166 protein-coding genes, 1 tRNA gene and 2 pseudogenes (1 of these 169 cut by a window edge) are annotated in these 230,686 nt (G+C 69.7%); 81 read left to right on the top strand and 88 right to left on the bottom strand.

The genetic code is table 11. The features are described 5' to 3' along the window. From ACIQWX_RS14995 to ACIQWX_RS14935, 13 genes are all read right to left on the bottom strand, one after another. On the bottom strand, positions 1–9,355 hold the 5' portion of the coding sequence (locus tag ACIQWX_RS14995) for an amino acid adenylation domain-containing protein (RefSeq protein WP_400870093.1). 335 nt of this gene lie to the left of the window's left edge; the window shows 9,355 of its 9,690 coding nt (coding positions 1–9,355); its start codon is at positions 9,353–9,355; its stop codon lies beyond the left edge, outside the window. Further along, on the bottom strand, positions 9,352–10,146 hold the full coding sequence (locus ACIQWX_RS14990; RefSeq protein WP_400870090.1) for an ABC transporter ATP-binding protein: 795 nt from the start codon (positions 10,144–10,146) through the stop codon (positions 9,352–9,354). The genes ACIQWX_RS14995 and ACIQWX_RS14990 overlap by 4 nt, the downstream gene beginning before the upstream one ends. Next, on the bottom strand, positions 10,143–11,165 hold the full coding sequence (locus ACIQWX_RS14985; RefSeq protein WP_400870088.1) for a FecCD family ABC transporter permease: 1,023 nt from the start codon (positions 11,163–11,165) through the stop codon (positions 10,143–10,145). The genes ACIQWX_RS14990 and ACIQWX_RS14985 overlap by 4 nt, the downstream gene beginning before the upstream one ends. Beyond that, positions 11,162–12,145 carry a FecCD family ABC transporter permease gene (locus ACIQWX_RS14980; protein ID WP_400870085.1) on the bottom strand — a complete coding sequence of 328 codons (984 nt, stop codon included), beginning with the start codon at positions 12,143–12,145 and terminating at the stop codon, positions 11,162–11,164. The genes ACIQWX_RS14985 and ACIQWX_RS14980 overlap by 4 nt, the downstream gene beginning before the upstream one ends. Beyond that, positions 12,142–13,131 carry an ABC transporter substrate-binding protein gene (locus tag ACIQWX_RS14975; RefSeq protein WP_400870082.1) on the bottom strand — a complete coding sequence of 330 codons (990 nt, stop codon included), beginning with the start codon at positions 13,129–13,131 and terminating at the stop codon, positions 12,142–12,144. Before ACIQWX_RS14975 ends, ACIQWX_RS14980 begins: the two co-directional genes overlap by 4 nt. A gap of 14 nt (positions 13,132–13,145) precedes the next feature. Beyond that, a complete protein-coding gene (locus ACIQWX_RS14970; protein ID WP_400870079.1) occupies positions 13,146–13,994 on the bottom strand; it encodes a siderophore-interacting protein in 849 nt (282 codons plus the stop codon). Continuing rightward, a complete protein-coding gene (locus ACIQWX_RS14965; RefSeq protein WP_400870076.1) occupies positions 13,991–14,224 on the bottom strand; it encodes a phosphopantetheine-binding protein in 234 nt (77 codons plus the stop codon). Before ACIQWX_RS14965 ends, ACIQWX_RS14970 begins: the two co-directional genes overlap by 4 nt. After that, positions 14,221–14,886: an isochorismatase family protein gene (locus ACIQWX_RS14960; RefSeq protein ID WP_400875764.1), complete on the bottom strand. Its 666-nt coding sequence runs from the start codon at positions 14,884–14,886 to the stop codon at positions 14,221–14,223. The genes ACIQWX_RS14965 and ACIQWX_RS14960 overlap by 4 nt, the downstream gene beginning before the upstream one ends. Before the next feature lie 5 nt (positions 14,887–14,891). Then, a complete protein-coding gene (locus ACIQWX_RS14955) occupies positions 14,892–16,472 on the bottom strand; it encodes a (2,3-dihydroxybenzoyl)adenylate synthase (RefSeq protein WP_400870073.1) in 1,581 nt (526 codons plus the stop codon). Further along, the gene (locus tag ACIQWX_RS14950) at positions 16,469–17,653 is read right to left on the bottom strand and encodes an isochorismate synthase (protein ID WP_400870070.1); all 1,185 of its coding nucleotides are present in this window, start codon (positions 17,651–17,653) and stop codon (positions 16,469–16,471) included. The genes ACIQWX_RS14955 and ACIQWX_RS14950 overlap by 4 nt, the downstream gene beginning before the upstream one ends. Positions 17,654–17,799: 146 nt before the next feature. Further along, positions 17,800–18,531 (bottom strand): 2,3-dihydro-2,3-dihydroxybenzoate dehydrogenase, encoded by a 732-nt coding sequence (gene dhbA / locus ACIQWX_RS14945; RefSeq protein WP_400870067.1) that lies wholly within the window; start codon positions 18,529–18,531, stop codon positions 17,800–17,802. A 176-nt stretch (positions 18,532–18,707) separates the two neighbouring features. Beyond that, on the bottom strand, positions 18,708–20,375 hold the full coding sequence (locus tag ACIQWX_RS14940; protein WP_400870064.1) for a methyltransferase: 1,668 nt from the start codon (positions 20,373–20,375) through the stop codon (positions 18,708–18,710). 15 nt (positions 20,376–20,390) lie between these two features. Beyond that, positions 20,391–21,551 (bottom strand): 4-hydroxybenzoate 3-monooxygenase, encoded by a 1,161-nt coding sequence (locus ACIQWX_RS14935; protein WP_400870062.1) that lies wholly within the window; start codon positions 21,549–21,551, stop codon positions 20,391–20,393. A 721-nt stretch (positions 21,552–22,272) separates the two neighbouring features. Here ACIQWX_RS14935 and ACIQWX_RS14930 point away from each other — a divergent pair. Together ACIQWX_RS14930 and ACIQWX_RS14925 are read left to right on the top strand one after the other, a co-directional pair. Next, positions 22,273–23,625 carry a hypothetical protein gene (locus tag ACIQWX_RS14930; RefSeq protein WP_400870059.1) on the top strand — a complete coding sequence of 451 codons (1,353 nt, stop codon included), beginning with the start codon at positions 22,273–22,275 and terminating at the stop codon, positions 23,623–23,625. Positions 23,626–23,652: 27 nt separating this feature from the next. After that, positions 23,653–24,120 (top strand): hypothetical protein, encoded by a 468-nt coding sequence (locus tag ACIQWX_RS14925; protein WP_400870056.1) that lies wholly within the window; start codon positions 23,653–23,655, stop codon positions 24,118–24,120. Here the strand turns inward: ACIQWX_RS14925 and ACIQWX_RS14920 are convergent. Next, complete coding sequence (locus ACIQWX_RS14920; RefSeq protein WP_400870054.1) at positions 24,101–25,168, bottom strand: alpha/beta fold hydrolase; 1,068 nt, start codon at positions 25,166–25,168, stop codon at positions 24,101–24,103. The genes ACIQWX_RS14925 and ACIQWX_RS14920 overlap by 20 nt on opposite strands. A 60-nt stretch (positions 25,169–25,228) precedes the next feature. Between ACIQWX_RS14920 and msrB the strand changes: the two genes are divergently transcribed. The 4 genes from msrB to ACIQWX_RS14900 all read left to right on the top strand — a co-directional run bounded on the left by msrB (position 25,229) and on the right by ACIQWX_RS14900 (position 28,046). After that, entirely contained in the window at positions 25,229–25,696 is a 468-nt protein-coding gene (msrB, locus tag ACIQWX_RS14915; RefSeq protein WP_400870051.1) for a peptide-methionine (R)-S-oxide reductase MsrB, read from the top strand. Positions 25,697–25,749: 53 nt separating this feature from the next. Next, positions 25,750–26,310 carry an MOSC domain-containing protein gene (locus ACIQWX_RS14910; RefSeq protein WP_400870048.1) on the top strand — a complete coding sequence of 187 codons (561 nt, stop codon included), beginning with the start codon at positions 25,750–25,752 and terminating at the stop codon, positions 26,308–26,310. A gap of 117 nt (positions 26,311–26,427) precedes the next feature. Beyond that, positions 26,428–26,736, top strand: coding sequence for a hypothetical protein (locus ACIQWX_RS14905; RefSeq protein WP_400870045.1), 309 nt, complete (start codon positions 26,428–26,430; stop codon positions 26,734–26,736). Continuing rightward, entirely contained in the window at positions 26,733–28,046 is a 1,314-nt protein-coding gene (locus tag ACIQWX_RS14900) for a DUF4474 domain-containing protein (RefSeq protein ID WP_400870042.1), read from the top strand. Before ACIQWX_RS14905 ends, ACIQWX_RS14900 begins: the two co-directional genes overlap by 4 nt. A gap of 3 nt (positions 28,047–28,049) precedes the next feature. Here ACIQWX_RS14900 and ACIQWX_RS14895 read toward each other — a convergent pair whose 3' ends face one another. After that, positions 28,050–28,322 carry a hypothetical protein gene (locus ACIQWX_RS14895; protein ID WP_400870039.1) on the bottom strand — a complete coding sequence of 91 codons (273 nt, stop codon included), beginning with the start codon at positions 28,320–28,322 and terminating at the stop codon, positions 28,050–28,052. A gap of 392 nt (positions 28,323–28,714) precedes the next feature. Further along, positions 28,715–29,050 (bottom strand): hypothetical protein, encoded by a 336-nt coding sequence (locus tag ACIQWX_RS14890; RefSeq protein WP_400870036.1) that lies wholly within the window; start codon positions 29,048–29,050, stop codon positions 28,715–28,717. Here ACIQWX_RS14890 and ACIQWX_RS14885 point away from each other — a divergent pair. Both ACIQWX_RS14885 and ACIQWX_RS14880 read left to right on the top strand, forming a co-directional pair. Continuing rightward, positions 29,018–29,242: pseudogene (locus tag ACIQWX_RS14885) on the top strand (NAD-binding protein); the annotation flags it as partial. The gene ACIQWX_RS14890 and the pseudogene ACIQWX_RS14885 sit on opposite strands and share 33 nt — an antisense overlap. A 52-nt stretch (positions 29,243–29,294) precedes the next feature. Then, positions 29,295–29,420 (top strand): hypothetical protein, encoded by a 126-nt coding sequence (locus ACIQWX_RS14880; protein WP_400870034.1) that lies wholly within the window; start codon positions 29,295–29,297, stop codon positions 29,418–29,420. Positions 29,421–29,679: 259 nt separating this feature from the next. Here the strand turns inward: ACIQWX_RS14880 and ACIQWX_RS14875 are convergent, their stop codons facing one another. Then, positions 29,680–32,649 carry an ATP-binding protein gene (locus tag ACIQWX_RS14875; protein WP_400870031.1) on the bottom strand — a complete coding sequence of 990 codons (2,970 nt, stop codon included), beginning with the start codon at positions 32,647–32,649 and terminating at the stop codon, positions 29,680–29,682. A 326-nt stretch (positions 32,650–32,975) separates the two neighbouring features. Here ACIQWX_RS14875 and ACIQWX_RS14870 point away from each other — a divergent pair, with 326 nt between their 5' ends. The 6 genes from ACIQWX_RS14870 to ACIQWX_RS14845 all read left to right on the top strand — a co-directional run bounded on the left by ACIQWX_RS14870 (position 32,976) and on the right by ACIQWX_RS14845 (position 49,977). After that, positions 32,976–33,587: a response regulator transcription factor gene (locus ACIQWX_RS14870; protein ID WP_400870028.1), complete on the top strand. Its 612-nt coding sequence runs from the start codon at positions 32,976–32,978 to the stop codon at positions 33,585–33,587. After that, positions 33,584–34,168, top strand: a complete 585-nt coding sequence (locus ACIQWX_RS14865) for a LuxR C-terminal-related transcriptional regulator (protein ID WP_400870025.1) — start codon at positions 33,584–33,586, stop codon at positions 34,166–34,168. The genes ACIQWX_RS14870 and ACIQWX_RS14865 overlap by 4 nt, the downstream gene beginning before the upstream one ends. A gap of 122 nt (positions 34,169–34,290) precedes the next feature. Next, positions 34,291–40,335, top strand: coding sequence for an amino acid adenylation domain-containing protein (locus ACIQWX_RS14860; protein WP_400870023.1), 6,045 nt, complete (start codon positions 34,291–34,293; stop codon positions 40,333–40,335). A 21-nt stretch (positions 40,336–40,356) separates the two neighbouring features. After that, positions 40,357–47,505 carry an amino acid adenylation domain-containing protein gene (locus ACIQWX_RS14855; RefSeq protein WP_400870020.1) on the top strand — a complete coding sequence of 2,383 codons (7,149 nt, stop codon included), beginning with the start codon at positions 40,357–40,359 and terminating at the stop codon, positions 47,503–47,505. Continuing rightward, a complete protein-coding gene (locus tag ACIQWX_RS14850) occupies positions 47,502–48,725 on the top strand; it encodes a cytochrome P450 (RefSeq protein WP_400870017.1) in 1,224 nt (407 codons plus the stop codon). The genes ACIQWX_RS14855 and ACIQWX_RS14850 overlap by 4 nt, the downstream gene beginning before the upstream one ends. A gap of 13 nt (positions 48,726–48,738) precedes the next feature. Continuing rightward, positions 48,739–49,977 (top strand): MFS transporter, encoded by a 1,239-nt coding sequence (locus ACIQWX_RS14845; protein WP_400870015.1) that lies wholly within the window; start codon positions 48,739–48,741, stop codon positions 49,975–49,977. Positions 49,978–50,018: 41 nt separating this feature from the next. Here ACIQWX_RS14845 and ACIQWX_RS14840 read toward each other — a convergent pair whose 3' ends face one another. Next, on the bottom strand, positions 50,019–51,128 hold the full coding sequence (locus ACIQWX_RS14840) for a methyltransferase domain-containing protein (protein ID WP_400870012.1): 1,110 nt from the start codon (positions 51,126–51,128) through the stop codon (positions 50,019–50,021). A 4-nt stretch (positions 51,129–51,132) separates the two neighbouring features. Beyond that, a complete protein-coding gene (locus tag ACIQWX_RS14835) occupies positions 51,133–51,336 on the bottom strand; it encodes an MbtH family protein (protein ID WP_400870009.1) in 204 nt (67 codons plus the stop codon). Positions 51,337–51,502: 166 nt separating this feature from the next. On the opposite strand from ACIQWX_RS14835, the gene ACIQWX_RS14830 reads away from it, so the two are divergent. From ACIQWX_RS14830 to ACIQWX_RS14805, 6 genes are all read left to right on the top strand, one after another. After that, the gene (locus tag ACIQWX_RS14830; protein WP_400870006.1) at positions 51,503–53,797 is read left to right on the top strand and encodes a lantibiotic dehydratase; all 2,295 of its coding nucleotides are present in this window, start codon (positions 51,503–51,505) and stop codon (positions 53,795–53,797) included. Then, positions 53,794–55,251, top strand: a complete 1,458-nt coding sequence (locus ACIQWX_RS14825; protein ID WP_400870004.1) for an amino acid adenylation domain-containing protein — start codon at positions 53,794–53,796, stop codon at positions 55,249–55,251. Before ACIQWX_RS14830 ends, ACIQWX_RS14825 begins: the two co-directional genes overlap by 4 nt. After that, positions 55,248–56,156, top strand: coding sequence for a threonine/serine dehydratase (locus tag ACIQWX_RS14820; RefSeq protein WP_400870001.1), 909 nt, complete (start codon positions 55,248–55,250; stop codon positions 56,154–56,156). The genes ACIQWX_RS14825 and ACIQWX_RS14820 overlap by 4 nt, the downstream gene beginning before the upstream one ends. After that, entirely contained in the window at positions 56,153–56,389 is a 237-nt protein-coding gene (locus ACIQWX_RS14815; protein WP_285479381.1) for an acyl carrier protein, read from the top strand. The genes ACIQWX_RS14820 and ACIQWX_RS14815 overlap by 4 nt, the downstream gene beginning before the upstream one ends. Further along, positions 56,386–58,668 (top strand): lantibiotic dehydratase, encoded by a 2,283-nt coding sequence (locus tag ACIQWX_RS14810; protein ID WP_400869999.1) that lies wholly within the window; start codon positions 56,386–56,388, stop codon positions 58,666–58,668. The genes ACIQWX_RS14815 and ACIQWX_RS14810 overlap by 4 nt, the downstream gene beginning before the upstream one ends. Positions 58,669–59,177: 509 nt before the next feature. After that, the gene (locus tag ACIQWX_RS14805) at positions 59,178–60,053 is read left to right on the top strand and encodes a TIR domain-containing protein (RefSeq protein ID WP_400869996.1); all 876 of its coding nucleotides are present in this window, start codon (positions 59,178–59,180) and stop codon (positions 60,051–60,053) included. A gap of 32 nt (positions 60,054–60,085) precedes the next feature. On the opposite strand, the gene ACIQWX_RS14800 is transcribed toward ACIQWX_RS14805, so the two are convergent. Beyond that, entirely contained in the window at positions 60,086–63,154 is a 3,069-nt protein-coding gene (locus ACIQWX_RS14800) for a DEAD/DEAH box helicase (RefSeq protein ID WP_400869994.1), read from the bottom strand. Positions 63,155–63,420: 266 nt separating this feature from the next. On the opposite strand from ACIQWX_RS14800, the gene ACIQWX_RS14795 reads away from it, so the two are divergent. The 5 genes from ACIQWX_RS14795 to ACIQWX_RS14775 all read left to right on the top strand — a co-directional run bounded on the left by ACIQWX_RS14795 (position 63,421) and on the right by ACIQWX_RS14775 (position 72,855). Continuing rightward, on the top strand, positions 63,421–64,851 hold the full coding sequence (locus ACIQWX_RS14795) for a PD-(D/E)XK nuclease family protein (protein ID WP_400869991.1): 1,431 nt from the start codon (positions 63,421–63,423) through the stop codon (positions 64,849–64,851). Beyond that, positions 64,848–65,999, top strand: coding sequence for a hypothetical protein (locus ACIQWX_RS14790; protein ID WP_400869988.1), 1,152 nt, complete (start codon positions 64,848–64,850; stop codon positions 65,997–65,999). The genes ACIQWX_RS14795 and ACIQWX_RS14790 overlap by 4 nt, the downstream gene beginning before the upstream one ends. Continuing rightward, a complete protein-coding gene (locus tag ACIQWX_RS14785; protein WP_400869986.1) occupies positions 65,996–69,277 on the top strand; it encodes a hypothetical protein in 3,282 nt (1,093 codons plus the stop codon). The genes ACIQWX_RS14790 and ACIQWX_RS14785 overlap by 4 nt, the downstream gene beginning before the upstream one ends. Continuing rightward, on the top strand, positions 69,271–71,763 hold the full coding sequence (locus ACIQWX_RS14780) for an RNaseH domain-containing protein (protein ID WP_400869983.1): 2,493 nt from the start codon (positions 69,271–69,273) through the stop codon (positions 71,761–71,763). Before ACIQWX_RS14785 ends, ACIQWX_RS14780 begins: the two co-directional genes overlap by 7 nt. A 429-nt stretch (positions 71,764–72,192) precedes the next feature. Further along, entirely contained in the window at positions 72,193–72,855 is a 663-nt protein-coding gene (locus tag ACIQWX_RS14775) for a hypothetical protein (protein ID WP_400869980.1), read from the top strand. 197 nt (positions 72,856–73,052) lie between these two features. On the opposite strand, the gene ACIQWX_RS14770 is transcribed toward ACIQWX_RS14775, so the two are convergent. The 3 genes from ACIQWX_RS14770 to ACIQWX_RS14760 all read right to left on the bottom strand — a co-directional run bounded on the left by ACIQWX_RS14770 (position 73,053) and on the right by ACIQWX_RS14760 (position 87,188). Next, positions 73,053–78,968: a hypothetical protein gene (locus ACIQWX_RS14770; RefSeq protein ID WP_400869977.1), complete on the bottom strand. Its 5,916-nt coding sequence runs from the start codon at positions 78,966–78,968 to the stop codon at positions 73,053–73,055. Between the two features lie 76 nt (positions 78,969–79,044). Then, positions 79,045–81,474, bottom strand: coding sequence for a hypothetical protein (locus ACIQWX_RS14765; protein ID WP_400869975.1), 2,430 nt, complete (start codon positions 81,472–81,474; stop codon positions 79,045–79,047). Continuing rightward, on the bottom strand, positions 81,471–87,188 hold the full coding sequence (locus ACIQWX_RS14760; protein WP_400869972.1) for a DEAD/DEAH box helicase: 5,718 nt from the start codon (positions 87,186–87,188) through the stop codon (positions 81,471–81,473). Before ACIQWX_RS14760 ends, ACIQWX_RS14765 begins: the two co-directional genes overlap by 4 nt. 81 nt (positions 87,189–87,269) lie before the next feature. Here ACIQWX_RS14760 and ACIQWX_RS14755 point away from each other — a divergent pair, with 81 nt between their 5' ends. The 8 genes from ACIQWX_RS14755 (at position 87,270) to ACIQWX_RS14720 (ending at position 99,964) form a co-directional block, all read left to right on the top strand. Beyond that, a complete protein-coding gene (locus ACIQWX_RS14755) occupies positions 87,270–87,521 on the top strand; it encodes a hypothetical protein (protein WP_400869969.1) in 252 nt (83 codons plus the stop codon). Positions 87,522–88,094: 573 nt separating this feature from the next. Next, on the top strand, positions 88,095–89,678 hold the full coding sequence (locus tag ACIQWX_RS14750) for a DUF2397 family protein (RefSeq protein ID WP_400869966.1): 1,584 nt from the start codon (positions 88,095–88,097) through the stop codon (positions 89,676–89,678). Then, positions 89,675–91,021, top strand: a complete 1,347-nt coding sequence (locus ACIQWX_RS14745; RefSeq protein ID WP_400869963.1) for a DUF2398 family protein — start codon at positions 89,675–89,677, stop codon at positions 91,019–91,021. Before ACIQWX_RS14750 ends, ACIQWX_RS14745 begins: the two co-directional genes overlap by 4 nt. After that, positions 91,021–96,057 carry an SbcC/MukB-like Walker B domain-containing protein gene (locus ACIQWX_RS14740; protein WP_400869961.1) on the top strand — a complete coding sequence of 1,679 codons (5,037 nt, stop codon included), beginning with the start codon at positions 91,021–91,023 and terminating at the stop codon, positions 96,055–96,057. The genes ACIQWX_RS14745 and ACIQWX_RS14740 overlap by 1 nt, the downstream gene beginning before the upstream one ends. Further along, complete coding sequence (locus tag ACIQWX_RS14735) at positions 96,054–97,388, top strand: DUF2399 domain-containing protein (protein ID WP_400869958.1); 1,335 nt, start codon at positions 96,054–96,056, stop codon at positions 97,386–97,388. Before ACIQWX_RS14740 ends, ACIQWX_RS14735 begins: the two co-directional genes overlap by 4 nt. 429 nt (positions 97,389–97,817) lie before the next feature. Then, positions 97,818–97,982, top strand: coding sequence for a hypothetical protein (locus tag ACIQWX_RS14730; RefSeq protein ID WP_400869956.1), 165 nt, complete (start codon positions 97,818–97,820; stop codon positions 97,980–97,982). A 234-nt stretch (positions 97,983–98,216) separates the two neighbouring features. Beyond that, positions 98,217–98,855 carry an ATP-binding cassette domain-containing protein gene (locus ACIQWX_RS14725; protein ID WP_400869954.1) on the top strand — a complete coding sequence of 213 codons (639 nt, stop codon included), beginning with the start codon at positions 98,217–98,219 and terminating at the stop codon, positions 98,853–98,855. 95 nt (positions 98,856–98,950) lie between these two features. Beyond that, positions 98,951–99,964 (top strand): hypothetical protein, encoded by a 1,014-nt coding sequence (locus ACIQWX_RS14720; protein ID WP_400869951.1) that lies wholly within the window; start codon positions 98,951–98,953, stop codon positions 99,962–99,964. 42 nt (positions 99,965–100,006) lie between these two features. Here ACIQWX_RS14720 and ACIQWX_RS14715 read toward each other — a convergent pair. Both ACIQWX_RS14715 and ACIQWX_RS14710 read right to left on the bottom strand, forming a co-directional pair. Next, positions 100,007–100,262 (bottom strand): annotated as a pseudogene (locus ACIQWX_RS14715) (phosphoketolase); the annotation flags it as partial. 243 nt (positions 100,263–100,505) lie between these two features. Continuing rightward, a complete protein-coding gene (locus ACIQWX_RS14710) occupies positions 100,506–100,832 on the bottom strand; it encodes a hypothetical protein (protein WP_400869948.1) in 327 nt (108 codons plus the stop codon). 254 nt (positions 100,833–101,086) lie between these two features. On the opposite strand from ACIQWX_RS14710, the gene ACIQWX_RS14705 reads away from it, so the two are divergent. Both ACIQWX_RS14705 and ACIQWX_RS14700 read left to right on the top strand, forming a co-directional pair. Further along, positions 101,087–101,332 (top strand): hypothetical protein, encoded by a 246-nt coding sequence (locus ACIQWX_RS14705; protein ID WP_400869946.1) that lies wholly within the window; start codon positions 101,087–101,089, stop codon positions 101,330–101,332. Positions 101,333–101,359: 27 nt separating this feature from the next. Then, entirely contained in the window at positions 101,360–102,583 is a 1,224-nt protein-coding gene (locus tag ACIQWX_RS14700; protein WP_400869944.1) for a hypothetical protein, read from the top strand. 15 nt (positions 102,584–102,598) lie between these two features. On the opposite strand, the gene ACIQWX_RS14695 is transcribed toward ACIQWX_RS14700, so the two are convergent. The 9 genes from ACIQWX_RS14695 to ACIQWX_RS14655 form a co-directional block, all read right to left on the bottom strand. Beyond that, positions 102,599–102,748 (bottom strand): hypothetical protein, encoded by a 150-nt coding sequence (locus ACIQWX_RS14695; protein WP_400869940.1) that lies wholly within the window; start codon positions 102,746–102,748, stop codon positions 102,599–102,601. Next, a complete protein-coding gene (locus ACIQWX_RS14690; protein WP_400869937.1) occupies positions 102,738–103,193 on the bottom strand; it encodes a hypothetical protein in 456 nt (151 codons plus the stop codon). The genes ACIQWX_RS14695 and ACIQWX_RS14690 overlap by 11 nt, the downstream gene beginning before the upstream one ends. Before the next feature lie 406 nt (positions 103,194–103,599). Further along, on the bottom strand, positions 103,600–104,268 hold the full coding sequence (locus ACIQWX_RS14685; RefSeq protein ID WP_400869935.1) for a barstar family protein: 669 nt from the start codon (positions 104,266–104,268) through the stop codon (positions 103,600–103,602). Positions 104,269–104,318: 50 nt separating this feature from the next. Beyond that, on the bottom strand, positions 104,319–104,672 hold the full coding sequence (locus tag ACIQWX_RS14680) for a hypothetical protein (RefSeq protein ID WP_400869932.1): 354 nt from the start codon (positions 104,670–104,672) through the stop codon (positions 104,319–104,321). Next, positions 104,653–104,916 (bottom strand): hypothetical protein, encoded by a 264-nt coding sequence (locus tag ACIQWX_RS14675; protein ID WP_400869929.1) that lies wholly within the window; start codon positions 104,914–104,916, stop codon positions 104,653–104,655. Before ACIQWX_RS14675 ends, ACIQWX_RS14680 begins: the two co-directional genes overlap by 20 nt. Next, complete coding sequence (locus ACIQWX_RS14670; RefSeq protein WP_400875761.1) at positions 104,913–105,128, bottom strand: colicin E3/pyocin S6 family cytotoxin; 216 nt, start codon at positions 105,126–105,128, stop codon at positions 104,913–104,915. The genes ACIQWX_RS14675 and ACIQWX_RS14670 overlap by 4 nt, the downstream gene beginning before the upstream one ends. Positions 105,129–105,375: 247 nt before the next feature. Beyond that, positions 105,376–105,753, bottom strand: coding sequence for a hypothetical protein (locus ACIQWX_RS14665; protein WP_400869927.1), 378 nt, complete (start codon positions 105,751–105,753; stop codon positions 105,376–105,378). A 5-nt stretch (positions 105,754–105,758) separates the two neighbouring features. Further along, positions 105,759–112,484, bottom strand: coding sequence for a polymorphic toxin-type HINT domain-containing protein (locus ACIQWX_RS14660; RefSeq protein ID WP_400869924.1), 6,726 nt, complete (start codon positions 112,482–112,484; stop codon positions 105,759–105,761). A 37-nt stretch (positions 112,485–112,521) separates the two neighbouring features. Beyond that, complete coding sequence (locus tag ACIQWX_RS14655) at positions 112,522–115,812, bottom strand: LamG-like jellyroll fold domain-containing protein (protein WP_400869921.1); 3,291 nt, start codon at positions 115,810–115,812, stop codon at positions 112,522–112,524. A 605-nt stretch (positions 115,813–116,417) separates the two neighbouring features. Here ACIQWX_RS14655 and ACIQWX_RS14650 point away from each other — a divergent pair. From ACIQWX_RS14650 to ACIQWX_RS14630, 5 genes are all read left to right on the top strand, one after another. Continuing rightward, a complete protein-coding gene (locus ACIQWX_RS14650; RefSeq protein ID WP_400869918.1) occupies positions 116,418–116,684 on the top strand; it encodes a hypothetical protein in 267 nt (88 codons plus the stop codon). 347 nt (positions 116,685–117,031) lie between these two features. Further along, a complete protein-coding gene (locus tag ACIQWX_RS14645; RefSeq protein WP_400869915.1) occupies positions 117,032–118,291 on the top strand; it encodes an esterase/lipase family protein in 1,260 nt (419 codons plus the stop codon). Between the two features lie 11 nt (positions 118,292–118,302). Continuing rightward, positions 118,303–119,358 carry an alpha/beta fold hydrolase gene (locus tag ACIQWX_RS14640; RefSeq protein WP_400869912.1) on the top strand — a complete coding sequence of 352 codons (1,056 nt, stop codon included), beginning with the start codon at positions 118,303–118,305 and terminating at the stop codon, positions 119,356–119,358. A 1,037-nt stretch (positions 119,359–120,395) separates the two neighbouring features. Then, positions 120,396–120,818: a hypothetical protein gene (locus ACIQWX_RS14635; RefSeq protein ID WP_400869909.1), complete on the top strand. Its 423-nt coding sequence runs from the start codon at positions 120,396–120,398 to the stop codon at positions 120,816–120,818. Beyond that, a complete protein-coding gene (locus ACIQWX_RS14630) occupies positions 120,815–123,880 on the top strand; it encodes a CHAT domain-containing protein (protein ID WP_400869906.1) in 3,066 nt (1,021 codons plus the stop codon). The genes ACIQWX_RS14635 and ACIQWX_RS14630 overlap by 4 nt, the downstream gene beginning before the upstream one ends. Before the next feature lie 29 nt (positions 123,881–123,909). Here ACIQWX_RS14630 and ACIQWX_RS14625 read toward each other — a convergent pair whose 3' ends face one another. From ACIQWX_RS14625 to ACIQWX_RS14590, 8 genes are all read right to left on the bottom strand, one after another. Then, positions 123,910–124,404: a hypothetical protein gene (locus ACIQWX_RS14625; protein ID WP_400869903.1), complete on the bottom strand. Its 495-nt coding sequence runs from the start codon at positions 124,402–124,404 to the stop codon at positions 123,910–123,912. Between the two features lie 704 nt (positions 124,405–125,108). Continuing rightward, a complete protein-coding gene (locus ACIQWX_RS14620) occupies positions 125,109–127,352 on the bottom strand; it encodes a tetratricopeptide repeat protein (RefSeq protein ID WP_400869900.1) in 2,244 nt (747 codons plus the stop codon). Further along, positions 127,349–127,735 (bottom strand): hypothetical protein, encoded by a 387-nt coding sequence (locus ACIQWX_RS14615; protein ID WP_400869897.1) that lies wholly within the window; start codon positions 127,733–127,735, stop codon positions 127,349–127,351. The genes ACIQWX_RS14620 and ACIQWX_RS14615 overlap by 4 nt, the downstream gene beginning before the upstream one ends. A 572-nt stretch (positions 127,736–128,307) precedes the next feature. After that, positions 128,308–129,123, bottom strand: coding sequence for a hypothetical protein (locus ACIQWX_RS14610; protein WP_400869895.1), 816 nt, complete (start codon positions 129,121–129,123; stop codon positions 128,308–128,310). Beyond that, positions 129,120–129,671, bottom strand: coding sequence for a hypothetical protein (locus tag ACIQWX_RS14605; RefSeq protein WP_400869893.1), 552 nt, complete (start codon positions 129,669–129,671; stop codon positions 129,120–129,122). Before ACIQWX_RS14605 ends, ACIQWX_RS14610 begins: the two co-directional genes overlap by 4 nt. Beyond that, entirely contained in the window at positions 129,656–130,984 is a 1,329-nt protein-coding gene (locus ACIQWX_RS14600; protein ID WP_400869890.1) for a hypothetical protein, read from the bottom strand. The genes ACIQWX_RS14605 and ACIQWX_RS14600 overlap by 16 nt, the downstream gene beginning before the upstream one ends. Then, positions 130,981–131,748 carry a hypothetical protein gene (locus tag ACIQWX_RS14595; protein ID WP_400869887.1) on the bottom strand — a complete coding sequence of 256 codons (768 nt, stop codon included), beginning with the start codon at positions 131,746–131,748 and terminating at the stop codon, positions 130,981–130,983. The genes ACIQWX_RS14600 and ACIQWX_RS14595 overlap by 4 nt, the downstream gene beginning before the upstream one ends. After that, on the bottom strand, positions 131,745–133,274 hold the full coding sequence (locus ACIQWX_RS14590) for a hypothetical protein (protein WP_400869884.1): 1,530 nt from the start codon (positions 133,272–133,274) through the stop codon (positions 131,745–131,747). Before ACIQWX_RS14590 ends, ACIQWX_RS14595 begins: the two co-directional genes overlap by 4 nt. Before the next feature lie 1,278 nt (positions 133,275–134,552). Here ACIQWX_RS14590 and ACIQWX_RS14585 point away from each other — a divergent pair. Further along, positions 134,553–135,740, top strand: a complete 1,188-nt coding sequence (locus ACIQWX_RS14585; RefSeq protein ID WP_400869881.1) for a recombinase family protein — start codon at positions 134,553–134,555, stop codon at positions 135,738–135,740. Positions 135,741–136,161: 421 nt separating this feature from the next. Here the strand turns inward: ACIQWX_RS14585 and ACIQWX_RS14580 are convergent, their stop codons facing one another. Genes ACIQWX_RS14580 through ACIQWX_RS14565 form a run of 4 tightly spaced genes read right to left on the bottom strand, consistent with a single transcriptional unit; the run spans position 136,162 to position 145,272 of the window. Further along, entirely contained in the window at positions 136,162–137,181 is a 1,020-nt protein-coding gene (locus tag ACIQWX_RS14580; RefSeq protein ID WP_400869878.1) for a hypothetical protein, read from the bottom strand. Next, complete coding sequence (locus ACIQWX_RS14575; RefSeq protein WP_400869876.1) at positions 137,181–141,788, bottom strand: AAA family ATPase; 4,608 nt, start codon at positions 141,786–141,788, stop codon at positions 137,181–137,183. Before ACIQWX_RS14575 ends, ACIQWX_RS14580 begins: the two co-directional genes overlap by 1 nt. Continuing rightward, positions 141,785–143,902 (bottom strand): CHAT domain-containing protein, encoded by a 2,118-nt coding sequence (locus ACIQWX_RS14570; RefSeq protein WP_400869873.1) that lies wholly within the window; start codon positions 143,900–143,902, stop codon positions 141,785–141,787. Before ACIQWX_RS14570 ends, ACIQWX_RS14575 begins: the two co-directional genes overlap by 4 nt. Beyond that, entirely contained in the window at positions 143,899–145,272 is a 1,374-nt protein-coding gene (locus tag ACIQWX_RS14565; protein WP_400869869.1) for a hypothetical protein, read from the bottom strand. Before ACIQWX_RS14565 ends, ACIQWX_RS14570 begins: the two co-directional genes overlap by 4 nt. A gap of 173 nt (positions 145,273–145,445) precedes the next feature. On the opposite strand from ACIQWX_RS14565, the gene ACIQWX_RS14560 reads away from it, so the two are divergent. The 4 genes from ACIQWX_RS14560 (at position 145,446) to ACIQWX_RS14545 (ending at position 155,237) form a co-directional block, all read left to right on the top strand. Beyond that, positions 145,446–147,707: an AAA family ATPase gene (locus tag ACIQWX_RS14560; protein WP_400869866.1), complete on the top strand. Its 2,262-nt coding sequence runs from the start codon at positions 145,446–145,448 to the stop codon at positions 147,705–147,707. Positions 147,708–147,842: 135 nt separating this feature from the next. After that, positions 147,843–150,545 carry a hypothetical protein gene (locus ACIQWX_RS14555; protein ID WP_400869863.1) on the top strand — a complete coding sequence of 901 codons (2,703 nt, stop codon included), beginning with the start codon at positions 147,843–147,845 and terminating at the stop codon, positions 150,543–150,545. Further along, positions 150,542–153,109 carry a hypothetical protein gene (locus tag ACIQWX_RS14550; protein WP_400869861.1) on the top strand — a complete coding sequence of 856 codons (2,568 nt, stop codon included), beginning with the start codon at positions 150,542–150,544 and terminating at the stop codon, positions 153,107–153,109. The genes ACIQWX_RS14555 and ACIQWX_RS14550 overlap by 4 nt, the downstream gene beginning before the upstream one ends. A gap of 106 nt (positions 153,110–153,215) precedes the next feature. Continuing rightward, positions 153,216–155,237 carry a hypothetical protein gene (locus tag ACIQWX_RS14545; protein WP_400869858.1) on the top strand — a complete coding sequence of 674 codons (2,022 nt, stop codon included), beginning with the start codon at positions 153,216–153,218 and terminating at the stop codon, positions 155,235–155,237. 6 nt (positions 155,238–155,243) lie between these two features. Here the strand turns inward: ACIQWX_RS14545 and ACIQWX_RS14540 are convergent, their stop codons facing one another. The 4 genes from ACIQWX_RS14540 to ACIQWX_RS14525 are packed head-to-tail and all read right to left on the bottom strand — an operon-like array spanning position 155,244 to position 161,890. Beyond that, positions 155,244–156,401: an esterase/lipase family protein gene (locus ACIQWX_RS14540; RefSeq protein ID WP_400869855.1), complete on the bottom strand. Its 1,158-nt coding sequence runs from the start codon at positions 156,399–156,401 to the stop codon at positions 155,244–155,246. A 6-nt stretch (positions 156,402–156,407) separates the two neighbouring features. Continuing rightward, positions 156,408–158,048 (bottom strand): CHAT domain-containing protein, encoded by a 1,641-nt coding sequence (locus ACIQWX_RS14535; protein WP_400869852.1) that lies wholly within the window; start codon positions 158,046–158,048, stop codon positions 156,408–156,410. A gap of 13 nt (positions 158,049–158,061) precedes the next feature. Then, positions 158,062–159,342, bottom strand: coding sequence for a CHAT domain-containing protein (locus ACIQWX_RS14530; RefSeq protein WP_400869849.1), 1,281 nt, complete (start codon positions 159,340–159,342; stop codon positions 158,062–158,064). Then, the gene (locus tag ACIQWX_RS14525; protein ID WP_400869846.1) at positions 159,278–161,890 is read right to left on the bottom strand and encodes an SEFIR domain-containing protein; all 2,613 of its coding nucleotides are present in this window, start codon (positions 161,888–161,890) and stop codon (positions 159,278–159,280) included. Before ACIQWX_RS14525 ends, ACIQWX_RS14530 begins: the two co-directional genes overlap by 65 nt. Before the next feature lie 278 nt (positions 161,891–162,168). Between ACIQWX_RS14525 and ACIQWX_RS14520 the strand changes: the two genes are divergently transcribed. From ACIQWX_RS14520 to ACIQWX_RS14475, 10 genes are all read left to right on the top strand, one after another. Continuing rightward, positions 162,169–162,465, top strand: a complete 297-nt coding sequence (locus ACIQWX_RS14520) for a very short patch repair endonuclease (RefSeq protein WP_400869843.1) — start codon at positions 162,169–162,171, stop codon at positions 162,463–162,465. 583 nt (positions 162,466–163,048) lie between these two features. Then, entirely contained in the window at positions 163,049–163,561 is a 513-nt protein-coding gene (locus tag ACIQWX_RS14515) for an NUDIX domain-containing protein (protein WP_400869840.1), read from the top strand. Positions 163,562–164,012: 451 nt separating this feature from the next. Next, entirely contained in the window at positions 164,013–164,984 is a 972-nt protein-coding gene (locus tag ACIQWX_RS14510) for a hypothetical protein (protein WP_400869837.1), read from the top strand. 28 nt (positions 164,985–165,012) lie between these two features. Continuing rightward, on the top strand, positions 165,013–165,534 hold the full coding sequence (locus ACIQWX_RS14505; RefSeq protein WP_400869834.1) for a hypothetical protein: 522 nt from the start codon (positions 165,013–165,015) through the stop codon (positions 165,532–165,534). Further along, the gene (locus ACIQWX_RS14500) at positions 165,531–166,814 is read left to right on the top strand and encodes a ThiF family adenylyltransferase (protein WP_400869831.1); all 1,284 of its coding nucleotides are present in this window, start codon (positions 165,531–165,533) and stop codon (positions 166,812–166,814) included. The genes ACIQWX_RS14505 and ACIQWX_RS14500 overlap by 4 nt, the downstream gene beginning before the upstream one ends. Beyond that, positions 166,811–167,332, top strand: coding sequence for a Mov34/MPN/PAD-1 family protein (locus tag ACIQWX_RS14495; protein WP_400869829.1), 522 nt, complete (start codon positions 166,811–166,813; stop codon positions 167,330–167,332). The genes ACIQWX_RS14500 and ACIQWX_RS14495 overlap by 4 nt, the downstream gene beginning before the upstream one ends. Next, positions 167,329–167,823 carry a Mov34/MPN/PAD-1 family protein gene (locus tag ACIQWX_RS14490; protein ID WP_400869827.1) on the top strand — a complete coding sequence of 165 codons (495 nt, stop codon included), beginning with the start codon at positions 167,329–167,331 and terminating at the stop codon, positions 167,821–167,823. Before ACIQWX_RS14495 ends, ACIQWX_RS14490 begins: the two co-directional genes overlap by 4 nt. After that, positions 167,820–169,298 (top strand): SAVED domain-containing protein, encoded by a 1,479-nt coding sequence (locus tag ACIQWX_RS14485; protein WP_400869824.1) that lies wholly within the window; start codon positions 167,820–167,822, stop codon positions 169,296–169,298. Before ACIQWX_RS14490 ends, ACIQWX_RS14485 begins: the two co-directional genes overlap by 4 nt. A gap of 260 nt (positions 169,299–169,558) precedes the next feature. Continuing rightward, on the top strand, positions 169,559–170,770 hold the full coding sequence (locus tag ACIQWX_RS14480; RefSeq protein WP_400869821.1) for an SAVED domain-containing protein: 1,212 nt from the start codon (positions 169,559–169,561) through the stop codon (positions 170,768–170,770). Between the two features lie 320 nt (positions 170,771–171,090). After that, complete coding sequence (locus ACIQWX_RS14475; RefSeq protein ID WP_400875758.1) at positions 171,091–172,404, top strand: recombinase family protein; 1,314 nt, start codon at positions 171,091–171,093, stop codon at positions 172,402–172,404. Between the two features lie 303 nt (positions 172,405–172,707). Here ACIQWX_RS14475 and ACIQWX_RS14470 read toward each other — a convergent pair whose 3' ends face one another. Continuing rightward, positions 172,708–173,706: a DUF6602 domain-containing protein gene (locus tag ACIQWX_RS14470; RefSeq protein WP_400875755.1), complete on the bottom strand. Its 999-nt coding sequence runs from the start codon at positions 173,704–173,706 to the stop codon at positions 172,708–172,710. Between the two features lie 268 nt (positions 173,707–173,974). On the opposite strand from ACIQWX_RS14470, the gene ACIQWX_RS14465 reads away from it, so the two are divergent. Further along, the gene (locus tag ACIQWX_RS14465) at positions 173,975–176,899 is read left to right on the top strand and encodes a hypothetical protein (protein WP_400869819.1); all 2,925 of its coding nucleotides are present in this window, start codon (positions 173,975–173,977) and stop codon (positions 176,897–176,899) included. A gap of 186 nt (positions 176,900–177,085) precedes the next feature. Here ACIQWX_RS14465 and ACIQWX_RS14460 read toward each other — a convergent pair whose 3' ends face one another. The 3 genes from ACIQWX_RS14460 to ACIQWX_RS14450 all read right to left on the bottom strand — a co-directional run bounded on the left by ACIQWX_RS14460 (position 177,086) and on the right by ACIQWX_RS14450 (position 178,412). Then, positions 177,086–177,454: a signal peptidase I gene (locus tag ACIQWX_RS14460; protein WP_400869816.1), complete on the bottom strand. Its 369-nt coding sequence runs from the start codon at positions 177,452–177,454 to the stop codon at positions 177,086–177,088. A 362-nt stretch (positions 177,455–177,816) separates the two neighbouring features. Beyond that, the gene (locus ACIQWX_RS14455; RefSeq protein WP_400869813.1) at positions 177,817–178,173 is read right to left on the bottom strand and encodes a transcriptional regulator; all 357 of its coding nucleotides are present in this window, start codon (positions 178,171–178,173) and stop codon (positions 177,817–177,819) included. Further along, entirely contained in the window at positions 178,170–178,412 is a 243-nt protein-coding gene (locus ACIQWX_RS14450) for a hypothetical protein (protein WP_400869810.1), read from the bottom strand. Before ACIQWX_RS14450 ends, ACIQWX_RS14455 begins: the two co-directional genes overlap by 4 nt. 597 nt (positions 178,413–179,009) lie before the next feature. On the opposite strand from ACIQWX_RS14450, the gene ACIQWX_RS14445 reads away from it, so the two are divergent. Further along, positions 179,010–180,179, top strand: coding sequence for a hypothetical protein (locus ACIQWX_RS14445; RefSeq protein ID WP_400869807.1), 1,170 nt, complete (start codon positions 179,010–179,012; stop codon positions 180,177–180,179). A 42-nt stretch (positions 180,180–180,221) separates the two neighbouring features. After that, positions 180,222–180,770, top strand: coding sequence for an NUDIX hydrolase (locus ACIQWX_RS14440; protein WP_400869804.1), 549 nt, complete (start codon positions 180,222–180,224; stop codon positions 180,768–180,770). On the opposite strand, the gene ACIQWX_RS14435 is transcribed toward ACIQWX_RS14440, so the two are convergent. Further along, the gene (locus ACIQWX_RS14435) at positions 180,756–181,871 is read right to left on the bottom strand and encodes a tetratricopeptide repeat protein (protein WP_400869802.1); all 1,116 of its coding nucleotides are present in this window, start codon (positions 181,869–181,871) and stop codon (positions 180,756–180,758) included. The genes ACIQWX_RS14440 and ACIQWX_RS14435 overlap by 15 nt on opposite strands. Positions 181,872–182,063: 192 nt before the next feature. Continuing rightward, complete coding sequence (locus tag ACIQWX_RS14430) at positions 182,064–182,438, bottom strand: helix-turn-helix transcriptional regulator (RefSeq protein WP_354838478.1); 375 nt, start codon at positions 182,436–182,438, stop codon at positions 182,064–182,066. Positions 182,439–182,603: 165 nt separating this feature from the next. On the opposite strand from ACIQWX_RS14430, the gene ACIQWX_RS14425 reads away from it, so the two are divergent. The 7 genes from ACIQWX_RS14425 to ACIQWX_RS14395 are packed head-to-tail and all read left to right on the top strand — an operon-like array spanning position 182,604 to position 188,232. Then, positions 182,604–182,798 carry a helix-turn-helix domain-containing protein gene (locus ACIQWX_RS14425; RefSeq protein WP_400869799.1) on the top strand — a complete coding sequence of 65 codons (195 nt, stop codon included), beginning with the start codon at positions 182,604–182,606 and terminating at the stop codon, positions 182,796–182,798. Then, positions 182,795–183,127 (top strand): WhiB family transcriptional regulator, encoded by a 333-nt coding sequence (locus ACIQWX_RS14420; protein WP_400869796.1) that lies wholly within the window; start codon positions 182,795–182,797, stop codon positions 183,125–183,127. Before ACIQWX_RS14425 ends, ACIQWX_RS14420 begins: the two co-directional genes overlap by 4 nt. Further along, complete coding sequence (locus tag ACIQWX_RS14415) at positions 183,124–183,453, top strand: hypothetical protein (RefSeq protein ID WP_400869794.1); 330 nt, start codon at positions 183,124–183,126, stop codon at positions 183,451–183,453. Before ACIQWX_RS14420 ends, ACIQWX_RS14415 begins: the two co-directional genes overlap by 4 nt. Then, positions 183,450–184,175 (top strand): hypothetical protein, encoded by a 726-nt coding sequence (locus tag ACIQWX_RS14410; RefSeq protein WP_400869792.1) that lies wholly within the window; start codon positions 183,450–183,452, stop codon positions 184,173–184,175. The genes ACIQWX_RS14415 and ACIQWX_RS14410 overlap by 4 nt, the downstream gene beginning before the upstream one ends. Beyond that, positions 184,165–186,336: a cell division protein FtsK gene (locus ACIQWX_RS14405; protein ID WP_400869789.1), complete on the top strand. Its 2,172-nt coding sequence runs from the start codon at positions 184,165–184,167 to the stop codon at positions 186,334–186,336. The genes ACIQWX_RS14410 and ACIQWX_RS14405 overlap by 11 nt, the downstream gene beginning before the upstream one ends. Then, positions 186,333–186,494, top strand: a complete 162-nt coding sequence (locus ACIQWX_RS14400) for a hypothetical protein (protein ID WP_400869786.1) — start codon at positions 186,333–186,335, stop codon at positions 186,492–186,494. The genes ACIQWX_RS14405 and ACIQWX_RS14400 overlap by 4 nt, the downstream gene beginning before the upstream one ends. Further along, the gene (locus ACIQWX_RS14395; protein ID WP_400869783.1) at positions 186,484–188,232 is read left to right on the top strand and encodes a recombinase family protein; all 1,749 of its coding nucleotides are present in this window, start codon (positions 186,484–186,486) and stop codon (positions 188,230–188,232) included. The genes ACIQWX_RS14400 and ACIQWX_RS14395 overlap by 11 nt, the downstream gene beginning before the upstream one ends. Here the strand turns inward: ACIQWX_RS14395 and ACIQWX_RS14390 are convergent. The 3 genes from ACIQWX_RS14390 to ACIQWX_RS14380 form a co-directional block, all read right to left on the bottom strand. Continuing rightward, positions 188,214–188,297, bottom strand: a tRNA-Leu gene (locus tag ACIQWX_RS14390). The two genes, ACIQWX_RS14395 and ACIQWX_RS14390, sit on opposite strands and share 19 nt — an antisense overlap. Next, a complete protein-coding gene (locus ACIQWX_RS14385) occupies positions 188,263–190,005 on the bottom strand; it encodes a BTAD domain-containing putative transcriptional regulator (RefSeq protein ID WP_400869780.1) in 1,743 nt (580 codons plus the stop codon). The genes ACIQWX_RS14390 and ACIQWX_RS14385 overlap by 35 nt, the downstream gene beginning before the upstream one ends. A 36-nt stretch (positions 190,006–190,041) precedes the next feature. Then, on the bottom strand, positions 190,042–190,983 hold the full coding sequence (locus tag ACIQWX_RS14380; protein ID WP_400869777.1) for an NmrA/HSCARG family protein: 942 nt from the start codon (positions 190,981–190,983) through the stop codon (positions 190,042–190,044). A 157-nt stretch (positions 190,984–191,140) separates the two neighbouring features. Here ACIQWX_RS14380 and ACIQWX_RS14375 point away from each other — a divergent pair, with 157 nt between their 5' ends. Then, positions 191,141–191,896, top strand: coding sequence for a cellulose-binding domain-containing protein (locus ACIQWX_RS14375; protein ID WP_400869773.1), 756 nt, complete (start codon positions 191,141–191,143; stop codon positions 191,894–191,896). On the opposite strand, the gene ACIQWX_RS14370 is transcribed toward ACIQWX_RS14375, so the two are convergent. The 3 genes from ACIQWX_RS14370 to ACIQWX_RS14360 all read right to left on the bottom strand — a co-directional run bounded on the left by ACIQWX_RS14370 (position 191,868) and on the right by ACIQWX_RS14360 (position 194,086). Continuing rightward, the gene (locus ACIQWX_RS14370; protein WP_400869770.1) at positions 191,868–192,920 is read right to left on the bottom strand and encodes a cytochrome P450; all 1,053 of its coding nucleotides are present in this window, start codon (positions 192,918–192,920) and stop codon (positions 191,868–191,870) included. The genes ACIQWX_RS14375 and ACIQWX_RS14370 overlap by 29 nt on opposite strands. A 59-nt stretch (positions 192,921–192,979) precedes the next feature. Continuing rightward, entirely contained in the window at positions 192,980–193,057 is a 78-nt protein-coding gene (locus ACIQWX_RS14365; protein ID WP_225440239.1) for a tryptorubin family RiPP precursor, read from the bottom strand. Positions 193,058–193,192: 135 nt separating this feature from the next. Next, on the bottom strand, positions 193,193–194,086 hold the full coding sequence (locus ACIQWX_RS14360) for a LysR family transcriptional regulator (protein ID WP_400869767.1): 894 nt from the start codon (positions 194,084–194,086) through the stop codon (positions 193,193–193,195). A gap of 93 nt (positions 194,087–194,179) precedes the next feature. Between ACIQWX_RS14360 and mdlC the strand changes: the two genes are divergently transcribed. The 4 genes from mdlC to ACIQWX_RS14340 are packed head-to-tail and all read left to right on the top strand — an operon-like array spanning position 194,180 to position 198,591. Continuing rightward, entirely contained in the window at positions 194,180–195,754 is a 1,575-nt protein-coding gene (gene mdlC, locus ACIQWX_RS14355; protein ID WP_400869765.1) for a benzoylformate decarboxylase, read from the top strand. Between the two features lie 2 nt (positions 195,755–195,756). Beyond that, positions 195,757–197,184, top strand: a complete 1,428-nt coding sequence (locus ACIQWX_RS14350) for a benzaldehyde dehydrogenase (protein WP_400869762.1) — start codon at positions 195,757–195,759, stop codon at positions 197,182–197,184. Positions 197,185–197,206: 22 nt separating this feature from the next. Then, a complete protein-coding gene (locus tag ACIQWX_RS14345) occupies positions 197,207–198,424 on the top strand; it encodes an MFS transporter (RefSeq protein WP_400869760.1) in 1,218 nt (405 codons plus the stop codon). 8 nt (positions 198,425–198,432) lie between these two features. Beyond that, complete coding sequence (locus ACIQWX_RS14340) at positions 198,433–198,591, top strand: hypothetical protein (RefSeq protein WP_400869757.1); 159 nt, start codon at positions 198,433–198,435, stop codon at positions 198,589–198,591. Here the strand turns inward: ACIQWX_RS14340 and ACIQWX_RS14335 are convergent. From ACIQWX_RS14335 to ACIQWX_RS14325, 3 genes are all read right to left on the bottom strand, one after another. Then, on the bottom strand, positions 198,588–198,761 hold the full coding sequence (locus tag ACIQWX_RS14335) for a hypothetical protein (protein ID WP_400869754.1): 174 nt from the start codon (positions 198,759–198,761) through the stop codon (positions 198,588–198,590). The genes ACIQWX_RS14340 and ACIQWX_RS14335 overlap by 4 nt on opposite strands. A gap of 29 nt (positions 198,762–198,790) precedes the next feature. Further along, complete coding sequence (locus ACIQWX_RS14330) at positions 198,791–199,024, bottom strand: DUF6480 family protein (RefSeq protein ID WP_400869752.1); 234 nt, start codon at positions 199,022–199,024, stop codon at positions 198,791–198,793. Between the two features lie 153 nt (positions 199,025–199,177). Then, entirely contained in the window at positions 199,178–199,786 is a 609-nt protein-coding gene (locus ACIQWX_RS14325; RefSeq protein WP_400869749.1) for an HSP18 transcriptional regulator, read from the bottom strand. A gap of 130 nt (positions 199,787–199,916) precedes the next feature. Here ACIQWX_RS14325 and ACIQWX_RS14320 point away from each other — a divergent pair, with 130 nt between their 5' ends. Then, positions 199,917–200,687 carry an ANTAR domain-containing protein gene (locus tag ACIQWX_RS14320; RefSeq protein ID WP_400869747.1) on the top strand — a complete coding sequence of 257 codons (771 nt, stop codon included), beginning with the start codon at positions 199,917–199,919 and terminating at the stop codon, positions 200,685–200,687. Position 200,688: 1 nt separating this feature from the next. Here the strand turns inward: ACIQWX_RS14320 and ACIQWX_RS14315 are convergent, their stop codons facing one another. Both ACIQWX_RS14315 and ACIQWX_RS14310 read right to left on the bottom strand, forming a co-directional pair. After that, positions 200,689–201,135 carry a nitroreductase/quinone reductase family protein gene (locus ACIQWX_RS14315; protein WP_400869744.1) on the bottom strand — a complete coding sequence of 149 codons (447 nt, stop codon included), beginning with the start codon at positions 201,133–201,135 and terminating at the stop codon, positions 200,689–200,691. 51 nt (positions 201,136–201,186) lie between these two features. Continuing rightward, on the bottom strand, positions 201,187–201,360 hold the full coding sequence (locus ACIQWX_RS14310; RefSeq protein ID WP_400869741.1) for a hypothetical protein: 174 nt from the start codon (positions 201,358–201,360) through the stop codon (positions 201,187–201,189). Positions 201,361–201,487: 127 nt separating this feature from the next. Between ACIQWX_RS14310 and ACIQWX_RS14305 the strand changes: the two genes are divergently transcribed. Both ACIQWX_RS14305 and ACIQWX_RS14300 read left to right on the top strand, forming a co-directional pair. Beyond that, positions 201,488–202,747 (top strand): amidase family protein, encoded by a 1,260-nt coding sequence (locus tag ACIQWX_RS14305; RefSeq protein WP_400869738.1) that lies wholly within the window; start codon positions 201,488–201,490, stop codon positions 202,745–202,747. A 7-nt stretch (positions 202,748–202,754) separates the two neighbouring features. Next, on the top strand, positions 202,755–203,558 hold the full coding sequence (locus tag ACIQWX_RS14300) for a MerR family transcriptional regulator (RefSeq protein WP_400869735.1): 804 nt from the start codon (positions 202,755–202,757) through the stop codon (positions 203,556–203,558). A gap of 88 nt (positions 203,559–203,646) precedes the next feature. Here the strand turns inward: ACIQWX_RS14300 and ACIQWX_RS14295 are convergent, their stop codons facing one another. Both ACIQWX_RS14295 and ACIQWX_RS14290 read right to left on the bottom strand, forming a co-directional pair. After that, positions 203,647–204,153 (bottom strand): hypothetical protein, encoded by a 507-nt coding sequence (locus ACIQWX_RS14295; protein ID WP_400869733.1) that lies wholly within the window; start codon positions 204,151–204,153, stop codon positions 203,647–203,649. Between the two features lie 25 nt (positions 204,154–204,178). Then, complete coding sequence (locus ACIQWX_RS14290) at positions 204,179–204,400, bottom strand: hypothetical protein (RefSeq protein WP_400869730.1); 222 nt, start codon at positions 204,398–204,400, stop codon at positions 204,179–204,181. 101 nt (positions 204,401–204,501) lie between these two features. Here ACIQWX_RS14290 and ACIQWX_RS14285 point away from each other — a divergent pair, with 101 nt between their 5' ends. Continuing rightward, positions 204,502–204,900, top strand: coding sequence for a hypothetical protein (locus ACIQWX_RS14285; RefSeq protein ID WP_400869727.1), 399 nt, complete (start codon positions 204,502–204,504; stop codon positions 204,898–204,900). 1 nt (position 204,901) lies between these two features. On the opposite strand, the gene ACIQWX_RS14280 is transcribed toward ACIQWX_RS14285, so the two are convergent. Further along, complete coding sequence (locus ACIQWX_RS14280; RefSeq protein WP_400869724.1) at positions 204,902–205,261, bottom strand: ArsR/SmtB family transcription factor; 360 nt, start codon at positions 205,259–205,261, stop codon at positions 204,902–204,904. Positions 205,262–205,315: 54 nt separating this feature from the next. Between ACIQWX_RS14280 and ACIQWX_RS14275 the strand changes: the two genes are divergently transcribed. After that, positions 205,316–206,281, top strand: a complete 966-nt coding sequence (locus tag ACIQWX_RS14275) for a cation diffusion facilitator family transporter (RefSeq protein ID WP_400869722.1) — start codon at positions 205,316–205,318, stop codon at positions 206,279–206,281. Here ACIQWX_RS14275 and ACIQWX_RS14270 read toward each other — a convergent pair. The 7 genes from ACIQWX_RS14270 to ACIQWX_RS14240 are packed head-to-tail and all read right to left on the bottom strand — an operon-like array spanning position 206,250 to position 213,630. Further along, the gene (locus ACIQWX_RS14270; RefSeq protein WP_400869719.1) at positions 206,250–207,587 is read right to left on the bottom strand and encodes a uracil-xanthine permease family protein; all 1,338 of its coding nucleotides are present in this window, start codon (positions 207,585–207,587) and stop codon (positions 206,250–206,252) included. The two genes, ACIQWX_RS14275 and ACIQWX_RS14270, sit on opposite strands and share 32 nt — an antisense overlap. Then, positions 207,584–208,198 (bottom strand): SRPBCC family protein, encoded by a 615-nt coding sequence (locus ACIQWX_RS14265; RefSeq protein WP_400869717.1) that lies wholly within the window; start codon positions 208,196–208,198, stop codon positions 207,584–207,586. Before ACIQWX_RS14265 ends, ACIQWX_RS14270 begins: the two co-directional genes overlap by 4 nt. Continuing rightward, positions 208,198–210,525, bottom strand: coding sequence for a xanthine dehydrogenase family protein molybdopterin-binding subunit (locus ACIQWX_RS14260; RefSeq protein WP_400869714.1), 2,328 nt, complete (start codon positions 210,523–210,525; stop codon positions 208,198–208,200). Before ACIQWX_RS14260 ends, ACIQWX_RS14265 begins: the two co-directional genes overlap by 1 nt. Next, on the bottom strand, positions 210,518–211,000 hold the full coding sequence (locus ACIQWX_RS14255) for a (2Fe-2S)-binding protein (protein ID WP_400869711.1): 483 nt from the start codon (positions 210,998–211,000) through the stop codon (positions 210,518–210,520). Before ACIQWX_RS14255 ends, ACIQWX_RS14260 begins: the two co-directional genes overlap by 8 nt. After that, entirely contained in the window at positions 210,993–211,862 is an 870-nt protein-coding gene (locus tag ACIQWX_RS14250; RefSeq protein ID WP_400869708.1) for an FAD binding domain-containing protein, read from the bottom strand. Before ACIQWX_RS14250 ends, ACIQWX_RS14255 begins: the two co-directional genes overlap by 8 nt. After that, the gene (locus ACIQWX_RS14245; RefSeq protein WP_400869706.1) at positions 211,859–212,635 is read right to left on the bottom strand and encodes an alpha/beta fold hydrolase; all 777 of its coding nucleotides are present in this window, start codon (positions 212,633–212,635) and stop codon (positions 211,859–211,861) included. Before ACIQWX_RS14245 ends, ACIQWX_RS14250 begins: the two co-directional genes overlap by 4 nt. Next, positions 212,632–213,630 (bottom strand): amidohydrolase family protein, encoded by a 999-nt coding sequence (locus ACIQWX_RS14240; protein WP_400869703.1) that lies wholly within the window; start codon positions 213,628–213,630, stop codon positions 212,632–212,634. Before ACIQWX_RS14240 ends, ACIQWX_RS14245 begins: the two co-directional genes overlap by 4 nt. Before the next feature lie 159 nt (positions 213,631–213,789). Here ACIQWX_RS14240 and ACIQWX_RS14235 point away from each other — a divergent pair, with 159 nt between their 5' ends. Genes ACIQWX_RS14235 through ACIQWX_RS14225 form a run of 3 tightly spaced genes read left to right on the top strand, consistent with a single transcriptional unit; the run spans position 213,790 to position 216,022 of the window. Next, positions 213,790–214,398, top strand: coding sequence for a UbiX family flavin prenyltransferase (locus ACIQWX_RS14235; RefSeq protein WP_400869700.1), 609 nt, complete (start codon positions 213,790–213,792; stop codon positions 214,396–214,398). Next, positions 214,395–215,327 carry a LysR family transcriptional regulator gene (locus ACIQWX_RS14230; RefSeq protein ID WP_400869697.1) on the top strand — a complete coding sequence of 311 codons (933 nt, stop codon included), beginning with the start codon at positions 214,395–214,397 and terminating at the stop codon, positions 215,325–215,327. The genes ACIQWX_RS14235 and ACIQWX_RS14230 overlap by 4 nt, the downstream gene beginning before the upstream one ends. Further along, a complete protein-coding gene (locus tag ACIQWX_RS14225; protein WP_400869695.1) occupies positions 215,324–216,022 on the top strand; it encodes a GntR family transcriptional regulator in 699 nt (232 codons plus the stop codon). Before ACIQWX_RS14230 ends, ACIQWX_RS14225 begins: the two co-directional genes overlap by 4 nt. A 1-nt stretch (position 216,023) precedes the next feature. Here ACIQWX_RS14225 and ACIQWX_RS14220 read toward each other — a convergent pair whose 3' ends face one another. From ACIQWX_RS14220 to ACIQWX_RS14185, 8 genes are all read right to left on the bottom strand, one after another. Next, positions 216,024–216,728, bottom strand: a complete 705-nt coding sequence (locus tag ACIQWX_RS14220; RefSeq protein ID WP_400869692.1) for a GntR family transcriptional regulator — start codon at positions 216,726–216,728, stop codon at positions 216,024–216,026. Continuing rightward, complete coding sequence (locus ACIQWX_RS14215) at positions 216,728–218,152, bottom strand: UbiD family decarboxylase (protein ID WP_400869689.1); 1,425 nt, start codon at positions 218,150–218,152, stop codon at positions 216,728–216,730. The genes ACIQWX_RS14220 and ACIQWX_RS14215 overlap by 1 nt, the downstream gene beginning before the upstream one ends. After that, entirely contained in the window at positions 218,149–218,853 is a 705-nt protein-coding gene (locus ACIQWX_RS14210; protein WP_400869686.1) for an isochorismatase family protein, read from the bottom strand. The genes ACIQWX_RS14215 and ACIQWX_RS14210 overlap by 4 nt, the downstream gene beginning before the upstream one ends. Further along, a complete protein-coding gene (locus tag ACIQWX_RS14205; protein ID WP_400869683.1) occupies positions 218,850–219,815 on the bottom strand; it encodes an ABC transporter substrate-binding protein in 966 nt (321 codons plus the stop codon). The genes ACIQWX_RS14210 and ACIQWX_RS14205 overlap by 4 nt, the downstream gene beginning before the upstream one ends. Continuing rightward, complete coding sequence (locus ACIQWX_RS14200) at positions 219,812–220,531, bottom strand: ABC transporter permease (RefSeq protein WP_400869680.1); 720 nt, start codon at positions 220,529–220,531, stop codon at positions 219,812–219,814. The genes ACIQWX_RS14205 and ACIQWX_RS14200 overlap by 4 nt, the downstream gene beginning before the upstream one ends. A gap of 22 nt (positions 220,532–220,553) precedes the next feature. Next, positions 220,554–221,441 (bottom strand): ABC transporter ATP-binding protein, encoded by an 888-nt coding sequence (locus tag ACIQWX_RS14195; protein WP_400869677.1) that lies wholly within the window; start codon positions 221,439–221,441, stop codon positions 220,554–220,556. Positions 221,442–221,795: 354 nt separating this feature from the next. Beyond that, a complete protein-coding gene (locus ACIQWX_RS14190) occupies positions 221,796–222,989 on the bottom strand; it encodes an MFS transporter (protein ID WP_400869674.1) in 1,194 nt (397 codons plus the stop codon). Further along, a complete protein-coding gene (locus ACIQWX_RS14185) occupies positions 222,986–223,762 on the bottom strand; it encodes a DeoR/GlpR family DNA-binding transcription regulator (protein WP_400869671.1) in 777 nt (258 codons plus the stop codon). The genes ACIQWX_RS14190 and ACIQWX_RS14185 overlap by 4 nt, the downstream gene beginning before the upstream one ends. Before the next feature lie 123 nt (positions 223,763–223,885). Between ACIQWX_RS14185 and ACIQWX_RS14180 the strand changes: the two genes are divergently transcribed. Then, positions 223,886–224,473: a TetR/AcrR family transcriptional regulator gene (locus ACIQWX_RS14180; protein WP_400869668.1), complete on the top strand. Its 588-nt coding sequence runs from the start codon at positions 223,886–223,888 to the stop codon at positions 224,471–224,473. Here the strand turns inward: ACIQWX_RS14180 and ACIQWX_RS14175 are convergent. Both ACIQWX_RS14175 and ACIQWX_RS14170 read right to left on the bottom strand, forming a co-directional pair. Next, positions 224,470–225,570, bottom strand: coding sequence for a Gfo/Idh/MocA family protein (locus ACIQWX_RS14175; protein WP_400869666.1), 1,101 nt, complete (start codon positions 225,568–225,570; stop codon positions 224,470–224,472). The genes ACIQWX_RS14180 and ACIQWX_RS14175 overlap by 4 nt on opposite strands. Then, a complete protein-coding gene (locus tag ACIQWX_RS14170; RefSeq protein ID WP_400869664.1) occupies positions 225,567–226,301 on the bottom strand; it encodes a sugar phosphate isomerase/epimerase family protein in 735 nt (244 codons plus the stop codon). The genes ACIQWX_RS14175 and ACIQWX_RS14170 overlap by 4 nt, the downstream gene beginning before the upstream one ends. Positions 226,302–226,499: 198 nt before the next feature. Between ACIQWX_RS14170 and ACIQWX_RS14165 the strand changes: the two genes are divergently transcribed. Together ACIQWX_RS14165 and ACIQWX_RS14160 are read left to right on the top strand one after the other, a co-directional pair. Beyond that, the gene (locus tag ACIQWX_RS14165; protein ID WP_400869661.1) at positions 226,500–226,694 is read left to right on the top strand and encodes a hypothetical protein; all 195 of its coding nucleotides are present in this window, start codon (positions 226,500–226,502) and stop codon (positions 226,692–226,694) included. A gap of 77 nt (positions 226,695–226,771) precedes the next feature. Further along, on the top strand, positions 226,772–227,617 hold the full coding sequence (locus ACIQWX_RS14160; protein WP_400869658.1) for an SAM-dependent methyltransferase: 846 nt from the start codon (positions 226,772–226,774) through the stop codon (positions 227,615–227,617). Here the strand turns inward: ACIQWX_RS14160 and ACIQWX_RS14155 are convergent. Beyond that, entirely contained in the window at positions 227,614–230,457 is a 2,844-nt protein-coding gene (locus ACIQWX_RS14155; RefSeq protein ID WP_400869655.1) for an RICIN domain-containing protein, read from the bottom strand. The genes ACIQWX_RS14160 and ACIQWX_RS14155 overlap by 4 nt on opposite strands. Between the last annotated feature and the right edge of the window lie 229 nt (positions 230,458–230,686).

The raw sequence follows: 230,686 nt of genomic DNA, 5'->3' as shown, positions 1-230,686 counted from the left end.
CGACGTGGCCGGGCAGAGTCTGCTGCTCGGCCTGCAGGCGGGCCAGCGACGCGGCGACCGTGCCCTCGAACCGCGCGCGAACCGGGATGGAGTTGGCCAGCAGGCCGATGATCTCCTCGACGCCGTCGACCTCGGCCGTCCGGCCCGAGACCATCACCCCGAACGTCACGTCCGGACGCCCGGCGCGTCGGGCCAGCACCGCCGCCCACGCCCCCTGCAGCAGCGTCCCCGCGGTGAGCCCGGCGGAAACGCCCGCGCGGGTCAGCGCGGCGACCACCGCACTGTCCACAGTGAACAGTTCCGGCTCGGTCACGCCCACGTGCACCGAATAGTGGTCGGACTCGGGCAGCCCGGCCAGGGCCGTCCGCCAGGCGGCCGTGTCCACGGCGTGGTCGCGCGAGGCCAGCCAGCGGGTGAACCGCGAAACCGGCACGGGCGGCGGCAGCGGCGCTCCCGCGTACAGCGCGAACAGCTCCGCCAGGATGCGCGGCGCCGACCAGCCGTCGGAGAGCAGGTGGTGACTGGTCAGCACCAGCTGACCCGGCGCCAGCGTCACGCGCAGCAGCGGCCCGGCCGCCAGGTCGAACCGCTCGGCCAGGTCGGTGTCCACATCGGACTCATCCAGCACGCGGAAGTCCACCGACGGTTCCGCCGGCAGCACCTGAACCTCGTGCGACGGCGGGAAAACGGCGCCGAGGTTCGGGTGCCGCCGCACCAGCTCGGCCGCCGCCGCCCGCATCGCGCCGACGTCCAGCGAGCCGTCGAGGGTGAACGCGGCCTGCACGGTGTACGGATCTTCCGGACCGGCCGCGCGCGACTCGCGCAGGATCACCTCCTGCAGCGGTGTCAACGGCAGCACCGTCCCCGGCGGCACCCGCACCGCGGCCAGTTCACGCCGGAAGCACTCCCCCAGCGCGGCGATCTCCGATTCGGTGAACAACGCCGACGGCCACGTGAACCGCACGGCCAGGGAGTCCCCACGCACCAGCGCGTTGATCATCAGCTCGTGCGGCAGCGGCAGATCGTCGCCTCCGCCCGAGCCCAGCGGGTCGGCGTCCGGCGGACGCTCCCAGGGCGTCTCCTCCGCCGGGCCGTCGTCGAACCGGCCGAGGTAGTTCCAGCTGATCTCCGGCGACGCGGTGAGCCCGAGGATGCCGTGGCCGAGGCCGTCCCCCGCGGCTCGCAACTGGTCGCGGACCGTCGCCACCGCGGCCGGGCCGTCCGGCGGCGTGATCCGCGCCGGGTACACCGCGGTGAACCAGCCCACCGTGCGCGACAGGTCGACGGCCCCGGTGAAGCCGGGCGTGTGGTCGGGACGGCCGTGGCTCTCCAGCGCGACCACCACGTCGGCCGCGGTGCCCCGCCACGCCCCCACCGCGCGGGCCAGCGCCGTGAGCAGCACGGTGTCCGGGCCGGTCCGGTAGGCGGCGGGCACCGTGGTCACCCACGCCGCCACGCCGGGTACCGCGATCTCGTGGTGCCTGGCCGTGGCGAAGGTGTCCCGAGCCGGGTCGAGCCGCGACGGCGTCACCGGGATCGACTGCCAGTGCGGCAGTTCCCCCTCGCGTGCGGGAACGGCGTCCCGCAGCGAGCGCGCCCAGCTCAGGAACGACGGCCCGGCCGGTGGCAGCGGTTCGCCGCGGTAGGCCTGTTCGACGTCGTCGAGCAGGATCCGCCACGACACCGCGTCGACCACGAGGTGGTGCGCGACCAGCGCCAGCCGGCCCGGCCGGGAAGGCCCGGCGTCGCCCCAGATCGCCCGCAGCAGCGGCCCGGTCCGCGGGTCCATCGCCGCGCGAACCGCTTCGATCTCCGAAGGCACGGCCTCCACCGGAACCACGGTCAGCACGTCCACCGGGCTGGGCGGCGGGATCCTCAGCACGTCCCCGGCCAGGTGAGCACGCAGTACGTCGTGGCGCGCGCGGACCTCGTCGAGCACCGACCGCCACTGCTCCGCGGTGCCGCCCGCGGGGACGCACACCTCCACCCACTGGCAGAAGCCGCCGGCGTTCCCGCGCCGGAGCAGGTCGCGCATGACCGGCGTCAGCGGTGCGTCGCCGACCGCCGGACCGGAGTCCACAGAGGACTCACCGGTCGAGCAGCGGGCCGCGATCCCGGCGATGGTGCCGCCTTCGAACACGTCCCGCGCGGTCAGGTGAAGCCCTTCGCGCCGGGCACGGGACACCAGCCGCAGCGACGCGATGCTGTCGCCGCCCGCGTCGAGGAACCCGTCGTCGAGGCCGGTACCGGCGCCGAGCAGCTCCCGGGCCACCGCCAGCAGCGTCGCTTCGGCCGCCGTCGCCGGTGCACGCGACGACGACGGCTGCGTCTCGGGCGCGGGCAGCACGGCCCGGTCGAGCTTGCCGCTCGGGCCGAGCGGCAGCGCGTCGAGCGGCACCAGCGCCGAGGGCACCATGTGCGCGGGCAGCTCGGCCGCGAGGTGCTCGCGCAGCACCGCCGGGTCAGGCGTCGTGCCGTCGACGGGGATGACGTACCCGACCAGGCGGTCCTCCCGGACGATCACCGCCGACGCCCGGACGTCCGGGTGCCGGGTCAGCGCGTTCTCGATCTCGCCGAGCTCGATCCGGAAGCCGCGCAGCTTGACCTGGTGGTCGGCGCGGCCGAGGAACACCAAGTTGCCGTCGGGCCGCCAGCGCACCAGGTCGCCGGTGCGGTACATCCGCTCCCCCGGCGGCCCGAACGGGTCGGCGACGAACCGCTCGGCCGTCAGCCCGGGCCGGCCGACGTACCCGCGGGCGAGCTTCGGGCCGGCCAGGTACAGCTCGCCGGTGACGCCGGTGCCGACCGGCAGCAGCCCGCCGTCCAGGACGTACGCGCGGACCTCGGGGTCCGGCCGGCCGATCGGCAGCGGGCCCGGGTCGTCCGGGGTGTAGTGCCAGGTGACGGAGTTGATGGTGACCTCGGTCGGCCCGTACGCGTTGAACAGGGCCCGCCGGTTCCCCCAGCGGTGGGCCAGTTCGGGGTCGAGCCGTTCGGCGCCGACGACGAAGAACACGTCCGGGTCGACCATCGCGTCGTCGGGCATCACGGCGAGGAATGACGGCAGCAGGTTCAGCCCGGTGACGCGGTGCTCGGCGGCGTAGGCCAGGAGGTCGTCCCCGGAGCGCCGCACCTCCTCGGGCGCGATCACGGACGTCCCGCCGGACAGCAACGGGAGGAAGAACTGCCAGTAGGCGACGTCGAAGCTGGTGGAGGCGAAGTGCAGGTAGCGCTCGCCGGTGCGGATGCCGACGACGTCCTCCTGCAGCGCGATCAGGCTCGGCAGCCCGCGGTGCGGGATCGCGACGCCCTTGGGCTTGCCCGTGGTGCCGGAGGTGTAGATGACGTACGCGAGCGAGTCGTCGGTCAGCCCTTCGCGCGCGGACGCCGGATCTATGTCCAGTGTGGACTGCTCGACGTAGTCCGGTGTGGACACGACGGCGGCGGGGCCGATGTCGTCGAGCATGAACGTGAGCCGCTCGGCCGGGTACGACGGGTCCATCGGCACGTGCACCGCACCCGCCTTGAGTACCCCGAACAGGGCGACGACCAGCTCGACGTCCCGGTCCAGCAGGACGGCGACCGGGTCCTGGGGCCGGACCCCCGCGGCGATCAGGGCGTTGGCCAGGCGGTTGGCGCGCCGGTCCAGTTCCGCGTAGGTCAGGCTGCGGTCGCGGCAGACGACGGCTTCGGCCTCCGGGGTCGTCCGGACCCAGTGGCCGAACTCCTCGAGGACACCGCCACGCGCACGGCGGGGTTCCGCGCCGACGCCCAGGCGAAGCAGCGAAGCTTCTTCGTCCGCGTCGAGCGCGCGCAGGCGGCCGACCGCCCGGCTCGGAGACTCGACGATCTCGCGCAGCAGGGTCGCGAACCAGCGGCCGATGCCGTGGACGAAGTCCTGTTCAAACGCGTGCCGCTGGTAGCCGAGCCCGACGGTGAAATCTTCGCCGGGCAACAGGATCACGGTCAGCGCGTAGTGCGTCGCGTCGGTGATGTCGACGCCGGCGAGGTCGAGCCCGGGCGCCAGGGTCTCGCGATCACGGCTGGAGAGGGGGAAGTTCTCCATCACGAGCATCGTGTCGAACAGCTCGCCTACACCGGCCGCACGCTGGATCGCGGGCAGCCCGACGTGGTGGTGCTCGGACAGGCGGACGTTCTCGGCGTGCACCCGCGCGAGCAGCGCCGCCGCGGTGTCGACCGGCGCGAACGCGACCCGGACCGGGATGGTGCTGCCGAGCTGGCCGATCACCCGCTCGACGCCGGGTACGTCGTCGGGCCGTCCGGAAACCGGGCAGCCGAAGACGACGTCGTGCTTGCCGGTGAGCCGGGCGAGCAGGACGCCCCACGCGGTCTGGAACACCGCGGCCGGCGTGACCCCCTGCTCGCGTGAGAAGGCACGCAAGCGATTGCTGAACTCCGCACCCAGCTTGGTGATCACCCGGTCCGGTCGCTCCACTGTGGACTCGCCCGGTGCGGCCAGGCGGGTGCCTTCGTCGAGCCCGGCCAACGCGGTGCGCCAGGCGTCGAGCGCGGCGTCGGGGTCGCGGCCGGCGAGGACGCGGTGGTACTCGGCGAGCGAGGGCGCCACGGGCGCGGCCGGGCCGCCGCCCAGCTCGGCGTAGGTGGCCAGCAGGGTCCGGCCGACCAGGGGCATGGACCAGCCGTCGAGCAGCGCGTGGTGGTTGGTGATGACCAGGCGGTGCTCGGTGGGGCTCAGCGTGACGAGCAGGAAGCGGATCAACGGCGGGACAGCGGGGTCGAACGGCCGCCGCAGCTCCTCTTCGATGCTTTCCAGGTGTTCGGTGTGCCGCCAGTCGAGGTGGACACGCGCCGGGACCACCTGGACGACTTCACCGCCGGCCGTCGGGTGGAGGTGGACGCGCAGCGCCGGGTGCCGCAGCAGCAGCTCTTCCGCGGCCGCGCGCAGCCGGTCCGCCTCCAGCTCGCCTTCCAGGCGGGTCACGGCCTGCACCACGTAGACGTCGGTGTCGGTCTCGCCGCGGGCCAGGGTGTGGAACGCGAGCCCGGTCTGCAACGGCGTCGCAGGCAGGACGTCCGCCACCGGCCCGGGCAGCGCGTCGATGTCGGCCTGCGTGAGACCGACCAGCGGCAGGTCCGAGGGGGTGAGGCCGCCGCCGTCCGGCCCGATCTCGCGGGCGTGGCCGGCCAGCGCCGCCAGCGCGGCGGCCCACGCCCGCTGGAGCCGGTCGACGCGCTCGGCGCTCAAGACCTCGCCGGCCGCGGTCCATTCGACGGCGAGCCGGTCGCCGCGCACGAAGACGTTGAGCGCGAGCACCTGCTCCAGGGCCTTCGACGGCGGTTCGGCGACGGCGAACGGGTCGTCGGCGGGCAGCTGCCAGCCGGGCGGCGGGGTGAACCGGCCGAGGTAGTTGAGCAGGACGTCCGGTGGCGGGACCGCGCCGAGCTCGTCGCGGGTTTCCGGGTCGAGGTGGCGCAGGACGCCGTAGCCGAGGCCGCCGCCGGGCACCGCGCGGCGGGCTTCCTTCGCCGCGCGCAGGACATCGGCGACGCCGCCGGTGGCCGGCACCCGCACCGGGTACTCCGCCGTGCACCAGCCGACCGTGCGGGCCAGGTCGAGGCCGGGCTGCTCGCGCCCGTGGCTTTCCAGCGTGACGGTCACGGTGCCGAGTTCCGGCCGCAGAGCCAGGACCAAGGCGGCGAGGAGAACCTCGTCGACGCCCGCGCGGTAGGCCGCGGGCAGGGTCGTCAGGACGGCTTCGCTCTCCTCCGCCGGGACGACGGTGACCGACCGCCGGGCCGTGGCGACGGTGTCGATCCGCTGATCCAGAGTCCGCGGGCCGAGGCGGGGGCCGTCGAGCGCGGTCCGCCAGTGGTCCAGCTCGCCGCGCCGGGCGCCGCTCGTGCCCTGCTGGGACAGCAGGACGGCGTGCCGCCGCCACGAGGATCCCACCGGCTCGAGGGCGCCGCCGGTGCAGGCGGTGTGGAGGTCGGGCAGCAGGACGCGCCACGAGACGCCGTCGATGGCCAGGTGGTGCACGACGACAAGCAGCCGGTCGGGCGCCAGGGCGATCCGCACCAGCACCCCCGTCCGCGGATCGAGGCTCGCAATGAGCGCGTCGACGTCGGATCCGTCGGTGACGACGTCGGCCGCGCGCACCGCACCGCGCGGGCGCACCACCAAGCCCGCGGATTCGACCCGCAGCCGGAGGGCGTCGTGGTGGTCCAGAATCGCTTGCACACCGTCGAGGAGGTCCGCGTGGGCCAGGGGCGCGTCGAGCCGGAGCGTGGTCCACTGCGCGTAGCCCGCGATGGCGGCGGGATCGGGGTTCGGGTCCAGCAGGGCCCGCACGATCGGCGGCGCCGGAACGGCCCCGGTCGGTTCGTCGGGCTCGACGGCGGCGGCCAGCGCGCGGGTCGAAGCGGCCAGCGCGGCGAAGCTGCGGCGGGCCAGCAGGTCGCGCGGCCGGAGTTCGAGGCCGTGCGCGCGCAGGCGGCTGCTGACGCCGATCGCGGTGATGCTGTCGCCGCCGAGCGCGAAGAAGTCGTCGTCGACGCCGACCCGCTCGACGCCCAACACGTCGGCGACGGTCGCGCACACCAGGCGTTCCCGTTCGGTCTCCGGGGCTCGCCCACCGGCGGCCGCGGTGGGCGCGGGCAGGGCGGCGCGGTCGAGTTTTCCGTTGACTGTCACCGGAAGCGCGTCCAGGGTCACGATCGCCGACGGCACGAGCGCGTCCGGGAGGCGCCCGGTGAGCGCGGTCCGGACGTCGCCGGCGTCCCCGACGACGTACCCGACGAGCCGGGTCCCGTGCACGGCCGCCGCGGCCGCCCGCACCCCCGGCAGATTGCCCAGCGCGGCCTCGACCTCACCCAGCTCGACGCGGTGCCCTCGGATCTTCACCTGGTCGTCGCGGCGGCCCAGGTACGCCAGGCCGCGGGACGTCCAGCGGACGACGTCGCCGGTGCGGTACATCCGGTCCCCCGCCGGCCCGAAGGGGTCGGCGACGAACCGCTCGGCGGTCGCGCCCGGCCGGCCGAGGTAGCCGCGGGCCAGGTGCGGGCCGGCGAGGTACAGCTCGCCGGGGCTGCCCGGCGGGACCGGGCGCAGGGCCCGGTCGAGCACGTAGGCACGGGTGCCCGGCACGGCCCGGCCGATCACGACGTCGTCGCCCTCGATCACCGCGCCCGCACCGTCCACCGTGGTCTCGGTGGGGCCGTAGAGGTTGCGGGCCGGGACACCCGACTCCGCGACCCGCCGCCACAACGCGGGCGGGGTGGCCTCGCCGCCGAGGACGACCATGGCCGGGCGGTGCCCGTCGAGCAGGCCCGCGTCCAGGAGCGGTCCGGCCATCGACGGGGTCGTGTCGACGACGTCGATGCGGTCCCGGGCGAAGGCCGCCTGCAGGGCGTCGGCGTCGCGGGCGGTTTCGGTGTCGTAAATGTGCAGCTCGTGCCCGCAGAGCAGCCAGAGCAGCTGCTCGACGGCGGAGTCGAAGGCGAACGAGTACGTGTGGGCGACCCGCAGCCGCCGTCCGGCCACGCGTTCGGCCTCGGCGACCGTGGTCGCTTTGTGATTGCGCAGCAGGGTTTCGAGCCCGCCACGGCGGACGAGCACGCCTTTCGGCCGGCCGGTCGAGCCCGAAGTGAAACACACGTACGCGAGGTGGTCCGGTCGTACGTCCACAGTGGACATGTCGACCGGCCCGTCCAGATCGGTCGTCGTCAGGACGAGCTTCGGCGCGGCTTCGTCGAGGAGCTGCTGCCGCCGGGCGGCGGGGTGGGCGAGGTCCAGGGCGAGGAACGCCGCGCCGGCGTCGAGCACGGCGAGCAGGGCGACGACGAGGTCCACCGAGCGCGGCAAGGCGATCGCCACGACGTCGTCGGGGCCGATCCCGCGGGCCCGCAGCGTGCCGGCGAGCCGCCGCACCCGGGCGAGGACCTCGTCGCCGGTGAGCCGGTCTTGCCCGCACACCAGCGCCGTCTGCTCGGTGAGGCCCGCGAGGAAGCCGACCGAGCCGGGGATCGCCGGGGTCGACCACTCGGCGAGCAAGGCGGCCGGGTCGGGCACGAGATCGGCGGCGGCGATCGGGGCGTCCGAGCCGGTGAACACCGTGATGAGGGCGCGCAAGGCGGTCAGCTTCGCCTCGACGGCGACCTGGTCGTGGGTGCGGGCATCGACCTCGAAGCTCAGCAGCAAGCCACCTTCGGCGGTGGGCAGCACGCTCAGGCCCATGTCCTCCGGCGGCCCGCCCGCGACGTTGCGCATGACCCCGCGCGAGCCGGCGAAGCGCAGCGTCAGGTCGAACGCCTTGAGGTTGATCCCGCGCCCGTGCAGCAGCGCGCCCGCGCCCGGCACGTCCTGCGGCAGGTTCTCGCCGCGGTAGCGCTGATGCGCCCGCAGTTCCCGCAGGGCGCCCGCGACCCGGGCGGTCAGCTCGGCGGGCCGGTCTCCCGGCCGGACGCCGACCCGCAGCGGCAGGACGTTCACCGCCATCGCCGGGGTGCGCAGCGCCGCACCCTCCCGGCACATCAGCGGGAGGGCGAACACGACGTCGTCGCGGCCGAGCACGCGGTGCAGGAACGCGGCGTAACACGCGATGAGCGCGTCGCCCCAGGTGGTTCCGGCGCGGTCGCCGAGCGCCCGGAGGCCCGCCAGCTCGTCCGCGGTGAGCACCGCGCGGGCGGTGACGGTCCCGGCCGGCGGACCGTCCGAACCGGACTCCTCGACGTCCGGCAGCGGCGTGAACCGCTCGATCCAGTACGCGCGGTCGGCGGCGAACCGTTCGCTGGTGCGGTAAGCGAGGTCGGCGTCGACGAGGTCGGCGAACCGGCCGAAGTTCGCGGCGGGTGCGTCTTCGCCGTGAACCAGCGCGGTGTAGCGGGCCGCCGTGCGGCGGGCGAGCATCGCGGCGGTGTAGCCGTCGAAGACCAGGTGGTGGCCGAGCTGGGTGAACCACACCGCCGTCTCCGACAGCCGGAGCACGACGTGGGAGAACAGCGGCCGGTCGACCATCTCCCGGCAGTCCTCGGCGACGCGGCGGCGTTCCCCGGCGACCCGTGCATGAGCGGCCGCCACAGGGTCGGCTTCCCCACTGAGGTCGACGACCGCCGGCAGCGGCACGGGCTCGTCCGAGACGGCCTGCCGGGGCCCGTCCGGAGAGAGGAACACCCGCAGCCGCAGGCTTTCCGCCTCCTCGGTGGTCGCCCGGATCGCCTCGGCGAGGGCCGCGGTGTCGACCGGGCCGGCGCCGGAGATCTCGACGACGTCCCCGACGAGGTAGTACGGCGAGTCGGGTTCCAGGCGCTGCGCGTGCCAGATACCCAGCTGCGCGCCGGTGAGTTCGAGGGCGGGGGCGGCGACGGCGGTGTTCACTGCGGTGCTCCTGTGTTCAGCGCGGGGACGACCATGGGCGTGCCGGTCACCGGATCCGGGACGACGACGCTCGGCAGGTCGAAGACTTCCTTCATCAGCGCGGCGTCCACGACGTCGGCGGGCGCGCCCTCGGCGGCGACCCGGCCGTCGCGCATCGCGACGACGTGGTCGGCGTAGCGGCAGGCCTGGTTGATGTCGTGCAGCACCGCGATCACCGTCCGGCCCTCGTCGCGCAGCCGGGCGAGCAGCTCCAGCAGCTGGTACTGGTGGGCGATGTCGAGGAACGACGTCGGCTCGTCGAGCAGCAGGTACGGCGTGTCCTGGGCCAGCACCAGAGCGACCCAGACGCGCTGGCGCTGCCCGCCGGACAGCTCGTGCACCGGCCGGTCGGCCAGCCCGGCGACCCCGGCGGCGGTCATCGCCTCCACGACGGCGCGTTCGTCCACTTCGGACCACGACGACAGCAGCGTCTGGTGCGGGTACCGGCCACGGGCGACGAGCTGCCGCACCCGCACGTCTTCCGGCGCGACCGGATCCTGCGGCAGGAAACCGAGTTCCCGCGCCAGCGCCTTCGACGGCAGCATCCCGACGTCCCGGCCGTCGTAGGACACCGCGCCCGAAGCCGGTTTCAGCAGCCGGACGAAGGCGCGCAGCAGCGTCGACTTGCCGCAGGCGTTCGGCCCGACCACGGCGGTGAACGCCCGGTCGGGGACGTCGAGGGTCAGCCGCGTGGACACCACGCGGTCGCCGTAGCGCAGGGTGAGGTCCCGCGCGGTCAAGCGGGCGGTCATCCGCGCCACACCTCCTTGGTGAGCAGCCAGATCAGGTAGCAGCCGCCGATCGCCGTGCTGACCACGCCGACCGGCAGGGCCACCGGGGCCAGCAGCACCTGGGCGACGAGGTCGGCGCCGGCCAGCAGCGCCGCGCCGGTCAACGCCGCCGGCAGCAGGCCCACGCCGGGCGTGCGCGCGAGGCGGCGGCCGATCTGCGGGGACGCCAGCGCGATGAACGCGATCGGCCCGGCCACCGCGGTCACGGTGGCCGTGCAGCCGACGCCGATCAGCACGAGCTGGAGCCGCAGGCGGTCCCAGCGGACGCCGGTGGTCACGGCGAGTGCCCCGCCGAGCGCGGCCTGTTGGACCGCCGGCGCCCGGGTCGCCAGCAGCACGAAGAACCCGGCCAGCACGGCGAAAGGCACGCCGACGTCGTCCCAGCCGACGCCGTTGAGCGAGCCGGCCTGCCAGCCGACGGCCGCGATCGCGACCTCCAGCTCGGCGCGCAGCACGATCCACGAGTTCAGGGCGGTGAGCATCGCGTTGACGGCGATGCCGATGACGACCAGCCGGAGTCCGGACAGCCCGCCACCCGAGGAGAGCAGGTACACCGCGGCCGCGGCCACCGCGCCGCCGAGCACCGACCCGATCGTCAGCTGCGCCGGCGTCCCCGACAGCACGGTGATGGCGACCAGCGCGCCGGTGTACGCACCGGCGTCGAGGCCGATCACGTCCGGGCTGCCGAGCGGGTTGCGCGTGACGTTCTGGAAGATCGCCCCGGCCAGCCCGAGCGCGGCGCCGAACACCAGGCCCGCCAGCACGCGCGGCAGCCGCCATTCGCGGATCACGACACCCGGGCCGCCGCCGGCCCCGCCGAGCGCGGCGAACACCCGGGCCGGGCTCGCCCACGCGGCGCCGTAGCAGAGGCCCAGCAGCGCCAGCCCGGCGATGAGCACGGCCATGACGGCGACGAGCACCAGCGTCCGGCGTTCGACCCGGACCGAGAACCGCCCGCGGCGGAGGACGAGGGCGCTCACAGCGGGGCCGTCCCGTACTTGCGGACGGCCCAGATCAAGGCCGGGCCGCCGAGGAACGCCGTCACGATCGCGACCGGCACCTCGCCGGTCGGCAGCAGCACGCGCGAGCCGACGTCCGCGGCCAGCAGCAGGATCGGGCCGAGCACCACGGCGAACGCGGTGAGCCACGGCACCGAGCCGCCGGCCGCGCGCCGGGCCAGGTGCGGCACGATCAGGCCGACGAAGAGGATCGGCCCGGCGAGCGCGGTCGCCGCGCCGGCGAGCAGGGTGATCAGCACGAGCGTCACAGTGCGGATCCGCCGCACGCGGACGCCGAGGGTGTGCGCGACGGTCTCCCCCAGCGCGACCGCGTTCAGCGACCGGCTCACCGCGAACGCACCCACCAGGGCCACGCCGATCAACACGAGCGGCAGCGCCACCGGCGCCTGCTCGCGGCCGGCCAGCGAGCCGACCGACCAGAACCGGTAGACGTCGAAGGTGTCCGGCAGCAGCAGCCGCAGCCCGAGCCCGACGCCCAGCAGGACGGAGCTGAGCGCGGTCCCGGTGAGAATGAGCCGCAGCGGCGACCGCCGGCCCACGGCGTAGACCAGCACGGCCGCGGCGACCGCACCGAGCACCGCGAGCAGCAGCTGCCCGGACGCCGACGCGGCCAGGCCGAACGCCGAGCCGACGGTGACGGCGAACCCGGCACCGGCGGTCACGCCGAGCACCCCGGGCTCCGCGAGCGGGTTGCGGGACAACGCCTGCACCAGCACCCCGGCGACGCCGAGCGCGGCCCCGACCCCGACGGCCAATACCGCCCGCGGCACCCGGACGTCCCGGACCACCACCTGGTCGGTCCCCTGGCCGCCGCCGAACAGCGCCCGCAGGACGTCACCGGGAGCGATGGCGTGCGCGCCGACGCCGACGCTCAGCACCGCGACGACCACGAGCCCGGCCACCGCCGTCCCGAGCAGCGCGGCGCGCCCGCCGGCCGTCACTGCTTCAGCAGCGGCGCGAACGCCTGGTCCACCGCGTCCAAAGTGGACGTCGCGGCGCGGTACGTCGCGGCCTCGGTGTAGCGCAGCGGGTACACCTTGCCCGCCTTCACCGCCGGCAGGTCCTTCCACAGTGGAGAGTCGAGGACGTACTTCACCGGCGCCGGCACCGAACCGTCGGCGTTCACCGAATACGTGATGGCGTCGGCCTGGGCGAACGCCGTCGGCAGCTCCTCGATCGACGGGTACTCGCTGACGTCCTTCGAACCGCCGCCATTGACCTTGACCTGGCCGTAGTAGTTCGCGCCGAGGTCCTGGGCGATGTTGGTGCCCCACGAGCCGTTGAACTCGCGCTGGAAGTTGCCCTTCGCGACCTCCCCGTACGCGCCGACGTGCGCCAGCTTGAGCTGCGGCAGCACGGACTTGTACTTCTCCGCCAACCCTGCCGCCTTCGTCTCGTACGCGGTCTTCGTGGCGTCGAAGCCCGCCACCGCGCCGGCGGCGTCGGCCTGCTTGCGCGACAGCTCCCGCCACGCCGACGGGATCGACGGGCCGATCGCGACGACCGGCGCGACGGCTTCCAGGCGCTTGAGGTCGATGTCGGCCAGCACCGGCTTCGGCACGCCGATGACGATGAGGTCCGGGTCGGCCTGCGCGATGGCCTCGTAGTTCGTCTCCGCCGCCTGCTCCCCCGCGACCTTCGGCAGCTCGTCGTACTGCTTGCGCTCTTCGGCGTTCATCAGCGGCACACCGCGCTTCCAGCTGGAGATGCCGACGAGCGGCGCGTGCGCCTCGAGCAGCGCGGGCACGGCGTAGCCGGTGGCGATGACCCGCTTCGGCGCCGCCGGGATGGTGATCTGCCCGTTGTCGGCGGCGAAGACGCGCGTCTGGCCGCCGTCCCCGGGCGTCTGGGCCTCGCCGGACCCGCAGGCGGTCGCCAAGGCGGCGACGGCGGCGGTCAGTGCGAGCAGGTGACGGGTTCTGCGCATGGGTTTCCTCGATTTCAGTGTTCGTCGTCGAAGTCGGCGACGCCGAGCTTCCAGTAGCCGGTGACGTCCTGGTCGGCCTTGCCGAGGCCGAGGTCGTCGCGCAGCCGGCGCCGCAGCGGCTTGATCGCGCCCGCTTCCCCGGCGACCCAGGCGTAGAGCCGCTCGCCGGGCGGGACGGTGACGGCCTCGACTGCCCGGGCCAGCACGTCCGACGTGCCGGGCGCGGCGGAACCCCGGTGCAGCCAGTGCACTTCGAAGTCCCGGGGCGCGCTCAGCTCGATTTCCTCGCTCGCGTCGGCGACCTCGATGAACGCCCAGCCCGCGGCCGTGCGCGGCAGTTCTTCGAGCCATCGCGCGATGGCGGGCAACGCCGTCAGGTCGCCGGCCAGCAGGTACCGGTCGTAGGCGAAGGGCACGATCAACCCGCCGGGCGGCCCGGCGACGGGCACGAGCGTCCCGGGCGTCACCGCCCGCGCCCAGTCCGCGCCGAGCCCGCCGTCGTGCAGGGCGACGTCGAGGTCCAGCTCCCCGGACTCGGGGTCGTAGCGGCGGACGGTGTACTCGCGCGACGTCGGCGACGGCTTCGGCCACTTCAGCAAGTCGCCGTCCTGCACGGGCAAACACGGTTCGGGATCGACCTCGGGGAAGAGCACCTTGACGTGCTCGTCCGGTGCGTGCGACTCGAAGCCGTCCGTGCCGGGACCGCCGAGGGTGACGCGCAGGAGCCCGGAGCCGACCATCGCCGTCCGGACGACTTCGGCCTGCCGGACCCGGATCGGGTACGGCACCTTTTCGGGTTGTGAGCCCGCGCGGACCTCGGCGATGCGTTCGCGGTGGCGGTGCCGGTGCTCGTCGCGCCTCACGCGGAGTTCCCGGTCAGCAGCTTCGTCCAGTGGTCCAGCCGGGGCTGTTCGGCGAGGTCGGCGAACTCCAGGGTGTCCGCGCCCGCGGCCCGCCACTGCTCGACCAGGCCCATGATCCGCATCGAGTCGAGCCCGAGGTCGGTCAGGTCGGTCTCCGGCGTCAGCTCGGCCGGGTCGCAGCCGAGCAGCTCGACGAGGTCGGCGCGGATCCGGTCGGGGGTCAGGCTCATCGGGGTGCTCCGGCGGGGATCGGGGCCAGCGCGGCGAGCGCGGCGGCCGTGGTGGTGACGACGCCGCAGCGCTGGGCGACGTACTCGCAGGCCTGGTCGTGGCGTTCGCGCGAGAAGTCGGCGACCGCGTCGCCGACGAAGAACGGCCGGATGTCGCGCATGAACGCCTCGACCGCGGTGGCCTGGCAGCCGATGTGCGCGTAGACGCCGGTGATCAGCAGCTGGTCGCGGCCGGCGTCGGCGAGCTGTTCGGTGAAGGTGCTGCGCTGGAAGGCGCTGTAGCGCCACTTCGTCAGCACGGTGTCCTCCGGACGCGGGGCCAGCTCGTCGACGACGTCGGCCGCGTGCGGGTCGTCGTCGATGACCGCGCCGATGCCGTCGCCCCAGAACTCCGTGAGCAGCCCGCGGTCCTTCGCTTCCTGGCGGCCGGGCTGGGCGGTGTAGAACACCGGTACCCCGGCCGTCCGCGCGGCCTCGATCAGCGTCGCGATGTTCGCGACCATCTCCGGGACCGGCGCGCCTTCGTAGGGAGCGAGGAAGTAGCGCTGGGCGTCGTGCACCAGCAGCGCGGCCCGGGCGGGATCGGGCCGCCAGTCCACCCGCCCGGCGGGCAGCTCGGCCGCCGACGGCAGCGCGTAGGGCCGGATCTTCGGCAGGGACACGTCCTTCACCTCTCCTTCGCCAGGGCGGCCAGCGCCACCCGCAGCTCGCGTTTGCTGGTCTTGCCGACGCCGGTCACCGGGAACTCGCCGACCACCTCGACCAGGTCGGGCACCTTGAACGCGGCGATCCCGCGGTCGCGGACGAACCGGCGCAGCTCGGCTCCGGTGGGCGCGGCCCCGGCCGCCGGGACGACGTAGGCGCAGGTCCGCTCGCCGAGGTAGGCGTCGGGCACCGCGACGACCGCCGCGTCGAGCACGCCGGGGTGGGCCATCAGGTGGTTCTCGACCTCTTCGGCGGCGACCTTCTCGCCGCCGCGGTTGATCTGCTCCTTGGCGCGCCCGACGACTTCCAGGTGTCCCGACGGGTGCTGCCGCACGAGATCACCGGTGCGGTAGAAGCCGTCCGCGGTGAACGCCGTCCTGTTGTCCTCTTCCGCGCGGTAGTAGCCGCGGATCGTGTACGGGCCGCGGGTCAGCAGCGCGCCGATCTCGCCGGGCTCGACGAGATCTTCCGAAGTGGCCAGTGGGTCGTCCGGGTTCACCACGCGGACTTCGTCGTCGGCCGAGATGGGACGGCCCTGGGTGCCCAGCACGAGGTCCTCGGGGTCGTCGAGGCGGGTGTAGCAGACGAGTCCCTCGGCCATGCCGAACACCTGCTGCAGCCGGCAGCCCAGCGCCGGGCCGATCCGTTCGGCCAGCTCGCGGCCGCACTTGGCCCCGCCCACCAGCAGGACGTCCAAAGAGGACAGATCGCGGGTGGTCCGCGCGGCGGCCTGCACCCAGGCGGCGGCCAGCGGCGGGACGACCCCGCTGATGGTCACGTGTTCCTCTTCGATGAGCCGGAACGCGGTGTCGGCGTCCGGGCGCGGGGCGAGCACGATCTTCGCGCCCGCGTGCAGCGCGCCGAGGATGCCCGGCGAGCTGAGCGGGAAGTTGTGCGCCGCCGGCAGGGCGGCCAGGTAAGCGCTCTCCGGACGCAGTCCGCAAATTCGGGCGCTCTCCCGGACGCTGTAGAGGTAGTCGTCGTGCGTACGCGGGATCAGCTTCGGCAGACCGGTGCTCCCACCCGAAAGCTGCAGGAACGCGACACTCGCGGGGTCCGGGTCCGGCAGTTCGTGCGGCTCGGCCCCGGTCAGCTGATCGGCTCTCAGGATCGAGCGCACAGAGGGAACTCGCGCTGCCTCGTCCGCGAACTCGGCAACGGTCAGGATCGCCACGGCGTCGCTCTGCTCGGCGAAGTGCCGCAGCTCGGTGTGCCGGTGCGCGGGCAACGCGAAGACCGGCACGGCTCCGGCCCGCCAGAGCCCGAAGATCGACGAGACGAACTCCGGGCTGTTGGGCAGCTGCACGACGACGCGGTCGCCGGCCCGGATCCCGGCGTCGGCGAACCCGGCGGCGAGGCGGTGCGCACGGTCGTCCAACTCGGCGTACGTCCAGCGCTGTCCGCCCCCGGCCACGGCGATGCGGCCGGCGTGCGCCCGGGCGACCGAGGTGAGGAACGCGCCGAACGTCTGGCCACGCCAGTAGCCCCACGCCCGGTAGCGCGCGGCGAACTCGGCGGGCCAGGGCACGTGGTCGACGCTCATTCCGCGTCCTCCAGCCCCAGAGCACGCAGGACCGTGCGCGACTTGGCGCTCGTCTCGGCGAGTTCGGCTTCGGGGTCCGAGCCCGCGACGACGCCGGCGCCGGCGAACACGCGCACCGTGCGGTTGCAGACCTCGGCCGAGCGGATGGTGACGACCCATTCGCCGTCGCCGTCCGCGCCGGTCCAGCCGACCAGACCGGCGTAGTAGCCCCGGTCTTCCGGCTCCAGCACCGCGATCGCGTCGCGGGCCCGGTCCACCGGCACCCCGCAGACCGCGGGCGTGGGGTGGAGTGCTTCGGCGAGGGCGAGCGAGGACACGCCGTCGCCGGCCATCCGTCCGCTGATCCGCGTCGAGAGGTGCCACATCGTCGGCGTGCCGAGCACCACCGGCTCCGCGGGGACGTCGAGGTCGTCGCAGAACCGGCCGAGCACCTCGGCCACCTGGGCGGTGACGAGGGCGTGCTCCGCACGGTCCTTTTCGGACGCCAGCAGCTCGGTGACGCGCCGGGCGTCTTCGGCTTCGTCACCCACGCGCGGGCGCGAGCCGGCCAGTGGGTTCGCGACGCAGCCCGAGCCGTGCCGTGACACCAGCAGTTCCGGGCTGGCGCCGAGCACCGTGCGCGGCGCGGGATCGCCGGGCGCGCTGACGTCGACGGCGAAAGCGTGGGCCGCCGGGTCGGCGTGCACCAGGCGGGCCAGCAGCGCGGGCGCGGAAACCGGGGCCGACGCGGTGAGTTCGAGGCACCGCGCGAGGACGACCTTGCGCAGCTCGCCCTCGCCGATCAGGTCCAGCGCGCGGCGCACCGCGGTGGTGTAGACCTCGGGGGCGGGCTTCGGGGTGACCGTCCAGTCCCCGGCCACGACCGGAGCGGCCCCGCCGGCGGCCGGCGCACCGGCCCGGCGCACCACCGCGGGCACGACCAGGCTGCTCGGCGCGTCGGGGCGGAAGCCGATCGCCCCGGCGACGATCGGATCGCCGATCCCCGCGTCCCGGGCAGCTTCGAGCGCCTCCGTCGCCGCGGCCGCCCGGGAGCCGGTGGCCGCGTGAACCCGGGCGTGCACCCCGTCGGCCAGCAGCGAGCCGCGTGCCGAGGAGTAGTAGAACGAGCCGGGCAGGTAGGCGGCCAGCAGGTCGGCGGCGCGGTGAACCGGCCGCGGCCGTACTGGAGCAGGTGAAGACACAGCTGATTCCCTTTCGCAAACGCACTGGACGGCACAGCTCCGCCCGTGCCGGGCGAGGCTCCCGCGTCCAGCCCCCAGACGCTGGAACTTTGGTTAGCCTAACCTAAATGTTCACTGAGGCATAGATGCCCGGAACGTCACCGGCGTCACGCTCGCAGCGTGGCGCCGCCGTCGACGTAGAGGTTCTGCATGGTGACGTGCCGGGCCCGCGCCGAAGCCAGGAACACGACGGCGTCGGCGATGTCGGCGGGGTCCGCGATGCGCCCGAGCGGGATGCCGGCGCGGAACCGTGCGGAGTCGCCCGCGATCACCTGTTCCGGCCCGTTTTCGTCCGTCCACAGCAGACGTTGCATGTCGGTGTCGGTCGACCCGGGCGAGACGATGTTGCACCGGACGCCGTCACCGGCGAGTTCGAGCCCCAGGCACCGGGTGAGCATGGTGGCCGCGGCCTTGGACGCGGCGTAGGCGGCCATCCCGGCCCGCGGCACCCCGGCGGCGTTCGAGCCGACGGTGACGAGCGAACCGGAACGCCGCGAACGCATCCGGCGGCCGAGGTCGCGCAAGACGTTGAAGACACCGGTCGAGTTGACGGCGAAGGTGTCGGACCACTCGGCATCCGTGGTGTCACAGATCGCGGCGGGCCGCAGGATCCCGGCAACCGAGACACCGATGGCAATCGGCCCGAGTTCCCGCTCGACTCGGTCGGCAACACGCGCAACCGCCTCGGGATCACGAACATCGGCCACGAAGGGCACGCCATCGACGACATCCACAGCGGCGACCGTCGCCCCGGCTTCGGTCAGAGCGGCGACGACCGCCGCCCCGATCCCCCTGGCGGCCCCGGTGACCAGGGCGACCTTGCCATCGATTCCGTCCACGGCGCTCCCTCAGGTTGCTTAGCCTTGCCTAAGTTAGCGGTTCACCACATCGGACACGACACCATCCGGCGGTGATCCGGACCACCCTCGGCCGCGAACGCCCGCCCGGTCTACGGCATGGTCACCGACCGGTTCGGCGTCACCTGGGGCTTCGGGCTCTCCCAGGGCGGGTGACCTCAGCGCGAGTGCGGCACCGCCTTGCGGGCCCGCAGGACGTGCGCGTCCAGGGCCAGCGGGCGGACGTCGGTCAGCTCGAGACCGGCGCCGGCCAGCAAAGCGCGGTAGTGCGATTCGGTGCGCTCCCGGCCGCCGACGTTGCAGAGCATGTGGATGTCCCACGGCACCGCCAGCGAAGCGGTCCCCTCGCTCTCGGGCAACAGCCGTTCGACGATGAGCAGTTCCGCCTCGGCCGGCATGCCGGCCGCGCAGGTCCGGAGGATGGTGAGGCACCGCGCGTCGTCCCAGTCGTGCAGGACCCGGGACAACAGGTAGACGTCGCCACCGCCGGGCACGGCTTCGGTGAAATCGCCCGCGACCGACGTGCAGCGCGTCGCGTGGCGTGCCAGCGTCGCCTCGGCGGTGGCCAGGGCTTCGGGGCGGTCCATCAGGATCCCGCGGGCCGCCGGGCAGGCGTCGAGGACGCGGGACAGCAGCGCGCCACTGCCGCCGGCCACGTCGACCACGACCTCGGCACCCGAAAGGTCGACGGCGTGGGTGAGCTCGGCGAACATCGCGTTGCCGGCCGCCATGGACCGGTGGAACAGGTCGGCCAGCGCCGGATTCGCCGCGAAGTGGGCGAAGTGGTGCGCTCCGAAGACCTTCGCGTAGGAGTCCGCGCCGGTTCGGACGGCTTCGGTGAGCATGGCGAAGGACTCGTAGAACGGGCCGCCGTACATCAGGGCGAGGGCGCTCATCGACCCGTCGACGTCCGAACGCAGCAGGGCGCCGACTTCGGTGAGGACGTACCCCGCGGCCGTCGCGCGGACGACGCCGAGGGTGCCCAGGTACTGCAGGAGCCGGGCCAGGCTGTCCCGGTCGGCTCCGGTCGCCGCGGCGAGGGTGGCGAGGTCCTCGTTCGTGGTCAGGTGGTCCGGCAGGCGCAGCTCGACGGCCGTGGCCACCGCCTGCGTGGTCCAGGCGCCGGTCAGCAGCTCCAGCAGTTCCGTGCCCGGCTCGGACTCGCGGCGGTGCGCGCCGAGCAGCCGCGGGAACTCGCCGGCGCAGAGCAGTTCCAGCCGCCGGTAGGCGGGCACGGGGTGGTGCGCGTCGCGGAAGTAGAGCACCGTGGCGTCTTCGTGGCCGTTGTAGCCGCCCCCGTCCGGACGCAGCTGCCCGGCGATCGCCGCGCGCAGTCCGGTGAGGACGATCGGATCGGCCCGGGGTACCGCGAGCGCGAAGTGGCTTTCGTGGCCGTGGCGTCGTTCGTCGGCGGCGATGTGGATCAGCTCCGGCGGGGTGAGCAGGACGAAGATCTCCAGCGAGCACGACCGGCCGGCGCGGTCGGCCACCGGGGCGCGCAGGATACCGGCCGTCAGGTCACGGGCGGGCACGCCGTAGCGACGGCTCAGCCGTTCCCGCACGACGACGCTGGGCCGCATCGGCCCGGTTTCGAGACCGTGCCGGGCCAGTTCCTCGCCGAGCCCGTCGAGGGTCTGCGGGAAGATCAGCAGTGCGACGTGGGAAAAGGGCGCGTGCGCCGCAAGAGCCGCGCGTTCGGCCGCGGGTAGCGAGGGCAAGGCCGCCGCGAGCACCGAATCGGTGTCACTGGCGTGGACGAGGTCTTTCGCCGCGGCAAGGCGGTCGAGGTCCTCCGGCGCGAGCGCGGGGGCGATCGTCGCGGTCATGGGCACTCCTGTTGCTCAGATGCCGACGTAGTTCTCGGCGAAGAAATCCTGGTGTGCGCGGGACTCGCGCAGGTTGTCGAGCCGGGCGCGGCGCAGCGCGGACCCGAAGCTCCCGGCGTCGGCCGAGTCGTGGAGCAGGCCGATCATCCAGTGGGAGAACTCCTGCGCCCGCCAGATGCGGGGCAGGCAGGTACGCGAGTAGGCGGCGAGGGCACGCTCGTCGTCGCGCAGGAGGGCGTCGGCGAGCGCGGCCGCGAGCACCTCGGCGGCCATGATCGCGAGGTTGGCGCCCTTGGCGGCCGACGGGCTGATCAGGCTGGCGGCGTCCCCGACGAGGAAGAGCCGGCCGTGCTGCACCGGGTCGACGACGTCCGAGCGCAGCCGCACGATCCGGCGTTCGGTGACCGGCCCCCGCCGCAGCGGACCGAACTCGCCGGTGCGCATGCGGACGGCCAGTTCACTCCAGATCCGCTCGTCGGTCCACGCCGCGGCGTCGTCGCCGGGCGGCACCTGCAGGTAGTAGCGCGTGACCGCCGGACCGCGCGCCATGTGCCCGGCGAACCCGTTGCGGTGCAACGCGTAGGTGACCGCCGGCATGCTCTGGGGCGCCTCGGCGAGCACGGCCAGCCACGAGATCCCGTGGTCACGGACGTAGTGAGCCGGCGCCGGAACGGCCCGGCGGCTGACGCCGTTGCCGCCGTCGCAGCCCGCGAGGAACCGGGCGGCCACTTCGCCGGTGCTCCCCCGCTCGTCGCGGAAGCGCGCGGTCGCGGTCGCGGCGTCGACGTCCGTGACTGTCACGCCGAAGCGCACCTCGCCGCCGCGGGCGCGGTATTCGGCGATGAGGTCGGTGACGAGCAGCTGCTGCGGGTAGACGGTGTGCGGTTCACCGCGGCCGATCCGGTCGTACCGCAGTTCGAACTCGCCGGCTTCGTCGCGGAACGCGCAGGTGCCGTGCGTGCTGCCGTGGCGAAGCATCCCGGCGCCGAGCCCGTGCTCGGTCAGCACCCGGGCGCTGTTCGAGCCGAGGAACCCCGCCCGCGCCCGGGCTTGCACGTGCTCCTGGCTGCCGCGTTCCAGGATGATGGTGTCGATCCCGGTCGCGCGCAGCAGGTTCCCCAGCACCAGCCCGGCGGGCCCCGCGCCGACGATGAGCACCGATGTCCGATCGGCCATTTCTTCCCGGCCCGTTCCCTTCTCCATGACAACGGGCCGCCCACACCGGGCGGCCCGGGCGAGACCTAATCAGGTCAACGGCCCCATCTCCGTGTGTCGGCGCCCGTGGCGCGCGGAATCACCCATACGGGACCGCCGCCGGCCCCACCGGCCCCGCGCGGCCGTCGGCCATCGCTACGCGCAGCTGGGCCGGCAGCTAGGTCGCGCCGGTCCTGGCGAGCAACTGTCCGATGCTGCCGTCCACAGAGGATTCTCCGTGAGCCGGGAAGACCTCGACGGCTCTGATGAATCCATTCTGGACGCGACCGCCGAGACGACAGAAAACCGGGATTTCCATTCCCGAGCCGGCAACCGGTGCGATTAGGGCACCGGATCGAACTTCGCCCGGTGCAATCCGCAGACCGCGCTTGATCCGAACAATCACCACCCCATGACCGATGAATGGGGCACCAATGCGGCATTCGAGTGACGTTGCCACGCGTTGTTGCCCTCAACTTCCGGTCGGTGCCAGGGTGACCTCGGGGGCGTTGCCGAGATCAGTCCGTTGTCGATCTCCTGCAACAGCTTCCCGTCCGCACGCGAGGGGGCTTTGGGGAATGTGCGCGCACGTTGTTCACGTTGGGCCTCCTCGTCTCTTCGAAGGGGGTTCTACCGAATGCGTAGATCGAATTACCAGAGAAGAAGATTCCGTTTCACCGTCGTCCTGAGTTCGGCTGTTCTCGTGGCGTCCGCCCTGACCACCGGAACCGCGGCAGCCGAAACCACCACCGACGGACAGGCCGGTTTGGTGTCCGACCGGCAGTCGCCCACCGGGCAGCCGGTCCAGGTTCCGGTAAGCGCTGTCAACCAGACGAACCCGCCGCCGCGCACGCTCGCCGAACGAGTCCGGTGGGAGTCGGCTCCCAAGCAGGAGACCTACTCGGCCGACATCGGCAAGTACGCCACTTCCGGGCCGGCACCACTGATCGCCGTCGACCCGGTCACCCTCGACGAGTGCGACAACCACGAGTTCCCGTCCGGGGATCCGGTGTGGTGGCACAAGAACCACTACTCCACCTGCTGGTCCGGGTTCGACAACCTGTACAAGCCCGCTTCGTGCCCCATCTTCTGCAGCGACTCGCTCAACTCGTTCCGGCTGGTCGTGATCGGTGTCGGAGACTCGAACGTCGTGCCGCCCGGCACCACGAGCCCGCCGGTCCGCAAGGCCCGGTTCACGATCCGCACGAGCGAGGGCCAGAAGTACGGGCCGGAGCCGGCGCCGGACAGTTCGCTCATCCAGCTCCGGCTCAACTGCGTCGCCCTGGACGATTCAACTTGCCAGAACTCGCAGAGCGGCGGCGTGACCAGGACGCTCGGCGAGCTCCGCTCCGGCTTCGAGACCAGCTTCGACCTCACCATCAGCGGGCCCGGCGCGTTCCCCGACGACCCGGATCAGAAGACCTACTACAACACCTCGCTGACCATCACCAACACCCTTCCGCCGGACTACCTGCCCCCCGAGGTCTCGTTGCCCGACGACGCCCTGCGCTGCGACACCTCGACCTACACCTTCAACGTCGACACCCAGCGCCGGGACAACGGTGCTTGCATCTTCACCAACGTCGATGCCGTCCTGCACTACTCGAAGGCGGCCGGCTCACCGGTGAAAGCCGTCGCCGAGCACATCGAGCTGGCCCAGACCCACCCGGAGAACACCAAGCCCGGCGGCGTGGGCAAGAACATCCCAGGCTCGCGGGCCTCCGGTGCCCATCTCTTCCGCCTCGTTCCCGAACTGGGTGTGGGGCGGGACGACCGGTACGAGGCCAACCGGCTCATCGCGGTCGCGAACTGCATCCGCTTCTGGGGCCTGGGCTACACCAAGGGCGGCACGCTGGACTGCGACGAGTACCCGTTCGCGTCGACGTACGAGGGAGCCGCGTACAACCTCTGGAACGGAGGCGGCACCGCGGTGTCCTACTCCTCGATGCCCTTGGACAGGTCCCAGAACCGCGCCGCCGGGCGCGCCCTGGGCATCTGGTACTCCGTGGACCACATCCTCGAGAAGGACGGGTACTACGTCCAGATCGACAGCTAGGCTGAATCCGGCCTATCGGAGGTGACGGTGGCGCGGCTGCTGGCTGCCCAGGAAGCGCAGGTACCCGTGACCTACGGGATGTTCGGCCTGCTCACCGGCGCCGGCGGCGACCCGCTCGCCGACGAACACGACGTCGCCGTCGTCACGCCCGGCGGCGTCGGGTTCTTCAGCGCCGGCAGAGACCACACGGCAACAGTGCGCCTCGAATTTTGGGACAGCGAACCAGAAGCCGCCCCCTCCCAGGTCGAGACGGTCACGGGCATCGCCACGATCGTTCCTTCACCAGCGGTGGTGCTCGTGACCGTCGACACCGGTTACTCACGCGACATCCCCACACCGTTCACCGGCGACAGCCGGGTCGAGGTGAGCTGCTCCGGCCGGGAAGAGGCCGAACGTCTCACGAACGAAGAGCACGAGATGTTCTACGAAGACGTCGAGCGGTGGCTCGTCCGGATGTGGCCCGACGAACAACGTCTCAACTGCCGAACGAGGTGAGCGCCGGCCGCAGGAAGTCGACGAACGCCGGTGCGTGGGTCAGGTGGGGAATGTGCGCGCCGGGGGTTTCGGTCACCGGCACCCCGAGCTGTCCGGCGAGCCATTGGCAGCACTCGAACAGCCAGTAGCCGGCCGCGGACGGATCCCGGTTGTCGGCTCCCGACGTGACGACACACGGCACCCGCACCTCGGCGAGCTCCCGTGCGGCAGGAAGGTAGTTCAGCGCCGGGGTCACTTCGACACCGAACAAGACCTCTCCGTCGGTCAGCAGCCGGGCCCGGAAATCGGGGTCGAAGGACTCGTACGCGTCGTCGCCGGCGACCCACCGCTGGAACCTCTCGACCGCGGCAGGGGGCCCGCCCTCGGCCATGCCGGCGGCGACGACGTCCTCGATCGCCTTGGCGACGACGTCCGGTGCCGAACTGACCGCGACGAGGGGCGGTTCGTGGAGGACCGCACCCCGGACCACCTCCGGGAACCGCAGCGTGAGACAGGTGAGGATGATCGCCCCCATGCTGTTCCCGCAGGCGGCGACCGGACCGAGCCCGAGCGCCGCGACCAGCGCGGCCGCGTCATCGGCCTGCTCGTCCATGGTCGTGGTGGACCAGCCTTCCGGACGCGGGCTGCGCGAATTGGCGCGCCGGTCGTAGGTCAGCACAGTGAATTCGTCGGCCAAACCGTCGGCGACCGCACTCCATTGACCAGCGTCGCCGACAGCCCCCGAAATGAACAACAGCGACGGCCCCTTGCCACGCAGTTCGTAGTACAGCGTCGTTCCGTTGACCGTTAGGAAAGACATGACATCCTCCGGTGACGGCGGCGGAACCTCGCTCGCCGGGCAACGGAGGTGCTGCTCGCCCGCGTGGCCCTGCCGCCTGTCCCACCCTCGACCCGACCACGCCGGACGAACCGGCACCAGAGCCCAACGACCCTGAATCGTCCGCTCGGCGGGCGTGTTCACCCATTCCTTACGAAAGAAGAACGCGCCCGCGCCGACCGGCCGCCCAGCGGAATAGCGCGGGTGCGCCGCACGTCTGTACACCTGCACGTCCAGGTGCGTTTCACCTGGTGCCCCAGCTTCGCGCCGCAAGGCGGGGAAGGGAGAGCTGTGCCTCAGCAGGCCAAGTACCACAAGAGTCCGGAAGCCGTGTCGCGGCTGGATCCGGAGCAGTACCGCGTGACCCAGCAGGACGGCACGGAGCGTCCCTTCGCGAACGCTTACTGGGACAACCACGAGCCGGGCATCTACGTCGACGTCGTGTCCGGCGAGCCGCTGTTCGCTTCGGTCGACAAGTACGACAGCCGGTCCGGGTGGCCGAGCTTCACCAAGCCGATCGCCAAGTCGAACGTCGTCGAGCGGGAAGACTTCAGCCACGGGATGATCCGGGCGGAGGTCCGCTCGCTGAACGCGGACAGCCACCTCGGCCACGTGTTCGACGACGGCCCGCTCGACAAGGGCGGCATGCGCTACTGCATCAACTCCGCGTCGTTGCGGTTCATCCACCTCGACGACCTGGAAGACGCGGGCTACGGCGACTACCGCACCCTGTTCGCCGGCGACACCGACGGCCAGTGAGGACACCGGCGCGCGAACTCCGGTTCGCGCGCCGGCCCGATCGAGGAGAGCCCATGCCGACCCCGCCCGACACGACCTCGGCCCCGGTGGAGATCGTCGCGATGCTGGTCTCCTCCACGCACGCCTTCGAAGGCCGCCCCGCGGACGGCCCACGGCCCGACCCGGCACCCGTCGAGCGCGACGAGGTGACCGTTCGCGCCGGGCTCGGACTCGTCGGTGACCGGTACTTCAACCAGCCCGCCCACCGCCGGGCCGCCGTCACCCTCTTCGCCGCGGAGTCACTCGACGTCCTCGCGCGAGACCTCGACCTCGCCGTGGTGCCGGGGCCCCACCTGCCGCGACGCAACATCGTCGTGCGCGGGTTTCCCGTCGACGAGCTGGCCGCGCCGCGGGGCGGGACCGGAGCCGTCTTCGGCCTCGACTCCGGAGCGGGCGAAATCCGGTTCCAGGCCCACCGCCCGGCCCACCCGTGCGCCTGGATGGACGTGGTGCTGGCGCCCGGCGCGTTCCGCGGGCTCCGCGGGCACGGCGGCGTGCGCTGCACCCCTCTCGACGACGGAATCCTGCGGGTGGGTCCCGCGACCCTCACCGTGGTGCGCTCCCCCGCGGCCTGACGTGTCCGGTTCTGGCCACTGACCGGGGAGCGGAAACGGCACCTCGGCTTCCGACCTGCGGCAAACTGTTACATTGCCGACGAGGCCTGTCACTCGGACGGCGGAGAGGGAGATCCGGTGGGTTTCGAGGTCGACGTCGCGGACATCAACACCGCGGCGGCCAAGCTCAGTGCGGGGACGTCGCCGACGCTGTCCATCGGCGGGTCGCCGAACGTCGGGAGCACAGCGCGCGCCGCCGGCTTCGCCGGGGACTACGACGTCTGGCTGGCGACGCGCAAGGACGACCTGGAGGCCGCGCAGCAGCAGGTCGACAACCTGGTCGAAAGCATCCAGACGGCCGCCAAGAGCTACCACAGCACCGATTCCGGGGCCCGCGACGCCTTCCTCAAAGCGCTGGACAGCAGCTTCGAGAGGATCGACCGGTGACGGCGGTGTTCGACAAGATCTACGCGCTCGCCGACCAGGTGGAGAAGGGCAGCACCACCGAACTGGACGACCGCGCCCGGGCCTGCCGGGCCACCAAGGAAACCATCGCCGACACCAAAGCCCTGCTGGAGAGCGTGCGCGTTCAGCTGGGCGAGGCTTGGCAGGGCGGGGCCGGCGAAGCGGCGCTCACCTCGCTGGAAGCGTTCAAGAAGAACCGCGACGACCAGGCCCAGGATCTCGAGGACTCGGCCAAGTCGTTCGAGACCATCCGTGACGCGCTGGCGAAGGCCCAGCAGGAAGCCCGGAACAAGCGCGCGGATGCCCAGGGCCTGCAGAAGAAGCTCGACCACGGCTGGCACGGCTTCGGGATCCGCCAGGTCGACCTCGCCGTCGCCTGGGCGCAGGACAAGGCCGTCAAGGCACAGGCCCTCGTCCTGCTGGCCGACCTGGAACGGGTGACCACCACCTACGACGCCATCCTGCTCATCGAGGGCCAGAAGCTGCGGTTCAAGACCGGTCAGGTGTGGGAGCTCGCCGGCTCCGAGAAGCGGAACCTTCTCGAGATCGGCGCGATCATGCTCCGCGAAGTACCCGGCCTCGCCGCCCTGATCGCCAAGAACCCGGAGCTGCGTGAAGCCCTGGTGCACCGGGACTGGGACAAGATCATGCAGAACCCCGAGGTCGCCCAGAAGATCTACGACTACCTCGGCTTCAAGTACGTGAAGGACGGCGACTTCTACACCACCGGCGAACATTCGATGCAGAGCTACCTGGGCTGGAAAGACTTCTACGACAAGCTCGGCCGGGTGCTCGGGATGAAGCTCGACGAAACCGGAACCGACGGCGACAACATGGAGTTCACCGACCCCGAGACCGGGAAGACCTATCGGCTGGAGCTGTGGAAGGGCCAGTACGGGAAGAACCAGTCGTTCGGCGGGGAAGTCGGCTTCTACACCAGCGATTCACCGAACAACGACGGGCACTTCAACGCCGCACAGGGTGACGACCAGATCAAGGTGACCCAGACCATCTACAACAAGGAATCCGGCGAGGTCTACTTCACCAACGACGGCCAGGGCGCCGACGGCACCGACAAGAAGCACTTCTGGAACCTGGCCATCCGCACCGACCCGGACGTGAACCCCGAACAGCTGGGTCAGCGATCCACGATCGAGGTGCGCAACGTCGAGATGCGCGACCGCATGTACGACGAGATGGTCCGGTACGCCGCCGCGCACCCCGACGACCACCTCACCGTCACGAAGGGTTCCGACCAGCCGCCCACGCTGAGCTACGACTGGCGCAAGTGACCCCTAAAGCGAGCCCACCGGCTTGAACTCGTACGGCTCGTCGTCCTCCGCCTGCGGCCGCGCCCGGCGAGCGGTGACCGGGTCGCTCAGGCCGGCGAACACGCCGTCCACGTCGACCAGGGCGGCGACCTCGTCGGCGACGTGCTGGCCGTGCCGGTCTTCGACGTCTTCCAGCCCCGTGCGCAACGCCAGGGTAGCGGCGCTCCTGGCCTGGTCCCGCAACGCGCTTGCCAGCTCCACCGGCGTTTCGCCGGAACCCCGCCTCGAGTCGGTCATGCCCTCAGCCTAGACGGACCGAGCCGGGTTCGAGCCCGTTTCCGCGACGGCGTCGAACTGGCCGAGACACCCTGCGGCGCGGCATCGCCGTACTGCTGGCCCAGTGTGTCGACCGGGGTCTTCACGGGCGCGAACCGCACGAGCGGGTCGCCATGCTGGTGGACGTCCAGAGAGCAGGTTCGGCGGCTCGCCGGCGAGGGGCACACCGCGTCCCGTACCCGGGCCTGTTCGTGCCGGGATCCAAGGGAAAGGCCGGGCATGAGATGACCACGCTCGAGCAGCAGACGAGCCACGCGATCCGACCGTTCACGGTGTCCTTCCGGAAAGGCGCGCTCGACCAGCGCACCCAAGCGAGTTGATGAACTTCGGGGTCTTGTCCCAGTCCGCCGCGCTCATCGCGCCGCTCTTGGGCCAGTCGACCTGGTGCAGGCTGGCCTTGACGACCTCGGCCGCACCCCGGCCAGCGCCTTCTGCGCCGCGGTCTGCACCGGCTCGGAGTCGATGTTGGCGTTGAGGTAGGCGGTGGCTTGCTGCACCGCGATGGCGACCTTCTTCGCGACGTCGGCGTGCTCGGCGAGATAACTGTTGCGCGCGATCAGCCCGCCGAGGACGGCAAGCTCGTCGTCCTCGCCGGCGGCCCCGCCGCCCTGAAGGACACCGTCACGCCGGTCTTCGACGCCATCGGCGCCCGCACGGTGTGGGTCGGCGACCGGCCTGGGGACGGGCATCGCCTCAAGCTCGCCGCCAACGCCTGGGTCCTGTCGGTCACCGCCGCCACGGCCCAGAGCATCGCCATCGCCGACCGGCTCGGGATAGACCCCGGCGGCCTCCTCGACGTGATCGCCGATGGCCCGCTCGACTGCGACTACGCCCAGCTCAAGGGCAAGGCGATGATCCAGGACGAGCTCGAGCCGTCGTTCGGGCTCGGCGGCGCGGTCAAGGACAGCGCCCTAATCCTCGACGCGATGCGCGATGCGCGAAGCCGGCGTCGACGACCGGCTGATGGCCGCCATGCACGACCAGTTCGCCGCCGCCGAAACCGACCACGGCGACGAGGACATGGCCGCGATCGTCCACGTCGCCACCGGCACGCACTGACGCGACGGAGCGGCGATCGGCCGGGCCCTGGCGACGACCGGCTCGATGTCCTGGGAGATCCGGTGGGCGTCGCTCCTGGGTTTCGCGTTGCCGGCGGTCTTGCAAGCCGTCGTGCGCAAGGCGACCGTCGCGAAGCTGCTCGGCGACGACCGGCCGCGCAGCCTCGCGTCGGATGGCGACTACAGGACGTCGATTCGAGCTACGCTCCGATCGCCCCGGCTTCAAGATCGCGTTCGCGATCCGCGGGGTCGGTGTTTCCTCACTCCGGTGACGGATTCAGCCCACGTGCTGCGGCCGCGGTCTCGCGGGCTGCTGTCCCCACCGTTGCGTGCGGAAGGGGTGCCCCACGACCCAGGACCTCGAGGGCCAAGCCGCTCAAGGCGATGCGGTTGGGCAAGCCCGTCTTGGCGATCAGGTTGCCCACGTGGCGCTCCACCGTGCGGGGTGACAGGTGCAGGCGGGCCGCGATCTCCTGGTTGTTCAGCCGGCCGGCCAGCAGCCCGAGCACTTCGTACTCCCGGGCGGTCACCCCCGCCGAGCGCAGCCGCTGCGGGATGTCGTCGGTGCCCCGCCGGTGCTGTGGTACGCGGACGCCTTCGCGTCGCAGCAGGGCGCGGCACGCCCGGGCCACCGCCGGCACCCTTCTTCGGTGGAAGAACCGCTCGGCGGCGCGCAGCCAGGCGACCGGGTCACCCCAGCCGTCATCCAATGCGGCCTCGCCCACCAGGCGCAGGGCGAGGTGACGGCTGGTCGCGTACGGCTCGGCGACCCGGAGTGCGTCGACCATCACCCGCTCGGCGCGCCGGCGTTCACCCTCTCGCCCCAGCAGGACGGCCCGGGCGAACAGGGCGAACTGCCGGTCCCAGCGCAGGCCCGCCGCCGGGTCGGCGTGCACGGCCCGCCACTCCGATCGGCCCGCCGTCCCGTCCAGCACCCCGAGGAAGAGGTGCAGCCCGTGCCGGCCGGACAGGTGATCGACGTCTTGGTGCCGCACGGCCACCTCGAGGTCCTCGCGAGCCTGAGCGGGGTTTTCCTCCAGCAGCGCGAGGAATGCGCCCGCCAGGCCGTGGACGCGGGGCGTGTGCAGCGTGAGGTCCCCGCGGTGCTCCTCGAACGCGGCCAGCGCCTCGGTCAGCCCCGCCCGATCACCGCGGTGCCCGGCGAGCACCACCCGCAGGAGCAGGGCGTAGCGCATGGTCTCCGACTGGCGGAACCGCACGGTCGCGGCCAGCGCCGTGGCGAGCAGTTCACGGGCCTCGGTCAGGTCCCCGCGCAGGATCGCGTGCAGGGCCAGGCTCGTCTCGGCCTGGTAGCGGGCGGTCACCGAGCCCGCCTGGGTCGCCTGGTCGCGAGCGCGGTGCAGGCGCGTGAGGTCGCCGGTGCGCAGCGCGTCGTCGTTGCCCAGGCGGACCAGCGCGTGCAGCTCCCACAGCGGCAACCGGTGCAGCACGGCCAGCGAATGCGCGTGGTCCAGGCAGGCGGTCGCCTCGGCGACGTCGCGCTGGCGGGCGATCGCGGCGAGCAGCAGCCAAGCCTGGCAGGCGACCACCGGCAGCGGCACGGACTCGGCGACCGTCGCCGCCTGCCGGGCCAGCTCTTCGGCCCTCGTGCGCCGGGCGGGATCCGGCTGGTCGTAAGCGATGTGCGCGGCCACGACGTCGATCGGGGCGTGGTCGGCCGCCGCCGCGTCCGGGCCGAGCAGCGCCCGCGCGGTGTCCACCTGGGCCGATGCCTCGTCCACCCGCCCCGCGACCTCGAGGGCCCACGCCAGCTTGGTGTGCAGCGCCGCCCGCCGGGCCGGGGCCGGCCCGTCGAGCTGCTCGAGCGTCGTCATCGCCGACAGCGCCCGGTCCACCAGGCCGTCTTCGGCCAGGGCCAGCAGCAGCTGTTCCAACGTCTCCGCCCGGGTCGCCGGGTCGCCGGCGAGCAGTTCCCATGCCTGGCCGAGCAGATCGACCGCCGCGGTGCTCGCGCCCCGGTCCAGCGCGCGGCGGCCGGCTTCGGCGAACAGGCGGCCGGCTGCGGGCCGCTGGCCGGCGGCCAGGCGCAGGGTGGCGGCGAACTCGCACCAGTTCCCCGGCAGTCCGGACTGCATCGCCTCCACCGCGTCGGCCGTCCGGGCCGCCCACCGAACGCGATCGTCGTCCCCGAGCTGGGCCAGCACGGCCGCGCGGCCCAGCGGGTGGCCGAACGCGAACCAGCCCGGCTCGCCGTCCGGTTCGACGAGCGGTCCGGCCAGGTCGTCGCGCAGCAGGCCGAGCACGAAGTCATCGGTCTGGCCGGTGACGCGGGCGACCACGGCGACCGGGAAGCGGAGGCCGAACGCCGCCGCGGCGGACAGCACCGCACGCGTCCCCTCGCCCGTACCCGCGATGCGGGCGGCCAGCGGACGGGTCAGCGCGGGCGGCAGCACGGCGTCGGGGAGATCCGCGGCCACCCAGTCCTCGCCATCCCGCGCAAGCACCCCCTCCTGCACCAGCGCGGTCACGACTTCTTCGGCCAGGAATGGGTTTCCGGCGCTGCCCGCCCACACCAGATCCAGCGCGGCGGAGGGCACCGCCGCGGCCGTGCCGAGGTGCGCGGCTACGAGCGGCCTCAAGTCGGTCCGGGAGAGCCGGCTCAGCTCGATCAGCAGGCCGCGGCCGCGCTGCGCGGCTTCGCGCGCCACCGTGAGCGCTGCACCGGGCGTGTCGCGCAGCCCGCAGAGCAGCACCGCCGGCTGCCGGTCGAGGTTGTCGATCAGGTATTCCAGGGTCGCCAGCGTCGCGGTGTCGGCGTCGTGGAGGTCGTCGAGCGCGAGCAGGCAGCCACGGCCTTCGCCGGCGACCGCGATCAACCGCAGCACGGCCTCGCCGAGCAGAACCGGCGAGTCGGCCACGGCTCCGGCGGGCGGAGTGCTCCACGCGGGCACCAGGGTGCCCAGCGCCGGTGCGTAGGAGCCGAGCGCGGCCGGGTCGACCGGTTCCGTGCGCAGCAGGTGCAGGATCGCCTCGGTCAGTGGACGGAACGACACCGGAGGTCCGATCGCGCTGGCCCGGCCGCGCAGCACCGCCATGCCCGCCGCGGTCGCCCGGTCGACGCCCGCGTCGATCAGCCGGGACTTCCCGATCCCGCTCTCGCCGACGACGAAAACGGCGCCACCACGGCCTTCCCGGGCGGCTGCCAGCGCTTCGTCCACCGCTCGTGTCTCTTCGCCGCGCCCCACCACGACGGGTGAGCGGTACTCCATCGGACCATCTTCGGCGGTCCACCCGCGAACTCTGCGGACACTTCTGACGGCATCCGATCGGCGTAGCAGCACGGAAACGGGCGTACGGACCGTACCGGACCACCCGCGTGCCGTCATGCGGGCCGAACCCGCACTTTTCGGTGACGCGGCCCCGCCCCCGGGCCACCGCACCGCGGCCCGGCCACGCACGGGGCGGGGTTTTCCCCGGCCGGCGTCGCGTTCGGCGCGTCGACGCGGCGCCGCGGGAACCTGGGTGGCCGTGACCGAAGCGCGACCGTCCGTCACCGGCCGAGTCTGGAAGGACCGAACCGGACCGAGGAGGACCCATGGGCGAACCCGTGCTCGTCAGCGTCGTCGCACAGGACCCGATGCTCGAAGCCGGCGTGACGGTGGCCGTGCACGGCTGCCCCGACGTCGAGGTCTCCCCACCGGGGGTGCCGCCCGCGGTCACCGTCGTCATCGTCGACGAACTGGGCGAGCGGGAATTGGACCTGGTGCGGGCCACCCGCACCGCCGAGCACCGCCCCGAGGTGGTGCTCGTGAGCACCGACCTGACACCCGGTCAAGCGCTGCACGCCATCGCCACCGGCGCCCGCGGCCTGCTGCGGCGCCGGGACACCGACCCGGACCGGCTCGCCCGTACGGTGCTGGCCGCCGCGGCCGGAGACGCCGCGCTGCCCCCGGACCTGCTCGACCACCTGCTCGACCACACCGCGGCGGACGCCTACCCCGCCCCCGCCGACGGGCTCGGGCTCGACGACCGGGAACGGGAGGTCTTCCGGCTGGTCGCCGACGGCCGGGAGACCGCCGAGATCGCCCGCGAGCTGAGCTACTCCCAGCGCACGGTCGCCGGGGTCGTGCACGACGTCACCAACCGCTTCCGATTGCGCAACCGGGCCCACGCGGTGGCCTACGTGCTGCGGGCGGGGCTGCTGTGACGCGGCCCGGCGGCGAAGTGCCCGTCCGGGTCACCGCGTCCGACGACGTCCGGCGCGAGAACGTCCACGCGGCACTGGGCCGCGCGGGGGTGCCGGTGCAGGAATCCGCCGACAGCGTCCTGCTGGCCGCGGGCCCCACCGTGGACGACGCGCTCGCGGACTGCCCGGCCGGTGCGCGGGCCGGCGTCGTGGTCGTCGCCGACCGGCTGCCGGAGGACGGCGTGCGGCGGGCCGTGCGGGCCGGGATCGCAGTGCTCGTCCAGTCCGCGAAGGCGACGCCGGTCCGGTTGGCCGCCGCGGTGCGCTCGGCCCACGACGGCGACGGACGGCTGCCGCACGAGGCGCTCGTCCGGCTGCTGGGCACCGACCGGCGCGCCCGGCGCAAGCCGCCGCGGCTGACCGCGCGCCAGCTGACCATGCTGCGGCTGATGTCCGACGGCCTGGACAACATCGCCATCGCCCGGACGCTCTCGTGCTCGACGCACACCGTGAAGAACGTGATCTACGAGCTGATGAGCCGGCTGCAGGTGCGCAACCGGGCCCACGCGGTGGCGGCCGGCGTGCGCGCCGGGCTGATCTGACCGCCGGGCATGGGTAGAACGCGCAGAACTGCCCGCACCCGGCGGGTGCCGCCGCTTCCCTGGTGACGTCCCGCGCGGGCGACGGAGACTCGAGGCCCGGGACAACAGCGCGGGAGGCCGAAGTGCACGACGAGGTCAACGACGACGACACAGTGGTGTCGTACGCGCAGCGGCGGCTCTGGTTCGCCCAGCAACTCGACCCGGGCTCGGCGGACTACCTGCTGCCCCTGGCGGTGCGGCTGTCCGGCGACCTGGACACCGGCGCGCTCGAGCGGGCATTGACCGGGATCGCCGACCGCCACGAGGTGCTGCGCACCCGGTTCGCCGCCGTCGACGGCGAACCGCGGCCGCGGGTCGAGCCACCGGGCCGGACGCGGGTGCACCACGCGCGGGCCCGCGACGCGGCCGAGCTGTTCGACCGTGAACTGAGCCGGCCGATGGACCTCGCCGCCGCCCCGCCGATCCGGATGACGTTGGCGCGCCTGGACTCCGGCGACCACCTCCTGCTCGTCGTGGTGCACCACATCGCCGTCGACGGGCGGTCGTGGGACGTGCTGCTCGACGAGCTGGCGGCCGGTTACCGCGGCGAGCCGGTCCCGGTACCGGCGACGCGGTACGCCGAGTTCGCCCGGAAGCAGCGCGACCGGTTGTCCGGCGCCCGCTTGGAGCGGCTGCTGCAGCACTGGCGCACCCGGCTGGCCGGCCTCGCGCCGCTGGACCTGCCCACCGACCGGCCGCGCCCGGCGTTCTGGGACGGCGCCGGCGACGTCGTGCGGTTCACCGTGCCCGCCGAGCTGGTCGCACGAGCGGACGAGCTGGCGAAAACCCACCGCGTCACCCGGTACATGCTGCTGCTCGCCGTCTACCAGGCGCTGCTGGCGCACTACTGCGGCCGCGACGACATCGCCGTCTGCACCACGCTTTCCGACCGCACGCGTCCCGAGCTCTCCGGGCTGATCGGGCCGTTCGTCAACACCGTCGTGCAGCGCACGGACCTCGGCGGCGACCCGTCGTTCACCGAGCTGCTGGGCCGGGTCCGCGAGACGGTGCTCAGCGGGCTCTCCGCGGCGGAAGCGCCGTTCGAGCGGGTTGTCGGCGCGGTCAGCGCCGAGCGGGACCTCTCCCGCCACCCGCTGGCGCAAGCCTCCTTCACGCTGGTCAACACCGCACTCGCGCCGATCCGGCTGCCGGGCCTGACCGCCGAGCTGGTGCCGCCACCGCTGGTCGGCGCGCCGATGGACGTCTTCCTCGACCTCAACCTGCGCTCCGACGGCGGGCTGGCCGCGCGGCTCCAGTACGCGACGGCGCTCTTCGACGCGGCGACCATGCGGCGGTTCAGCGAGGGCTACCGGACGCTGCTGGCCGCGGTGCTCGCCGCGCCCACGACCCCGGTCGCCAACCTCGCCGCCGGGCTGGGTCCCCTCCTCGACGCAACACCGGATTCGCTTGCCGTAGCGGGAGATCCGGCCGCGACCGCGCTGGTCGACGCCGAGCGCGAGGTCACCTACGGCGAGCTCACCACCATGGTCGCCGGACTCGCCGGCGCCCTGCACGCCCGGGGAGTCCGCCGCGGGGACGCGGTGGCCGTGTCGGCGAAACGCGGTGTGTGGTCGGTGACCGCGATGCTCGCGATCTGGCGGATCGGCGGGGTGTACGTCCCGCTCGACCCCGCGCTTCCGTTGGAGCGCAAGCGGTTCATGGTTTCCGAAGTGAACGTGACCCACGTGATCGCGGACACCGGGACCGCATTGGGCGTACCGGTCGTGCCGGTGACCGAGACCGGGCCGGACGCACCGGGCGTCCGGGCGCACCCGCGGGATCTCGCGTACGTCATTTTCACTTCCGGCTCGTCCGGACGTCCCAAAGCCGTCGGTGTGGAGCACCACACCCTGGCCGCGCACGTTGCAGCGGCCCGGCGGCACTTCGGGTTCACCGCCGCAGACCGGGTGCTGGCCTTCTCGTCGTTCTCGTTCGACGCCTCCCTCGACCAGCTGCTGCCGGCGCTGAGCTCAGGCGCGACCGTGGTCGTCCGGCCGGACGAGCAGTGGCTGCCGTCCGGGCTGCCGGCGATCGTGCGGAACCACGGCCTGACCGTGCTCAACCTGCCGCCGACGTACTGGACGGAACTGGCGTTCGCGCTCACCGGCGACACCGCGCCCGCGCTGCGCTCGCTGCGGCTGCTGATCCTGGGCGGGGAGACGGTCCCGCCCGCCGCCCTGGCCGCGTGGCGGCGGCACGCCCGCTGGGTCCGCGTGAGCAACGCTTACGGGCCCACCGAAACCGTCGTCACCGCGACCGTGCACGACGTATCCACAGTGGACGAGAACGTCCCGATCGGCCGAGCGCTGGGCGGGCGCCGCACCTACGTGGTGGACGACCAGGACCGGCTCGCGCCCACCGGCGAGCTGCTCATCGGCGGCCCGGAGCTGGCCCGGGGCTACCTGGGCGATCCGGCGCGGACCGCGGAACGCTTCGTCCCCGACGCCTTCGGTGGCACCGGCGGGCGGCTCTACCGCACCGGCGACCTGGTGCGCCGCCGTCCGGACGGTGAGCTCGAGTTCCTGGGCCGGGTCGACGACCAGGTCAAGGTGCGCGGATTCCGCATCGAACTCGGCGAAGTCGACGCCGCGCTCGCCCGCTGCCCCGGCGTCCGGGCGGCGGCCGCCGCGGTGCGGCAGGACGCTCAAGGCGGGCGGACGCTGGTCGGGTACGTCGTCGGCGAGGCCGGCGGGGTGCGCGAGGAGTGCGCGCGGTGGCTGCCTGCCCACGCGGTCCCCACGGACATCGTCACCCTGGACGCGCTGCCGGTGAACGCCGCGGGCAAGCTCGACCGGGCCGCGCTGCCGGAGGCCCACCAGCACCGGCTCGCACCGGGCGCCGGGTTCACCGCACCCCGCGACGACACCGAGCGCGCGATCGCGGCGATCTGGAGCGAGGTGCTCGGCGTCGAGCCGATCGGCCTCGACGACTCCTTCTTCGACCTGGGCGGGCATTCGCTGCTGGCCACGATGGCCGTGTCCCGGGTCGCCGAGCGGCTCGGCCGCGACGTCGAGCTGCGCACGCTGTTCGAAAACCCGCGGCTGCGCGAGTTCGGCCCGAAGGTCGCCGCGGCCCGCGTGGCCGGGGGCGCGGGCATCGTGCCGGTGGACCGCCGCGGGCCGCTGCCGATGTCGTTCGCGCAGGAACGGCTGTGGTTCCTCGACCGGATGTCGGACCTCGGCGAGGACTACGTGCTCTGGTTCTCCTGGCGGGTCACCGGCCCGCTGGACCGCACGGCCTGGCAGGGCGCGCTCGACGACGTCGTGGTCCGGCACGAAGTCCTGCGGACCGCGCTGGTCGAACGGGACGGGCGGCCGGTGCAGCTGGTGCGCGACGCCGTCACGGTGCCGCTGCGGTGGACCGGTGCCGCCGACGCCGACGCCGTGCGAACCGAGGCGACCGCGTTCGCCACCGCCCGGTTCGACCTGGCCGAGCCGCCCTTGCTGCGCGCCGGTGTCTGGGCGCTCGGCCCCGAGGACCACGTCGTCGTGCTGGCCTTCCACCACGTCGCCACCGACGGCTGGTCGACGGGCCTCGTGTTCGCCGAGCTGGCCGAGGCCTACGCCGGGCACCACGTCGAGCCACCCGCGGTGCAGTACGGCGATTACGCGGTGTGGCAACGGGACCGCGACACCAGCGGACAGCTGGAGTACTGGCGCGACACCCTCGTCGGACTGTCTCCTTTGGACTTGCCGGGCGACCGGCCCCGCCCGGCGGTGCGCTCCGGGCGAGGCGCGGCCGTGCGGGTCTCGTGGCCGTTGCCGGCCGGGCTCGACGAGCTGGCCACCCGCTGCGGCGCGACCCGGTTCATGGTGCTGCTGGCCGTCTTCCAGCTCGTGCTCGGCCGCTGGGCCGGGCGGACCGACGTCGCCGTGGGCACCCCGGTGGCCGGGCGGGGGCGGACCGAGCTGGAGCGGCTGGTCGGGTTCTTCGTCAACACCGTGGTGCTGCGCGGTGATCTCGCCGGCGATCCGACGTTCGCCGGGTTCCTGGACCGCGTCCGCGACGGCGTGCTGGGCGCGTTCGACCACCAGGACGTGCCGTTCGAGCACCTGGTGCGGGAGCTGCGGCCCGACCGCGACCTGTCCCGCAACCCGCTGTTCGAGGTCATGTTCGACCTCGCCGAGTCGGCCGCGAGCCCGGCGCCCGCCGTCGACGGGCTCGGTTTCGCGCCCTTCACGCTGCCGTGGCGGTCGGCGAAGTTCGACCTGACCGCGAACGTCGTGCTCCACTCCGAGCGGGTCGACCTGGACCTCGAGTACAGCACCGACCTCTTCGACGTGGCGACCGTGCGCCGGTTCGCCGAGTGGATGCGCCGGACCCTCGTCGCGGTGACCGCGGACCCGGACGTCCGGCTCGGGGACGTCGACCTGCTCTCCCCCGGACAGCGCGAAGAGCTGCTGACGTGGGCCGGAACCGGTTGCACCGCACCAGATCCCGTCGTTGTCACCGGAGCGCCGGACGACGTCTCGCTGGTGTGCGGGGACGACCTCCTGAGCTACGGCGAGCTGGACGAGCGGGTCGGCGGCCTGGCCGGGGCACTCGTCGAAGACGGCGTCCGGCCCGGCACCGCGGTCGGGGTGCGGCTGGGCCGGGGCGTGGCCGCGGTGGTGGCGATGCTGGCCGTCTGGCGGGCCGGCGGCGTCTACGTGCCCCTGGACCCGCGGTTCCCCGCGCGGCGGCTGGAGTTCATGGTCGCCGAAGCCGACGTCGAGCGGATCATCGACGGCACCGAGTGCCCGGCGGTCCCGATCGGCCCGCGGACACCGGACCGGGACGAGACCGCCTACGTCATCTTCACGTCGGGCTCGTCCGGGCGGCCGAAGGCGGTCGCGGTCCCGCACGGCGCGCTCGCCGCGCACGTCGCCGCCGCCCGGGAGCTCTTCGAGCTCACCGCCGAGGACCGGGTGCTGTCCTTCGCGTCCTTCTCGTTCGACGCCTCCTTCGAGCAGATCCTGCCCGCCCTGAGCACCGGCGCCCGCGTGGTGCTGCGCCCGGACGAGGTGTGGACGCCGGCCGAGCTGGCCGAGCGGGTGCACGCCGAGGGCGTGACCGTCCTGGAGCTGACGCCGTCCTACCTGGCGGAAGTGACCGCCGGCGCCGACGACCTGAGCGGGCTGCGGCTGCTGGTCACCGGCGGCGAGGTGCTGCCCGCCGCGACGCTGGAGCGCTGGTTCGCCCGGCACCCCGACGTGCCGGTCGTGAACACCTACGGCCCCACCGAATCCGTCGTCTCCACGACCGCCCACCGGCTCACCGGCCCGGGCACGGGCCGGGTCCCGATCGGCCGGCCGCTGGGCGGCCGCCGGGTGTACGTGACCGACGCCCGCGGCGCGCTCGTCCCGCCCGGGGTGCCCGGCGAGCTGCTGGTGGGCGGGGACGAACTGGCCCACGGCTACCTCGGCCGGCCGGGCGCCACGGCGGAGAAGTTCGTGCCGGACGCCTTCGGCGGCACCGGCGGCCGCCTCTACCGCACCGGCGACCTGGTGCGGTGGCGGCCGGACGCGACCCTGGAGTTCCTCGGCCGCGTCGACGACCAGGTCCAGCTCCGGGGCTTCCGGGTCGAGCCGGGCGAGGTCGAAGCCGTGCTGCGAGAGCACCCGGCGGTCACCGACGCCGCCGTGGTGGTGCGCGACGTCCGGGGCGAGCCCGCGCTGGTCGCGTACGTCACCGGCGACGGGGACCTGCGCGCGTGGTGCGCGAGCCGGCTGCCGGGCTACCTGGTGCCCGCGGTGTTCGTGCCGCTGGCGGCGTTGCCGCGGACCGTGCCGGGCAAGCTCGACGTCGCCGCGCTGCCGGCCCCGGACGTGCCGGTGGTGGCGGAGTTCGAGGCCCCGGACTCGCCGACCGAGACGGTGACCGCGCAGATCTGGGCCGAAGTGCTCGGCGTCGCGCGCGTCGGGCGGCACGAAGACTTCTTCGCCCTCGGCGGGCATTCCCTGCGCGCGGTCGCGGTGGCCGCCCGGCTGCGGGCCGCGTTCGGCTGCCCGGTGCCGGTGCGCGACCTGTTCGAGCACCCGACCGTCGCGCGGCTCGCGGCGCGGGTGGAAGACCGGCTCGTCGCGGAGATCGCCGCGATGAGCGACGACGAGATCGACCTGTCCCTGACGGTGGATCACCGGAACTGAAAGCTTCAGGAAGGACACGGCATGACCACCTCGGAGACCCGGAGCCGGGCCAACCTGTCGGCGGCCGCGCAGCGCCTGCTCGCCCAACGCCTGCGCGGCGCCGCGACCGCAACCGCGGGCATCCCCCGCCGGGACCCGGGCGGCGACCGGGCTCCGCTGTCGGCCACCCAGCAGCGGCTCTACTTCCTGGACCAGCTCGAGCCGGGCAGCACGGAGTACCTGATGCCGGCCGTGTGGCGGCTGCGCGGCCCGCTCGACGTGCCCGCGCTCGCCGCGGCGGTGGACGACCTCGTCGCCCGGCACGAGCAGCTGCGGGTGATATTCCCGGACGAGAAAGGGGTTCCGGCGCAAGAGGTGCTGCCCGCCGGCGGCGGCTGCCTGCGGGTGCGCGACGGCGACGCCGACACCGTGCACGAGCTGGCCACGACACCGTTCGACCTCGCCACCGAGCCCGCGTTCCGGGCCACCCTCGTGCGCGCCGGAGCCGGGGAGCACGTACTCGTCCTGGCCATGCACCACATCATCACCGACGGCTGGTCCGCCGACGTCCTCCTGCGCGACCTGCGCGAGCTGTACCGCGCGCGGCTGGCCGGCGAGGACGCCCGGCTCCCGCGGCGGTCGATCGACTACCTCGACTACGCCGTCTGGCAACGGGAATCCGCTGATTCCGAAGCCGCGAAGGCCGACCTCGACCACTGGCGCCGCGCGCTGGCCGGGCTCAGCCCGCTGGAACTGCCCACCGACCACCCACGGCCCGCCGTCCGCTCGCACGCCGGCGCGGTGCACCGGATCGAGCTGTCCGCGGCGCTCTCGGCGGCGGTGGCCGAAGCGGGGCGGAAAGCCGACACCACGCCGTTCACGACCCTGCTCGCCGCCCTGCAGGCGACCCTGGCGTTCCACAGTGGACAGGACGACTTCGCCGTCGGCACCATCGTCGCGAACCGGGAGCGGCCGGAAACCGAGGACCTGGTCGGGTTCTTCGTCAACACACTGGTCATGCGCGCGGAATTCGGCGACGACCCGACGAGCGCGACCCTGCTCGCCCGGACCCGCGAACGCGTTCTCGACGCGCTGAGCCACCAGGCCGTGCCGTTCGAACGGCTCGTCGACGACTTGGTCCCCGACCGCGACCTGTCCCGCACTCCCCTGTGTTCGGTGCTGTTCTCGCACACCGGCGCCGGCTCGGCCGGGTTCACGCTGGGCGAGGCCACCGGCGAGCCGTTCCCCCTGCTCCTCGCCGAGGCGAAGTTCGACCTCGCCCTGGAAACCGCCGAGCACGACGGCCGGCTGCGGCTGGCGTGGCTGTACCGGACCGACCTGTTCACCGCCGAGACGATCGCGCGGCTGAGCGACCACCTCGTCGCCGTGCTGCACGCGTTCGCCGAGCGGCCGGACACCCGGCTCGGCGAGCTGGATCTGCTCACCGACGCCGAACGCACGTGGCTGCTCGGGCCGGAAGGGCCGGGACAACACGGGAACAGCGGGCCGGCCGCCCGGCCCGTCCTGGACCGGTTCGCCGATCAGGTCCGCCTGCGGCCGGACGCGGTCGCCGTCAGCGGTGGCGGAGCCGAGCTGACCTACGCCGAGCTCGACGCCCGGGCCGACGCACTCGCCTCCCGGCTGCGGACCGCCGAGACCGGCCCGTTGGTCGGCATCAGCCTGGCGCGGTCGGTGGACCTGGCCGTGGCCGTGCTCGGCGTGTGGCGGGCCGGGGCGGCCTACCTGCCCTTGGACCCGGCCCACCCGCGCGGCCGGCTGGAGTTCGTCGTCGGGGACGCCCGCATCACCGCCGCGGTCACCGACGAAGCCGGCCGGGCCGCGCTGACCGGGCTGGCGGTCGAGCCGATCCCCCTGGACGGCCCCGCGGTGGCCGGGACGCTGCCCGAGCCCCGGACCGGTGACGCACCCGCGTACGTCATGTACACCTCGGGGTCGACCGGGCAGCCCAAGGGCGTCGAAGTCACCCACGGCAACGTGGCCTGGCTGTTCGACGCGGCCGACCGCTGCTTCGACTTCGGCGAAGACGACGTGTGGGCGCTGGTGCACTCGGCGACGTTCGACCTGTCGGTGTGGGAGCTGTGGGGTGCGCTGACCGTCGGCGGGCGCACGGTCGTGCTGACCGAGGACGAGACCCGCGACCCGGCCGCGGTGCACGCCGTGCTGCGCGATGAAGGCGTCACCGTGCTGACCCAGACCAACGCCGCGTTCAGCGGCCTGCGGGCCCACCTCGAGCGCGAGGCCGCGGGCTTCGCCGAACTGGCGTTGCGCACGGTCGTGTTCGCCGGGGACGCCTTCGACGCCCGTGAGTACCGGGACTGGTTCGCCGGCACGGAAAAGCGGCCTGCGCTGGTGAACATGTACGGCATCACCGAGACCACCGTGCACGTCACCTACCGGCTGATCACCGCCGCCGACACGACCGCCGCCGTGTCATCGCCGGTCGGACGGCCCATGTACAACTCCCGAGGCTACGTCCTGGACGCGCGGGGCCGGCTCGTGCCGCCCGGCACCGTCGGCGAGCTGTACGTCGCCGGGGACGGCGTCGCGCTCGGTTACCGCAACCGCGCGGAGCTGACCTCGCAGCGGTTCACCACCGACCGGTTCGCGGGCGACGGCGCCCGCATGTACCGCAGCGGCGACCTCGTCCGCGTGCTGCCCGACGGGCAGCTGAACTACGTCGGCCGGGCCGACCACCAGGTCAAGATCCGCGGCTACCGCGTCGAGCCCGGCGAGGTGGAGAGTGCGCTGCGGGACTGCCCCGGGGTCGCCGACGCCGCCGTCGTCGCCCACGACTCCCGGCTGGTCGGCCACGTCGTGACCGACGGCGTCCTCGACGTCCCCGCCTTGCGCACGGCGCTGCGGGCGACGCTGCCGGAATACATGGTGCCCGCGTTGTTCGTGGCCCACCCGGCGCTGCCGGTCACCGCGAACGGCAAGGTCGACCGGGCCGCGCTGCTGGCCGTGCGGGCCGGGGCCGTCGCGACGCCGGCCGAGCACGTCGCCCCGCGGACGGCGACCGAGGCGGCGCTGGCCGCGGTGTGGGCCGAGGTGCTCGGGATCGACCGGGCCGGGCTCGCGGACAACTTCTTCGACCTCGGCGGCGACTCGATCCTGGCGCTGCGGGTGATCGGGCTGGCCCGGGCGGCCGGGCTCGGGCTGTCCGTGGCCGACCTGTTCCGCGCGCGGACCCTGGGCGAGCTGGCCGCGCTGGCCACCGAGGCACCGGGGGACGAACCCGCGCCGGTGGAACCGTTCGCGCTGCTCGACCCGGCCGACCGCGCGAAGCTGCCGGAGGGCCTGGCCGACGCCTACCCGCTGACCATGCTGCAGGCCGGAATGCTGCACGAAATGCTGGCGCAGCCCCGGATCGGGGCCTACCACAACGTGACCGACCTGAAGATCACCGTGGCCGACCCGTTCGACCGGGCCGCGTTCCAGGCCGGGATGGACCACCTCGTGCGCATCCACGAAAGCCTGCGGACGTCGATCGACCTCGTGTCCTACCGCGAACCGCTGCAGCTGGTGCACCCCGACGCGAAGCTGACGGTCGGCTACAGCGACCTGCGCAGGCTCGACCAGGAGGGGCAGCGGGCGGCGCGGCGGCGGTACGCCGACACCGAGTTCGCCAACCGCTTCGACCTGAGCCGCGCGCCGCTGATCCGGGTGCACCTGCACCAGCTGACCGACCACGACCTGCGGATCGTCATCACCGACTGCCACGTCGCCATCGACGGCTGGAGCCTGACGTCGATGATCGCCGACCTGGTCGCGTTGCACGGGCGGATCGTGCGCGGTGAGACCGTGCCCGACCCGGAACCGGCCCCGCGGTACGCCGAGTACGTCGCGGCCGAGCGCGCGGCCACGTCGTCGGAGGAGTCCCTGTCCTTCTGGCGCGGGACGCTCGCCGACCTGGCCCCGGTGCGGTTCACCCGCCGCGGCGCCACCGACGGCGCGGTGCTCTACGAGGTGCGCCGCTCCTTCGCCGGGCTGGCCGGGGACATCGGGGCGCTGGCGACCCGGGCCGGCGTGCCGCGGCGCACGGTGCTACTTGCCGCGTTCCACCACACGATGGGCCTGTTCGCCGAACGCGACGACCAGACCCGCGGGCACGCCGTCGGGCTGACCACCAACGGCCGGCCGGAACGCGCGGGCGCGGACCGGATGCGCGGCCTGTTCGTCAACACGGTCCCCTTCGGCATCACGGCCGAACCGGGCAGCTGGCTGGAGCTGATCCACGCGGTGTTCGCCGCCGAACAGGACCTGATGCCGCACCGGCTGGTTCCGCTGGCCCGGATCGCGCGGCTGCGCCCGGGCGCACCGAACCTGCTGGACACGGTGTTCAACTACGTCAACTTCCACCAGCTCGCGCCGGAGAACTGGGAGGAGGCCGAGGAGTTCGCCCGGACGATGTTCCCGTTGTACGCCAACATGAGCGTGGACGGGTTCAGCATCGACGTCGACCCGGAGTACCTCGACCCGGCCACCGCCGACCAGCTCGCGGACCTCATCCGCGAGGTGGTCGAGCGGATGGTGGCCGACCCCAGCGGCCCGGTCACGCGGCCCGCGCTCGCCGGCGCCGCCCGCGACCGCGCGCTCGGACCGTGGGCGCACGGTCCGGTGGAGGCCAACCCGCCGGCGTTGTTCACCGAGATCGTCCACGAGCACGCGGTCCGCACCCCGGACGCGATCGCCGTCGCCCACGACGGCACCGAGGTCACCTACGCCGAGCTGGACGAACGTTCCGACGCGCTGGCCGGCCGGCTCGCCGCGCTCGGCGTGGGACCCGAGGTCGTCGTCGGGATCTGCGCCCGGCGCGGACCGGACCAGGTCCGCGCGGCGCTGGCCGTGCTCAAGGCGGGCGGCGCGTTCCTGCCGCTGGATCCCACGTACCCGGCCGAGCGGCTGGCGTTCATGGCGTCCGACAGCGGGCTGCGCGTGCTGCTCACCCAGTCCGATGTGGACGGTACGGTTCCCTTCACCGGCACCACGGTGCTCTTGGACGAGCCCGAGCGGGGTCCGGTCGCCACGCCGGCGCGCCCGCGGCTCGACCACCCGGCCTACGTGCTCTACACGTCCGGCTCGACCGGCGTCCCCAAGGGCGTGGTCGTGCCGCACCGCGGCCTGGTCAACCTGGTCCACGCCCAGCGCGCGGAGTTCGGGACCACACCGGACGAGCGGATCCTGCAGCTGGCGTCGTTCAACTTCGACGTGTCGATCCACGAGATCGTGCTCGCCCTGGCCAACGGCGCCCGCCTGTGCACGGCCCCGGCCGAAGCACTGCGCCCGGGGCCGGATCTGGCCCGCACCATCCGCGACCTCGGCATCACGACCGCGACGATCGTGCCCACCGCGCTGACCACGCTGGCCGGCGAAGCCCTGCCCGGTGTCCGGACCCTGCTGACCGGCGGTGAGGCGCCCACCGAGCAGCTCGTCGAGACGTGGTCGCCCGGCCGGCGCTTCTACAACTGCTTCGGGCCCACGGAAGCGACGGTGTGGACGCACATCCAGCCGTGCGCGCCCGGTGAGGGCCGGCCGACGATCGGGTCGCCGTTCCGCAACACGGAGTCCTACGTGCTCGACGAGCACCTCCAGCCGGTACCGGTCGGCGTGCCGGGCGAGCTGTACCTCGGCGGCGCCGGCCTGGCGCGCGGCTACCTGGGCCGGCCCGGCCTGACCGCGGCGAGCTTCGTGCCGCACCCGTACGGCGGCCCCGGCGAGCGGCTGTTCCGCACCGGCGACCTGGCCCGGCAGCACGCCGACGGCGCCGTCGAGTGGCTGGGCCGGCGCGACTCCCAGGTGAAGCTGCGCGGGTTCCGGATCGAGCTGGGCGAGATCGAACACGCCCTGCGCGCGCTGCCGGAAGTCCGCCAAGCCGTCGTGGTGCTGCGCGACGACCTGCCCGGCGAGCCCGCGCTGGTCGCGTACGTCGTCGGCCGGTCGCTCGACGCGGAGTCGCTGCGGCAGGCGCTGCGCACCCGCGTGCCGAAGCACATGGTGCCCGCGTGGTTCGTCTTCCTCGACGCGCTGCCGCTCAACGGCAGCGCCAAGGTCGACCGCCGGGCGCTGCCACTGCCCGCGGCCGAGCGGCCGGACACCGGCACCGACTACGTGGCACCGGAAACCCCCACCGAGCGGATCATCGCCGACGTCTGGCGCGAGGTGCTCGGCGTGTCCGACGTGGGCGCCCACGACGACTTCTACCGCGTGGGCGGCAGTTCGCTGTCCACCGTCCGGGTCGCCGCTCTCGCGACCGCGCGCGGCGTGCCGCTGACTGTCCGGGACCTGGTGGAGCTGACCACGGTCGCGCAGCTGGCCGCTCGGGTCGACGCGGCCGAGCCGGACCGGGAGGTCACCGCGCTGCGCTCGGAGGTCCGGCTGCGCGACGGCGACGGCACGCCGCTCTACTGCGTGCACCCCTCGGGCGGCAGCGCCACCTGGTACGTGCCGCTGGCGCGCGCCCTCGGCCGCGGCCCGGTGCGCGGGTTCCAGGCCCGGGGCCTGCTCGGCGGGGTCGACCCGGTCACCGTGCCCGGCATCGCCGCGAACTACGTCGCCGAGATCCTCGAGCACGACGAGCCCGGCCCGCACACCGTGCTGGGCTGGTCGCTCGGCGGCAACCTCGTGCTGGAGATGGCGTCCCAGCTGCGGGCGCAGGGCCACGCCGTCGACCCGCTGATCCTGATCGAGCCGTACCTGCCCAACCCGGAGGCGGCCCGCCGGCTGGCGCGGCTGGGTCAGGACATGCTCGACGCGCTGCCCCTGCGCGACCAGGTGCGGGCGATGGCGCCGTCACCGCGGCGGGACGCGCTCCGCGCCGAGCTGACTGCGTTGCTGCTGGGCGCGGGCATGCGGGCCGACGAAGCCGAGCTGGTCGAGAACGCGCCCATCGAGGTCTGGCACTCGCTGCTGACGGCGATGGCCGGCTACCGCGTCCAGCCGTACCCGGGCGCGATCCACCTGCTCGTCGGCCAGGACGCCGCCGACGCCCCGGACGGCGAGCCCATGCCCGGCCTGGACATGGACTACCGCAGCTACCTCGACCGCTGGCGGGAGCTCGCGGGCGGCGGCTTGACCGTGCACGTGGTGCCCGGCAGCCACATGTCGATGCTCACCGAGCCGAACGTCCACGAAGTGGCCTCGCTGCTCGACAAACTCCGGGAGACACGATGACCAGCACGCTCACCTTCACCGAGCGGTACCTCCTGGAACCCGGGATCAACGCCGAGCCCTACGGCTACCTGGCCGCGCTGCGCGAGCACGACCCGGTGCACTGGAGCGCGATGCACCGCGCGTGGCTGGTCACCGGGCACGCGCCGCTGACCCGCTGCCTGCGCGAACCCGCGATCACCGCCGACCGGGTGCGCCCGCTGATGGACGCCGTCCCGGCCGGGGCCCGCGACGACGCCGAACGCGCGTTCGCGATCCTGTCTCGCTGGATGGTCTTCAACGACCCGCCCGAGCACCGGCGGCTGCGGAAGGTGTTCCAGGAGCAGTTCTCGGCGCGCGCGGTCGGCCGGTACGGCGAAATGGTGGCCCGGGCGACCCGGGCGCTGCTCACCCGCCGGGCCGAACCCGGCCGCGTCGGCGACCTGCTGGCCGACGTCGCGAAACCGTTGCCCGCTTTGGTGTTCGCGCGCTGGCTGGGCGTTCCCCAGCGGGACGGCGCGTCGTTCTGGTACTGGAACGCCCGGGTCGGCGACCTCGTCCTGGGCGCGGCGCAGGAGGAACGCGAGTACCGGACGTCGTTGCAGTCGCTGGTCAACCTGGACGACTACCTGGCCAAGCTGGTGCGGGCCCGGCGCGCGGAGCCCGCCGACGACCTGATCAGCTCGGTGCTGGCGGGCGGCGAAATCGGGAGCTCCGTCAGCGAGGAGGAGTTCGTCGGGATGCTCACCCAGCTGGCCTTCGCCGGCGGCGAGACGACCAGCAACCTGATCGCCAACGGCGTCCGCGCGCTGCTCCAGCACCCCGAGGAACTGGCCGCGGTGCGCTCGGAGCCGGGGCTGCTGCCGGCGAGCGTCGAGGAGGCGCTGCGGTTCGACGGGCCGTCCAAGATGTCCATCCGGGCCGCCGCTCGCGACTTCGACCTCGACGGCCACGAAGTCCGCGCGGGCGACCGGATCTTCCTGGTCACCGCGGCGGCCAACCGCGACCCGGCCCGGTTCCCCGAGCCCGGGCGGTTTTCGGTGCACCGCGAGGACTCGACGCACCTGGGCTTCGGGCACGGCGCGCACTTCTGCATCGGCGCCGCGCTCGCCCGGCTGGTGGCGCGGGCGGTGCTCGAAGTGCTCGTGCACGACTACCCCGGACTGGCACTGGCCGGGAACGACCACGAATGGCAGTTGTCGCTGCTCAACCGCAGCCTGACGGCGTTGCCCGTGCGGTACTGAAAGGGAGGTCGCCGTGCCCAAGACGGTGAGCCGGGCGGGGACGCGGCTGTGGGCCCCGGCCCGGCTGCCCTCGTTCCGGCTGCTCTGGCTGGGTCAGTCGCTGTCGCTGCTGGGCGACGGGTTCAGCTACGTCGCGTTTTCCTGGATCACCTTGAGCCTGACGGGCTCGACGCTCGCGCTCGGCTGGGTGCTGGCGTTGCAGGCCGTCCCCCGGGCCTTGCTGACCCTGGTCGGCGGCTCGCTGGCGGACAAGTGGTCGCCCCGGCGGATCATGGTCCTCTCCAGCTGGACCCGGACCGCGGTGATGGCCTCGGTCGGCGTGACCGGGCTGACCGGCACGTTGAGCATCGGGCTGCTGTGCGTCACGGCGGTGTTGTTCGGCGCGGTGGACGCGTTCTTCCAACCGGCCCGGATGACCATCCTGCCGTCGGTGGTGGACAAGGAGACCCTGGCTCCCGCCAACGCCCTGCTCGGCACAGGCGCGCGGATCGCCGCCATGGTCGGCCCGGCCACCGGCGGCGTGGTCGTGGCGGTGTCCGACGCCAACGTCGCTTTCCTCGTCGACGCGGTCTGTTTCGCCCTGTGCGGGCTGTGCGTCGCAGGCGTGCGCACCCGCCACGACCACGCACCGGCGAAGACCGTCGAGCCGGAGCGCATGCTCGTCCGCATCCGCGCCGGGCTGCGCTACGCGTGGACCGACCCGCGCCTGCGCACGATCCTCGCGATCGACGCGGCCGTGACGTTCTGCTACGCGGGCGCGTTCACCGTCGGTTTCGCCGACCTGGCCCGCTTCGAGCTGGCCGGCGGCCCGGCCACCCTGGGCGTCCTCAACGGCGCTTTGGCCGCCGGGGCCGTCCTGGGCGGGCTGACCGGCGGCCTGGTCGACGGCCGGCCCCGGATCGGGCTGCTGATCGCCGGGCTGGCGGGCTGGCTGGCCGTGGGCACGGCGGTGCTCGGCGTGCTGCACAACACCGTGGCCGCGGTCGCGACGGTGCTCGCGATGGGCTTCGCCATCGGGTTCCAGGGGGTCTTCGGGCTCAGCTGGATCCAGCGCACCATCGACGAATCGGTGCTGAGCCGCGTGCTCTCGCTGGACATGGTGCTGGGCTACGCCGTCGCGCCGATCTCGCTGGTCCTCTGCGGCGCGCTGGCCCGCGTCCACACCACGCTGATGTTCGGCGGGACGGCCCTGATCCTGGGTGTCACCGCCCTCGGCGTCCTCGCTTCGGCCCGCGTGCGCGCGGCACGCTGAACGGGGCCGGTGGTTCCCCACCGGCCCCGTTCAGCATCCTTTCAGGACAGTCCGAAGGTGACCGCCTCCTGGAGCACCGGGCGGTCGGCGGTGCGCCGGAACTGCACGAGCTGGTTGTAGAAACCGTCCAGCGCCACCGTGTCGCTCTCGAGCAGCGCCCGCAGCTCGGTCATCCGCGACTCCGCGTCGGGGCAGCCGCCGACTTCGGGCCGCAGCAGGTCGAGCACGCCGTCCACGGTGTCGAACACCGGATCGACGTACGCGCCCACCGCGCACCCGTGCTCGGCCAGCCGGGAGGCGATGGCCTCCAGCTGATAGGTCCGGCCCGCGTGCCCGGCCGAACGCCAGGTCGCCACGACCCCGCGGGCGGCCTCGGCGAGGTGCGGCGGCAGCTCCGCCAGCAACGGCCAGAGCAGGCGGTTCCCGATCTCGGCCACTGTGGACGGACGACGGGCCGGGTCGAGCGCCGGCGCGTAGGGCAGGTTGGCCACCACGAAGTCGAACCGCTCGCCGGGCTCCAGCGCGGCGAGCAGGTCGGAGCGGCGGAACCGGACCCGGTCGGTGAGCCCGTTGAGCACGGCGTTGGCGCGAGCGATCGTGACGGCGGACTCGTTAAGCTCCAGGCCGACCACCTCCCGCGCACCCCGCGCCGCGCACAGCAGGGCCTGCACCCCGGTGCCCGAACAGACGTCGAGCACCCGGCAGCCGGCCAGCGACGCGGGCAGCGCGGCGGCCACGAACGACGTCGAGAAGTCGAACACGGCCTTCGGCGACCGCACGGCGGTCGGGTAACCGGCGGGGATGCCGGTGATCAGCAGCATCCGCTGCGCGGGCACGACGAGCAGGTCGGCCGAGCGCCAGCCGTCGGCCACCCGCTCGATCAGCTCACCGGTGCGCAGCGCCTCGGCCACCTCGGCCGGGAACGCCTGCCGGAACGCCGGGTCGTCGACGGTCTCGCCGAGCCGGAACAGCCGGAACAGCGTGCGCTGCGCCGGGGCCAGCCGGCCCACGATCCGGCGCAGCGCCTCGAACTTCGGGAACCCGGTCGGGCTCGGCCGCAGCTCCAGGGACATCCGGTGGTCCAGCAGCGGGTACATCGACCGGTCGAAGTGGTCGCGGACGACGGCCAGGGCCGCGGTGTCGATCCGCATCGGCTCAGCCGGCCGCGTCCATCGCCCGGCGCAAGCTCAGTGGGCGCATGTCCACCCACACCTCGTCGATGTGCGCGAGGCACTCCGGCCGGGTCCCGGTGAACCCCTCGGCGTGCCAGCCGCGGGGCACGACCTGTTCGGCGGCCCAGATCGAGTACTGCTCCTCGTCGTTGCGCACGACGCGGTAGGTGCGATCGGTGTCCTCCACGGCGGTCCCTTTCGTCGTCGGTCACACGGGTCTCCGACGCTGCCCGCGGCACCCGGTGCGGACCAGAGACAAACCTGCAACGGGAGCCGCGCTCCGGTGCTGCCGCCGATTCCCTGGAGCCGGCTCCCCGGCGGCGGCACCGTGAGGGGGAACGAGGAGGTGCCTGATGGCGGAAGACCTGCTGCTGCCCGGCGGCGAATGGCGGTTGTGGCCCCAGTTCGCCCTGCGCGGCCCGGGGTTCCCCGCCGCCGGAGTGCTCGCGCTGGCCCCGCGCGGCCTCGCGGAGGAGGCGGACAAGTTCGAGGCCGGTGTCGCGCTGTCCGGTCCGGAGTGGACGGAGTTCACCGGCCGGTTCGGCGCCGCCGTCGCCGAGTCGACCCGCGCGCTGCAGGGCTTCGCGGCGAGCCCGGCGTTCCGCACGGCCGTCGCCTGGCAGAACCCGGCCGTGCTGGGCCGCGGGGTCGGCCTGTTCCTCGGCTGGGACCCGGCGACCGAAGGCCGCACCAGCAAACGCCGGGAGCGCGAGGAACTGGTCGCGCACTACTGGCAGCGGTTCTGCGTCAAGAACGACACCATCGGCTTCTTCGGCCCGGTCGGCTGGGGCCGGTGGGACCCCGCCCGGAAGGGGCTGGCCGTCGACCCCGGTACGGGCCTGGTCTGCGCCACCGAAGTCTTCTTCGCCAGCTGGGCGATCGACGCCCTCGCCCGGACCGTCGACGCCGACCCCGCGGCGCGGCCGTGGGTCCCGCCGCGCCGCGTGCCGTTCGTCCGCGCGGACGGCGAGTTCGTCCGCGTGCCCGGCCGGCCGCCGCAGGAAGCCACCGCGCGGGAGCGCGAGCTGCTGCGGCTGTGCGACGGAACCCGGGACCTGGCCGCCCTCACCGCGGCGGTGTCCGCCCCCGCGGCGGAGGTACGGGCCGCACTCGAGGCGATGGTGACCCGGCGCTGGCTCGTTTGGCGCCTCGAGGTCCCGCTCGACGCCCACCCGGAGCGGTACCTGCGCACGGCGCTGACCCGCATCGGCGACGAACCCGCCCGCGTCCGCTCGCTGGCGATGCTCGACTCCCTGGAACGGTCCCGGGACCGGGTGGCCGCGGCCGGGCTGGACGCCGACGAGCTGTCCGCGGCGATGACCGCGCTGGAGACCGAGTTCGCCGCGCTGACCCAGGTCGCGGCCCAGCGCGCCAAGAGCGCCCGCACGGCGCCGGGCCGCGCACTGGTCTACGCCGACTGCCGGCGGTCGGCCACGGCCGAGGTCGGCACCGCCGTCCTGGACGAGCTGGCCCCGCTGAGCCTCTGCCTCACCGCGGCGCGGTGGATGACCGGGCAGTTCGCCGAAGCGGCCGACGCCCACCTCCGCCGGGCCTACGACCGGATCCAGGCCCGCCAGGGCTCGGCCGACCTGGGCTCGCTGTGGCTGGAGTGCCTGCCCGCCCCCTACGGTGAGTCCGTCGCCGACATCACCGCGATCCAGGCTGAGCTGCGCCGTCGCTGGGCCACCGTCCTCGATCTGCCCGACGACGCCCGCCGCGTCCACCGCACCAGCGCGGAGCTCGCCGAGCGCGTGCGCACGGCGTTCCCCCGCGGCGCGATGAGCTGGTCGCTGTCCCGCTACGCGAGCCCGGACCTGCTGGTCGTCGCCGACGACGCCGACGCGGTCGAGCGTGGCGAGTTCGAGCTGGTGCTGGGCGAGCTGCACGTGGCCATGAACACCGTGGGTCACTCGCTGTTCGTCCGGCAGCACCCGGAACCGGGCGAGCTGCACGCCCAGAACGCCCGGGACTACCCCGGCCCGCGGCTGATCCCGATGCTGCCCAAGGCCGCCCCGCCGCGGATCTCCGCGCGCGGCCAGCACGCCCTGGTCCGCCCGGAGGACTACCACGTCGCCCTGGTCGACTACACCGGCGACCCGCACCGGCCGCGCACGGTGGCGGGCGCCGACGTCGCCGTCGAGGACCGCGCCGGCCGGCTGGTCGCCGTCGTGCCCGACGGCACCGAGTTCGACGCCCTCGACGGCTTCTGCAGTGCCCTGACCAACCGCGTGATCGACCGCTTCGCCCTCGTCCCGGACGGCCCGCACACGCCGCGCATCACGATCGACCGGCTGATCGTCGCCCGCGAGACGTGGCGTCGCCCGGCCGCCGAGCTGGAGTTCGCCACCGACACCGACGAGGCCCGCCGCTTCGTCCACGCCCGGCAGTGGCGCGACGAACTGGAGCTGCCGCGGTTCGTCTTCGTCGTCTCCCCCACCGAACCCCGGCCGTTCTACGTCGACTTCGACAGCCCGGTGTACGTCAACATCCTCGCCAAGGCGGTCCGCCGCCTGGCTCGTCAGGATCCGGCGGGGCGCCTCACCATCACCGAAATGCTGCCGACACCGGATCGCACGTGGCTCACCGACGACCAGGGCGCGACCTACACCGCCGAGCTGCGGCTCATCGTCGTGGACGGTGCGCGGTGAGCGGCTGGTTCTTCGACGAGATCCGCGCCCACGCCCCGGACGCGCCCGCGGTGCACACGCCGGAAACCGTGCTCTCGTACGGGGAACTCGCCGGCCGCGTCGATCGGCTGGCCGGGGCTCTGGCGGAAGCGGGCGTCGGTCCCGAGCGGGTGTGCGCGATCGCGGTGGAGTCCACAGTGGACGCCGTGATCGCCATGGCGGCGGTGCTGCACGCGGGCGGCGCGTTCCTCACGCTGGACCTCGGGCAGCCTTCGGCGCGGCTGGCCGGGATGATCGAGAGCGCGGGCGCCACTTTCCTGGTCGGCACCGGGGTTTCCGTGCCCGGGCCGACGATCCTGCCGGACGCGCTGCCCGGTTCACCGTTCGCTCCCGAGCCGCCGGGGCCGAGCGCGCTGGCGTACGTGAGCCACACGTCGGGCTCGACCGGCACCCCGAACCCGGTGCTGATCGAGCGCGGCCACCTGGACGCGTACCTCCGGTTCGTGGTGCACGACGGGGAACTGGACGCCACCACCGTCACCCTGCAGCTGGCCCCGCTGGGCTACGACGCTTCGATCCGAGATGTGTTCGCCACGCTGCTGGCGGGTGGCCGCCTGGTCCTGGCGCCCCGGGCCACGCTGCTGCGCGCGGACGGGTTCGCCGCCGCCGTCGCCGCCCACGGCGTCAACACCGTCCTCAGCATCACGCCGTCCCTGCTGACGTTCCTGAGCCGGCACGACGGCGCGGCCCGCGCCCTGCGGTCGTTGCGGCTGACGCTGTCCAGCGGCGAGTCGCTGCGCCCGTTCCTCGCCGCGGGCGGCCGCGGCCTCCTGGACGGCCGGCTGCTCAACCACTACGGCCCCACCGAAGCCACGATGACGTCGACCCGGCTGGACGTCCCCGGCGAGCCCGACTTCGCGGCGGACGTCATCGGCACACCGCGCACCGGGGTGTCGGTCCGGCTGCTGGACGCCGACCTGCGCCCGGTGCCCGAGGGCGAGGTCCACCTCGGCGGCGCGGGCGTGGCGCGCGGTTACCACGGCCGGCCGGGCCTGACCGCCGACCGGTTCCGCCCCGACCCCGCCGGGCCGCCCGGAGCCCGGGCCTACCGCACCGGCGACCTGGCCCGAAGTCGCCCGGACGGCACCCTGGAGTACCTCGGCCGCCTCGACCGCCAGCTGAAGATCCGCGGCTACCGCGTGGACCCCGCGGAGATCGAAGGCCGCCTGCTGACGCATTCGGCGGTCCACGGCGCGGTGGTCACGTCCGCCACCGACGACCGCGGCCGACCCCACCTGGTGGCCCACGTCGCGGGCCCGACCGCCGCGGTCACCGACGCGGCCCTGCGCCGGCACCTGGCCGAGACGCTGCCGCCGCACCTTCTGCCCCGCCGGTTCCGGCGGGTGGACCGGCTGCCGAGCACCCGCACGGGCAAGACCGACCGCGGCCGCCTGAGCCGGGGAGAGCGCCCATGAGCACGACGACCAGCACCGACCTGCGCGCAGTGGCCGCCCGGATCGCCGGGTACGTCCGGCCCACACCGCTGCTCCGGGTCGACGCGCTGCCCGGCATCGTCCTCAAGGCCGAGCACCTGCAGCGCGGCGGCTCGTTCAAGTCCCGCGGTGCGGCCAACGCCCTCCTCGGCCTGGGCAGCGCCGCAGTCGTCGCCGGCTCCTCGGGCAACCACGGCATCGCGGTCGCCCTGCTGGGCCGTGCCCTCGGTGTCGGCGTCACCGTGGTGATGGCCGAAGGCGCCAGCGCGGCCAAGGAAGCCGTCATCCGCGGGCTCGGCGCGCAGGTCCGCCACGCCGCCGGCGGGGTGGCCGAGCGCGATCGCCAAGCGCGCGAGCACGCCGGGCGCACCGGCGGCCGGGTCGTGCCCTCCTCCGACCACGAGCTGGTGGTGGCGGGGCAGGCCACGGTCGCCCTGGAAATCCTCGACGACGCCCCCGGCACCGACGTCGTGTACGTCCCCACCGGCGGCGGGGGGCTGCTGGCCGGGGCGTGCCTGGCCGCCGAGCAGCACTACCGGCCGGTGCGGGTGGTCGGGGTCGAGCCCGAGGCCGGCCGCCGGTACGCGTGGTCCCTGGCCGCGGACCGTCCGGTGCGGATCCCGCCCCCGGACACGATCGCCGACGGCCTGCGCGCCCAGCACCCGGGCGAAGTGCCGTTCCCCATCATCCGCCGGCGCGTCGACGACCTGGTCGGCGTCACCGACGAGGAGATCACCCACGCCATGCGGCTGCTGCACGGCGCGGGCATCGAGGCCGAGCCCAGCGGCAGCGTCGCACTGGCCGGGGCGCTGCGCCACGGCTTCCCCGGCCGCGCCGCCGTCGTCGTCTCCGGCGGCAACAACCACTCCAGGAAGGCAACCCCATGACCACGACCCAGCTCGACCTCCCGGAACTGATCGCGGCGGGGTATCGCGAGGCCCTCGACGACACCACCCTGGACACCGAAAGCGACTTCTTCGAGGCGGGCGGCGACTCGCTGGCCGCGTTCCAGATCGCCGCGAAGATCCAGGACGCCCTCGAGACCGACGTGCCCGTGGCGCTGGTCTTCGCGTACCCGACTCCCGCCGAGCTGGCCGTCGTCGTCGGAGGCCTGGCATGACCGATGTACGGCTGGGCGAGCGCTGGCGGCTCTGGTCCCAGTTCGCCCTGCGCGGCCCGGGGTTCCCGGCCGCCGGGGTTCTGGCCCTGGCCCCCACCGGACTGGCCCGGATCGCCGACAAGTTCCCCGAAGGCGCCGCCCTGTCCGGGCCGGACTGGGACGCGTTCGCGGCTGAGTTCGCCGAAACGGCGTTGGACACCTCGGCCGAGCTCCAGCGCATCGCGGCCCAGCCGGCGTTCCGGGCCGCCGTCGCGTGGCAGAACCGGCCGGTCCTCGACACCGGCGTGGACCCGTTCATCGCGTGGACCCCGGCCGACGGCCGGACGAGCCGGCACCGCGACCGGGAGGGCCTGATCGCCCACTACTGGGAACGCTTCTGCGTGAAGAACGACAGCATCGGCTTCTTCGGCCCGGTCGGTTGGGGCGCCTGGGACCCGGCGGCGCACGGAATCGAGGTCGATCCCGGCACCGGCCTGATCACCACGGCCAACCTGTACTTCTCGAGCTGGGCCGTCGACACCCTGGCCAAGACGCTGGCCGAGGACGACGCGCTGCGGGCGTGGACCGCGCCCCGGCGGGTCCCGTTCGTGCGCGTCGAAGGCGACACCGTGCTGGTCCCCGGCCGTCCGCCACAGCCGCTTTCCCCGGCCGCGCGCCAAGTCCTGCAGATGTGCGACGGCGTCCGCCCGGCCCGGGAGTTCGGCCACGAAGCCCAGGCCGAGCTGACGGAGCTGGCCCGCCGGCGGTGGATCGTCTGGCGCCTGGAGGTCCCCGCCGACGCTCACCCCGAGCGGTACCTGCGGACCTGGCTGGACCGGGTCGGCGACCCCGCGGCGCGGGAGCGCGGGCTGGCCGGTCTGGACCTGCTCGAACGCGGCCGGGAGCGGATCCGCGCCGCGGGTGCCGACGCCGACGCGTTGTCCGCCGCGATGTCGGCCTTGGAACAAGATTTCACCGCGCTGACCGACACCGCCGGGACGCGGGCGAAGGGCGCTAAGACGGCGCCGTGCCGCGCGCTGGTCTACTCCGACTGCGTGCGCTCCGCGCGGGCGCGCCTCGGCCCGGACGTGCTCGACGCGTTCGCCCCGCTGGAGCAGCTGCTGACGAGCGCGGCCTGGATGACCTCGGCCCTCGGCCGCCGGGTCCTGGACCGGGTCCGTCCCGTGTTCGACCGCCTGGCCGAGGCCGGCCCGGTGGACCTGGCCGCGCTCTGGTTCGCCTGCATGCCCATCCTGCACGGCGACGCGGTCACCGACGCGAAGTCGATCCAGCAAGAGTTCCAGCGCCGCTGGCACGAAATCCTCGCCGTCCGCCCGGGCACGAGCCGGATCCGCCGGCGCGGCGAGGACGTCGCGGACGCACTCGAGAAGGCGTTCGCCGCCCCGCGCACGGGCTGGGGCACGGCCCGCTACCTGAGCCCGGACCTGCTCATCGCGGGCGACGCGGAAGCGGTGTCCCGCAACGACTTCGACGTCGTCCTCGGCGAGCTGCACCTGGCGGCCAACACGATCAGCTTCTCGGTGTTCGTCAACCAGCACCCTGCCCCCGCCGAGCTCGTCGCCGAAACGGACCGCGACCACCCGGGACCGCGGCTCCTGCCGTTGCTGGCCAAGGAACACAAGGCCCGCCTGTCCGCGCGGATCCGCCAGGCGCTCGTGCGCGACCAGGACTACTACGTCGGCCTGGTGGACCACACGGTCGACCCGGCGCGCCCCCGCACGGTGCTGGGCGCGGACGTGGCGGTGGAGGACCACGAGGGCCGGCTGGAGGTCGTCCTGCCCGACGGCGCGCGGTTCCCGCTCATCGAGGTCTTCGCGCACGTGCTGACGACGCTGGCGATGGACCTGTTCCGCCTGCTGCCGGAGGAGGCCGAGCACTCCCCCCGGGTGACGATCGACCGCATGGTCGTGTCCCGCGAGACCTGGCAGCGCCCGGCGTCCGACCTGGCGTTCGCAACCGACAAGGACGAGGCCCGCCGTTTCGTCCGCGCCCGCCAGTGGCGCGACGAGCTCGAACTCCCCCGGTTCGTGTTCGTGGTGTCCCCCACCGAGCCCCGGCCGTTCTACGTGGACTTCGACAGCCCGGTCTACGTCAACATCCTCGCCAAGGCAGTCCGCCGGCTGGCACGTCAGGATCCTTCGGGACGCTTGACCATCACGGAGATGCTGCCAACGCCGGACCAGACGTGGCTGACCGACGACGCGGGCCGGAGGTACACCGCCGAACTCCGCCTCGTGGCGGTCGACCAGGCCCGGACACCGAAACTGGAGACCATCTAACCGGATAGGGAGAGCCGCCCCTGCCTCACGTCGGTTCCAGGCCAGCGGGCGACATCGCGAAGCCAGTTCTGGCTCGCCTCCGCCAAGGTGTGCGGTCGGCAGTTCCCCGACCGCGCCTCCGCGCACCTCGCCCGCCGGGCCGCACGCAGGCCTCCGGCGCGTCGAGGTGCGAACCTGTAGAAGGGTTCAAGTCGATCCGCGTAGGCCCCCGTTGGATATGAGACCACCGGAGGGCAGCTACTGTTGGTCTGGCCAGGCCGCGATGCGCGGCTCTGTGGGGTAATTGAGTGTCCGAGACGATCTTGCACGCTAACCACAAAGCTCGCACTCGGCTGATGAGCGCGACAGGATCATCGACACAACGATCTGTGGTGTCGAGTGCGCTGACCGGAGCCGGTTGTATGTTCGCTCCCGCAGCGGCAACTTGGAAGCGAGCCCGCTCGTGCGCGCCGCAAGCGGCGATCTAAGATGACCGGATGCTTCACCGAGGGCAGCAATATGATCTTGCCGTGTCGTTCGCTGGGGCACAGCGGTCCTTGGCGAAGCAGTTCGCTCATGAGTGCGAGTCACTGGGTCTCAGCGTCTTCTTCGACGAGAACGTCACCGAAGACATGTGGGGCCGCGACTTCATCACGGAGTTTCGTCGTGTCTACGGCGGCGGGCTAGCTCGGTACGTCGTGCCGTTCTTCTCAGCGGAGTACTTCGACAGCGCCTACCCGATGGATGAGCTCTACGCCGCGATCGCGCACGGGATTCAGCGCGAGGAAGACGCCTACGTTCTGCCGGTCACGGTGGGTGACGTGCAGATTCCGGAGAACCTGGTGCGGCCCTCGATCGGCTATCTCCGCTCGGAGAACTACTCGGTGGAACGACTCGCGCAAATCGCCGTCAAGCGTGTGAGTGGTTCGACTGGCTCCAGTCCCACACCCGCGCCAACTCCAATCGCGGCAGCCCGGTTGCCAAGGGTGGCACCGACCGACTTCAGCCAGTTCCGCACTCTCGAATCGGGGCTAGTCAGCCTGGGCGAACGCTTCCGCCAGGATGAATCCTCGCTCGCGCGGTTCGGCTACACCTGCTACGCACGCACGGCCGACAGCTCTCTCGAAGTTCGAGTCGAGAAGCATGGCCGCCAGGTGTACGGGCTGCAGGTCCGGCTGGACCGAGACCGGCTGACGGTGTCGCACGGATGGCCGGGGCCTTCGGGCGGCGGGATCAACGCGTGGGCAACCGCGGAATGGGACGCGGAAGCCGACGAAGGCCGGTTCAGGTTCAGCGCCTTCGGACACAAGACCCAGGACCGGCTGCTAACAGCTGACGGACTTTTCGACGAGCTGTGGCAGAACATCATCGAACACATTGAGCAGACTCACGGTCGCGGAGCGTAGCTCTGCGACCGTGAGTCTGCATACGATCAAGCTCAGTCGACAGCCGGCGGGAAGTCGAACGAAGCATCCACGTCGTCCCGTCGGTCCGCCTTCTCGGCGGCGGCGACCAGCGCGGTGACGAGGTGGTGGTCGCCGAGGTGAGCGAGCAGCTTGCGCTCGTCCGCGTCGAGGATCGCTCGAGCGGTGTCGAAGCCGTCCCGCGCGAGGTCGAGACAGGACTCCCGGTCGAGACGCAGAGGCAGATGCCGCAGGACAGGCACCAGGCCGGCCGGGACACCGAGCTCAAGTTGCGCGGGAAGGATCTCGGGCAGGGTTCCGAGGTCGGCGCCCCGGTGGACGACCATCGCGATATCGATCACCGCCTCGACGACGCCGCTCGTCCGCCGCGCGGCCTGTTCGATCGGGCCAGTGTTCGTCACCTCGACGAATTGGTGCTCGACGAGCTCACGTTCGATCATCGGCAGCGCCACAGCGCGGCTCCAGCGCAGGCAAGCAAGGCTTCGTCGGGCACGTACCACTCCAGGACTCTGCGGTTCGTAGTCACCAAGAAGCCGGTCCAGCATGGGTTCGGCGATGTTTTGTGACCGCAGCTTCCGCTGCAGGGTTTGCCACTCCTTTCGCCAGTGGCCGATCGGCAACGAGAAACGTATGTCCAGAAGCTCTTCGGTGAGCTGAGCAGCCGCGATGAGGGTCATCCTGTTCAGCTGGGCGGCCTCGACCGTGCGGAGCGCCTGGGCGATGACGACGACCGAGTCGACGCTGAGCCCGCTGCGCAAGGCGACCTTGCCCAGTGCAGTGAGCGCATAGCCGGCACCGACCGACCTGATCAATCCTTCGTCGAGAAGGCCGGCCATCGCGTTGGAGATCTGGCTCGGGGAGAACGAGCGGACCGAGCGTCCCATATGGTGCAAGTACGCCGCGAACGTCCACGTCAGGAACGCGTCCACATGCGCTGCCGACACCGTTTCCAGCTCCGCTGCCGACATGGCGAAGAAAAAGAGGATCAACGAACGCACGTCGCGCCCGGCCAGCGGAGACCGCACCGGCTCTGGGGCCGCGGTGATGTAGCTGATCCACTTCTGTTCCGCGTCGACGGAACCGTGCGCGATCACGGCGGACCGGCCCCTGCGGGTGATGCCGGTACGACCTGCCCGCCCGGCCATGTTCCGGTACTGCGAGACGGTGTACGGTCGCTCGGGTTCCCCGGGGTGGCGAAGGCGGTGGATCACGACAGCGTCTGCTGCGAGGTTCAACCCCTGTGCCAGCGTGCTGGTCGCGACGATCACGCGGATTTCGCTGTCGTGGAGGCGAAATGCCCGCTCGACCGCGAGCCTGGCGTCTTCGCCGAGATCCGAGATGTGGAAAGCCACTCCGCCTCTCAGACATCGCAGAAGTTCTTCGACAAGCCGACCATGCCCCCGTCCGCTAAGCGCCGCGATCGTGGCAGCCGCGGGTGCGCGGCCGAGTTCGCCCGCGAGCTCCCTGGCGAACCGGATGGCCTCGCGACGCGTGGCCATGAATACAATGACCTGGTCACTCGCCTCGGCAAGAGCGCGCACGACGCGAGACAGCAGGGTGTCCTCTTCGCCTGGCGAAGCGAGTGGAATGACCTGTTCTTGTCCATTCTCGTCGAGGTGGCGGTATGTGCCGTCCTCGGTGACAACGCCCTCCACCAGTGGGACATCGCGGTGGGTGCTGGTCACTAGCTCCGCGCCAAGCCATCCGGCGAGATCGCCGGCCTCGCCCAACACGGCGGACAGACCGACGATTTGCGGGACCGGACCGGGGAGACGCCGGAGCCTGATCCACGTGAGCAAGAGCTCCAAACTGGGGCCCCGGTCGGGCAGCGCCAGTGCCTGGATCTCGTCGATGACGAGCACTCTTGTCATCGACAGCAGCTTCGGGCGGCCCGCGAGCATGGCACCGAACTTCTCGTAGGTCAGGATCGCGATGTCGAAGTCGCCCATGACCAACGCCCTGCTCTGGTCCCGTAGCTCACCGGTGACCCGAATCACGCGGACACCGGCTGCGGAGTAAGTCTCCAAGAAGCGGTCGTACTGCTCGTTCACCAAGGCGCGAGTGGAAAGGAGGAAGACCGCGCGACCGCCGTCCGCAACCGCGCGGAGCGCGGCGAGTTCGCCGACCAGCGTCTTACCCGCCGAGGTCGGCGCGCTGACCAGCACGTTGCCGCCGCGAAGGACGTGTCCGTCGTTGATCGCAAGGAGCTGCACCTCGTTCAGGCGTGAATAGCGTTGTTCCCACGCGGTGATCGCCTGCTCGGGAACGCCCATGTCGGCGAGCGAGGAGAAGGCCGGCGTGGCCCACTGACGGGGCGTATCCTCGCCGGCCGCCCGGAAGTTCACCCCAGGGACCAGGATCGGTAGCGAAGCGTGCGTCATCCGGCCCTTCACCCCCGGGGCCTGCTTCGCCGCACCGGACTCGCCCGGGTGCCGGAGTTTTCTCGAGACGTGGTCGGCCAACTTCGGCAGCGAGATGCGGTCACCGTCGCGGACGGCCGGATGGCCGCGCAAACCCTCCAGCAGGTAGTGGGTGAGAAAACCGTGCCGGAACTCGCCGCTCTCCCGCGCGTCTTGATCGGCTTCGGTCGCAGCGATGAGGACGATCCCATCCCCGGCGACCGGCGGAAGCGCTCGACCTGGCCCACGCACCCCGTCCTCGCGCAGGACCTTGGCTCCCGCCCGACCCGAGAAGCTGCAGTCCAGCACAAGAACGATCACTTCAGCCCGGATCCCGCGGACCAGGTCGAACAATTGGTCGAGGCTCAGTGCTGTCTCCGCAAGACGATCCGGCTTGGAGTCATGAGTGGCCGGGGCCCCGTCGCGCGTGCCGTGCCCGGAGTAGGTGACCACCACGATGTCCTGCTCCGTGCTCGACGCCCGCAGGTGTCCGATTTCTGTCGTCAATCTGTCCTTGGTCGCCGCTGCGTCGAGCATTAAGGTGGCCTTCTCGCTGAAGGTGTCCGTGAAGAGGGCGTGCAGTGCGATCGCGTCTTTTTTCGCGTACTTCAGCTGACTGAACGCCGGCGACTCGTAGTTGTCGACACCGATGAAGAGGCCATAAAATTTCTGCTCGTATTCCACGGAACGACACGATAGCTCAGCCTGTGCGGCGGAGAAATCACGTTGTCCCACTCTCCCAGTTCGAGGAAACTTCCTGAATGGTTGCGTGGAAAGCGCCTGCCGGAGTGGTAGGCGATGAACGCTTGTGGCGAGTTCGTCCTTCCGACGTGCGGCAGTCCGGGCAATCGTGTCCTCAGCGCCGTGCAGTGGGGATGAGACCCGCATTGCGCGTCGAGTCCGTAGCACCTGCCACGCGGAACGCCCGAGCGACCACGGAGTTGGGGAAGGTGCTCGATTACGTCGAGCACGACGGCCTCACCGTCGAGCAGGCGTTGGAGCGGTGGCGGCGGTACGCCGACCGCACACCGCCGATGTTGGTGGGCTGGCTCACCAAGGCGGCACCGCACTACCTCGCCGCGTCCGAGGACATCGCCTGGCATTCGACGCCATCGGGCGGGACGGGACCGGCTCCCGTGTCGCGCAATTGGGGTCGTCGCCGGTTCGTCTACGCTGATGGCGCGGAAGTGGTGCACGAGGAGGTCGTGTCCGGCCGGCGCTTCGAGGGTGACGGTGTCCGAGAGTTGCGGCTCCTGCGCACCGGATCAGTACAGGGCCGGAAACGTGACGAAGCGGAGATCGCTCTGGCGGCCGGCGTGGTAGCGAGCGCCGATCTCGTGCTGAGCGGGACGTGGGAGAAGCAGGCGCTGACCTTGCGGCCGGCGACCCGGCCGCAGTGGGTACGGATCGCGGAGATCGGATGCTCCGACGGCACCGGCAACGTCCTCTTCGACGGCACGGCGAAGGAGGCTCACGAGAAGTATGAGCGGGATGCCGAAGCCGCAGTGGTCGCGGCCGCCGCAGGAACCGGCTACCTCCCTGGCGCTGGCTGCGGTGATTGTGACCTGATCGGCCTGTGCCCGGCAGTGCCCGTTCGCCCCGGCCTGCTCGGCGTGGACGGCACTGGGTTGGCCCGGCGTTCCTGGTCGCTGTCGACTGGACGGTCCTTCGACGACTGTCCAGCCCGTCTGGTTGCCGAACGGATGTTCCTTCCGCGCGAGCGCGCGGCGGAGGACAGCGATCACACGCGGCGCGGGCTCGCCGTTCATGCGTGGCTGGAAGACCTACACCGAAGGGTGCCGGCTCGCGCCTGTGCACCGGAGGAAGCTCCGCCCACTCCGGACGCTTGGTCGGCCGGCCGGTGGTCGGTCACCGGAGACCAGGCGAGGCTCGGCGCGCAGATGATCGCGGATCACGCGCTCACCTGCGCACTGGGCGGCGAGGCCGGGCATGTCGAGGCACACCCGGAGCAGGCCATCGTGGTGTTCGACCAGCAGGCGAACGTCGTAGTCGTGGCGAAGGCCGACTTGCTCTACCGGGTCGGCGGAGCCTGGACAGTCCGCGAGACGAAGACGGCCTCGGTGCTGGAGGAGAGCGACCTCTTGACCCAGTTCCCACAACTGGCTCTGGCCGTCGTCCTCGCCGCGGAGGACGGACTGCGAGCGGGAGAACACGTGCGCGTCGAGCTGGAGCGACTCAGCGCAACAGGCCCGGTCGTGGCGAAGCTGGACGTCGACGACCCCGGGTTCGTCGCAGCGGCTAGGGCGGTGGTCAATGCTCGAGTCGAGGGCTGGCACTCCGCGCCGGCGCTCAAGGCGAAGCCCGGCAAGATCTGCAAGACGTGTCCCTTCGCCCAGTGGTGCCCGGAGAGGAAGTCATGAGCGAGAGCGCGCTCGGACAGCACTACACCGACGTGCCCTGGCAGCGGCTGGTTGCCGCCACGCTGCGTGCCGCCTACGCCTGGTCGGTTCGCGACGTGCGCGGGAACGCGGCCATGCTGGAGATCGCCAAGATGACCGGCGTCGTGATGGAGGTGCACGGGCCCGGTAGCGGACCGGTGACGCCCGCGGCACTGGTCGAAGGCCTCCGACAGCCGCTCGCCGGCCTGCTCGGGGGTCCTCGGCAAGGACCAGCGGAACTCGCCGATGTCGTTCTGCTCGACAAAGAAGGCAACCTGACCGAGAACGCCTACGACCTCGTGTGCGAGCACGTGGTGCCGCTGAGGGAACTTGCCGGTGCGCAGCCGTGGCTGCCGACGTGGGTCACGATGCACTCCGACCAGATCCGGCATCGGGTGTTCACGGCGATCATCAACACCACAAAGCAGGACGAGTACGTCGCTTCACGAAAGTTTCTGGTCGAGCATCCCGCAGGCCGCGAGCAGGAGCTGGTCGAGCAACGTGATCGGACCGGCGGCGTCCGGCTGGCTCCCGGAGGCTACCGGGACATCCCGGAGAAGCAGGTCTACCGGGGTTCCGATGGCCGAGGCTGGTGGTGGCCGTGCCCGGACTGCAAATGGCCGATGGCGGTGTCCTCGGCTGGCAAGGTGCGGTGCCGGTATCGGCCCCACAGCGCCGTCTACGATCTGCTGCCCGAGGCCCGGCCGAAACTTCGGCGGCGAGACGACGGCCCGCGCGCTCTCCTGCCGGTCAGTCAAGCCGTGGAGGGCGCGAAATGCGCCGACGCGGGCGTTTGGCGTTTCGTGGTGGTTCCCGGGGTGAGCGAGCTGAGGATCGCAGCTGCCGCAGAACGCGCCAACGCCAAGGTGCAGCTTTGGCCGCACCGCGACCGCTACGACCTGCTGGTCAGAGCCGGCCGTGAGAAGTTTGCGGTCGACGTCAAGGAATGCCTGTCGTTCAGCTCTCTAATCGACCGCCTGCGGACGAGACCGCCGAGTGCTCGCATCCTGCTCCCGAAGTCGTTCGAATGGCAGCTGGAGCCGTTGACGGAGGCATTGCCCGGACTCGCCGTCACCACCGAGACGAAGTTCCTGAGTCAGGTCCGCGCCGCTGTGAGGAAGGCCCGATGACCAAGAAGGGCAAGGTGCTGCCCCGCATCATCACCGCCGCGATCGGACTAGCTGCCCGGCACTTTCCGGAGGACGCCGACGGCGGCGACGTGACGGTGACGAGGGACCACGTGCTGTATGTGCTGGACGGACACGTCACCGACTGGGACCGTTGGCGGATACGCCTCTCCGAGGCGGATGCGATTAGGTTCGCGAGGTTGTTGCGCAGGCGTACCAACCAGCTCGCCAACGCCGACATGGCCACAAGGGTGCTCGACGAACTCCTGGTCAACGGTGAAATTCCCGGCTGCGTGCCGGCCGATGACTACGCCGTCATGAAGAACCCGCGCATCGTCGTCAGTCCGGGAATGTCGCTGAAGGCTTTCATCGATCAGGCGCTGACCGAGCTCGACGAGCTGTACGTGGCGAACCGGAAGCCGCTTCCGCCCGCCACGGCAGGCAACTACACGACGACCACACGAATCGTCGGCGCCGACGGCACTGACCAGACCTACGTCGAATTCCGCTACCGCATCGAAGATCATCACGAGGAGCCCGCCCGTCCGCTGCCCGTGATCGTCGACGCACCCCCGCGCGCCGAAGTCGTCGTGCCGTTCGTCGAACTCGAGCGCATTGCCGTCCGGCTCGATAAGGAACTGGACGGCGTCGCCTCCGATGGTTACCGCGCCAACTCGGTCAGGCGGTTCGGCCGCGAGGTACGGAACCGCTCGGAGGACGGGATCAAAGAACTCGACCTGGCGGCGGGTGAGCTGAACGAACTGCTGGCCTACACCGGGTTCGGCAAGTCCGTCGTGCTCATCGAGAGCTTCGCGTGCTGGGCGGCGGAGAAGGGCATCCCTATCGCGTTCGTGCTACCGACCAACGCGGACGTCGTCAAGGCCACTTACCAGATCGGAGCAGCGATCAAGGCACTTGACGACGTGACGGCCTCGGTCGTGCCGTTGGTCTCACCGCGGTCGTTGATCAAAGTGGCGGAGACCGCGGCAGCACGCACGTCGAAAGGTGGCCCGTCGGCCGACTGGATCTGGGAACGATTCGGCTACGGCTGTGCGCTCGCGGCAGTCGCTTCCAGCGAGAAGTCTGTCGACGGCTGGGTTCCGGGTCGGGAACCGTGCGCGACGTTGCGCCAGCCCGTGCCGAACCGCAAGGACAAGACCGTGTCGTGTCCTTGGCGAACAACCTGCGGACGTTACCGCGCGGCGCGGGAGGCCTGCACCGCCGACGTGATCGTGACCTCCCACGCGAACCTCCAGCTCGGTATGCTGCAGACCCCGGTGGACGACGGCCACGGGCGCAACGACCGGGTCACCGTCGAGGAATTGCTGCTTCGGCGGTGCCAGGTCGTGGTCATCGACGAAATCGACGCGTTCCAGCGGTCGATGATCGAGCAGTCCGGCCGCGGCCTCGTGCTCGACCGGGGCGGGCGAATCAACACACCCCTGCGCAGGCTGGACCAGGACTTCGGCGTGGCGTTCGGCTCGCTCAGCGACGAGATCGACGCGAGTGTCCGCGACGCGTACTTCGTGTTGCGCTACCTCGCGGAAACGTATGTCAGCCACCTCCGGTACGAACGGCTCGGTGCTGCCGGCAGAAGCAAGAAGCGCAAGATGCGGCCGCGTGGCCCCGGTAGGGACTGGATAGTCCCGCAACGTTGGGACAACGAACTGGCCAACCAGTTGTTCGGACAGCCGATCGACGCCGAACCGACCGACGAGCAGATGCGACTGTACCGGTCGGTGTTCCCCGACCAGCCGGGACCGGAGCCGGACGATCCGCCCGAGTACCAGGAGACGCGCGACCTGCTGCGGGAGGTCGTGACCAATGGCCTCGGCGGGCAAGCCCTCTCCGTCGCGCGGGCGAAGCTTGCCGAGTTCTTCGACTTGGTCGCCGATAAGGATCAGGCGCTCGTCGCGAACCGGGTCCTGCGCAGGACGATTCTCGAGCGCATCCGGTTGTCGCTGCACAGCCTGATGGCCAACAACGCGCAACTGGTCGACATAGGTGTGGAGTCAGCCCAGGACATCGCCGACGCCCTCGGGACCTACGGCAGGTGGCGCGTCATGCCGACGGGACCGCTGGGGCGCCTCGTGTTCGCTTTCACCGAGTACTACGACGACACTGGCAATGAACCGGCCCAGCTCTCCACCGCCGCGTTCGGCGGCGACCCGCACCTCTACGCGATCAACCTCGGTGACATCACGGCGCTGGCGCACGCCGGGACCCGGCGGATCGTACTGGGCATGTCCGCCACGTCGTACTTTCCCCACGCGCCCCACAGCCATCTGCACGTCCGGCCCAAGTGGTGGGTCGCCGACGCGGACGCCGACGGAAGCGATGACACCGGGAGAAAGGTGGAGGTCGTAGCAGAAGAGATCACTGACGAGAGTGGGCGGGTGATCAAGGTGTCCGGGGTGGACGGTGAGGACCGAGCCGACGCACTGGTGCAAATGACCACGCTGTTATGGCCTAAGCTCAAAGAGGAGCTGCGGGCCCTGGTCGAGAAGGATGATGCCCGCGCCCGGGTTCTGCTGGCCACCACGTCCTACGACGGAGCCCGGCACGCCGCGCAGGGCCTGGCCGACGCCGGCGTGCCGGCCTCCCGCATCTGCCTGGCTGTTCGTCCACGCAGGGATGACGACACTGGTTCCGCCGTCCTGAGGAAAGGACAGTGGTGGGAGCTGTCTGCCAACCGGCTGGAGGACTTTCCTGGCCTCGAAGGAGCCGACATCCTGATCGCCCCCCTTGCGCGCGTCCAGCGCGGCGTGAACATCATCGGCACAGGCGACCGGTCCGCTCTCGGGTCCGTGTGGTTGCTCGTCCGCCCCATCCCGCTCATCGACGAGCCGGCCGAACTGCTCGCGCATATCCAGGCCAGAGCGCTCACCTGCCACCCGGGCCCGGCCGGCGACCCGCTCGGCCTCCTGGAGGAACGGCGCAAGACCGCGGGCACCTACTTCGAGCAGATCGTGCGCAGGCCGCCCTACTTCCGATGCCAACCGAAGGAAGTGAAGCTCGGCGTGGCCGCCGAAATCGTCGTCGGCGCCATTCAGCTCATCGGACGGGCACGGCGGGGCGGCACGTCGGCTGTCCTGCACCTGGTGGACGGCGCGTTCACCGATGGCTCGGCGGGTACGAGCTTAGCCTCCCTGATCAGCGCGCTGCGCGACGAGTGGCGAGGCAGCGGCGAACTCGGTGCGATGGAGAAGTACTACGGCAGAACCCTGGTGGCCTTCCTGGAGTTCGCGGACCGACCGGCAACTGGAGACGTGTCTTGCTGATCAGCCTTGCTTACCGCGTGCCACAGGCGTGCCTGAACGAGGTCTTCGGCTCGGTAACGGCCTATCCGCTCACCGAGGACTTCCTCGAAGCTTGGGAAGCAATCCCGCGCACCGACGGTGCGTGGGGACCTCCGTACGCGAGTCTCGCCCGCGGTCTCACGTCCGCTACCGGCAGGCCGGTGACGCTGTTCGGTGCGCACGACCTTGACGAAACCGAGCGTGCGAACGGGAAACGGATGCTACTGCTCACCGACTCCGGCGAGATGGACTACCGGCTGCGGATCGCGACGAACGCCTGGGAGCGCCACGTCCGAGGCGGCGCTGACGTGACGACCCTCGCACCGCTGCTGCCGGAGCCGGAACGCGCACGCCCGTTCTCCGAATTCATCAGGCTTCGTGAACTGGAGGTTCCGGAAGCCCCCAACTGGGTTTTCCGCACTGGTTTGTGGCAGATCATGCGGGCTCTCGCCGAGCGTCCTCTCGAAATCGACGAGGGCCCGGCGCTCCCGCTGCGCATGGACACCAGCGGTGCATTGGTGGCGTGGCAGGACGAGCACCTCATTGCCAATGGCAAGGGGACCGCGTTCAGCATGCTGCGGATCAGCGGCCGCCTGGTCACCAGGGCCGGCGTCGAGGACCCCGTTCTCTGCTTCGACGCGCATCTGAGCCGGATCTCCCCGAAAGGTTTCTGGTCGAACAACGTGTGGATCGAGCCGGCCGATGCCCGGCTGCCGATCCTGTACCTTCCCATGAAGAACCAGCTGGATAAGGAGACCAACGTCAGGAGGGTGACGCTTCACCCCGCGACCGCGACCATCTACGAGGCGTGCGGACTCGATGCGCTGGACATCCCCGCGGAGTTGCCCGACCGGCCCGGCGCGATCCGGCCGCAGCTCTGGCGCAGTCGCTTCCACACCCTGGGCAGCGGTCCTGGCCCACGTCTCCTGCTGAGGCTGCACGAGCACATTGCAGCCACGTTGCCGCACGTGGTTCCGCTGCGGTATCCGATCGACAAGTCGATCACCCTTGCGAAGAGGATCCTGAAGTACCCAAAGGGCGGCCTGCCAGTCGCCGGAGTCGGGCCGAGCGGGTACAAGCGCGTCACGATCGCCTGCGTCTACCGGACCCCGGACGCACGGCAACGGATGCTCGCCGAGCTCAAGGAGCTCACCGGCGTCTCCGTCGCACCTCAGCACGGTGAACTTCCGTTCGCTGTGAACGAGCGGCTCGACGTCGCTGCGTGCCACTGCCCCGAGCTGCTGGACCACAACACGGTGAACCGTGCCGCTCTGCTCGAAGACCTGCCTCGCAGTGAGGGCGAGGACCACCTCGTCGTGGGGTGGCTGGAGACCGAGTACCACCCCGAGGTGGAGCTCGATCGTGATGCGAAGCCACACCTACGCAGGCTGTTGGGCCACTTGGGCATTCCCAGCCAGTTCCTGGCGACAGAGCCGCTGAACCTGCCGGAGCACGTCGAACCGCGCACTACCGAGCAACGCAAGCACGCCGCGCGGGCCGCCCTGCGCGATCTGCTCAGGTCGGCGGGGGTGCTCGACGGACGGCTGCTCGGGGCGATCGCGGACCCGGAGCTGCCCAGTCCGGTCGACCGCGATGTCCTTCTGGTCGGCGTACATGTGCGAGCGCAACAGGTGGAACGCGGTAGCGGTCCACTCGTGGTGACGATGAGCGCACTCCACATCGACCCCTGGGACCTCGAAGCTTGCCGCGTCCTCATGTACAGCGACAAGAACGGAACCTGGTGTCGGACGGGTGAAGCGATCGCGGGCTTCCACTCCGGTTCGATCGGCACCGCGTGGCTCGGTCGGTCGAAGGAGAAGGCGGAGAGGACACATGCGGAGATAGAGCAGCGGTTGTGCGAACTGGTCACCGGTGAGCTCGCCGACATGCCGGTCGTCCTGTTCATCGACGGGGCGGCTGCGCGCAAGATCTGGCCCGGCTTGCCAAACACGAGACTCGGCAAGGGCCCGTTGCCGGGCGACGTACTACGCGAGCGCGGGAAGGACGTCGCCGTCGTGCGGGTGAGCACCGCTGTGGCGGAGATCGGCAGGCCGGTGACACGGCATGAGAAGGCCAACATGCCGCGCGACTGCAAGCAGCCGGCGGCGCCGGATCGGAAGGTGTACCAGCTGGCAGACAGTCACCTGCCGTCCTGGCTCTTCGCGGGCAGGTCGACCCTGCTCGCGGCGAAGGGCGGAGATACGGGGGCCAAATACACGAGGTGGACGTTGCCCGCCGAAGCGAAGTCGGAACTGCGCAAGCCGTGGCACTCCTACACGGCCAAGGAGATCGTCGTCGTGCATGAGGGATCGTGGACAGCCACCGGTCTGGCCGCTCTGACGGCCAGGCTCTGTGATCAGCCAATCGGGTGGGACGGCCGGACGTTGCTACCCGGCCCGCTGCACCTCGCGACCAGGGTCGACCGCGACCACCCCGACCACCGAGTCTCAGGAGAGGACGAGGTTTGATCAAAACAGTCTCACCATGGTGTCGCGCCCTGTGACGAAGACTCTGTTCGTCATTTTGAGCTTGATCGACCAGCTGCCACCGTGCTGAGCGCCTGTTTCGCCTCGTGATGATCAAGGAGCCGACTGCGTCCTCGGTTCGAACCGAGGAACTTGAACCGACACGTGTTCAGGGACTGCGTTGATCTATATCCCGATCTTGAGAGTTCACCAGTGACCGGCTGCTGTCTAGCAGCGCTGGCCGCCGGACCACTCTCGGCTACTCAACTCGACCCCCGACATGCGGACATCAGCTCTGCCCACGACGGATAGGCTGCGCCGGCGTCGGCAGCCAGCTTCGCTGCGACTCCACAACCCAGGAGTAGCCGTCGACCAAGTCGGTGCTCCCAGACTCCCGGCTGCGAGCAATAGAAGTGGGATCCGCATCGAGAAATGCAGATGCACGAGCTGCCGCCGCTAACGGAACAGCTCAGTTCTCACGCCGGCGTCATCCGCGACTACTTCAGCCGTCATGCGCCGGACCCGCAGTCGGGCACGCGTCCGGAGATCGCGCTCCGACGCCCACTTCACCCTCGCGGTCTTCGATTTGTCGTCGACCAACCGGTTCCGGGCGGGAATCGGCGTCGACGGGTGGATGTTCTCTTGCGTGGCGCGCGCATCGAGGTACTCGTCGACGGTTGCTTCTGGCACTCCTGCCCCGAGCACGGTCACCTGCCCATTGCTAACAGGAGCTGGTGGCGACTCAAACTGCGCGGCATCGCCAGACGCGACCGTGATAGGACGCCGTCTTGGCCGCGATGGGGTGGCTGGTTGTCAGAATCTGGGAGCACGAAAGCGCTGTCGAAGCCGCGACACGTTTGGAGCGTGTCTCCCGTGCGCGAAAGCCGCAAACGCAACCGCCTGATAGCGGCGCGTGACTGCAATCAGCCGGGCGACCTCCGAACACGTTGCATAGCAGGAGGCCAGCAATCGGCCGGTCCTCGTGAACGGCGACATTCCGCACACCAAGGGGAACCGGTCGACTCACCACAGCCGACTCACTCGGACCGCACCCGACTCGTGTCAGCTCCAGCCGCCATGTCGACGTCGCCTTGATTCGGCCCCGACACGGTCCACCAAGCGCGGCGCACCCGGCTCGTGGATCTCCGGTGTGCCGGCCGGCTTACCCGCTCCTTTGACCGGCCGGCACAGCGCCACGTCGACGGAAACCGCCTCAGAGCAGTGGCTTCAGCTCGCACTGGTGCTACCGCACGAGTTCCTGCGGTAGCACCAGGCTTCCCGACACCACCAGGTCAAGCCCGTTGGCTCCAGCATCGCCGGAGAACGGGCTCCGGCCGGTGGAGGCCGTCGTCACTGACTGCGAAGACCTGCAGCAGCACGAGGCAGTCGACCACCGCCGCCGTGTCTTCCGGCACCGCCATCTCGGCCGCCTCAACCACCTCCGGCACCAGTAGCCCGCGAGAGCCTGCGAGGTCTGAGATGGCCTCGTATGCCTGCCCCAGCGCCGGATCGGCCAGAAGGCCCGATTTCTCGACGAACTCCGCCGCACCCGCCGGTGCCGCGAGTCTGCTTTCGATCGCCTTGATGGCCCGGGTCTCGCTGTTCCCCTTCCGGACCAGGTCGGCGGCCTCCTCGACCAGTACCGGCCAGCCTCCGGTGACCGCGAGTAGCAGCTCTTGGCGCTCGTCTCTCGTGAACATCTCACCGTCAAGCGCCCACACGCGCAGCGATGCTCTGCTGTAGCGCCGCAGCGACACCATCCCCACAGAGGTGTCGTGCTCCGACGCTGCCAGGGCTTCCAGCCAAAGTGGCAGCTGCGCCGGCCCGGCGATGATCACCGCCGAGCGGGTAACCCCGCTCTTTTCCGGCCACCGGTTCCTCGCGTCGGTCAATGCCTCCGAACAAGCGTCCGCTCGTGGCTCAAGGGTGAAGAGATCCGTCATGACCACTCGTCGGGTTCCTGGCACCCCCTCGGCGAGTTGGTCGTGAAACTGCGAGCGACGTGTGATGACGGGAACGGTGAACTGTCCTGTGGCGCCGGTCGCCGCCTGGATCGCTCCGGCCACGGCGTCGATACCCGTTGCCACTGAGCCGAGTACGACCCGGACCTGGTTCGTGCGATCACCGAGGATGTCATCCACTTGGCCGGCCGTCAACGGCGAACGCCGCCCACCCCGCAGGGCGAGCCGAGTCTCAAGAGCGATGAACTCTTCTGGGATCGACAGGGTATCCGCCCCGGCCAGCTGCGTGTCGACGTCATCTTGGGTGCCAATCATCCTGAGCACGTTCGGGCTGCGGAGGTGCCAGCCACGAGCGTCGTTGTTCGGCGCCAGCACTCCCAAACCGACCATTTCGTGCAGGTAAGCCCGGAAACCTTCCACGTCGAGCTTGCGGAACCCGGCAGCCCACCAATCGAGGCACTCGTCGCGCAGCTGCCGATCCGATAGACGCGAATCGAGACCGTGCTCGTGAGCGTGCTGAGCGAGGACGTTGGCGATCACGTTGTAACGCGGGTCGAGGTGCAACGTGTCGTGGAACGCGTCGCGGATATCCGCCTTGAGGTCAGCGTGCTGCTCGATGACCTCAACGTCCTCCTGCGTGATGATGTACGGCAGACCGCCCTCGCCACGCCGCTGCTGCATGGTCTCCACGAGCCGGTTGCCGAACATCTGGAGCAGGAACGGTTGGTAGGAGCAGAATCCCAGTACGCGGTTGACGAGATCCACCTCGGCGAATACGAACCCGAGCGCGCCGAGGGGCCGCGTCAGCAGGTCCGAAGCGAACTGAGGACGCAGCGGTCCGATGACCGTGGGCCGCTGGGCGAGGTGGCTGAACGGTCCGTTCCGGGCGCTCTTCGCCCAGCGTTGCACCGAATGCAGCCCTGCGAACACCACCTTCACCGCGCTCTCGCTTGCTTGGCCGAGGTCCTTGAGCCTGGTGGTCTGGATGAACGTCGGCGCGTCGGCTTCGAAGAAGCGGTCGGCTTCATCGAGTAGGATCAAGACCCTTCTCTGCGGGTTCTCTTGGACCCAGCGCAGCAAGTTCGCGCGGACCACCTCATGGGCGTCCGTGCGTTGCGGCCTCCGGGCGGAGATGACGCCACGGTCGACCAGCTCACGCTTCAGGTGTCCCCATACGAGGTCGGCGCCGATCCCGGCGTTCCCGGTGATGCCGAGCGTGTCGAGGCTCAGGTAGATCGAAACGTGTTCCCCGGACGTCCGCTGGCGTTCGAACTTCGCTCCCGCGGCGCGGAGCAACGCGCTCTTGCCCAGCCCGCGGCCCCCGTAGACGAGCTGGGTCCCGTCCGGGTCGAGCAAGCTGTCGAGCTCGGCATTGCGCCCGTAGAACATCTCTTGCGCGACCAGCCCTCGCTTGTGGCGGAGGTACGGGTTCACCGAGGAGAACGGCAGCAGCACGCTCATGGCAGCGTCCATCTGACGGTTGCCGTGCGCGGCGAGGTAAGTCAGCGCGGCGTCGTCGAGCACCACGATCGCAGCCTTCCGGCCGACAGTCCTCACGGCGAGCTCCCGACGAGTCTTTGCGCTCATAGTGCCGAAGTGCGCGATCAGCAGACTGCCTTGTGCGGGATCCTGGTCGGCGTGGCTCAGCAGGAGCTCCGCCCCCGGCTGGCCCCAAGCGAGCAGCACGCGCAAGCGGCGGTTGAGCTTCGTTCCGAATGCGGGCACCAGTGCCTTGCCCACCACGTCGACTTCGGTGATGTCGATGAACCGGCGATCGCGCCACGGCTTGAGGTCGGGCAGTTTGTCGATGCGCCGGGCCTCGATACCCGCCAAGCGCAGCGCCGGCAGGAGCTGCTCGCGTTCGCTGATGTTCCCGCGTTCGCGGGAGCGTGTGATGTCCCGCCACCCGGCGAGCGCCTGGGCGACGACCTCCGGCTCGACGATCCTGGAGAAGTCGAGCACCGGCGTCGAGCTCAAGCTGCCGCGGTTGCGCACCACTCCCAGCAGCTTCTCCGTAATGCCGTCGGGAAGGGCTTCAGGAACGGCGGGGAAGAACTGGGTCAAGTCATCGCGCTGCTCGACGTGGGGCGGGGGTTCCCCGATCTCCAGGAAGTAAATGAGTTCTTCGGCGGTGGACAGCTGACCGTCCCGGATGAGGCGGGTGACGCGATCCACGGTCTCGCCGTCCGCGGTACCGATCTTCGCGAGCCGGTCCTCGAGCCGCCGTCCCGCCTCCGACCGGTAGCGCGGCAGCAGCTCCGCCACCTCGTCGAGGGTGCGGCGCACGGCCAGCAAGTCGCGACCGCCGAGCCGGTTGGATGCGTCTTCGAGGCGGCTGGTCAGCTCGCCGTCCTGCTCGTCGGTGACTTCACCGTTGAGCCGCGCACGACGCAGCTCCGTGGTCAGCTGGTCGTGGAGCTCACCGAACGATTCCCGGCTGACGTTCTCCGCGTTGCGCACGGTAGCCGCGTCGCCGGAGAGGTCCGCCCGCGATCCGTCGGACTCCACGAGAAACCCGTCCTGGGCAGCCTCGATGGCGAAGTTCGCGGCGTCGAAGTTCTGAGCCTTGGTGAGGGCCGTTATCGCTGCGCTCCAGCTCCGCTGCGACGCGACGACCAGGTCTTCGATCTCAACGGTGTCCGGGACACTGACCTTCCCCAGAACGTGATCGACCGACGAGTGGGGCACCTTCAGCAGGTCGACGGACAACGCCAGCGCAGGCGAGGGCTCCCGCCCCGACAACGGGAGCCCTCGCTCCAACAGGTCGAACGTGGCAGCCATCACCCGGGCACCACCTCGTGCCGCAGCCGCGATCATCGGGTCGTCGTGCTCCCCGCGTGCGGCGAACGCCGCGAGCACGGCGTCCCGTCGGGCCAGCATCACGGCGCGCATGTCGGAGACCTCGCCGGCACTCCACTCGCCCGGCCGGCTAGTTCGCCCCACGGATACAACGGACTCCGCCCAGCCCGTCAGCGCCTGGAGCGCCTCGCTGGCCAGATTCTCCAAGTCGCGGAGACCCGCTCCTTCGATCGATCTCCCGCTGTTCCCCTTGAACTTGCGGTCGAGGACCGCGATCTGTTCCTTGACGAACGTCGGGTCTCCGAGCTTCCGCGCCAAGTCGAGGACCGTGTCGACCGCTTCGCGGTCGTCCTTCGCCGCAGTGGTCAGCGGCTTGCCGAGCAGGCCGTCCGGCGCCAGCCACCGCTTGGCGATGTCCGTGGCGCGCTTGAACCGGAGGGTACGCGGGCGGAGCACGCCCTTGGCAGCTTCCGCCCGGTCGGAAAGCAGGCGTTCGACCTCGGTGACGTCGTTGAACACCTCCAGCGCGGCCGAACCGGCGAGCACTCCGCGCAGGGCACGCTTGCCGACCTCGTCCGCGACCTCCGAGAGGTTCGGCTCCACTCGAGCGGCCACCTCGGCTAGCAACGCACCCGCCAACGGCGCCCCGGTCACCAACGCGGTACGAACGAGTGCCGGTACGGCGACGAGGAGGGACGCGGTCTCGGTGAGCGCGACGCCGGTGTCGAGTGCGTCGAGCTCCGAACGCAACGCGACCGCGCAAGCACCGTTCTCACTACGCACCACGGAAGCCAGGGCAGCGACGCGGAGCACCGACAACGGGGTGACCGCCGGCTGTGCGGAGCGCTCGATCAGTGCCGCGGCCATTCCGAACCGGGAGGCGGAAACGAGGTGGGCGATCGCCTGAGCGGTCCGGAAGTCTTCCGTGCCTGGCGAGCCGGTGCGGCCGTCCAGCACCACGTCGGCCTCCGCCGGTGTGGGCACATTCACGGGCGTGACGACCGGGGCTGGTTCTGCCGGATCGGCCCCGGTAAAGGATTCGAGAGCAGGAGCGGCGGATAGGTGGTCCTTTACCGGCTCAGCTGGCGGACACTCATCGCCGACCTGCTCCGTCGCCGCCCGGGGTTCCTCCTGGCTTCCTGCTTCCTCGGTGTCCGTCGACTCCGCGACCTCGAGCGCTTGTGCCTGGAGAGCAAGCAGCGCCAGCTCCGGACGAGCCGCCGTCAGTTCGTGCACCAGAGCAAGACGCCGCGTGTCATCGACATCGGAAGCCGCCAGCTCGTTCAGGTGGACGAGAACGCCGGCGTCGGCTCGGCTCCCCGCACTCCAGGGCTTCTTCGCCAGCAGGTCGGAGATGCTCGTCCGAGCCTCGCGCAGCAGGCTCGCCAGAGCGGGTGACCGGTCCGGTGCCCGCAGCCGCAACACGGCCACCAAGCCCTCCCGGAGGGACTGCTCGCCTGCGTCGGAAGCCAACCGCTTGATGGCTTCGTCGACGGACGTCAGGCTGGCGTCGCCCGCGCGCACACCTGCCGTTGCCAGCGCTGCGAGCACGACTTCGAACGACTGACTGGCGTGGGCAATGGCGGCGATGTCCTCGGAAACGGGTCCGCGGTGATCGTGCAACGCGGAGACGAGCCGTTGCGCAGCGGTCAGGGCGTTTCGCAGGTCGGCTTCGAGGTCGTCGCGCATGCTGCCCAGGTCTTCGAGCGAGAGCGATTTGCCGGCCGATTCGCCGGCTTCGGTGCCTTCGGCGGCGCCAGCGGCTTCCTGGCCTGCGAGCTCGGCGAGGTCCTCGTGGTTCGCCACGATCCCATTCCCCCTTGCGATCTGGTAATCGGGTGAAATGTCGACCACGTCCTGTGCGGCGCGCGCGATAGCGGCGACTTGTTCGTCAGTGGTTCCTGCAGGGGAGAACCACTGTTGCCGAGTACTCCAGAGCCAGCTTCGGGCATCCCGGATGGAGGCGACTCCGTCGGCCCACACGGCGGCTCGCGCGAGTCCCGGCCCCGCTTTCGCGATGACCTCGTCCGCAGATTCGGGCTCGGTTCCGAAAACGGCGCGCAGCAAGTGTTTCCGGATACCCACGGTCAGCTGGACGATCGCGTGGCGCTGCGTGTGGCCGTGGTGCCGCCGGAGCAAGGTGGCCACGTCCTGCGACAGGGCGGGGGTGATCTTCCGCGGACGCAGCTTGAGGCCGAGCGGGTGCAGCACCCGCTCGCGGTCGTCGAGCGAGATGTCGTTGAGCGCCCAGCCGATCTCGTCGCCGGTCAGCTGCGACACCGCGGCCGCCAGTGGATCACCGCAAGCGCTCAGCACGTCGGAGAGCCGCTGTAGCGCGGCGTCCAGAGCTTCGTCCTGCCCGGACCGGTAGCCAGAGGGATACCTGACGGGATACGGATCTCGATCATCACCGTGGTGGCAGGAATGCCGATGACGTCGGGCGACCATGATGCCTCCGAATGCGAGGAGAACGGCGAATGCGAGAGAACGGTGGGGTGCAAAAGCGCGGTGCTTCGTCGGCGCCTCAGTGCTTCTTGGGCCGTGCGTAGGTGAAGTGCTCCGGGAGTTCCGCTGGACCGTCGTACCCTCCCGCCGCCCAGTCCTCCCGGTAGGCCTGTCGTGCTTTTTCCGAAGCACGCCTGCCGCTCTTGCGCAGATCACGCAAGTGCGGCGTTATCGGGCTTCTCCGCACCCACTTCTGATCCAGCCCGGCGCGCGTGGACGGCTTCGACCGCCGCGGCTGGCCTTCCCGCACCGTCGGCTCGTAGCGGACCACCGGGATCACCTGGTCACCCGGTACCGGTGGGTAAGCCAGGTTTCCAGCGGCGTCGACACTCCCGTCGGCGACGCGCAGCCGGCCCGACGCGACCAGGTCGTCGACGACATCGGCGAGTTCCCATGGCACCTCACGGCCTGCTTCACACCCGCCGTGCACGAGCGTCGGCAACGTAGTACGGGCGACCACGGCGCACCCGCGCTCATCCAGCAGACCGAGAGTCCGGATGGCGAAAACCACTCGCTGCGCCAAAGTGAGCCGGCCAGATCGGCGTGCTTCCTCGGACCACTGCTCCGGCCCGATCAGCCGGGCCTCCCCAGGAGCGGCGGCAGCTCGGAACGGCTTGGACTCGACGGGGATGATGTCCCTCGTGAGAGCCCGCGGGTCGTAACGGTGGTCGATGGTGAAGCCTTCCACCTCGACCGGTTTTTCGAGCAGAGTCGTGTTCACCTGCACCTTGCTGCTGCCGTGAGCCCACCGGCAGGAGAGCAGGAGCCCGGGGAAGAACTCCCAGACCGGCCAGGTCACCTCACACAGCCGGGGTGTCGCGAACAGCTCGACTTGCACGTGCTGCCGCTCGTGGGTCGCGTCGAGGTCCCGGCCGTCGTGATCGAGGACGAGCCGTACCCGGACCCCGGTGTCGACACCAGCCGATCGCATACGGACGGCTACGCGCTCAGGCACCGGCAACCAGCCTTGCTCCAAGTGCTTGGCCCGGAGCGCGAACTCCCAGCTGCTCTGGCTGTCGGTGACCACGAGGTCGGAACCGAAATCATCAAAGCTTTCGGGGACGTTCGGCGCTTCTGGTGCCGGCTCCTCCTCCGCGCTCACGTCCAGACCTTCAGCCGGCCCGAGAACCTGCACGCTACCTCGCCAGCCGAGGCCGAGCGCGTCGTCGGGATCGATTCGCGCGAAATCACTGCCCGGGTGCTCGGCGCGCCAGACCCCGCCCCCTTGCCAACGGTCGTCGAGCCGGAGGTGGACCCCGTCTCGCAGCAGTCCGGTCGCCTCGTCGCCGTCCCTCGCCACGTACTGTGTGACAACGGTGTTGAAGTGGCACACCGCGGCCGGGTACTTCAGTTCGTTGAGCCGGTCGCCCGCGTCTTCGATCTCCTCCAACAGCCGACCGACCGCGGTGTAGCTGACGGTGCGTCCCGAAGCCCAGCGCCCCCGCCGGGACGGCAGCGGGCTGCGGTGCAGCTGGGCAAGCAGTGCATGCATGTCCTCCCCGCCCAGCGGTCCGCGATCGTCGAATCGTGCGGAGTAGGCGCGACGGCTGAAGGCGTAGTCACCCCACATGTGGAGCAAAGGTTCCCTGGACGGATCGCTGAGGCTCACCAACGCGGCGCGAATCGTCCGCATGATCCCGAACAGTGCTGCTTGGTGCTCCTCGGACCCGGCGCCGTCACCCAGGAGATTGCCGAACTGCATCGGCAGCGCGGCGCTCATCAGCTGGCTACGCCCGCGGGTAAGCAGGTACTGCACGTACAGGGCGCGCTCGTCGAGGTCTGCTTGCGCTCGTGATTCGTACTGGGCTTCGACGACCAGGTGGCCCTGGTGGTTCAGCACACGCTGTTGCCGACGCAGCCGCGCGAATTGCTCCCTGGTGCGCGACAACCCGCTGCCGAACGCGTTGAAGTCGACCACCAGACGCTCCCGGAGCACGGGCGGCGACAGTTCGTCGATCTCGCCGGGCCCGACCGCGCCCGCCGGAGCGCCGGACAGCCAATCGGGGAGGGCGCCACCGGGCCCCAGTTCCCGGTGAGCACCTTCCTTGTAGACCACTTCGGCGAACAGCGGGTCCGCACCGGCCACAATGTTCACCATCGCGCCGACGGGAAGTGTCTCGGTTGTGGATCCGACGTCGATCCCCGGGAATCCGAACAGTTCGACCTGGCCGCCGACGTACCCGCCAGCGACCAGGTCGAACCCGAAGTAGGCGGCGTTGAAGGCCACGTTCACGTGCACCGGCGTCGCGCGCGCCTCGACCAACGCCGCCAAGTACCGCTGGAGACGCTCGAAATCGACGACGGGTGTTCGCTCGGGACCCAGGATCATTTGCGGCGTGATCAGCGGCTCGTGGACGTACGGCTCCCACGGACCGGTTTCGTCATCCCGGTCAAGTAGCGGAGTGTCGTGCCGATCTGCCGCGCCGGGGGGCGTGCTCGCGATCGTCATACCAGTACACCTCCATTCCTCTCCCGGTTCACCGGCCTCCATCGAGCCTGGTCCTGAACAACACGTTCGAGTTCCGCCAGGCAAGCCAACGCGGCCTGCACCTGCGCCAAGGTGACCAACGGGTCGACACCGAAGTGGCGCGACGAGGTCAGCGCCGCCGGTAGCCGGACCTGGGTTCGCGTTCCCGGATTGAAGAACGTGTCCTCACCGCGCAACGCACGATGGATATTCCGAGGGTGCACACCGTGCGGCGCCGCGGTCAGCATCCGGAACACCTGCTCCTCGAGGCGACGGCGTCGGTAGGCCACGTCCGCGGCGCCGTTGCGTCGCTTCCAAGGATCCGAGTTGAGCACTTCTCCTGTGCGGGGCTCGGTCTCGGTCAAGGGTATTCCCGCGTGTTTCCAGCACGCGGAGCAGCGGTTGCCCGCGTGCGTACAACAGTCAGCGGGAACCTCGGCGCCGAAGTAGTCGGCCAGCAGCTCGTTGGCGCAGACGGTGTCCTTTTCGAAGAAGTTGTGCAGTAGTCGTACCTCCTCGAGTGCGCGCTCACGGCCTCCGGAGATGACCGCCTCGAACTCGGCCGGCACCGACGGCAACCCGGTCACCCGGATTCCGGTGACCACCCCCCGGCTCGGCGCCGCCGAAACGTCCAGCAGGCCACGGTCGTGGAAGTCGGAAAGCAGCTGCCAGGTCGCCGCGGCGTCCTCGGACAGCTGCCGGTATCCCGCCACGTGACTGGCCAGCATCGCGTCGAGCGCGGTGATGGACAGCTTGCCGCGCCAAAGTGCCTCGACTCCGCTTCTCCGGACCGGGAGAGCGAGGACAGCCTTGATGACCGACATCTCCAACGGGTCGGTATTGGCTGGGACCATCGGAGTGACGGCAACCTCGCCGGTCTTCACGGCGCAATAGGGCGGGAAATCCCCGAGATCCTCGACCGCGCCGAGCGTGGCGAGAGCGGTCAATGCCCGCAGGACGCCGGCGCGGTAAGACTCACCGGTGTGGCGTCGGCGGGCGTCCGCTTCGCGAAGCCTCCCTTCTGCGACGTCCTCCGCGAGAAAACCGTCTGCGAGGAGTGCCGCGTCCACTACTCCGCGGCTCCTGAGGACTGCAGCCGCCATACGGCGTAGCAGGGGTGCGGGAAGGTCGGCGCCAGCCATGAACCGGGCTGTCCGAAGCCCCCGGCTGGTCAAGAGCGCGAGGCCGACATTGGCTGCCACGGGCTCTTCCCCGTCGGAGGCGGACTTGCTCGGCCGTCCCGCGGCGTCGCGCCCGGCTCGTCCGATCTGCTGGTACAACGCCGCGATGTCGGTGGGTGCCGAAGTGCAGAAGACGGTCCGGACGTCGTCGCGGTCGACACCGAGCCCGAACGCGGACGTCGCCACGATCACCAGTGGCGCGAACCCCTCCTGTCCCTTGCAAGGTGCCTCACGGAACTGCGTCATCACCGAGGCCTTCTCCGCCTCCGTGAGACGACCGTGGAAGCGCAGCACACGGCTTCCGGCCTCGCCGAGGTAATCGCGGAGGTGGGCGTGCATCCCCGTGACTTCACGCACGGTCAAGCAGTAGAAGATGGCATGGCCGTCCAACCGGTCGACCACTTCTTCGGCGAGCAGCGCGGGCCATGCAGGCTGGGCCCGGTCGATGCTTCGCCGGAAAATCGCCAGTTCGGGCCGAATGGGGTTGTCTCGAATTGTGACCAGCACACCGGTCGCTGCCTCGGCGCTCTCGTCCGCCGCGTCCGGCTCCAGCCCGAACACGCTCGCGCGGAGTTCCGCGTGAACGACACGGTTGGCCGTCGCCGTGAGCGCTGTCACGGGTAGACCGTATTCGGCCCGCAGCTCGGCCAAGAGGCTCAGGGCCCGGGTCATCGCCGGGCGGAAGTCGTCCCATTGCACCACGGTGTGTGCTTCGTCGATCGCGACCCGGCTCACGATCCCGTTGGCGACCGCGCTCCGGACTAGCTCGCGGAACCGGCGCTGGCACAGCCGTTCCGGGGACACGTAGACCATGCGAATACCGTGGTCGACGCGGCCTTCCAGCTGTTCGGCCACCTCGGTCTTTCCCGCTCTCGAGCTGGACTCGCGCAACGGTGCGACCAATGCGCGCACGGCTCCGCCGATGCTCCGGTTCAACGCGAGGGCCTGGTCGTGCATCAAGGCCACGAGGGGTGAGACGATGATCGTGACGCCGGGGAGCACCAATGCGGGCAGCTGAAAGCAAAAGCTCTTGCCCGCCCCGGTGGGCAACAACGCCAGGGCGTTCCGCCCGGCCGCCACCGCACCGATCACCTGTCGTTGGGCGCGGCGGAGCTCAGCCGGCTCCTCGGACAACTTCAGCAGGCCACCGATGGACTCCGCGCGGCGGAGCACCTCGGCCTCCAGGGTGCCCGCGCTCCGGTGCTGCCCCACTTCCTCCGGTTTCATGGCCAGTTCACGAATGCGCAGGGTGTACGGCAGGACGGTGTGCACGGACAGCGCTGCCTCGGTGCACAACTCCGCGGCACGCTCGGCCGTCAGGAGCCCGTTGTCGGCGAAGAAGCGCCAGATCCGGGACCAGCCGTCGGCCATCGTGGTGACGTTGCCACCACCGCGTTCCCCGGTCTTGGGATCGTCGCGAAGCAGCCCGTCTCCCAGCGAGCCGAGGAAGGTCCGCCGGTAGGCGCGGCGGATGGCCGTCGCGCCGGCCAGCTTGCGGTCGCTGATCACGACCACTCCGCGATGTCGCTCAGAGCGGATCAGCCGGCCGATCGCCTGCCTGACCTGCAAGGCTGCGAGGGGCAGGTAATACCGCTCGGTCGCCACCGCTTCCGGGTCCTCCAGACGCCGGCTCTCGGCCCGCGCCGCGACCGCGGCGCGGCGCGCTTCGACCAGCGGTGCTCCGAACGGCGCGAACGGCAGCTTGTTGACCCACACCAAGCGCAGGCGCTCTTCGTCGGCAACGTCCACGCCTTGCCAGAGGCCTTTCGTTCCCACCAGGAACCCGCCACCGGCCGACGGGTCGGTGAACTTTTCGACACTGCGGGCATTGCCGAGCACCAGTGATGAATGCACCGGCGTCTCGAGGGCGTTCCGGCGCAGGTTGGATGCGAGGTGTTCGGCGATGCCGCCCGCCGTCGACCGGGCGGTGGTCAGCACCAGACCTCCACCGTCGAAGCCGCCTCGGTGCGGCTCCCCCGCCGCCGGGCGGATCATCTCGCGCGAATACCCCGCCAGCTGATGGGCGACCGTGCGCATCGCCGCGTCCCCCTGTTCAGACCAAGAGGGGAAATCCGAGAAGCAGACCAGCTCCACCTGCCGGCGGAGATCGAACGGCGTGCTCAGCTCCAGGGCCGGGAGCGTGGCGGGAAAACCGAGACGCGAACGCAGGAACGCCCAATCACCCGCGACGGTCAGGGTGGCGCTGAGGTAGAAGGTCCGCGCACACGCGCTGGTGAACTGCCGCCACGCCGGTTCGGCCGGGAGCTCGATCGGGCTCGTCGCGATCTTGAACCGGTAGTGCCGGAGCTCCCCCCGCAATTGTGCCAGTTCCTCGGCGTACACCAGCCGGTTCGACGTTCCCGGTGGCAGGGGCCCCAGTTCGCCCGCCCCGGCCTGCAACGTCTCGTCGTCGATGTCGTCGTCGATGTCGTCGGCCTCGAGCACATCGTCTACCGGCAGGTCCTCGTCGATGGCCTTGCCCGCCACGGTCGCAGCTGTGACCTCGACGATCAGGAGATCGTCCAAGTCAGCGCAGACCCCGTCCAGTTTCTCCGTCAGGTCGGTGGCCCGGGCGAGCAACGCCTTGATCCGCTCGGCCTCGAAGAAGCCCAGATCCCGCTCGTCGACGTCCAAGTACCACCGCACCGTCGAAACCACGTTCCCCAGGAGCTTGCGGAGCCTTCGCAGGAGGCCAGTCACCTGACGGGCGGCCGCGACCCCGGCCTGTCCGGCGTACGCGCTGGCCAAAGTCACCGCCCGGGAACCAAGGAGGACACCGGCGCCGGTCCCGCGGCTGTCGAACGCGCGCGAGACGACTTGCGGAAGTTGTTCGTGGTCCAGGAAAACCGACAGCGCGTCGACGGCGGCCCGGACGCGACCGCCGTCGGCACCGGCGACCGAGCGGCTCCAGACCACCAGCTCGCTGTGGACGTCTTCCACGGCCGCGTACTCGACGTCGCTGGTGAGGGCCGACGTCGCGGCGTCTTCGAGCTGATGGGCTTCGTCGAGGATCAGCATCAGATCGGCACCCGCGGTGCGGACGTGCGCGAGATGAGCGAGCAAGAGGGCGTGGTTGGCGATCACCAACCGATGCGACGACAGTGCTTCGGCAACCGTGTCGGTGTGCACGGCGAGCGTCGTGTTCGCGCCCGCCGCGTAGTCGCCGTTCGCCGCCTGGGACAGGGATCGCAGCCATCCAGGCACTGCCCCTCCGCCATAGGCTGCGAAGAAAGCGGGAAGATCGACCGGGTCCACCGATCGCGCTGTCCACGAAGCTGGGGCCTGCGGTGACGAGAACAGCCTGAGCAGCAGGTAAACGAGCAGCTCCCGGTAGCGGTTCTTGGCTAGGAAACGGCTTCGAACCTGGTGTCCGTGCCCGCCGCCGGGCCAGCCGAGCGCGGTCGCCTCGGCGAGAGCCGAGACCAAGCCACGGAGCGACAGCCGGTTGGCCTGCCCTTTGACCACGTCCGTGCTTGCGACCAGGCCGGGCACCGTGTCTTCGAACCGCACGACGTCGTCGGCCAGCTGCCCCTGCAGCTGCTTGGTGTACGTCGCGATGATCGACGTCCGCTTCGAGGTGCCCGACAGCCAGTCGAGGGACGCTGACAGAACGGCGTAGCTCTTCCCGGTTCCTGTCGGGGCCTCGATGAGGGCACTCGTCCCGCGATCCGCCCAGCGGTGCAGAGCAGTGGTCATCTCGTCCTGCGCAGGCCGGCGGGCCGCGCCTCGGCCGTGGGACAGGGTCGCGAGGGCGTGCGCGTCGACCCGCCCCGAAGCGCCGCGCAACTCGGGTCCCACTTCGAAGGCGGCAGCGGTCTGCACCCGTGCGCGGCGCGGCCGGTGGTCGGCGAGCAGCCGGGACAAGGTCGCCGCCACTTCAGCGTGTCCGTGGCCTCGCGGAGTTGCCGTCCCTTCGCCTCGGCTTCGCGCAGCCAGCCGCCCCACGAGCGACCACGCGGGTGAGTCCGCGCACGCGGAAGCCACGAGACCCCGGAGATCATCGGGCCACCCCGCGACCGTGTCCGCGGCGCGCATAAGCACGCGGGCCAGGAGCGCGCAGTCGTCACTCGCATCGTGCCAGCGCAGATCGCTGTGCGAGACACCGAGGTCTGTGGCCAGCGGGCTCAGCCGGTGCGTGCGGGTGTTCGGCCACAGCGCGAGGGCCAAGTAGTAGGCGTCCACCAAGGTGTGTTCCGGCGGCTTGACATCGGCGCGCCGGAAGGCGTTCTCGAGGAGGACGAAATCGGACTCGGTGCCATTGTAGGCGACGAGCGAATCAGCTCCTTCGCAGAAGCCGGCGAACTCCTTGAGCACATCAGCCGCGGGGAGCCTGTTCTCGGCGTGCCGCTTCGCGACTTCCGCCGAGGTGAACTCCCAAGTGGCGTCCGGCAGTTCAACGTACCGGGAGAAGGAATCCCCTTGGGCCACCCAGGCATCATCCGTGCCGATGCGGCGTGCCCCGATTTGGTAGATGCACGTCTCGGTGTACGGCTCAGCGGCGATCGGCCGAACCATCGAATCCACATCGACAACGACAGCCCGCAAGATGTCGGCACCTGGGGCGGCCGGCTCTGTTGGTTCTCGCGGTTCCGCGGAATGACCGACGAGAATCCGGCCACCGGACTCCACGAGGGCGCCTGCCGCGAAGGCCCTATCCAGCAGCTCGGAAAGGACGCGGGGCCGCATCCGGAACCGCTGTTGGACCAGCATCGTGATACCGGCCCGGTCGAGTGGACCGTCTTGCCGAGCAAGCAGATCGACGAGCCTGCGGACATCAGGCGGGAGTGCGGCGCCGGTTGCGCCAAGCGTGTCCCGATCGGCCCCCGCTGCCATCCGTTCCTCCTCTGAACCACGCGATTCGACCCTGCTCCCCTCGCTGGGGGTATTCCGCCACTGTCCGGACCACATGTAGATCGCCACAACCGGTAGATCGTTTCAACCCGCCAATCACAGTTCAGTCACGCCCGAACTCGCGCCGCACCGTGCAACAGTGCCCTACGAACAAGCGGTGTTCTAGCGCACCGGCGGGACACGGTGAAAACAGCGACGGAGCGGTCTCTCCCGAGTAACGCTTGGCGTGGCGAACAGCTGAGCAACCCCTTTCAGCAGCATTCGCGCGCCGACATAGTGGCCGAGAGCCGGCCAAGCCGGGGACTTCGGTGGTAAATGACATCTTTTTGTCTACTTCCGCGGAACTGGCCGCACGCTCGTCCCACATTCGCCGCAAGATCACCCCTTCGGCCGATCGCAAGATCCCTACCAGCGGCGATACGTCGGGCGCAGGACACGTACGCGCGGCTCCCAGACCTCGTGGGCGGCCAGTCCCGGCGTTGGCTCGCACTTCTTGTCGGTAGGCAGCCCCATACTGGCGCTGTTAGTCCCGGGAGCGGACGCGACAACTGTCCAGGCAGGGAGGGTCCTGTGACCAAATCGAGCGCCCCGCCAGACCAGTTACAGCGCTGGTGGCGGCAGGTCATTGCGAGCGATTGGGCAGCTTTTTCGCAGCACAACGACCTGGTTCGTGAGCGGTACTCCGCATTGCTCGCCGCGCTCGAGGAGCTGAGCACCCGCGGCCCCCAGTCGACGCTGAGCGAGATCGGGGAGAGGCTGCGCGCGGTCGGGTTCCAAGATCCGCTGACCAACGTCGAACTGCGTGATCTGCTGGACCAGCTCGCCCAGTGGGAGTTCGCGAAGCCGTTCCGCGACTTCGCCGCTCCACTGCGGAACCTCCATGGTGTCATCAGCCGGCAGGAGGCCTGGGCGCTGACCCGCCGGGGCCGCGCGATCGTCGCGGCCGTCCGCACGGCGGTGCTCTCCGCCGATCGCGCGCTCCAGCTGCCGAGTCGGCTGCTGGACAGCGTCGAAGACACGATACGGACGTTGCTCGGGCACGCCGGAAACCAGGACGAGCACGGGCTGCTCGACGCCGACCTGGGCAACGTCGAGACCCGCATCGCGGAACTCCAGCGCGTCACAGCCGACTTCTACGACGCCCTCGGTCAGCTAGTCCAGTCGGACGTGACGAAGGACGACGTCTTCGACGGCAACCGCGACCGGGTCGTGGAAGCGCTTCGGCAGTTCGCCCGAGAGTACGACCGAGCGTTCGTGCGCGTCGGCTCCGCCCTCGAGGCTCTGCGGCAAGACGGCCACCAGCACGTTGTGCAATGCGCTGTCAAGCACGCCGGGCTGCTCGATCCAGCCGCGCAGCAGCACTGGGTGACCGACCGGGTCGCCCTGATCTCCGCGCTGGAGGCATGGTTCGTGCCCGGCGGCAGTGTGCACCGACTGGTCGAATCGGCGTATGGGGCGGTGAACACGCTGCTCAATGCGGTCGATAGGCGGTACAACGCTCGGCTGCGCGGCTCGGATCTGGCGGTGGACTTCCGGCTGCTCGCCCAGTCCTTGCACCGGCAGCCGGACGATGATGCGGCCCGGCAGGTGTATGCGGCGGCTTTCGGGGATTGGCCCGCGTGGCACGTCGTATCTGGTCCGACCGAGGAGGACGTCGAACATGCCACCAGCGCCGCAGCCGGCCAGGCCCAATTCGGCGTGGATCTGACGCTTCGCGAGCACGAGCGGCACGGCCCAGCGGGTGGCCGCCCGCGCAAGGTCGTGGATGCCGGCCCGCAGCGGAAAGCGGCCTTGGCGGATGCTGCCGCCCAGGCCGAACACCGACGGCGCTGTGCCGCGGCCCTGCTGACTCCGGGAGAGGTCGGGCTCGAGCACTTCGCGGGCCTCGACGGTGAGACGGCTGCCGTGCTCTTCGACACGATCCAGCTCGCCTTGGACATGGTGGAGTCGGCGACAGGAGTCGGGCAGGCCGAAGCGGACGAGGCCGGCGTGCTGGTGAGCGTGCGGCTGGCCGGCCGCGGCGAACAGGTCACCGTGCCGCTGGCCGAAGGCGAGCTGACCGCGCCGCGGCTGCTGGTCACGGTGGTCCCGGCCGGGGCAACGATGCCGAGCCCGGAACCGCCGGCCACCGGCCGGCCCAGGAGGGTCGCATGAGGCACGACACCCTGCTCCACCCGGATCTCGCCGAGAGCGCACGGGTCCTGATCGCGCAGGGCAGGCTGCTTGCCGAGCGGGAGCCGGAGCTGTACCGGAGCGCGAGCCGCGGCCGCGCCGAGCTCGCCAGGTTCTTCCACACCGAACTCGGCTGGACGCTGGAAGTGCTCGAGGCCGCGGACCTGATCCGGCTGCACAAGCGCCGGGAGGACGTCCCAGGCGCACGCGGCTTGCGAATCCGTCGCGAGGGACAAGACCCGGTGCCGGCGTCGCAGCTGGTGTTGGTGCTGTCTGCCCTCGCCTGCGAACAGCTGTGGCGACGCCCCCGGATGACCCTGAACGACCTGCTGCAGTCGGTGGCGCAGGTCTGCGCGACCGACAGCGAGAGCAACCTGCTCCCGCGGTTTCCCGTCGTGCCCGGTGACGGGGTGAGCAAGCAGGAGGCACACCGCAACCGGCACAGCCTCGTCGACGCGCTGCGCCTGCTGCAGGCCGATGGGACCATCGCCGTCGACCGGTCGCTCGACCAAGCCGCCGGTGATGGTGGTGACGCGGTGGTGTCCGCATCCCGGGACCGCTTGACCGCGAAATTCTCCTCGCTTTCGCCGTCGCTGCTCAACCTGGCGCAGCTGCCGCCCCGCCGGCACGCCTCGGCCTTGGCCACCGACCGGATCACCGAAGACGACGAGCTCCCCGACGACCAGGACGAACCCGACCTCGCTGAAGGCCCCGAAGCCCGGCGCGCCGCGCGGAGTGAGATCACCCGGCGCCGGCTGCGGGCGATGCGACGGCTGGTGGACGACCCCGGCGTCGACCCGGTGGCCGACGACTACCTGCAGTCGTCCACCGGCCGCAGCCGTGCGCTCAGCGTGCTGCACGCCCTCGGCCTGGTGGCCACCGTGCGCCATGACTGGTGGCAGGTCAGCGACCCGTCCCAGCTGGGCAGCACGCTCGACTTCCCGAACGGCAGGCGAAACGAACGTCAGGCCGCGCTTGCCCTGCTCCGGCACCTGAGCACCCGGGATCCGACGCTCGACGGACGCGAGCGCTTTGTGGCGATCGAGGAGATCGTCACGTTGTTCGAACAGGTCAGGGAGGACTTGCCACGTTGGGCGGCGGCCTACGGCGGGCAGCTCCGCGCGCTGGCCAAGGCGGCGGCGAACGGACTCGTCGACGCGGGTTTCCTCGTGGCCGAGCCGGCCGACGATGTCCCGGAATCGCGGTGGCGGCCCACTCCGGCGGTGCGGATGTGGCGGGTCAGGCTCCACATCGCCTCCGGGGCAGACAGTGCGCAGAGAGCCGTGAGTCCCACCCTTTTCGACGTCCCGGAAGGAACCGTCTGATGCCTACCGCACCTCAGACCGACCACGGCGCGCCGGCCGTGACCGGGCGCTGGCAGCCGACCCGCGCCGGCGTCCTCAACAGCTGGAAGTGGGCCGACGAAGAGTTCCACTTCGCCGACGGCTGGCTCGCGTTCATCGGCCGCAACGGATCAGGCAAGTCGCTCACCGCATCGCAGCTGGTAACCGTCCTGCTGGACGGTGACACCTCCCAGACGGCATTGAGCGTGTCCGGGCGGGCCGCCGGCACGCTGCTGAACAGGCACACCGACAACCGCGACCGGGAGGACAAGACCGGGGTCTGGTGGCTCGAATACGGCCGGACCGAGCCGCACACCGGCCGGACGGAGTACCTGACGACGGGCCTCTGGCTGCGCTCGTCCGGCCAGGCACTGCTGCGCGCGTTCTTCCTTGTCCCCGGCCGGGTCGGAAACGAACTCATCCTGCACGTCGACCGCAACCCGGCCGGCATCGACAGCGTGGCCGAACAGCTCGCCGCACACGGCGGCGAGTTGTTCACCGACGCGCCGCGGCTCAAGCCCAAGGCGGCCGCACACCTGAGCACCATCGGAACCGAAGCCGGCTACCGGACCGCGGTCCGGACGCGGGTCTTCGCGCCGCTCGACGAGATCCAGTACGACGCCCTGCTGAGCGTCCTGCGGACACTCCGCAGCGTCCGGACCGCGGAAAAGATCTCGGCCAAGGACATGCTCACCGTGCTTACCGGCGCGCTGCCGGCGCTCGACCAGACGCGGTTGACCGAAATCGCATCGGCGATGCAGCGCATCGCCACGCTGGAAACCCAGCTGGCCGACACCAGGGAACAAGCGAAGAAACTCGCCGACACCGACCGCGTCTACGAGCTCTACCGGCAAGCGGTCGCGCTCACCGTGGCCGCCGCTCTGCGCTCGGCCAACACGGAGTTCGACAACCTCACCCGGTCGGAACGTGCAGCTGAGAAGAAGCTCGAGGACGCGAACGCCGCGATCGAGCAGGCACAGTCCGCGCTCGACGAGGCGAGCCACAACCTGCAGTTGCGCGAAGGTGACCACCGGGCCGCGGAAACCGCGGTCCGCGATCACGCCGGCGCCGAGCTGCCGCATAAGGAAGAACGAGCCCGCAGCCTCGCCGACAGCGCCGACGCCGCGAAAGAGCGCGCGGGCCAGGCAGTGGTAGACGCGGCGACCGCGGCGCAGGACGCCGCTACCGCCGCGCAGGACGCAGTCGACGCCCAGCGGAGCTTGACCAAGATCACGCAGGAACTCAGCACCACTGCGGCGAAGGTCCAAGCGGAAGGCGCAGTGACGAACCTGGCCGGCGCCGCTGCCGAGCTCGCGAAGGCTGGCCAGCTGGATCCGGAAACCGCCGCGATCGACGTCGCGGCCGAAACCCTCGCCGAGACTCCGTTGGCCTGGACGGAAAACCGACAGCAGAAGATTAAGAACGTGGCCGCGGCTCTGACCGGAGTCGAGACGGCCAATGGCATCGCAGTCGCCACCGCCGAGCAGCACCGCAAGGCGGAGGAGGAGGCGGACGGCCACCGGGACACGCTGAACGAGTGCGCGGCTTCGCGGGAAGAGGCCGAACGACGTCTCGAAGCCGCCGTCGTCGCTTGGCAGATGTCGGCGACGCACTTCCCCGCGGTGCCCGATGGACTATTCGACCCGGACCCGGTCGACGGCCGGGTCGTCCCGGACCGGCTCGTGGACTGGGCCGATCAGCAAGCCGCGTCGATCAGGCAGCGGCTCGACGCGGCCGGACACGAGATGCTCAAGGTCACCGCCGAGCAGCTGCGGGATCAGGCTGTCCAGGACGCGGCAAACACGCGTTCGATCGCGGACCGCACTGCGCGTGAGGTCGCGAGGCAGCGCGCGCGGGAAGCAGCATATTTGCAGGAGTCGGACGTGGCAGCGGCACAGGATGCCGAGAGCGCCCGGGAGGCCGAGACAGAGCACGCTCGAGAGGCCGAAGCCGCCCGGCTGTACCGTCACGAGCACTTCGTCGAGCAGCTCGACTCGACCGATTCGGCCCTCGACGAGCTGCGCGGCTGGCACGCCGGCGTCGAGCAGTGGCGATCGGCGTTGCGGCACCTCGACCCGACTTCACTGGCTGGCGCCCTGCCTTCGATCGATGCGATCTCACAGCTGCGGATCGACCGGACCGGCGAACAACTCACGCGGATCGCGTTGCCGGTACAGGTGTCCGAGCAGGCCCTTGAGCTGCTCATGGGATTCGACGACCAAGCGCTGCGGACTGCGGCGGGTAACGCGGGGCAGGTCGCGATCAGGCGGATCGACGGGCAGATCGCCAAGGCCGAGGCCGTCGTCGCCGGACTGGACGAGGAGCTGAGCGCTGTCGCCGCCGAACTCGAGCAGGCGCGGCAGAAACCGGCGGCACCGCCCGTTCCAGTATGGCGCACCCGCGCCGACGGTCATCCTTTGTGGACGTTGGTCGATTTCCGGCCTGGCGTCGGCACGCAGCGGCGGAATGCGTGCGAGGGCGCACTCCTGGTGGCGGGGCTGCTCGATGCCGTCGTCACCTCCGACGGCCGGGCACGCGTGGGCGACGTCGTCCTGTCCGGACGGGAGCAGCCGACCGGCCGGACGCTGGCCGATATCCTGTCTCCGGAGCCGGAGTCGCCGGTCGCCTCCGGCCGGCTGAACTCCCTCCTGCGCAGCATTTCGCTAGACGAGACGGACGCCGGTATCACCATTGTGCGGACCGGGGTGCTGACCGCCGCCGCGCCCGCGGGATACGTCACCCGCCACATCGGCGCGACCGCGCGGGAACGAGCACGGGCCGAGCGCGTCGCCCGGCTCGAAGCCCTGCACGCCGAATTGACGCAACGCCGTGAGACCGCGGAACTTGACGTTACGCGCCAGCAAGCCGTGCTCGCCGAAGCGGTCGACGAACGGGACAGCCTGCCGTCATCACGGCCGTGGCAGGAGGCTCGCACCCGAGCACAGACCGCTCGACTGAACGCCGGCCGAGCTGATGGCGATGCCACGGACCGGCTCGCGAAGGCGGAATCGGTGCGACGAGCGGTGCTGGACCGCTTGCGGGAGAACGAAGCTGCTCGGGACCGGGTGCTGAGCGGCATCCTGGCTGAGCTCACTGCCGCGGTGGGGAAAGCCGAGACGGCGTCCGAGGCCGCGGCGGCCGCGGCGGAGCACCTCGCCCAGCGCAACGAAGCCACAGCACAAGCCACAGCCGCCTGGCAGGACGCGGTCCGCGAACAAGCGAGCGCGGACGAGCAACGCGCCGGGTTCCCACCCCTCACTGCGCTTGTCACCGCACGGGACGACGAAGACGAAGCCACGAAGCAGTTGCAAGGCGCTCAACGGAACGTCCTGCGCATAGCCGAGCAGCTCGAGTACACCCGGCTGGAAACCCGGAAAGCGCTGAAGGCGCTGAACGAGGCGGTGGACCTCGGTGGCGGCCTGTCGCTCCCCGCCGAACGCCGGGCACTGGAGGCATTCGCGGACGAGGTGAACCACTTGGCCGTCCAGGTCCGCTCGTGGATGGAAATCGTCGACCGGACACAGCGGCTGCGCACCCAAGCTCGGCGCACGTCGGAGACCGCGGCCGACCAACGCCGGCGAAGCCGCACGGCCCAAGGCGAGGCAGCGAAAGCCAGTGCGGCCGCAGTGAGCGCGCAGGCGGAGGTGGAACGACTGCGCGAGCTCTACGGCGGGGCCTATGAAGAACTCCGCCGAGCTCTCGAAGAGATGATGCGAGCCCATCAGGCTGCGCGGGAGGAGGTCGACCGGATCAAGGACAAGATCACGCGGGCCGAAGTCGCAGCGGCCGGCGCGAAAAGCACCCTGGAGGGAATCGCACCGCAGCGGCAACAGGCCGAAGACACGCGAGAACGCTGCCTCGCCCGGATGTACCGGCTGGTCGACGAATCGGTCGTGCCCGTGGCTGGGAACATAGCAGTCGACGACGACGGCCGGCCGACGAATCTCACGGCCGCGCTCGCCTGGGGATCCGCTCTGCTGGCCACGGAACCGCGCGGGCACAGCCGGGAGGAACTCACCAAGCTGCTCGAGAACCGACGCCTGCGACTGGAGGGCGAAGCGAGGAAGGTCAGTGCGGCGCTGACCCGGTTCGACCGGCAGGTCACGGTGCAGACGATTCCCGGCACCGACTGGCGCCGCGCGGTCGTCGCCGCACCGGACGCCCTCAGCGGAGAAGACCTGCACGCTACGGTCCTGACCTTGCGCCAGACGGCGGAACAACTGGAGAACGATCTCCGCGGCGACGTCAAGTCCACACTCAAGACCAGCATGTTCACCGCGCTGCGACGGGAAATCGCCACGCGGCGGACCGCTGCGGAAGACCTCGTCCGGCAGATTCGCGCCACCCTCGAAGACGTGCGCACGGGGGTGGCGCGGGTCGGCGTCGAGGTCGACTGGAAGGTCAAGAAAGACCCCGACGCGGAGCGCATGATCGACCTGGTGAAGGCGCTGCCCTCTGACGAAACGTTCGAGCAGATGTACGAGGTACTACGGCAACGGCTCGAGGACGCGAACGGCGAGACCTGGGAGGCGCGCGTCGCACACACCTTCGATTACCGGGCGTGGCACGAGTGGGTTATCAAGGTCACCCACGCGTCGTTCGGCGATGGCAAAACGGAAACGTTCCGTGCGCTCACTCCCCGATCGAACCCGCTTGCCTCCTTCAGCACCGGCGAAATGCGCCTCGCGACGATGCTGCCCCTGCTGGCGGCAGCGTGGTCGATGTACGAAGCCCCGGGTTACGCAGGTCCGCGGTTGCTGTTCGTGGACGAGATGAACGCCGCGTTCGACCCGCAGAACGTGCGGAAGCTCCTGGGCCTGCTGCGCGAGTGGAACTTCGACGTCCTCTCCACCGCCCCGGAGATGAGCGCACTGCTGAAGGCCGAGTCGGGCCGGGTGATGATCGCGCAGGTCACCCAGTCGGGCTCGGTGGGAGTGTCCACCCCCTGGCTGTGGACCGGCTCCGGGCAGCCGGTCCTCGTCGCCGACCGCTTCGGCAGCGCCGAGGCCCGGCCATGACCGCGGCGGAGCTCCCGGGAGCCGCACGCGCTCTGGCCGAAGACACGGATCTCGCTCCGCTGTGGCAGGCGGTCCACCAGCGGCTGTGCCAGCTGGACGACCCCACCGAGCTCGCCACGGTCTCGGTCAACGGGCTGTCCGCGGCCGGCGTCGCGTTCCTGCGCAGCTGGCTCGACACCAACACTCGGCGGCGCCGCGGGAAGTCGGCGATCTCGCCCGCCGAAGGCGTGGCCAAGGTGCCAGTGCGCGAGCTGCTGGCCAGGCTCGGTGTTGCCGCCGAACACCTCCCGGCCATCGCCGAGCTGGCGACAGGGCTGCCGGTGGCGAACCACGCGGCCGGACGCGCCGCGAGCGCAGCCGCACGCGCGGCGCTCTGGACCGAAGTCGGGCGCACCCTGGCGGCCGTGCCACTGCTCGCGCAGCGGATCCGCGCCGCCGGCGTTGCGGACACCGACATCGACTCGGTCCGGACCGAGTCACGGCACCTCGCAGCAGCCGTGGCAAAGATCGATCGGCTCCGCCGGCCGGGCGTTCCCCCGGTGACGCTGGCCAAACTGGCTCATGACTGCACCGGCGACCCCCACGGTTTCGACCTGGACAAGCTCATCGGTCGGCGCTTGGTCGAAGCCGTCGCCGAACGGGCCGGCGAGCCGATCGCGTCCCGGCCCGACGCAGTGAGAGCGCTGCTGGCGCGGTCGGGGGTGCTCGCGGACCGGCTGTCGTCCTCAGTCGTGGTGCTGAACCTGCAGGCTTCGGGCACCGGCGTCGTCGACGAGCGGCTCAGGTTGGGCGGCGCCCCGGTACCGCTGACGCTGTTCGACCTCACCGTCAACCCACCGACCCTGATTGACGAGGCTGTCTTGGTCGTCGAGAATCCGTCGGTGATCGAAGCGGCGCTGGCCGCGGGGTTCACCGGCCCGATCGCTTGCACCAGCGGGCACCTGCGAGCAGTCGACCACGCGTTCCTGCAGCGTGCGATCGACTGCGGGGTACGGTTGAGCTACGCGGGTGACGTCGACCGAGACGGACTCATCATCGCTGCCCAGGTGCGGAAGCTGTACGGAGCGAGGATCCTGGCAATGGACCACGCCACGGTAACCGAGGCGAATGCCGCCCCGTCCGCGGTGCCGCTCGGGCCATTGCCCGAGGAGACCCCTCCCGAACTGGTCGCCGCTTTGACCGACCGCGGGCGAGCCGTCTACCAGGAGCACGACGTGCTCCTGAACGTCCTGCTGGGTGATCCGCCTGCCGTCGCCGCGAATGACGACCCGCTCAAGACGGCAACTGTCCAACGGCACATCAGCATCACGACGGTAGACCCGAGTCGATGACCGCCCTAGCGGACGTCGTTGCCGCACGAATCGCCGCAGATCGCCCGGAACGGTTGACCGGCGGCGGATTCTGCCCAGGAGCTCTGACCAGCACCAGAGCACACCCCATGTCGCGACCTGCCCGAAAAAGCACAATCTGGCCACGGGTGCCTTCAAACTCGACCGACCCAAGTATCGGCCCCGACCCGAAGAGATGCGACACCGCATCGTCGGAGCAGCTCAGACCTGGCTGAGTCTGACTAGCTCCGACTACAAGATTCAAGACGTCCCGGAGATAGAAGCGAACATTTCCGCTCCCAAGCTCGCCGTCCTAGATGAGGTGCAGGTAATTCCCGACCGGTCACTTCTGGGGCTACCCAACCCGGAAATCCGTTGGCCGACAGGAGGGTGGCGGAAGCCCGTCGTGGCCGGTCGGGCCACACACGTAGTGTGTTGCTTCGCCAGCAGATCCGCAGAGCCAATTTTGGAACCCACGCGCGCGTGATCGACCGCGGCCATCCCTACGTGAGCGTGGCTTCCCAGAACAGCGGCAACCGCGCCGTGCGCAGGAAGGCGTTCACCGGCAAGGCGATGAATCACGCCTCAGCTGACTGACACGGCCTCGCGTCCGTCCGCACGGATTAAACCCAGTGTCCGAGGACGATCTTACTCGACAGCAACAACTCTTAGCTTCTAGATGCTGGGCAACTAAGCAAGCGAGTCCGCGCAATCATCTACCGCACTGTCCTGACTGAAAGGTCGCGGAAGATCTTGCTCGTTAACCACACGCATCAGCTTGGCAGGAGGAAATCCGGCTTTTGCGCCAACATGCGTGGGCAACCGGGCTACATGACCGCGGACGACGGTGCACCACGAGACTCTCGGCGCCAGCCACTCCGCGCGCCGGCTCAACGAGCTGGACGCCGTCCCGGTCGCGCAGACCGAACCCACCGCGCCCGCCGCGGCTCACTGGCCGCCAAACGTCTGGCCGTCCGCTGGCCCGACGCGCCCGTCAACGCCCCCCAAGACGTCGACCTAATCATCGGTCCCGGTCGGCGGCTGGCGCTGACCGGCCGCTCCGGCGCGGCAAAAGCACCGGTGATCTTGGCGCTGATGCGCTATCTGGCGCCACCCTCGGACCGAGTCCTCCTCGACGGCGCGAACACCCTCGCCTTCAACGGCGGCTCAGTGCGGGACCAGATCGCCTGGTGTGAACCGGAAACGCACCGGTTCGACAGCACCCTGCGCGAGCACCTCCGCCTATCCCGGCCTTCCTCGCCCGGCTTCGAGCTGATCACCGCGCTCGAACTGGCCCAGTTGGGCGGCTGGTTCGCGCAGTTGCCCGACGGTCTCGACACGGCACTGGGCACACGAAAGCTCGATCATCGAGACGAAGCGGAAGTCCGTGTCCGCACCCGGATCACGACAGACTGCCGCACCTCCGCAGTCGATGTCGTCAAGGTGCCGCACGGGAGGTCTTCGGACTGACCGCTGACCGGCTTCCGTCATTGATCTGTCTAGGAGTTCCCCGCTTTCATCGCTAAGGTCCAGGCGAAGAACACCTGCCGCGAGGAGGGGATGTCATGAGCGGGAACCGCGACTACACCCGAGGTGATCGGGCCGCTCTGATCTCACTCAGCGCGGGAACATGCTATTGGCCCGCCTGCTCGGCACCGATCGTCCAGTGGGTCGAAGGTACCTACAAGATAGCGCTGGAGATCGCGCACATCTGCGCGTTGAAGCCTACAGGCGAGCGGTACGACCCGAAAATGACCGATGAAGAGCGCGACGCCTTCAGCAACCTGATCTTTCTCTGTCATGCGCACCACCAGGTGGTCGATGAACGCGGTGCCGCGACGAGGTGGCCGGCGGACCAGCTGCGGGCTTGGAAGGAAGAACGGGAACGCAGCGGTATCCAACAGCTGCGCGGCCTACGACATCTCACCGAGGACCGGCTCGCCGAAATGATCGGCGGTGCAGTCGAGTCCCGGGACGAGGATGTCAAGAACACACTTGCCAGGCTCGAACAGAGCGACGCCGAAGCGGCTGATCTCATGAAAGAACTGCGCGACGAATTGCACGCGGCCCAAACTGCCGGCTCGGCGATCAATGTCGACGCCGTCGAGATGCTGTACCACGCGGCCGGCCAGCTGTCCCACCTGCGCGACAGCGCGGAACTCCTGCACAACGCCGCGAGCGAGCTCACCCCTCTGGAAGGCAATGTGAGCGTGCTCCGCGAAGCCGCCGACAAGCTTGGCCACCTCCCCACCACTGTGGAAAACCTACAGAGCACCACCCACGAGCTCGTCAACGTGGAAACCAATGCCAACGCTCTCCAAGAGATCGCTCACAGACTGTCCCATCTCCCCACGAGTGCGGAGCGACTCCAAAACACCGTCGGAGAACTGACCAGGCTGGAAGGCAACGCGAGTATTCTTCAAGAAGCCGCCGGCAAGCTGGCCCATCTTCCCGTCACCGCGGAGCAGCTGCAGGCCGTTGTCGATGGACTCGACCGCCTCGAAAGCAGTACCAGCCGGCTTCGGAGCGCGGCCGCGGACATCCGCCGGGCGGTCGACGGCTTGGACGACCACAGGTAGCAGACTCGAGGGGCTCGCTCACGGGCGAGTCCCTCGATGTCGTCAGCCCTCCCAGATCCAGTCGCGGATCTCGGGCAGGTCCTCGCCGTGCGCGCCCCGGGCTGGTCGCGACGAGCACCAGCTGGAACCGGTCCGTGTGGTTGAGCACCAGCATGTCGAACGGCGTGGTCGTCGTACCGTGCTCGGTGTAGCCGCACACGTGCATGTCGTGGTGGTTGGTCCGCCGGTAGGCCAGGCAGTGGATCAGCCACGGATAGCCGTGGTAGGCGAGGATCACTGGCCAGTCTGGCGTTGCCAACGTCATGACCCGCAACAGTTAGCTGCGTGATCCGCACCCGGATCTCCCGCACGCCGGTCATCATGAACGACACGTCGTCGACTCCGTAGTGGCCGGTGCGGTTCGCTTTCGCCGCGATTCCAAATGCGCTGTAACCCATGTGCGGCATGACCCCTGGACGGTCAGACCAGGGGGTTCCCGAGTGAGGTCGACCGTCACCGATAATGGGCGGTGGTACGTCACCGGCGTCTCGGCCGGGCGCGGCTAGGCCCGCTGCCGGACGAATTCCCGGTACATCCGCTGCCCATAACTCTCAGCTGCTGCTTCAGTGCCGGCGTGACCAGCCGTCCGGTAGGACCGATGATGGGCGACCTCGTGGAAGATCGTCACCACGGCGGTCTCCACGTCGAGGAGCGCCAACCTCGACAGCACGATGAGCGGCCAGCCCCGGGCACCGACGAGCGGACGACCGGATCCGTCGTGCGGGCTGGCCCCGTAGGCGGGCCGACCATCGGTGCCGGGCAGCGTGGCGACGCACTCGATGTCATAGCCCTGCACGCTCAAGCCACAGCGACCGAGCAGTGCCCGCACTTGCCGGATGTTGGGTCGCCGCACTGCGTGGCCTGTACCTCGCCGGTGTCGCATCGTGAGTCCTCTTTCCGCCGTGGTTCCGGGGTAGCCGGGACTCAGCGCAGCAACTGGCCGGACAGCCGGTCGATGGATCCGGACGCACGCGGACGATGTCGGATGGGGCGAACGGGTGAGGGGCGAAGTGCAGCCGTAGCGCTCACCGCCCGCCCATCCGTAGGCTGTCCGGGAACGTCCGGCGCCTGCTCCGGAAGGTGATGACACTGACCTCCGTCGGCCCTTCCGACCCTTCGGCGGTGCACACGTGGGCCGACTTCGCCCAGCACCTCGGCGGATTGCACCTACGGAGCGGGAAGACCCTCGGCGACCTGGAGAAGATCGGCAAGAGGCTGCCGGAGACCGGCGAGAGGTTGCGAGACCTGCCGAGGAGCACCGTCAGCGACGCGCTGCGTGGCAGGCGGCCGGTGAAGAAGGACCTGCTGGAAAGCCTGCTCAAGGCGTGACAGGTATCGGCAGCGGAACACGCGCAGGTGGTCGGTGCGTGGCAGCGGCTCAACGCGTCGATGGGCCAGGGACCAGCCAACGCACGCCGCGTCGATGAAGCGTCCCTGCGCGAACTGGGCGTTCACCCGGCGATTTCGAGCGACGGTGACCACGACGATCTGCCTTCGTACGTCCCGCGCGACTTCGACGACGAGCTCCGCAACCGGATCGCACACGGTGTCGATCGCGGCTGCTTCGTCCTCCTGGTCGGCGGATCGTCCTGGGGGAAGACCCGCTCACTCGGCGAGGCTGTCCGGGTGGTCGTCCCCGACTGGTGGCTGGTGCAGCAGGCGAGAACCCAGGAAATCCACGACCTGCTCGCAGCACCGACCGAGTGGACGGTGCTCTGGCTGGACGAACTTCAGCGCTGCTTCGGCGCCGATCCGCCACTGCTGCGGGAACACCTGGTGACCTTGGTCCGGACGAGGATGATCGTGGTCGGCACACTCTGGCCCGACTCCTACCTCAGGTTCAAACGCCTTCCGGCCGAGGGTGACGACGTACGCGCGGAGGCTCGCCTGATCGATTTCGCCAGGGTGATCAGCGTTCCGAAAGCCTTCAACGACACCGAACGGAGCCGTGCGACCGAGATCGCCGAGGTCGACAGCCGGATCAAAGGCGCGCTGGCGGTGTCCGACGCCGGGTTGACCCAGGTCCTGGCTGCTGCCCCCGACGTCGTCACCTCGTGGGAGCAGGCGCCCGACCCGTACAGCAAAGCCGCCATCTCGGCCACGGCCGAGGCCCGCCGGCTCGGCGTGCAGAGCCCGCTTCCGGCCACGGCGCTGCCGAACGCGATGGTGGGCTACCTCGCGCCCGCCGAGCGGGTGGTGCCGGTCGACGCGTGGCTGGACCGTGCCTTGACGCACGCGACCGGCCGTTTGCACGGCGCTGTGTCGGCGCTCAGCTCGGTAGCCGGCGAGGAAGCAGGCAGTGTGGCGGGATACGTGGTCGCCGACTACCTCGCCCAGCACATCGGCAAGGTTCGCCGCACCGAATGCCCGCCGGACAGCTTGTGGACGGCACTGGTCACCCACGTGAGAAACGTGGACGATCTGCGACGGCTGGCCGGCGCTGCGCTCACCCGGATGCGTTACGGCTACGCCGAGCAGGCACTTCGCCGGCTCCAACTGCTTGATCTCCGACGGCGACGGCTCATCCAGCCGCCGCCCACCCCCCGCCTCCTCGACCCGACGCCAATAAGAGCCGTATGACCTCGCCGTCGAAGGCTAGACCGCTCGCGAGACCTGCAGGATGTACTCCGAGAACGTCGGGACCGTTCGCCGCTCCTCGGCCTCGGCAAGCAGATCCGCCGGAGCAATACCCATTTTCGACAGCAGCAGCCTGGCCGCATCCAGCTCCATCGAGCTAGCGGTCATCACGATCACCACCAGCCAGCAACGGGTGATAGCTCGCCACCATCTGATCAAGGGCATCGACGGGATGCACAACCAGAACACCGCGCGCCGGGTCAGCGACCACGTCCTCGCCCGCGGCAATCCTGCAGCGACGCCGGAGCGCGATCGGCAACACCACCATCCGCCGCTTCCCCAGCGCGAACACGCCACCGGCGTCCGGCCGGATCAGCACCGACGTCTCGACCGCTGTCACGGCGAGGCGGACGTCGTCGCGCCAGCCCAGCCGGTCCAGCAGCGGCCATACACAGACCCGGCCGGAAGGGCTGACTCGAGCTATCGCGTACTCCAGTCCCGACCGGGTTCGGTCCGGCAGCAGCGCGGGCAAGGGCAGAGCTTCCACAGAAGAGGCCAGGCGGTCCAGGAGTCCGTCCGTAGTTGCGCCGAGGATCACGGGTGCCACGATCACGCCGACCTCCGCCCCGATCGGGCGACCCGGCTACGGAACGCAAAACGCCGACCACCATGAACGGTGATCGGCTTGTCGTGAGAGGGTTGGTGAAAGTTCACCACTTTTGGTGTCCGAGGACCGAGTTGATCTATAACCCCACGCTCAAGTTTGTCACTGACCTGCAGCTTGAATGATCCGCCTCCGATCGGGGTTTTTCACATCTGCGTACTCAAAGGGGTATTCGAACCCTCAGACGTACGGTTTCGCGGTCACCGAGGAGTTGGTCGTCCTCCTATCGGACGAAAACTCATAGTCGACAGTCAGCTCGTCACCGCGCGCCTGGCCGGACCAGCCTGCTCGAGGATCGCCCGGCCCAACAGCGCCATCGTCCCCCGGGGCGAGCTGGTCGACGGCGTCAGACCGCTCACCGAGCCTCGACGATCACGCCGAACTCCTCCAGAACGGCCGTGATAGCACCGAGGAACTCCGTGCCCAACGCCTCTTCGTACGAGACGAAGTCATTCCACAAAAGCCTGGCCGGCCGCTTGCCGGCCGGACTGGAGCGGAGACAGTCGGCGAGTGCGTCGAGGTTCGCACCGAAGTAGCCGCCCGGGCCATTGGCCGCTTCACCCAGCGCGCAATAGAAACCGGCCTTCGTCACGGTCGAGGCGCCGTTCAGTGTCATCACCTCCGCGTCTGCGTAACGAACAGCACCGTGCCCGGTGGCGAACCACGAGTTCTGCACGACGTGCAGCCACGCCGGGTGGTGACCGACCGGAAGCCGAAGCCACTCTCCGGCTCGCAGCGGCGGCTCCGACGCCCAACGCCGCCAGATCCCTGCCGCCTCGAGAAATTCACACCGGTCACCGAAGAAACGGAACGCAACGCGCTTCGGGTCGAAGTCACCGAAGATCACCCGCCCGACGAGGTACTCGCCTACCGTGTCCCGCCGCGCATTCACTATCTCGAGAACCGCATCCTCGACCTGTCGCGGACGCTCGTCACTCGAGTTCGCCCGACGGAAGACGACTTCCGGGGCACCGTCACCCGAAGAGACGAAGAACCCCTCCAGCTCTTCGGCCTCGACGAGCACGATGGCCCGGCTCCCATCGACCAACCGGTACAGGGCGGCACCTCCACTGCTCAGCTCAGGTTCCTCACGATCGCATCCATCTCCCGGCGTGCCGGACCACCGACCGGGACCCTCGTCCACCACCAGCCCGCACCCGGCTCGACCGCGTCGTCGATGTGCGCGAGCAGCTTCCGGCCATCCGGTTCGGTGAACGACCTGAACTCCTCGTCGACCGCATCGACCACCGCCCGCGCGGACAGCTCCGCGCCGACGATGCCAAGCCCGCCGGCGAGCGCGTCACACGCAAAAGGCCGAAAGGTAGTCGTGTGCCCCCAGACCGTACGGTCGCTGTCCGGACGGTCCAGGTCCCGCGCAGCCTCGCGACCTGCCGCTGCCAGTACGTGCTTATGCAGCCGGCCCCTCATCAGCCACCTCACTGAGGTAGAAGGCCAGCCGGCGCGGATCCAGATCCGGCTTCGGGTCGATCGTCGTGTCGGCTAAACCCAACGCGACCACCACTTGCCCGACGCACAACAGGTAGGACGCTGGAACGGAAAGGTCCGGCACGCTCAGCGCTCGTTCCAAATCCTCCCGAGCGACCGGCCGCAGTTCCACCTCCCACTCGGGAGTCTCGTCGTCTTCCCGAAAGGCCTCGACCAGCCAACTCACGGCTCCACCGTCCATTCCGGCACCGGGCCCCTGCCGGCGATCGGATCTCCGGTGGCCGGATCGACCGGTCCGAGGCGCCGCCGGCGTTTGTCGTAGGTTTCCAGCTCACCGTGCGGGGAGTCCCACTCGTAGATATCGCCCTTGCTGTCCTTCCACCGCTTGCGGAGCCCGCCGCCACCCTGGACGCTCGTCTTCGGCTTGGCAGGCGACAGGCCCGGAACGCACGGTCAGGTTGTGAACCAGCACCCGCCGAGTCAGCTCACGGATCGCCTACACCGTCACGCGGCTCTGCTTGCCATCAGCAGGTCATCGCCAGCGTGGAGGTCCTCCACATCCACCCAACTGCGCGGGAAGGTACCCAGAACGGGCGACCGTCGGTCGCCACGATCGGGGACCGGCCCGCCGCCGAGATCTCCACCAGACGCTCCCGCCCCTGCCCATCAGCCACTGGCTCTTCGGTCACGCCTCGCTCGGCCGCTTCCCGTAATACGCGCGAACTACCTTCCCCAGCTTCCGCTGGATCCCACGCAGGGTCCGAAGCGTCACCACGTCGTCGAGCCCGGTCGTCGTCGGCCACTCGAACCCCGTGCCCGCCAGATCGCTGACGAAGACGATCTCCGCCGCGATCAGCACCCGAGCCCAGTCGACCGGGGCCAACGGACTCCCCGTCCTCAGCGCGGCTCGCAGCCGTTCGCACTGGGTGACCAGGTCATCGAGACTCGCGAACCCCATGCCGACCGCCAGCTCGTCACTGCACCGGGCGGGACCACCCCACTCCAGCAGCGCCCGGTCCAGCAGCGCGATCTCGTCCGAGGCGAGCAAGTCACCCGGGGTCAACGGATTCAATTCAGCTTCTCCCAATAGTCGTCCACCTTGCTCGGATCCCTTCGGAAGATCGTTCCGCCGTCGGGGTGCGTGGGGTCATGGATGACGATCGTCGAACCGTCCTTCCCGAGGAAGGCCTTCCGACCGCCGCCCAGTTCCTTCATACGTGACGGATTCTGCATGACGTCCTGGGTCAGTCGCCCGAGGCCCTCGGAGGAGACCCCGGGGAACTCGGAGGCATGTTTGTTGTTCGCGTGCCCCGCGGCGATGTCGGCCGCGTCTTCCATGCGCTCCTCGTCAGTGCACCAGGACGAGTTGTGGACGAGTACCGCGCCCGCGTAGTACGTGTGATCCGCGTCGACCGTCAAGTTGTGGACCCGGGTGGGCCGCGTCAGTTCGCGGACCGCCGCAACAGTCGCCGTGCGGCCGTTCGCCGTCAGCACGACGTCGCCTACGTGCAGGTTGTCCGCCCGCACCCAGCTCTGCTGTTCCGGCAACCAGAACGGGTGACCATCGGTGGCCACGATCAGGGCGGTGCCCACGATCCGGAGTTCCACCAGCTTTTTCCAGCCCTCACCCACGATCGTCGCGACGACCTCGCGAGATGCGGTGCGGCCCGTCGAAACGTCCGTCGCCAGGACGTGGTCACCGAGACGAATCTGCTCGATCGGGCGGCGCGTGCCATCGGCCATCATGACCGTCGTGCCTGGCAGGAAGCTGTTGCAGGAGACTTTCGACAGGCGTTTCTCGGCTTCCTCCACCCGCCTCAAGTCCGACGCCGCCTTGTCGCGGCGGCGCATCCACGTCAGCGTGTCCTTGAAGGCCGACACGATCTTGTCGACGATCTTGCCGCCCTTGAGCACCTTGCCCCATGGGAGCGACGTCAGGATCTCCCAGGCACAGCCAGCCAGGTTGAAGTCCTTGATGCAGTTGTCGACGACGCCCTTCACGCCGATGATCTCCTGCAGGATGTCGCCGCCCACCTGGATCGCCACGTCGATCCAGCTGCGTTTGTCCGCCGCGGCCTTCTTCGCTTCCTCGTACTCCGCCTGGCTCAGGCCCGCTTCCTTGAGCGCCTGCTGCTTCGCATCGCCCGCGCCCGCGCCACCGCCGCCCGCCCACGGCGGGTCGATCCAAATCCGGTAGTAGAAGACCTGCACGACCCAGTACGTCACCGCCACGAGCATCACGATCGGCATGAACAGCCCGGCGATGTACAGCGTCCAGATGAACGTCGTCACCGCGGTTCGCTGGGCCACCGAGACGGTCTTCCAGTACAAGCCGTTCGGGTCTGAGTTCGTCACCGGCGAGTTGTTGCCGTAGGCGTACCCGTTGAGCTGCTGCGGGTCGTCGACGTCCAGCACCGGGTCGGCCGAGGCGAACCGGCCGGTGACCGGGTCGTACTCCCGCGCGCCGAGGTGGGTCAGGCCGCTGTCGTCCTTCGTGCCGCCGACGAACCCCTTGTCGTCGGCCCACGACGCCGGCTGCTTCCCCCGCGGGTTCCCGAAGGGATCGGCCTGCCGCGATTTCACGTCCAAAGTGGACGCGTTGATCGTCATCGACGCCGTGCCCTGGTGGTCGCCCAGCAACCACGACAGACCACCACCCGAGCCGGACGTCCGCACCGCGACCTCGGAGCCGCCGTGGTCGTAGTACCGCCGCCCGGTCAGCTCCTGGGTCGCGTTCCGCACGACCAGTTCCATGCCGTCGAGGTAGAGCGTCGTGGTCCCGGACTCGCGCTTGATGAGCCGGCCGCCGTCGGCGTCGTAGACGAACGACGACTCACGGCCGTCGTGCTCCTTCAGCTTCGCCAGGCGCCCGCTCGCGTCCCACTCGAGGGTCTGCGACGAACCCGACACCTTGCGGCCGGTCGTGTTGCCCGTGGGGTCGTAGGCGAACTCGTCCTTCGCCGTGCCGGTCGGCCCGGTCTGGGTGACCGTCCGGAGTGTGTGCGGCTGGGCGCCGTCCGGGCCGCCGTAGGCGTAGGTCCGCGTGCTGTCCCCCGCCGCCGTGTGCTCGACATCGGACGTGCGGTTACCGCCCTTGTCGTAGGCGTACTCGTGCCAGTACGGCGCCGTCCCGCCCAGCCCGGCGACCGACGGCTGTTCGCCGCAGTTCCCGGTCTTCGGGGTGAACGCGCTGGTCAGCCGCTTGAGGTAGTCGTAACCGAAGCACTGGACGTCCCCGACCGAGCCCGGCGGCGTGTCGGCGAGCTTCGTGATGTTGCCCGCCGGGTCGTAGCCGTAGCTGCGCTTGGCCAGGTAGGCCCCGCTCTCGAGGTTGCGCTGGACGTCGACGCCGGAAAGGCGCCGCGTGCCCTCCTCGTAGAACATCGAGGTGTAGACCTTCTTGCTGCCCGAGCCCAGCGTCAGCCGCAGCGTCTCCCCGTACTTGGAGTACAGGTGCTCCGGGACGTAGGTGTCGGTGCCCTGGGTCTCGGTGGGCAGCCCGAGGTCGTTGTAGTAGTAGCTGATCAGCTCCGGATCCAGGCCGCCCGCGCCCGGTTGGGTACGCGACGTCACCTGACCGGTTTTCGCGTCGTAGGACGTCTTGAACGTGTAGCTGCCGGCCAGCTTGCCTTCGTCGTCGGGGATGACGACCTTGGTCTCGGTGGGCCGGTTCGCCGCGTCGTAGGACACGACCTGCTTGGTGTAGTCCTTGCCGCCGGCGTAGCGGGTCGACGCGTCCACCGTGCCGCGCTTGACCTTGTCGTAGGACCAGCCGGCCACCTTCGTCTCGGCGGCGTCGGCGGCCAGGCGCTCGAACTGCGCGACCTGGCGGCCGAGCTTGTCGTACTCGGACCGCAGCCGGACGCCGCGAGCGTCGGTCGTGGTCTCGGGCTGGTCCAACGCCGTGTAGGTGTACCGCCGCTCGCCGGTGTCCGGGTCGTGGTCGACGACCTTGCGGCCGAGGAGATCGTACTCGTAGCTCCACTTCGCGTTGTCCGGGCCGGTGAGCGCGGTCATCAGGCCGCGCACGTCGAACTCGTACTTCGTCGAGTCGTAGTCCCCGGTCGCCTCGCGGCCGTGGTACTGGCGCTTCTCGACGGCGTTGCCGTGGACGTCGCGGATGACCGTGGTGGTGGTCCCGCCCAGTGGCGGGACGGTCGTCACGCGGTCGGCCGCGTAGCTCGAACTGGTCCGCCACTGCTCGACGTCGAGCTTGCGGAAGATCACCGCGGTCTCGCGTTGCTGGGCATCGAACTCGGTGACCGTCTGGTTCGGCACGGCGTTGTCCAGTACGCCGAGCAACGCGTCGCCCGCGGCCTGGTCGTTGTAGTACGAGCCGTTGACCTTGGCCTTCAGCCCGCGGGAGTCGTAGAACCAGTCGTTGACGATCCGGCCGCCCGCGACGGCGGGCAGCTGCGTCTGGCGCTCGCGCAGCATGCCGTCGTACAGCGTGTACGACGTCGTGTAGCCGCCGTCCTCCCGCAACGAACCCGTCGTGACGACAGTCGGCGCGTCGGTCCGGTACCGGTAGCCGAACGTGCTGGTCGGATCCTTCTTGTCCGCTTTGGACTGACCCGGGGCCCAGGCGCGGACGAGCCGGCCGAGCGCGTCGTACTCCATGTCGGCACGGCGCCCGCTGATGTCCACATCGGACGTCGTGAGGCCGTGCGCCGGGTCCATCGTGGTCACCGACTGGTATCCCAGCGGATCGGTCTTGGTGACCTTGCGGACGCCGAATTCCGGCCCCGGCTCGTACGCCGACGTGACCTCGTCCCCGTCGGAGTTGACCACCTTGACGGGCCGGCCGAGGTCGTCGTAGGTCGTGCCCTGGGTCAGCTGCCAGTCCGTGCCGGTCCAGCGTTCGGTCGCGGTCAGGTTGCCCTTGGTGGGCGCGGCGCCGGAGGCGAGGCCGTCGTAGCTCTGGCGGACCTTGCCGATCAGCTTGCCGGGGGTGTTTTCGTCGGCCGAGCACGGGAGAGCGACCGTGCGCACGCCCGAGGGGCGGTCCTGGATCCACGCGGTGTCGTTCGCCGCGAACTCGGTCCGGGCGCAGGTTTCGTCGCCGGTCACCGCGAGGTCGCCCGCGTCGTCGACAGCCACGACGTTGCCGTGGCCGTCGAAGGAGTTCTTGACCTCCGTGCGCCGCCAGGTCCCGTCGCCGAGCAGCGTGCGGCCGCGGGTGGTCTCGACGTTGGTCATGTACGCCTTGTCGTCGCCCGCGGTCGCCGTCGGACCGTGCAGCCACGGCACCTTGACCGACGAGGACACGAGCTTGCCGCCCTCGTACGACTGCGATTCCAGGGTGAACCCGGCCAGCGCCTCGGCGTCGGTGACCTTGGCGCCTTCGGACGGCGCCACCTGGATCGAGCGGGTTCCGCTCGGCAACCGGTCACCGTCCATGCCGCGCAGGAACTTCTCGACCGTCACCGTCTGCGTGGTGCCCGGCTCGCCGGTGGTCGTGCGGACCTCGCCGAACCCGCGCCACTGCGACCAGGTCCGGTGCTTCGGCTCGCTGAATTCGGCGTCATCGAAGTGCCACGCGGCGTCGCCGAGGTAGTCGTAAGCGGTCTTCTTCAGCGCCGAACCACCGGTCCGGTCGTCCTCGGTGACCGCCTTGACGACGTACTTGTGGAACCAGCCCAGGACCGCGTCGTAACCGTGTTCCGGCAGCCACCAGCTCGGGAAGCAGAGTTTCCCGTTGCTCTCCGGGTTCGCCGGCATCGCCGAGCCCCAGACGCACTCGCGGTCGGAGTACTTGACCTCGGTGATGCCACCGGCCTCGTTCTGGACGCGCTCGATGCGGTAGCGGGTGATCGGCGGCAGGCCGTCTCCGGTCGACACGCGGTTCGGCATCGAAAGACCGTGGAACACCATTTCGGGCAGGGCTTCGCTGCCACCGGCCAGTCCGGTGTGGGTGATTCCGGCGAGCCACAGGGCCGGGGACAGCCCGTCGCCGGTGTCCGGGAACTCGTGCCGCAGCGTCCACGCGTCGACGTCACGCCACTGGGCGTCGCCGGTGACGTCGTCTCGGCGGATCTGGGTGAGCACCTTGACCAGCCGCTTGCGGCTGAAGAACGCGGGCGAGGTCCGGTTGTCGCACTTTTCGCCGGCCTTGCAGATCCGGTCGAACGGCACGTCCGGCCAGTTCTTCGCGGTGTCCTTGGTCAGCTGGTCGGGGTTGCAGGCGAAGGTGCTCGTCGGCAGGCATCGCTCCGCCGTGTCGAACCAGACGCGAGACGGCGCCGGCGCGAACAGCGCGTTCGCGCGCAGACCGTACTCGATGCGGCGCAAGGAGTTCGCGGCGACGTAGGAGGTCTGCTTGTCCGCGGCCATGTCCCGGCCGTAGAAGTTGGTCTCGGGCTCGTAGTAGTACGTCGTCGCGTTGCCGTTGGGGTCGACGACGTAGTCGAGGTTCCAGCGGTACCCCTGCTGGCACCAGGAGTCGGCGAACGCGGTCTTGGCGCACGGCTCGTCGGGGTTGTTGCCGAACACGGGCACGGTGGCGGTCGAACGTGTCTCCGGCTTGCCCTCGCTCCAGCCGGGCAACCGGTTGAGGCCGAGGAAGTACTGGGTGCCGTTGCTGCTGGTGATCTTCCAGTGCTCGCCGTTGTCGTCGCCGTTGGTGGCGCCGGTGAGGTGCTCGATGCGGGAGCCGTCGTCGTGCTTCGGCACCCACAGTCCGGCCTTGGCGTCCTTGAGGACGAGCTCCGCCGAGACGCCGTTGAGGCTCAGGATCGCGTTGTCGGTGGCCCAGCACAGGTCGCCGGTCTTGCGGTCACCCTGGCTGCCGCCGAGGTCGTCGGCGCAGGCCTTGTAGCGGCGCTCGATGAACCCGCCGGCGGACAGCTCCCAGCCGTCGCCCGGCGCCGCGGCCTGGTTGTTGGTCGCGCTGGTGCGGCCGTCCACCGTGCCGGAGGAGTAGCCGAGACCCAGCTTCGGGGCGACCCCGGCGTTCGGCGGCGGCACGCGCAGCGGCACCGAATAGGTGAAGTCGCCGCTCGAGCCGCCGGCGGACCAGGAGCCCGCGGGAGAAAGGCCGGTGGCTTCGAACGAGCCACCCGCGCCGGACGGCGCCGCCGCGGCGGCGAGCATGACCCGGGACGTCGTGGCGCGCTGCTCGGCGGGCAGGGTGACCTGAGCGGTCACCGTCCGCGCGGCCGCGTCGTTCGTGGTTTCCACCGGCGTCGCCGTGCGGCACTCGGGACGTTCGGGCGTACGCGCCGCGCATTCCGGCAGCTGCACCAGCTTGAGCCGCGAACCGTAGTCCCCGCCGAAGGCCGATTCGAAGCCGCGGTAGTCGACCCGCACCGACAGGGACCGCCCGGCCGCGCCCCCGGCGTCTTCGACGGCGAGCACGAGCCCGGTGACACCGGCCTTTTCCGCGCGGCCCTGGTCGAACGTCTCGACGCGGACCTTCGCCTCCGCGGCGGACGCGGCCGAGCGGGCCTGCGCCGGCGGGGCGGCCACGGCCACCGCGACCGGGAGTGAACCGGCCTGCCGGAAGCCCGGTGTCGCGGCCGATCGCGCGGCTGCCGCGGGTGCCGTCGCCTCGGCGGTGGCCGCGCCGGGCCACTTCGCCTCCGGCCGCGGCCGGGCGGCCGCCTGGTCGACGGCGTTGACCGGCAGCGGGCGCACCGGCACCGGCCCGCCGGGCACGGACTTCTCCTGCTGCAGCTCGGGAAGGTGGACGTAGCTGGGCTCGTCGGCCGCGGCGGGGACGGCTTGCACCGTCGTCGTGGCCATGACCGCGGCCAGGACGAGGGCGAGCTGGGGCACGAAACGTCTTCCGGACATGCCGAACTCCAGATTCGGGTCGCGAAGGGGGAGGGAGTCAGTCCTGCACCGGCAGCTGCCGGATCTGGTTGTCGGTCAAGGTGCCGGAGTAGACCCGCACCGCGCGGACGGCGCCGTTGAACGGGTCGACGTCCCGGCCGACCCAGCGGCTGCCGCCGAACATCAGCCCGCCGGTGCCGTTCCAGCCCGCGACCCCGCCGAGCCGTCCGGCGAACCGGCCGTTCACGTAGATGCGGGCTTCCTTGGCGGCCAGGTCGTAGACGCCGGTGAGGTGCACCCACTGCTGCGCCGCGACGTCGGCTTCGGCCGGTACCCACCAGCCGCCTTCCTGGTTCGCGCCGAGCGACATCAGGAAGCACCACTTCTTGACTTCGGGCCGGTACTGCAGCATGAACGGCGAGAACCGGGCGTCGCGCAGGCTGACCGCGGTGCGCGGGACCTCCTCCACCGCGTCCATCCGCACGAACGCCGAGACCGTGTAGGACCGGTCGGTGCGCAGGTCGGGCCGCGGTCCTTCGACCGAGCCGTACCCCGCATCCGGCATGCCGGTGAACTTCGCCGCGGAGTAGCCGTCGGCCTGGGTCCAGGCGGCGCTGCCCTGGAAGGTGGCGTCCCGGCCGCTGACCGCGTCCTTGGTCGTCGTCCCGCTGCCTTCGGCGAGCTGATAGTGCGCCCGCAGGACGGATTCGTTGGCCAAGGCCGCGGCTTCGCTGCCGACGAGCACCCGCTGGTAGAGACGGACGTCGTCGACCGCGCCCGGGAAGTAGTCGACCCGGTTGCCGGTCCACTGCGCCGCGCCGATCTGGACGTCACCGGTCGCGGTCCACGTGCTCGTGTGTGCGACCTCGGCGCCGAGCGCGCCGTTGACGTAGAGGCGCAGCTTGCCCACGGCCTGGTCGTAGACGCCGGTCAGCTGCGTCCAGACACCTGGCTGCACGGACTCCGCCGAGATGGCGCGCGAGTGCACCGGCCCGCCACCGTCCACATCGGAGGCGAACATGGCCAGGGACCACTTGCCGTCGGGCGAGGCCTGCAGCTGGAACCCGCTGGTGCGCTTGCCGTCCAGCGAGACCGCCGAGGGCCAGTTGCCGACCTGGTCCAGCCGCACCCAGGCGGACACCGAGAAGCTCTTGGCCGTGTCGACCGGCGGGCCCGTCGCGGAGAGCCGCTTGCCCGTTCCGAGCGCGACGGCGTTGCCGAGGTAGCCGGGCGCGGTGGCGTCCGCGCCGCCGGACGAGGTGAGCGACCGGCCCTCGCCGGACGCGTCGGTGAGGTCGCCGTCGAGCTTCCAGTGCGCTTTCAGGTTCCCGGTCAGCGGATCGCCCGCCCGGACGAGGATCGGGTACTGGGCGATCGGCGACAGGTTGCCGGCACGGTCGACGGCGCGCACGAAGACCGTCTGCGGGCCGTCGGTGGCCGGGGTCCAGCGGAACACCCCGCTGCCGCCGAGGCGATCGGCGTTCACCGGCTCCTTCGGGTCGTCGTTCTGCTGGTCGGTCACCGACCACAGGAACTGCCGCACGTCCGGGTTGTTCGCCGTCACCGTGAAGGCGCCGGTCTGGCCGATGCCCCCGGCCGCGACGTCACCGCCGACGGGGTAGTCCGTGGAAGTCACCGTGGGCGTGCCCGGTGGGGTCTTGTCCACTTCGAACTCGCAGTTGCCCACCCACACCGAGTTGCTGCCGCCGTCGCTGGCGTACATCGACCAGTTGTAGACACCTTCGCCGGTCACCACCCCGGACGGCACGGTCACCTCGGCGAACGAGCCGGACGGGATGTTCGACGTCGTCGTCCACCACACCTCGCTGCTGGCGCCGAGCTTTCCCTTGTGCAGGGAGAACCGGGCGGTGAGCATGCCGCCGTCCGGATCGGACACCCGGCCGCGCAGGCGCGGCGTCGGGGTGAACACGTACGGCCGGGCGTCGCCGGAGGCGCACGGGATCTGGCCGCCTTCCATGCCCAGGTTCGCGGGCAGGCCCGGCACGGAGTTGTAGACGTAGTCGATGACCGGGTCGAGCGCGAACCGCCGCCAGTCGTTCTGCTGGCCTTCGTTGGCGGCCTTGAGCATGAACGTCAGGGTGGTCCACCCGCCGTTCGCGGCCTGGCGCGCGGTGTCGTCGATGCGCACCTCGGCCGCGCCGTCGGTCGGGCAGTACTTGGCGTTGTTGGACTTGCCGATCCCGCCGAGGTTGACCTCCCAGCCGGGCTGGGCGTTCCAGGTGGTACCCCAGCCGATGCCCCCGGTGCGCCACAGTTCGGTCGGCCCGCCGTTGCAGGAGTAGGAGTGCACGACCCGCGTCCGCATGGTCGCCCGGTGGATGACCTTGCCACGCATGGCCGAGACGTCGACGCTGAAGTACGACCGCGACCGGTACCCGCCCTGGTAGCCCGCCTTCAGGTCACCCAGGTCGCCGTCGGTCTTGTTGAAGTTGTGCTCCTCCGGCCACGGTTCCTGGACCACGACGTGGTTCTGCTTGGCGCCCGGCCAGAAGTACTCCGGGTCGATCACCACGGGGAAGACCCGCGCGGGGTCGGTGAGGAACGCCGTGTCGGGCTTGACCACAGTCGTCTCCGGCGTGACGACGACGTCCATCGTCGCCTTCTTCGGCGGCTTCACGGGTTCGGGCTCGCTCGCGGACCGCGCAGCGACGCCCGGTGTCGTTCCGCCGGACGAGTCCCACATCTTCGAAGCGTCACCGCGGAAGACGACCTCACCGTCCGCGTCGACCGCTTCGAGGGTCCCCACGCCGGTCTTGCGGGGCGTCAGCCCGCGAGTGTGGTTGCCGAACTTGATCTCGCGCAGCTTCGGATCGCGCGCCGCTTCCGGGGTCTTCACCACGAGGTGCTCGCTGAAGCCCGTGGTGGTCACGGTGACCTTGAGGTCCACGCCGGGAATGACCTCGGCGTAGGTCGCGACCGGGCCGTCCAGCTTCGGTGCGGGCAGCGTCCCCGGCCACCCGAGACCGATCTCGTGCTCGCCCTTCGTGGCGGCCGCGAGGATTTCATTGGCACCGCCGTCGGAAAGCCGGACTTCGACGGGCGCGGCATTCGGACGCACCGTGCCGTCGGGCCGCGCCGTGAGCGTGAGGTCGACCGGAACCCACGAGCCGGCACGCTTGATCCGCTGGGGCTCGAGGCTCTCCCGCCGGGTCACGGTGCCGTCCGGGTTGGCGAAGACCTCGGCGTATTCAGTGGTTTCCGCGGGAACACCAACGACCGCACCGGACCGCTTCGCGGCAGCGAGAGCAGCGGACACCGCCGGCGACTCACCGGATGGTTCGGCCGCCGCGGCGACCGGCGAAACCGAAGCCGCCAATATGCTGCCCACGAAAACAGGCAGCACGGCACGACGAAGTAAGCGCACGAAGACTCCCCCACCTCCGGCCGACTGCGTCGACCGAACCCGATCTTGATCCCCGAGAACTTCTAGCAGCAGATCAACGATTCACCAAGACAGGTTTACGCGATGGCCGGTTACTTACCAACAATAGGGACGCGCTAATCGTTGCAGACCGGGTTCGACCTGGGGAAATAACGCCGCTCATCGTGAGCGAGCCAACGGCGTTAGCAAGCCAGACTGTGATCAATCCTACTCACTCGGTGACACAGCGCCCGAACTCTTCTCACGCAGGCCACCTGATACGCCGCATCCAGACGGTCTGCAGCGACGGTACGGCCATTCAGCTGCACATCAGCTCCGAATTCGTCACCAGTACAGGTCGGCTACGTTCCGCCCTCGACCCGGACCCGCCTCAAGCACCCGAGGTGCACGATGATCAGTACCGCTCGCAGAGCCACTACGACACGCGCAGTCTCCCCGCGCCGGGCAGGTGCCCGTCGTCGCCGGCAGTCCGTCAAAGGGTCCGGGCTGAGGTTCGCGTTCTGCGGGCGCATGTCCACCGTCGAGTTCCAGGACCGGGCGGCCTCCTCGGGGTGGCAGCGCGAGGTGGCCACGCGAGCGCCCGCAACCGCCCACCAGAACTCGCCAAGAACGTCTACGTCCGCGAAGACCACTTGCTCAACGAACTCCGCTTGCGATTCGGCGAGACCGTCGATGAAAATGGCTCCGCGATCGCCGACCACCTGAGAACGAACAATCTAACGATCATGTGCGGCGGCCTGACCCGAGAAGTCAAGGCCTGCAGCTCACGTTGCACACTTGCCACGATAGACGAGACCGTCGGCGACCAGCTGCTATGACTCTGACCTGGCCGCGACGCGCGGCTTTATGGGGTAATTGAGTGTCCGAGTTGATCTACAACCCCACACTGAAGTTCGCCACTGACCTGCAGCTTGATTGAGCTGCCTCCTGCGGGAATCTCCGACGTTTGCGTGTTCGAAGCGGGCACTGCGTGTGCGTCGACGCGGCGGCCGCCCCTCGCCCGAGGCACGCTGGACCGAGCACCTTCGGCGACCCGTGAACGCACCCCCCGATGTGGTGCCCACGACCATGTCCGAGGCGCGCGGGACGTGGCCGGCGCACATTGTCTCGGCTCGCCCGGTGGCCGATAGTTGCGGAGTTCCCCCGGTGTCGTGAGGAGCCCGTCGTGCGCCTGCTCAGCCTGGTGGCCGTCGCCGCCATCGTCGTCGGCGTGGAGGTCACCGCGCCGGCACCGCCGGTCGCCGCGGCCGCTCCCGCCTACCTGACCAACGAGGCGACGTTCAGCACCGTCGCCAACGGGTGGGACAGGGTGGAGCGCTACCGCGACACCACATCGGGATTCGCCGATGAGCAGTACCCGCCGGACGGGCGGGGCAACCAGGACGGGCAGCGGCTGACCTTCTTCGGCGGGGTGGCGCAGCCGTCCTCGTCGCGGTTCCTGCTGTACTCCGCACCCGGCTGGTCGACCGGCGCGAAGGCCACGCCGGTGCTGCTGGTCCACGGTGCCAACGACAATCCCGACCGCGCCTGGGCCAATCCGAACGAATCCGGCGGCTTCGGATGCGGCTCGGCGACCTGCCCGTCGACCGGGTTGATGCAGTACCTCAGCTCGCGCGGGTACCGGGTGTTCGCCATCGGTTTCGCGCACAAGCAGGGCGAGAACCGCCAGCAGGCACAGCAGGTCGGGGACGCGATCGCGCTGATCAAGTCACGGCTCGGGGTGGGCCAGGTCGACCTGGTCGGCTGGAGCAAGGGCGAACTGTCCACCCGGATGTACGTCTCCTCGGTGAAGCCCCCGTGGGGACGGGCCTACGCCGGCGACGTGCGCAAGCTGATCACCCTCGGCGGACCGAACGGTGGCTACGACTACCCGTTCGCGCACGGCTACGCGCACGACCTGTCGATCTGGCCGGAGTGCGGCGTCAGCATCAACGCGCCGAGCCCGCACACGAGGATGACCTGCTACGGCGCGTACACCTACCACCCGGAACTGTCGATCACACCCACCGTCGGCTGGGACACCTACCCCGGGCAGCGGCAGATGCTGGCCCGCTTCGACAGCACGTTCGGCGTCGACGGCTCGCAACAGGACTGGTACACGACCTACTACGGCGGCCAGGGCTTCTACACCGACGGGACGGGCATCCAGGCCGCGATCGACGCCGGGTCGATGATCTCCACCATCCAGTCCGCCGGCACCCCGGCAAGCGTCTCGGTGTACCTGCTGGCCGGCGGCTCGCCCACCATCGTCGGCGTGTTCAACGAGAACCGCGGCCCGAGCGACGGCATCGTGTTCGTAGCCAGCGCGTTGAACAGCACGGGCATCGGCCACCTCGCCGCGACGGCGCTGATCGGTTCGGTGAACCACGTGCAGCTGGGCTGGGCATCGGCGTCGATGTCCCAGGTGACGAGCTGGCTGGCGTGAAAGGGACGACAGTGACCACACTCCTCGACGGAATCACTTCGGCGAAGGTGCCGACCGACCGGCTGACCACGCACGTGCTGGAGGTGGCCGACCGGGAACACGGCGAGCCGGTCGTGTTCGTCCACGGCAACGTCTCGTCCTCCGTCTTCTGGCAGGAGTCGATGCTCGACCTGCCGCGGCGGTACCGCCCGATCGCGGTGAACCTGCGCGGATTCGGCGGCACCGACCCGCTGCCGGTGGACGCGACGCGGGGAGTGCGCGACTACGCCGACGACGTGATCGCCACGCTGGCCGCGCTGGGCATCGACGCCGCGCACCTGGTCGGCTGGAGCATGGGCGGCGGCGTGGTCCTGCAGCTGCTGCGCGAGCACCCCGCGCTCGCGCGCACCGTGACACTGGTCAACCCGGTCTCGCCCTACGGCTTCGGCGGCACCAAGGGCGCGGACGGCGAGCTGGTCGACGCCGCGGGCGCCGGATCGGGCGGCGGTGGCGCCAATCCGGATTTCGTCACCCGGCTCAAGGACGGCGACACCTCGGACGAATCGCCGTTCTCCCCCCGACAGGTGCTACTGGCCTTCTACGTCAAAACGCCGTTCCACCCCGCCCGCCTCGACGACCTCGTCGAGGCGATGCTCACCACCCGGGTCGGCGACGACCACTACCCCGGCGACTTCACCACGACCGACGCGTGGCCGGGCGTCGCGCCGGGCACCCGTGGCGTGCTCAACACCATGGCGCCCGGCCATTTCCGCATCGACGACCTCGACGCGATCGAGCGCAAGCCCCCGATCCTCTGGGTGCGGGGAGCGGACGACCAGATCGTGTCCGACACCTCCATGTTCGACCTCGCCCACCTCGGCCGGCTCGGCGCGGTGCCCGGCTGGCCGGGCGAGGCCACCCATCCCGCGCAGCCGATGGTCACCCAGACCAGAGCCGTCCTCGACCGCTACGCCGCAGCCGGCGGCCACTACCGTGAGGTGGTCATCGCAGACACCGGGCACAGCCCGCACATCGAGAAGCCGAAGGAGTTCTCAGCGGCACTGCTCGAGGGGTTGGCCAAGGGCTGAAAGCATCCGACACCGCCATCCGCCGCCTTGGCGGGATCACGATCGGTCCACGGGCTGTTGCAGGCGCGACGCCACCACCGACCTTCCAGCTTCCTCACCCATGTGCTGCTCACATCAGCCTGGTCGCATAGGTCGTTATACGGCCAGCTCGCCCCCGATCCGCCGCGTGCGCCGGGGGCCGCAGGTGCGTCTCGGCAACTGATGTCAACAGCTGGATCGACGGGTTGAACGCGCCCCGGACAGCCGATCGGCCGTTCTACCTGACCGCAATCGTCGAGGCCGAAGCGCATCGCCCCTAACATCGCCGCGACGCGCTTCACGTGCGTGGCGCGGCGCGAGCGGGGAGCGTCGGGCATATCATTCAGGCCGATTGCCGCCCGCGGCTCGGGCATCTCCGAGAAGCCCGCGTCGGACGGCCGTCTGGGCACCGCCGTTCACCTGCCTTATCGCGGATCCGGTCGATCGAGCAGCCGGGCAGAAGCCGCTGGAGGCCGACCTACGCCTCGAGCTGGTGGCTGTGGTCGAAAGCATGGGTGGACCAGACCCCGCGGAGGGGATCACGGCCTTCGAGCAACGCCGCGACCCGGAGTTCCGGACCTGAGACTTCACGCGTCGATGCATAGAGCGTTATACAGCCGGCTGGCCTCTCCTGGCCCTGGATGTGCTGACACGTCCGGGTGGTCATCGGGCGTGACCGCGAAATCCAGCGCAACAACAAACCTGCTCGACGCTCGATGGGACCACGTCACCACGCTTGATCCCCAACACCGTGATACGAGCGGCCATTCGGGTGCTTATCCGATCGAAATTCGTCATCGGTGCCGGGCGGCTGCGTTCCGCCTCCGACCCGAACCCGCCTCAAGCACCGAGGTGCGCGATGATCAATACCACCCGCTGGGTCCGCCGCGAGCGCGCGGGACGGGGCTCCCGCCGCCGGCCAGACTGCGAATCGGTTGTAACGAAGTGCCGCTCTCCGGCCGACTCGTGCAGTGCGTCCCCGCATTGGGGTGCAACGAACTTGCCTGCGAGGAGTGATCATGGCTTTCGACCACCAGCGGAACGTCGGCAACCTCGTACCATTGCTGGCGGACGGCGAGCGGATCCTCACCTCGATCCCAGGCTTCTTCCAGTACGACTTCCCCGACGGGGAGTTCCTCGATGAGGCCAGTCTGGTCCTCACTACCGAGCGCTTGCTCGCTTATCGCAAGAAATTGCTGACATCGTGGCTCGCCAAGGTACCCATCGGCAGGGTGACGAACATCGATATGATGCCGATGATCATGATGCTGTCCGGGATCGAGCTGCCGATCGGGGTGATCCTCGTCGGATTCACCGGCACGGAGTGGAAGAACTGGTCGGTGAAACTTACCGCCAAAGAAAAGGATGCCGGAGCCGAGTTCGTTCGCCAGGTCCGGCACGCGTTCCCGCGAGTCGGCGGCTTGCCGCAGGTCGACGAATGAGCGATGCCGCGGCAAAAACCGGTCCGACCGAGGAGTCGCACGAAGCGCTCGCTCAGCGCGCCAGGCACCACTTCACCCTCGGCAAGGAACTCGGCGAGCACGGTCATCTCGCCCACGCTGTCCGCTTCTACCGCGCGGCTCTAGCCGCCGTCCCGGCCGCCGTCGGGGACGACCGGGCCGATTACTTTGTGGAGCTCAGCGATTGCCTCGTCGATCTCAACCGACCGGATGAAGCGATCGCCGCGGCGAAGGAAGGGGCCTTCGTAGTCAGTCCGGCACACCCGGAAGGAGGTTTCTACATCCTCAACGCGCTGATGCTGCTGTTCCGCCGCTACGAAGCGCGAGGTGAACCCGCTGACCTCGTCGATGTCACCGATATGGGTTCCGTACTCCTGCCGGGCATCGCTGAAGGTAGCGAGGCCCGCCAAGCGGCTCTGCAACTCCTCTGTATCGCGTTCCGGCGCCGCTTCGAGGCCCAGGATAATTTGCCGTCTCTCGGCAACGCCATCGAGGCTGCCGACGAGCTGGTGCGATCGCCCGCTGTGAGCAACACTGACCGCGTCACGCACCTGCAAGCCCTTATCATCGCGCGCCACCTGCGGTTCGAACGCACCGGTCTGACTGCCGACCTCGACGGCGCCGTGGCAGCGGCACGCGCTGCGAGCAAACTGGTCGGGAGCGGAGACGCGGACGAAGCGACCGTTTTCTCCCAGTTATCAGCCGCACTGGTCCAACGATTCGAACAGCTGGGAAGCCACGCAGACCTCGATGAAGGAATCGAGGTGGGTAAGTTCGCAACGACGAGCGCGGACCCTCGTGACCCGTATCGGTTTGCGATGATGTCGAATTTGTCCCGAGCCCTGGTAACAAGGTTCGAGGAGACTGGTGCTCACGCCGACATCGACGAAGCTGTCCGGCTCGGCGACCTCGCTTTGAGGCTGGGCCAGGCAGATGCCCGTGAGCGGGCGCTTCTGAAGATCAACCTCGCGAACGCACTGCGTGCAAGGTTCGATCGCACTCAGGAGATTGCCTTCCTGGAAGATGCGGACAGGCGCGCGACCTCGGCAGTACGCGAACTTGGCGGGACTGCCGATGAAGTGGTGGCTCGCGTTTCGGCGGGACACACCTCACTTGCCCTGGCTGAGCTGGTTCGCGAAGGCGCGGATGGCTGGGGAGCACGAAGGCGCCACAGGCGACTGCTCGACGGTGCGGTGCAGATGTTCGAGCGTGCCGTTGCCCTAACCCCCGACGGGCACGCACGATTGCCGGCGCTACTGGCCGACCTCTGTCAGGCGTTGCTCCTGCGATTCGAGGTCACACGACGATCGCGTGACCTCGATGCCGCAGTCGCTTCGGGACAGCGTTCTGTCGCCATCGGCACGCCGGACGACCGCAGCCTTGCCGCCCATCGGGTTCTCCTCGCGCGGGCGCTTGCTGCGAGATTCCGCGTGCGGAACACACGCGGTGACGCGACCGAGGCGATCATCGGCTTGCGGGTGGCTGCCACCACCAGCACGGCTCCGACCGATGTCCGGCTGAACGCCGCGCACGATGCCGCGAAGCTGGTGGTTCGGATGGGCGGGAGCTGGGCTGAAGCATTGAAGGCCTACAACCTGGCGATCGAGTTGCTTCCGCTGTTGGCGTTGCGTGGCGGCGATTTCGGAGACAATGAACGCCGACTCGGCGGATGGGCCGGGCTCGCCTCGGATGCCGCCGCATGCGCGGTCGAAGCCGGGCAGGCGGAGCGGGCGATCGAGCTGCTCGAACAGGGGCGGGGCGTGCTGTGGTCGAGTGTCCTGGACGAGCGCGCGGACCTGGGCAGGCTGGGCGAAGTCGCCCCTGAGTTGGCCGCGGAAGTGGAAGCGGTGCGCACTCGGCTTGACGCACCTGACGACGCCGCACGCGGCCTGTCGTCACGTCGGGAGGACGCCGGCGTGCTCGACCGGCGCTGGCGCGAACTTGTCGCCAGAGTGCGCCGAACGCCCGGGTTCGCCGATTTCCTCGCGCCAAAGGAGATACGTGACCTGAGACCGGCGGATCCCGGCCTGACCGTCGCGGTGATCAACGTGAGCAGGTATCGCTGCGACGCACTGCTGGTCTCGTCATCGGGCGTTCAGGTCGTGCCGCTGCCCGGCCTCTCGCGCGACGAGGCTGCCGAGCAAGCCACCAAGTACCTCGATGGCCTTTCAGGTTTGAGAGATTGTCAAGCGGCCTTCGACGAGGTGGTCTTCCCCGCGCTGTCGAGGTGGATGTGGCAAGCCGTGGCCGAGCCGGTCCTGAAGGCGCTGAGACCAGGAGCGGATCTTCCCCGCATCTGCTGGTGCCCGACTGGTCCGTTGACCCTCTTGCCCGTGCACGCTGCCGGCAGCCGTGAGCCCGCAGGCTGGCCGGGCGTCCTGGATCTCACGATTTCCTCGTACACGCCCACCCTCTCCGCCCTTCGCCTTGCGCCGTCCGTGAAGTCCGCCGGACCGCGCTCAATCCTGTCGGTCGCGGTTCCGGACGCTCCTGACCACGTTCCGCTACCGGAAGTGGCAAACGAGGCGAAACGGCTCAAAGCACACCACGGCAGTCGCGTCACCGAACTCGTCGGACCGTCCGCGACCCGTGATGCGGTCTTGACTGGCCTTCGGCGGCATCGCTGGGCGCACTTCGCGTGCCACGGAAAACAGGATCCGGCCGAGCCGGCGTCGGGAGGATTGGTGCTGGCCGACGGTTCGGTGCTCACCGTGGCCGACTTGGCAAAGGAACGCTTCGAGCACGAGTTCGTCTACCTGTCGGCGTGTGATACCGCTCGCAGCGGGCTGGGCAACCTCGACGAGGCAGTGACCTTGGTCGCCGCGCTGCAATACACCGGGTGGCAGAGCGTGGTGGGGACCCTTTGGTCGGTCGTCGACGACGTTGCCGCCCGCGTGGCCGAGCTGGTTCACAGTTCAATTGCTTCCGAGGCCAGTGCATCTCCGGATTTCGCTGCAGCCTTGCGCCAGGCTGTCCGGACGATCCGGGACGCCGAACCGGACAAACCGAGCGCGTGGGCACCCTATGTCCACTTCGGCACATGAAACCGGAGGCGCTGGAGACGGCGGCGCGGTCACGGCTTCGGTTTGACGGCATAGGCGATCGCGCCTATGAGCAGCGATCCAACGATCAATGCGGCAGTGCCGTAGCCAGGCCGATACCAGGAAAAGTCCTCGAAGGGCGTCGCCGGCAGGGTGAACGCCCACAGCCCGAAGGATATCGTCGCGGTGATGAGTTCGAACACCGGCCAGTCACCAGGCCGCCATGGTGGCGTCCGGCCGAGTTTTCGTGCTTGGGCAACGGCGAAGAGCCAGACGATCACCGGAGTGAGCACCAGGAAGATCGAAAACATCACCCACTGACCGGTCCGCGATCCGCCGGGATCCATCACCAGCGTGGCAACGGCTACGTAGGCCGTGATGATTTCGGTCGGGATGTAGCGCGTCACAACCTCCGTGGCGGCGACGACGCCGAGATCCGCCGACGCGCTGCCGGGACGTTGCTGCGTCGCCGGATCACCACGTCTTGGCGTCTCGATTCTTCTGCCCGTCGTCGCGGCACGGGTCATCGCGGCAATGCTCACCAAAGGAAATCGCCGCGCCCCAGAGGGCTGCTACCGGGAGCGAGATCCTTGGCCCAATCGTGACGTCAGGCTGGCAAACGATGGCAGGTGCGCTCCCGGTCCGCCGCAGCGGTCGGCACCCGAGGTCGAGCGGCCGACGATGCTGGCCGACCCGGCCGCCACGTCGACGTTGAGCACTTTCAGCCCAACCACGACGCCGCCGAACCGAGTTGATCTACAACCCCACCCTGAAGTTCGCCACCGACCTGCGGCTTTAGTACCCGTTTTAGCGCGGAAGTTCTCCCACGTTTACGTGTTCAAAGGGGGACTTGAACCCCCATGCGTGGGATATCTCCAGTGTTTGGGGAGATCATGCGCTCACGGTAGCACAGAGTCACTATTTCCTGGCTGCGGCGACCTCCATCAGTGGAAGCTGGTCGGCAGCGGCGAGGATCTGCGAGCTCGTTCACCAGCTGCGCGATGAGGACATCGCCCGTAAGCCCGATCTTAGAAGAACGCAATCGACCATCGAACCGTCAAGGACGAGACCTGCTCGCGACGCTTCCTTCACCCAGCTACGTGCGAGCAGGAAGCCCGCTTGTCCGGACCGGAGTGTCGTGGCGACGCCCGTAACCTTCACGAGTTGCGCAACGCCAGTGGCTCTTACCAACCACGGGAGGCTGCAAGTTATGAACCGTATCAGCCGCCGTTCAGGCTCCGTGCGCCCACCACTGCATCACCAGAATTTTCCACCAGGCCGGCCAAGACTGCAGGTCTGCTCTCGTCTGCCACGAGAGGAGGTTGTTGCGGATGGTCAGCGTGGACTCGTGTCCGGCCCCCAGTGCGCGCGCTGAATCCGCTAGGAGGGCTTGCAAGTCCTCTACGGCGCCGGCCAGGTCGCCTGCATCGCCGCGCCAGGAAGCGAGGTTGTTGCGAGTGATCAGGGTGTCGCGGTGGTCGGAGCCGAGTACGCGGCGCTGGTCAGCCAGTACCGACTCGTATTCGGCCACCGCGCGGGCCGGGTCGCCGCCCTCGCCGCGCCACCGAGCAAGCATGCCGCGGGTGGACAGGGCACTGGGGTGGTCGGAACCCAGGATGCGCTGTTGGTCGGCCAATAGTGCCTCGAGTTCGGCGACGGCTCCCCCGGTGTCACCGGCCTCACCCCGCCAGGAGGCGAGGTTTGCGCGGGTGGTCAGGAGGGCGGGGTGGTCGGCTTCGAGCACACGGCGCTGGTCGGCCAGCAACACTTCTGCTTCTGCGACGGCGCGGGTCGCGTTACCGGCCGAGCTTCGCCAGTAGATGAGGTTGTTTCGGGTGGTCAGAGTGCTGGGGTGGTCGGGGTCCAGCACGCGCTGCTGCTCGGCCAGCAGCATCTCGTACTCGGCGATCGCGCCGGGTACGTCACCGGCCTGGCCCCGGAAGCTCGCGAGGTGTCTGCGTGTGATCAGGATGGAGTGGTGGTCGGGACCCAGCACACGCAGTTGGTCGACCAGCAAAGCTTCTAAATCGGCAAGGGCGCCAGCAGCGTCACCGGCATTACCCCGGCAGGAAGCGAGGTTGCCGCGATTGCACAGGGTGCCCACGTGGTCGGGGCCTAGTACGCGTTGATGGTCGGCGAGGAGCCGCTCGTACCCGGCGATGGCGCCAGCCGAGTCGCCGGACTCGTCACGCCAATGGGCGAGATCGTTGCAGATGGCCATCACGAGATCGTCGTCCGACCCAACGGCACCTTCGGCCGTGGCTCGCAGCGCTTCGAACTCGGTGACAGCACCGGATGCATCGCCAGCCATCCCCTGCAAACGGGCGAGATGACAGCGGGCGGCCAGAGTCTGGGGATGGACTGGCCCCAGCCGGCCGGTCGCATCCCGATGAAGGCGCAGAAAGTGGGTGGCGGCGGCGGTGATCTGCCCTGATTCGGCCAACGACCGCCCGATGCGGAACAGCAGCGGGTGGTAGTCGGGTTGGGAGAGGGCCGAGGCGGTGACGGCGTCGAGGGCTTCGCTGCAACTGCGCAGCGTCCGGGCTACACCGAGGTCGGCGGTGTCGAACTCGGGCCAGAGGTCGAGCAGCGCATCAGCCGTGAGTCGAGCCAGGTCGCCGACGTGTGCCGGGGTGAGAGCGTCACGGACCGCACGCTGGACCAGCGGGTGCACCGCCACCGCGCGACCCGGCCGAGTGGGGTCGAGGGTGAGGAGGTTGAGCCGGTGCAGGCACGCCAGGCCGTCCTGGACCGCTTCTTCATCCACCTCACGCCCTACCGCCGCGGCCAGGCAATCCCGGACGACGGTGCCGGTGAACACCGCCAACGGACTACCGTGAGGATCTAAGAGGCTGGCCACCTCGAGGAGCGGCCGGGCCAATCCCCGGGGCCGGAGCCGGTCGGCGCGGTCGATGGACAGCGACCAGGTCGCGTCCACAGTCGCTGCGTACTGGTCAGGTAGCTCGGCCGAGCTGGGCAGGACATCTGCGAGCGTATACCGACGGTCGGCCAGCCGCCGCCGGTAGCTGGCGACGGTGAGCAACGGCTTGTCGTGCAAGAAGGCGACCGCCTGCGACAGCGCCAGCGGTAGCCGTCCGAGGTCTTCGGCAAGCCCTTGAAGCTGCACCCGCTCCACCGCGTGGCCGGCCAGCGCCTTGGTCAGGAAGGCGATCGCCTCAGTCTTCGTGTAGACACCGAGCTCGATGACGCGGTGCCACATGCTAGTGGCTGTGTGCAGCGCGGCGTCACGACGCCGGGATGTCAGCAAGATCTCGCCCGAGTCGTTGGGCGGAGGCCAGAGTCCGTGCAGATCCTGCGGATCCTGCACGTCGTCGAGCACCATCAGCCAACGTCGGCTCGTGGCAGCAAGCCAGTCCCTCAGCAGTTGCGCGGCTTCCTCAGGGGCCCGCAGGGCAATGTCGGGTATTGTTCCGGACAGCACCTGCCGAGCGGCTTCCGCGTAGGTGGTGATCACCGCGTCGCGGGAAAACGCCGGCATCCAACGGCCAGGTCGATGGCGCTGTCAGGCCATACCGACCACGCGTGGCGGGCGGCGAGCTGCGACTTACCCACTCCGCCCAGCCCGGAAACCACCACACTTCGGCCGCGCACCCTGGTTCCGCCTGGCGCCAGGGCTTCCGCCAGCTGTCGGCGAGCGTCGCGGTGCTGGTAGTGGTCGACGACCTGCGGGGGCACACCCAGGCGCACCGGCCATGCGGTCCTCACGCCAGGCACGTAGAAGGTGTTGCGCTGGACGTTGTTGTCGCCGACCTGGGCACCGAGGTTGTGATCGACGGCGAACGTCCCGTCGAGCGGATGCGCGGACTGACCCGAGCGGGGAAAGCGGCGTCGGGGCACAGTAGCTCAGGAAGTGAAGGTGTTGGTCTGCGTGTTGTGGTCCCCTACCTGGACTCCCTGGTTGTCCCGCACCTCCACCTGTCCATACCTACTGCTCGAAACCCCCGCGAGGCCAGTCAACTCTAGGACGTGCCGCGCCGCGGCGACGAGCTCGTCGTCCAGCTCGACAGCGGCTGCGGATAACGCCGCCGCCAGCTCGGCTTGGTGTGCTTCAGGGGCTGACAATTCTGCTTCCAGTACAGCTTGTCTGTCCTCGGACGTCGAAGGGGAGCGTCGCACCGCTCTGAGCGTCAGCGACTTCAATCCCTCGTACCCGTCCCTCACCGCAGCCGAGGCCGCACCACCCGCACCCGCGGCTGCCCCAGCCGACAACGCGGCGACCACCAGCCCTACCGATTCCAGCAATTCCTACCCTCCTGACTTCCCAGCTCAGTACGAACCGCGGCCGCATCCCAGCCAGGACGACACTCCGGACAGTGTCGAGTCCACGGGCCGTTATCGACCGGTATGATCACACGGCTCCAAATTGAAGACCTCACGGTACGCGCCGGCATCTGATGCAACACAACGATTCAGCGGCCATCAGCTCGACGAGCAACCCCATTCGGCTCGGCCGATGGTTCATCGGCCGGATGGGTCCATCCGTTCTTGGATGCCTGCCGCTCCTGCGACTCAGTCAGCAGCGCATCAGCAAACTGCTGTCCTCGTTCAGCCTCGCTGAATCCCGCCATGACGTCGCGAACGAGGTTGCCCAACATGACCAGCTGTGGCGGTGTCAGCTTGTCACCAAAATCGATGAGCGTCTTCGCCGCCCGCACCCAACCACTGTCAGGCTCCCATTTTCGCACAAGCTCCACCAGCCGGTCCGGGTCTCCAGCAGGTGAGGATCCGGTAAGCCGCGGCGAAGGCGGCAGCAACATGAACAGCTCGGCCGCAGCTGGATCCCGCAGACACTCCTCCCGAAGGAACCGCATACGCGCTTTGATCTGCCGGTGCGCAAGCTCGTCGAGTTTGAGTTCATGGCGGGCATGTTCCACTCGCATCGCCGCTTCCAAGTCCTCCGGGCGCACCCGGACAACTACGGTCGCCTCCCGGAACTCTGCACCCGGCACCGAGAACGGAACCCGCTCCATCAGCCGGTTCGCCAGCAGTTGCCGCACCGATTGCCACCGCACCAGCGAAGACTGGCTCGTCACATCCTCGAACGCCGCTCGGACGTGGTCGGCGCCAGCCGTGCCAACCTCACCGTTCTGCGCTGCGTTGGCTATCGCGATACCAAAGAACCGAATCTGGACATCGAAGTAGAGGCCGCCATCCCGACTCGGCAGATACTCCTGGTGCTCCCACCTCTCGTACGGCTCACGGCCTCGATTCCGCCATCGCGTCATGCCGAGCTGCCCGAAGCCGCCCCGTGAGAAGCCATGAAGTCGTCGTCCACCTTCCCGGTGATGAGCGTGTAGAGCTGCTCGCGCTGCTCCGCCTCAACCGAAGGACGTTTGCTCCACTGGCGTACCAACCCCGTCAAGCGGTTCCGCGGCGACTCCTCGCCGGCGATCTCCGGACCCCGCACCGCCCGGCACAAGATATCGGCGATCCGCCCGCGATGTTCCGGGAACGCGACCGCTGCCTCAAGCCAGAACGGCAGCACCTCTTCCAGGTGGTCGTCACTGTTGCCCGGCGCCAGCAAGCTGCGCCAACCGCGGGAGAGGTCCTCGACCGTGGGCGCCGGCTCCTCTCGCTCGACAGGTTCGATCAACAACGACGGCTGCCGCGAATTGGCCGGAGGACTCATAAGAGCGAGCGTGCGGAACGACTGCCGACCGGCGGCAGCGGTCTTGTCGTCGCCACACCATCCGATGACAGCTGCAAACAACGCGTGCCGGACAGTCTCGTCGTCCCATAACGTCTGCACGGCCTCCTTCACCGCGCCGACCACGCGCAAATCGTCAGGCGAGTTCGCAGACGAGCGGCGTGCTCGTCGTGGTCCCGGCGTTGCGGTGCGGTACGGGTCCGTTCCTCGGCGGCTTCCCGGGCATTGGCGTCGAGGTCGGTCTCGAGCTTCCGCTTCGCCGCGAGGTGACCGGCGACTTCCCAAGCGGACACAGTCTCGTTGGCCGCATTGACGGCGTCTCGTGAAGCAGCTTCCTCTTGGTCAGCCTCTTCGACCCGGAACCTCGCGCCACGGAGCTGGTACAGATAGAGCAGGTCATAAGCAACGCCTTGCTGCTGATCGGCGACGCTCCTCCGCCGGTCCACTTCACCGGCGCGTTCTCCGAGTGCGTCGGTCCTGATCTGCGCCTCGGACCTGCTCGCCACGAACGCTGCGGCGAGAGCATGAGCCGCATCTTCCGCCCTGCCGAGGGCGTCCTGCGCCGCGAGGACTTCGGCATGCACAACCTCCAGGCGCCCAAGGCCTGTCACGGATTCGAGGCAGAATTCCCGCTCCGCCTTCTTCGCCGGTTTCGTCTGTAGCAAGGAAGCGATGGACGAAAGGCGTTGAGCCACGTTGTCGGCGTCTTCGGGCGCGGCGGTGAGCTCGATGAGCAGATCGATGAATTGCCGGGCCGAGGCGAACTTGAACATGTCCTCGACGCCGCCCTCGACGTGGTTCATCTGCTTCTGCGTGCGGAACAGCTCCGGATCCAGACTGCGGTTGACCAGCGCCGTCGTCCATTCGTGCTGCCGGCTGGTGATGACCAGATCGGCAGCCTGAGGGTGGGCGGCAGCCGCTTCCCGGACAGCGGCGAGGAAGGCGTTCTGCCGGAGTGGCGTCCCGGACTCGTCGGAGAGAGGCAGACGACCGGGCTCCAGAACTCCGGGCACCGCGTAGAAGGCGTAAAATGAGATGTTCAGCTTGTCCCTGGCCTTGTCCGCGTCCGCAGGACGGCGAAGATCCGCCCACTCGTACACCGCTCCGGTGACGAGCACGTGCTCCGCCGCGCCATCCAGCGTTCCGCTGGTCGCCGGGTGCCAGACCGCGATGGTGTGCGACGTGTCGCCGGTGTCCACGTAGTCGGTGAGGCTGCGCTTGGCGACGCGGCCGAGGAAGTCGTTGGCGTTCGGCAGAACGAGTGCGTAGAACAGGGAGAGCAGGGAAGATTTGCCGCCGCCGTTGCGCAGCCACACGACACTGTCGGCTGGCGTGACCGCGGGGCCGTCCGGCGCGGTGAAGTCGAGCGCGAGGTCGGTGAACCTCGCCGAGCGCTCGCCGACCGAGTGCAACCGGAGTTCCGCGAGGTGGTAGGTCAATCGTCCTCCTCGTCGAGTGGCACCGGTGCTACTTCGTTCCGCCGCAAGTGCTCGCCGCGCCCGATCGCGGCGAGGACGGTGTACGCGGGCTCGCTCGCCATGTCCTTGACCTGGATGCGGAATCGCTCGGTCAGGACCCAAGCGCCGCCGCTGGTTTCCGGCCGCGCCATGCCCTGCTCGGCGAGCCAGGCGAGGGTGTTGCGCACCCAGTACAATGTGCACTTCGGTGACAGCCGCCCGGCGCCACGGCCGCGCTCGCCGACCCGGTGCGCCGGCTTCTTGTGGTAAGCACGCCACGCCTCGTCCAAGCCCTCGTCTGGGATCGGCTCACCGGCCCCGTCGCGCCCGCGAAGCCGGTCACACGCGGCCCGCAGCCACTGCTCGAACTCAGTTTCCGGGATGCGCCGGACCCGCTCCTCGTCCAGGTCCGCCGGGCTGGGGTAGGCATAGGCCGCGATGCCGACCAGGACGAGACCGGCGAGCAGGCGGCCATCGCGCGTGGCGGCGTTCGGCAGATCGGCCACCCGGAACGCGAACGGCGATTCCGGGTTGACGCCGAGCACCAGCCCGAAGTCACCGTCCGACAGCACCCGCGTGTCCAGGCCGTGCAGAACCGCGTCCGTGGCGAGGCGGAAGTCCAGCTCGGTCCGGTACCGGCCGAGCACCCGGCGGTACTCGGGACTGCGGCCGGGGCGCTGGTTCGGCTGTAAGGCGAAAGCCAGCAAGGTCCCGAGATCGGTGTGGTCGGCCTGGGTGAGCGTCATCGTCGTCCACCTCGCTCGGTCACGGGTGCCGGGTCGGCATCGCGCAGGGCATCCGGCTGCGCCACCACGATGAGGTCGTCGCCGTCCCAGCCGGTCAGGTCCAGGCGCAGCCCGTCGGCATCGGCGGCGGCCCGCGGACCAAAGATGCTCGCCGCGAGATCGGCCGACTCCGGGCGTCCGGTCTCGGCTTCCTCCGGTGCATAGCACCACAACGCCGCCAGTGCGACGATCTCCGCCGTAGCCTGCCGGTCTGCTGTTTCGCCCGGCGCCGTGAGTGCTTCGGCCAGCAACGCGGAGAGGCGGGCGGGCAGGCCGACGTTGCCCACGACGGCTGCGGCGGCCTCGACGACTTCGGGCACGATCGTCGGCGGGTCGGCGTCGCCGATCTCGTCGGTGTCGGCGCCGGGATCAGTCATGGCCGGCTCACGCACCGACCACAGGTCTTCGACCAGCCGATAGAGCCGCGGCAATTTCGGTGGCCGCGGGCCGGTGATATCGGACAACCACCGATCCGTGACCTCGAGCGCAACGGCAGTGGGAAGTCCGAGCAACGGGTTCAGTACCTCGACGGCCAGGTCCGGCAGGTAGCCGAGGGCCGGAGGACGGAACGCCTGCCTGTCCTGTTCGTCGAGGAACACGCTGCGGGCCGTGATCACCCGGGCGTGGAGCGCCTGGTGTCTGCGCGCGCACTCGGTGAGCAGCCGCGCGATCCGTGCCGCGGCCGCGGTCACCTGCGCATCCTCCGCTTCAAGTGACTCCCTGACCTTGGCCAGCAACCGGTGTTCGGATTCCAACCTGCCCGCGATGTGGTCCCGCGCCAGTTCGAGCCGCTCGGGCACCTGCTCGGCCCACTCGTCGAGCACCGACCGCAGATCGCGTCGCGTGTCCTTGATCAGCCGGGCCAGGTCCTCCGCGAGCGACACTGACAACAGGCGAGCCCGCACGGCCGCCTTCTCAGCAGCGTCGAACGCACCCTTCGCGAGCTGGCGCTCCAGCATGAGTTCGTTGGCGATCTGCTCGTCTTCGACATCGAATTCGAGACCGCCGACCAGCGCGTTGATCGCGTCCCGGGTCGCGTTGACCACCACTTCCCCGCGGACCGGATCCTCCCGTTCCACCAGCAGCCGGAACTGTACCTGGCGCTGCCGGTGTCCGCCGCGATCGGTGTGGTCGCTGATCCGGTAGGTGAACGGCGCTTCCTGCGCGGGCCGGTTCAGCAGCCCGCCGATCGTGAACTCGGCCACCCGCCGGTGTTCCTCGCCAGACCTCCCCGGTGCTGCACGGCGGGCGAGGATTGTCAAGCCGCCGACCAGATCGTCGTAGGTCGCCTCCTCGTCGAATCCCTGCCGCGCGATGACCAGGTCGATCGCGGCGAGCGCGAGGGTCGTGACGTCGTAGCTGTCAGCCGGCCAATCCTGCCGACCGGCCGCCAGCACCGCCTCGACGATGGGCCGCGAGCGAAGCAGCGCGGCCACCCTGGCCGGGAATGTCGGATCCGATGGCGGCAGGTCCGCGAGTTCCTCCATCCGCCTCCCCCGTCCGACGACCGTTCGCGGCCGTCACGCAATCCGGATCAAGCTTCCCCACGACCACGGCTTTGACCGCCGAATACAGCAATGATCACGACGACGGTTCTCATTCGCATCAATTCCCCTTTGGATCATGGTGCGTGTGCGCTGTCGTCGAGCAGAGCTCCACTGTTACGTACGGGGCGCCCGCCGTGACCGGATCGTTTCAACTTTTCGCCGAATCGGCCCACCGGAACACACGCCTTGTCTTCCACTCGACGGTGATAGCGGACCGCGAGCCCTACGGCCGCCAAGCAGGTCGGTGACACTGAGTAACTTCAGAGCTCGGAGCACATCGGATCGACAACTGTGCTGGCGGTGGCTGAACTCCTGGACGAGGAGCGCACCTGCCCGGCTGAGCCGGGGCCCTCAACTGCTTGGAGAGCCAGTGCCTCGCGCCCCATGATTGATGGGCCTGCACAACGAGTCCGGTCGAACGGGGGTTCGCTACCCGTAGACAGCTGTTCCGCGGCCGAGGACCCGAAAGCGCTTCCGGCCCACTCCGACGTGCGTGGAACCGTCGTCCAGCACGACGACCCCGCGGTCAGATACTCGATCCGGACTGGGATGGCCAACGGGGTGAAGCGAGGAAGCCCAGAGTGCCGCTCGCTGTGATGGTGCCGTCCGCGACTTGGGCGGCGGTATACGACATGAGCTCGGCAGGCTGGATCACGACGACGTCCGCAGTACTCGCTTTGGCCAGCGCGAGGGGCCCGTCGGCGGGCACGCAGTCGGCCCGGTGGCGGCCCGACCGGACCGGGTCGGGTGGCCCGGTACCGCCCGTTAGCGTCGGTCACTGGCTGGACGTCGTGCTCGCCGCAGAAGTCGCCAGCATAGTAAACGATGCCAACAGCCACACTGCACCAGGAACTGGCGGTCGAGATGACTCGTCGTGACCAGGGCCAGGTCGTCGACGAGGTCCTTGCCGGCGCTGGACGTTATACATCGCCCCTGTGCGAGCACCCACTGCGCTGAATGAGCGAATGCTGCCGAACTCACCGTCATACGTCCTCCGAAGACGCATCCGGTCATTGTGATCCCGCATCGACCACTCGCAGAACCGGCGCCGCCTACAACCGGGACCGTCGACCTGCTCGCGCAGTGGATGGCCACCGGCAAGCCCACCCGCACTTCTCCCCACCCGACCACAGCGGCGGACTCCAGTTCGCCTTCTACGGCCGAACCTGGACCACCCGTCATCAAGACCGCGTGTCGTCACAAGGCTGGCAGCGCGACATGGCCAACGGCCTCGTCGCCGGCAGTGGTCGGATCGTCGCCGCGTACTTCGACGCCGGCACCTCCCGCCGCGTCCCATGGACACAACGACCGCGCGCTGCGCGGCTCATGGCCGAGATTGCCAGATCAAACAAGACAATCGATGCGATCGTGGTCGGTGAGTACGAGCGCGCGTTTACCGGCTCCCAGTTCGCCACCCTGTACGCCTGGTGCTTAAGGCACGGCGTCCAGCTGTGGCTGCCTGAAACAGGAGGTCCGGTCGATCTTGGCAACCGCGACCATCGGGCACTGATGTCGCTGCTTGCCGCTCAATCACAGCGCGAAGTGCTCCGCGCCCGCCACCGGGTACTGGCGGCGATGCGCAACCAAGCCATCCAGCAGGGCCGGTACCTCGGCGGCCGGCCGCCGTATGGCTACCGACTCGTCGACGCTGGCCCCCACCCTAATCCCGCGGACGCCCGCTGGGGCCGACGCCTCCAGCGACTTGCACCCGACCCCCGCACCGCGCCACACGTAGCGTGGATGTTCCAGCAGCGCCTGGCCGGGCACAGCGTCGCGAGCATCGCCCGGCACCTCAACGAGCGCGATATCCCCTGCCCGTCCAACGTCGACCCGGACCGCAACCGCCACCGAACCCGCAGCGCCTGGACACTGCGCACTGTCGCAGTAATCCTCGCGAACCCGCGCTATACCGGCCGACAAGTCTGGAACCGGCGCGCCACCGACACCAGCGGCCCAACCTCCACGCCCGCACTGTCCGCGAAGGTGGCGCATTCAGCACTCGTCACGGAGCAGGACTTCATCACAGCGCAGCAGATCCGAGCGACACGCACAGCCAGCGACGGTCAGCCTCGCCAGTTCGCCTTGGCCGGCCTGATCCACTGCGGCGTCTGCGACCGGCGGCTGGACTCGCACTGGAACCACGGACGCCCGACCTACCGCTGCCGCCACGGCCACACCAGCACCCAACGCGCAGGCCAGCTGCGGCCGAAGACGCTCTACGTCCGCGAGGACCATCTCGTCGACGCGATCAGCATCCAGCTCGGAGATCCAGGCAACGACGGCCATACCAGGCCGGAGCTCGACCGACCACGACACAGACGCGTGGCAGCAGCGCTGCGCGACTCAGGGAAGATCATCGTGTACGACGGCGCCGGATGGCGACTGGAGGAGATCGATTCGAGCTAAGCGACGACCGACCGCGTTTCGCGATCCGTGGGGTAATACTGTGTCCGAGGACCGAGTTGATCTATAACCCCACCCTGAAATTTGCCACGGACCTGCAGCTTGACTGACGCCCAGCAGCCCAACCGCGACGCGGGAGAATTCCCACGTCTACGTGTTCAAAGGGGGACTCGAACACATGTTCGTAGCATCCCTGCGCGGGATGCGTGTTCATGCGACCATCATAGCGCTGCTCACCGCCGCGGGGCGCTTGCAGCCACCAACCACCGGCGCGCGCGACGGCCCTGAACCTACTCGAGGTCGTGCGCGGCACGATCCCGAACAGCAACTGCCCGTTCACTGCGGTGGTTCACCGACGCCAGGCCGGGCCGCTAATACTCTGATCGAGACCCGGACAGCCGGTCTTGCGGGCGGCATCGACCGATCAGAAGCGAAGCAAGTCCGCCAACGTCAGTTCGGCTACTTCGAAGCGGTCGGGCAGCAAGTGCACGGGGATAGGATCGAGAGTCGAGTTCTCCTGATCCGGAACCACGCCGAACTCAGTCACCTTCTCGAAGCTCGCCCTTAGATACGCCGCGACTCGAAAGGCATCCGATTCCGTGAAATCCGCCGAGTTGAAGACCTCGGCGATGGCCAACTTCTTTAGCTTCTCGAACTCCTCGAACCGTTCCGAGTGGTAAGCGTCGATGGCGCTCCTGCGCAGTTGCTCCAGCTTGGGGAACCGCCAATCGTCGCGCTCTTCCTGGCACTCGATGCGCAGGAGGAGGAAGTCGCACCCCGTCAGCTGGCCGTCGGCCCCGTGCAGCCGTCCGTCTTCCATGTGCAACGAAGCCCGAGCCGCTGCCGGCAGGTCGTTCACGACAGCGAGGTAACCGGGACGAAGCAGCTCACCACCGCCGCCTGCGGAACTCAGGGCCTGGTGCACCGCCAGGACCGGGCGCTCCTTCTGAGCGTCGAGCACGGCGTTGATCCCGGTCGAGACCTTTTCGGCCACCGTTGCCGCGACGGAGAGCGGAGGCCCGATCAGGGAGGCCAGGCCACCGGCGATGGTGACCGCGGTGTCGAGCGGGCTGCCCGCCGTGACCTGGTAGAGCTCGGCTTCGACCTCGACCGTCCCACCGGCGAACGGGATGAGCGACGTCATCGGATAGTTGAGAAAGGCACCGGGCGCCGCCAACGAGGCTCCCTGCTTGGTGAACTTGGTGAACGACGTGTCTTCACTGCCGAGGAAATTCAATACCACTCCGCCGTGTAGTGCGGGGAAGTACTTCGTTGCCCACTTTTTCTGCTTGCCCAGGAACCCTTCCACCAGCCAGAGGCGGAGGTACCCCTCACCCCCTTCCAACGGCGCGCCGCCGGGATCGGGGAAGAACCGGACCACTGCGTGTTCCGCGTTGGCCGATACCCAGCCCTTCACTCGCTCACCCAGCGTGGCAGCAGGCATCAGACGTCGTTCTCCTTCGCAAGGTGGGGTGCCCGGTGGAACAGGATGGTGTCGAGCTCGGCCGACCAAGAACCGGCCTTTGGCAGCTCGGCCGCGGCGATCCGTGACCGCAACCGGGCTGCCAAGGTCAAGACCTGCTCCACGGCCGGCGGTTCAGCGGCTTCCGCCAGCTCGCGCCAGATCAGGTGGGTGACGAAGTCGGCCAGTTCGTCGGGCAGGGGCGGGATGATCAGCACCACGTCCACGCCGTTGTCCATCGCCGTGAGCGCGCACCCGACGAAGTCCGCGCGCATCTCCTCGAGCGGTCTTGGCCGGCTGTCCACCGGTTCCGCCTGGAGCACGAGCACCGCGGTGGGTGCGGCCGTCAGCGCGTCGAGGTCGAGAAGCGATTCACGGTTGTGGACCCGCCGGCTGGCCGCGGCTGTGTCCCGAGAAGACGGCACGCGGATGAACGTCCCTGACGGCGTCGGGACGGGAACGCCGACGATGTGCAGCAACCGCCGGCCGCCCAGGTCGCGAACAGGCAGATCAGGTTCGAGGTGCGCCGGGCCGTGGAACACACTGACCCACTCGGCCCAGGCCTGCGGGTGAACCCGGCGGCGTTCTCCGCGGCGCAGGCGGACCATGAGCGGACGGGTGCGCCGGGCGGGGTGCCCACGACCGACCCACTGTTCCCACGGGTGGCCCTGAAGCTCGCGCTCGACGTCCAAGGCGATGACGTGCGGGAGCCGGTTGCCCAGCGGCCGGGACAAGGTGATGTCGACTCGGCCGACCGGCATCGGCAGGCGTGCATCGGGCAGCCGGTACCGCCCGAACACGGCCAGGCCGCCGCGCCTCCGGCCAGGATTTCGCTGCCCAGGAGGGCGGGGATCCAGCTGATCGAGCCGGAAGGGTGGCCCGTTGGTCAAGTCGGCATTGGCCGACGAGGATCGGCGGATCCTGATCGTGTCGACGAAGTGATCGCCGAGGAATTGCAGCCCCAGCCAGGTCACCAGAAAGATCGCGCAGGCCAGCGGCACGAAGGACGCCGGAACGGTCGCGGGGTCGACCGCGCGGAAGACGGCTACGGCCAGAACGCCCAGGAGCTGGGTGAGGAGAATCGGCCGCCCGGGAGGCCAGCCGGGGGTCGAGACAAGCCTGCCCAGGAATCGACGCGCGTCCCGGAGACGGACGCGCATGCTGGACCGGTAGACACCGCGAATCGTCACCGGCTGGCTCCCCGGCCCGGCAGATGTCGCCGACCGTGCTTCCGGCGGCTCCTCCACCCACCGCCGGGCGAGCTCGGCGCCGCGAGCATCGCCACAGGCGCGAAAAGTCGCCTCCGCCAGGTTCAGCAGATGAGTACCGGATCTGGGTACGAGCTGCCGCACTTCCCCGGCCAGCAGGGCGGCGACCGCGCGGGCGCGCTCCGCATCGGGCACGTCAGGCAGGTCTTCGTACTCCGAGCGGAGTACGGACGACTCCCATACGTCGAGGTGATCCACGGGCTGCCAACTGCCGTCATCGGGAGGCGGCAGGTAGTCGGGGTCGCAGCGCCACTGGCCGTATCCGGTCCCCAGCTTCTTCGTATCCGGTTCGATCCCCTGGACGAGTCGCAACACCAGCCACGCCTCGTCCCGGACGCGTGGAGTGCCCTCTCGTGCGAGACGGCTGACCGAAGCGAATTCTACGGTCCGGTGCCGACGGCAAAGCCGCAGCAGAGCCAGTTCACAAGATTCCAGAGCGCGCGAGTCACCACCGTCGTGCGCGGCGCGGTTGCGGTAGTTCCGCAGCAACAAGGCGGCGTACTTGGCGTCTCCCCGGGCGGCGAAAGCGTCCGCTACGGCGACCACCGCGGGCCTGCTCAGCCCGAAATGCAGCCATTCCGTGGTCATCGCTGCTTCGGCGCGGAAGTCCACATTGGGGATCGAGTACGGCACTCGGTGGCACAATTCGTAGTCGATGGTCGCGCCCAGCAGGCGGTCGGCGTCCACGTCGAGGGTACGGACTCGTGACAACGCATCCTTCCGCCAGCTCTGCCATCGGGCCTCTTCGACCGGCTCACCGCCGCGGAGGGCGACGGCCAACCGCAGCAGTCGGGCCCGATCCGTCAATCCTCTCGGCGGCACCCAGTCGTGCCACCCCGGGTCCGCCGGCAGTGTGTCGGTCAGTTCGACCGCTCGCTGCGCCAACTCGGCGGCGTCGGCCGGATTCCCCTCTCGCAGCAGCAGACCGCTGCGGAGAATCAGTGCCTGCGCGGCGATCTGAGCTGCGTCGTGTCCGCTCAGCTTGGCCAGCACCAGGTCGAGCCTCTCCGGCTGCACCGCAGCCGCTGCCGCGGCTTCGGCTGCCGCCAGCACAGCTCCGGCGAAGGTGCCCTCCCGGATCAGGTCGGCCAGGTCGGCCCAGTCGACCGTTTCATGGTCGGCTCCCGCCGCCACCAGGCCACAGGCCGCCCGTACCGTCAGAGTGTGCCGCCGACGGGGATCCGGGTAGCGGCTCGCATGCGTGAGGACGGCGGACCACATCGCCTGGAGATTCGATCGTCCCCCAGGCACGCCAGCGGACGCGCCCGCCCGGCTGCCGGCCGGCAGCCGGGCGTGGATCTGCGCGGACGCCTGGGTTGCGTGCACCGTCGCGAGCAGGTTGGCACCGGTCTGCCCGCGCGCCGCCTCACCGGCCGCGACCCGCCCGGCGACCTGCATCGCCCAACCCCACTCGCCTTCGAGGAGGATTCGGCGGTCCAGGTCGTCCCAGACCGTGGCAGCCTCGGTGATCGGCAACATCCGCATCGCCGCCTCGACCACCTCGGACGGGACCTCACCCAGGCGGCTCCCCCGGATCAGCCCGGCCGCGTCCCGCCCCAGCTCGTCGATGTCGACCTGTGGACCGTCGCCGAGGGCGCGCTCCATCCGCTCGCGGATGTGCGGATCGATCTCGATGATCCACGGCCGGTCGCCGTGACCGCCCTGGCGAAGCCGGACCCACTCCTGCCCGGCGAGGGCGTCGAACACCGGTTCCGGGTCGAGGTCCATCCGTCGTAGCGCGGGACCGATCAGGTCGCGGTCGAAGGTGCCGAACGCGACGGCGACGGGCAGCGCGGTCGCGGCGTCCGGGTCCATCCGCGCGATGATGCGTCGCTCGATGTACGGATCTCCTGGCGCGTTGAGCAGCTCTTCCGGGTCCAGCGCCGGGTCGGACCGGACCCAGGTCGAGTAGCTTTCGAGGTCGAAGGGGTTGTAGCGGCGGGTCCCCCGGATCCATGAGCGTTCCAGGACGGCGGCGAGCAGCGTGGTCGGCACCTGGCGCGCCTTCGCGAAACGGCGGGCTTCTTCTTCGGTGAATCCCTCGACGGTCAGGACATCGAGGTACGGCCTCGGCTGCAGCGCCGGACTCCCGGACTCCTCGGAGCCGGGGACGAGTTCGCGTCGTCCGGCGAAGACGACGCGAAGAGTCGGCGCGAGCGTGTGCAAGCGTTCGAGCAGCTCGAAGGTCCGGTCGATGGCCGGTGCGGTGGTGCCCGGCGCATACAGCTTCGCCATTTCCTCGCACGTGTCGAGAACCAGCACCACCGGTCCGCCGATCCCCTCGACCAGCGACACGAACCGGCGGATCGCGTCGTCGATCAGCTTCGCCGTCCGGGCGGGGTCGGGAGCCTGCCGTTCGAACTCCTCGTGCAGTGACTCGGCCACGTCGTGGACGGATCGGTAGTAGTGCTCGGTGTCTCGCGAAGAAGCGAAGCCCACAAGCTGGTCGGTGAGGGCGACGAGCAGCTCGACGGGACGCTGTTCGGGATAACGGGGATCCAGGTGGTCGAAATCGATCCGCGCCACGGGGAAGGCGGACAGGTCGTGGTCCCGGGCGAACTGGCCGGAGGCCAGGTAGCGCAGCACCATCGTCTTGCCGACGCCCGCTTCGCCCCTCAGGTGCAGGGCCCAGGAGTTGCCGTTCTCGGTGAGCAACTTCCGCAACGAGGATTCGACCTCCTCACGGCGGAAGTAGCCGCGCAGGTGGTCGAGGTCATCCCGGGCGCGGTAGTCGCGATCGAGCCGCCACTGGGCCCTCGTCACGGCGTTGTCGAGCGGTCCTCCGATCACGTCGGCCACAAGCCGGGCCGCGGCGATCGTCGTCGCCGCCGACGCGCCGTGGCCTCGGCTGATGAGATCCTCGACGGCGTCGATGAGGGCGCGCCCGGAGGCGTCATCGTGGAACCGGCGCACGCTCAGCCACAGGTCCAGCTCGGGGTCGGCGTCGGATTCCCGCTCCACGAGTGCGCGGAAGCTCCGATATTCCTCGTGCAGCTCTCTCGCGCCCAGCCGGTCCCTGAGGTGGTCTCCGATTTCACGACGGCGCCGGGTACGGACCCAGAACGCTTCCTGCGGCTCTCCGACAGGCGAAGTCGTGATCCCGACTTCCACAAGTCCCGACTGGCTCAGCCGGTCGACGAAATCCCGGTACTCGCCGGGGATCTCAAGGGAGAGCTTGGTTGCGAGCAACTCGGTCCACCGCGGCAGCAAGCTGACCCGGCACAGCGTCCGAGCATCGAACTCGCGCAGCGCGTTGCCACGGGACCCCGCGCGCAGGCGAGCGAGCCCGTCGAGCAGTGCTTCGCTCAGCTCGTCGGTCACGGGTACAGCTCCAGGTAGCTGGTCCACGCCGCCTCGTCGTCAGCGGCGACGAACTTGTCGTTCAAGGCGAGCAGCTCGGCGATGAGGTAGAAGTCGTCGTCCCAGACCGCGGTCGGTTTGCCCTTCAGCAGCTGGAATGCCTTGGACAGCACGGCCCGGGGCGCGGTCGGCAGCGCCGCGTAGACCGGCCGCGTCTTCCCGGGTTCGGGATACAGTTGCGTCGGGTGCAACAGCACCCATTGGAATCCCACCACCGCCTCTTCGGCGGTCAGCGGGCCCAGCTGCGGGAACAGGAACCCGGGCATCGAGATCATGCGCTCGTGGAAGGCTTTCACGCTCAGCCCGTTGGGTGTCCCGACGGACGAGGTGAAGGCCACTGATGCGTCACCGAGTCCACGCTGGCCATACAGTTCGAGGTGTCGGAGCAGCTCGGCCGTCACACCCCACTTGTGGATGTCATCGGCCAGCAGCACCATGCGGGTCTTCGGGCCGAACGGCTCACCCAGGGACTCCGCGGCGCGAGCCACGGCGGCGAAGTCGGCTCTCAGTTTCGTCTGTGCGATACCCCAGTCGGGGGTGGTGGGATCGTTCCCGAAGTTGACGGACGCTTGCCGGAAAGCCAGCTCCGCCTCGTACTGGGTGTCTGGCGGTGGGTCGGTGTCGTAGTACCCGGCGAGGAGTTCCAGGCGGGGAAGGACCAGGCTCGCCCTCGAAGCCAGCAGGCCGATGTTGGCCAGGATCTGGGTGAGCAGGTCCTTCAACGTGTTCGGTGGCGCCGTCGACGTGTACGGCCCAAGCAGCAGCGGCAAGTGGCCACGCAACAGGAGCAGGTAACCGAGCTCGCGCAAGAGCCGGGTGCCGCCAAGCCCGGAGATGTCCTCGCCCACCGCCCCCAGGACACCGACCCGGTCCGCGTCCCGATCGGTCACGAGCCGCTCGACCTTCTCGAGAATCCCTGTCCGGCCGATGAACAACGGCGGCTCGCGGAGCATCAGCCGCGTCGCGAGATCCACCGCCCGGCCGGCCCGATCCGGGTCGATCGGGCGGAACGTGGCCGGTACCGAGTCGGCGACGAACAACGACGGCATCGCCCAGTCGAGCTGGTCGGCGCTGTTCGACGACGTCCGCAAGGCGGCGCGACGGCCCTGCGCCGCCGCTGTCGCCAGCGGCGTCCCGTCTCCGATGGCACCCACCAGCCTGCGGGTGTACAGACGGCACGCCTGCTCGCTGACCTCCCCGGAGACCGCGGACACGATCGGGATGCCACGCTGGACAAGTTCTGCCGCAAGGGGTCCGCCGTCGGAGGTCGCGAACGACCCGCTGCCGCACGCACTCAGCACGACGGCCAGGGGACGATGGCCACCGGTCAAGGCGGGAGCCAGCTTCTCGGCTGTCACGTCGCGATCCCGCCCGAGCTTGACGCTGCCCTTTCCGGCGACGTACGCGCCGTGGGCGACGATGTGCACCAGGTCGGGCCGGAACGCCGCGCAGGTTTCCGCCAGTCCGTCGAGGCCGTTGACCTGCACGGCTTTCGAGGAACACACCCCTTCAGCGTCGAACGCCCGCAGCAGTCCCATGAACATCGCACCCGGCCGGATCGTGTCGTCGACCGCCGACCCGCCCATCGCGAACAACACCCGGGGTGTCCGTTCCACCGTGACCACGTTGTCCACCTCGACGGGAACCAGCCGGGTGATCGCGATCAACAGCTCCGGGTCACCCGCCAGCGGCGCCGTGTCGTGGTGCATCGCCTCCCACACCAGCCGGTGCAGATCCGTCTCACCCACGGCCCAGCGCAAGCCCAGCTCGAGGCCACCGGCTTCACGGACCACCGGCGCATCACGCAGCTGCGGCCACACAGAACCGAGCAGGGCGTCGAACAGCCACTTGCCGTACTTCTTGATGTCGCCGCATTCCGGTGTCCGGCTCCGGATGCGGCCGAGCAGGCCGACAGGATCGTCCATGCCGGCGGGCACACGCTGCGGCTCGCCGGCGACGACGACCTCTTCACCGGCCATGTCGTAGGTGGCCTCGACCTCCGCCCCGCGAACTTGAATCAGCCAACCGGCCGAAGGTACCGAGGTGACGTCCACGACGACCCGGGGCAGGATCACGCCACACCTCCCGCGGCGAGCAGGCGATCAGCGAGACGATCGGCGAGTCCCGCCGGCAGCACTCGAGCGTCGTCCGCGAGAACTCCGGGCGCGCCGCTTCCGGCCAGTTCGGCCAGCAGGTTGCCGTGCAGACCGGCCAAGTCGTCCGGGGTGACCACGGTCCGGTGCCGTCGCGCCGCCGCCGCCAGCAACAACCTGGGCGCGCTGCGTCCGTCCTTCGGCGAAATCACCCGGTCCTCCCTCCCCAGCTGCTCGGCCCAGCCCATCACCAGTCCCGTTCCCTGGATCACTGACGGATCCGCGAAGGTGCCGAGCGCGCCACCGCCCACGGACAGCTCGAGAAGGCCGTTCGCGACCTCCGGCAGCGCGCCGAGATGGGCCATGGTGCGTTCCCTGCGCCCTGCTGCCAGGTCTTCGAGCTGGCTCAGTGCTTCCTCGGCGCCGAACAAAGGCTCCTTCGCGCCCAGCTGCCGAAGCAGTTCAACCAGCAAAGCCAGCCGCACGAGCGGAGCAGGATATGTCTTCGTGGCCTGCAGCATGAAGCCGGCCGGACCGAACTGCAGCTCTTCGATGGGCCACACCGCGGCCGGTCCGAGCATCACCACGGCGTAGGCGTCCGCGAACACTTCGCCCGACCACGCGCGCCAGCTGCTCCTCAACGCCTGCGGAACCGCCTGGGACAGCGCGTCCCGGACTGCGCCGTTCAGCCCGAGGTCGTGCTCCACGTGGTGCCCCGTCTCGTGGGCGGTGACCGCCAGCCACCAGGCACCTCTGCCTGCTCCTTCGGGCAGCGCGATGATCGGCACCGGAAGCTCGGTGATAAGCTCGTCCACGAGTTGGTCCCCGGTGAGCTTCAGCTCCCCCGGCACCGAGCAACGCCGCAGCACGTGTCCGTCCGAACGGTCGTCGACGAAGCACAACGGTCCGGTCGGCGGTGTCCGGAAGGCCCGTCTGAACGGCTCCTGCCAGCAGCTGAGGGTGATCGCGTCGGCCGAAGCCAGGAGATCGGCATGCGGCTGCCCGCTGAGCCGCTGGTCATACTTGACCGCATACCAGATCCAGACGGCACGCACCACGGCTGTGCACCGGTCGATCCTGCGGCAGCGTGCGTACTCCGCGCCGGCGTCGCTCTCCTGCTCCCTCTGGGCGGCCGCGATCCGGTCGAGTACGCCGAGCAACACGGACTCCAGGACATCGAGGTGACTGGCGAACCGTCGGAAAAGACGCTCTCCGCGACGGGCTGTGACCCACGTGACCACATCGTCCCGCGTGGCCGAGATCGTCTCCGCGCAGCGCGCCACTCGCGCACGCAGGCGGTCGGCAGTGACCGCGCCGGCGAGCAGCGATGAGCTCGAAGCCTGAATGTCCATCGTCCCCTTGGGTCGCTAGATCACCTTCCGAAGTTACAACGGCCGCAAACACCACCGCGGGCTGCGCTGTTCGGGTGAACTTCGTCGTTTGGTCCCGGGGCGGGCTGTAGCACGGCACGAGTTGCGGGCGACCCGAGAGGGCAACTTGGATCGTCTACTGCTGGGGAGACCACGTGTATCAGACACCACCCGGAAGCCAGGAAGTCTCGACCGAGGTCGTCGACAGGTGGCTCGTCCGCGCCTGCGAATCGCTGATGAGCACCTGGGACGACCGGAGCGGGAACTTCTGGCGGGACAGCTGGCGCGCCAAAGGGGACTCCTCCGACCACGAGACGCAGAGCCCGGCCGCACTCGGTCGCGGCAAAGGCGCCACCTCGAACAACCGGTCGTTCCAAGCACTGGTCGCTGCCGCCTACTTCTTCAGCGAGAACGACCTGCTCGCGCCCTCCTCATCCCTCGCGGCGAAGATACGGTCGGCCGTGGCCCAGATGGTCACCGAGTACTTCAGCCTGCCGTTGGACCTGCTGCGCGGCCACGGTGAAAACCGGGAAAACCCCTTCACCGACGCCCAGCTGCTGTTGTCGCTCTCGCTCGCGCTGAGCCCGGTCACCGCATTGACGTGCGACCTCGAGCTCTCCGAGGATCAGCGGAACAACCTGATCGACTATCTCCGCGAACTCACCGCCGTCGTCAGCGAACAGCTCTCGGACGACGGCGTCAAAGTCCACGAATCCGCGCGCACCCACCACTTCCTGACCCTGCACAGCGTCCGCGCCTTGGACGCCGCCGCTCGCACACTCGCCCAGGTCAACACCAGTGGCACCCGGGGCCCGGACGGGACGTTCCCGCAGGCGCAGTTGCTCAACCGGGTCCGTGACGAGATCGTGCAACAGCTCGGGTTGCACCTGCTGCCCGCTCCCGGTTTCGACTCGAGTTCGCTGGTCAGCTGCTGTGCGCTGCTGGCCAGGTTCACCGGTGATGCGGATTCGCCGCTGATCGAGCAAGGAGTCGCGGCGCTGGTCAAGGACCAGTCGCAGCGCGGCACGTGGACGAGCGCCGGCGTGCTCAGTTTCGGCGGGCGGCGCCTGGTGTACATCCCCAGCGTCGAGCTCAGCCTGGCGCTGTCCACCGTCACGCTCCTCGATCTCCAAGAGTCAGACATGGGCATCTACACGGCTGCACTGCCGGCCATGGACGCCTCGTTCCGGCTGGTGCAGAGCTCCTTCGCCAAGCACGAAGACGCCAGCGGGTGGCGCAACGACCGGACGAGAGCCGGCTACGAGATCGAGTCCTGGACCACGGCCGTGGTCCTGCAGTTCCTGTTCGCCTACCGCGAGGCACTGAGGCTCGCCCGCCAAGAACGAATCCTCCGGAAGTACCGCGCGACCAGGAGCGCGCCGGCGTTCCGCAGCTTCTGGGCCGACCTGACCTGGCTGATCCCCCAGCCGAGCCGTTACCGGATCCTGCAGACCCAGAAGCTGCCGGCGAGCCGCCTCGGAAAGTTCGCTTCACTCGTCGATCCGACCGAAGCCAACAGCATCGTGGACGGGATCAAGTCCGAGATCCTGGAGCCCACGTTGCGCAACGTCAACGAACGCCCGGTCGAGACCGCCTCCTTCCTCCTGTACGGGCCGCCGGGAACCCGCAAGACGTCCCTCGTCACCGCGGCGGCACGCGAGCTGGACTGGCCCCTCCTCACCTTGTCACCTCCCGTATTCCTCCGGCACGGCATCGAAGGTTTCGAGGCCGCCGCCGACGAGATCTTCGAAGATCTGATGCACCTGCGGCGAGCGGTGGTCCTGTTCGACGAGTGCGAAGAGTTCTTCAAATGGCGCCCCAGCGCGACCCCGATCGAGAGCCGGACGGTGGGTGCCTTCATCACCTCGGGCATGCTGCCGCGGCTGCAGCGCCTGCGGGAAAACCGGTGGATCGTCTTCGTGATCAACAGCAATGCCGAGAAGTTCGAACTCGACGACGCGGTGACGCGGCGCGGCCGCCTCGACAAGGCGGCTCGGATCGGGCACCCGGTGCTCCAGGCGCAGATGCGCTATCTGGAGTCCTGGCACAGCCGATCGACCGGCAGGAAGCTGGCCGACAAGCACCTCCGGTGGTTCTCGAAGCACCTCGAGAAGGTGGAGAACGAGATGAGGCCTCAGCGTGAAGCCTTGGAGAACCAGATCGCCGACCTGCAGCGGGAACACCCGGGCCGCGACGAGGAGTACCGCCACAAGATGGCGGAAATAGATCAACGAGGCGCCCAGAAACTGACGAAGGTCGTCACCTTCGGCTCCCTCGACACGCTGGCCGAACGCTGCCTCGGTGAAGGCTTGCAGAGCCGGATCACCAACTCGAAGATGCTGAGGGACAACCTCCTTCAGGAGTTCGAGCGTTCCGGCCCGGATTCGTTCGTCCCACCCGTCCGGGCGAAGTCCTGAACCTGATCAGCGCTCGGCGGGGTGGTCTCCGATGCGTCTCGGGGTCGACGCTGACGCCATATCCGGCCTGGCGAACCGGCTCAGTACGCCATAGCCTTCGAGAGCCCGAAACGAGGACTGACGAGGTGTGACTGCATGTCGACGGACGCGATCGACCTCGCGGCGATGATCCGGCGAGCCGATGAGGCAAGGGACGCTTACGCGCGCACCGGACGGTGGCAGGATGCCGACGACGCTGTCCACCGGTGGGAGGCGATCGTGGCGATCGAAGGTGCGGCGGACTACCACGACGAACTCGGCAATGCGCTGATGGACCGGCACGACAGCGGCGGCGAGGCCTCCGATCTGCGCCGCGCCCGGACCGCCTACGAAACCGCAGTCGACCTCGACCGGCATCCCGCGTTGCTGAACAACCTCGGCAACTGCCTGCGTCAGTGCCATCACGACCTGCGCGAACCGGATGCTCTCGACGCCGCGTTCGAGGTGCTGACCGAGGCCGCGGCGGAGATGCCGGACGCGGACGACGACCTGTTGTTATGCCAGGACAATCTCGCTCTGACCCGTGCCGACCGGTTCGCACGGTCCGGCGATGCGGAAGAGCTGCGCGCGGCGCTCGCGCTGCACGAGCAGGTTGTGGCCCACGTCGGACCGACGAACCCAAATTTGGCGCTGTTCTTGAACAACCTGGGTGCCTGCGCCCAGGAGATGTTCTCGCAGACCAAGGACCTCGACGTACTGCGCAGAGCCGAATGGGCGTTCGCGTGCGCGGTGGACGAGACACCCCCCGGCAGTCCGGAACTGGCCATGCGGCTGGCCAACCTGGCCAGCGCGCGTCACGACTTGCTCGCCGCAGGTGTGCCGGGCATCGACGTCGACGCTCTCGTGGAGTGCGCCGAGTTCGCGGTGGAGCTGAGTACGGGAACCGAGTCCGACTGGCCCCGGCGGGTGCGCGTACTCGCTGACGTGCTCGTCGAGCGATACCGATTGTCGACCGCGGGCTCGGATCTCGACCGCGCCCTCGAACTCTACGCTCGCGGGGCGGCCGCGGCGAAGTCCGCCGAACAAGCCGCGTTCGCCAACAATTGCGCCATCGCGCACCTGCAACGGTTCGAGCTGAGCGGGGTGTCCGGCGAACTGGACGAAGCCGTGGCGCAGAGCCGGCGGGCACTCGAAGTCGCCGAGCCCGGCACCCCCGCGTGGTCGCTCTACGCCGGCACGTTCATGACGGCCTTGATCACCCGGTACGAGCAGTACGGCGAGCTTGCCGACCTGGCCATCGTGATCGAAACGGCGCAGTCGGCCCTAGACGCGACGCCGTTCGAGGGTTGGGCCCGGGTGCGACGGCTGCGAAGCCTCGGTGCCGCGTACGGCTTTCGCTTCGACGCCATCGGCGATCCGGCGGATCTGGCCCACTCCGTCGAGGCGTTCGAACTGGCCATCTCCGGCGGACTCGAGACCCGGGGCGAACCGGGTGTCGACGAAATCGGCGCCCGGCACGATCTATCCGTCATGCTGCGGGACCGGTTCCGGCATTCCGGTGACCGCGCCGACATCGACCGTGCGGTGGACGGATTGCGGGACGCGGCCGCGCACATGGCTCCGGACGCCGCGTCATTGCCGCGCTGTCTGGGCAATCTCGCCCGGGCGCTGGAAGCGAGGTACCGGCACATCGGCGATCCGCAGGACCTGGCCGACGGCTTGTCCGTGCTGGGTCGCCTCCTGGCGCTCACCGCCGAGGAAGCACCGATCCGAGTCGAGTATCGCGGCGACCACGCCAGCCTGCTCCAGGGCCGCTTCGAACGCGAAGGCACGAGCCTCGACCTCGACCAGGCAGTGGCGCTGTACCGCCAAGCCGTGAGCGAGACACCGGCCACCGCTCCCGCGCGGGCCGGGCTGCTGAACTCACTTGGCAACTGCCTGTGGGTGCGCTATGGCCATCTCGGGCGACTCGACGACCTGGTCCGGGCAGAGGAGGCGTTCCGTTCCGCGCTGGCGCAGACGGCGGCGACCTGTCCGGACCGCCCGATCTACCTCGACAACCTGGCCACCTGCCGGATCGACCACTACCGGGACGAGCGGGACCCTGCTCTGCTGGCATCGGCGTTGGCGGCCTACCACGACGCGCTCGCGGAGCTGCCGGACACGGCCCCCGACTGCCCGCGGATCGAGGCCAACCACGCGACCGCGCTCTGGGAACGCTGGGCGCTGTCCAATCGCCCGGAAGACCTCGACGCGGTGATCGACACGCTCCACACTGTGCTGTCCATTGCGCCGGACACCAACGTCGCCCGGGTCCGGTGGTCGAGCAATCTCGCGGTGGCACTCGAGCGGCGGTATCGCCTCACGGGCGCTCCGGACGACCTCACCGCGGCCCGCGAGTTGCACCGCACCGCGTGTGTCGAAGGCGCGGACACCGACCTCGCGTGGAGCTTGCAAGGCGCTCGCAACTGGGGCCGGGCGGCGATGACCCGCGAGCAGTGGGCCGAGGCTGCCGAGGCCCACGGTCACGGCCGGGCGACGGCGCGCCGGCTGTTCCTGCTGCAGCACGGACGGCAGCACAAGGAAGATTGGCTGCGCCAGGCCACCGGCCTGGCCATCGACGCCGTGGTGACCGATCTCCGGCTGGGCCGGCCCGCCGACGCGGTGAGCGCGCTGGAAGAGGGCCGCGCGCAGGTGTTGTCCGAAGTGCTGGCCCGCGACGCGCTCGATCTCGACGCACTCGCCGCCGCCGGCCGCGAAGACCTCGTCCTGCGGTACCGCACGTCCGTCGAAGCGCTGAGCCACCTCGAAGACCGCGTCAGCCGATCCCCGCACGCGGACCACATCGGCACGTCATGACCGATGCGCGCGAGAACGATCCCGAGCCCCTCACTTCGTGGGTCAACCAACCGGACTGGCCCGCATCTGAGGCGTTCCTCAACGATCATCTCGACCTGCTCACCGAGCAGTCGGTGCGGCGTCTGCACCGGCTGGCGGATGCCCAGCCGCGAGCCACCACCGCGCTGAAGGCGGACGACCACGCCTGGCTGCTGCAGTTGTGCCGCCGGCACGGCGTCGCGGCCGGTTACGCCGAATACCACCGAGTGGTGGACCGCGCTCGCCAATTGCGCTCGAACGCCGAGGCGGCCGAACGAGAGTTCATCTTCACTTCCGATCCGGTGCCTCTCGAACGCGCGTTGGCGGCCGCCCGGGAAATCGACGAGCTCCTGACGGGCACGTCCCGATCCCGGATCCGCGGCGCCCGGCTGGACCTGGGGCGGATGCTCCTGCGCCGCTTCCGGCAGGCGGGTACCGAAGCCGACCTGGACGAATCTGTCGCCGCGCTGCGTGCCGCATGGCTGGTCCCGGGCGCCGGCGCCCGGACGCAGGCTGTGGTGACCGAGGCACTGGCCGCCGCCCTGCGGACGCGGTTCGAGGCGACCCGGGACGAGCGGGACCTCCAGCGGGCGATCGACGTGCTCGCGAGTTCGCTGGCCGCGCTGCCGGAGGACTCGGCGACCCGGCCTGGCCTGCTGGGTGCGCTGGGCCAGGCACTGCGGCTGCGGTACACGGTCGGCGGCGATCCGGACGACCTCGAGCGCGCGATCCGCGCGTTCACCGACGCCAAGGACTGGATCGACGACGTTCTCACCCTGCGGCCCGCCCGGCTCGGCGATCTGGCCACCGGGCTGATGCAGCGCTACCAGGCGACCACCCAGCAGGAGGACCTCGGCCGCGCCATCACGGCGTTCGGCGAAGCGCTCGCCGGTGCCGCGGCCGGCTCGCCGGACCGGGACGCCCACGCGCTGAACATGGGCACCGCCTTGTTGTTGCGGTACAACGAGACCCGTGCGGTCGAAGACCTGAACGCCGCACAAGACCTCTTGAGCGAAGCGGTGACGAGATTGCACCCGTCGTCGCCTCTGGGCCGGACAGCGCGCAACACCCTGTCCATGTGCCTGCGCGACCGCTACCACCAGTCCGGCGACCCGGCCTTTCTGGACGCCGCCGTCGAGCAGGCCGAAGCCGTCCTCGACGGATACCCGCGCGGGACCGCGCCCGCCGAGTGCCTTGCACAGCTGGGCGCCGTCCTGGCCACCCGGATGCGGCGCGACGCGGAGTCGACAACCGCGGCGACCGATCTCGACCGCGCCGTGCATTGCTACGACCGCGCCGTCGCCGCGACGCCCCATGAGTCGCCGAAGCGACCGGACCGGCTCACGGGCCTGGGCATCTGCCTGGCCGAGCGCTACCTCCGGAGAGGTACGGTCGCCGACTTGGACCGCGCCATCGAATCGCTTCGCGTGGCCGCGCGGAAAACGCCCTCCCGATCGCTGAACACCGCGACGGACCGGCTCAGCTTGGGCAATGTGCTGTGGCTGCGGTACGCGCGCAACCACCGTCTGGACGACTTGGACGCCGCGCTGGAGGTCCTGCGTGGGGCAGTGGACGTCGGGCGGGAGGACTCGGCCGAGCGACCGGTTTGCCTGAACAGCTTGGCGATCGCACTCGCCGAACGGCACGCCTGGACCGGGCGGACCAACGACCTCGATGACTGCGTCGACCTCTTTCGTCAAGCGCGGCTGGCGACTCCATCCGACGGCCCGGAGCACGCTGAGATAAGCGGCAATCTCGGCACTGCACTCCGCAATCAGGCCGCCTTGCTCGGCTCGGAGTCCCTGCGGGCCGAGTCCCTCGCGCTGCTGCGGACCACCTTGGCCACGGTGATCGCGCGGGGCATGCCCTCGGCCGGCCTGCGTCACACGCTCGCCTCGACGCTACTGACGGCAACATCCGCTCCCCCGCTGCCACCGGCCGTGGACGAGGCCATCGACCTCCTGAAGACAGCGGTGGCGGTGACGCCGGAGACGAGCGTCGACGCGGTCCGTTACCGCGCGAACCTCGGTCACGCACACCACATCCGGCACCGGCTGACAGGCGACGCACAGGATCTCCGGAACGGGACCGAGCACCTTCGCACAGCCACCGCCGCGGCCGTGGACACGGATCTCGAACTGGCAGCGGACACGGCACTGGAACGCGCAGACTGGGCACGAGAGCTGGGCGACCGGCCGGCGGCCGCCGACGCCTACCGGGACGCCCTGAAGGCGGTGCGGGCCCTGGTCGGCGAGCAGGCGACGCGCGGACAGAAGGAGGGGTGGCTGCGCCGGATGACGGACGTCCACATCGAGGCCGCCGACACGTTCCGGTACACCGACGCCGCCGAGGCCGGTGCGGCACTCGAACTGGGCCGTGGCGTCCTGCTGACCGAACTGCTCGACCTGTCCTCGCCCGATCTCGACCGGCTCGCCCGCGAGCGACCGGATCTGCACGCCCGTTTCAGGCATCGGGCGGATCGCTTGGCCGGTCTGCTGGCCGCGACCCTCGCCAAGCCGGCGTTTCCCCTGCCGCAGGCCACCTGACGTGCCTGCCTTTCCACGTCGGTTCGCGGTACGGTACGCGCGACGGCGCTTCCTTCGCACCACGAGCTGGCCCCGGGCCTGCCAGCTGATCAAGAGGTATCCGGAGTTGCTGAGTGCCGAGACAACGGCGGAGCTCGCCGAACTCGCCAGCCACCACCGGGGCCTAGGGGCGTACCGTCAGGCGGCCGACCACGAATTCTGTCTGGCGTTGCTGCTGCGCTGCGGCGCGGTCGGCCCCGACGTCGCGTTCGCCGAAGTGTTTCCGGCCGATGACGCCGATCCACAGCTGCTCGACACCGGCACCGACGCGCTGCGGGACTTCCTGGACGGCGGCGGCGACGCGCTGCTCGACGACGCCCTCAGGCTGCTCGCCGAGGCGGTCGCGGCGGCGATCGGCACCGGGCTCCGGGTGATCGCCCTGATGAACCTGGGCGTCGCGCGCGTCGAGTCGTTCCGGCGGTACGGCCGCGCGGCGGACATCGACCAAGCCGTCCTCGACCTGGGCGAAACCGTCTCGTTGTCCCCGCCCGACGACCCGATCCGCGTCGACGCACTGGTCAACCTCGGCCGGGCCTTGCAGGAGCGCTACGACCTGGCACCGAGCGAGCAGGATCTGCTCGACGCCGTGGCGCGCCTGGAAGAAGCCTCCGCGACCGCAGCACCGGACCATCCCAGCCAACCGATGCTGTACACGAGCCTGGGCGGCGCCTACCACCTCCGTTTCGAACGCGACGGCCGCGACGCCGATCTCGCCGCCGCCATCACGGCGTTCGGCGACGCTCTCGACGCGACGACACCCGACGATCCGGGTTACGCCAGGAACCAGCACAACCTCGGCCTCGCGCTGACCGATCGTCATGTCCACCAGGGCGAGCCGGCCGACCTGGCGAAGGCCGTGCTCCTGCTGACGGCGGCAGTGGCCGGGACAGCCGACCGCGACCCCGAACTGCCCATGCGCCTGTCGACGCTGGCAGCCGCACTGCAGCACCGCTACGGCGCCGACGGCGAGCCGACCGATCTGGTCGCGGCCCTTTCCGCCCTCGAGCGCGCTGTCGAGCTCACCCCCGCCCACACACCCCGGCTCGCCGTACTGCAGACCAACTTCGGCACCGCGCTGGTCGAGCGGTACCGGACCACCGGCGACCTCGCAGAGCTGGAAGCAGCGATCAGCCAGTACCGGCTGGCGCTCGCCGCCACCCCGACGGGCAGCAGCGACCGTTCGCTCCGGCTCGACCAACTGGCGTCCGCCCTGCGCACGCACGCTGTCCGGACGAAGAACTACGCGGAACTCGGGCGGGCCGTGGACCTGCATGAGCGCGCGATCACCGCCCAGGCGGGGAGCACTGACTTGCCCGTGCGATGGCACAACCTGGCAGGCACCCTCCGCGCGCGATACGCGCTGACCGACGACTCGCATGACCTCGACCGCGCGATCGCCGCCTACCGGGCGGCCCTGACGCACACCTCGGACAGCACACCGGACGGTCCCGCCATCCGCACCAACCTCGGCAACGCGCTGCTGGACCGCTACCGGCACGACAGCCAGCCGGCCAGCCTCGACGAAGCGCTGACGCACCTGGTCCGGGCAGTGGACCAGACACCCGGGACGTCACCGGACCTGCCTGCCCGGCTCAACAACCTCGGCAACGGCCGGTACCAGTCATGGCGCCGTGATCGCGACGCTGAGTCACTAAACGACGGGACGCGCTGCTACCGCCTGTGTGGCGAGCTGACCGCCGAACGCGGCGCGCAGGACCGGCTCATCGCCGCGAAGAACTGGGCGATGTGGGCCTGCGAACGCCGCGACTGGGCGGACGCGGTGGCGGCGGACCGGTACGCGGCCGAAGCCACCGACCGCCTGTTCCGTGCCCAGCACGTCCGTGGCCACAAGGAGAACTGGCTGGACGCAGCGCAGCAACTACCCGCGCTGGGCGCCCACGCGCTGATGCGCACCGGTGACGCGCGCTCGGCGACGGTGCGGTTGGAGTCCGGACGGGCCTACCTGCTGTCCGAAGCGCTGGACCGGACGCCCGCCGAGCTGAGCAGGCTCGACGTGGTGGCGCCGGACCTGGCCGACCGCTTCCGCCGGGCCGCGACCCGGCTCGCGATCGTGGACGGCCGGTCGTGAGCGCGGTCAGCCGCTCAACGCCCGGACGAGCTCGGACACCAGCTGCGGCGCGGTCCAGTAGACCGAGTGCGTCGACAGCCCGGACGCGTAGCGGTGCTGGACCTCCACGTCCCGGGGCGGCTCGCCATTGGCGAGGGTGAAGACGCGGGCGGCGACGAACGCGAGCGGATCCAGGGGCTCCCACAGGTTGGTCCACCGCCGGACCGAAGGCGGCAGGCGAACAGGGCTGCCGGTGTAGGGCGGGAGGCCACGACGCGGGTCGCAGACGTGGAACAGCGGCCACAAGCTGCCGAAGGTGATCACCGAATCCGTCCACAATGGATCGTCGGCCCGGGTCGCCAAGTCGAGGGCGATGGTCGCGCCGAGGCTGTGGCCGATCAGGTGCACGGGATGCTCGGGATCACGGCCCAGCCGGTCGTCGACGTCGGCGACGATCTGCCGGATCCGGTCGTGGATCTCCTGCTGCTTTCGCTGGTAGACGATGACATCACCGAAGTTGCCGGCGATCTGGCCGGCGAGCGCGATCCGCACCAGTGCGTTCACCCGGCCACCGGCCGCGCCCAGCGTCACGCCGATCACGCGGTTCAGGTCCGCGAGCCGGTTGCCGACCAGCTCACGGACCGCTGCGGCGTCGCGCACCTCGATCGGCTCTTCGGGCAGCCTGCTCAGCAGGTCCGTCGCCACGGAGTGGCCGATTTCGTCCAACACCGCGGCGTCGGTGACCTGCCACAGCCAGTACATGTCGGCCGTCCACGCGGCGCCGACGGCTTCGATGATCTGCCGCTTCAGCAGCTCGTCGGAGACGCCGTGCTCGCCCAACGCCCGCTCGATGCCGGACACCACCATGGCCACCTGCCGCGCCTCGTCGGGCGCCGGCCCGTCCGAGGCCTCGGCGGCCGCCAGCGCTGCCGCCAGCAAGTCCATGCCGGGTGCCGGCAGCGGATCGTCTTCGGGGCCGCGCACCTCCTCCCGGCCCGGACGGTAGCCCGGGATGGTCTCGTGGATCCATCGCTCCTCGGGCGCCGCGCCGAGGTCGCCCCAGAACGCGGGGTAGAGGGTCCAGCGGTCGCCTATTTCCTTCTGCAGCCTTCGCACGCGCGCGGTCAGCTCATCGCCGGTGCGGTTGCTGGTGCCGTGGATGACGAACACCGGGGTCGTTGTCATGACCTCTCACCTCTTGGTCAGGGCTGCGGACGCGTGGCCGTACACGGCATATGCCAGCCAGGACGGATCTTGGTCGTCTTGAGTGGCCCGCCGTGCGAACAATGACGCGTCACCCAGCGACATGTGCTGATCCACCAGGGCGCGGTAGAAGCTCTTCGCGTACCGGCGAGCGGTGCCCGTGCGGACCGGCCAGGCCGTCCCCACGAACGCGCCGGCGCCCGCCCGTAGGAAGCCGGACGCCCAAGACTCCAGCCTGGTATCCACCGCACCGCCCGTGGTGCGGCACGCGTTGAAGAAGACCAGTGGGCTGGTCACCGCCAGCTTCGCCCGCTGCAGGTTCAGGGGCGTGAACGAGCCGCCGGCCAGGCCGACGCGATCCCAGCCCCGATCCTGGAATTCGTTGTGGCAGGCCAGGTGCAGCAACTCGAACGCACCGCCGTCGACCAGGTCAGTCAGTTCGGTGAAGCCGCTGATCCGAGGCAGGTGGTCGGCCCGGGCACCCAGGATTTCCCGCACCGCGTCCAGCTCGCCCGCGATGTCCGGCGGCGACGTCGGCGGATGGACGTATGCGGCGCGACCCAGATCGAGCTCTCGCCGGTAGGTCTGTCCGGTGACCCGCCGGACGACTGGTTTTCGTTCCGCGAGGAAGCGCCCTGCCGAGCCCGCCGGGTCCGGGCACAGCAGCTCCCACGGGACCGCGTGCAGATCGGTGACGATCGACAGCGAATCAGCCGCCTCCACCCGGCCGACCAGCGCGTCTCGCAGGCCGACCGGAACTCCGCTCGTCCACAAGTCGAGCCCGAGATCTTCCAGATGCCGGCGGGCGCCGGCCGCGTCGTACTCACGCGTTGCAGCCAGTCTGGTCAGTTCCTGGTGCAGCCGGGTCACCAAGCCGGCCGGAACACGCCGATGGCAGATGAGGTCGTCCGAACCACCACCCAGCAACCGGTACTCGTAGCCGTCCTCCACACGGACGACGTCCAGAGCCAGTTCACGCGGCGCCGGCCGCAGGTCGACGATCGGCGCGGCCACGTCGACCAGCGAGGCGGCGCTCTCGATTCCGGCCGTGATCCGCACCGACAACTCCCCGACCGGGCTGCCGCCGATGTACACCCGCACCGACGGCTCGTAAACCCGGTCGACCGGTGCGCGGAGTCGGAACAGCACGGTCCGACTGTCCTCCTCACCCGGCGGGACAAAGAGCTCCTGGCACTGGTCGTCCAGAACGTCCAGGTCGTCCGCGTCCAGCGCCAAGGTGACCGTTACACCTCTGAGCGGCACTGCGAACGGTGCCAGCGGGGCGGCCCGTCCCTCTGGCTGACGGCGGATCGAAATTTCCAACGGGAACACCTGTCCGACACGCACCCGCTTCGGATTTTGGCCGCAGAGGTAGCGCACCGGCGCGTCTTCGTCGCCGTCCGACTTGGGAGTGTCCTCGCCAGCCCCGCGTTGCTGCCGCACCCACCCCCGGATCTCCCGGCGGGCGAGAATCCGGCGCAGGCCACCGGCCACGCTCACGCCGGGCGGCTGGTCGAGCAACCGGCGCAGCTCCGCCCTGATCTCCTCGGCCTGCACCGGGTCGGGCACCACGACAGTCAGGTCGGCCAGCAGCAGCTGCGCGAGCCGGCGCAAGGTGGCTTCGTTCATCCGTGTCGGGCCCTCATGCTCCTGTGAAGGCGAACGCCGCCCAGGCGTCGATGGCCGACCACGGCCGTTCGTCGATGTCCTCGTGCAAGTCGAGCATGCGTGCCAGGAGGTGCTCTCCGGCTTCCGCGGGCAGCCATTTTTCTCCCGCCGTCATTGCCTGAGCCCAGTCCTCCTCGAGTTCGCCGACGGTGGCGTCACGAAGCCACCGCTGCGCCCGGGCCAGCGCAACGGCAGGCGACCCACCCTGCCAGTGGCGGTAGAACGTCGCAGTCAACAGGGCGCTCGCGTGCTGGCCGACACCCCACATCGTGGCCAGCACGCCGGCGACGCCGGCCTGCACGAGCCCGGTCGGCAGGTTGACCACCTCGTCCGGAAGGTCGATACCCAGCACCGCCGTCTGGCAGGCGGACAGCACGGCCAGCCGGGTCTCCAGCCGCATCCGGAGGATCTGCTCCAACGACAACCGCGCGCCGTCGGCGAGCAAGAGGTAGCTGGTCAGCGGCGCGGTGAGGTGCGCTCGGCCGTGGCCGCCGAAATGCAGCACATCCGCGACGGCGAGGCCGCGCTCCAGCTCTGCCACCGTGACCTGCTCGCCTTTCAGCACCTCATGCTGCGGGCACGACTGCGCGGCGATCACGGCTTCGGCTTGGGTGTCCTCGAGGCCGGCGCCCGTCGACCGGGGGTCGGCCACCGCGAGAATCCGCTCGGCCGACCGGTCGGCGGCACGCCGTCGGCACGTCTCGCGGGCGCGCGCGTTCGCGCTGTAGGCGAACGCGACCGTGTCGATCGCATGCCGGCGGCCAGTCACGGCGGCTTCGTCGGCGGTCCACGCAGCGTGCAGCGGCAGCAGCCCCAGCTGCCCGCAGGGCACCAAGGTAGTTTCGGCAGCCTGCCCCAGCCCGCTCAGCACGTCGCCCATGGCGGCGTCCCACAGCCACTGGGTTGCGTCGTCGAGAAATCCCCGCCATTCCTTCCGGAATTCCTGGTTCCGGCCGTCTCGCCGAATGCGCTCGACACAGCGGCGGTACTTTTCCACCAGCTCGTGCACTTTGGCCGATGTCAACAACGGCAATTCGACCGGGGTAACCCCCGAACCACGTACGACAAGCGCGAATCCGCCCTCGTCCGCGGCAGCCAGGTAAACGAGGGGCTGGTCGGCGGCCGCCCGGGCGATGTCGGGAAACCCCGGCGCGGCAAGGAAGTCCTCGAACCCGGGCACCTGCTGTATTTCACGGATGACGTCGTCCAGTTCCTGCCGCGCCGCCCGCAGATCGGCAATGGAGGGTTCGGTCACGCTTGCTCCTCGTTCCCGCTCGTGTCCGAAGACGTTCCCGCAGTATCGCATGGCGGAATTCGTGGACACTGCCGGCTTGCCGCAACACACCTCGCCGGTGCGCGTCATCGAGGAATTCCATCAACCGCCACGGCAGCCGTCCGGTCAGCGCGAACCAGCCCCTGGCCACGACGAACCGCCCCCACGACGTATAGGCCACGCTGACCACGAGCGCTGCCAGGGCGAAGCCGATCGTCGTGGGCAGCGGCACGATCGGCGCGACAGCGGCGCTGATCACCACACCGCGTGCCGCCCCGCGCGTGAGCGCAGCGGTCCGGTCGGCTCGCAGGATGGAGTGCGGCCCCACAGCGTCACGGACATCGGCCGGCACATCGAACCAGGCGTCCAGCCAAAACGCCAGGGCGATCGCGAAACCACCCAGCGCCAGGCCGAACGGGCCGGCCGCGAACCACAGAGCGCCGGCCAAGACCGCCCCCGCGGCGAGCCACCCAACCGGCGGCGTGCGAAACAGCATCGGACGCCGGACCGGGTCCGGCCCGCGTGCGCGCAGCCGCACGGTCGACGGCAGTGGCGGCCCCGACAGGCTCACCACCCCGCTGACCGCTCCCCCCGCCACACCGGCCAGCAGACCGGGCACCGCCCCACTGACCGAGCCCACCAGCAGCCCGGCGGCGAGCCCGCCCGCCAGCACCCCGACCGCGCCCTCGACCACCCGGGGCACGGCACGGCACAGCTCCCACCACGCGAACCCCACGCCGTCCGCGCCTTCGATCAACGTCGCCAGGAACCCCAGCCAGCGGCCGGCTCGCTCGGCCGTCCACCGGTGGTCGCCGAGCAGGTCGTCATACACAGCCGGGATGAACTGGCCGACCAGGTGGTCGGCGACGTCCGTCGCCCGCGCCAGGCGGTGATCGACGACCAGCTCGATCGGGTCGGCGGTCGTGTCGCTGTAGGCACTGCGGGCCAGCGACGTCATCAGCGGCAGACCGAGCACGGACAGCAGCTCCAGCGCACGAGGCTCGGCGCCAGCTCGCAGGTAGTCCAGCACCGCGTCCCACTTGCCTGGCGCGCCGGGCACCGACGGCACCCGCGCCGTACGGACCAGGTAGCCGGCAACTTCCTCGACGACCAGCGGCTGCAACTCGAGCACCAGCGCGGCGGTGAGCACATCCGCCTGCTCGACCACGGCCGCGTACTCGGCCCGGCGACAGGTCAGCACGATCCGGTCACCCGGGTGCAGACCGGCGTTGATCCGGCGGATGGCCGCAGTGCGCACCGCCCCAGGCATCTCGTCCAGTCCATCCAGAACCGGCAACACGCGTCCGGTCTCGACCAGCTCGCGCGCGAACCGGCCGGACCAGCCGAGCCACGCGTAGTCGGAGACCAGCCTCGCGGCCAGCCAATCGCGCAACCCCTCCCGACGGGGATCCCACGACGCCAGGGACAACAGCACCGGCACGGGATCACCCGTCCCCCGCCGCTCGAGCAGAGCCAAAGTGAGCCGCAACGCCAGCACCGTCTTGCCCGCGCCCGGTTCGCCCACCACGACCAGCCGTCCGGAGGGAACGTGGAGGAAAAGATCGGCGACATCGTCCAGCCGGCCGGCATCGTTCCGATGCGGGATGCCGATGTTTGCCTCGTGGTCCTGCAGTTCCCGACCGGCGACGTTCCAGCGCGGTTGCATCGGCGCCGGATCCTGCAACCGCCGCAACCGCTCCTCGACGCGCCACTGCGCCCGCACGGCTACGGCGAGCTCATCGAGCGATCCCGGCCTCCCGGAGTCGAGCCGCCGCCACGTCAGCACGGCCAGCAGGACGCCTGCGGCCAACGCGGTCAGGGTCCACCCTCCGACCGCCGCCTCGTCCCGGCCGCTCCACGTCAGCCCCGCCATCCCCGACAGCACCGCGAGCCCCGTCACCACACTGAGGACCTTGGTACCGCCGTCGCGGGCTCGCGTGAGCAACGCCGGCCACGGCACGAGGCCCGAGCCACCCGGTGAGCTTCGTGCGCCGACGTAACGGCCGCGCGCCGGCCACGGATGCCGTGCGACTCCCGCGATCACCGCCAGCAGCTCGGCGGCGCCGTCCAAGGTGAACGCCGGGATGACATAGTGCGACGTCGAATGGCCGTGCAGAAACGCCGGGATCTCACTGATTGATCTACCTGGTAGCACGACCGGCAGCACACGACGCGTCTCCGACGGCAGGTCCCGCGTCAGATTGTCGCGGATGATCGCGCCCTCGAACTGCGCCCCTCGCCCTTCGTCCGGAGCAGCCCACCCGTCCACCCGTCGCCGGTACCCGGGCGAAGCGATGACCAAGACGAAGTCCGCCACCGCCAGTTGTTCAATCGCCCAGAGCGACCAATCGCGGCGCACGTCCTCGTACCACCGGTCGACGTGAACGTCCAGTCCGGCTTCGGCCCGCAAGAACGTGCAGAACCGCAGCACGAGCTCCTTGTGTTCCGGTGAGTCGTGGGAATACGTGACAAACACCCTGGGCACCGTCCGGTTATCGGACCCGGCCAGCTCGACTCGCTCGTCACCCATCTGCACCTTCCGGCCAAGACGAACCACCGCTCCTGACCAGGATACGATGCGCCAGATCCGCCTTCGGCGCAGTCGCGGGCCGAAGTTCACGAACCGAAGTCCGGCGGAGCAAGCGCCGGTGCTCGGCCTGCTGCCGCTGACGGAACGGCTCAACCCTTACCGCAGGCGGCACAGAGCCAATCGGTTCTGTCGGACCTTGATGAGAGACTCCTCACGTGTACCGACACCTGGATCCCGGCCCTGCTCCGCCGGCGTCATCCGCGGCTACTTCAGCCGTCATGCGCCGGACCCGCAGGGCAGGCACGGGACCCGAGATCGCGCTCCGACGCGCGCTTCACCGTCGCGGTCTTCGATTTGTCGTCGACCAGCCGGTTCCGGGCGGGAATCGGCGTCGACGGGACGATATTCTCTTGCGTGGCGCGCGCATCGCGGTATTCGTCGACGGTTGTTTCTGGCACTCCTGCCCTGAGCACGGTCACCTGCCCATTGCTAACAGGAGTTGGTGGCGGCTCAAACTCCGAGGTATCGCCAGACGTGACCGTGATACCGACGCCGTCTTGACTGCGATGGGGTGATTGGTTGCCAGAATCTGGGAGCACGAAGATGCCGCAGAAGCTGCGACACGCTTGGAGCGTGTCGTCCGTACGCGAAAGCTAGCTGTAAAGCCGCACACGCAACCCGCCTCGTAGCGGCAGCCGGCGACTCCGAACACCGCGCGCAGCAAGAGGCCACCGATGACAGCGCCACACCGAACACCCGGTTGGCCAGTCGGCCGGTCCCTGCGAACAGCGACATTCCGCACACCACGGGGATCGGTCGACTCACCACGCCGACTCACCCGGACCGCACCTGACTCGTGCCAGCTCCAGCCGCCACGTCGACGTCGCCTTGGAGGACCGTTCTGAGACAACCGCCGCAAGGATTCCACAATGGAGCGCAACACTGGCTCACTACCGGTCAGGCGTCCCGCCCCACGCGCTCGTCGCGGGCAACCCGCACCGGCACGTCGGCTGGGCCTGCCGGTGCGGCACCCGCCTTATCGGCACCGCCTGCAGACGCTGCGGGAGTCGCTACGAGCACCGCGGATCCGCTCGACTACATCGCGTCACAAGAACCTACACGGATAGCGACACTTGGGGGCGGGATAGCCTGCCCTGCGTGACGACGGCCGCCGCGACGCAGCAGCGCTTCTTCGAGAACTACCCGATGGCCATCCCGTCCGCCGGCGTGCTCTTCTTCGATAACCCCGACCACGAACGCGTCCTGATCGTGAAGCCAACCGGACGCGCGCTGTGGGAAATCCCCGGCGGCGTCACCGAAGCACGCCGCGGCGAATCGCCCCTCGGCACCGCCCGGCGCGAGGTCGCCGAAGAACTCGGCCTCGACATCACCGTCGGCCGGATCCTCGGGATCGACTCGATCCCCGAAGGCGAAGACCACGCCCCCATGCTCGCGTTCCTCTACCACGGCGGCGTCCTCACCCCTGAACAGTCGGCGAACATCCGCTACGTCGACGGCGAGATCGGCGAACAGGCCTACGCCGACCCTGACCAGCTCACCGAACTGATGGTCCCCCGGCTGGCCCGCCGGGTGGCCGCCTGCGTCCTGCACGCGCGTACCGGCCACCCCGAGCCGCTCTACCTCGAGCACGGCTTCGCCCCGGCCACTTGATCCAGGTTGCATCCACAGATCGCGACAAGTGAGCTCCGGGCGACGGCGACCCCTGCCGGACGTCTTCGACCTCGTATCGAGTGGATGACACCTGCCGGTCCAGCGTCGGCTGGCCGTCTGGATTCGACGACCACCTCACCGTCGGGCCCGGGAGGAGGAGCTCCTTGCGCCTGAGCAACTTCCCCAAGCCTCACGTGGCGGCCATCGAATACACTCGATTCAGTGACGTCCGTTGCGTTACCCCGTCGCACCGTTCCGTAATCACCCCAGCTCCCAATGCTATTTCTACGCTTCGAGCTGGTGTCCGACTCGAGCCAAATGAGTGCTGTTTTGTCGGTGGGTGCGCTTATCGTGGCTTTAGCGGGTGCCGTATGAGCCACTCAACCTCGGACGGGAGTCCTGGGTCGTGACCTACAGCTCCGAACGTGTAGATCACTTACCGAGGTGTGGCATGGACTTGAACGCAGCGTTCGACGATTACCAGAAAACCGTGGACGCCGACCCCGAGCAGGTCGCCCTTGCCCGGGAGCGGCGGGACGTATTCAGCGACGCGCTCCGCGCGGAAGGCGACGTCGTAGAGGTCTTCGGATCGGGGTCGCTGCGCCGCAGCACCCAGCTCAAGCCGGTCCACGATGTCGACCTCATCGTCGTCTTCGACGGGAAGCAGCACACCGACTGGGGCTCGCCGGGCACCTCGTCTCAAGACGCCCTCGATCACGTGCGCAAGCGGGTCAACACGCTGTTGGGAGCGACCAACGGCAGCGTGGACCAGTTGGTCCGGCTGGGCCGGACCCGCGACCGGGCGGTGAAATGCTTCATTGACCCGCCCGAGCAGGACGACGCGTTCACGGTCGACGTCATGCCGGCCCTGCGGCAACCCGACAACACTCTGCAGTTGCCGAGCACTCGGCAGGCTGAGTGGAACACGGCCGATCCTGAGTACCTGATTCGCGAGGTGCAGCTGCGTCAGGAGAAGTGGTCATACTTCCGGCCGATGGTTCGTGTACTCAAGCTGTGGCGGCATGGCGTGCCGACCAAGGTCAAGTCTCTGGTCATCGAAGTGCTCGCGCTCGAGTGCCTGCCCGTGGACAAGAACCGGCCTGAAGCGTTGAAGGCGTTCTTCACCTCAGCAGCCGTGGAGGTCGGCTACGGCGTCGAAGATCCAGCCGGGCATTGTGGCGCTATCCAGCCCGACCTCGACGTGGCTGCTTTGCGCTCGACCCTGGAGAGCGCACGTGATTTCGCCGTACGGGCGTGTGCTGCTGCAGCGGACGGCGACACCGACGGGGCAGCGCAGATCTGGCAGGAGCTGTTCGGTGAGGACTTCCCGGTTCCGGAGGAGAAGAAGACAACCCAAGCAGCAGCGGTGACCGGTCCCACCTTGCTGCGGCCCCGCCCAGTCAAGGACGCGCCGCAAGGCTGACCCAATGCCTCCAAATGACGATCAGCCGGTGACCTGGTGGGCGTGTGAGCCGAGAAGGCTCGCCCGCGACCAATCCGAGGTCACGACGCGTTTCCCGGACCTGACCTGGATCCCGGACGGGCCTGGACGATGGGAAGGGCGACTACCGCCATGGCCGTTCGACCGGCCAGAGCCTGCCCGCCTACGGGAGCTGATCGGTGACGCCGGCATGCCTGTCACGGTGAACTACGGACACGCCTATCCGATGGTGCCACCCGCCATCTACCCGCTCGACCCGGCCCCCGAGCCGATCGAATACACCCAGGCCCGGTTCCATGTGATGGGTGACGGCAGCCTGTGCTTGTTGCAGGACGCAGCGGCATGGACCGGACGCGATTCGATAGTGGACCTGCTGCTGAAGGCCGCAGGTTGGCGAGTCGAGTACGCACTCCTCAGGGCCGACGTCATTGAAGCGATGACAGTCAACGGCATCGTCACCGATGCCAGCCAAGACCACCTTATAGCGCAAGCTCTCGAGCAGGCATCACCCGCCAGCGAGGAACCTGCATGAGCGGCCTCCTTGTCCTTGTTCCTCAGCTTGCCGCGCAACGCATCCGAGGCGGGGGGCAGTGGGGTCAGATCACCTTTCAGGCCTCCGATCCCCATCAGGTGGGAGCGGTTATTGCCGTATCGCACGGCAATGAGCCGATCTTGCCTGCTCCGCTTCAACCCAAGACCCACTTTCTTCACTCCGCGAATTCTCGCGGCGGACATCGGTGGTACCGGGTCCCACCTGAACTACACCTGTTCTGGTGGCAACTCCGCAAGATACGGGGCGCGCTGAAGCTTGAGGGGTTCAGATCGTGGATTGACAGCGGATGGCTCAACCCCAGTGGGGGCGGTTACCTGGCTTTGACGCTGTCCGCCGACGTCCACGCCTCCTATCCGGAGGTGGACATTCCAGACATTGCCGCCTGGTACGTCACCCCCAACGGCGTGGAACCCGTCGATCTCGACGTGCAAGCCGCTGACCAGGGAATGCGACAGCTTGCCGATTACTGGCCCGTCGCCGCCCTCGCCGAAACCGCGGTACTGCTCGTGGGCGCAGGCAGCATCGGAGGTGCCGCCGCCCACGCGCTGGCCACATACGGAGTCGGGCGTCTGACCGTGCTCGATCCCGACCGGCTGCTCCGACACAACCTCGTCCGCCACGTCGGCGACGCCCGACACGTCGGTCAATACAAGGTCGACGTCCTCAAACAGCAGCTCGACGACCTGCGCCCCGACACTGAGGTCAAAGCGCTTCGGCTCGACGTCGTTGGAGACGCCGACTGTGTCCGAGCCCTGCTGCGTCGCGTCGACCTCGTGCTGTGTGCCGCCGACGGCGTCGCTCCTCGCCGCGTCGTCAGCCACCTTGCCCGCCGCGCCAACCGCGATGCTGTCCTTGCCTGCGTCCTGGAAGACGGCGGCCTCGGCGAGGTCATCCGACTACGACCGTGGCGGGACCGAGGCTGTCTGGTCTGCCAACGCGAGGCACTGGTCGAAGAGGGCGCCATCGATCCCGAGCCCTCGCTGGACGCCGACTACGGCACGGGAACAACCCACCGCCCCATGACGGCTGTCGGATCCGATCTTCACCTCGTCGGACAGCTCGCCGCGAAAGTGAGCGTGGCGACCCTGCTGGAGCGGCGTGGCCATCCCGACCAGACGCTCGCCGGGGAACATGGCGTTATCGGCCTCCGGCCCCAGATAGGGCTCGCGCCACCGTTCAACGTTGAAGACAGCGCCACTATTCGCTGGTTGCCGGCGAAACCCCCTAGGCCGGGCTGCCCCACATGCGAGCCAGCATGACCCGCGCGGAACCTGAGAAGATTAGACAGGTGCGGCTCGCCGATCTGGCAGCCCGAACAATCGCCCACGAGATCGACACTGCCAGTGATGGCCGAGAGACCGGCGGCATCCTGCTCGGTGACATCAGCACAGACGGCGTCGCCAACGTGCGTCACGCCGGTGACCCTGGCCCCGCCGCGGTGCGCACGCCAACGTTCTTCCTCCGCGATCGCGCTCATGCCCAGCAGTTGGCAGATAGCGCATTTGAGGCGGACGGCAGCATCTGGATTGGCGAATGGCACACCCACCCCACCACCGAACCTGCCCCCAGCAAAACCGACCTCGAAACCTACTGCAACCTACTCGCCGATCCAGAACTCCGATTTACCGTGATCCTGTCCATCATCATCGGGCCTTTGCCGTCACCACACGCACCCGACATCGGCATGATCGCTTGGGCCTGCGCCCCTCGCAGCACCACCGCGGTGCCGATCCAACTCACCGAGCACGTTGACGGACAAGGACGCCTGCCGACATGACCCACCTCACCCCTTCCCCGGGGCTCCCGTCACGCAGCGGTGTACGCCGCAGCGGCCCGGAAGTGCTCGCGGCGATTGGGAAGGCGGCAGACGCCGCCCACCCGTGCGAAACCGGCGGGCTGTTACTCGGCTGGTGGGATGACGGGCGGGTAGTCGTACGCCACGCCATCGAAGTGCCAGATCCCAAAGCCACGCATACCTCCTGGGTGCGTGTCGAGAGCACCGCGCAGGCCGCGCTTGAAGAGGCCCTCGACCGGCACCCGCACCCCTGGCTCGGCTACGTCGGGGACTGGCACAGCCACCCCGCGGCCTGCGGGGCCAGCAGCCAGGACATCACGTCAATCCTACGTGCGTCCGACCAATACGAGCAGCCGCTGGTACTCCTCATCCACCGAGCCGACGACCTCGTCGAGGCAATCGTCACCGAGTCTGCGCAGCACGCACTTGTGCACGGAATGCTCTCCGAGACCCTGGAGAAGGAATCGTCATGACCGCACCCCGGCCTGCCGCCGGTCCACCGTCGAGTTCAGGAGTCCGCCGTGGAGGCGACACCTTCCAGGACCTCTTCGTTTGGGGCGCAGCGATGCGCGTGATCGGCCCGGCCAGCCGATTCGCCCAGGTGGAAGTCGAGATCACCGGAGCGGGCAATGTCGACGACGTGGTCTTGCGCAGCCGAACTGCCGGCGGCGACGTGTACGGGCAGGTCAAGTGGGCCACCAACCCCGCGGATCTCGTCGACGAAGCCTTCCTCACGACCCCGCCACGCGCGGGCAAAAGCAAGACCCTGCTGCAAAAGCTGTACGCCAGCCACGTCGCACTCAAGCAGTACGGCGACAACCACACGATGCAGCTGATCACCAACCGTGCCCTCGACCGCGGCCATCCATTGCTGGGGCATGTCGACGGCCGTACCGACCTTCTGGTGCCCTACGTCTCCCAAACGTCCGCGACCACCGAGGCCGGCACGACGGTCGCCCGTTGGGCGGAGCACGTCGGCGCAAGCCGCGCAGAGCTTCTCGACATGCTCGGCCACCTGCAGTTCATCACCGGCCGGACGATCAGCGCAGAACGAGACCACGTCCGCACGCTGATGCTCGCCGCGGGGCTCGACGGCAGCGAGGAGGCACTTCAGCAAGGCCTGACGACCGTCGCAGCCTGGGTCGTCGGAGGCACACGGACGGTCAACGAGCAGGACATCCGCCAGGCCGTTACCGGACTACGGCAAAAGCCACCTTCTGCCCTGCTGGTCGTCCAAGCGATCGACGCTGACCCGCACGCCGACGAAGCGACTGTGGCTCTGCACTGGGTCGGCCTGTACGACGGTGACGACCCCCGTGCACGGGTGGTCCCACGTGACCCGGACAGCTGGAACCGCATGGACCGCGAACTTGCCACGACCGCCGCTATGATCGAAAACGAGGGCTGGTCCACGACCGTGGTCCGCGGCTCCATGCGGCAAGCGACGTTCTTCCGAGTCGGCACCGCACTGCCCCAGGTTCGCCAGCACACACTCCACTACGTCCAACGCGGAGAAACCTGGTCGACGAATGCCACCAAAGTCCCGCTGGGCGAACCCATCTTGAGACGAACGCAACTCGACCTCGGAAAGGACCTCGCAGTCGCTGTCGGCACCACCCTCGACCCGGCTGGAGAAGTCGTCACCTGGCTGCGGTCGAACCGAGTTCCGGTCCATCATCTGCTAACGATCACACCAGCCGCGGGACCTGACGACGCATCCATCACCGACGCACGGCACGCCGTGACGTACGCAGAAAAGATACGCAACCTGGTTCGGGCAGAGCTCGGCGGTCAAGCGACCGCCGAGGCGGTTCACTTGTTCTTGGCCGGCCCCGGAGGGCTCGCGCTCGTACTCGGCCATCGCTGGAACCGAACCCGCACCACAGTGGTCTACGAACACCTCGGAGCGGGGCTCGGCTACATACCGGCGTTCACTGTTCCGGGATGAGCGCTCGATCGAGTTCGCCAAACCGCCACCGCACGACATCCGATGCTCATGCTCGCCAATCGCCCCAGTGCTCTCGACCCGGCCCCCTTCCACGCCCTCGCTCCGCGACGAACGCCTCCTCACCATCGTCGCCGAACTGATACCGAGCCCCGATCTTCGCCACGCGGAACCAGAAGCCCGTAAAGCAGATCCCCGTCCGCTGCTGGCCTGAATCTGCCCCATCCATGTACACGAGGTTGTAAATGCCCCCGATTAACGACTTGGATCCGATCTTCATCAGCTACCGCCACTCGGACGGAGATGCTCTGGCCGAACGCGCCGCATGGGTGTTTCGTGCCCACGGCATCCCTGTGTGGCACGACCAGACCCACCTACCACCCGGACGCTTCCAGCGGCGACTGCAAGAAGCCCTCGCTTCGGGGCTGTCCGGAGCCGTACTCCTCGTCACGGACGACATGGTGTACTCAAGCTTCGTCCGGGAGTTAGAGTTGCCGGAACTTCTTCGTCTAGAAGCGGACTCCGCTTTTACCTTTGCCATCGGCAACACCGTCACCACCTCCGATGGTCGACTGGACTACGGCGCCCCTGACCGTCTGCTCCCCCAAGAACTCGCGACGCTGAGCGACTTCGATCAGTTCCCGGTGCACGACCACCCTGGGCTCGCTCGTCTGGCCAGCGAGATGGCGATCCGCCGCGTCCGCCGCGCAGCCGTCGATGATCGACTACATCTGGACATCCAAACCCGGACACCCGCCCTGGGCACTCCGAAAGTGCCGCTCGCGAGCCGCATCCGCCCGCCGCTGCGCAACACCAGCGTGCCGCCTGCCGAGGCGTGGGAAGACTTCGCGCCGTTCCTCGGCGACCTGCCCCGTATCGTGCAGTCGGCCGGCGTTCAGCACCTGCACATCACCGGCGGCGCACACCTGAGCATGGCGTTCGCGCTCGGAGCCGCACTACCGACCACGACCGGGCTGACCGTCACAATCGCCGACCAGGACGGAACCGAGTGGACAGGACCTGAAACCCAGACTGTTGCACTTGCGCAGAGCGCGCTTCCCCTCGACGGTCCTCCCGACGGCCCCGTCGCCGTGTATCTCGATCTCGTACCCGCACCGCCAAACAAAGGCTTTCGCCGCTACGCGGAAAGCCACCCCTATGCCCACGCAGTCGAGATCGCCGTGGCGAAACGCGAACCCATCCCCGCCGAGTCGGCCCCCGCACTCGTCACCGAACTACGCCGACGCATCGGCGAAGTAGCAGGAAGTCGGCCATTGCACCTGTTCATGCGCGTGCCATTCCCTCTCGCCGTGATGCTGGGCCGCGCCTGCAACACACTGCGAGCCACCCTCTACGAATGGGAACGGGAAGCCGAGCCGCCAACCTACCTCGAGATGGCCACTGTCTCCGCAGGCCGCAGCGGTGGGCCCGTTGTGTCGTGGACGACCGACAGGTTCCCCACACAAGCAAAGTAGACATCGCGTAGACGGATCCAAGCGTCGCGGCAGAGCACCAAGCTCGACATCCGACGCCTCTCCGACGGCTACCCACGGACAAGGTTGGTCACTTATAGCGCAACATGTGTGATGCGGGCGGCAGTGCGGCCATTCGAGTGCAGATCAACCGCAAGCTCGTCATCGGTGCCGGGCGACTGCGTTCCGCCCTCGACCCGAACTCGCCTCAAGCACCGAGGTGCACGATGATCAATATCGCCTGTAGAGACACCATGACACGCGCTGTACCCCCGCGCCGAGCCGGTGCCCGGCGCCGCCGACAGGCCACCGAGGGCCATGGGCTGAGGTTCGCGTTCTACGGACGGATGTCCACGGTCGAGTTCCAGGACCGGACGACATCGTTAGGGTGGCAGCGAGAGGTCGCCGAGGAGACGATCCGCGGGCGCGGCACGATCGTGGCGGAGTACTTCGACGAAGGATGTTCACGTCGGCTGCCCTGGCGTCAACGGCCGGCCGCGGCACAGCTGATGGCAGCAGCGGAACAACCGAACCGCCCGTTCGATGCCGTCGTTATCGGCGAGTACGAGCGAGCGTTCTACGGCGACCAGTTCAACGCCGTGCTCACCGCGCTCCAGGAGCAAGGCATCCAACTGTGGCTACCCGAAGCGGACGGTCCGGTGAACCTCGATGACCCGGTGCACCAGGCGCTAATGCTCCTGCTCGGGTCCCAATCGCGTCGCGAGGTGCTGAGGGCTCGGCACCGAGTGCTGGCTGCGATGAACGTCCAAGCCCGCGTCCAGGGCAGGTTCCTCGGTGGCCGGCCACCCTACGGCTACCGCCTTGCCGACGCCGGTCCGCACCCGAACCGGGCCCACGCGAGCTGGGGCCGACGCCTGCACCGCCTCGAACCCGACCCGGCCACCGCACCATGGGTGCGATGGATCTTCCAGCAACGAGCCACCGGACGCAGCGTCGCCGGGATCGCGCGGGAGCTGAACGATCGCGGCGTCCCGTGCCCGTCAAGTGTCGACCAGGCGCGGAACCGTCACCGGACGAAGCACGAGTGGATCGTCCGGACCGTCGTCGGGATCCTCGAGAACCCGAGGTACACGGGGCGGCAGGTGTGGAACCGGCACGGCGCCAGAACAACCGGGCCGGCCCACCACGGCGCTCCAGCCCCACCGTCGGCGACACGAGGTTGGTCACAGTCCGAGAAGGTGGCGCATTCGGCGCTCGTGGACGAGGCGACGTTCCTGGCGGTCCAGGGGATGCGCGCGGCCCGGGCCACTCAGCACGGCGGCACGAGGACGTACGTGCTGGCAGGCCTCGTGCAATGCCAGGTGTGCGGCCGCCGGCTCGACTCGCACTGGGTAAACGGACGCCCCGGCTACCGCTGCCGACACGGCCACACCAGCGCCCGCGACCGACCACCAGAACTCGCCAAGAACGTCCGCGAAGACCACCTACTCGACGATCTCCGCATGCGATTCGCCGGAACCGTAGGCGACGACGGATCCGCGATCGCCGACCACCTGAGATGGAACGACCTAACGATCATGTGTGGCGGCCCGACACAAGTAGTCAAGGCATGCGGTCCACGCTGCACACTTGCCACGATAGACGAAACCGTCGGCGACCAGCTGCTGTTACTCTGACCTCGCCGCGACTCGCGACTCTATGGGGTAATTGAGTGTCCGAGGGGCGAGTTGCACACTATCCACATGCATCCGCTTGCTCGGCTAGCCGATAGTCCTGACTGCCGCTAGTTGACCTGTTGAGGCGCTCGTAACGCATAGCCCCACGTCAGTGGCAACGGAACATTCCGGCCATAGCCACGAAAGCCAGCGAAGTAGAATGGGCCGCCATGCAGGATCGAGGGCACCAGCAACACCCGCACCGACACTAACATAAGGAAAGTGGTTGACTACTGCCATCTCCAAACAAATGATGGGATCAATCTAGCAGAAAGAGTCATATTCGTCACATCCACAGGGAGACGGAAGGGGCTCCGACGGCAAAGTCACTCCAGGATCTCGCGCAACACGAACGTTGAGGTCTTTGAATCCATACTGAACTGCTAGATCTTCAGGGGCCAGCACCGAGTTATATAGATGCGCCAACAAGTTCTGCATAAACTCAAACAAAGCGCATCCATCTTCTTGAAATCCTGTCCTGACTGGAAACAGTTCCAAGTATCGATCATCCCGCATAAACATAGCCGGCCTTAGCTCCGGCTCCATACTTATAACGCTTGCATTGTCGTCAATCCCATAGTATCCCCACGCTAACGTCTCAGACCCGAGAATGCAGAGGGTCCGCACTACGTCCGCACGAGGCAAATTCTGGTTTATCCTAATGAACCTTTCAATCGCTTCATCTATAGTAAACCCGGACGCCAACCCTGTTGCTATAACACCAGTATGGAGAGAGTTCGAAACGTGATGTAAACATCTACCACTCTCCCTGTTTTCGACAATCCGACCTCGGGAGACATCTGGCCTAAAAAGCCGATGGGACGTCACCAACTTCTCCATAGCCGCATCCAGCGACTCCAGGCTCAAAGATTGCTTTACTTCGAGCACCGAATAGACGCCTTCGATTGGGAATATCTTACGCCGCGATTCGCTGGTTGCTCCGTCTTTTACGACCGGAAACCATGTGCCATTGTAGATGACAATGTCACAGTCTCCTGACGAATAGCCCCCTCTGTCACTGATCAAGCCGGCGTCGACGGCGTAGCGCGTGGGCAGCAATTGCCTAATTCCGTCACGAACTAAGTCTTCCACACCTGGCCCCGAGTCGAAGTTATGGATGTTTAAGTTTTTCTCACTCTCTGCGCGCAAAAGCGTCACCTTCTCCAGATGGAGACATCGAAGATAAAAGGCTCGCTCTAGGGTTTTCGACTTACTCAGCTTAGGCTGCCAACAAGAGGTATCCGGAACCGGCTTATCAGTCATCTGCAATCCCCGCTCAACAGTCAACCCAAGATATTATTAGCTTAAACTATCTACCCGCAGGCGCAGAGCCTGACGAAATTCTACCAGAACCTGCGTTCAGATTCTCCATCTCTAGCATTGGAAGATTACGCGGCTCTCATCCTGCACACCGTTGAACGGACATCACTTCGTTCCCAGAGCGTTATCCGACACTTCAAGCAGAGCGGGCCTTGCATGAGCTCTTGGTGTAGATTGCCACAGCGACCAATAATATGACACGGAGGTGGAGATGGTTCGCCGATTCCTGGCCTACCTCAATCCGAAACCACGCAGGCGCAGTCACTATTTACTCGATGAAACACGCAGGGAAATAGCATCCCGCCGAGAAAAGCGGCCATGGCGCCGGCGCCTCTATCTGAATGTAGAGCGCCATCCAATACTTCCCGCCTTGGTTGCACATATTTTGATCGCCGTCATAGCAGTACTCTTCGTCAGCTTATCGCCATCTTTCCTGCCAAACTTGCTGCCGCCAGATCCCCGAAATGTTCTCCTGGTGCTTTGGCAAGTGCATGTGACTTTTGTGTCTATCGCCTACGCTGGCCTTGCCCTAATATTCCAACTTGCAACCGGACCAGTAGTCACTGCGCGCAGCCTGCGGGCCATCATCTTCCAGAATACTTACTTTGTCCCAATTCTTTTCTACGCCCTGATTGGCACCATGCAGTTAGGCGCGATTACGTTTTGGGCAGTCTCGGGTTCAGCTATCCTTCTCGAATTCATACTTACATTTGGTCTAGCAGTCACAGGCGTAGCCTTTGCTTACTCTCGCACTGCACGTATATTTCGTTCATCACGCTACGCATTTGACCTCGGAAAAAGCGGCCTAATTGATCGCGCGCTTGACAGCTTGTACGACGATCGGACGCTGGCTGAAGCCAATCGTCGATTAGCTACTCAGATACCCAGGATTTACCGCACTTTCAGTGACGAAGAAGCAAAAAAACCTCAAGAGATCGTTGTGAGAGCAAAGCGAAGTGGCACCGTCGGCGACCTCGACATGAGACTACTGCGGGAATTTCTGGAAGATCTTGAAGGCGCCGCAACAAATAACGCGGATCAGACACAAGAAACCAGTAAAGATTTCTCTTTCTCGGAACCCGCAAACATCCCTACCTTACATACATTGTTCTCACTTGGGCAACGTGTCGATGTCGGCGACCCGCTATTTCTCGTGCAGAAGTCGAATCCAAACGTCATCAAACTAAACGCCTCAGATAAACTCGCGGAAATCATAGTATGGGAGAGGAATTCGTCTCGCCATCACGAGCTATTTCGCGATGAGATTTCCGCCTTGCGCGACAATCTGATTGCTGCAATCAACAGGCAGGCTCTCGGCGACCTGCTGGATGGTTTGCTTGTTTACACCGAGCTTGCAAAAGAAGTACATGAGCAATCGCTCAAGATTTCACAGCATGACTCTATCGCTCCCGAATCGCTAGCCCTGACTTCATGGCTAGCCGCACGGGGGCGCGAATGGGAAATTCTGACGAATGATATGCACGACGTTGTAAGCAAGATATCCGACCTGCGCGACGATAGGACATGGATCGAGGTTGTAAAGTGGATCTTCGAAATTACCAACGATTTCACATCTGCCGACAAAGTTGAAAACCTGCCAAGTATCCTAAATCTTGTTCTGGCGGCATGGACTGGAGTAATCAACGCTCAAGAACCCTCACCAAGTCGGCAGCAAGCGATTCTTATGCGCCTGAAGGAGGTTCCTTTGCGGGCAAAGGCTCGCAAACAGTCTGACGCAGGCATTGTCAAAAATCAGGCCGTGGCCATCGCACGAACATTCACGGCGGCGATAAAACACTGCATCGACAGAAAGCAGTCAGACGCCGCAGCATTGTCAATCGAATACTTTATAGCGTCGTCCGACTACGCTGATTCCGATGAGTCAGTCCTCGCACGCACCCGAAATGCCGCCTTCTTAGCCTTAGACGCCTGGCTCTTATACAAAGCCGACAAGCTATCAAATGGGCTAGACAAGATGGTCCATAATTCACTTCAGGCACATCTACGCGAAGACCAAAACCTCTGGGAGTCTGTCAAGATAGCACTCGACGGCTCTCATCAAGATTCCATTGGCTGGTCTTGGTGGGAACTGGACACCCTTCACCCAATCAACTTCGGATCTCAGCAACTAGACACCTATATCCTATATTCAGCAATAATTGCACAGGCTCACAGTCCATTGATAATTCCCGAATCTCTGGATGACGATGAGGCATACCTGACCCGCCGCTTCGTAGACTCCATCAGAAGTCTTATCGGTTCTGATATTGAGGCCAGGAAACTCGATCCTCGGTCCGATGAGCAACTGGAAGAAGCAGCGTTACGACTACAGGAAAAGGTCGATAACTTTGAACATCAGCGAGAAGTAATCGAGGCCGCGCTCCCGCTAGATAAAGAGCGTATCGCACGGTTCAGAACGAAGTTCAGCCACGAGCTAGCCGTGCTTGAAGGGCGCTTGATATCAATCTTCCCAAATAGTGAAGACGTTGAATTTGACAATGACATCGCGTTCGGAGTAAACAAGGCATACCCGAAGTGGTACTTCGCCGATACACACGTATCAGCGCAGCCCGAGGGTTTAGCAGCGGATCTCGTCCGTAGCCTTTCTCGCGGCGAGGAGGCTCACCTTGTCGAATCTGCCCTCGCCGCAGTAGAAGAGAATTTTCAGCAATCTTCAACTGATGATCTTCTGCAGAACTTTAAGAAGTGGACCAAGGGGCACGCCGGTGACATTTTGGTTTTGACAAACTCGCATCAAGCACTTCACGCCTTCGACGAGCTTGTCTTATCGAATAACAATGGGCTTCTGAGTATCGGACCCAACGCATTCCTAAAACGAGTCTACGACGATCGTGATCCTTACGTACTTGCTTTTACTTATCCTCAGGGGATATCGATCGCACGCGCTGCACCCGAGATGCTCTATGATGGCGATGAGGTCGATTCGGACTTGAACATTCTGATTGGCGTCAGAGCTTTCACCGATACCGAAGTTGAAGAAGCTAGCGGCGGCGATGAAGACTCAGCCCTGAAGCTTCGATCTTCGGCCGTTGTCAGAGTCCTGGAAAAGCTGAAAATTCAGATCCGGGACGAGTCAAACATCTCAGCCTGGAAGCTGCCGAATGACATTTGGTGATGAAGATTGAGCAGACCCTTTGCCCGCGGAGGCATCGGAGCATCGCGGCAACGGCGGCCGCGTGGCGTTAACTTACGGGCTCGGTTACATCCAGGCATATACCAGTATGACTTGTGGTTGCGTAGTCAATGACGAGAACTACTACTTCAACTAGTCAATAAGGTAGTTGCGCCCTATTTCACGACGTCAGGGCGCGACTGAAGGCCAGCGCACAGTAAGAACTCCTGAGTCCTCCAAAGCCTCCCAAGCGTGGTCGATACCTGGTCCCCACATCACGTAGTCTCCTTGTTGACTCAAGGTTTCGCTCCCACCCGTGACATCCACGCGGAACGAGCCTGAGATGAGGATCACGAGGGTGGTGCGACGGTCACCCGCTGTCCACGTCGGGCGCTTCTCGCCTGCAGGATGGCGGGCCCACTTCACCTCGACATCCTCAGTGGAGCGGACGCCTTGCGATGGGGCGATAAAGTGCCCCACCAGCCAGCCGCGGGTGCTGACTGAGTCGTCGTTGGCGTTGCCACCGATCCAACAGCCGCTCACAGGTTCGTTGCTCATTCGATTGTCTCCCGGAGTCCAAGCCACAGAGCCGGCACGCAGTCGCCGGTCTCCTAGCTTCCTGATCGAATCCGAAGTCTGATCTCGACGCACGCCGACGGAGCCTGGAGTACTCCTCATCGCCGCGAACCGCCTCAGACTCAATGTGCGTCCGACAAAGGACGCTGCAGACGTACTGGAGAAGGGCAGCCGTCACATGCCGTCCCGGGCACTCGTGATGCCACCGAACTGGCGTCACGACTCGAAAGACCGACTGACCTGCGAGAACGGTGCCGGTGACGGCTGTGACGGCCGTCGGGACGCTCGTCACGATTTGCCTTAGCGGGCTCGCAGGCCAAAGTTCGAGACGCGGCTCGTGCCCGTCACAGGTTGTCGTCGCTCCGGGAGCGGCGCGCGGTTGGGAGGAGTTTGACAGCGGCGAACGTCACCCGGCTCAGCGCGCCGACGTGCTCGGCGAACCTATCGCCGCCGAGAGACGTCAAGCGGAGTTTCTTACGGTCCCCCTGGGTGCGGACCTCCAGGTAACCCGCCGCACGCAGGCACTCGACATGCGTCACGAAGGACCGGTCACCGAGCTGCAGAGCGCTCCGAACGGCGATGTCGTCGCTCCACTCGCCGTCGGCGAGCAGGCACGCAATGAACAGCCGAACCGGCATGAGCAGCAGCGGGTCGAGTTCCTGCTGAAACGTCGGCAGAACGGCCCGTACGGGTGGCGTCACGACTCGGCCGCCGGGAGTTCGCCGGTGGGGTGCGGTGAGCGCTGGAGGCAGATCAAGCACGGCATCCCGAGCGGGCGTTCCAGCAGCCCCAGTTCGCCGGGGCCGAACGTGGCGTCGCAGTACGCGGTCAGGCGCTCTGGCATGGCGTCGTCGGCCGGCAGCGGGAACAGGTGGACCACGCGGCGAGTCTCGCCCACCGTGCCGGGTAGCGGACGCGCGATGATCAGCCTGGTCGTCATCGCTCACTCCGCAGTTCGTGGCGTCCGGCGAGGACGGGCGCGATCGGGGCGCTACCCGCCCCCACCGGAGTCTGGGACCCGCGAGCGCTGGAAGTGCGGGTGCTGTGCGAGTGGGCCTGTTCAGGCACATTGACCTGCGGGATGTGCTGGAAGAGGCGACGCCAGCGGGACGGCTTGCGGTGCCGCGGTGGGTGAAGGCGTCGTTCGACGGTCGGAAGCGTCGTCCGAGCTGCCAAGAACGCGCGGCAGCGGACGCACGGCCGGCCAGGCGCGACGAGCATCGACGTCGGCAGCACGACGTGCCCGCACAGTCCTTCGTACTGGCCGAGTGCGTCGCGCCGGCCTCGGGAGAACTCCTCGTCGGTCACTGCGTGGTCGCGGTCGTCGACCTCGCTCCGGTGCCAACTCACGTACAGTCCGGCGGCCCTCCCCTGCCGTACTACGTCGCTCACGTGCCCCTCCGCTACCTACCGACTGACCAGCCACTACAAGCTGTAAGATCTGAAATCAGCCTGACTGGTGCGCTCATATAGGCGCCAGGTCACGCGGACGACTTAGCGAGGACATATCGCTGGCGGCACCTCAGGAGGAGCGGAGATGGCAGCGAAGGACGGGGCCGGCGAGCTGCCACGCACCGTTCTGGAACTGAAGCTCCGAGAGCGGAGTCAGACGCTCGCCGAGTTCGTCGACGATGCCGAGCGCTTCGCGCGCACCTTCGGCGAGCCCGGCACGCTCAGCGTGCGGCACCTGCAGCGCCTGATCTCGGGACGCAAGGCGGACGGCTCTCCAGTCGGACGTCCCCGGCCAGCCACTGCCCGCCTGCTTGAACGGATGCTCGGCCTCCCAATCGACGACCTCCTGTCGTCTCCTGACGTCGTCCGCGGGCCGGTCGAGGCTGCCGAAGAGGAGTTGCGGCAGCGGCTCAGCGCTGCCCGCCGCGTGAACACCGACGTCCTGGCGTTACTTGACGACCAGCTGGCCGCAGTGCGCCGCCTTGACAGGCAGCTGGGTGCCTCGACGGCACACGAAGAGGTGTCCACCAAGGTCCGACAGATCACGCGCCTGCGCTCGCACAGCCTGACTTTGAGGATTCGGAGCCAGCTCGGCGCTCTGCTCGCCGAGTTCGGCACGCTCGCTGGCTGGCAGCACCTCGACATGGGGTTCGTCGGCGACTCCTGGCAGTTCTACGAGCGAGCCAAAGCGGCAGCTCGCGAGTCCGGTGACGCGGCTTTCGAGGTGCACACCTCCGCTGAACAGGCGTTCGTGTTGCTCGACGTCGGCGAGACGGCATCGGCCGTCGAGCTATTGGGCGTCGCCGAGCGGCGGGCTCAGCGCGTCGCAGGCCGCCTGCTCAGGGCGTGGCTCGCTGCTGCGCACGGCGAAGCCCTCGCGGCGGACGGCCAACGCTCGGCGAGTCTGAAGGCCTTTGACCGCGCCGCGGGGTTGCTGCCAACCGATGTGTCCGCGGTGGACGGTCCATACGTCGTGCTCGATCCTGTCCATCTGGCGCGTTGGCGGGGGCACGCGCTCGCCCGGATCGGCGAGCCGGACGCGGTCGACGTGCTCTCTACTGCGTTGAGCCGTCTCGATCCGACGTTCACGCGCGCGGAGACGGCGTTGCGCGTGGACCTGGCGACGGCGTTCCTTGCGGTGGGCGAGCGTGTCGAGGGACGCGCGCACGCTCAGCGTGCTCGGGCACTAGCTGTCGAAATCGGTTCTGTCCGGCAGCAGCGTCGGATCGCTCGGCTTGTCGGGCCGACGAACTGAAGGGCGGTACGGGCGGGAATCGGTTGCCCGTAGGCTCGCGGCGTGGCTGACGAACATGGGTCGTGGAAGACGTTCGGCGAGCGGCTGGTCTACGACAACAAGTGGGTCAAGGTCGGGCTGACCGACGTCGAGGCGCCGAACGGCGAACGCTGGGACTACCACGTAGTCCACCTGGCCAGGATCGCCATAGCGCTGATCGTGAACGACCAGGACGAAGCGCTGATGCTCTGGCGCTACCGGTTCGCCACCGAGCAGTGGGGCTACGAGCTGCTGGGCGGCATGGTCGACGACGGCGACGATTCCGCGGGGACCGCCGCACGCGAGGCTGCCGAGGAGTCCGGCTGGCAGCCGGTCGGCGAGCCCGAGCACCTGGTGAGCTTCGAGCCGCTTCCCGGGCAGGTCACCGCGCCGGTCGACGTGTACCTGTGGCGTCAGGCCGAGCACGTCGGCGACCCGACCGACACCGAAGAGGTCGGCCGGGTTGAGTGGGTGACGCTGTCACGGGTCAACGAGCTTGCGCAGCGTCAGGAACTGCTCGGCTCCGGCACGCTGGTGTCCCTGCTCTACTACCTCAACTCACGCCGGGCGTGAGCCTGGCAGTACGAGCCGTTCCAGGCGGCGACGCAACCGCACCGAACCAACCTGGGAGATGACCCGCCGGGCCTGCAGTGCGTAGGTCCTGGCGGCTTCCCGGTCGCCGGCTGCGCTGTGCGCAAGAGCGAGATCCACATACACCGCGGCGCCGGCCCGGACGAACGACGTCGACCCAATACTGTCGACCACGCGCTCGAGGTGCTCGATCGCTTCCGGCGCGCCGAGGTGGACGAGTGCATTCCCGCGCCAGCGGTCGAGGTGGCTGCCGCCGAGGAACACGAACGGCAGCTCGGGATGGACGACCTCGTTCGGCAAGAATGTGTCGGCTTCGTCGAACGAGCGAAGAGCGTCGTCCCGGTGGCCGGCGATCGCGTGGCCCTCTCCTTCAGCGGCCGCGAGCCAAGCGCGTAGTAACTCAGGAGCGCGCTCGCCGATCGAACGCGCTTCCGCGAACAGGGCGAGCGCGTCGTCAATGTTGCCGACGTCGATGAGTACGTATGCCTGTTCAGCGGTGGCGTGGGCGAGCAGAGCGGCCGAGCCGGACTCCATCGCGGCGTACTTCGCGCGTTCGTAGTGCGTCCACGCCTGGTCGAGCGCGCCGATGTCGAGCGAGTTCCAACCGGCCAGCGTCGACGCCTCGACGAGCACGCCAGCGAGCGGCGCCCGGTCGCGGCGCAAGATCGTGTGCCTGAGCAGGCCCTCTACCTCGGTGATCTGTCCGCGGAGCCGTTCGAGCCGGGCCGCTGAGCCGAACCGGCGGTCGGCGTGGCGGACGCTGATGACTTCCTCTCGGAACAGCTCGATCGTCTGCTCGTCGACCCGGCGGGCGATGATCAGCCGCTCGGCGAGTTCGTCACCGGACGGGCCTGCGAAGTCGCCGGACGGGAACCCGAGGTCGTCATCGGTGCGACCGTAGATCTCGCGCAGGACCGCGCGCATCGGTGGCTCGGGCATCACGTGCCCGTTCTCCCACCGCGAGATGTCCGTCTTCCGGCTCGCCACTGAACGCTCCGGCAATCCGTGCGCCGCTGCGCGCGTGTTGATTGCTCGTGCGAGCTTTTCCTGACTCCAGCCGAGCGCATTGCGCGCCGCTTGCAAAGCGGTTGTCGACGTCATGCCACCGCCGCCAAATGTGCGCTTTGACCTGCGTAGATAACAAGAGATAACACGGGGCTTGTCATCCTCTGCCAGCTGCCGGCCCGCGCGGAAATGCCGTTTCTTAGTGGCATGACATACGACAGGAAACCCCGGCGGGCTGCCGAGTTGGCCGCCCACCACAAAGGACTCGCGCTAGTCGCGGGACTTCCCATCGCGGCGAAGCAGCTCGGTGAGATCGGCCAGTTGCTCGGTGATCGACGTCAGGCGCTGTTCGATCGCGGCGAGGCGCGCCGACACGGCGTCTTCCATGTTCTCGCGGGGCTGCCCCAAGGCCGGCGGGATGCGCCCGTGCAGCACGGCGAGCAGGTGTTGCGGGTGCAGGCCGAGCGCCACGGCCAGCGCTTCGAGCGTCCGGTCACTGCGCTTGCGCTCGACGGTGTGGTTCTGGATCTCGCGGACGATCGCCTGGGAGACCTGCGAGCGCTCGGCCAGCTCGCGTTGTTTCCACCCGAGCTCGTGCACGCGCTCGTTGATGGCCTTCGCGACCGCCGCCCAGTCTTCCGACACCCATTCCTCCGTGGTCCGCCTCAGCGCCGACATTAGCGCTTGACGGATTCGACGACGCCGAGATCCACACCGCGTCGCGCATTCGGACCATTCTCATGCCTTCGTGCGACTAAATCAGCTCACTTTTCACGCTTAAATCAGCGTAACGACTTTAGGGACTTCAAAATGCAGAAGAAACTTCCTGACGCCGGTGGTCCGGCGTTCTACTCACCGGCCGACGCCGCGTGGCTTCTCGGTGTCGACCTCAACTCGATCCATCGCGCCGTCCGGGTCGGCGAGCTGCGTGCAGTGCGGCGCCGCTCCCGGCTCGTCATCCCGGCGTCCGAGCTCCGGCGCGCACTCGGCGGTGGTGCGCGATGAGCGATCACGATTACAGGGCGATCGCTGCCCGGCTCGACCGGTACGCCGCTGTGCCCGATGACGTGCTGACGAACGTGGTGGCCAGGGACGGCCTGTGCTTCTGGACGTTCGAGCGGGCCGACCTGCCGGAGCTGACCGGGGACGATCCGCCGGACAGGGAGCTGGCTGCGCAGCTCTGTGCCGGCTGCCCGGTGATCGATGAGTGCCTTGAACTCGACTTGCGTACCGCCGGGCCGAACACGGTCGGCGTGTGGGGCGCCCTGCCGGACACCGACCGGCGCACCCTGCACCCCGTCTGGCTGCAGCGACGGGGCGGTGAGACGCGATGACGCTCACCCTCTCGCCTACGCAGGTCCTCGCCGGCCTCGCGGTGCTGCTTGCCCTGTTCACGGTATGGCGGTTCGGCGCACGTAAGGCGCGCCGTGCCGCCGAGACCGCGCGAGCCGGCGCCCGGGTGGTTTCGCTCGCCGGGCGGGTGCTGTTCACGGGTTCCGCGTTCGTCGGCGTTCAGTGGCTCGTGATCACGCACCCGGGGAACCCGACTCTGCTGCTCGTGGTGCTCGGGGCACCGGACCTAGTCGCGGCCTACGTCCTGACGCGCGCTCTCACCGTGACGTCGTTGGACACCACGCGCCGGGGCGGTGGTCGCCGATGAGCGAGCAGCTCCCCCGCGCTCAGCAGCTCGCCAAGGATGCTGCCGAAGCGGCTGACGTCCGGCGCTGGCGAACCCACCCGGATGTGGTCGCGCTGCAGGTCGAGCGAATTCGGACTCAGGTCGACCGGCTGTGCTGGGCCGGGATCGTCCTCGGTCTGGCCTTCACGACGGCCAATGTGCAGTGGTTCGCTGCTGCCGGTGCTGCCTTCGGGTCGCTGCCCTGGCTGACGGCCTGGCTACTTGACCCGACCGTGTGCCTGGTGCTGCTCGCGATCTTGCGGGCGGAACAGGTGACCGCCCGGTACCAGGTCCACACCGGACCGTGGGTCCGAGCGGCTAAGTGGCTCACGCTGGCGGCCACGTACGTCATGAACACCTGGTCGTCGTGGGCGGCCGGGTCGCCGGCCGGCGTTGTCCTGCACTCCGTGCCGCCGATGGTCGTTTTTGTCGCGGCCGAGGCCGTCACCGACCTGCGCGACAAGCTCACCGACGCCGTTCAGGCGGCACACGGGAACGCCACGAACGTTCATGAACTGCCCGCGCCTGCCCGTGAACGGCCTGCGCGGCGGCTGTTCGCCGACTACCTCGCCGAGGCGCGTCAAGCTTGGACGCCCGACGTGAAGGTGACGCCGGCATGGGTCCGGGAGGTCACCGGGTGCTCGCGCGGGTTGTCCTCTCGGCTGGCCACCGCGCTTGCGGATGAGGTGCGCCATGACCGATGAATCGGATGCCGAGGTGAATCGCAGGGCCACGCTCGCTCGGGTGGCTTCAGGGGACGTCGAGCACGTCGGCCCGGTGCTCGACGGCGAGCTGATCGACGACACCCTGCCTCAGCCGCGTGCCCGGACTGTCCGACGTCGGTTCGCTCGGTGGTGGAAGCACTCGCCGCGTGTACCCCTGTGGCTCAAAAACAAGCCACAAGCGATCCAGGCTGCGAAGGATGCCGTGGTCTGGGTGGTCAAGTCACCGATCCGGTACGTCGGCGCGGTCGTCCGCGGGATCGTGGTTGGCATCCGGTCGTGGCGCGGTTGGGTCAAGGTCAACGACTACCGGACGGCCGCGGAGGAGTCGGAGAAGCTAGCCGACAAGTTCACGGAGATCCGCGAACTCACCTTGTTCCGCTGGAAGGTCACCGGCGCCGTGGTCGCTGTCGCCGCGTTGGTGGTCGCCGTCGTGAATCTGCTGTACGGCAGCGATCCGCTGTGGATAGGCGGAGCTGCCGCGTCGTTGGCACTCGCGGTCCTGGGCCGCCGCAAGGACGGCAGTCCGGGACGGAAGCCCGCGCTCGCGGGGCCACGCACGCTGACGTGGACGATGGACCCGCAGGTTCTCGTGGACGCGTTCCGAGACGCGAAGCTGATCGGGAAGGATGAGACGCTTCGCTTGGTTGAGCGGGCGACGCGCGTCGGCGACGGATGGGCTGTCACGGTGGACTTGCCGGCCACGCGCAAGGCCGCGGACGTCGTGAAGAACCGGGATGCGCTGGCGTCTGCGCTCGCGGTCGACGAGGTTCAGCTCATCGTCGAGCGCGTCCGCGGCAACGGCGGGCACGCTGGGCGGATCTCGATGTGGGTCGCCGATGAGGACCCGTATGCCCGGCCGCCGCTCCAGACGCCGTTGCTCGGCGTGACGCGGTGGGACGCGTGGCGGGCGGTCCCGTTCGGACGTGACGCGCGAGACCGGCGGATCGATCTTCCGCTCGTGTGGACGTCGTTGCTGATCGGTGCGATTCCTCGGCAGGGTAAGACGTTCGCTGCTCGACTGGCGGCGAGCGGGCTCATCTTGGATGCGTGGGTGCGGCTCTACGTGGCGGACTTCAAGGCCGGAAAGGATTGGATCGCGGCCGCCCAGGTTGCCCACCGCTTCATGGCCGGCGACGAACCCGAGCACGTCCTGGCCCTCATCGACTGGCTCGCCGAGCTGGTCGCCGAGGTCCAGGGTCGGTACCGGCGCATGCGGGACCTCGACGACATCGTGTGCCCGGAGTCGAAGGTGACGCCGGACATGTCGCGGGACAAGGCACTGAACATGCCGATTACGGCGATCTTCATCGACGAGGTTCAGGTACCGCTCGAAGACCGCACGCCCGTTGACGTACAAGGGAAGAAGCTCGCGGCGGGCGAGTACGTCGGCGAGTTGTTGACGTGGCTGGCGAAGAAGGGGCCGGCGGCTGGGATCGTGCTTGTCCTGGCCACGCAACGGCCGGACTCGAAGACCATCCCGTCCGGGCTCCGTGCGGTGCTCGGGTCGCGGTTCGCGCTCCGGGTGATGGACTGGCGCGACTCCAACATCGTGCTCGGCGAGCAGATGAACACCCGCGGGTTCGACTCCTCGCGGTTGCTGGCCTCGCACAAGGGTGTCGGTGTCCTCCGGCCGGACGGCGACACGGCGGCCGGGGCCGACGTGCTAGCGATGACGGTCCGGACGTACTACATGCCGAATGAGGATTGGCAGACCATCTGCCAGCAGGGGCGCGTTCTGCGCGAGGCTGCGGGAACACTCACCGGGCACGCGGCGGGCCAGGACACCATGCCGACGCTCGATCATGCGGCCGTGGCGCACGCTCTCGGCGCAGGCACGGCCGCACCTCTGGTCGAGCTGCGCGAACCGCTCGCCTCGCTCGTCACCTACCTGGGTGACGACCTCGGCCCCGACGGTCGCGACTTCGTGCCGACGGCCGAGCTGCTGGAGGCGTTGGACGCCGACCGGCGGACGTTCTCCCAGCAGATGAGCGAGGTGGGGTGCCGGCCAACTCGTGACCGCGTGACCAGCGAAGACGGCGAGACGCGGCAGGTGCGCGGCTACTTGACCGCTGATATCCGCCGAGCTGTCGAGCGTGTTCGCGATGGCGGCGAACCCGCCGGGGCCGGTGATCCGTCATGAGTGCACGGGTGGAAGGTCAGGCCTATCGGGTTATCCTACCTGCGGGATTGCCAGAGCTGACGCCCGCGGCTGCGCGTGCACTGCTGGCCGTACTGATCGAACTGACCGAGGTGCCGGTGCTCGACGAACCGGCAAGGAGGGCGACCGATGTCCGCTGAAATCAGCGACCCATGGTCGAAATTAGACGAAATCCTTGGACTGGAGGTGGCCGAGCCCGTAGACGAAGGGATCGGCGCCTTGGCCGTCTACGGGCGGTGCTCGACGGAGGACAACCAGGACCCGGAGACCTCGCGCGGATGGCAGTTCGGGAACGCGCGGAAGTTCGTCGAGCCGCTGGGTGGCCGGATCGTGGCGGAGTACTTCGATATCGGGCAGTCGCGTTCGGTGCCGTGGGACCGGCGTACAGAGGCGTCGCAGTTGCTCGCCCAGCTGAAGAACCCGCGTCGCGGATGGGATGCCCTGGTCGTCGGTGAGGGTACCCGGTGCTGGTTCGGGAATCAGTTTTCGCTCATCGCGCCGCGGTTCGCTGCCTATGGCGTGGACCTGTGGGTGCCGGAGTTGGGCGGGAAGTTTGATCCGCGGAACCCATCGCACAAGATGCTGATGAGCGTGCTCGGCGGGATGAGCGAGTCGGAACGGCAGCACGTTCAAGCTCGCGTGCGGGCCGCGATGGACGCGCAGGTAGTCAACGAAGGACGTCACCAGGGCGGCCGGGCGCCATACGGGTACGTCGTGGTTGACGGTGGGCCGCATCCGAACCCGCGAAAGGCGGCGGAGGGATTCCGGTTGCGCCTGCTCGCCCTCGACGAGTCAGCCGCCGAGGTCGTGCGTCGCATCTTCGCCGAATACCTCGCCGGCAACGGAGACCGCGCGATTGCGAATGGGCTGAACCGCGACGGCATCCCCTGCCCGTCGGCACGACGGCCGGACCAGAACCGGCATCGCCTCGCCGACGGCTGGCAGGGCAGCACCGTACGCTCGATTCTGGAGAACCCGCGCTACACCGGGTTCGCTTTCTTTGGTCGGTGGGCGCGGCAGGAAATGCTGCTCGATCCTGACGACGTCGCGGCGGGGAACGTTGTGCGGTTCCGTCGCGCCAAGCCGGATCGGGTGGTTCGCTCGCGCAAGCCAGCACATCCCGAGATTGTGTCTGTTCAGGACTTCACGCAAACACAGTTGATGCGGCGCGCCAAAGCGGCGGGTGGTCTGCGAACCGCGCGTAAGACCGAGCGGGCAGGACGAACGGTCAAGCACGCGTACCTGCTCCGTGGACTCATTCGCTGCACTGCCTGCGGACGGAAGATGGAAGGCAGCCCGCGAAAGCACGGCATGTACTACCGCTGTCCGGCCCGGACGCTCACACCGGGTTCGCCGGTCTTGCTCACGCACCCGCCGACGATTTATCTCAAGGAAGAACCGCTGCGGGACGCGCTGAACGAGTGGATCGGCGGCCTGTTCGACCGGCAGAACATCGCGCGGACCGTTGAACAACTCGTTCAGGCTCAGCCGACACCGAAGACGGCGGATGACGGGCCAGCACGGAAGCTACTGGAGGATGCGGAAGCCAGGCTCCAGCGGTTCCAGAACGCCATCTCCGCAGGGGTCGCCCCGTCGGCAGTCGTCGAGGGGATCAACCGGGCGCAAGCCGATCGGGCGGCAGCTCAAGCGGAACTGATGACGGTCGGCGAGCCTGCGGGACTCGGCGAGGCCGAGGTCTACGCGATGATCGACTCGCTTGGGAACGTCAGCGCCGCACTGGCTGACGGTCAGCCGGGCCGGCTGGCTCAGCTCTACCGGGACTTGCGGCTTGACCTGCGGTTCGACCACGAAAAAGAGGCCGTCGACGTGACGGCCTCTCCGCGGGTGAATAATGCGTGTGTCCGAGGGGGGACTTGAACCCCCACGCCCGTTAAGGGCACTAGCACCTCAAGCTAGCGCGTCTGCCATTCCGCCACTCGGACCTGCTGAAGAAAGAGTATACGGCTCCCCCACGCCCTCCTTCAGGGGGGTCTTCATCGACACCTCCGGCGCCTCTGGCATGATCGGCCGGTTTCGGCTCTCCTGCATCGATTCAGCGAACAAGCGGACCGGCTCCTGGTAGGCGTACCCCTCCGGACCCGATGACTCCAGCAAGTGAGCGTCCACCAGGGATTCCAGCAAGATCAGAGCGTCCGAGAGCGGCAGGCCCAGGATCCTTGACGCCGTTGATGCCGAAAACCGCGGGAAGGCCGACATCCTCTCGAACGCCCACGCCTGCCACGGGGTCAGCTCGGCCAGCGCCGACTCGTACGGCTTCTCTATCGCCTGGCACTCCGGGGGCCTCGCCGGTGCTCCCGGGGCCGGGCGGCCCACCCTCTGCATCGCCTCCGCCATCGTCCACGCCGGGCGGGATGCCAGCCTCTCGCCGATCGCCCTCACCACCTGCGGGAGCCCTCCTGTCCTCGCCGCCAGCTCGTGCGCCTCCGCTGCTCGGTCCTCGCCCAGCAGATGACCCAGCAGGGCCACCGACTCCTCGACGCTCAAGCCTCCCAGCTTCGTCCACTGCGCGTGCGGGACGTCGTACAGCCGGCGGCGGGCCGTGATCAGCACTGCCGGGCCTCCCGCTCCCGGCAGCAACGGGCGGATGTCGTCGTGCTGGCGGGCGTTGTCCAGGATCACCAGCACCCTGCGGCCTGACGTTCGAGTTCGCCACAACGCCGCTCGCTCGCTCGGCGACGCCGGGAGGTTCGTCACGCCGATTCCGTGCAGCAGCTCGGACAGCGGGTCCGGCGACTCCGCCAGGTCCAGGAACAGCTGACCGTCCGGGAAATCCACCGCTCGGGCCACGTGGACCGCCAACGTCGTCTTGCCGATCGCCGCCAGGCCCTCGATACCGAGCACCGGCATCGATGCGCGAGAGCTGGTCAGCGCCTCGGACAGCGCGGCCGTCAGAGATGCTCGGCCGACGAACTCCGGGAGGTCCGGGGGTAGCTGGGACGGGCGGGACACCGGCGGCGCCAGCGACGGGTCCGCCGCCAGGATGCGGCGCTGCATCTCCCGCAGCTCCGGCCCCGGGTCGAGGCCCAGCTCGGATTCCAGCAGGCGCTGCGTCGCCGTGAACAGCTCCAGCGCCTCGGCCTGGCGGCCCGCGCGGTACAGCGCCAGCATCTGCAGCTCGCGCGGCCTTTCGCGCAACGGCTGCTCGGCGATCAGCTCCGTCAGGTCGACGTGGCGGCCCGCCGCGAGGTCCGCCGCCGCCTGGTCCTCGAGGGCCGTGAAACGCAGCTGGACCAGGCGCTCGCGGGCCGCCTCCGCGTAGTCGCCGTTCACCCCGGACAGCGGCGTGCCGTGCCACAGCTCCAAAGCGGCACGCGGCGAAGACAACAGGCGCTCGAACTCCGTGACGTCCAAAGCGCCCGTGCGGATCGCGTAGCCGCCTCCGACCGACTCGATCGGGACGCCCGCGTGCCGCAGGCGGGACACGTACGAGCGCACCATGCCGATCGCCGCCCGCGGCTCCGCGCCGCCCCACAACGCCGTGACCAGCTGGGACGGCGACAGCGGCGTGCCCTCCTGCAGGAGCAGCACCGCCAGCGCCGCCCGCTGCTGGGGTGGTCCCAGCTCGAGCTCGACGTCGCCGCGCCACGCCCGGACCGGGCCGAGGACTTCGAACCGCACCGCATCGGTCACGCAGAGCGCAACCGGTGGCCGCGGACCGGTATTCCGTCACAGCCCCTCGAACGCCTCCCGCCGCGAGGCGAGCCACGTCGCGAAGTCCTGCAGCCGCGGGTTCAGCTTCCGCACCGCCTCCGGGTCGCGCACGCCGGCGAACGCGTCTTCGTGCTCGGCGTAGTAGAAGAACATGTTCGACAGGTCGTCCGCACCCGGGAAACCCGCTGCCCGCAACGCCTCGACGCTCATCGGGCGGTAGGCGACTTCGGTGCCGAGCTCCTTGGCGAACGCCGCCGCGTACTGCTCGCCGGTCAGGTTCTCCCCCGAGATGCTGATCGTCTCGCCGGCCAGCGACGGGCCCTGGGCGAAGACGCCGAACGCCGTGCGGCCGATGTCCTCCGCCGCGATGCCCGGCAGCCGCCGGTCGGCCATCGGGAGGTGCAGCGCGACGACGCCGTCGTCGTCGCGGACCGGGCGGAAGAAGTCGAGGAACGCCTCGAAGTAGAACGTCGTCGAGAGGAACGTCGTCGGCACGCCCGCTTCGACGAAGAACGCCTCCGCCTCGGCCTTGCTGTCGAAGTGCGGAACCTTGTACCGCTCGTGCAGCGTCGGGACGCGGTCGTCGCGCAGGTGCAGGCGGGTGTCGGGCAGGGTCGACCAGATCACGTGCTCGAGGCCCGTCGCCTTCGCCGCCGCGGCCATCGCGCGCGCCTGGTGCTGTTCGCGCTCGACGGAGTTGTACTCCCAGAACGCCGTGACGAGGTAAGCGCCGTACGCGCCTTCGAAGGCCTTCGTGAGGCTCGCCTCGTCGTCCAGGTCGGCGGCGACGACTTCGGCACCGCGGGCGGCCAGCGCCTGCGCGGCCGCGGAGTCCGGGTTGCGGGTGAGCGCGCGCAGCTTGAACCGGCGCTCGGGGTCGTCGAGGATCGCGCGGGCCAGGCCGCCGCCCTGCTGGCCGGTGGCGCCGACGACGGCGATGATCTTCGGGTCGGACATGGTGCAGCCTCCTGGGTCCGGGCCGGCGTGTCCCGGCCACCGGTTCAGGAAACCGCTCCGGCATCAGCGAATCGTGCACGTGGTGTGCACGTGGTTTACAAGGCCGCCGCCGCTTCCTAGGATTCGCCGGTCGGGCCGCGGCACGGGAGGTTTTCGGATGGGTCGGCGGCGGGACGACGACGAAATCTCCGTCGCCGAGCTGCTCCGGGAGACCGGGGCGACGCCGCGCTCGCTCGGCGGGCCATCCGAGGCCGCGCCGCCCCGCGACGAGGACACCGGCGACGGCTACCGCGAACGGCTCGAGCAGCGAGCTCGTGAAGCCGCGGCCGGCCAGCAGCGGGCCGGACGGCGGATCCGGTGGATCTTCGGGTTCGCCGGCGCCGTCGTGGTGCTGGGCAGCCTCGTCCTCATCGCGGTGACGTCCGAAAGCGCGCCGCAGCCGCGGGCGACGCCCCAGGACCTGCTCGCGCCGGCGACGACGACTCCGCGTCCGACGTTCACCACGCCGAGTCCGACGCCGATCCCGACCGTGCTGCGGCAGACGTCGACGCCGCCGTCGACCTCGGCCACTCAGAAGCCGCCACCCGAAGCTGCGACGTGTTTCGTGCGCTTTTCCGTGTCCGACCAGTGGAACGACGGCTTCACCGCCGAGGTCGCCGTCACGAACAAGAGCGGCGAGACGCTCTCGCCGTGGACGCTCGCCTGGACGTTCACCGCCGGCCAGCGGGTCACCCACGGGTGGGACGGCAAGTACAGCCAGAGCGGCAACCGCGTGACCGTGACCGCCGAGTCCTACAACGCCACCCTCGCGCCGGGCGCGACCGTCAGCACCGGGCTGAACGGCGCTTTCGACCATGGGAACCCGGCGCCGACGGCGTTCACCCTCAACGGCGCCCGCTGCGACGCGGGCTGACGATCCGCACGTCGGCCAGCTCCAGCAACCCGTCCAGTTCGACGCGCGCGCGAGTGCGCCGCGGATCGGGCACCAGCCCCTGGGCGCGGACGACGTCGAGCAGGCGGCTCGCCAGCGGCAGCACCAGGTGCCGGCCCCAGCAGCGCTCGCTGACGTGCCCGAACGGCAGGTAGCCCGGGTGCCGGTCGGCGTCGAGCGCGGCCCAGCGCCGCGGCCGCCACTCGTCCGGCGCTTCCCACAGCGCCGGTGACCGGTGGCTCAGCAGTGGCAGCAGCAGGACGTCGTCGCCGGGCGTGATGCGGGCGTCGACCTCGGTGAACTCCGGCGAGCGGACGCGCAGGACGTTCCACGACGGCGGCAGCAGCCGGAGCGCCTCGTTGATCACCCACTCGTTCGGGACGTCGTCGTCGAACGGCGCACCGAGCCACACCGCGTTGGTCACCAGCGCGGCGACGGTGAAGCAGATCGGCGCGGCGACGCGGCGGTAGAGGTACATCCGGAAGCGCCGCTCGGCCAGGGTTCCGGCGGCGAGGACCTGCCGGGCGAGCGTCGACAGCTCGGCGTCCGCGCCCGGCCGGCGGGCCAGCGCGGCGCCGGCGGCGACGGCCGACCACGTCAGCTTCGGCGTCAGCTCGAGGCGGCGGTCGACGAGCACGCGGAACCGGCGCGTCTCCGGCCCGAAGACGAATCGGCGCAGGTAGTCGTGCGGTACGGCCGGCCAGGCGCCGGCGAGGTCCGGCTCGTCGGCAGGCCGCTTCAGCGCGGCCCGGACGTCCGCGCCCAGCGCTTGCATCAGGCTCGCGGATTCGGCACGGGTGACTTCGCGGCCCAGTACCGGCTTGAACGTCGGGCGCTCCTCGGCGTTCGCCGGGCGGGCGCGCAGCACGGCGTCCATCAGCGCCGGATCGGCGATCCCGACGGTGTCCGGTTCGAGGCGGAAGAGCCCGCCGTCCCGGTGCTCGCGCAGCAGGTTCTCCAGGCGGGGCGCGAAGACGACCGCGCGGTGGGCGGGGGCGATGACCACGTTCGGCACTCCTCGAAGGGAACGGGGGCCGGTCCCGGTGACCGGGACCGGCCGCGCGATCAGATCCAGCCGTACCAGGCGTAAGCCTTCAGGCTCTTCTTGGGAAGCGCTTTCTTGACCAGGCGGACGAGCTTCACCGGATTCCTCCCTAGTTCGGTTGTCAGGACCGTGATCGACACTAGGCAGGGCGGGATCGGTTCAGCACCAAGCACTACACGTTCGGCCCAGCCCTTTCGGCGGGAAATGGGCACCCGTGAAAAATGCGTGTTAAATCAGTCGAGCACTTCACGCATGAATGTCACAAGCCAGTGCTGCGCCGGGCTGCGGGCGTGCGTGTGGCGCGTGTACACCGACACCTGCGCCGGCTCCACCTCGAGAGGCAGCTCGAACAACCGGACCGCGTGCTGGGCCGCGAACATCTCCGCCACCAGGCGCGGCACCATCGCCACCAGCTCGCCGTCCTGAACCAGGTACGGCAGGGCCGCGAAGCGCGTCACCTCCAGGACCACGCGGTCCAAGAGCCCGTGTGCCTCCAGCGCCCGGCGGGGGCCGTCGTGGCCGGTCGGGCCGAACACCGTCACGTGGCGCTCCGCCGCCAGCGCGGCGAAGTCCACCGAAGAGCCCAAGCGCGGGTGGTCCGAAGCCACCATGCCCAGGTAGCCCTCGGAGAACAGCGGGACGCGAGCGACGCGCTGGGAGCCGATCAGCGGGGACGCGATGAACGCGTCGATCTCGCCGCGGCCGAGCTGGTCGGCCGCGCGGTCGACGTCCAGCGGGCGGACCGTCAGCGTCACGCCGGGAGCACGCGACGGCAGCGCCGCCATCAGACGCGGGAGCAGCGAAATCTCCCCCAGGTCCGACAGGCACAGCGTGAACGCGGCCCGGGCGGTCGACGGGTCGAACGACCACGCGCCGCTGACCGCCGTCTCGATGCCGGACAACGCGCTGTGCAGCGGTTCGTACAGCGCGCGGGCCGTTGTCGTCGGGACCAGGCCGCCGCCCGTGCGGCGGAACAGCTCGTCGGAGAACCGGCGCCGCAGCTTCTGCAGGCTGTAGCTGATCGTCGGCTGCGTGACGTGCAGGGACTCGGCCGTCGCGGTGACGCTGCGGGTCTCGTAGAGCAGCACGAACGTGCGCACCAGGTTGAGGTCGAAGTCGCGCATCATCGATCCCGTCTATGAACCACCGAGGCAACATTTATTGGAACACACGCCACGTTCTGCCTAGGGTCTGGTCCAACCCGCCCGAGAGGACAGCGCATGCCCACCGCCCGCCGGCTCGCCCACGAGTTCCTGCACCGCCGCGGCCTGACCACGATCTTCGGCAACCCCGGCTCCAACGAACTGCCGTTCCTCGCCGAGCTGCCTGGGGACTTCCGGTACGTCCTCGGCCTGCACGAAGGCGCCGTCGTCGGGATGGCCGACGGCTACGCCCAGGCGACCGGCCGCCCGGTGCTGGTCAACCTGCACGCCGCCGCCGGGTCGGGCAACGCCATGGGCGCGCTGACCAACGCCGTCCACTCGCGCTCTCCCCTGGTGCTCACGGCCGGCCAGCAGGTCCGCGCGGCCATCGGGATGGAGGCGATGCTCGCCAACGTCGACGCCACGCAGCTGATGCGCCCGCTGGCCGCCTGGTCCGGCGAGCCGAGCTGCGCCGGGGACGTCCCGCGCTCGCTCGCCCAGGCCGTGTTCGAGGCCGAGCTGCACCGGCGCCCGAGCTACCTCTCGGTGCCCTACGACGACTGGGCCGTCGAGCTGGACGCGAACGCCGCCGTGACGCTGGACCGGAACGTCCAAAGAGGACTGACACCGTCCGAAGCGCAGCTCGACGACCTCGCCGAAAGCGTTGCGAAGGCGAAGAACCCCGCTTTGGTGCTCGGCGGCGACCTCGACGCCCTCGGCCTGTTCGACCGCGCCGTCGCCCTGGCCGAGCACCTCGGCCTGCCGACGTGGGTGGCGCCGTCGCCGCACCGGCTGCCCTTCCCGAACCGGCACCCGCTCTTCCGCGGCGTGCTGCCGGCCGGCATCGCGCCGGTTTCGGACGCCCTGACCGGGCACGACCTCGTGCTCGTGCTCGGCGCGCCCGTCTTCCGCTACCACCAGTACGTGCCCGGCGCCTACCTGCCGGAGGGCACGCGGCTGGTCCAGGTGACCGACGACTTCGGCGCCGCGGCCCGCGCCCCGATGGGCGAGGCGCTGGTCGCCGACCCGGCGCCGGTGATCGAGGCGCTGCTGGCCAAGGTGCCCGCCCGGGCGTCGAGCGGCGAGTTCGTCGCGAACCCCGAACCCAAGACGGCCGGGAAGGCGCTGCACCCCGAGCAGGTCTTCGCGGCGCTGCGCGAAACGCAGGCCGCCGACACCCGGTACGTCGTCGAATCGACGTCGACGAACTCGGCCTGGTGGCGGCAGATGGACCTGCGCCGCGAGGGTTCGTACTTCTTCCCTGCCGCCGGCGGCCTCGGGTTCGGCCTGCCGGCCGCGGTCGGCGTCGCGATGGGCAGCCCGGACCGCCCGGTCGTCGGCGTCATCGGCGACGGCTCGGCCAACTACGGCATCACGGCGCTCTGGACCGCCGCGCACTACCGCGTCCCGGTCACGTTCGTGATCCTGCGCAACGGCGTCTACGGCGCGCTGAAGTGGTTCGGCGAGGTGCTCGGCACGCCGGACGTGCCCGGCACCGAGATCCCCGGGCTCGACTTCACCGCCATCTCCGCCGGCTACGGCGTCCCCGCGACCGCCGTCACCGACCTCGACCACCTCCACACCGAGCTCAAGACGACCCCGGACGGCCCGCGGCTGATCCAGGTCGACACCGAACCGACCTCCCCGGAGTGATCATGACCTTGCTGGACAACGAGTTCCTCGACGGCAGCGGCGGAACCCACGCGGTCGTCGAACCGGCGACCGGCGAGACGCTGGGCAGCGTGGGCGTCGCGACCCCCGGCGACGTCGCCGAGGCGGCCCGCGCCGCGGCCGTTGCCCAGCGCGACTGGGCGCGGCGCAAGCCGGCCGAGCGTGCCGCGGTGCTGCGCCGCGCGGGCGAACTGTGGGAGTCCCACGCCGCCGAGGTGCAGGACTGGATCGTCCGCGAAGCCGGTTCGACGCGGCCCAAGGCCGGGATCGAGACGGAGATGGCGGCCGGGATCTGCTTCGAGGCCGCGGCGCTGCCGACGCACCCGCGCGGTGAGGTGCTGAGCACCGGCGAACCGCGCTGGTCGCTGGCCCGGCGCGTCCCGGCCGGCGTGGTTTCGGTGATCTCGCCGTTCAACTTCCCGCTGATCCTGGCGATCCGCTCGGTCGCGCCCGCTCTCGCGCTCGGCAACGCCGTGCTGCTCAAGCCGGACCTGCGCACCGCGGTGTCCGGCGGGGTGAGCATCGTGCGCGTCTTCGAGGAGGCCGGGCTGCCGTCCGGCCTGCTGCACCTGCTGCCCGGTGACGCCGCCGTGGGCGCCGCGGTCGTCGACGCGCCCGAGGTGTCGGTCGTGTCGTTCACCGGCTCGACGGCGGCCGGTCGGAAGGTCGGCGAAGCCGCCGCGCGCTCGCTCAAGCGCGTCCACCTGGAGCTGGGCGGGAACAACGCGCTCGTCGTGCTGCCGGGTGCCGACGTCGCCAAGGCCGCGTCCGCCGGCGCGTTCGGCTCGTTCCTGCACCAGGGCCAGATCTGCATGACGACCGGGCGGCACCTCGTCCACGAGTCCCAAGTGGACGAATACGTCGAAGCCCTGGCGGAGAAGGCGCGTCGGCTGCCCGTGGGGAACCCGGCCACCGACGAGGTCGCGCTCGGCCCGATCATCGACGACCGGCAGCTCGCGCACGTCACCGACGTCGTCGAGCGCAGTGTCGCGGCCGGCGCCCGCGTGCTCGCCGGCGGCAAGCCCGACGCGCCGTTCTACCCGCCGACCGTCCTCTTCGGACTCAGCGACGACACTCCAGCGTGGCGCGAGGAGATCTTCGGCCCGGTCGCGCCGGTGCGCGCCTACCGCGACCTGGACGAGGCCGCGCGGCTCGTCAACGACTCCGAATACGGCCTGTCGGTCGGCATCCTCGGCGACGTCGGCACGGCGATGACGCTGGCCGACGAGGTCCGCTCGGGCAAGGTGCACATCAACGAGCAGACCGTCGGCGACGAGCCCACCGCGCCGTTCGGCGGCGTCGGCGACTCCGGCAACGGCTCCCGCTTCGGCGGCGCCCAGGCCAACATCGAGGCCTTCACCGAAACCCAGTGGCTGACCGTCCGCGCGGACATCGCGGGTTACCCCTTCTGAGCACTGTTCTAGGAGTACGGCAATGACGACGTCTCCCGCCCGTCCCGTGTGGACGGCGGTCCTCTGCTGGCTGACCGTCCTGCTGGAGGGCTACGACCTGGTCGCGCTCGGCGCGACGATCCCGACGCTGCTCAAGAGCGGCTACCTCGGCTTCACCGCGGCCGGCGCGACGGCGGTCGCCACCGTGTCGCTGGTCGGCGTGGCGGTCGGCGCGGCCTGCCTCGGCCCGCTCACCGACCGGTTCGGCCGCCGCGTGATGCTCATCGGCTCCGTGCTGCTGTTCTCGCTGTTCACCTTGTTGACGCCGCTGGCGTCCAGCGTCGCGCTGTTCGGCGTCTTCCGGTTCGTCGCCGGGCTCGGGCTCGGCGCGTGCATGCCGGTGGCGCTGACCGTGATGTCGGAGAACCTGCCCGCGCGGCGGCGCGCCAGTGCGAGCACGTTCACCATGACGGGTTACCACGTCGGTGCGGTGCTGACGTCGATCCTGGCACTGTCGGTGAAGGACGACTGGCACTGGCTGTTCTACGGCGGCGGGATCGTCGGGCTGCTGGCCGTGCCGCTGATGTGGTGGAAGCTGCCCGAATCCGCGGCGTACCTGGCTTCGCGGGACGACGCCTCGGCCGAGCGCGTGGGGCTGCGCGACCTGCTGGGCGCGCGGTTCCGGCGGATCAGCATCGCCGTGTGGACGGGGTCGTTCATGGGGCTGCTTCTGGTCTACGGGCTCAACACGTGGCTGCCGCAGCTGATGCGGACCGCGGGCTACCCGATCTCGACGTCGATCACGCTGCTGCTGGTGCTCAACATCGGCGCGGTGCTCGGGCTGGTGCTGGCCGGCACGATCGCCGACCGGTTCGGCATCCGGCCGATCGCGCGGATCTGGTTCGGCGCCGGTGCCGTGCTGCTCGCGGCGCTGAGCCTGAAGATCGGCAACGCGTTCGTGCTCAACGCGGTCGTGCTGCTGACCGGCGTGTTCGTGTTCTCGGCGCAGGTGCTGATCTACGGGTACGTCGCCCAGGCGTTCCCGGCGCAGGCACGCGGGACGGCGCTCGGGCTGACGTCGGCGGTGGGGCGGCTCGGTTCGATCCTCGGGCCGTTCGTGACCGGCGCGCTGGTCACCGCCGGCGTCGCGTACCCGTGGGGCTTCTACTTCTTCGCGGTGGTGGCCGCGTTCGGGCTGGTCGCGGTGCTGATGCTGCGGGGCGAGGCGCCGTCGCGGTTGGAGCCGGTTTCGGCGGGGTAGCCGCCAGGATGACGCAACCCCGTGATGAAGCAGGCGAAGAGGACTCGAGCGGCAATCCGGTCTCGCCGCCGGTCCGCCGGGAGGAGCCGGACGGGCCGTTGGAGGACGAAGAGGCGCGTGCGCGGCCGGGTCACCCCGGCGCGCACGACAACTTCCGCGGCGACTAGGCCGTCTCCTCGGGACGGCGGCGCATGGTCGGCTTCGGGTCTTCCGTGCGGTGGTCGGAGTCTTCGAGGACCTGGCGGGCCTGCGCTTCCGGGTCGGCGCTGTCGGCGGCCTGTTCCTCCGGGAGCAGCTCGGCGCGGGTTTCCGTGCGGTCGGGGATCTTGTCGTCCATGCCGGGGTGGTACCCGATCGCGGCGGAAGTCAGACACCCAGCCAGCCGACGGCGAGCGCGATCACGAGCCCGGCCACCATCAGCACCAGGACGCCGGTGAGGATCAGCCACAGGACGGGCGCGGTCTTGCCGGGCATCGGCTGAGGGTGTGAGAGGCCGGAGGTCTGCGCGGAGTCGGGCGGCGTGCTGCCCGGCGGCACACCACCGCCGGCCTCGAGGTCCGGCGTCCGGCTGGGGTCCGGATCCGGGGGCTGGGCGGTCATGGGGATCCTTCCGTCGCGGTCGGCTTGCGCGACGGGTGCCCGGCGGGGAAGCGGGCAAACCTGGCGCGCGAGCCCCGCCCACGCGGAACCAGCAGCCCGGCCACCTCAACAGACCGCGCAGTGCAATGGCGGCCGCGTCCCGCGGAACGCGCCTCAGTCCCTCGTCCTCCGGTGCCCGACCGCGTCGCGGCGGAGGCGGTCCGTCTCCTCCGAGATCTCCCCCAGCTCCTCCGCCAGCCCCGCGTGGTCGTCGGCCAGGTGGGACCGGGCCGCGGCCAGCGGGGGCAACAGCGTCGCCGGGTCGTCGTCGCCCAGGGCTGCTCCCAAGCGGTCCGCGCTCTTCTGCGCTGCCGCGTCGAGGCCGTCCAATGCGCTCACGCGGCCGGCCAGTTTGCGCAGGTTCGCCGAGTTTCTGCGGGCCCAGTCGGCGACCGCGCGGTCGCCCGCGCGGCGGTCGCGCTCCGCGTCGACTCTCGCCTCGCCCGTCTTCTCGCCCGTGTTCGACGGCTGCAGCCGCAGGTAGCGGCGTTCCGCGGCCTGGCGGCTCGCCACGCCCAGCGCGGGGGCCAGCGCCACCCAGCTCGCGCCGGCCGTGCGGGCCGCCGTGATCAGCTCCGGCTCCCAGCCGGCCAGCTCTTCGCGCAGCACGCGCAGGTCGGCCAGCGCCGCCAGCAGACCCTCGCGGTCCGCCGCGCCCGCGCGGGCCGCCGCGACCACCTCGTGGATCCGGCTCACCGCGCCGGCGGGATCACCATCGCCCATTCGTCATCCTTCCGACGACCCTGATGTTGTCATCAGCCTGACGACATGCTAGAACAGAACGCGAGTTTTCGTCGAGCGCGAGCCCCGGCGAACCCGGCCTGACCCTCCGTACGGTGTCGAGGACAATCACGTGACCGAACCCGTGACCGCACTGCTCGAAGAGCTCCTGAAGCGGATCGCCGCCGACGTGCCGGGCGCCGTCGGCGCGGCGGTTTCCGTGCACCACCACGGGTTGCCGCTGCACGTGGCCGCCGCCCACGGGCTCGCGGCCGTCTTCGTCGCGGCCCAGCTGGACGAGTTCGGCGGCCCGGTCGTGACCGCCGGCGACACCGGCCTGCCGGTCGTCACCGCCGACGTCTTCGCCGACGAACGCTGGCCGTCGCTCACGCTGACCACCCTGCTCGAACGCCACCCCGGTACGGACTGGCTGCGCGTCCGAGGGGTCGCCGCCCTGCCCGCGCCGTGGGACACCGACGGCAGGCTGGTCCTGTCGGTGACGCTCGACCGGCCCGCGACCGAAGAGACCCTGAAAGCGTTGCGGCGACACGAAAGGTTCACGGCGATGGCACTGGTCGTCGCCGAAGCGGCCCGGCCCGACCGCACCGAGCAGATGCTGGACCTCCTGCAGTCACGGGCTGCGCTGGAAGAGGCGAAGGGCATCGTCATCGCCCTGCGCCGCTGCGACCCCGACGAAGCTTGGGAGACGTTGCGGCGCGCCAGCCAGCAGTTCAACGTCAAGGTGCGCGAACTCGCCGTCGCACTGGTGGAACTGCTGGCCGGCGCACCGGCGCCGCAGCCCGACGGCGACCGCACGATCGACCCCAGCCCCGCCGCGCGCGTCGCCGCCGAACAGGTGCTGCGGGCGTTCGAGCCCGGCCGCGTAGAGCTGACCGGCCCGTAGTTCAGGCCGGCTCGACGCGGAATACCGCGATGCGCTCGGCGGCCGCCGCGACCGCGTCCGGCGTGGCCGCGTCGGCCAGGCCCGTGGTCACCAGCCGCTTCCCGACGCTCGCCGGGCTGTCCGCGACCAGCCGGCGCAGGAGCGGACGACGCTCCTCCACCGGCACTTCCACCAGGCGCGCCGGGGACGTCCGGCGGCCGCGGGTGAGCGTCACCTCCGCCACCGCCCGCGCGTTCGCCACCCAGGCCGCCTTCGGGTAGGCCTGGAAGATGTAGCGGTCGCCGTCGATGGGGATGACCGCGATCGGGAAGGTGCGCGGCACGCCCGTCCGCCGTCCCGGGACGGTGAGCAGCTGCATCGGGCCGAACGCGACACCCAGCCGCTGGAGCCCCACGACGATCTTGTTGCCGGCGTTGACCATCCGCCGGTAGGTCTGCGCTGTTGTCATGTCACGACCGTACACCAAGTCATACGAAACTCGTATGATCTGTGTTCCATATCAGCGACGTTCCGGGCCAGGCTGCGATTCCGGCGGCAACGGGTCCGGGACGGGTGTGCCGGGCTCGGGCGACGGCCGGTCCGGGTCGGCCGGAACCGGGTCCGGGACGCCGGGATCGGCCGGGATTTCTTCGGGCGGCACCGGGGGTGCGCTCAGACGGGCTGCGGTCGGCATCGGTCTTCCCTCCGCCACGCTGCGCCGTCCGCCGTTCGGACGGCGATCACCCTTGGCTACCACCTCGACGCGAAAGGGAAACCCCGGCCGTTGACCCTGACACCGTGTCAGCCTCTATCCCGGACCCATGACGTTCTTCCGCACCGCCACCGACGTGGCCGCCGACCTCCGCCGGGGCGCGCTCTCGTCACGTGAACTGACCGAACAGCTCTTCGCGCGCATCGACGCTTCCGACGTCAACGCCGTCGTCGCGACCCGGCGCGACTTCGCGCTGGAAGCCGCTTCGCGCGCCGACGTGACCACCGGCGGCCCGCTGCACGGCGTCCCGATGACGGTCAAGGACGCCTTCGCCGTCGCGGGCATGCCGACGACCTGGGGCGAACCCGCGTTCGCCGAGGCCGTCGCGGACCGGGACGCCGTCGTCGTCGAACGGCTGCAGGCGGCGGGCGCGCTCGTCGTCGGGAAGTCGAACGTGCACCACCTGCTCGCCGACTTCGGCCGGACGGAGAACCCGGTCTACGGGCGGACGGTGAACCCGCGGGACCGCGCGCGGACGCCGGGCGGCTCGAGCGGCGGCGCGGCGGCCGCCCTCGCCGCCGGGCTGTCCTTTGTGGAGTACGGCTCGGACCTGGCCGGGTCGATCCGGATCCCGGCGGCCTACTGCGGCGTCTACGGCCTCAAGCCGACGCCGGGAACCGTGCCGCTGCGCGGTTTCCAGCCGCCCGGGCCGGTCACCGACCTCGTCCGCGAGTTCCCGTCGGCGGTCGGTCCGCTGGCCCGGTCGGCCGCCGATCTGCGGCTCGCGTTGCGCGTCACCGGCGAGCCACTCGCGCCGTCGCGGCGGTCGCGGCTCGCGGACTTCCGCGTCGGCGTGGTGCTCGACGACCCGGCCTGCCCCGTCACCGAAGAGGTCGGGACGGCGTTGTCGGACGCCGTCGACGCCCTGGCCAAAGCGGGTGTGCGAGTCGCGGAGGGTTGGCCGGACGGTGTCGATCCGGTCGTCCAGGCGGACTCGTTCGGTTACCAGGTCGAGTGGTTCTTCGCCGCGCAGGAAGGCCGAGAACCGGACGGCGCCGACGCCCAGGAGCGGCTGCGGGCGGCGCTGGGCGCGGCGTGGGCTCGGTACTTCGCGGACGTCGACGCCTTCCTCTGCCCGACGGTGTTCACGACGGCGCCGGCGCACGACGACCGCCGCCGCTACGACGACCAGGTGTTCTGGATCGCGCAGGCGTCGCTGCCCGGGCTGCCGGCGGTGAGCGCGCCGATCGGCGGCCCGCTGCCGGCCGGGCTGCAGGTGGTCGGACCGTCCCGCGAGGACGACACCGCGATCACGCTCGCCGAGCTCGCCGCGGACGTCGTCGGCGGGTTCGTCCCTCCTGAGGAATGATCGGCGCGTGTTCTCGATCGGCGACTTCGCCCGCCACGGCCGTGTGTCGGTCCGGATGCTGCGCCACTACGACGCGCTCGGGCTGCTGCGGCCGGCGCGCGTCGACCCCGCGACCGGCTACCGCAGCTACGCGGCGGGGCAGCTGGCGCGGCTGAACCGGATCGTCGCGCTGAAGGACCTCGGGTTCACCCTCGACCAGGTCGCGACGCTGCTGGCCGACGAGGTTTCGGCGGAGCAGGTGCGCGGGATGCTGACGCTGCGGCGAGCGGAGCTGGAGGCGGCGCTGGCGGAGGGCGTGGCCCGGCTGGCGCAGGTGGAAGCGCGGCTGCGAACGATCGAGGCGGAGGGGAGCGCGCCCGACGTCGTGGTCAAGGAGCTGCCGGCGCTGCGGGTGGTCGAGCTGACGGGCGTGGCGGCGGGGTTCGGGCCCGAGGCGATCGGCCCGGTGGTCCGCCCGCTGTGCGCGGAGCTCGGCCGGCGCCTGGCCACCGCGGACGTCACCCCGGCCGGGCGGTTGACGTGCTACTACGAGCAGCGCGCCGAAGACGAGGTCGTCGTGCACGCGGCGATCCCGGCGTCAGTGGGATCGGGCGACCTGAACGGGTTGACGGTGGCCGACCTGCCGTCCGTGCGCGCGGCGACACTGGTCCACCACGGCGCGATCGACGGCGTCCTGCCGAGCTGGCAGGCGGTGGTGCGGTGGATCGCCGAGCGCGGGTTCGCGTCGGCCGGGGCGCAGCGGGAGCTGTACCTGGACTGCCCGGCGGATCCGGCGGGGTGGGTGACGGAGCTGCAGGAGCCGATCGGCTAGTACTCCAGCCGTAGATCGCGACCTCTGATCGGGGGCCGGTCCTGTGACCCCGGCACGCGTGAAGGTGCCCGGGTTCGGGGCAGTTGCGTTAGCGCGGTGAGCGACGCCGGTAGCGCGAGTCCGGTGGCCCGAAGGTCAGCCCGTTCTCGTCCAGGGCGTTGAAGATGGTCAGTTGGCTCTGGGGAAAGCAGAAGCTGACCGCGACCGTTCCTTGGGCCATGTCGCTCCCGGTCCATTCGAGGAGCTCGATGTCTTGAAGACTCTGGCCCTGCAGGGCGCACAGCTCGGGGCGGATGTCGTGGCGCCACTGGAGATCGAAGTCGGGCCATCGGACCGGCTGGTGGGGGTCGACCGTGTTCCAGGTGATCGAAAGGTCGTCAACCTTTGCGTGGTTGATCTCAATCTGCTCTCCGGCGAAGTCGAGCAGGACCGGGCAGTCGGAGAACCACTCGTCGCCCCGGACGTCCCAGACCAGCCAGGCATGGGTCAATGGACGGTCGATGAGCGCACGCAGGTGCTTGCCGTGGCCTGCAGCGACCGTGGAGCGACCGTTGAGCCATTGAGGCCGGTAACTTTCGATTCCGAAGTTGAACACGCCAGGATCCTCTCAGAAGCAGACATCACGCGACTTTGCCGAGGCTCGGGGACTGGTCGGGGAACTGGTGCGGCCACCGGTGATCATCGGTGTGTGAAGACAGACGATCAGTCAGTGCGTACGGCCTGCCGTCGGTCGTCAGCACCTCCACCCGCCAGACCGGCAGGAGGACGGCGAAGACCCGGACCGGTGTCAGGCCGTGGCCGTAGGCAGCGTCCTCGAGTGCGCGTTCCTCCGGATAGGGCATCAGGTTCTTGCGAAGACTTGGCGGTGTCGGGTCGGTCCGAAGGACTGTTCACGCAAGCTCAGTCCGTCTCCGTCGGTTCCTCGGCCGACGCCGCTTGGGCCATGTCGTCCGACTGGCGGACCGGAGAGTGCGGGCTCGCGATCCTTCGCGGCGGTCAACGCACGTGCTGGTTCGCTCTGCCCAATGCGACCATCGGTCACATCCTCGACCGGGAAAACCTGGCGCCGCGAATAGCGGACCGGCTGCTCTTGCTCATGCGGATCGCTCTTCCACTGGCGGACAGAGTCACGCCGGCGATCGGCTTGGACCCGGTCACCTCGACGACGAGGCTCGGCAAGGCCGAAGACGCCTCGGCGACCACGGCGAGCCTGAACTCCAGTACTCCGGAACGCATTCGGATCGATCCCGAAGATGCCTTTTCGCCTGAAGACCTGCGCCGAACGATGCCGGAGGTTGCCGAAGAGCTGGTCGCGCGGCTCGCCGCTCCGCTCAAGCGTTGAGCTACTCCGACCGCGGGTGATGGGCGTGCTCGGCGGGGAGGTCGCGGTCCAGGTGGTCCGCGTGGTGCAGGGCCTGGGCCAGCAGCCCGCGCACGTGGTCGTCCGCCGCCGAGTAGTACACGAACGTTCCCTCCCTGCGGCCCTTCACCAGGCCCGCCAGCCTCAGCTTCGCCAGGTGCTGGCTCACCGCCGTCGGGGCCGCGCCCGCCAGTTCGGCCAGGCACGCCACCGATGACTCTCCCTGCAGCAGCGCCCACAGCACCTTGATGCGGGTCGGGTCCGCGAGGAGGCGGAACGACTCCGCCGCCAGGTGGACCTGCTCGTCGGTGGGCATGTCGAACTCCGGCAGCGACGCGTGCATGCCGTGAACCTTACTACTTGCGTATCTGCGTGTGTGCGCAGATAGACTCACAGCATGACCGGACACGGACACGGCCACCGGCACTCCCGGTGGCGCCCGCACAGCCATGACAGCGCCGACCGCGTCGACCACGCCCTCGAAACCAGCCGGCGCGGGCTGCGCACGCTGACGTGGTCGTTCGTCGCGCTGTTCGTGACCGCCGTCGCGCAGCTGGTGCTCGTGCTGGTCACCGGGTCGGTCGCGCTGCTCGGGGACACCATCCACAACTTCGCCGACGCGCTGACCGCGGTCCCGCTCGCCATCGCGTTCGTGCTCGGCCGGCGGGCGGCGACGCGCAGCTACACCTACGGCCTCGGGCGCGCCGAAGACCTGGCCGGCGTGATCGTCGTGCTGGTCGTCGCGGCTTCGGCGGTCCTCGTCGGGTACGAGTCGGTGCGGCGGCTGCTCGATCCGCAGCCGGTCGGCCATCCGTGGGTCGTCGCGGCGGCGGGTGTGATCGGCTTCGCCGGCAACGAGCTCGTCGCGCGGTACCGGATCATGGTCGGCCGCGAGATCGGCTCGGCCGCGCTGGTCGCCGACGGCGTCCATGCCCGGACGGACGGCTTCACGTCATTGGCCGTCGTCGTGGGCGCCGCCGGCGTCGCGTTCGGCTTCCCCGCGGCGGACCCGATCGTCGGGCTCGGCATCACGGTCGCGATCGTGTTCGTGCTGCGCGACGCGGCGAAGGAGGTGTTCCGGCGGCTGCTGGACGCCGTTGACCCGGCGTCGGTCGAGCTGGCCGAGCGGGCGGCGTCCGAAGTGGACGGTGTGTTCTCGGTCCGCGACCTGCGGATGCGCTGGATCGGCCACCACCTGCGGGCCGAGCTGGCCGTCGCGGTCGCGTCGGAGCTGACGGTCCGCGACGCCCACTCGCTCGCCCACGAGGTGGAGCACCGGATGGTGCACGCGGTGCCCCACCTGGCCGCGGTCGTCGTCCACACCGAACCGGCTAGCTCCGGCGCAGCCCGAACGCCAGCTTGAGCACGACCAGCAGCACCGTGCCGAGGATCAGCGGCTGCGCGAGGACCAGCTGGACGACCGTCGGCATAACCTTGAGCGTCGCCGGCGGGACGAACAGGCCGCCGATCGCCGTGATGAACGGGAAACCGGCCAGCATCAGGTTGTCCCGGGACCAGTGCACGCCCGAGAGGACGTCGATCGCGCCGGCGAACAGGACGCCGAACAGCACCGTGCCCGCCGCGGCCAGCACCGGCAGCGGGACCGCCTGCAGCAGCCGGTCGAACGGGCCGAGCCCGCCCAGCACCAGCAGGATCACGCCGGTGGCGAGCGTGACGTACCGCGAACCGACCTTCGTCACGCGCAGCAGGCCGATGTTGTCCGGGTAGGCCAAAGTGGACAGTCCGCCGAACACCGCACCGACCGTGCTGCCGAGGACTTCGCCGAACACGCCTTGGGCGACGCGGTGGCCGGACAGCTCCTGCCCGCCCCACTTCGCCACGATGTCGTAGGTCGCGATGCTCTCGGCGATCGCCGGCAGCAGCGTGATGAAGAAGATCAGCACGAGGTCGCCGTGCACCTCGAAGCCGAACGGGAAGATCCGCGGCACCGTGACGCCGAGGTTCTCCCCCACCGCGCCGAAGCTCGTCGGCGCGAGGAGGGCGTAGACGACCGTCCCGGCGACCACCGCGACCAGCACCGCGCCGCGGCGCAGCAGGGTTCCCTTGGGCAGCAACGTCAACGCGATGACCAGCGCCGCCGCGACACCGCCGGCGAGCAGGTTCACCCACGGGAAGCCGGGGCTCGCGGGCGTGCCGATCCAGTTCGGCAGGGCGGTGCTCGTCAGCTGGGTGGCCAGGATGAGGACGAGCACGCCGGAGATGACCGGGTCGCGCACGAACTTCGCGAGGTGGGCGATCGGGCCGAACCGCCGGAGCGGGATCGCGATGACGCACCAGATCAGCCCGGCGACGACCATCGACCCGAACGCGGCTCCCAGGCCACCGCGACCGTGCCCGACCGCCAGCAGCGCGGCCAGCGAACCGGCGTACGGCCCCTGGATGATCGGCAGCCGCAGCAGGAGCACCGACTGCAGGATCACCACCAGCCCGGACGTCATGAAGGTGACGCCGTAGAGGTAGGCGGTGTCGGCGGTGGACAGCTTGAACGCGGTGCCGATCAGCGCGGGGAAGATCAGCAGGCCCGCCATGCCGAGGATGTTCTGGATGCCGAGCCCGACCGCGCTCGAGACCCGGACCTTGTCGTCGATGCCGACGTCGAAGACGGGCACCGCTTCCGGCGGCGCGGGGACGGTGATGCGGGTCGTCATGTCGACTCCGGGGTGGTGGCGCGCAGGCGGGCGGCCCAGCGTTCGAGGATGCCGGCGAGGACGACCCGGATGAGCGCGGACGCCTTCATGGCCGGGACTTCGGCGACCGGGGGCGCGGAGACCTGTGCGGGTTCTGCGACAGCCGGGACCGCGCCTTGCTCGTCGCCGTGTTCGATGCGCTGCCGCACCCGCGAGGCCAGCTCCCCCACCATCCGGCCCGAAACGTCCGCCATGATCCCGCGGCCGAACTGCGCCAGCTTCCCTGAAATCGTCAGATCCGTTGCCAGCACGACGTTCGCGCCTTCCCCCGCCGGTGTCACGCGCATCGTCGCGCGGGCCTTCGCCGTGCCCGATCCGCGGGTGTCCTTGCCGTCCGCCACCAGCACCGCGGTGCGGGCGACCGAGTCGCGCTCCACCACCTTCGCCACGCCCTGGTAGGCCGCCGTCACCGGGCCGACCTTGATCTTCACCTTGCCGCGGTACGCGTCCTCGCCGAGGTCCTCGACCAGCTCCGCGCCCGGGAAGCACGCCGCGACGTTGTGGGCGTCCTGCAGGAACCGGTACACCTCGTCGGGGTCGGCAGCGACCTCGAACGAATTTTCGATCAGCATCAGGAAACCTTCCCGGCAGCGAGTAGGGCGTCGACGATCCGAGCGGGCGTGACCGGCGCGCGCGTGACGCGGGCGCCGAGCGGGCGCAGCGCGTCCTCGACGGCGTTGGCGATCGCCGCCGGCGGGGGGACCGTGCCGCCCTCGCCCGCGCCCTTCGCGCCCAGCGGGTTGAGCGGGCTGGGCGAAGAAATGTGGAACAGGTCGACCGGCGGCACCTCGGCCGAGGACACCAGCGCGTAGTCGAGGTAGCTCGTGGCCTGCGGAGTTGCCTCGTCGTCGTAGACGGCTTCCTCGTACATCGCGTTGCCGAGGCCGTGGGCGAACCCGCCGAGCACCTGGCCGTCGACGAGCAGCGGGTTGATCACCGTCCCGCAGTCGTGCCCGATCACGTACTTGAGGATGGTGATCCCGCCGGTCTCCGGGTCGACCTCGACCAGCGCCGCGTGCGCGCCGCTCGCGTAGGCTGCGCGCTCCGGCGAGAAGTAGCTGGCCGTCTCCAGACCCGCGGTGATGCCGCGCGGCAGCGTGATGCCGTGCTTGCCGATGTTCGCGACCTGCGCGAGCTGTTGCAGGGACACGGACTTCTCGCGGTCACCGCCCAGGCAGACCAGATCGCCGTCGAAGTCCACTTCGGACGCGGAGCAGCCGAGCAGCACCGCCGCCGTGTCGAGCAGCCGGGCCCGCATCTGCTTGGCCGCGTCGAACACCGCGGGTCCGCACGTGGCCGTGATGCGCGAGGCGAACGTGCCCTGTCCGAACGGGATTCGCGCCGTGTCGCCGGTCGTGACGTCGATGAAGGACATGTCCAGGCCGATGCCGTCGGCGGCGATCTGGGCGTAGATCGTCTCGTAGCCCTGGCCCTGCCCGGCCGCGGCCAGGGTCACCAGGATCCGGCCGCGGTTGGTGACGCGGATCTTCGCGCCTTCGTACGGGCCGAGGCCGCAGCCTTCTACGTACACCGCGAGTCCGATGCCGATGTACCGGCCCTGCTTGCGCAGCCGGGCCTGTTCTTCCCGGGCCGCGGCGTAGTCGATGCGTTCGAGGGCGCCTTCCAGCAACGCCGGGAAGTCGCCGCTGTCGTAGGTGAGCGGGCTGCCGTCGCGGAACATGATGCCGACCTGGTACGGGAACTCGTCGGCCTGGATGAGGTTGCGCCGCCGCACTTCCGCGGGGTCGAGGCCGAGGTGCGCGGCGATCCGGTCCATCATGCGTTCCATCACGAACACCGCCTGCGGCCGGCCCGCGCCCCGCACCGAGGAGGTCGGGACCATGTTGGTGTAGCAGGCCCGCAATTCGATGTCGATGTTCGGCACCTTGTACGGGCCGGGCACCGTCGACGTCGTGATCGACGGCACCTGCAGCCCGGCGCAGTAGGCACCCTGGTCGTGCTCGATGACGTCCTTGACCGCCAGGAGCCGGCCGTCGTCGTCGAAGCCGACCTCGACGCGGTGGGTCTGCGACCGTTCCATCATCGCCGAGACGAAGTTCTCCTGCCGGTCCTCGACCCACTTCACCGCGCGGCGCAGTTTCTTCGCGACCCACGGGATGACGACTTCTTCGCCGTAGAACTGGGCTTTCGGGCCGAAGCCGCCGCCGACGTCCGGCGGGGCGATCACGCGCAGGTCGTCCTCGGCCATTTCGTAGATCATCGACAGCTGCTGACGCGCGTAGTGCGGCGACTGCGTGGTGTCCCAGATGGTCAGCTGCCCGGTCGCCGGCTCGAAGCGCGCGGCCACGGCCCGCGGTTCCATCGAGTGGCCGCCGCCGCGCATCTGGTAGAACTCCTCGCTCAGCGTGTGCGGTGCGGTGCTCAGCGCTTCCACTGCGTTGCCGGCGCTCTGGGTGAGCAGGACGGCCACATTGGACTCGTCGCCGGTGTGGACGAGCGGGCCGCCGGGGCGCAGTGCGGCAGCGGTGGACCCGACGGCGGGCAGCACTTCGTAGTCGACGTCGATCAGTTCCAGCGCGTCTTCGGCGACATACCTGGACTCCGCGATGACGACCGCCAGGGGTTCGCCGACGTAGTGCAGTTCCTCCGGTGGCATCGGCAGCCGAGGGTAGTCGCGCAGCTTCGGGTGCTGCACCTTGGGCGCCAGGGGTTTCTGGATCTCCATCAGGTCCGCGCCGGAGAACACGGCGACGACGCCGGGGAGCGCGCGGGCCTCGGCGGCGTCGAACGCCGTGATGCGCGCGTGGGCGTGCGGCGATCGCAGGAACGCCGCGGCGAGGGCGTCCGGCAGGTCGAGGTCGTCGAGGTAGCGGCCCTGCCCCGTGAGCAGCCGCTGGTCTTCGCGCCGCGGCAGCCGCTGTCCGATCATCTCAGGCATCCGCCCGTCCTTTCGCGACGTCCAAAACGGACTGGACGAGCCCGGTGTAGCCGGTGCAGCGGCAGATGTTCCTGCTCAGCACCTCGCGTGCTTCGGTCTCGTCGCGGACGGTGTCCTCGCGCAGCGCGGCGGTGACGCTCATCAGGAACCCCGGCGTGCAGAACCCGCACTGCAGCGCGTGGTTGCGCTTGAACGCCTGCTGCAGCGGCGCGAGTTCGCCGTCGACGGCCAGGCCTTCGACGGTCTCGACGGCCGCGCCGTCGACCTGCACGGCGAGCATCAGGCACGCGCGGGTCGCGGCGCCGTCGACGATGACCGTGCACGCCCCGCAGACGCCGTGCTCGCACCCGAGGTGCGTGCCGGTGAGCCGCAGCTTCTCGCGCAGGAAGTCGGCCAACGTCATGCGCGAGTCGACGGCTTCGTCGAACGGCTCGCCGTTGACCGTGCCGCGAACCGGATGGGTGAGTTCAGGCATGAGCCTTCTCCCTGATGTCGGCGAGCGCGCGTTTGACGAGCACACCGGTGAGCCGGGCGCGGTAGGCGGCGCTCGCGTGGATGTCGCCGGTGGGGTCGACCTGGGCGCGGGCGGTGGCTTCAGCGGCCGCGCCCAGGTCGGGTCCGAGGGGCTGCCCGGTGACGAGCAGCTCGGTGTCGGTCAGCCGCTGCGGGGTCGGCGCCACGCCGGCCGCCGCGATCCGGCACGCCGTGACGACGCCACCGTCCACTTCGCACACCACCGCGACGCCGGCCAGCGCGAAGTCGCCGCGCCGGGTGGCGAACTCGCGGAACGCGGAGAACTGGTTCGCGCCCGGCCGGTCGACGCTCACCTCCAGCAGCAGCTCGTCCGGTTCCAGCGCGGTGGTGAGGTGGAACAGGAAGAAGTCGGCCGCGGGCACGGTCCGGACGCCCCGGGCCGAGGCCAGCGTGAACTTCGCGTCCAGCGCGGTGAGGACACTGGGCAGCTCGGCGGCCGGGTCGGCGTGGGCCAGGCTGCCGCAGATCGTGCCGCGGTTGCGGATCTGCGGGTGCGCGACCTGGTGCAGGGCCTCGGTGAGCACCGGCAGCAGGCGCGCGGCCTCGGGCGAGCGTTCGAGCTGCCGCTGCCGGGCCAGCGCCGGGATGGTGATCGTGGTGCCGCCGAACGTCGGCTGTGCGAACCGATCCCCGATGCGGTTGACGTCGACGAGGTGCTCGACGTGGGCGAGGCGGAAGTTGAGCATCGGCATCAGGCTCTGGCCGCCGGCCAGGACCTTGGCGTCGTCGCCGAGGTCGCGCAGCAGCTCGAGGGCTTCGTCGAGCTCGCGCGGGGCGTGGTAGGTGAAGCGGGCGGGTTTCATCGGGTCTCCGTGACGCGGCGCAGGTGCTGCCGGACGCGGCCGGCGAGCAACGGGCGTTCGATCAGCGACAGGTGCCGCAGGTCGGGCAGGACTTCCAGCTCGGCGTTCGCGATGCCGTCGGCCAGCGTGCGGGCCATCGACGGCGGGGTCGCGTAGTCGTGCCGCCCGACCAGCACCAGGGTCGGCGCGGTCACCGACGGCAGCAGCGGCCGCGAGTCCATGGCGCCCATGGCGATCGACGCGGCGGCGTGGGCTTCGCTGTTGGTGCGCAGGAAGATCTTGACGACGCGGTCGGCCTCTTCCGGGTGCCGGTCGCGGAACTCCGGGGAGAACCAGCGGTCGAGCTGGAAGGTCACCTGCTTGGCCCGCGGTACGGCGACGGCCTTCTGGGCGCGCTCGGCCCAGGTGGTGACGGCGTCTTCGCCGTACCAGGCCGTGGTGTCGGCCAGCACGAGCGACCGGACGCGCTCGGGGAACCGGCCGGCGAAGTTCACCGCGACGCTGCCGCCCATCGACAGGCCGAGCAGGCTCGCCGAGGTGAGGTCGAGCGTGTCGAGGGTGCGGGCGACGTCGTCGGCGAGGTCCTCGATCGAGAACGGCTTGCCGTCCCAGGCGCTGTCGCCGTGGCCGCGCAGGTCGAGGGCGAACACCTGGAACTCGTCGGACAGCGCTTCGGCCAAGGGGGTCCACAGCTCCCCGGACAGGGCGAGCGGGTGCAGCAGCACCAGGGGCTCCCCCGCGCCGCGGCGGCGGACGGCCAAGGGCTTGCTCATGCGGGCCTCCGGAAGAGCGCGTCGGCGTTGGTGTGCAGGATCGCCTCGACGAACGCGTCGTCGAGGCCGCTTTCGCGGACCGTCCGGACCGGCTCGGGGTCGCCGAGCGCGAACGGGTAGTCGCTGCCGAGCAGGACGCGGCCGGGGCCGACGAGCCCGGCGAGGAACGCGATCGCCGGACCGGACAGGCCGACCGTGTCGTAGTGGAAGTCGCCGAGGTACGCGGACGGTTTCCCGCGCCGGAGCTCACCGGCGAAGGCTTCCTTGGTGCGGTAGCCGCCGTCGAGGCGGTGGGCCTGGTACGGCAGGAACCCGCCGCCGTGCACGAGGACCAGCCGCAGGTCCGGGTGGCGGTCGAGCACCCCGGCGAGGATCAGCTTGGTGACCGCGACGGTGTTGTCGATGAGTCTGCCGTGGACGTTGCCCATCGTGCCCAGCGAGGCGAGGTCGCCGGACGGCCCGCACGTCGGCGGGTGCAGCACCACCGGGATGCCTTCGGCGGCGGCCAGCGTCCACAGTGGATCGAACGACGGCTCGTGCGGCGCCGGGCCTGCGGGCGGGTCGGTGTTCAGGATCAGCCCGCCGAATTCGGGGCGCTTCCACGCTTCGAGGAGGTCGTCGGCGGCGTGGTCGCCGTCGTCGGTGGCCACCGACGCCAGGGCGACCGTGCCTTCCGCCGACTCCGCCATGGCGTCGTTGACCGTGCGCGCCCAGTCGCGGGCGCGGGCCGGGTTCAGCGGCGCCGACTGGATGTCCAGCCACGGCGAGAGGATCTGCCGCGTGACGCCGGCCTGCCGACGCCAGCCGTCCTGGACGCCGGGCTCGGTCATCCGCGCGCCGATCGGCCGGGTTTCGCCGGTGCCGGGCACCGCCACCACCCAGCCCCGCTCGGTGCGCCGCGCCGAGAACCCCGCGACGGGGCGCTGTTCCAGCGCGGTCAGCAGCGAGCGCGGCACGATGTGCGCGTGCGTGTCGAGGACTTCCGTCCGACTCACCTCCACCGGTCGGGTTGGTGTCCCGAACGCTAAGCGGGGTGCGGAGAAGGGACCAGCGCGCTTTCCTGGCAGCAGGCGTAAGCAGATCTGACAGCGGAAGCCTCGCTTCCGGCGGGCGTTCGTGCTGCGATGGGAGTCCACAACGGAAAGGCGGCGGTCGTGGCGGAAACCCGGAACGTGGTCGTGGCGATCACCGGTGCCAGCGGAGCGTGCCTGGGCGTGCGCGTCCTGCAACTGCTGCGGGAGCAGCCCGGGATCCGGACGCACCTGGTGCTGTCGAAGGCCGGGATCCTCACCCTGCGCCACGAATGCGACCTCACCCTGGCCGACGTCCGCGCGCTCGCCGACGTCACCTACCGGCCGGGCGAAATCGGGGCGGCCATCGCGTCCGGCTCGTTCCCGGTCGCGGCGATGCTCGTCGCGCCCTGCTCGATCAAGACGCTTTCGGCGATCGCCACCGGCTACACCGACGACCTGGTCAGCCGCGCCGCCGACGTCTGCCTCAAGGAAGGCAGGCCGCTGCTGCTGATGGTCCGCGAAACGCCGCTGCACCTGGGGCACCTGAAGTCGATGGTCGCGGTGACCGAGGCCGGCGCGATCGTCGCGCCGCCGGTTCCGGCGTTCTACCCGCGGCCGCGGTCCGTCGGGGACCTCGTGGACTACACGGCTCGCCGCGCGCTGGCCCGGGTGGGACTATGGGAGCTGGCGCCGGAACCGTGGGACGGCGAACTGACCAGGGCCGACCCGGCCGACCTGCTGGGGCGGTGACGAAGGGGACCGGGGTGCTCGAGGCGCGGCGGCTGCAGATCTTCTCCGCGGTGGCCGAGCACGGCTCGTTCACCGCGGCGGCCGAGGCGCTGTTCATGACCCATTCCGCCGTCTCGCAGCAGATGGCGCTGCTCGAACGGCAGCTGGGCGTGCCGCTGATGCTGCGCGGGCCGCGCGGGATCGAGCTGACCGAGGCGGGCCGGCTGCTGGCCGAGCGCAGCACGGGACTGCTCGGCACGATCGCCCACATCGAACAGGAGATGTCGGACCTCAAGGCGCAGCACTCGTCAGTGCGGCTCGGCGCGTTCCCGACCGCCGGTGCCGACCTCATCCCCCGCGTCGTGCGCGAGTACCAGCGGCGGTACCCGGATACGAAGCTCGTGCTGCGCTCGGCGCACGCGTCGGACATGACGGCGGCGCTGCGCGACGGCTCGATCCACCTCGGTCTGGTCTGGGACTACGACTTCGACCCGCGCTCGGTGCCCGCCGACGTCGAGTGGGTGCACCTGGCCGACGACCCGCTGTGCGTGCTGGTGCCGCTCGACCACCCGGTCGCCGGGGAGTCCGAAGTGGAGCTGCGGGAGCTGGCGGGCGAGACGTGGGTGGTGCGCAGCCACCGGCCGCCCTACGACGAAGCGTTCACGACGTTGTGCCGGTTGTCCGGTTTCGAGCCGCGGATCGGCTTCGCGACCGAGGACTACCTGTCGGTGCAGGGCCTGGTCGCGGCCGGGATCGGCATCGGCGCGGCCCCGCGGCTGGCGCTGGTGGCGCAACGCCCTGACGTCGTCGCGGTGGCGATCGCCCCGGCGGCCCCGCGGCGCCGGATCGCGGCGGTGCGCCTGCTGGAGGCGAGTCATCCCCCCGCGGCGCGGCAGATGCTGGAAGTATTGCGGGTGGTGGCGACGACCGACCCGGAGGAACCCGCGTGACCGAACCGCCCGACGTCCTGCGCCGGATGCTGCTCGACGGACGCACGGAGGTCTCGCTGGTCGACCGCATCGTCGAGGACCTGGCCCGCCGCATCATCGACGGCTCGCTCCCCCCGGGCGCGGACGTCAACTCGGTGGACCTGGCGCGGCGGTTTTCGACGTCCCGGACACCGGTCCGGGAGGCGTTGCTGACGTTGCAGCGCGAGGGCCTGGTGGACATCCCGGCCCGCCGCCGGCCGCGGGTCGCGCCGGTGACGCTCGCGCAGGCCAGGGAGCTGTACGAGATCCGGGCTTCGCTGCACGCTTTGGTGAGCGAGCTGATCGTGGCGGGTTCGCCGGATTTGTCGGTGCTGGCTTCGTGGCAGTCCCAGTTGCGTTCGGATGCCGCGCGCGGGGACGTGGACGCGTACTTCTGGCACAACGTGTCGTTCCGCCAGGCCGAGGCGGAGACGGCGGGGAACCGGCAGTTGACCCGGTTGCTGGGGTCGTTGGGGTTGCGGACGTTGCAGCTGCGGCACGTGAGCTTGTCGTTGCCCGGGCGGTTGGACCGGTCGGTGGCGGACCACGAGCGGTTGCTGGCTGCGTACGCCGATGGGGACGCGGACCTGGCGGTGGCGCTGACGCGGTCGATCATCATGACCGGGTTGCACTCGATCGAGGCTTCCGGCTGGTCGGGGCTCGCCGAAGGGGAGTGAGTCAGACGCCGCCGGCTCGTTCGATCGCCCGGTACCCCCGCATCACCAGCGACCGGCTCACCGCCGCCGCCAAGGGCGCGTCTCGGTCCGCGTACGCGTTCACCAACCTCTCGTGGTCCGCCACCGAATGCAGCAACCTCCCCGGCAACGACAGGCTCAAATGCCGGAACCGATGCATCTGCAGCCCCAAGGAACTCAACCGCCGCTGCAGCTCGCCGTTCTTCGCCAGGCCCACCTCCGCGTTGCGGAACCCGACGTTGTGCCAGAAGTACGCGTCGACGTCGCCACACTCGGCGTCCGCCGCGAGCAACCCCTGCCAGCGGCGCAACCCGACGATCTCCGTGTCCGACGCCCGCGCCACCAGCAGCTCGCTCACCAGCGCGTACAGCGAAGCCCGGATCTCGTAGATCTCCCGCACCTGCCGCATGTCCACCGGGGACACGTACGGCCGCCGGCGCGGGGGGATGATCACCAGCGACTCGCGCTCCAGCATCAGCAGCGCCTCTCGCACCGGCGTCCGGGACGTCGAGAACCTTCGCGCCAGTTCCGCCGAGTTCACCTCGTGCCCCGGGGGCAGGCGCCCCTCGACGATGCCGACCGCGATCTCCTGGAAGATCGTGAACGCCAGCGACGAGCCGCCCTCCACCCCGCGCAGCGCGGTGAAGAGCAGCTCCCGCCGGAGATCGGGCAGATCGACCGCCGTCACTAGCCGAGCACCTCGGGCCAGCGCCGGCTGACGTCGGCGATGAGCGACGGGCTCGACTCCGCCACCTCCGGGAAGTCGCCCAGCCGCTCGAACGGGCGGCACGCGTCGATGATCGCCCGGCTGTTGAACGCCACCGCGCCCGGCAGCGTCAGCGGGTCGACGCGGCTGCCCCACGTCCGCTTCATCACCTCGATGTCGAGCGACGGGTCCGTCCGCCCGCACATCGCCCAGACGACCTCGCCGAGGTCGCGCGGGTTGACGTCGTGGTCGACGACCACCGTGAACCGGTTCATGTACGCCGCGCTCGGCAGCTGCGACGTCAGGTACGCCGCCTGGCGCGCGTGACCCGCGTACCGCTGCTCGATCGCGACGATCAGCAGTGACCGCCCGCCGCCCGCCTCGTGCGCCCAGACTCCCCGCAGGCCCGGCAAACCGGTCTTGCGCAGGGAGTCCGTGATGATCGCCGACTTCATGACCGTGCGCATGTACGAGTAGTCGTGCGGCGGCTTGCCCGGCGGCGCGCCGAGCAGGATCGGGTCGTCGCGGTAGTACACCTTCTCGACGTCGATCGTGAGGATCGGGTCGCGCGAGCCGGAGTAGTAGCCGGTCCACTCGCCGAACGGGCCCTCCGGCCGCTTGTCGTCCGGCCGCACCCAGCCTTCGATCGCGATCTCGGCGTCGTGCGGCAGCGGCAGCCCGGTCGCGAGCCCGGCGATCGTCCGCACCGGGGCGCCGGCCATCGCGCCGACGTAGTCGTACTCCGAGACGTCGCCGGGCACCTCGACGCCGGCCGCCACCAGGTAGGCCGGGTGGTGGCCCAGCGACGCCGCGATCGGCGCCCGCCCTTCGGCCTCGAACCAGCGGCGCAGGTGCTGGGCGCCGTGCTTGCCCGCCTCGATGTTGACGCTCACCGCGCGGCCCTCGTCCTGCACCTGCATCCGGTACGCGCCGAGGTTGATCCGGCCGGTGTCGTAGTCGCGGGTGACCACCGCGCAGCCCGTGCCGATGTAGCGGCCGCCGTCGCCCTCGTGCCAGCGCGGCACCGGGAACTTCAGCAGGTCGACCTCGTCGTCCACATGGGACAGGAGTGGTCCGTCCGAAACGGACACCGCCCGGAAGTCGGCCGAGCGGGTGATCCATTCCCCCGGCTTGACCGCGAGCTTCTCGACGAGGTCCTCGTCGGTGTTGTCCCAGCCGAGCCCGAGCACCGACCCCAGCAGCCGCGGGTTGCTGACCGAGCCGGACAGCACCCGCGAGCCGGACGCGTAGTCCTTGATCGCGTCGAACACCAGCGCCTTGGGGTGCGAACGCCGGTAGTTCACCTGGGACAGCGCGCCGATCTCCAGCTCCCAGTGGGCGCCTTCGACGGTCTGCACCTCCCCGGCCGCTTCGGCTTCGGCGAGCCACTTCCGCAGGTCGGTCATGCCGGGATCCTTCGCGAGGTCTGGCGGAGGTGGCCGATCGCCGCCTCGGCGGTGAGCACGTCCGCGTACTTCTGGTCCAGGTCGAACAGGCTCAGCCAGTGCGACGCCTCGAACCGGTCGAAACAGCAGTCGCCGACGACGCCGACGCGGTAGCCGCGGCTGCACGCGTCGACGACGGTCGAGCGCACGCAGCCGCTCGTGGCTTCACCCACGACGAGCAGCGTGTCGTGGCCCCCCATCCGGAGGATCGTGTCCAGCGGGGTGCCGTGGAAGCAGCTGGGGCCGATCTTCTCCAGCACGACGTCACCCGCCCACGGTTCCACTTCGGACACGATCGCGTTCGGATCCACTGTGGACTTCGGCGCCAAGGCGCCGCCCGGCTTCCGGTTCCACCGGCCGTACCGCGCCGGCGTCGCGTGGAAGTAGATCACCGGCGCGCCGGCGTCCCGGGCCGCGCGCAGCAGCGGGACGGTCCGGTCGACGGCAGCCCAGCCGTCCGCGCCGCACGCGCTCGGCCAGTCCGCGACGGCGTCGAGGATGTCGCGCCGGGGCAGGCCCAGCGCCGCGTAGTACAGGTCGACGACGAGCACGGCGGGGTTCTCCCCCAGGCCGAACGGGGCGCGCTTCGCCCACGACGTCGCCGCGAGCACCGCGCGGTCCCGCTCGGTCAGGTACTTCGACCACTGGTCTTCGAAACTCATGACGTCGTCAAGCTGTTGTCGATGTACTTCGCGATGTCCGATGGCGCCGTGGTTTTGGCGTTCTCCGCGGCTTCGTCGAACGCCTGCTTGATCACCTTTTCGTCCACCACCGGCGTCTTCGCCCAGACGTCGAGGAAGAAGTCGTAGGCGTAGGACGCGAGTTCGGTGCTCTTCACACCGCTGTACTTCTGGATGCTCTTGACCGTCTCGTCCTTGTGGCCGCGGATGTACTGCAGCGCCTCGGCTTCCGCGGCGACGAACCGCTTGACGACCTCGCGGTTGTTCTGCAGGTACTTCGACTGCACGGTGTAGGCGCCCAGCGGGAAGGGCATGTTCGACAGCGCGGCCAGCCGGTGCGCGCCCTTCTCGCGGCTCTCGGTGCCGTTGGGCGGCTGGGTGAGGATCGCCGACACGGCGCCGCTGCCGAGTGCGGCCACCTCGGCCGGGACGCCCTTGACGAACACCGCGGTGACGTCTTCGCGCTTGAGGCCGTTCGCCTCCAGCAGCGCGGTCAGCCCGAAGTCGCTTTCCGAGCCGGGCGAGGTGATGGCGACCTTCTTGCCCTTGAGGTCGGCGACCGACTTGACGTCCGGGCTCGCCCACATCTCCAGGTTGTAGTGCGGCTCGGACATCGCCACGTACTTGAGGTCCGCGCCCTTCATGATCGCGGCCGCGGTGTCGGCCGCGACGCCGACGCCGATCTGGACGCTGTTGCTGGCCAGCCCGGCGACCAGCTGGGAGCTGTCGTTGAGCCGGTTGAGCTTCACGTTCAGGCCGTGCTTGGCGAAGATGCCGTAGTCCTGCGCGGTGTAGAGGTCGGAGTAGCCCGCGCCGAGCGCGGTGTAGCCGATGGTGACCGGCAGCGCGCCGTTGGCGTCGGCGGTGACCGTGCCGCCGGCCCCGCCGCCCGCGCACGCCGTGAGACCGAGCACCAGGCTCGCCGCTACGAGGAAGATTCTCATTGTGCACCTGCCCAGTGGGTGAAACGGCGTTCGACGAGGCGGACGGCCCAGTTCAGGAGCAGCGCGACCACGGCGAGGAGGACGATCCCGGCCATCGCCGAGTCCATGTTGAAGTTGGAGGTCTGCGTCTGCACGAAGTAGCCGAGGCCCTGGCTGGCCAGGAACAGCTCGGCGACGATCGCGCCGACCAGTGCGCGGCCGACGGCCAGGCGCACGCCCGCGAGGATGTACGGCAGCGTCGCGGGCAACGCGATGGTGTAGAAGAACTTCAGCCGCGGTGTGCAGAACACCGTCGCGACGCGGGTGTAGTCGCTGTCCAGGTTCCGCACGCCGGCCGTGATGTTGATGATCAGCGGCAGGATCGCGGCCCACACGATGACGATCACGCGCGAGGTGTTGTCGATGCCGAACCAGAAGATGATGATCGGCAGGAACATCACGTACGGCACCGAGTAGAGGATGTTGACCATCGGCTCGGTCATGTCGTGCAGGATCTTGCTGCGGCCGAGCACGAGCCCGATCGGGATGCCGAGGACGAACGTGATGCCCAGGCCCCACAGCAGTTCCAGGCCGGTCGCGCCGAGCGCCGGGTAGATTTCGCCGGAGCCGAAGAGCTTCCCCTCGGCCGCGGCGATGCGCAGCGGGTTGCTGCTGAAGGAGACGTCGACGAGGCCGAGCGCCGTCGAAAGCTGCCACAGCACCAGGACGATCGCCATCCCGGCGGTGCCGAGCAGCCCGCTACGGTGTCGCCGCGCCCAGCCGGAGCTCGCCGACGTCGCCGGCGGCGCGGTCGGTGCTGCTGTCGTGCGCGGGAGTGACGCTGTTGTCATGGTTCGGCTCCGAAGCTGCGGGTTCGTGGTGGAGGGCCGAGAGGATCTTGTCGCCGTAGGCGAGGAATTCGGCGCTGCGGCGCCAGGCGGCGTCACGCGGGCGGGGCACGTCGATGACCACTTCGAGGGCGACGTGCGCGGGCGACGGCGAGAAGACGAGGACGCGGTCGGCGAGCAGCACGGCCTCGTTGACGTCGTGCGTCACGAACATCGCGGTCTTCTTCGTGACGGCGTCCGCCTGCCAGATCCGCAGGAGCTCGTCCTGCAGGTTCTCGCGGGTCTGCGCGTCGAGGGCGCCGAAGGGCTCGTCGAGCAGCAGCAGCGTCGGATCGGTGGCCAGTGCACGCGCGAGGTTGACGCGCTGGCGCATGCCGCCGGACAGCTCGTGCGGGTACTTCTTCGCGACCTCGGCGAGGCCGACGATGTCCAGGAGGTCCTCGGCGCGCTTGCGCGTCTGGGCGTTGAGCCGGCCCTGGACCTGCGGTCCGAAGAGGACGTTGTCGAGGACGGTCCGCCACGGGTAGAGCGAGGCGTGCTGGAAGACCAGTGACCGCTCCGGGCCGGGGCCGTTGATCGGACGGCCGGCGAGTTCGAGGGCCCCGCCGGCGACGGGGACGAGCCCGGCGACGGCTTCGAGGAACGTGGTCTTGCCGCATCCGCTGGGGCCGACGATGACCACGAACTCCTCGTCGTGGATCTGCAGGTTCAGGTCCAGGCACGCCGTGGAGAACCCGGTGCCGCGGCGGGCCCGGTGGCCGAGCAGGAGGTCCCGCGCGTCCAGGCAGATGGCGGACATCAGGACGGCCTCGCCTTGGCCGGGTTTTTTCGGTGGATCACTACCGCTCCTCCTTGCTGATGGCTGCGCTGCGGATCGCAAGGTGTCGACACTTTGTGAGAGTCTGCGTCGGCGATCTGCGAGTGTCAAGCCGTTGGAAGCAAGAAAGCGGTTAACTGTCGACACTCAGAGAGTGGCGGGTGCAGGTCTCAAGAGACGGTGAGCGGGGCCCCGCGAGTAACGGTGAGTGTGGCCCCCGAGCCGAACGCCGGATTGTTCAACGGCCCCGGCACCGCGTCAAGGCGGGAAAGCGTGCCTTGACCCGGCGCCAGGGCCGCTGATGAGGCTGCGTATCGGGTCGGGGGTGGGTTCTGCTCAGGCGACCGGTTCTTTTGCCGGCTCCGGCTTCGGGTTCAGGACGCCTGCGAACAATGCCGCCAGTACGCACAGGACCACCGGGACCGCGAACGTCACGTTCAGCGGCATCCACCTCGTCAGTCCGCCGATCAGTGCCGGGCCGGCCAGCAGGCCTACGTATCCCAGGCCGACCACCCTGGCCATCAGCGCGCCCGAAGCTCGCGTGTCCAGGTTGCCCGCCGCCGTGAACAGCTGGGGGACTCCGCCCGACAGGCCCAGGCCGAACACCGCCCAGCCCACCAAGGACAACGGCACCCATGGTGCCGCCGCGGCCGTTGTCAGGCCCACCGCTGCCAACGTTGCTCCGTAGCGGACGATTGCCGCCGGGCCGGCCCACGCCGCGACGCGGTCCGTCAGGAAACGGCCCGTGGTCATCGCCACCGCGAACGCTCCGTACGCCAGCGCCGCCGTTGACGACGATGTGCCCAGGACCTTCTCCATGTGCAGCGCCGCCCAGTCGTTCGCCACCCCCTCCGACAGCATCAGGGCCAGCGCCAGCAAGCCGAGCAGCCAGACCACGCGGCCCGGCGTGCGGCGGCGGACCGGTGCGGCGTCCGCCTCTTCCGCGACGGACGATGCGGGTGCCTCGGACGGCTCCATCAGAAACCGTGCCGACGCCAGGGAAAGCAGCACGCACAGCAGCCCGGTGCACGTGAGCGTGACGCCGGTCGGGACGCCGCCGCCGAGCGTTGCCGCGCCGATCACCGCCGCGAACGCGCCGCCGATCGACCAGAACGCGTGGAACGCCGCCATGATCGGGCGCGGGTACGCGCGCTCCACCACCACCGCGTGCGAGTTCATGCCGACGTCGATCGCGCCGTTGCCGAAACCGAAGAAGATCAGCGACAGCCCCAGCGTCCACCACGAGTTCGCGAACCCGGGTGCGCACACCGCGAGGCCGAGCAGCACGCCCGCCGCGGGGACCAGCCGGCGGTGGCCGAGCCTGTCGACCAGCGGACCGGAGATCTGCATGCCCGCGAACGCCGCGCCGCCCAGCACCAGCAGCAGCGCGCCCAGCGTGCTGTGCGAGATGCCGGTCGCGCGCTCGACGTTCGGGATGTGCACCACCCACATGCCCATCGCGAAGCCGTTGAGGCCGAAGAACATGAAGGTCGCGAACCGGGCGGCGCGCGGGCGGGGCGGGGCGGTCATCGGTTCTCCAAGGGGACGGCGACGTGCACGAGCACGCCCAGTTCGGTCAGCGCCGCGCGCTGGTCTTCGGGCGCGCCCGGGTCGGTGATCACCACGTCGGCGCGGTCGGCCGGACAGACGTGGGCGAGCGCGGCGCGGCCCCACTTGGCGCCGTCGGCGAGCACGATCGTGCGCGCGGCGACGTCGAGCGCCACCTGCTTGACCTCGGCGTCGCCCAGGTCGAAGGCGGTCAGCCCGGCGTCGAGGGCGAAGGCGCACGGGCTCAGCACCGCGACGTCGAAGCGCAGGGCCCGCAGCGACGCGCACGTCAGCGGGCCGACGAGCGCCTGCTCCCCCGGCCTCGGCTCGCCGCCGGGCAGCAGCAACCGCACGGCCGGGTCGTCGGCCAGCTCGCGGACCGCGTGCAGGGACAGCGGCATGACGGTGACCGGGCGTCCGCGAAGCAGCCGCGCCAGCTCCAGCGCGGTCGTGCCGCTGTCCAGGATGATCGTTTCGCCGTCGCGGACCAGCTCGGCCGCCGCGGCCGCGATGGCCCGCTTGGCCTCGACCGCGTCGGTCGCCCGCGCGGCGAACGGCGGCTCGATCCCGGACGGCGACGCCGGGACGGCCCCACCGTGCACGCGCCGCAGCACACCGCGCGAGGCCAGGTGGTCGAGGTCCCGGCGCACGGTCATCTCCGACGCGCCGGTCGCCGACGCCAGGTCCGCGACCGCCACCAGGTCGGCGTCGCGCAGCCGCTCGACGATGATCCGCTGCCGTTCTGCGCTCTTCACCCCGCGATGCTCGCAAGCCGCGGGCGTTCGCACAACCGGTTTGTTCGTCCGCTCACGTCGCTTGTGCGAAAAGCCGCTGCGGCATGATGGGGCCGTGCACGCCGCCGAGACCACCACGACCCCGTGACCGGGGGCTACCTGAAGGGCCGGATCCGCCGCGAGGACATCATCACGGCGGCGGCCGCGGCGTACGGCGAGCTCGGCTACCACGGCTCGTCGCTGCGCGAGATCGCCAAGCGCGTCGGGATCTCGCACGCCGGCCTGCTGTACTACTTCCCCACCAAGGAGGCGCTGCTCGCCGCCGTGCTCGAGCGGCGCGACAGCGAAGACTCCGAGCGCGAGCAGCTGACCGTGCCGCCCGGGCTCGAGGTGCTGCGCCACTTCGTCGCGCTCGCCGAGCACAACGTCCGCCACCCCGGGATCGTCGACCTGTACTCGCGGCTCGCCGCCGAGGCGGTCGCCGCGGACCACCCGGCGCACGAGTACTTCGTCCGCCACTACCGGGCCGCGCGCGCCGGCGTGCACGAGTCGTTCGCGGTCCTCGCCGCCCGCGGCGAGCTGCGGGACGGCGTCACCCCGGAACAGGCCGCGCTGACGTTCATCGCGCTCATGGACGGCCTGCAGGTGCAGTGGCTGACCGTCCCCGGCGACGTCGACCTGATCGGTTCGCTGCGCTTCTACCTGCAGAACCTGCTCACCGTCCCGCTCTAGAGGGTCTTCGCGTAGGGGTCCCAGCCCGCCGGCAGCGCGGGCGGGACCTCGACGGTGCTCGCGACCTCGACGGTCTGCCCGCGGGTCAGGGACTCGTCGATGGCCAGCATCGCGTCGAGCACGTGGTAGGCCAGCTCGCCGGACGCGCGTTCCGGCACGCCCGCCCGGATCGCCCGCGCCAGCTCCAGCGTCCCGGTGCCGCGCGAAGCCGCGTGCCCCCGCGCCGGCAGCTCCTCCGGCTCGTCGTGGCCGAGCAGGTGCAGCCGGGTCGGGTCGTCGAACCGGTTGGGGTCCGGCAGCACCGCGGTACCGAGCGTGCCGGTCAGCTCGACCAGCCCGGTGCGCTTGAGCGCCGAGTCGAAGCTCAGCACCAGCTGGGCGGAGGCGGTTTCGAACTCGACGAGCGCGGTGACCGTGGTCGGCACCGTCACGGGGAACTCCGTCCCCGCCCGCGGCCCGGACCCGACGACCCGGGTGTCCCGCGCCCGCCCGCCGGCCCCGGTGACGCGCCGGACCGGGCCGAGCAGGTGCACCAGCGCCGTCAGGTAGTACGGGCCCATGTCGAGCAGCGGCCCGCCGCCGGCCTGGAAGTAGAACTCCGGCGCCGGGTGCCAGACCTCCGGGCCCGGCACCTGGAACAGCGCCAACGCGGTCAGGGGGCGGCCGATCCGGCCCGCGTCGACGGCGGAGCGCGCGGTCTGCAACGCGGCGCCGAGGACGGTGTCGGGTGCGCTCGCCACGCGCAGGCTCTTCTCCCGTGCGCGATCGAGGAGCTTGCGGCCCGTCTGGCGATCCAGCGCGAGGGGCTTCTCGGCCCAGACGTGCTTGCCCGCTTCGAGCGCGGCGAGGCCGACCTCGACGTGCGAAGCCGGGAGGGTCAGGTTGACGACGATCTCGACCTCGGGGTCGGCGAGCAGTTCCGCCACCGTGCCCGACGTCGGCACGCCGTACTCGGCGGCGCGGGCGGCCGCGCGCTCGTCGTCGAGGTCGGCGACGCGCAGCACGCGGACGTCCGGGAAGCTCGTCAGGTTCTCGAGGTAGGTCCCGCTGATGACGCCGGCGCCGATGACCCCGACGCCGACCGGCCCGCCGGTCATCGTCCGGCCCCGGTCAGGAAGGCGCGGCTGGCGGCGATGGCTTCGAAGAGGTCGCCGTCGTAGGCGTCGAACTCGATCACGCGCAACGCGTCCGGCGCGGCAGCGAGGACGTCGGCGATCGGCACCCGTCCCTGGCCGGCCGGCACCTGACCGGAGGCGTCGGTGGCCAGGCCGCCGTCCTTGACGTGGATCGCGCGGACGCGGTCGCCGAGCCGGCGCAGCAGCGCTGGCGCGTGCTCACCGCCCGCGGTGGCCCAGTACGTGTCGACCTCCAGCGCGACGGCCGGGTCGAGCTGGTCGGCGAAGACCTCGAAGGCGCTGCGGCCGTCGATCCGGGACTGCAGCTCCCACCAGTGGTTGTGGTAGCCGATCTGCACGCCGTGCTCGGCCGCGACCTTGGCGGCGGCGTTGAGCGCGTCCGCCGTCGCGGCGATGTCGGCCGGGTCCTGCCACTGCTCGGGCTTGACGAGCGGGTCGATGACCAGGCCGATGCCCAGCTCGGCCGCGGTGGCGAAGACCGCCGCCTGGTCGGCGCCGATCAGCCGGGCGTGCGCGGTCGGCGCGGTCATGCCGTGCGCGGGCAGGCCGGCCCGCAGCGCTTCGGCGTTTTCGACGACGCCGTACGGCTCGACCCGGGTGAACCCGAGCGCGGCGAGCCGCCGCAGGGTGCCGTCGGGATCGGCCGCGAAGGCGTCGCGGACCGAATACAGCTGCACGGAAAGCTCGCTCATCACCGGCTCCAGGGGTCGCGGGGTTCGCTGAATTTCTACCACCTGGTCAAAATTGGCACCAGGGATTTCGCCGCCGGTCCACCGGACGGCGGCACCGGGGTGCCCGGCGTCACCGCCCGTCGTGTTTTGGCAAGCGTCCGTTGGGGCAGTAACGCCTTGAACGGGGTCAGGGCCGATCCGATCCAGGAGGTACCGGGAGTGGACAGGGCAGGGGACGAAGTGGACACGGGGGCCGTCGGCCACCCGGCGTCCCGTCGCGACCTGGCGGAACTGTCCGAGGCCGCGCGCGACCTCGACCGGCGGATCGAGCAGCACCTCGCCCGGCTGCGTCGCGAACGCGCCGAGCGCGCCCGTGACGACATCCCTGACCAGCGGCTTCGTCCGAGCGGCTGACCTCGCGTTTACCGCGCGGACGCGAACTACTACGCTGGGTGGCCCCACGCCACGCGCCGAAGTCCTGCGAGGTCGCCATGTCCGAGACGCTGTCCCCGAGCCAGAAGCCGGTGGGAGTCGATCCCGACCGGCCGAGCATCGCGCGGATCTACGACGGCTTCCTCGGCGGCAACAACTTCTACGAGGTCGACCGGGTCGTGATGGAGAAGATCCGCGCGGCGGTCCCGGAAGCGGTCGACATCGCCCGCGGCAATCGCGGTTTCCACAACCGCGCGCTGCGGATGCTGGCGAACCAGACGCGGATCCGGCAGTACCTCGACTGCGGGTCCGGGCTGCCGACGGCGGAGAACACGCACCAGATCGTCCAGCGCATCGACAAGGACCACACGGTCGTCTACGTCGACAACGACCCGGTGGTCCTCGCGCACGGCCGCGCGCTGCTCGTGGAGAACGACTTCACGCACATGGTCGAGGCGGACATCTTCAAGCCGGAAGCGGTGCTCGGCAACGACGAGGTGCGCGCGCACATCGACTTCTCGGAGCCGGTCGCGCTGCTGCACGTCGGCACGATGCACCACTTCGAAGGCGACGGCGCGGTCGACGTCATGCGCGAGTACATCGACGCGCTCGCCCCCGGCTCGTACGTGGTGCTGTCGCACTTCTTCGACCCCGAGGTGCCGGAGCTGACCTCCATCGCCAAGCGCATCGAGAACATCCTGACCCAGGGCCCGCTCGGCGCCGGCCGGTTCCGCACGCGGGTGGAGATCGAAGCCATGCTGCCGGGCCTGGAGTTCCTGCAGCCGAACGCGACGTCCGGCCCCGGCCTGGCGGTGTGCGACGAGTGGTGGCCGGACGGCCCCCGGCTCACACCGCTGTCGGGCTCGGCGAAGTGCGTGGCCGGGATCGTCGGGGTCAAGCGCTAACGCAGCCGCCAGAGGTGGTCGGCGGTTCCCGTGTCGCCGAACTGCACCACCTGGGCACTGTCCGCAGTGGACATCTGATCCACGCCCAGGACCTTGCCCGAGTTGCGGTTCTTCAGCCGCCACCAGCCGTCGCCGTTGTCGAGCAGCCGCCAGAGGTGGTCCGCCGAGCCGTTGTCGGCGAACTGGACGACTCGCGCACTGTCCGCGGTGGACATCTGGTCGACGCCCAGCACCTTGCCCGAGTGGGCGTTGCGGATCAGGAACCAGCCGTCGGCCGCGGCTTCGAACGTCCACAGGTGGTCTTCGGTGCCGTTGTCCGCAAACTGCACGACTTTTGCGCTGTCCGCAGTGGACATCTGATCCACACCGAGGACCTTGCCGGAGTTGCGGTTCTCGACCCTTGGGCGGCCGTCCGGGACGAGCCGCCAGACGTGGTCGGCCGTGCCGTTGTCGGCGAACTGGACCACCTGCGCACTGTCCGCGGTGGACATCTGATCCACGCCGAGCACTTTGCCCGAGTTGCGGTTCTTCAGCCGCCACCAGCCGTCGCCGTTGTCGATGAGCTGCCACAGGTGGTCCGCGGTGCCGTTGTCCGCGAACTGCACCACCCGCGCACTGTCCGCAGTGGACATCTGGTCCACGCCCAGCACCTTGCCCGAGTGGTGGTTGCGGACGCGGTACCAGCCGTCGCCGTTGGCGACGAGGTGCCAGACGTGGTCGTCGGTGCCGTTGTCCGCGAACTGCACGACTTTTGCGCTGTCCGCAGTGGACATTTGATCAACACCGAGAACCTTGCCGGAGTTGCGGTTCACGATCCGGAAACCCCCTCCCCCGCCGCCCGGCGACCACGGGTGGCCGTTCGGGTCCGCCGTCGGGAACGACGTGATCCGCAGCCGCGCGGCGCCCATCGGGATCAGCGTGACCGTCTCGACCGGCGCGTCGCTGCGCGCCGGTGACGTCTGCAGCGGCGTGACGACGTCCTGGTCGTCCGCCGTCCACTCGGCGATCTTCCTTGCCGTGGCGGTGATCTTGACGGGTGCGGTGTCGGGCGTGAAGGGGTTGGCGGGCAGCGCGCCACTCGCCGGGGAGAACGTCAACGCCGCACCGACGGTCAGGCCGTAGTTCCACGGCGTCGTCGCGTGAACGGCGTACTCGGGGAACTGCGCCGTGCCGCCCAGGCTTTCGTAGCTTTCGCCGATCTTCAGCGAGTACGTCAGCGGGCCGTGGTCGACCGAGACCGAGTCGTGGTTCGCCGTCCAGGTCCGCGTGGTGGTGCGCTGGGGCAGGGTGAGCGTGACGACGTCGCCGTTGATCCACGTCCGGTCGACTTTCACGAACTTCGGCCCGGCGGTCGCCGCGACCTGCGTGCCCGCAACGACCAGCCGGGGCGCCGAGCACCACGCGGGAATCCGGAAGTACAGCGGGAAAGCGAGTGGCTTCGACGTCCGGACCGTGAAGGTGACCTGTTCGGAGAACGGGTAGGTGGTGTCTTCGGCGATGGTCACGGAGGTGCCGTCGCCGACCTTCGCCGTGACACTGCTGGCGGAGTACATCGCCGCGGCGAGGCCGTTGTCCGGCGTGGCCAGCCACAGCTCTTCGGTGAAGTACGGCCAGCCCATGCCGTAGTTGTGCGGGCAGCAACGGTACTGGTCGACGCCGGGCAGGTAGGCCTGCATGGCGAAGCCGTTCTGGAACTGGCCTTCGCTCTTGGGCACGTCGTCGAGGTCGACGCTGTTGGCGCTGGTGACGTAGTGGATCGCGCGCCCGGCCGGGTCGAGCGCGGCGGGGAGGGAGTTGAAGGCGAGGTCCTCGCAGCGGTCGGCCCAGACGGGGTCGCCGGTGAGGCGGGTGAGCAGCTGGTGGCTCGCCATGAACTCGACGATCCCGCAGGTTTCGAAGCCCTGCCGCGGATCGCCGAAGCCGGGCCGTGCGTTCTCGTCCCCGGCGAAGCCGCCGCCGGGGAACTGGCCGTACGCCGCCATGACGGTGTTGTAGTCCTCGTAAGTGGCCTGGGTGAGACTCGCGTTGCCGGACCGCAGCGCGTATTGGGCGGGTTCGCGGAAGCCCTGGGCGATGTTGACGTTGTGCAGGCTGGGGAGGTTGTTCACCCAGCTGGCGCCGTAGGCGTGGATCTTGTCGGCGAGGTCGAGCAGGAAGGCGTCGCCGGTGCGGTTGAAGAGCCAGAAGACGCTGTCGAGGCCGTCGCCCCAGCGGACGGACACCCAGCTGGAGTCGAAGGCGCTCTTGCCCTGGGCGTTCATGTAGCGGAGGAACCGAGTGAGGAACGGGATGACGCGGGTGTCGGCGGTGAACTCCTGCCAGGAGCGCAGGGCCTGCAGGAGCGGGAGGTACGGCCAGAAGTCGGGGCCGTTGTTGAGCGCGGTGCGCAGGGCGGTGGGACCGAAGAAGCCGTCGGACTGCTGGGTGCCGACGATGGCGTCGATCCACTTCTTGGCGGTGGCCTTCGCGGTGGCGTCGCCGGTGACGGCGGCGAGGTCGACGTAGCCGCGCAGCCAGTAGGGCACCTCTTCCCAGCCGGGGCGTTCGGGGTGGACCCAGCCGCTGGTGGCGAAGTCGAGGAAGTGCGAGGTTTCGGGGTAGTGGCCGCAGAGGCCGTCGAGCTGGAGTCGCAGCTGGCCGGCGAGCCAGCCTTTCGCGGTGACGGCGCCCGGAGGGAGTTTCAGGAAGGCGGCGGGCTTGAGCGGGGCGGCGTTGGGTGTGTAGAGCCCACCCGACGCGGCGGTCGCCTTGGGGGCGTTCACCCCGGTCAGGAGAGCGGCGGCAACGGTTCCGGTGACGAACTGCCTGCGGTTCAGCGACACGGCACGGCCTCCGCTCACATTTACAACGTTGTAAAAGTAGGTTTACCGGGTAGATACAACGTTGTAAATCCGCCATTCGTCGGTGGTCGCCCAGCGCCCCAATGTGGCCTTCGGTGCGTCAGACGCACCGAAGGCCGCCTTGGGTGCGTCACACGCAACCAAGGCCACATTGGGGTTGTTTCAACCTGGTTGTGGCTGGTCAGCATGGCGCGGCCGGACCGTTGTCCTTACACAGGAGCAACTGCCG

Source organism: Amycolatopsis sp. NPDC098790, from assembly GCF_044759945.1.
Taxonomy (GTDB): Bacteria; Actinomycetota; Actinomycetes; order Mycobacteriales; family Pseudonocardiaceae; genus Amycolatopsis.
This window is presented reverse-complemented; position numbering and strand designations above follow the sequence as displayed.

Coding starts and splice junctions, on each gene's coding strand:
- ACIQWX_RS14990 (WP_400870090.1), bottom strand. CDS start 10,146: ATGACCGCCCGCTTGACCGCGCGGGACCTCACCCTGCGCTACGGCGAC.
- ACIQWX_RS14975 (WP_400870082.1), bottom strand. CDS start 13,131: ATGCGCAGAACCCGTCACCTGCTCGCACTGACCGCCGCCGTCGCCGCC.
- ACIQWX_RS14965 (WP_400870076.1), bottom strand. CDS start 14,224: ATGAGCCTGACCCCCGACCGGATCCGCGCCGACCTCGTCGAGCTGCTC.
- ACIQWX_RS14955 (WP_400870073.1), bottom strand. CDS start 16,472: ATGAGCGTCGACCACGTGCCCTGGCCCGCCGAGTTCGCCGCGCGCTAC.
- ACIQWX_RS14940 (WP_400870064.1), bottom strand. CDS start 20,375: ATGACCGCGACGATCGCCCCCGCGCTCGCGCCGGAGGACCTCGACCGC.
- ACIQWX_RS14935 (WP_400870062.1), bottom strand. CDS start 21,551: ATGGCCGATCGGACATCGGTGCTCATCGTCGGCGCGGGGCCCGCCGGG.
- ACIQWX_RS14910 (WP_400870048.1), top strand. CDS start 25,750: ATGCCGACCCCGCCCGACACGACCTCGGCCCCGGTGGAGATCGTCGCG.
- ACIQWX_RS14895 (WP_400870039.1), bottom strand. CDS start 28,322: ATGACCGACTCGAGGCGGGGTTCCGGCGAAACGCCGGTGGAGCTGGCA.
- ACIQWX_RS14890 (WP_400870036.1), bottom strand. CDS start 29,050: ATGCCCGTCCCCAGGCCGGTCGCCGACCCACACCGTGCGGGCGCCGAT.
- ACIQWX_RS14880 (WP_400870034.1), top strand. CDS start 29,295: ATGCGCGAAGCCGGCGTCGACGACCGGCTGATGGCCGCCATGCACGAC.
- ACIQWX_RS14875 (WP_400870031.1), bottom strand. CDS start 32,649: ATGGAGTACCGCTCACCCGTCGTGGTGGGGCGCGGCGAAGAGACACGA.
- ACIQWX_RS14870 (WP_400870028.1), top strand. CDS start 32,976: ATGGGCGAACCCGTGCTCGTCAGCGTCGTCGCACAGGACCCGATGCTC.
- ACIQWX_RS14855 (WP_400870020.1), top strand. CDS start 40,357: ATGACCACCTCGGAGACCCGGAGCCGGGCCAACCTGTCGGCGGCCGCG.
- ACIQWX_RS14850 (WP_400870017.1), top strand. CDS start 47,502: ATGACCAGCACGCTCACCTTCACCGAGCGGTACCTCCTGGAACCCGGG.
- ACIQWX_RS14840 (WP_400870012.1), bottom strand. CDS start 51,128: ATGCGGATCGACACCGCGGCCCTGGCCGTCGTCCGCGACCACTTCGAC.
- ACIQWX_RS14830 (WP_400870006.1), top strand. CDS start 51,503: ATGGCGGAAGACCTGCTGCTGCCCGGCGGCGAATGGCGGTTGTGGCCC.
- ACIQWX_RS14820 (WP_400870001.1), top strand. CDS start 55,248: ATGAGCACGACGACCAGCACCGACCTGCGCGCAGTGGCCGCCCGGATC.
- ACIQWX_RS14815 (WP_285479381.1), top strand. CDS start 56,153: ATGACCACGACCCAGCTCGACCTCCCGGAACTGATCGCGGCGGGGTAT.
- ACIQWX_RS14810 (WP_400869999.1), top strand. CDS start 56,386: ATGACCGATGTACGGCTGGGCGAGCGCTGGCGGCTCTGGTCCCAGTTC.
- ACIQWX_RS14790 (WP_400869988.1), top strand. CDS start 64,848: ATGAGCGAGAGCGCGCTCGGACAGCACTACACCGACGTGCCCTGGCAG.
- ACIQWX_RS14785 (WP_400869986.1), top strand. CDS start 65,996: ATGACCAAGAAGGGCAAGGTGCTGCCCCGCATCATCACCGCCGCGATC.
- ACIQWX_RS14775 (WP_400869980.1), top strand. CDS start 72,193: ATGCAGATGCACGAGCTGCCGCCGCTAACGGAACAGCTCAGTTCTCAC.
- ACIQWX_RS14770 (WP_400869977.1), bottom strand. CDS start 78,968: ATGGTCGCCCGACGTCATCGGCATTCCTGCCACCACGGTGATGATCGA.
- ACIQWX_RS14765 (WP_400869975.1), bottom strand. CDS start 81,474: ATGACGATCGCGAGCACGCCCCCCGGCGCGGCAGATCGGCACGACACT.
- ACIQWX_RS14760 (WP_400869972.1), bottom strand. CDS start 87,188: ATGGTTCGGCCGATCGCCGCTGAGCCGTACACCGAGACGTGCATCTAC.
- ACIQWX_RS14755 (WP_400869969.1), top strand. CDS start 87,270: ATGACCGACGAGAATCCGGCCACCGGACTCCACGAGGGCGCCTGCCGC.
- ACIQWX_RS14745 (WP_400869963.1), top strand. CDS start 89,675: ATGAGGCACGACACCCTGCTCCACCCGGATCTCGCCGAGAGCGCACGG.
- ACIQWX_RS14740 (WP_400869961.1), top strand. CDS start 91,021: ATGCCTACCGCACCTCAGACCGACCACGGCGCGCCGGCCGTGACCGGG.
- ACIQWX_RS14735 (WP_400869958.1), top strand. CDS start 96,054: ATGACCGCGGCGGAGCTCCCGGGAGCCGCACGCGCTCTGGCCGAAGAC.
- ACIQWX_RS14725 (WP_400869954.1), top strand. CDS start 98,217: ATGACCGCGGACGACGGTGCACCACGAGACTCTCGGCGCCAGCCACTC.
- ACIQWX_RS14720 (WP_400869951.1), top strand. CDS start 98,951: ATGAGCGGGAACCGCGACTACACCCGAGGTGATCGGGCCGCTCTGATC.
- ACIQWX_RS14705 (WP_400869946.1), top strand. CDS start 101,087: ATGACACTGACCTCCGTCGGCCCTTCCGACCCTTCGGCGGTGCACACG.
- ACIQWX_RS14695 (WP_400869940.1), bottom strand. CDS start 102,748: ATGACCGCTAGCTCGATGGAGCTGGATGCGGCCAGGCTGCTGCTGTCG.
- ACIQWX_RS14680 (WP_400869932.1), bottom strand. CDS start 104,672: ATGAGGGGCCGGCTGCATAAGCACGTACTGGCAGCGGCAGGTCGCGAG.
- ACIQWX_RS14660 (WP_400869924.1), bottom strand. CDS start 112,484: ATGTCCGGAAGACGTTTCGTGCCCCAGCTCGCCCTCGTCCTGGCCGCG.
- ACIQWX_RS14635 (WP_400869909.1), top strand. CDS start 120,396: ATGGCTTTCGACCACCAGCGGAACGTCGGCAACCTCGTACCATTGCTG.
- ACIQWX_RS14630 (WP_400869906.1), top strand. CDS start 120,815: ATGAGCGATGCCGCGGCAAAAACCGGTCCGACCGAGGAGTCGCACGAA.
- ACIQWX_RS14625 (WP_400869903.1), bottom strand. CDS start 124,404: ATGACCCGTGCCGCGACGACGGGCAGAAGAATCGAGACGCCAAGACGT.
- ACIQWX_RS14610 (WP_400869895.1), bottom strand. CDS start 129,123: ATGACGCGATGGCGGAATCGAGGCCGTGAGCCGTACGAGAGGTGGGAG.
- ACIQWX_RS14595 (WP_400869887.1), bottom strand. CDS start 131,748: ATGACGCTCACCCAGGCCGACCACACCGATCTCGGGACCTTGCTGGCT.
- ACIQWX_RS14590 (WP_400869884.1), bottom strand. CDS start 133,274: ATGGAGGAACTCGCGGACCTGCCGCCATCGGATCCGACATTCCCGGCC.
- ACIQWX_RS14585 (WP_400869881.1), top strand. CDS start 134,553: ATGGCCAACGGCCTCGTCGCCGGCAGTGGTCGGATCGTCGCCGCGTAC.
- ACIQWX_RS14580 (WP_400869878.1), bottom strand. CDS start 137,181: ATGCCTGCTGCCACGCTGGGTGAGCGAGTGAAGGGCTGGGTATCGGCC.
- ACIQWX_RS14565 (WP_400869869.1), bottom strand. CDS start 145,272: ATGGACATTCAGGCTTCGAGCTCATCGCTGCTCGCCGGCGCGGTCACT.
- ACIQWX_RS14555 (WP_400869863.1), top strand. CDS start 147,843: ATGTCGACGGACGCGATCGACCTCGCGGCGATGATCCGGCGAGCCGAT.
- ACIQWX_RS14550 (WP_400869861.1), top strand. CDS start 150,542: ATGACCGATGCGCGCGAGAACGATCCCGAGCCCCTCACTTCGTGGGTC.
- ACIQWX_RS14540 (WP_400869855.1), bottom strand. CDS start 156,401: ATGACAACGACCCCGGTGTTCGTCATCCACGGCACCAGCAACCGCACC.
- ACIQWX_RS14535 (WP_400869852.1), bottom strand. CDS start 158,048: ATGAACGAAGCCACCTTGCGCCGGCTCGCGCAGCTGCTGCTGGCCGAC.
- ACIQWX_RS14525 (WP_400869846.1), bottom strand. CDS start 161,890: ATGGGTGACGAGCGAGTCGAGCTGGCCGGGTCCGATAACCGGACGGTG.
- ACIQWX_RS14520 (WP_400869843.1), top strand. CDS start 162,169: ATGCGCCGGACCCGCAGGGCAGGCACGGGACCCGAGATCGCGCTCCGA.
- ACIQWX_RS14510 (WP_400869837.1), top strand. CDS start 164,013: ATGGACTTGAACGCAGCGTTCGACGATTACCAGAAAACCGTGGACGCC.
- ACIQWX_RS14500 (WP_400869831.1), top strand. CDS start 165,531: ATGAGCGGCCTCCTTGTCCTTGTTCCTCAGCTTGCCGCGCAACGCATC.
- ACIQWX_RS14495 (WP_400869829.1), top strand. CDS start 166,811: ATGACCCGCGCGGAACCTGAGAAGATTAGACAGGTGCGGCTCGCCGAT.
- ACIQWX_RS14490 (WP_400869827.1), top strand. CDS start 167,329: ATGACCCACCTCACCCCTTCCCCGGGGCTCCCGTCACGCAGCGGTGTA.
- ACIQWX_RS14485 (WP_400869824.1), top strand. CDS start 167,820: ATGACCGCACCCCGGCCTGCCGCCGGTCCACCGTCGAGTTCAGGAGTC.
- ACIQWX_RS14470 (WP_400875755.1), bottom strand. CDS start 173,706: ATGACTGATAAGCCGGTTCCGGATACCTCTTGTTGGCAGCCTAAGCTG.
- ACIQWX_RS14465 (WP_400869819.1), top strand. CDS start 173,975: ATGGTTCGCCGATTCCTGGCCTACCTCAATCCGAAACCACGCAGGCGC.
- ACIQWX_RS14460 (WP_400869816.1), bottom strand. CDS start 177,454: ATGAGCAACGAACCTGTGAGCGGCTGTTGGATCGGTGGCAACGCCAAC.
- ACIQWX_RS14450 (WP_400869810.1), bottom strand. CDS start 178,412: ATGACGACCAGGCTGATCATCGCGCGTCCGCTACCCGGCACGGTGGGC.
- ACIQWX_RS14445 (WP_400869807.1), top strand. CDS start 179,010: ATGGCAGCGAAGGACGGGGCCGGCGAGCTGCCACGCACCGTTCTGGAA.
- ACIQWX_RS14425 (WP_400869799.1), top strand. CDS start 182,604: ATGCAGAAGAAACTTCCTGACGCCGGTGGTCCGGCGTTCTACTCACCG.
- ACIQWX_RS14420 (WP_400869796.1), top strand. CDS start 182,795: ATGAGCGATCACGATTACAGGGCGATCGCTGCCCGGCTCGACCGGTAC.
- ACIQWX_RS14415 (WP_400869794.1), top strand. CDS start 183,124: ATGACGCTCACCCTCTCGCCTACGCAGGTCCTCGCCGGCCTCGCGGTG.
- ACIQWX_RS14410 (WP_400869792.1), top strand. CDS start 183,450: ATGAGCGAGCAGCTCCCCCGCGCTCAGCAGCTCGCCAAGGATGCTGCC.
- ACIQWX_RS14405 (WP_400869789.1), top strand. CDS start 184,165: ATGACCGATGAATCGGATGCCGAGGTGAATCGCAGGGCCACGCTCGCT.
- ACIQWX_RS14400 (WP_400869786.1), top strand. CDS start 186,333: ATGAGTGCACGGGTGGAAGGTCAGGCCTATCGGGTTATCCTACCTGCG.
- ACIQWX_RS14395 (WP_400869783.1), top strand. CDS start 186,484: ATGTCCGCTGAAATCAGCGACCCATGGTCGAAATTAGACGAAATCCTT.
- ACIQWX_RS14380 (WP_400869777.1), bottom strand. CDS start 190,983: ATGTCCGACCCGAAGATCATCGCCGTCGTCGGCGCCACCGGCCAGCAG.
- ACIQWX_RS14375 (WP_400869773.1), top strand. CDS start 191,141: ATGGGTCGGCGGCGGGACGACGACGAAATCTCCGTCGCCGAGCTGCTC.
- ACIQWX_RS14360 (WP_400869767.1), bottom strand. CDS start 194,086: ATGATGCGCGACTTCGACCTCAACCTGGTGCGCACGTTCGTGCTGCTC.
- mdlC (WP_400869765.1), top strand. CDS start 194,180: ATGCCCACCGCCCGCCGGCTCGCCCACGAGTTCCTGCACCGCCGCGGC.
- ACIQWX_RS14350 (WP_400869762.1), top strand. CDS start 195,757: ATGACCTTGCTGGACAACGAGTTCCTCGACGGCAGCGGCGGAACCCAC.
- ACIQWX_RS14345 (WP_400869760.1), top strand. CDS start 197,207: ATGACGACGTCTCCCGCCCGTCCCGTGTGGACGGCGGTCCTCTGCTGG.
- ACIQWX_RS14340 (WP_400869757.1), top strand. CDS start 198,433: ATGACGCAACCCCGTGATGAAGCAGGCGAAGAGGACTCGAGCGGCAAT.
- ACIQWX_RS14335 (WP_400869754.1), bottom strand. CDS start 198,761: ATGGACGACAAGATCCCCGACCGCACGGAAACCCGCGCCGAGCTGCTC.
- ACIQWX_RS14330 (WP_400869752.1), bottom strand. CDS start 199,024: ATGACCGCCCAGCCCCCGGATCCGGACCCCAGCCGGACGCCGGACCTC.
- ACIQWX_RS14325 (WP_400869749.1), bottom strand. CDS start 199,786: ATGGGCGATGGTGATCCCGCCGGCGCGGTGAGCCGGATCCACGAGGTG.
- ACIQWX_RS14315 (WP_400869744.1), bottom strand. CDS start 201,135: ATGACAACAGCGCAGACCTACCGGCGGATGGTCAACGCCGGCAACAAG.
- ACIQWX_RS14310 (WP_400869741.1), bottom strand. CDS start 201,360: ATGCCGACCGCAGCCCGTCTGAGCGCACCCCCGGTGCCGCCCGAAGAA.
- ACIQWX_RS14305 (WP_400869738.1), top strand. CDS start 201,488: ATGACGTTCTTCCGCACCGCCACCGACGTGGCCGCCGACCTCCGCCGG.
- ACIQWX_RS14290 (WP_400869730.1), bottom strand. CDS start 204,400: ATGCCCTATCCGGAGGAACGCGCACTCGAGGACGCTGCCTACGGCCAC.
- ACIQWX_RS14285 (WP_400869727.1), top strand. CDS start 204,502: ATGTCGTCCGACTGGCGGACCGGAGAGTGCGGGCTCGCGATCCTTCGC.
- ACIQWX_RS14280 (WP_400869724.1), bottom strand. CDS start 205,261: ATGCACGCGTCGCTGCCGGAGTTCGACATGCCCACCGACGAGCAGGTC.
- ACIQWX_RS14275 (WP_400869722.1), top strand. CDS start 205,316: ATGACCGGACACGGACACGGCCACCGGCACTCCCGGTGGCGCCCGCAC.
- ACIQWX_RS14270 (WP_400869719.1), bottom strand. CDS start 207,587: ATGACGACCCGCATCACCGTCCCCGCGCCGCCGGAAGCGGTGCCCGTC.
- ACIQWX_RS14265 (WP_400869717.1), bottom strand. CDS start 208,198: ATGCTGATCGAAAATTCGTTCGAGGTCGCTGCCGACCCCGACGAGGTG.
- ACIQWX_RS14260 (WP_400869714.1), bottom strand. CDS start 210,525: ATGCCTGAGATGATCGGACAGCGGCTGCCGCGGCGCGAAGACCAGCGG.
- ACIQWX_RS14255 (WP_400869711.1), bottom strand. CDS start 211,000: ATGCCTGAACTCACCCATCCGGTTCGCGGCACGGTCAACGGCGAGCCG.
- ACIQWX_RS14250 (WP_400869708.1), bottom strand. CDS start 211,862: ATGAAACCCGCCCGCTTCACCTACCACGCCCCGCGCGAGCTCGACGAA.
- ACIQWX_RS14245 (WP_400869706.1), bottom strand. CDS start 212,635: ATGAGCAAGCCCTTGGCCGTCCGCCGCCGCGGCGCGGGGGAGCCCCTG.
- ACIQWX_RS14215 (WP_400869689.1), bottom strand. CDS start 218,152: ATGACCGACCTGCGGAAGTGGCTCGCCGAAGCCGAAGCGGCCGGGGAG.
- ACIQWX_RS14210 (WP_400869686.1), bottom strand. CDS start 218,853: ATGAGTTTCGAAGACCAGTGGTCGAAGTACCTGACCGAGCGGGACCGC.
- ACIQWX_RS14205 (WP_400869683.1), bottom strand. CDS start 219,815: ATGAGAATCTTCCTCGTAGCGGCGAGCCTGGTGCTCGGTCTCACGGCG.
- ACIQWX_RS14200 (WP_400869680.1), bottom strand. CDS start 220,531: ATGGCGATCGTCCTGGTGCTGTGGCAGCTTTCGACGGCGCTCGGCCTC.
- ACIQWX_RS14195 (WP_400869677.1), bottom strand. CDS start 221,441: ATGTCCGCCATCTGCCTGGACGCGCGGGACCTCCTGCTCGGCCACCGG.
- ACIQWX_RS14190 (WP_400869674.1), bottom strand. CDS start 222,989: ATGACCGCCCCGCCCCGCCCGCGCGCCGCCCGGTTCGCGACCTTCATG.
- ACIQWX_RS14175 (WP_400869666.1), bottom strand. CDS start 225,570: ATGACCGGCGGGCCGGTCGGCGTCGGGGTCATCGGCGCCGGCGTCATC.
- ACIQWX_RS14170 (WP_400869664.1), bottom strand. CDS start 226,301: ATGAGCGAGCTTTCCGTGCAGCTGTATTCGGTCCGCGACGCCTTCGCG.
- ACIQWX_RS14160 (WP_400869658.1), top strand. CDS start 226,772: ATGTCCGAGACGCTGTCCCCGAGCCAGAAGCCGGTGGGAGTCGATCCC.